The sequence below is a fragment of the Marinobacter sp. MMG032 genome (genome assembly GCF_040112695.1).
Taxonomy (GTDB): domain Bacteria; phylum Pseudomonadota; class Gammaproteobacteria; order Pseudomonadales; family Oleiphilaceae; genus Marinobacter; species Marinobacter salsuginis.
This window is the reverse complement of the sequence record NZ_CP157802.1, coordinates 2,117,679-2,346,324: the sequence shown is the minus strand read 5'-3', so window position 1 is coordinate 2,346,324 and position 228,646 is coordinate 2,117,679. Positions and strand designations below refer to the sequence as shown.

At 59.1% G+C, this 228,646-nt stretch carries 203 protein-coding genes, 2 tRNA genes and 1 riboswitch (2 of these 206 only partly in view); of the genes, 101 read left to right on the top strand and 104 right to left on the bottom strand.

The annotated features are described in order from the left end of the window. On the top strand, positions 1-177 hold the end of the coding sequence (locus ABNF92_RS10830; RefSeq protein WP_349342134.1) for an ABC transporter ATP-binding protein/permease. Its footprint begins 1,629 nt before the window's first position; the window shows 177 of its 1,806 coding nt (coding positions 1,630-1,806); its start codon lies off the left edge, out of view; the stop codon is at positions 175-177. On the opposite strand, the gene ABNF92_RS10825 is transcribed toward ABNF92_RS10830, so the two are convergent. From ABNF92_RS10825 to recC, 4 genes are all read right to left on the bottom strand, one after another. Next, positions 174-1,523: a sensor domain-containing diguanylate cyclase gene (locus tag ABNF92_RS10825; protein ID WP_222465744.1), complete on the bottom strand. Its 1,350-nt coding sequence runs from the start codon at positions 1,521-1,523 to the stop codon at positions 174-176. The two genes, ABNF92_RS10830 and ABNF92_RS10825, sit on opposite strands and share 4 nt — an antisense overlap. Positions 1,524-1,590: 67 nt before the next feature. Continuing rightward, positions 1,591-3,864, bottom strand: coding sequence for an exodeoxyribonuclease V subunit alpha (recD, locus tag ABNF92_RS10820; RefSeq protein ID WP_349342133.1), 2,274 nt, complete (start codon positions 3,862-3,864; stop codon positions 1,591-1,593). Next, the gene (gene recB, locus ABNF92_RS10815) at positions 3,861-7,598 is read right to left on the bottom strand and encodes an exodeoxyribonuclease V subunit beta (protein WP_349342132.1); all 3,738 of its coding nucleotides are present in this window, start codon (positions 7,596-7,598) and stop codon (positions 3,861-3,863) included. Before recB ends, recD begins: the two co-directional genes overlap by 4 nt. Then, complete coding sequence (gene recC / locus ABNF92_RS10810) at positions 7,595-11,203, bottom strand: exodeoxyribonuclease V subunit gamma (protein ID WP_349342131.1); 3,609 nt, start codon at positions 11,201-11,203, stop codon at positions 7,595-7,597. Before recC ends, recB begins: the two co-directional genes overlap by 4 nt. 155 nt (positions 11,204-11,358) lie before the next feature. On the opposite strand from recC, the gene ABNF92_RS10805 reads away from it, so the two are divergent. Next, a complete protein-coding gene (locus tag ABNF92_RS10805) occupies positions 11,359-12,144 on the top strand; it encodes an SDR family oxidoreductase (protein WP_136630799.1) in 786 nt (261 codons plus the stop codon). Between the two features lie 19 nt (positions 12,145-12,163). On the opposite strand, the gene ABNF92_RS10800 is transcribed toward ABNF92_RS10805, so the two are convergent. Then, on the bottom strand, positions 12,164-12,454 hold the full coding sequence (locus ABNF92_RS10800; RefSeq protein WP_069182422.1) for a DUF6482 family protein: 291 nt from the start codon (positions 12,452-12,454) through the stop codon (positions 12,164-12,166). Positions 12,455-12,652: 198 nt separating this feature from the next. Between ABNF92_RS10800 and ABNF92_RS10795 the strand changes: the two genes are divergently transcribed. Then, positions 12,653-13,093 carry a DUF4864 domain-containing protein gene (locus tag ABNF92_RS10795; RefSeq protein WP_349342130.1) on the top strand — a complete coding sequence of 147 codons (441 nt, stop codon included), beginning with the start codon at positions 12,653-12,655 and terminating at the stop codon, positions 13,091-13,093. Between the two features lie 5 nt (positions 13,094-13,098). On the opposite strand, the gene folM is transcribed toward ABNF92_RS10795, so the two are convergent. The 5 genes from folM to ABNF92_RS10770 all read right to left on the bottom strand — a co-directional run bounded on the left by folM (position 13,099) and on the right by ABNF92_RS10770 (position 17,804). Next, positions 13,099-13,806 carry a dihydromonapterin reductase gene (gene folM, locus ABNF92_RS10790; RefSeq protein ID WP_069182424.1) on the bottom strand — a complete coding sequence of 236 codons (708 nt, stop codon included), beginning with the start codon at positions 13,804-13,806 and terminating at the stop codon, positions 13,099-13,101. An 11-nt stretch (positions 13,807-13,817) separates the two neighbouring features. After that, positions 13,818-14,744: a LysR family transcriptional regulator gene (locus ABNF92_RS10785; RefSeq protein WP_136630801.1), complete on the bottom strand. Its 927-nt coding sequence runs from the start codon at positions 14,742-14,744 to the stop codon at positions 13,818-13,820. A 243-nt stretch (positions 14,745-14,987) separates the two neighbouring features. Next, the gene (locus tag ABNF92_RS10780) at positions 14,988-16,268 is read right to left on the bottom strand and encodes a TRAP transporter large permease (RefSeq protein WP_136630802.1); all 1,281 of its coding nucleotides are present in this window, start codon (positions 16,266-16,268) and stop codon (positions 14,988-14,990) included. A 1-nt stretch (position 16,269) separates the two neighbouring features. Beyond that, positions 16,270-16,761, bottom strand: a complete 492-nt coding sequence (locus tag ABNF92_RS10775) for a TRAP transporter small permease (RefSeq protein ID WP_136630803.1) — start codon at positions 16,759-16,761, stop codon at positions 16,270-16,272. A gap of 56 nt (positions 16,762-16,817) precedes the next feature. After that, positions 16,818-17,804, bottom strand: a complete 987-nt coding sequence (locus tag ABNF92_RS10770; RefSeq protein ID WP_222465752.1) for a TRAP transporter substrate-binding protein — start codon at positions 17,802-17,804, stop codon at positions 16,818-16,820. 326 nt (positions 17,805-18,130) lie between these two features. Here ABNF92_RS10770 and ABNF92_RS10765 point away from each other — a divergent pair, with 326 nt between their 5' ends. From ABNF92_RS10765 to ABNF92_RS10755, 3 genes are read left to right on the top strand one after another with little or no spacing between them, the layout of a single operon-like run. Continuing rightward, positions 18,131-19,000, top strand: a complete 870-nt coding sequence (locus ABNF92_RS10765; protein ID WP_153637116.1) for a polysaccharide deacetylase family protein — start codon at positions 18,131-18,133, stop codon at positions 18,998-19,000. 27 nt (positions 19,001-19,027) lie between these two features. Further along, positions 19,028-20,737, top strand: coding sequence for a VRR-NUC domain-containing protein (locus ABNF92_RS10760; RefSeq protein ID WP_349342129.1), 1,710 nt, complete (start codon positions 19,028-19,030; stop codon positions 20,735-20,737). Then, positions 20,734-22,995, top strand: coding sequence for an ATP-dependent DNA helicase (locus ABNF92_RS10755; protein WP_349342128.1), 2,262 nt, complete (start codon positions 20,734-20,736; stop codon positions 22,993-22,995). Before ABNF92_RS10760 ends, ABNF92_RS10755 begins: the two co-directional genes overlap by 4 nt. Here ABNF92_RS10755 and ABNF92_RS10750 read toward each other — a convergent pair whose 3' ends face one another. The 5 genes from ABNF92_RS10750 to ABNF92_RS10730 all read right to left on the bottom strand — a co-directional run bounded on the left by ABNF92_RS10750 (position 22,996) and on the right by ABNF92_RS10730 (position 30,196). Continuing rightward, positions 22,996-23,367, bottom strand: coding sequence for a VOC family protein (locus ABNF92_RS10750; RefSeq protein WP_349342127.1), 372 nt, complete (start codon positions 23,365-23,367; stop codon positions 22,996-22,998). A gap of 61 nt (positions 23,368-23,428) precedes the next feature. Continuing rightward, entirely contained in the window at positions 23,429-24,712 is a 1,284-nt protein-coding gene (locus ABNF92_RS10745; RefSeq protein ID WP_349342126.1) for a diguanylate cyclase, read from the bottom strand. Positions 24,713-24,745: 33 nt separating this feature from the next. After that, positions 24,746-27,112, bottom strand: coding sequence for an EAL domain-containing protein (locus ABNF92_RS10740; protein ID WP_349342125.1), 2,367 nt, complete (start codon positions 27,110-27,112; stop codon positions 24,746-24,748). Positions 27,113-27,181: 69 nt separating this feature from the next. Next, positions 27,182-28,735: a PAS domain-containing methyl-accepting chemotaxis protein gene (locus ABNF92_RS10735; protein ID WP_349342124.1), complete on the bottom strand. Its 1,554-nt coding sequence runs from the start codon at positions 28,733-28,735 to the stop codon at positions 27,182-27,184. 204 nt (positions 28,736-28,939) lie between these two features. Next, on the bottom strand, positions 28,940-30,196 hold the full coding sequence (locus tag ABNF92_RS10730; protein ID WP_069182432.1) for an FAD/NAD(P)-binding oxidoreductase: 1,257 nt from the start codon (positions 30,194-30,196) through the stop codon (positions 28,940-28,942). A gap of 221 nt (positions 30,197-30,417) precedes the next feature. On the opposite strand from ABNF92_RS10730, the gene ABNF92_RS10725 reads away from it, so the two are divergent. Then, the gene (locus ABNF92_RS10725; protein WP_349342123.1) at positions 30,418-30,861 is read left to right on the top strand and encodes a hypothetical protein; all 444 of its coding nucleotides are present in this window, start codon (positions 30,418-30,420) and stop codon (positions 30,859-30,861) included. A 48-nt stretch (positions 30,862-30,909) separates the two neighbouring features. On the opposite strand, the gene ABNF92_RS10720 is transcribed toward ABNF92_RS10725, so the two are convergent. Both ABNF92_RS10720 and ABNF92_RS10715 read right to left on the bottom strand, forming a co-directional pair. After that, complete coding sequence (locus tag ABNF92_RS10720; RefSeq protein WP_349342122.1) at positions 30,910-31,455, bottom strand: rhodanese-like domain-containing protein; 546 nt, start codon at positions 31,453-31,455, stop codon at positions 30,910-30,912. A gap of 64 nt (positions 31,456-31,519) precedes the next feature. Then, complete coding sequence (locus ABNF92_RS10715; protein WP_222465764.1) at positions 31,520-32,146, bottom strand: peroxiredoxin; 627 nt, start codon at positions 32,144-32,146, stop codon at positions 31,520-31,522. A 251-nt stretch (positions 32,147-32,397) separates the two neighbouring features. Between ABNF92_RS10715 and ABNF92_RS10710 the strand changes: the two genes are divergently transcribed. After that, the gene (locus tag ABNF92_RS10710) at positions 32,398-33,954 is read left to right on the top strand and encodes a phospholipase D family protein (protein WP_349342121.1); all 1,557 of its coding nucleotides are present in this window, start codon (positions 32,398-32,400) and stop codon (positions 33,952-33,954) included. A 96-nt stretch (positions 33,955-34,050) separates the two neighbouring features. Here ABNF92_RS10710 and ABNF92_RS10705 read toward each other — a convergent pair. The 8 genes from ABNF92_RS10705 to def all read right to left on the bottom strand — a co-directional run bounded on the left by ABNF92_RS10705 (position 34,051) and on the right by def (position 42,200). Then, positions 34,051-34,127 (bottom strand) — tRNA-Pro (locus ABNF92_RS10705). Positions 34,128-34,162: 35 nt separating this feature from the next. Then, on the bottom strand, positions 34,163-34,720 hold the full coding sequence (gmhB, locus tag ABNF92_RS10700; protein ID WP_349342120.1) for a D-glycero-beta-D-manno-heptose 1,7-bisphosphate 7-phosphatase: 558 nt from the start codon (positions 34,718-34,720) through the stop codon (positions 34,163-34,165). 28 nt (positions 34,721-34,748) lie between these two features. Then, positions 34,749-36,830, bottom strand: a complete 2,082-nt coding sequence (glyS, locus tag ABNF92_RS10695; RefSeq protein ID WP_349342119.1) for a glycine--tRNA ligase subunit beta — start codon at positions 36,828-36,830, stop codon at positions 34,749-34,751. 2 nt (positions 36,831-36,832) lie between these two features. After that, complete coding sequence (glyQ, locus tag ABNF92_RS10690; protein WP_069182439.1) at positions 36,833-37,858, bottom strand: glycine--tRNA ligase subunit alpha; 1,026 nt, start codon at positions 37,856-37,858, stop codon at positions 36,833-36,835. A gap of 104 nt (positions 37,859-37,962) precedes the next feature. Beyond that, on the bottom strand, positions 37,963-39,366 hold the full coding sequence (gene trkA, locus ABNF92_RS10685; RefSeq protein ID WP_069182440.1) for a Trk system potassium transporter TrkA: 1,404 nt from the start codon (positions 39,364-39,366) through the stop codon (positions 37,963-37,965). After that, entirely contained in the window at positions 39,363-40,664 is a 1,302-nt protein-coding gene (rsmB, locus tag ABNF92_RS10680) for a 16S rRNA (cytosine(967)-C(5))-methyltransferase RsmB (RefSeq protein ID WP_069182441.1), read from the bottom strand. Before rsmB ends, trkA begins: the two co-directional genes overlap by 4 nt. A gap of 1 nt (position 40,665) precedes the next feature. Beyond that, positions 40,666-41,601, bottom strand: a complete 936-nt coding sequence (fmt, locus tag ABNF92_RS10675; protein WP_069182442.1) for a methionyl-tRNA formyltransferase — start codon at positions 41,599-41,601, stop codon at positions 40,666-40,668. Positions 41,602-41,696: 95 nt separating this feature from the next. Then, positions 41,697-42,200: a peptide deformylase gene (gene def, locus ABNF92_RS10670; RefSeq protein WP_069182443.1), complete on the bottom strand. Its 504-nt coding sequence runs from the start codon at positions 42,198-42,200 to the stop codon at positions 41,697-41,699. 418 nt (positions 42,201-42,618) lie between these two features. Between def and ABNF92_RS10665 the strand changes: the two genes are divergently transcribed. From ABNF92_RS10665 to ABNF92_RS10630, 8 genes are all read left to right on the top strand, one after another. Next, complete coding sequence (locus ABNF92_RS10665) at positions 42,619-43,635, top strand: LysM peptidoglycan-binding domain-containing protein (RefSeq protein WP_069182444.1); 1,017 nt, start codon at positions 42,619-42,621, stop codon at positions 43,633-43,635. Positions 43,636-43,706: 71 nt separating this feature from the next. Beyond that, positions 43,707-44,849, top strand: a complete 1,143-nt coding sequence (gene dprA, locus ABNF92_RS10660) for a DNA-processing protein DprA (RefSeq protein WP_349342118.1) — start codon at positions 43,707-43,709, stop codon at positions 44,847-44,849. Positions 44,850-44,892: 43 nt separating this feature from the next. Next, a complete protein-coding gene (locus tag ABNF92_RS10655; protein ID WP_069182446.1) occupies positions 44,893-45,465 on the top strand; it encodes an L-threonylcarbamoyladenylate synthase in 573 nt (190 codons plus the stop codon). Positions 45,466-45,473: 8 nt separating this feature from the next. Beyond that, complete coding sequence (gene hemF / locus ABNF92_RS10650; protein ID WP_349342117.1) at positions 45,474-46,400, top strand: oxygen-dependent coproporphyrinogen oxidase; 927 nt, start codon at positions 45,474-45,476, stop codon at positions 46,398-46,400. After that, positions 46,393-47,220, top strand: a complete 828-nt coding sequence (gene aroE, locus ABNF92_RS10645; protein WP_136630989.1) for a shikimate dehydrogenase — start codon at positions 46,393-46,395, stop codon at positions 47,218-47,220. The genes hemF and aroE overlap by 8 nt, the downstream gene beginning before the upstream one ends. A gap of 54 nt (positions 47,221-47,274) precedes the next feature. Continuing rightward, complete coding sequence (locus ABNF92_RS10640) at positions 47,275-48,048, top strand: MotA/TolQ/ExbB proton channel family protein (protein ID WP_069182449.1); 774 nt, start codon at positions 47,275-47,277, stop codon at positions 48,046-48,048. Positions 48,049-48,052: 4 nt separating this feature from the next. After that, positions 48,053-48,886, top strand: coding sequence for a flagellar motor protein MotB (locus tag ABNF92_RS10635; protein ID WP_349342116.1), 834 nt, complete (start codon positions 48,053-48,055; stop codon positions 48,884-48,886). A gap of 113 nt (positions 48,887-48,999) precedes the next feature. Continuing rightward, a complete protein-coding gene (locus ABNF92_RS10630) occupies positions 49,000-49,317 on the top strand; it encodes a PA4642 family protein (protein WP_349342115.1) in 318 nt (105 codons plus the stop codon). 41 nt (positions 49,318-49,358) lie between these two features. Here the strand turns inward: ABNF92_RS10630 and ABNF92_RS10625 are convergent, their stop codons facing one another. The 5 genes from ABNF92_RS10625 to ABNF92_RS10605 form a co-directional block, all read right to left on the bottom strand. After that, positions 49,359-49,814 (bottom strand): Hsp20/alpha crystallin family protein, encoded by a 456-nt coding sequence (locus tag ABNF92_RS10625; RefSeq protein WP_349342114.1) that lies wholly within the window; start codon positions 49,812-49,814, stop codon positions 49,359-49,361. A gap of 190 nt (positions 49,815-50,004) precedes the next feature. Further along, positions 50,005-51,573, bottom strand: a complete 1,569-nt coding sequence (locus tag ABNF92_RS10620) for a sulfatase (RefSeq protein WP_349342113.1) — start codon at positions 51,571-51,573, stop codon at positions 50,005-50,007. Further along, positions 51,552-53,663, bottom strand: a complete 2,112-nt coding sequence (gene mdoH, locus ABNF92_RS10615) for a glucans biosynthesis glucosyltransferase MdoH (protein ID WP_349342112.1) — start codon at positions 53,661-53,663, stop codon at positions 51,552-51,554. The genes ABNF92_RS10620 and mdoH overlap by 22 nt, the downstream gene beginning before the upstream one ends. Continuing rightward, positions 53,656-53,901, bottom strand: a complete 246-nt coding sequence (locus ABNF92_RS10610) for a hypothetical protein (RefSeq protein WP_349342111.1) — start codon at positions 53,899-53,901, stop codon at positions 53,656-53,658. Before ABNF92_RS10610 ends, mdoH begins: the two co-directional genes overlap by 8 nt. Positions 53,902-53,970: 69 nt before the next feature. Further along, entirely contained in the window at positions 53,971-54,507 is a 537-nt protein-coding gene (locus tag ABNF92_RS10605) for a gamma carbonic anhydrase family protein (protein WP_209399356.1), read from the bottom strand. A 225-nt stretch (positions 54,508-54,732) separates the two neighbouring features. Between ABNF92_RS10605 and prlC the strand changes: the two genes are divergently transcribed. From prlC to ABNF92_RS10590, 3 genes are read left to right on the top strand one after another with little or no spacing between them, the layout of a single operon-like run. Continuing rightward, complete coding sequence (gene prlC / locus ABNF92_RS10600; RefSeq protein ID WP_349342110.1) at positions 54,733-56,778, top strand: oligopeptidase A; 2,046 nt, start codon at positions 54,733-54,735, stop codon at positions 56,776-56,778. A gap of 56 nt (positions 56,779-56,834) precedes the next feature. Beyond that, positions 56,835-57,089 (top strand): YheV family putative zinc ribbon protein, encoded by a 255-nt coding sequence (locus ABNF92_RS10595; RefSeq protein ID WP_291904997.1) that lies wholly within the window; start codon positions 56,835-56,837, stop codon positions 57,087-57,089. A 40-nt stretch (positions 57,090-57,129) separates the two neighbouring features. Further along, positions 57,130-57,321, top strand: coding sequence for a hypothetical protein (locus ABNF92_RS10590; protein ID WP_136630981.1), 192 nt, complete (start codon positions 57,130-57,132; stop codon positions 57,319-57,321). A gap of 88 nt (positions 57,322-57,409) precedes the next feature. Here the strand turns inward: ABNF92_RS10590 and ABNF92_RS10585 are convergent, their stop codons facing one another. Beyond that, positions 57,410-58,732: a Na+/H+ antiporter family protein gene (locus ABNF92_RS10585; RefSeq protein ID WP_349342109.1), complete on the bottom strand. Its 1,323-nt coding sequence runs from the start codon at positions 58,730-58,732 to the stop codon at positions 57,410-57,412. A 116-nt stretch (positions 58,733-58,848) separates the two neighbouring features. Continuing rightward, complete coding sequence (locus tag ABNF92_RS10580) at positions 58,849-59,079, bottom strand: DUF1653 domain-containing protein (protein WP_305965404.1); 231 nt, start codon at positions 59,077-59,079, stop codon at positions 58,849-58,851. 158 nt (positions 59,080-59,237) lie between these two features. Between ABNF92_RS10580 and ABNF92_RS10575 the strand changes: the two genes are divergently transcribed. Further along, positions 59,238-61,034 (top strand): diguanylate cyclase, encoded by a 1,797-nt coding sequence (locus tag ABNF92_RS10575; protein WP_349342108.1) that lies wholly within the window; start codon positions 59,238-59,240, stop codon positions 61,032-61,034. 14 nt (positions 61,035-61,048) lie between these two features. On the opposite strand, the gene ABNF92_RS10570 is transcribed toward ABNF92_RS10575, so the two are convergent. From ABNF92_RS10570 to ABNF92_RS10540, 7 genes are all read right to left on the bottom strand, one after another. Then, entirely contained in the window at positions 61,049-61,435 is a 387-nt protein-coding gene (locus tag ABNF92_RS10570; RefSeq protein ID WP_349342107.1) for a DoxX family protein, read from the bottom strand. 16 nt (positions 61,436-61,451) lie between these two features. Further along, positions 61,452-61,901: a group 1 truncated hemoglobin gene (locus tag ABNF92_RS10565; RefSeq protein WP_349342106.1), complete on the bottom strand. Its 450-nt coding sequence runs from the start codon at positions 61,899-61,901 to the stop codon at positions 61,452-61,454. 2 nt (positions 61,902-61,903) lie between these two features. Continuing rightward, positions 61,904-62,779, bottom strand: a complete 876-nt coding sequence (locus ABNF92_RS10560; RefSeq protein WP_069182461.1) for a DUF3034 family protein — start codon at positions 62,777-62,779, stop codon at positions 61,904-61,906. After that, positions 62,776-65,130, bottom strand: a complete 2,355-nt coding sequence (locus ABNF92_RS10555) for an EAL domain-containing protein (protein WP_349342105.1) — start codon at positions 65,128-65,130, stop codon at positions 62,776-62,778. The genes ABNF92_RS10560 and ABNF92_RS10555 overlap by 4 nt, the downstream gene beginning before the upstream one ends. Further along, the gene (locus ABNF92_RS10550; RefSeq protein WP_349342104.1) at positions 65,130-65,795 is read right to left on the bottom strand and encodes a methylamine utilization protein; all 666 of its coding nucleotides are present in this window, start codon (positions 65,793-65,795) and stop codon (positions 65,130-65,132) included. The genes ABNF92_RS10555 and ABNF92_RS10550 overlap by 1 nt, the downstream gene beginning before the upstream one ends. A gap of 16 nt (positions 65,796-65,811) precedes the next feature. Next, positions 65,812-66,462 (bottom strand): hypothetical protein, encoded by a 651-nt coding sequence (locus tag ABNF92_RS10545; RefSeq protein ID WP_064229410.1) that lies wholly within the window; start codon positions 66,460-66,462, stop codon positions 65,812-65,814. A gap of 206 nt (positions 66,463-66,668) precedes the next feature. Continuing rightward, the gene (locus ABNF92_RS10540) at positions 66,669-67,997 is read right to left on the bottom strand and encodes an MATE family efflux transporter (RefSeq protein WP_349342103.1); all 1,329 of its coding nucleotides are present in this window, start codon (positions 67,995-67,997) and stop codon (positions 66,669-66,671) included. A gap of 203 nt (positions 67,998-68,200) precedes the next feature. Between ABNF92_RS10540 and coxB the strand changes: the two genes are divergently transcribed. The 4 genes from coxB to ABNF92_RS10520 are packed head-to-tail and all read left to right on the top strand — an operon-like array spanning position 68,201 to position 72,488. Next, complete coding sequence (gene coxB / locus ABNF92_RS10535; protein ID WP_153637109.1) at positions 68,201-69,325, top strand: cytochrome c oxidase subunit II; 1,125 nt, start codon at positions 68,201-68,203, stop codon at positions 69,323-69,325. A gap of 57 nt (positions 69,326-69,382) precedes the next feature. After that, the gene (gene ctaD, locus ABNF92_RS10530; protein WP_069182467.1) at positions 69,383-70,966 is read left to right on the top strand and encodes a cytochrome c oxidase subunit I; all 1,584 of its coding nucleotides are present in this window, start codon (positions 69,383-69,385) and stop codon (positions 70,964-70,966) included. 15 nt (positions 70,967-70,981) lie between these two features. Further along, complete coding sequence (locus ABNF92_RS10525) at positions 70,982-71,584, top strand: cytochrome c oxidase assembly protein (protein WP_349342102.1); 603 nt, start codon at positions 70,982-70,984, stop codon at positions 71,582-71,584. Between the two features lie 16 nt (positions 71,585-71,600). Further along, the gene (locus ABNF92_RS10520; RefSeq protein WP_349342101.1) at positions 71,601-72,488 is read left to right on the top strand and encodes a cytochrome c oxidase subunit 3; all 888 of its coding nucleotides are present in this window, start codon (positions 71,601-71,603) and stop codon (positions 72,486-72,488) included. 9 nt (positions 72,489-72,497) lie between these two features. Here the strand turns inward: ABNF92_RS10520 and ABNF92_RS10515 are convergent, their stop codons facing one another. Next, positions 72,498-72,701, bottom strand: coding sequence for a twin transmembrane helix small protein (locus ABNF92_RS10515; RefSeq protein ID WP_349342100.1), 204 nt, complete (start codon positions 72,699-72,701; stop codon positions 72,498-72,500). Between the two features lie 80 nt (positions 72,702-72,781). Here ABNF92_RS10515 and ABNF92_RS10510 point away from each other — a divergent pair, with 80 nt between their 5' ends. The 6 genes from ABNF92_RS10510 (at position 72,782) to hrpB (ending at position 79,496) form a co-directional block, all read left to right on the top strand. Beyond that, positions 72,782-73,516, top strand: a complete 735-nt coding sequence (locus ABNF92_RS10510) for an SURF1 family protein (protein ID WP_349342099.1) — start codon at positions 72,782-72,784, stop codon at positions 73,514-73,516. A gap of 11 nt (positions 73,517-73,527) precedes the next feature. After that, positions 73,528-74,166 carry a hypothetical protein gene (locus ABNF92_RS10505; protein ID WP_349344079.1) on the top strand — a complete coding sequence of 213 codons (639 nt, stop codon included), beginning with the start codon at positions 73,528-73,530 and terminating at the stop codon, positions 74,164-74,166. A 64-nt stretch (positions 74,167-74,230) separates the two neighbouring features. Next, a complete protein-coding gene (locus ABNF92_RS10500; protein WP_349344078.1) occupies positions 74,231-75,292 on the top strand; it encodes a COX15/CtaA family protein in 1,062 nt (353 codons plus the stop codon). Next, a complete protein-coding gene (gene cyoE / locus ABNF92_RS10495) occupies positions 75,289-76,209 on the top strand; it encodes a heme o synthase (RefSeq protein WP_349342098.1) in 921 nt (306 codons plus the stop codon). Before ABNF92_RS10500 ends, cyoE begins: the two co-directional genes overlap by 4 nt. A 114-nt stretch (positions 76,210-76,323) precedes the next feature. Then, positions 76,324-76,995, top strand: coding sequence for an SCO family protein (locus tag ABNF92_RS10490; protein WP_349342097.1), 672 nt, complete (start codon positions 76,324-76,326; stop codon positions 76,993-76,995). Positions 76,996-77,015: 20 nt separating this feature from the next. Beyond that, positions 77,016-79,496: an ATP-dependent helicase HrpB gene (hrpB, locus tag ABNF92_RS10485; protein WP_349342096.1), complete on the top strand. Its 2,481-nt coding sequence runs from the start codon at positions 77,016-77,018 to the stop codon at positions 79,494-79,496. Here the strand turns inward: hrpB and ABNF92_RS10480 are convergent. After that, on the bottom strand, positions 79,450-80,304 hold the full coding sequence (locus tag ABNF92_RS10480) for an initiation factor 2B (RefSeq protein ID WP_349342095.1): 855 nt from the start codon (positions 80,302-80,304) through the stop codon (positions 79,450-79,452). The genes hrpB and ABNF92_RS10480 overlap by 47 nt on opposite strands. A 141-nt stretch (positions 80,305-80,445) precedes the next feature. Between ABNF92_RS10480 and ABNF92_RS10475 the strand changes: the two genes are divergently transcribed. Next, the gene (locus ABNF92_RS10475; protein ID WP_349342094.1) at positions 80,446-81,264 is read left to right on the top strand and encodes a hypothetical protein; all 819 of its coding nucleotides are present in this window, start codon (positions 80,446-80,448) and stop codon (positions 81,262-81,264) included. A gap of 179 nt (positions 81,265-81,443) precedes the next feature. Then, positions 81,444-82,619 carry a type III PLP-dependent enzyme gene (locus tag ABNF92_RS10470; RefSeq protein WP_209399348.1) on the top strand — a complete coding sequence of 392 codons (1,176 nt, stop codon included), beginning with the start codon at positions 81,444-81,446 and terminating at the stop codon, positions 82,617-82,619. Positions 82,620-82,789: 170 nt separating this feature from the next. Here the strand turns inward: ABNF92_RS10470 and ABNF92_RS10465 are convergent, their stop codons facing one another. From ABNF92_RS10465 to ABNF92_RS10450, 4 genes are read right to left on the bottom strand one after another with little or no spacing between them, the layout of a single operon-like run. After that, complete coding sequence (locus ABNF92_RS10465) at positions 82,790-83,992, bottom strand: MFS transporter (RefSeq protein WP_136630970.1); 1,203 nt, start codon at positions 83,990-83,992, stop codon at positions 82,790-82,792. Positions 83,993-84,004: 12 nt separating this feature from the next. Then, positions 84,005-84,400, bottom strand: a complete 396-nt coding sequence (locus ABNF92_RS10460) for an ectoine synthase (RefSeq protein ID WP_069182478.1) — start codon at positions 84,398-84,400, stop codon at positions 84,005-84,007. A 50-nt stretch (positions 84,401-84,450) separates the two neighbouring features. After that, positions 84,451-85,881: a GTPase/DUF3482 domain-containing protein gene (locus ABNF92_RS10455; protein ID WP_349342093.1), complete on the bottom strand. Its 1,431-nt coding sequence runs from the start codon at positions 85,879-85,881 to the stop codon at positions 84,451-84,453. Further along, entirely contained in the window at positions 85,878-87,287 is a 1,410-nt protein-coding gene (locus ABNF92_RS10450) for a DUF2868 domain-containing protein (protein ID WP_349342092.1), read from the bottom strand. Before ABNF92_RS10450 ends, ABNF92_RS10455 begins: the two co-directional genes overlap by 4 nt. Before the next feature lie 97 nt (positions 87,288-87,384). On the opposite strand from ABNF92_RS10450, the gene ABNF92_RS10445 reads away from it, so the two are divergent. Beyond that, entirely contained in the window at positions 87,385-87,747 is a 363-nt protein-coding gene (locus ABNF92_RS10445) for a DUF6164 family protein (protein WP_069182481.1), read from the top strand. Positions 87,748-87,758: 11 nt separating this feature from the next. Here the strand turns inward: ABNF92_RS10445 and ABNF92_RS10440 are convergent, their stop codons facing one another. Then, positions 87,759-88,682 (bottom strand): alpha/beta hydrolase, encoded by a 924-nt coding sequence (locus tag ABNF92_RS10440; RefSeq protein WP_349342091.1) that lies wholly within the window; start codon positions 88,680-88,682, stop codon positions 87,759-87,761. Between the two features lie 351 nt (positions 88,683-89,033). Here ABNF92_RS10440 and ABNF92_RS10435 point away from each other — a divergent pair, with 351 nt between their 5' ends. The 8 genes from ABNF92_RS10435 to ABNF92_RS10400 all read left to right on the top strand — a co-directional run bounded on the left by ABNF92_RS10435 (position 89,034) and on the right by ABNF92_RS10400 (position 101,659). Then, positions 89,034-91,139 (top strand): 3-hydroxybutyrate oligomer hydrolase family protein, encoded by a 2,106-nt coding sequence (locus ABNF92_RS10435; RefSeq protein WP_349342090.1) that lies wholly within the window; start codon positions 89,034-89,036, stop codon positions 91,137-91,139. A 109-nt stretch (positions 91,140-91,248) separates the two neighbouring features. Next, entirely contained in the window at positions 91,249-92,694 is a 1,446-nt protein-coding gene (locus ABNF92_RS10430) for a sigma 54-interacting transcriptional regulator (RefSeq protein WP_291905071.1), read from the top strand. Positions 92,695-93,018: 324 nt separating this feature from the next. Further along, positions 93,019-94,071 carry a TRAP transporter substrate-binding protein gene (locus ABNF92_RS10425; protein WP_349342089.1) on the top strand — a complete coding sequence of 351 codons (1,053 nt, stop codon included), beginning with the start codon at positions 93,019-93,021 and terminating at the stop codon, positions 94,069-94,071. 116 nt (positions 94,072-94,187) lie between these two features. Then, the gene (locus ABNF92_RS10420) at positions 94,188-94,826 is read left to right on the top strand and encodes a TRAP transporter small permease subunit (protein WP_349342088.1); all 639 of its coding nucleotides are present in this window, start codon (positions 94,188-94,190) and stop codon (positions 94,824-94,826) included. Continuing rightward, positions 94,826-96,190, top strand: coding sequence for a TRAP transporter large permease subunit (locus ABNF92_RS10415; RefSeq protein ID WP_349342087.1), 1,365 nt, complete (start codon positions 94,826-94,828; stop codon positions 96,188-96,190). Before ABNF92_RS10420 ends, ABNF92_RS10415 begins: the two co-directional genes overlap by 1 nt. A gap of 13 nt (positions 96,191-96,203) precedes the next feature. Beyond that, complete coding sequence (locus tag ABNF92_RS10410; protein WP_349342086.1) at positions 96,204-96,983, top strand: 3-hydroxybutyrate dehydrogenase; 780 nt, start codon at positions 96,204-96,206, stop codon at positions 96,981-96,983. 16 nt (positions 96,984-96,999) lie between these two features. Next, the gene (locus ABNF92_RS10405; protein WP_349342085.1) at positions 97,000-98,988 is read left to right on the top strand and encodes an acetoacetate--CoA ligase; all 1,989 of its coding nucleotides are present in this window, start codon (positions 97,000-97,002) and stop codon (positions 98,986-98,988) included. Positions 98,989-99,415: 427 nt separating this feature from the next. Further along, positions 99,416-101,659 carry an NADP-dependent isocitrate dehydrogenase gene (locus ABNF92_RS10400; protein ID WP_069182488.1) on the top strand — a complete coding sequence of 748 codons (2,244 nt, stop codon included), beginning with the start codon at positions 99,416-99,418 and terminating at the stop codon, positions 101,657-101,659. A gap of 94 nt (positions 101,660-101,753) precedes the next feature. On the opposite strand, the gene ABNF92_RS10395 is transcribed toward ABNF92_RS10400, so the two are convergent. Together ABNF92_RS10395 and ybaK are read right to left on the bottom strand one after the other, a co-directional pair. Beyond that, the gene (locus tag ABNF92_RS10395; RefSeq protein ID WP_222465795.1) at positions 101,754-102,947 is read right to left on the bottom strand and encodes a cation:proton antiporter; all 1,194 of its coding nucleotides are present in this window, start codon (positions 102,945-102,947) and stop codon (positions 101,754-101,756) included. Between the two features lie 3 nt (positions 102,948-102,950). Next, entirely contained in the window at positions 102,951-103,421 is a 471-nt protein-coding gene (ybaK, locus tag ABNF92_RS10390) for a Cys-tRNA(Pro) deacylase (protein WP_222465796.1), read from the bottom strand. Positions 103,422-103,636: 215 nt separating this feature from the next. On the opposite strand from ybaK, the gene ABNF92_RS10385 reads away from it, so the two are divergent. Both ABNF92_RS10385 and ABNF92_RS10380 read left to right on the top strand, forming a co-directional pair. Beyond that, a complete protein-coding gene (locus ABNF92_RS10385; RefSeq protein WP_228715165.1) occupies positions 103,637-104,824 on the top strand; it encodes a sensor domain-containing diguanylate cyclase in 1,188 nt (395 codons plus the stop codon). A gap of 126 nt (positions 104,825-104,950) precedes the next feature. Beyond that, positions 104,951-106,237, top strand: coding sequence for a serine hydrolase domain-containing protein (locus ABNF92_RS10380; RefSeq protein WP_153634191.1), 1,287 nt, complete (start codon positions 104,951-104,953; stop codon positions 106,235-106,237). Positions 106,238-106,247: 10 nt separating this feature from the next. Here ABNF92_RS10380 and ABNF92_RS10375 read toward each other — a convergent pair whose 3' ends face one another. Beyond that, positions 106,248-106,592, bottom strand: a complete 345-nt coding sequence (locus tag ABNF92_RS10375) for a hypothetical protein (RefSeq protein WP_008176786.1) — start codon at positions 106,590-106,592, stop codon at positions 106,248-106,250. A 196-nt stretch (positions 106,593-106,788) separates the two neighbouring features. Between ABNF92_RS10375 and ABNF92_RS10370 the strand changes: the two genes are divergently transcribed. After that, on the top strand, positions 106,789-107,040 hold the full coding sequence (locus ABNF92_RS10370; protein ID WP_069182493.1) for a hypothetical protein: 252 nt from the start codon (positions 106,789-106,791) through the stop codon (positions 107,038-107,040). Here ABNF92_RS10370 and ABNF92_RS10365 read toward each other — a convergent pair. Beyond that, entirely contained in the window at positions 107,037-108,107 is a 1,071-nt protein-coding gene (locus ABNF92_RS10365) for a hypothetical protein (RefSeq protein ID WP_349342084.1), read from the bottom strand. The two genes, ABNF92_RS10370 and ABNF92_RS10365, sit on opposite strands and share 4 nt — an antisense overlap. 171 nt (positions 108,108-108,278) lie before the next feature. Here ABNF92_RS10365 and ABNF92_RS10360 point away from each other — a divergent pair, with 171 nt between their 5' ends. From ABNF92_RS10360 to ABNF92_RS10350, 3 genes are read left to right on the top strand one after another with little or no spacing between them, the layout of a single operon-like run. Then, complete coding sequence (locus ABNF92_RS10360) at positions 108,279-111,767, top strand: response regulator (protein ID WP_349342083.1); 3,489 nt, start codon at positions 108,279-108,281, stop codon at positions 111,765-111,767. A gap of 33 nt (positions 111,768-111,800) precedes the next feature. Further along, a complete protein-coding gene (locus ABNF92_RS10355; protein ID WP_305965423.1) occupies positions 111,801-112,358 on the top strand; it encodes a hypothetical protein in 558 nt (185 codons plus the stop codon). A gap of 14 nt (positions 112,359-112,372) precedes the next feature. Then, the gene (locus ABNF92_RS10350) at positions 112,373-112,786 is read left to right on the top strand and encodes a response regulator (protein ID WP_069182497.1); all 414 of its coding nucleotides are present in this window, start codon (positions 112,373-112,375) and stop codon (positions 112,784-112,786) included. 25 nt (positions 112,787-112,811) lie between these two features. Here the strand turns inward: ABNF92_RS10350 and ABNF92_RS10345 are convergent, their stop codons facing one another. Beyond that, positions 112,812-113,084: a hypothetical protein gene (locus tag ABNF92_RS10345; protein WP_305965424.1), complete on the bottom strand. Its 273-nt coding sequence runs from the start codon at positions 113,082-113,084 to the stop codon at positions 112,812-112,814. A 533-nt stretch (positions 113,085-113,617) separates the two neighbouring features. On the opposite strand from ABNF92_RS10345, the gene ABNF92_RS10340 reads away from it, so the two are divergent. Then, positions 113,618-113,872 (top strand): hypothetical protein, encoded by a 255-nt coding sequence (locus ABNF92_RS10340; RefSeq protein ID WP_227514442.1) that lies wholly within the window; start codon positions 113,618-113,620, stop codon positions 113,870-113,872. Between the two features lie 15 nt (positions 113,873-113,887). Here ABNF92_RS10340 and ABNF92_RS10335 read toward each other — a convergent pair whose 3' ends face one another. Further along, positions 113,888-114,421: a hypothetical protein gene (locus ABNF92_RS10335; RefSeq protein WP_069182834.1), complete on the bottom strand. Its 534-nt coding sequence runs from the start codon at positions 114,419-114,421 to the stop codon at positions 113,888-113,890. A gap of 185 nt (positions 114,422-114,606) precedes the next feature. On the opposite strand from ABNF92_RS10335, the gene queC reads away from it, so the two are divergent. Together queC and queE are read left to right on the top strand one after the other, a co-directional pair. Continuing rightward, complete coding sequence (gene queC, locus ABNF92_RS10330) at positions 114,607-115,272, top strand: 7-cyano-7-deazaguanine synthase QueC (protein ID WP_349342082.1); 666 nt, start codon at positions 114,607-114,609, stop codon at positions 115,270-115,272. Then, positions 115,272-115,928 carry a 7-carboxy-7-deazaguanine synthase gene (gene queE, locus ABNF92_RS10325; protein ID WP_305965426.1) on the top strand — a complete coding sequence of 219 codons (657 nt, stop codon included), beginning with the start codon at positions 115,272-115,274 and terminating at the stop codon, positions 115,926-115,928. Before queC ends, queE begins: the two co-directional genes overlap by 1 nt. On the opposite strand, the gene ABNF92_RS10320 is transcribed toward queE, so the two are convergent. From ABNF92_RS10320 to ABNF92_RS10305, 4 genes are all read right to left on the bottom strand, one after another. After that, positions 115,929-116,996: an AraC family transcriptional regulator gene (locus tag ABNF92_RS10320; RefSeq protein ID WP_136630959.1), complete on the bottom strand. Its 1,068-nt coding sequence runs from the start codon at positions 116,994-116,996 to the stop codon at positions 115,929-115,931. Between the two features lie 156 nt (positions 116,997-117,152). Next, a complete protein-coding gene (locus ABNF92_RS10315) occupies positions 117,153-117,848 on the bottom strand; it encodes an alpha/beta hydrolase (protein ID WP_349342081.1) in 696 nt (231 codons plus the stop codon). Between the two features lie 325 nt (positions 117,849-118,173). Then, the gene (locus ABNF92_RS10310) at positions 118,174-119,934 is read right to left on the bottom strand and encodes an ExeM/NucH family extracellular endonuclease (protein WP_349342080.1); all 1,761 of its coding nucleotides are present in this window, start codon (positions 119,932-119,934) and stop codon (positions 118,174-118,176) included. Between the two features lie 9 nt (positions 119,935-119,943). Beyond that, positions 119,944-120,846 (bottom strand): WYL domain-containing protein, encoded by a 903-nt coding sequence (locus ABNF92_RS10305; RefSeq protein WP_349344077.1) that lies wholly within the window; start codon positions 120,844-120,846, stop codon positions 119,944-119,946. Positions 120,847-121,117: 271 nt separating this feature from the next. Between ABNF92_RS10305 and ABNF92_RS10300 the strand changes: the two genes are divergently transcribed. From ABNF92_RS10300 to ABNF92_RS10270, 7 genes are all read left to right on the top strand, one after another. Then, complete coding sequence (locus tag ABNF92_RS10300; protein ID WP_349342079.1) at positions 121,118-122,401, top strand: MFS transporter; 1,284 nt, start codon at positions 121,118-121,120, stop codon at positions 122,399-122,401. Between the two features lie 162 nt (positions 122,402-122,563). Further along, positions 122,564-122,989, top strand: a complete 426-nt coding sequence (locus tag ABNF92_RS10295; protein WP_069182506.1) for a MarR family transcriptional regulator — start codon at positions 122,564-122,566, stop codon at positions 122,987-122,989. A gap of 3 nt (positions 122,990-122,992) precedes the next feature. Further along, positions 122,993-124,384 carry a DHA2 family efflux MFS transporter permease subunit gene (locus ABNF92_RS10290; RefSeq protein ID WP_349342078.1) on the top strand — a complete coding sequence of 464 codons (1,392 nt, stop codon included), beginning with the start codon at positions 122,993-122,995 and terminating at the stop codon, positions 124,382-124,384. A gap of 35 nt (positions 124,385-124,419) precedes the next feature. Next, positions 124,420-124,606, top strand: a riboswitch (yybP-ykoY riboswitch). A gap of 5 nt (positions 124,607-124,611) precedes the next feature. After that, positions 124,612-125,181, top strand: a complete 570-nt coding sequence (locus ABNF92_RS10285; protein WP_069182508.1) for a TMEM165/GDT1 family protein — start codon at positions 124,612-124,614, stop codon at positions 125,179-125,181. Between the two features lie 52 nt (positions 125,182-125,233). Beyond that, on the top strand, positions 125,234-126,271 hold the full coding sequence (locus ABNF92_RS10280; protein WP_153634196.1) for a L,D-transpeptidase family protein: 1,038 nt from the start codon (positions 125,234-125,236) through the stop codon (positions 126,269-126,271). A 101-nt stretch (positions 126,272-126,372) separates the two neighbouring features. Next, positions 126,373-127,860, top strand: a complete 1,488-nt coding sequence (locus tag ABNF92_RS10275) for a nodulation protein NfeD (RefSeq protein WP_349342077.1) — start codon at positions 126,373-126,375, stop codon at positions 127,858-127,860. 37 nt (positions 127,861-127,897) lie between these two features. Next, positions 127,898-128,701: a slipin family protein gene (locus ABNF92_RS10270; protein ID WP_153634198.1), complete on the top strand. Its 804-nt coding sequence runs from the start codon at positions 127,898-127,900 to the stop codon at positions 128,699-128,701. A gap of 40 nt (positions 128,702-128,741) precedes the next feature. On the opposite strand, the gene ABNF92_RS10265 is transcribed toward ABNF92_RS10270, so the two are convergent. The 3 genes from ABNF92_RS10265 to ABNF92_RS10255 form a co-directional block, all read right to left on the bottom strand. After that, positions 128,742-129,023 (bottom strand): Lpp/OprI family alanine-zipper lipoprotein, encoded by a 282-nt coding sequence (locus ABNF92_RS10265; protein WP_064229359.1) that lies wholly within the window; start codon positions 129,021-129,023, stop codon positions 128,742-128,744. Positions 129,024-129,229: 206 nt separating this feature from the next. Then, positions 129,230-129,793: a L,D-transpeptidase family protein gene (locus ABNF92_RS10260; protein ID WP_209399329.1), complete on the bottom strand. Its 564-nt coding sequence runs from the start codon at positions 129,791-129,793 to the stop codon at positions 129,230-129,232. Positions 129,794-129,900: 107 nt separating this feature from the next. Beyond that, complete coding sequence (locus ABNF92_RS10255; protein WP_069182513.1) at positions 129,901-131,625, bottom strand: potassium/proton antiporter; 1,725 nt, start codon at positions 131,623-131,625, stop codon at positions 129,901-129,903. Between the two features lie 70 nt (positions 131,626-131,695). On the opposite strand from ABNF92_RS10255, the gene ABNF92_RS10250 reads away from it, so the two are divergent. Next, positions 131,696-131,769, top strand: a tRNA-Gly gene (locus ABNF92_RS10250). Between the two features lie 24 nt (positions 131,770-131,793). Here ABNF92_RS10250 and ABNF92_RS10245 read toward each other — a convergent pair. Together ABNF92_RS10245 and ABNF92_RS10240 are read right to left on the bottom strand one after the other, a co-directional pair. Further along, positions 131,794-133,104, bottom strand: a complete 1,311-nt coding sequence (locus tag ABNF92_RS10245; RefSeq protein ID WP_349342076.1) for an NAD(P)/FAD-dependent oxidoreductase — start codon at positions 133,102-133,104, stop codon at positions 131,794-131,796. Positions 133,105-133,330: 226 nt separating this feature from the next. Further along, positions 133,331-133,936 carry a TetR/AcrR family transcriptional regulator gene (locus ABNF92_RS10240; protein ID WP_069182515.1) on the bottom strand — a complete coding sequence of 202 codons (606 nt, stop codon included), beginning with the start codon at positions 133,934-133,936 and terminating at the stop codon, positions 133,331-133,333. A 117-nt stretch (positions 133,937-134,053) separates the two neighbouring features. On the opposite strand from ABNF92_RS10240, the gene ABNF92_RS10235 reads away from it, so the two are divergent. Further along, entirely contained in the window at positions 134,054-134,605 is a 552-nt protein-coding gene (locus ABNF92_RS10235) for a carboxymuconolactone decarboxylase family protein (RefSeq protein ID WP_069182516.1), read from the top strand. Positions 134,606-134,631: 26 nt separating this feature from the next. Here ABNF92_RS10235 and ABNF92_RS10230 read toward each other — a convergent pair whose 3' ends face one another. After that, positions 134,632-136,740: a 4Fe-4S binding protein gene (locus ABNF92_RS10230; RefSeq protein ID WP_349342075.1), complete on the bottom strand. Its 2,109-nt coding sequence runs from the start codon at positions 136,738-136,740 to the stop codon at positions 134,632-134,634. 109 nt (positions 136,741-136,849) lie between these two features. On the opposite strand from ABNF92_RS10230, the gene yghU reads away from it, so the two are divergent. Next, positions 136,850-137,722 carry a glutathione-dependent disulfide-bond oxidoreductase gene (gene yghU / locus ABNF92_RS10225; RefSeq protein WP_349342074.1) on the top strand — a complete coding sequence of 291 codons (873 nt, stop codon included), beginning with the start codon at positions 136,850-136,852 and terminating at the stop codon, positions 137,720-137,722. Further along, the gene (locus tag ABNF92_RS10220; RefSeq protein ID WP_349342073.1) at positions 137,719-138,279 is read left to right on the top strand and encodes a TIGR00730 family Rossman fold protein; all 561 of its coding nucleotides are present in this window, start codon (positions 137,719-137,721) and stop codon (positions 138,277-138,279) included. The genes yghU and ABNF92_RS10220 overlap by 4 nt, the downstream gene beginning before the upstream one ends. Positions 138,280-138,307: 28 nt before the next feature. Here ABNF92_RS10220 and ABNF92_RS10215 read toward each other — a convergent pair whose 3' ends face one another. The 3 genes from ABNF92_RS10215 to ABNF92_RS10205 all read right to left on the bottom strand — a co-directional run bounded on the left by ABNF92_RS10215 (position 138,308) and on the right by ABNF92_RS10205 (position 139,669). After that, positions 138,308-138,484 carry a hypothetical protein gene (locus ABNF92_RS10215; protein WP_228290042.1) on the bottom strand — a complete coding sequence of 59 codons (177 nt, stop codon included), beginning with the start codon at positions 138,482-138,484 and terminating at the stop codon, positions 138,308-138,310. Between the two features lie 102 nt (positions 138,485-138,586). Continuing rightward, positions 138,587-139,330: a methyltransferase domain-containing protein gene (locus ABNF92_RS10210; protein ID WP_349342072.1), complete on the bottom strand. Its 744-nt coding sequence runs from the start codon at positions 139,328-139,330 to the stop codon at positions 138,587-138,589. A gap of 6 nt (positions 139,331-139,336) precedes the next feature. Next, complete coding sequence (locus tag ABNF92_RS10205; RefSeq protein WP_209399322.1) at positions 139,337-139,669, bottom strand: ankyrin repeat domain-containing protein; 333 nt, start codon at positions 139,667-139,669, stop codon at positions 139,337-139,339. A gap of 113 nt (positions 139,670-139,782) precedes the next feature. Here ABNF92_RS10205 and ABNF92_RS10200 point away from each other — a divergent pair, with 113 nt between their 5' ends. From ABNF92_RS10200 to ABNF92_RS10190, 3 genes are all read left to right on the top strand, one after another. Continuing rightward, positions 139,783-140,406, top strand: a complete 624-nt coding sequence (locus ABNF92_RS10200) for a YbhB/YbcL family Raf kinase inhibitor-like protein (RefSeq protein ID WP_349342071.1) — start codon at positions 139,783-139,785, stop codon at positions 140,404-140,406. Between the two features lie 165 nt (positions 140,407-140,571). Then, complete coding sequence (locus ABNF92_RS10195; protein ID WP_069182523.1) at positions 140,572-141,423, top strand: UDP-2,3-diacylglucosamine diphosphatase; 852 nt, start codon at positions 140,572-140,574, stop codon at positions 141,421-141,423. Between the two features lie 137 nt (positions 141,424-141,560). Next, positions 141,561-143,273, top strand: a complete 1,713-nt coding sequence (locus tag ABNF92_RS10190; protein WP_136631452.1) for an iron ABC transporter permease — start codon at positions 141,561-141,563, stop codon at positions 143,271-143,273. Here ABNF92_RS10190 and ABNF92_RS10185 read toward each other — a convergent pair. Next, positions 143,270-144,397, bottom strand: coding sequence for an ABC transporter ATP-binding protein (locus tag ABNF92_RS10185; protein ID WP_349342070.1), 1,128 nt, complete (start codon positions 144,395-144,397; stop codon positions 143,270-143,272). The genes ABNF92_RS10190 and ABNF92_RS10185 overlap by 4 nt on opposite strands. A gap of 193 nt (positions 144,398-144,590) precedes the next feature. Between ABNF92_RS10185 and ABNF92_RS10180 the strand changes: the two genes are divergently transcribed. Together ABNF92_RS10180 and ABNF92_RS10175 are read left to right on the top strand one after the other, a co-directional pair. Further along, the gene (locus ABNF92_RS10180; protein WP_349342069.1) at positions 144,591-145,613 is read left to right on the top strand and encodes a Fe(3+) ABC transporter substrate-binding protein; all 1,023 of its coding nucleotides are present in this window, start codon (positions 144,591-144,593) and stop codon (positions 145,611-145,613) included. Between the two features lie 144 nt (positions 145,614-145,757). Further along, the gene (locus ABNF92_RS10175) at positions 145,758-146,450 is read left to right on the top strand and encodes a TVP38/TMEM64 family protein (RefSeq protein WP_349342068.1); all 693 of its coding nucleotides are present in this window, start codon (positions 145,758-145,760) and stop codon (positions 146,448-146,450) included. A 16-nt stretch (positions 146,451-146,466) separates the two neighbouring features. Here ABNF92_RS10175 and ABNF92_RS10170 read toward each other — a convergent pair whose 3' ends face one another. Next, positions 146,467-147,060 carry an ADP-ribosylglycohydrolase family protein gene (locus tag ABNF92_RS10170; RefSeq protein WP_349342067.1) on the bottom strand — a complete coding sequence of 198 codons (594 nt, stop codon included), beginning with the start codon at positions 147,058-147,060 and terminating at the stop codon, positions 146,467-146,469. 57 nt (positions 147,061-147,117) lie between these two features. After that, on the bottom strand, positions 147,118-147,639 hold the full coding sequence (locus ABNF92_RS10165; protein WP_349342066.1) for an ADP-ribosylglycohydrolase family protein: 522 nt from the start codon (positions 147,637-147,639) through the stop codon (positions 147,118-147,120). Between the two features lie 321 nt (positions 147,640-147,960). On the opposite strand from ABNF92_RS10165, the gene ABNF92_RS10160 reads away from it, so the two are divergent. The 8 genes from ABNF92_RS10160 (at position 147,961) to ABNF92_RS10125 (ending at position 158,681) form a co-directional block, all read left to right on the top strand. After that, on the top strand, positions 147,961-150,150 hold the full coding sequence (locus tag ABNF92_RS10160; protein ID WP_349342065.1) for an FAD-dependent oxidoreductase: 2,190 nt from the start codon (positions 147,961-147,963) through the stop codon (positions 150,148-150,150). Next, the gene (locus tag ABNF92_RS10155; protein ID WP_349342064.1) at positions 150,137-151,108 is read left to right on the top strand and encodes a radical SAM protein; all 972 of its coding nucleotides are present in this window, start codon (positions 150,137-150,139) and stop codon (positions 151,106-151,108) included. Before ABNF92_RS10160 ends, ABNF92_RS10155 begins: the two co-directional genes overlap by 14 nt. 444 nt (positions 151,109-151,552) lie before the next feature. After that, positions 151,553-152,956: a sodium:solute symporter gene (locus tag ABNF92_RS10150; RefSeq protein ID WP_349342063.1), complete on the top strand. Its 1,404-nt coding sequence runs from the start codon at positions 151,553-151,555 to the stop codon at positions 152,954-152,956. A 4-nt stretch (positions 152,957-152,960) separates the two neighbouring features. Further along, positions 152,961-153,911, top strand: a complete 951-nt coding sequence (locus ABNF92_RS10145) for a hypothetical protein (RefSeq protein ID WP_349342062.1) — start codon at positions 152,961-152,963, stop codon at positions 153,909-153,911. Between the two features lie 148 nt (positions 153,912-154,059). Next, complete coding sequence (ectA, locus tag ABNF92_RS10140; protein WP_069182533.1) at positions 154,060-154,575, top strand: diaminobutyrate acetyltransferase; 516 nt, start codon at positions 154,060-154,062, stop codon at positions 154,573-154,575. Between the two features lie 207 nt (positions 154,576-154,782). Continuing rightward, positions 154,783-156,051 (top strand): diaminobutyrate--2-oxoglutarate transaminase, encoded by a 1,269-nt coding sequence (ectB, locus tag ABNF92_RS10135; RefSeq protein ID WP_136630431.1) that lies wholly within the window; start codon positions 154,783-154,785, stop codon positions 156,049-156,051. A 50-nt stretch (positions 156,052-156,101) separates the two neighbouring features. Then, a complete protein-coding gene (locus ABNF92_RS10130) occupies positions 156,102-157,544 on the top strand; it encodes an aspartate kinase (protein ID WP_069182836.1) in 1,443 nt (480 codons plus the stop codon). 138 nt (positions 157,545-157,682) lie between these two features. Further along, positions 157,683-158,681, top strand: coding sequence for a sigma-70 family RNA polymerase sigma factor (locus ABNF92_RS10125; RefSeq protein WP_349342061.1), 999 nt, complete (start codon positions 157,683-157,685; stop codon positions 158,679-158,681). 33 nt (positions 158,682-158,714) lie between these two features. Here ABNF92_RS10125 and ABNF92_RS10120 read toward each other — a convergent pair whose 3' ends face one another. The 5 genes from ABNF92_RS10120 to pdxH are packed head-to-tail and all read right to left on the bottom strand — an operon-like array spanning position 158,715 to position 161,510. Continuing rightward, positions 158,715-159,173, bottom strand: coding sequence for a DUF3429 domain-containing protein (locus ABNF92_RS10120; protein ID WP_153634214.1), 459 nt, complete (start codon positions 159,171-159,173; stop codon positions 158,715-158,717). After that, entirely contained in the window at positions 159,170-159,475 is a 306-nt protein-coding gene (locus ABNF92_RS10115; RefSeq protein WP_069182537.1) for a DUF6482 family protein, read from the bottom strand. Before ABNF92_RS10115 ends, ABNF92_RS10120 begins: the two co-directional genes overlap by 4 nt. Before the next feature lie 57 nt (positions 159,476-159,532). Beyond that, on the bottom strand, positions 159,533-160,114 hold the full coding sequence (locus ABNF92_RS10110) for a DNA-3-methyladenine glycosylase I (RefSeq protein ID WP_349342060.1): 582 nt from the start codon (positions 160,112-160,114) through the stop codon (positions 159,533-159,535). Positions 160,115-160,147: 33 nt separating this feature from the next. Further along, positions 160,148-160,906, bottom strand: coding sequence for a 4'-phosphopantetheinyl transferase superfamily protein (locus ABNF92_RS10105; RefSeq protein ID WP_209399303.1), 759 nt, complete (start codon positions 160,904-160,906; stop codon positions 160,148-160,150). Continuing rightward, a complete protein-coding gene (pdxH, locus tag ABNF92_RS10100) occupies positions 160,875-161,510 on the bottom strand; it encodes a pyridoxamine 5'-phosphate oxidase (protein ID WP_069182540.1) in 636 nt (211 codons plus the stop codon). Before pdxH ends, ABNF92_RS10105 begins: the two co-directional genes overlap by 32 nt. A 233-nt stretch (positions 161,511-161,743) precedes the next feature. On the opposite strand from pdxH, the gene ABNF92_RS10095 reads away from it, so the two are divergent. Together ABNF92_RS10095 and ABNF92_RS10090 are read left to right on the top strand one after the other, a co-directional pair. After that, the gene (locus ABNF92_RS10095; RefSeq protein WP_349342059.1) at positions 161,744-163,030 is read left to right on the top strand and encodes an MHYT domain-containing protein; all 1,287 of its coding nucleotides are present in this window, start codon (positions 161,744-161,746) and stop codon (positions 163,028-163,030) included. A 79-nt stretch (positions 163,031-163,109) separates the two neighbouring features. Then, the gene (locus ABNF92_RS10090; protein WP_349344076.1) at positions 163,110-165,935 is read left to right on the top strand and encodes a DUF748 domain-containing protein; all 2,826 of its coding nucleotides are present in this window, start codon (positions 163,110-163,112) and stop codon (positions 165,933-165,935) included. A 2-nt stretch (positions 165,936-165,937) separates the two neighbouring features. Here ABNF92_RS10090 and ABNF92_RS10085 read toward each other — a convergent pair whose 3' ends face one another. Then, positions 165,938-166,762 (bottom strand): transporter substrate-binding domain-containing protein, encoded by an 825-nt coding sequence (locus ABNF92_RS10085; RefSeq protein ID WP_349342058.1) that lies wholly within the window; start codon positions 166,760-166,762, stop codon positions 165,938-165,940. Positions 166,763-166,868: 106 nt separating this feature from the next. Here ABNF92_RS10085 and yfbR point away from each other — a divergent pair, with 106 nt between their 5' ends. Then, complete coding sequence (gene yfbR / locus ABNF92_RS10080) at positions 166,869-167,462, top strand: 5'-deoxynucleotidase (RefSeq protein WP_222465835.1); 594 nt, start codon at positions 166,869-166,871, stop codon at positions 167,460-167,462. A gap of 14 nt (positions 167,463-167,476) precedes the next feature. On the opposite strand, the gene ABNF92_RS10075 is transcribed toward yfbR, so the two are convergent. After that, positions 167,477-168,511 carry an SPFH domain-containing protein gene (locus ABNF92_RS10075; RefSeq protein WP_136630425.1) on the bottom strand — a complete coding sequence of 345 codons (1,035 nt, stop codon included), beginning with the start codon at positions 168,509-168,511 and terminating at the stop codon, positions 167,477-167,479. 2 nt (positions 168,512-168,513) lie between these two features. Beyond that, complete coding sequence (locus ABNF92_RS10070; protein WP_069182545.1) at positions 168,514-168,972, bottom strand: nodulation efficiency, NfeD-like protein; 459 nt, start codon at positions 168,970-168,972, stop codon at positions 168,514-168,516. A 205-nt stretch (positions 168,973-169,177) separates the two neighbouring features. Here ABNF92_RS10070 and ABNF92_RS10065 point away from each other — a divergent pair, with 205 nt between their 5' ends. From ABNF92_RS10065 to ABNF92_RS10055, 3 genes are all read left to right on the top strand, one after another. Then, the gene (locus ABNF92_RS10065) at positions 169,178-169,993 is read left to right on the top strand and encodes an SDR family NAD(P)-dependent oxidoreductase (RefSeq protein ID WP_349342057.1); all 816 of its coding nucleotides are present in this window, start codon (positions 169,178-169,180) and stop codon (positions 169,991-169,993) included. A 106-nt stretch (positions 169,994-170,099) separates the two neighbouring features. Continuing rightward, the gene (locus ABNF92_RS10060; RefSeq protein ID WP_349342056.1) at positions 170,100-171,200 is read left to right on the top strand and encodes a GGDEF domain-containing protein; all 1,101 of its coding nucleotides are present in this window, start codon (positions 170,100-170,102) and stop codon (positions 171,198-171,200) included. 48 nt (positions 171,201-171,248) lie between these two features. After that, positions 171,249-172,034, top strand: coding sequence for a class II glutamine amidotransferase (locus ABNF92_RS10055; RefSeq protein ID WP_349342055.1), 786 nt, complete (start codon positions 171,249-171,251; stop codon positions 172,032-172,034). 132 nt (positions 172,035-172,166) lie between these two features. On the opposite strand, the gene ABNF92_RS10050 is transcribed toward ABNF92_RS10055, so the two are convergent. After that, complete coding sequence (locus ABNF92_RS10050) at positions 172,167-173,072, bottom strand: metal-dependent hydrolase (RefSeq protein ID WP_069182549.1); 906 nt, start codon at positions 173,070-173,072, stop codon at positions 172,167-172,169. Positions 173,073-173,297: 225 nt separating this feature from the next. On the opposite strand from ABNF92_RS10050, the gene ABNF92_RS10045 reads away from it, so the two are divergent. Both ABNF92_RS10045 and ABNF92_RS10040 read left to right on the top strand, forming a co-directional pair. Then, complete coding sequence (locus ABNF92_RS10045) at positions 173,298-174,404, top strand: AraC family transcriptional regulator (protein WP_136630420.1); 1,107 nt, start codon at positions 173,298-173,300, stop codon at positions 174,402-174,404. Positions 174,405-174,767: 363 nt separating this feature from the next. Continuing rightward, positions 174,768-175,175, top strand: coding sequence for a TM2 domain-containing protein (locus ABNF92_RS10040; protein ID WP_349342054.1), 408 nt, complete (start codon positions 174,768-174,770; stop codon positions 175,173-175,175). 9 nt (positions 175,176-175,184) lie between these two features. Here ABNF92_RS10040 and ABNF92_RS10035 read toward each other — a convergent pair whose 3' ends face one another. After that, positions 175,185-176,552, bottom strand: a complete 1,368-nt coding sequence (locus tag ABNF92_RS10035; protein WP_349342053.1) for a wax ester/triacylglycerol synthase family O-acyltransferase — start codon at positions 176,550-176,552, stop codon at positions 175,185-175,187. Between the two features lie 199 nt (positions 176,553-176,751). Here ABNF92_RS10035 and ABNF92_RS10030 point away from each other — a divergent pair, with 199 nt between their 5' ends. Further along, positions 176,752-177,816, top strand: coding sequence for an efflux RND transporter periplasmic adaptor subunit (locus ABNF92_RS10030; RefSeq protein WP_349342052.1), 1,065 nt, complete (start codon positions 176,752-176,754; stop codon positions 177,814-177,816). After that, positions 177,816-180,980: an efflux RND transporter permease subunit gene (locus tag ABNF92_RS10025; protein ID WP_349342051.1), complete on the top strand. Its 3,165-nt coding sequence runs from the start codon at positions 177,816-177,818 to the stop codon at positions 180,978-180,980. The genes ABNF92_RS10030 and ABNF92_RS10025 overlap by 1 nt, the downstream gene beginning before the upstream one ends. Positions 180,981-181,116: 136 nt before the next feature. Here the strand turns inward: ABNF92_RS10025 and nirD are convergent, their stop codons facing one another. The 3 genes from nirD to ABNF92_RS10010 form a co-directional block, all read right to left on the bottom strand. Further along, positions 181,117-181,485: a nitrite reductase small subunit NirD gene (gene nirD / locus ABNF92_RS10020; protein ID WP_349342050.1), complete on the bottom strand. Its 369-nt coding sequence runs from the start codon at positions 181,483-181,485 to the stop codon at positions 181,117-181,119. A gap of 204 nt (positions 181,486-181,689) precedes the next feature. Further along, a complete protein-coding gene (nirB, locus tag ABNF92_RS10015) occupies positions 181,690-184,197 on the bottom strand; it encodes a nitrite reductase large subunit NirB (RefSeq protein WP_349342049.1) in 2,508 nt (835 codons plus the stop codon). Between the two features lie 35 nt (positions 184,198-184,232). Continuing rightward, the gene (locus ABNF92_RS10010; RefSeq protein ID WP_349342048.1) at positions 184,233-185,465 is read right to left on the bottom strand and encodes an FAD-dependent oxidoreductase; all 1,233 of its coding nucleotides are present in this window, start codon (positions 185,463-185,465) and stop codon (positions 184,233-184,235) included. A gap of 387 nt (positions 185,466-185,852) precedes the next feature. Here ABNF92_RS10010 and ABNF92_RS10005 point away from each other — a divergent pair, with 387 nt between their 5' ends. Beyond that, positions 185,853-187,148, top strand: coding sequence for a nitrate- and nitrite sensing domain-containing protein (locus ABNF92_RS10005; RefSeq protein ID WP_349342047.1), 1,296 nt, complete (start codon positions 185,853-185,855; stop codon positions 187,146-187,148). Between the two features lie 10 nt (positions 187,149-187,158). Here ABNF92_RS10005 and ABNF92_RS10000 read toward each other — a convergent pair whose 3' ends face one another. The 3 genes from ABNF92_RS10000 to ABNF92_RS09990 are packed head-to-tail and all read right to left on the bottom strand — an operon-like array spanning position 187,159 to position 190,462. Further along, the gene (locus ABNF92_RS10000; RefSeq protein WP_349342046.1) at positions 187,159-188,025 is read right to left on the bottom strand and encodes an ABC transporter ATP-binding protein; all 867 of its coding nucleotides are present in this window, start codon (positions 188,023-188,025) and stop codon (positions 187,159-187,161) included. 21 nt (positions 188,026-188,046) lie between these two features. Beyond that, entirely contained in the window at positions 188,047-189,054 is a 1,008-nt protein-coding gene (locus ABNF92_RS09995) for an ABC transporter permease (RefSeq protein ID WP_349342045.1), read from the bottom strand. A gap of 25 nt (positions 189,055-189,079) precedes the next feature. Continuing rightward, the gene (locus ABNF92_RS09990) at positions 189,080-190,462 is read right to left on the bottom strand and encodes a CmpA/NrtA family ABC transporter substrate-binding protein (protein WP_349342044.1); all 1,383 of its coding nucleotides are present in this window, start codon (positions 190,460-190,462) and stop codon (positions 189,080-189,082) included. Positions 190,463-190,965: 503 nt separating this feature from the next. Here ABNF92_RS09990 and ABNF92_RS09985 point away from each other — a divergent pair. After that, positions 190,966-193,611 carry a molybdopterin-dependent oxidoreductase gene (locus ABNF92_RS09985; protein ID WP_349342043.1) on the top strand — a complete coding sequence of 882 codons (2,646 nt, stop codon included), beginning with the start codon at positions 190,966-190,968 and terminating at the stop codon, positions 193,609-193,611. Here the strand turns inward: ABNF92_RS09985 and ABNF92_RS09980 are convergent. Continuing rightward, complete coding sequence (locus tag ABNF92_RS09980) at positions 193,595-194,311, bottom strand: hypothetical protein (RefSeq protein ID WP_349342042.1); 717 nt, start codon at positions 194,309-194,311, stop codon at positions 193,595-193,597. The two genes, ABNF92_RS09985 and ABNF92_RS09980, sit on opposite strands and share 17 nt — an antisense overlap. Positions 194,312-194,511: 200 nt before the next feature. Here ABNF92_RS09980 and ABNF92_RS09975 point away from each other — a divergent pair, with 200 nt between their 5' ends. From ABNF92_RS09975 to ABNF92_RS09965, 3 genes are read left to right on the top strand one after another with little or no spacing between them, the layout of a single operon-like run. Further along, the gene (locus tag ABNF92_RS09975; protein WP_349342041.1) at positions 194,512-195,153 is read left to right on the top strand and encodes a type IV toxin-antitoxin system AbiEi family antitoxin domain-containing protein; all 642 of its coding nucleotides are present in this window, start codon (positions 194,512-194,514) and stop codon (positions 195,151-195,153) included. A 42-nt stretch (positions 195,154-195,195) separates the two neighbouring features. Next, entirely contained in the window at positions 195,196-195,459 is a 264-nt protein-coding gene (locus ABNF92_RS09970) for a BrnT family toxin (protein WP_069182562.1), read from the top strand. Next, positions 195,449-195,694: a CopG family transcriptional regulator gene (locus ABNF92_RS09965; protein ID WP_136630415.1), complete on the top strand. Its 246-nt coding sequence runs from the start codon at positions 195,449-195,451 to the stop codon at positions 195,692-195,694. Before ABNF92_RS09970 ends, ABNF92_RS09965 begins: the two co-directional genes overlap by 11 nt. A gap of 247 nt (positions 195,695-195,941) precedes the next feature. Here the strand turns inward: ABNF92_RS09965 and ABNF92_RS09960 are convergent, their stop codons facing one another. The 8 genes from ABNF92_RS09960 to ABNF92_RS09925 all read right to left on the bottom strand — a co-directional run bounded on the left by ABNF92_RS09960 (position 195,942) and on the right by ABNF92_RS09925 (position 202,384). Beyond that, a complete protein-coding gene (locus tag ABNF92_RS09960; protein ID WP_349342040.1) occupies positions 195,942-196,211 on the bottom strand; it encodes a hypothetical protein in 270 nt (89 codons plus the stop codon). Between the two features lie 97 nt (positions 196,212-196,308). Beyond that, the gene (locus ABNF92_RS09955) at positions 196,309-196,827 is read right to left on the bottom strand and encodes an Hcp family type VI secretion system effector (RefSeq protein ID WP_008176957.1); all 519 of its coding nucleotides are present in this window, start codon (positions 196,825-196,827) and stop codon (positions 196,309-196,311) included. Between the two features lie 214 nt (positions 196,828-197,041). Further along, on the bottom strand, positions 197,042-198,766 hold the full coding sequence (locus ABNF92_RS09950; protein ID WP_349342039.1) for a bifunctional protein-serine/threonine kinase/phosphatase: 1,725 nt from the start codon (positions 198,764-198,766) through the stop codon (positions 197,042-197,044). A gap of 77 nt (positions 198,767-198,843) precedes the next feature. Further along, the gene (locus tag ABNF92_RS09945) at positions 198,844-199,692 is read right to left on the bottom strand and encodes a formate/nitrite transporter family protein (RefSeq protein WP_069182566.1); all 849 of its coding nucleotides are present in this window, start codon (positions 199,690-199,692) and stop codon (positions 198,844-198,846) included. A 335-nt stretch (positions 199,693-200,027) separates the two neighbouring features. Beyond that, positions 200,028-200,810, bottom strand: a complete 783-nt coding sequence (locus ABNF92_RS09940; protein ID WP_349342038.1) for an energy transducer TonB — start codon at positions 200,808-200,810, stop codon at positions 200,028-200,030. Then, entirely contained in the window at positions 200,807-201,217 is a 411-nt protein-coding gene (locus ABNF92_RS09935) for a biopolymer transporter ExbD (RefSeq protein WP_008176968.1), read from the bottom strand. Before ABNF92_RS09935 ends, ABNF92_RS09940 begins: the two co-directional genes overlap by 4 nt. After that, positions 201,214-201,609, bottom strand: coding sequence for a biopolymer transporter ExbD (locus ABNF92_RS09930; RefSeq protein ID WP_008176970.1), 396 nt, complete (start codon positions 201,607-201,609; stop codon positions 201,214-201,216). The genes ABNF92_RS09935 and ABNF92_RS09930 overlap by 4 nt, the downstream gene beginning before the upstream one ends. After that, the gene (locus tag ABNF92_RS09925) at positions 201,596-202,384 is read right to left on the bottom strand and encodes a MotA/TolQ/ExbB proton channel family protein (RefSeq protein ID WP_008176973.1); all 789 of its coding nucleotides are present in this window, start codon (positions 202,382-202,384) and stop codon (positions 201,596-201,598) included. The genes ABNF92_RS09930 and ABNF92_RS09925 overlap by 14 nt, the downstream gene beginning before the upstream one ends. A 187-nt stretch (positions 202,385-202,571) precedes the next feature. Between ABNF92_RS09925 and ABNF92_RS09920 the strand changes: the two genes are divergently transcribed. Then, positions 202,572-204,914, top strand: coding sequence for a diguanylate cyclase (locus ABNF92_RS09920; protein WP_349342037.1), 2,343 nt, complete (start codon positions 202,572-202,574; stop codon positions 204,912-204,914). On the opposite strand, the gene ABNF92_RS09915 is transcribed toward ABNF92_RS09920, so the two are convergent. Continuing rightward, a complete protein-coding gene (locus ABNF92_RS09915; protein WP_053113583.1) occupies positions 204,897-205,667 on the bottom strand; it encodes a sulfite exporter TauE/SafE family protein in 771 nt (256 codons plus the stop codon). The two genes, ABNF92_RS09920 and ABNF92_RS09915, sit on opposite strands and share 18 nt — an antisense overlap. Then, positions 205,646-206,785 (bottom strand): hypothetical protein, encoded by a 1,140-nt coding sequence (locus ABNF92_RS09910; RefSeq protein ID WP_069182571.1) that lies wholly within the window; start codon positions 206,783-206,785, stop codon positions 205,646-205,648. The genes ABNF92_RS09915 and ABNF92_RS09910 overlap by 22 nt, the downstream gene beginning before the upstream one ends. 52 nt (positions 206,786-206,837) lie before the next feature. Between ABNF92_RS09910 and ABNF92_RS09905 the strand changes: the two genes are divergently transcribed. Both ABNF92_RS09905 and ABNF92_RS09900 read left to right on the top strand, forming a co-directional pair. Further along, the gene (locus ABNF92_RS09905; protein WP_349342036.1) at positions 206,838-208,325 is read left to right on the top strand and encodes an amidase; all 1,488 of its coding nucleotides are present in this window, start codon (positions 206,838-206,840) and stop codon (positions 208,323-208,325) included. 130 nt (positions 208,326-208,455) lie between these two features. Next, positions 208,456-209,073, top strand: coding sequence for a hypothetical protein (locus tag ABNF92_RS09900; protein ID WP_053113587.1), 618 nt, complete (start codon positions 208,456-208,458; stop codon positions 209,071-209,073). Positions 209,074-209,109: 36 nt separating this feature from the next. On the opposite strand, the gene ABNF92_RS09895 is transcribed toward ABNF92_RS09900, so the two are convergent. After that, positions 209,110-210,531: an HDOD domain-containing protein gene (locus tag ABNF92_RS09895; protein ID WP_349342035.1), complete on the bottom strand. Its 1,422-nt coding sequence runs from the start codon at positions 210,529-210,531 to the stop codon at positions 209,110-209,112. A 214-nt stretch (positions 210,532-210,745) separates the two neighbouring features. Between ABNF92_RS09895 and ABNF92_RS09890 the strand changes: the two genes are divergently transcribed. The 3 genes from ABNF92_RS09890 (at position 210,746) to ABNF92_RS09880 (ending at position 213,385) form a co-directional block, all read left to right on the top strand. After that, positions 210,746-211,753, top strand: coding sequence for a methionine ABC transporter ATP-binding protein (locus tag ABNF92_RS09890; protein ID WP_305965495.1), 1,008 nt, complete (start codon positions 210,746-210,748; stop codon positions 211,751-211,753). Beyond that, positions 211,753-212,418, top strand: a complete 666-nt coding sequence (locus ABNF92_RS09885; protein ID WP_069182575.1) for a methionine ABC transporter permease — start codon at positions 211,753-211,755, stop codon at positions 212,416-212,418. The genes ABNF92_RS09890 and ABNF92_RS09885 overlap by 1 nt, the downstream gene beginning before the upstream one ends. Before the next feature lie 184 nt (positions 212,419-212,602). Beyond that, the gene (locus tag ABNF92_RS09880) at positions 212,603-213,385 is read left to right on the top strand and encodes a MetQ/NlpA family ABC transporter substrate-binding protein (RefSeq protein WP_069182576.1); all 783 of its coding nucleotides are present in this window, start codon (positions 212,603-212,605) and stop codon (positions 213,383-213,385) included. A 109-nt stretch (positions 213,386-213,494) separates the two neighbouring features. Here the strand turns inward: ABNF92_RS09880 and ABNF92_RS09875 are convergent, their stop codons facing one another. Then, positions 213,495-214,148, bottom strand: a complete 654-nt coding sequence (locus ABNF92_RS09875) for a peroxiredoxin (protein WP_069182577.1) — start codon at positions 214,146-214,148, stop codon at positions 213,495-213,497. Between the two features lie 122 nt (positions 214,149-214,270). Then, a complete protein-coding gene (locus ABNF92_RS09870) occupies positions 214,271-215,632 on the bottom strand; it encodes a sodium:alanine symporter family protein (RefSeq protein ID WP_064229278.1) in 1,362 nt (453 codons plus the stop codon). Between the two features lie 182 nt (positions 215,633-215,814). On the opposite strand from ABNF92_RS09870, the gene ABNF92_RS09865 reads away from it, so the two are divergent. Further along, positions 215,815-216,246 carry a CBS domain-containing protein gene (locus ABNF92_RS09865; RefSeq protein ID WP_008176998.1) on the top strand — a complete coding sequence of 144 codons (432 nt, stop codon included), beginning with the start codon at positions 215,815-215,817 and terminating at the stop codon, positions 216,244-216,246. 30 nt (positions 216,247-216,276) lie between these two features. Beyond that, positions 216,277-217,119 (top strand): S-formylglutathione hydrolase, encoded by an 843-nt coding sequence (gene fghA / locus ABNF92_RS09860; RefSeq protein ID WP_069182579.1) that lies wholly within the window; start codon positions 216,277-216,279, stop codon positions 217,117-217,119. A 27-nt stretch (positions 217,120-217,146) separates the two neighbouring features. Here fghA and ABNF92_RS09855 read toward each other — a convergent pair whose 3' ends face one another. Next, complete coding sequence (locus ABNF92_RS09855) at positions 217,147-218,271, bottom strand: HD domain-containing phosphohydrolase (protein ID WP_069182580.1); 1,125 nt, start codon at positions 218,269-218,271, stop codon at positions 217,147-217,149. A 281-nt stretch (positions 218,272-218,552) separates the two neighbouring features. Between ABNF92_RS09855 and ABNF92_RS09850 the strand changes: the two genes are divergently transcribed. Then, positions 218,553-219,563: a GGDEF domain-containing protein gene (locus ABNF92_RS09850; protein ID WP_153634243.1), complete on the top strand. Its 1,011-nt coding sequence runs from the start codon at positions 218,553-218,555 to the stop codon at positions 219,561-219,563. Here the strand turns inward: ABNF92_RS09850 and ABNF92_RS09845 are convergent. Next, positions 219,527-220,948, bottom strand: a complete 1,422-nt coding sequence (locus ABNF92_RS09845; protein WP_349342034.1) for an MATE family efflux transporter — start codon at positions 220,946-220,948, stop codon at positions 219,527-219,529. The two genes, ABNF92_RS09850 and ABNF92_RS09845, sit on opposite strands and share 37 nt — an antisense overlap. 85 nt (positions 220,949-221,033) lie before the next feature. Here ABNF92_RS09845 and ABNF92_RS09840 point away from each other — a divergent pair, with 85 nt between their 5' ends. From ABNF92_RS09840 to ABNF92_RS09830, 3 genes are all read left to right on the top strand, one after another. Further along, positions 221,034-221,906 carry a carboxylate/amino acid/amine transporter gene (locus tag ABNF92_RS09840; protein ID WP_153634245.1) on the top strand — a complete coding sequence of 291 codons (873 nt, stop codon included), beginning with the start codon at positions 221,034-221,036 and terminating at the stop codon, positions 221,904-221,906. Positions 221,907-222,056: 150 nt separating this feature from the next. After that, entirely contained in the window at positions 222,057-223,631 is a 1,575-nt protein-coding gene (locus ABNF92_RS09835) for a PAS domain-containing methyl-accepting chemotaxis protein (RefSeq protein WP_349342033.1), read from the top strand. Positions 223,632-223,797: 166 nt separating this feature from the next. Continuing rightward, the gene (locus ABNF92_RS09830; protein WP_349342032.1) at positions 223,798-225,195 is read left to right on the top strand and encodes a sodium-dependent transporter; all 1,398 of its coding nucleotides are present in this window, start codon (positions 223,798-223,800) and stop codon (positions 225,193-225,195) included. Between the two features lie 92 nt (positions 225,196-225,287). Here ABNF92_RS09830 and ABNF92_RS09825 read toward each other — a convergent pair whose 3' ends face one another. The 4 genes from ABNF92_RS09825 to dctP form a co-directional block, all read right to left on the bottom strand. After that, positions 225,288-225,881 (bottom strand): hypothetical protein, encoded by a 594-nt coding sequence (locus ABNF92_RS09825; RefSeq protein WP_349342031.1) that lies wholly within the window; start codon positions 225,879-225,881, stop codon positions 225,288-225,290. Positions 225,882-225,980: 99 nt separating this feature from the next. Next, complete coding sequence (locus ABNF92_RS09820; protein ID WP_069182586.1) at positions 225,981-227,291, bottom strand: TRAP transporter large permease subunit; 1,311 nt, start codon at positions 227,289-227,291, stop codon at positions 225,981-225,983. Continuing rightward, a complete protein-coding gene (locus ABNF92_RS09815; protein WP_153634439.1) occupies positions 227,288-227,827 on the bottom strand; it encodes a TRAP transporter small permease subunit in 540 nt (179 codons plus the stop codon). Before ABNF92_RS09815 ends, ABNF92_RS09820 begins: the two co-directional genes overlap by 4 nt. Positions 227,828-227,921: 94 nt before the next feature. Then, on the bottom strand, positions 227,922-228,646 hold the 3' portion of the coding sequence (gene dctP / locus ABNF92_RS09810; protein WP_069182587.1) for a TRAP transporter substrate-binding protein DctP. The gene runs 322 nt beyond the window's last position; only the last 725 of its 1,047 coding nucleotides appear in the window; its start codon lies beyond the right edge, outside the window — the gene reads right to left on this strand; it ends in the stop codon at positions 227,922-227,924.

Below are 228,646 nucleotides of genomic sequence, written 5' to 3'. Positions count from 1 at the left end.
ACCCTGGTGATCGCTCACAGGCTGTCCACGGTTATGGACGCGGACAGCATTCTGGTGATGGATGGTGGGAAAATCGTGGAAAGCGGACATCATCAGGAACTTCTGGCAAAAAAGGGCCATTACGCCCGCCTGTGGCTCCAGCAACACCAGCATGATCGCGGGGAAGCAGGGATTTAGCCGGGATCCGACAGGGTCTGATCAAATACGACCACCTGATTGCGTCCTTGCGCCTTGCCCCGGTACATTGCCTGGTCAGCCCGCACGAGGATCTGGCTGGGTTTCTCGTCAGCTTTATCGGAGATGGCCACGCCGCAGGTGATGGTTCCTCGGAGTTCCGTAAAGCCAACAAATTCCAGTTCCTCGACAGACTGGCGAAGGCGTTCAGCCAGCTGCCGGGCGCTCGCTTCATCGCTTTGGGGCATGAGAACGGCAAATTCCTCACCCCCGATGCGCCCCAGGGTGTCGCCGGAACGCAGTTCATTCTTGATGCGGTTGGCGGTTTCTTTGAGGACCAGATCGCCGACATGATGTCCGTAGCGGTCATTGACCTTCTTGAACCAGTCGAAATCGATCAATACCACGGCGTAGCCCGCGCCGTTTCTTTTCAAGCGCTGAAATTCCCATCCGAGGACTTCGGTAAAGCGGCGGCGGTTGGCTGTTCCGGTCAGATCATCGGTGGTTGAACTCTGTCTCAGTTGTTCCTCAAGGGCTTTCTGGGAAGTGATATCCAGGATGGCGCCGTGCCAGAGCACGGTACCGTCGGGTTTGAACTCGGGTTTCGAACGGCCCAGAACCCAGTTGGTAACCCCTTCGTTGACCACACGGTATTCGCAAATCCAGTTTTCGCCGCTTTCCCGGGATAGGTTGATCGTCTGGTTTACGTACTTTCGATCCTCGGGATGGATGGCGTTGAAAACGATGGACCCATCCGCTTTCGCCTGCTCGGGTGTCACGCCGTATACCCGCTCGATTCCGGCACTGGCGTATGGAAAGCTCATGGTTCCGTCTGGCCTTACCTCGAACTGGAAAATCACACCTGGCAGCAACGACGACATTTTTTCAAAGTGCTCGATCGTTTGCTGTTGCTCGGCTTTGATCAGCTCAAGCTTCTGCTCGTAATGTTTGCTGCTGGAGATCTCTATGTGGGTTCCTGAAATCCACTCCGGCTCCCCTTCCGGCGTGCGGCTGACCAGGCGCCCATAGTCGCGGACCCAGACCCAGTGGCCGTCACGATGCCGCATTCGGGCTTCGCACTCATAGTATTCGGTGTCGCCGCGGAAATGGGCGTTCAGCCGCTGATCGGAAACTGCCAGATCGTCAGGGTGAGCGAAGGCCATCCAGGTTTCGATGGAGGTGGGTTGCAGCTCTTCCAGCGAGTAACCGATGATTTCGGCCCAGCGTCCGTTAAAGATGGTCTCGCCTGTCTGAACGTTCCACTCCCAGGTGCCGGCACCAGTGCCTTCGAGAATGGTTTTAAGACGGGACGCTTCGTCTTGCTGAAGGTACGAGGAATCGAAGGCCATAGGCTGCACTACTTATCACGGAAAACCAGACGATCATATCGAAACATGTAGCGCAAGGCGATATTCATTAATCAGTAGATTCCCTGACCGCGATGCCCAGGCCAGAAGCACGGGTAACCTGCTGTGCCACGGCATCCTCCAGAATCTGTGGGTGAGACGCTATCAAACTGAACCAGTTCCGGGCCCGGGTGATGCCGGTGTAGACAAGTTCCTTTGTCAACACAGGGCTGAGCCGGTCTGGCAGCACCAGACAGGTGTGATTGAACTCCGAGCCCTGGGATTTGTGCACCGTCATGGCGTACACGGTTTCCAGCTGCTGCAGCCGACTGGGCGAGATCCACCGAATACCGCCGGGTGTGTCGCTGCTGGGGAAGGCCACCCTCAGCGTGTATCGGGGCTCCCCGGTTGCCGTCCGGTCCCAGGGCACGCTGACGGTAATGCCGATATCGCCGTTCATCAGGCCCAGGTTGTAATCGTTGCCGGTAATCAGCACCGGCCTGCCGGGGTACCAGCCCTCGGCTCGCGGAATCAGCTTTTCAGCCAGCAACTGCCTGGCGATCCGGTCGTTCAGCCCTTCCACGCCCCAGGGCCCCTTGCGCAGGGCACAGAGCACCTGGAAGTCACTGAAAGCTTCAAGCAGCTGCACTGCCATCGCATCCCAGTCGCCCCGGGAGCTGTTTTCATCCAGGTCATGATTCTGTAGCTGCTCCAGATAATGACGGTAGCCGACCGGTGGCGGCAACGGCTGATCGTTCACCTGTCGACCCTGTCCGGCGTTGCGGAAGGCCTCCGGCGAGCCGGTGATGGCGTGCCTGCACACCAGCTCCAGGGTGTCTTCCGGATCCGGTTTTCCGGATGGGCTGCTGAGCAGGATGACATCGTCGAACGCCGCCTCCCGGATCCGGCGCACCATGGCGCGATCCAGCGCATTGGTATTCACGGCTTCGGCAAAGGCACGGATACCGCTGTCTTCCCGGAACCGGTAGCTCTTGCGCAGCATGGCCACGGACTGATCCAGGGGATGGCCCGATTCGTCAACCAGTGACTCAGGTAGCCGGCTACCGGTCATGGTGGCCAGCCACTGCGCTGTTTGCGGTGTGTAGTGAGCCTGGAAGGCCCGCTGGCACAGCTCACCGAGTACTGCGCCGGCATCTACCGAGGCCAGCTGGTCCTTGTCGCCCAGCAGGATGAGCTGGGCGTTGGCGGGCAGGGCATCGAACACCGATGCCATCAGGTCGACGTCCACCATGGAGGCTTCGTCGATCACCAGAATATCTACCAGCAACGGGTTATCACGGTTGTGGCGGAATCTGCGGGTATCGGGCCGGCTGCCCAACAACCGGTGCAGGGTGGTGACCCTGGTGGGAATATCCGCCAGCTCCACGTTGCCGGGTAAGTCGGCCAGCGGCAAGCGGCTGACTGCACCGCCGATGGATTCGTTCAGTCGGGCGGCAGCCTTGCCGGTCGGGGCCGCCAGCCGGATCCGGTATTTCCGGCCCGCCCTGTCCGGGGATTCACCGGCAACCGCCTGCAAAGCCGCAAGCAGGTTAACCACCGTGGTGGTCTTTCCGGTGCCGGGTCCGCCGGTGATGACCGCGAAACGGTTTCGGGCTGCCAGGGCGCAGGCCAGTTTCTGGTAGTCCACCGCTTCTGACGACTGGAACAGCTGGTCGAGGGCGCGGGACAGGGTACGGGCAGGCCCGGATTCCGGATCCGCCAGGGACGACGGCAGAGTCAGCCGTTGCCGAATTCCCTCGGCAATGCATTGCTCGTAGCGCCAGAATCGCCGCAGATAGAGCCGGGTATCGTTCAACACCAGGGGAGTGGTGTGTGAGCCATCACTTACGGCGCAGGATGCTCCCAGCAATGCCAGACATTCCGACAGCGTCACGAGTGCGAGCAGCTCCGCCGGTTCCGGCTGGTGCGTTTCGCTGGTGTCGGTATCCTTGGGTGGCTGGTAACTCGACTCTTCGGGCGGTAGTGACAGGGTCTGGACAGCATCGGCCAGGAGATTGCCAAGATCAATGCACACATGGCCGCGCCCCACCTGGTGGGAGGTCAGTGCAGCCAGCAGCAGAACCAGCGGGTCCGGCTCTTCGCCCTGCTCTTCCGACAGCTCCCGGATCAGCCGCGCAAACCCAACATCCAGTGGGCGGATCCATTCTGCCTGCTGCCAGTGCTGTAGAAGCGCCTCGGTGTTATCCAGGCTGTTGAGCAGGCCCCTGATCTCGATCATGTTATCCCCGCCTTTCGCCATGGTTGGCGATTCCGGGGTGTTATCGTCGGCGAACAGATCAATCTGGTGGTCGGAGTTTTTGATGTGAGAACGGGAACGGCTCATGCGGCCACCTCCCCGGATACGGACTCGCCATCGAATAGGGCATCGAGTTGTTCAATCAGGGTTCTGGGTGGTTTGTCAGAGAATGCACCACCACCCGGGGATTCAACGCCCCGCAGGAACAGATACACCGCGCCGCCAATGTGCTGGTCGTAGTCGTAATCCGGCAAACGGGCTGTCAGCAGCCGGTGCAGGGCAAGCAGATAGAGTACGTACTGCAGGTCGTAGCGTTTATCCAGAATGGCGTCGCCCATGGCCTGGTCGGTGTAGGCGCTGTCGTCCTCCCCCAGGGTATTGGATTTGTAGTCCAGCACGTAATACCGCCCCTCGTGTTCGAACACCAGATCGATGAAGCCCTTGAGCATGCCGTTGAAGCGGGTCTCCTCCACCCGGGGCCGGTCTGCGCCGTTCAGGGTGTGTGCGGTCACCAGCTGGTCGAGCTTCCGCACGCTGACGTTGCGGCTCTCGAACCAGAATTCCAGTTCGGGGCGCAGGGTGGTCAGATTCGCCAGACTGACACGTTCGGTGCCGGCCCGGTCGAGGCTCAAGGGTTTGCTGATCAAAGCCAGCAACCAGCGCTCCAACGGTTCCACCCAGTCACTCCAGCCACGGGTGCCGCAGCGACGGGTCAGTTGCTCGTGAAGCAGGGACGGGTTGTCCACAACCCGCTGAAACCCCTGCTGCGTGCACCACTCCAGCAGTTCGTGCAGGAAGGTTCCGGGGCCAGCGCCTTTTGGGAAATGGTGTTGGTTGCGGTGAACGGCCAGCTGAGCCGTTTCGTTGCTCTCTTCCTCGCTGCCTTTTTGACTGCTCTCTTCCAGCAGGTTCTGGGTCTCGGCGTCTTCCACCTCACCGGTAAAGGCGATGCCGGTGCCGGTCATACCGGTGTATTCGATTGAGGAGTAACTGGCGATCCACCAGTCCTCTCTAGCCTCCCGTTTGGAGACCAATGCCGGGCCGAGGGCTTCCGGGGCCTGCTCTTGATACTGTGTTTCGTCCGGATCTGGTAACGGAGTAATCCCGATCTCTGCTCTGCCCTGCGCCAGTTCTTCCAGGCAGTCGCTGATGCGGCTCTGGCCCCCGCCGGCAATCAGGTAGCCCAGACCGCTTTGCTGCCAGTTATCCAGGGCCGCCGTGCCCACCCAGGTGGCAAAGCGGGCCCGGGTGAGGGCCACGTAGAGTTTTCGGATATCCTCGCCCAGGCGTTCACGGTCGGCCCGGGCCACATCCTCAGGTTCTGGATCGAACACCGTGATCAGCCTGCCCCCGTCATCGTGATAGCGAACGAAGGCCTGTTTTTCACTCTGGGCACGAAACGCCGTGCCGAAGGGCAGGAACACCAGGGGGTATTCCAGACCCTTGGACTTGTGCACGGTGATAACCTTCACCAGGCCGGCATCACTTTCCAGCCGCAGGGTGCGGTGCTCGTCTTCTTCGTCGGCCGCCCGCAGTATCTGCGTGTAGTGATGCACCAGGGCATGTTCGCCGTCCAGTTGCAGGCTGTCCTGCTGCAACAACTCGGCAATGTGCAGAATATCCGTCAGCCGCCGTTCGCCGTCCGGGCGTTGCAATAACCGGCCCGGCACCTCGAAATCCATCAGGAAACTGCGCAGCATCGGCAGCACACCCTGCTTCTGCCACTGCTGCTGATAGCCAATAAAGCGCTCGATTTCCCGCTCCAGCACCAGCTCGTCGGTGAGCAGCTGATTCAGGGCATCCCAGGACTGACCCAGGGTGGGCGTGGCCAGCGCGGCGCGTATGTAGGCCAGTTGCCGGGGCTCGGCAAAGGCCCGCAGCCAGCACAGCATTTCCTTCGATTCCCGGGAAGTCAGTACAGAATCCCGGTCTGACAGGTAGACGCTCTTGATGCGCCGGCGACCCAGGGCGTCCCGCACCGCGCTGGCCTCGTTGCGATTGTTGACCAGGATGGCGATGTCTTTCGGGGCAACCGGGTCCAGATCTTCCGGATTCTCAGGCAAGGTGGAACCTGCCTGTCCGGCCTGGCCCAGGGTCAGCAAACGGGCGATCTCGCTGGCGCAGGTCTCTGACACATCGGCCGTGGCGGTGCCCTTGGCCATACCTTTCGGGTTGCCGTCCTTGTCCTCTTCGCCGGATTCGTGGGTCCAGAACACCAGGCTGGGCCGCACCTCCCCGTTGATCGCCCAGACCCGTTTGGTGCCGTTGGCGTCGACACCCTGGAACGGCAGCGGTGAGTTATCGCCTTTGCCGAACAGGAAGGCGCCATCCCGGCTGTGCTGGTCGCTGTGTTCGAAGACCCGGTTGACCGCCGCCACCATGGTTTTGGCGGAGCGGAAGTTTTTTCCCAGTGTGTAGGTGCGTTCTTTCACGCCCTGCCTTGCCTGCAGGTAGGTGTAGATATCGGCACCCCGGAACCCGTAGATAGCCTGCTTGGGATCGCCGATCATCAGCAGGCAGGTGTCGGGGTCGCCGCCCGCCACATGGTAGATGCGGTCGAAAATGCGGTACTGCACCGGGTCGGTGTCCTGGAATTCGTCGATCAGGGCCACCGGAAACTGGCGCCGGATAGTGGCTGCCAACTGATCGCCACGGGGGCCGTGCAGGGCTTCGTCCAGCCGGGTAAGCAGATCGTCAAAGCCCATTTCCGAGCGTTTCTGCTTTTCCGATTCCAGCCGTTCCGCTATCCAGTGGCTGGCGTGGCGCAGAATGTCGGATTTGGCGCTGGGCTGGTTCTGGCTGAAATCCAGCAGCGCTTCGATGGCGTCGAAGGCAGGATGATGGGGGGCAGATTCATCGCCTTTCAGAATCTTGTCGAGACCGTCGGGCGTCTGATTCTTGAAGCCTGCGGCACTATCGATCTTTTCGGGCAACAGGTCGTCTGATTCTGCCCAGGCAAACAAAAAGTCCCAGACCTTGATCATGGCGTTCTTGCTCCCGCCATGGAGTCGTTTGGCCTTGTTCAGATCGTTCAGCAGCTGGGTCACTTCCTCGCGCCACTGGCTCCAGGGATGAGCCTTGAGGGCCTGTGACTGTTCCAGGCGCCGCCTGACCACCTGATCGATGGCCTGGTGAACGCTGTCGGGCGGTGTGCCCAGGCTCTGGGGATCGTCAATCAGGTTGCGAACGCCCTGGCGCAGATCCCCGGGTGTTTTCCAGTGACTCAGTGCCTCGTCCATCAGCATCGGGGGCAGAGGATAGACAAAGGTGCGCCAGTAATCCCGGGCGACCTCGTCCAGCAGCTCGCTCTGGTCGGTTTCCAGAGTAAGTTTGAACAGGCTGCCGCTGTCGAACGCGTGCTCGCTGAGCATGCGGTTACAAAAACTGTGGATAGTAGATACCGCCGCCTCGTCCATCCACTCTGCGGCCAGCAGCAGCTTTTTGCGGCATTCCGGCCAACTGGCCGGATCCGGATAACTCTCATTCCTTAGCTGGTAGATCAGTGCCGTTTCTGCAGGCGGATCAGACTCGTCGGCCGCCTCCGAAAACACCTCCGCGGCCTGGGTCAGCCGGGTGCGGATACGGTCTCGCAGTTCCTTGGTGGCGGCCTCGGTGAAGGTCACCACCAGCAGGTTGGGCGGCAGCAGATTCTGCAGCGGGCTGTCCGGGGACTGGCCGTGGCCAAGCACCAGGCGCACGTAAAGAATGGCTATGGTGAAGGTTTTGCCGGTGCCGGCACTGGCCTCGATCAGGGCGCTGCCGTTCAGGGCGAGGGCCAGGGGATCCAGATTCGGGTTCCGGTTGTTTTTCTGTTCCGTCATTCCACACTCCCGATCTGGTCCGCCGCTGATTTGCCCTGCTCGGCTTCCCAAACCGGCACGTAGAGCTGATGCAACAGGGCTTCGAATTCGCCGCTGGCCATCAGCCGTTCCGGCGTTTCAAATGTGCCCATCAGGTAACCAACGTCCCGCTCAAGAGCGGTGGTATAGGCCTGCTCGGCCTCGTTGATAGCCCGCTCGTGGTCACCGACGTACTTTTTACCGCCGTAGTAACTGGTGATCCAGGCAAAGCCGGCCTCGCAGTGAATGGGCAAGGCACGTGTGGTGGCCTCCATCCACCGGGCGAGCACCGCTTCGAACAGCGGTCTGGCCTGTTCCGGATGCAATGGCGCAAAGCGGAATTTCCGTCCCTCCTCCTTGCCCAGAACCAGGGTCTCAAAAGGTTGACCGCCGAGCTGGCCTGCCAGATGGATCAGCCAGTCCCGCATCAGGTTGGCATAGCGCACTTTCCTGCTGGAACCGGAGCCGGTCAGCAGGCTGGAGCTGGCCACCACCAGACGGCACAGATCGCCCGCGGCATTGGAGCGAAGACGGTCGATCAGATCGGCAACGGCGACCGAACCCAGGGCATTCTCAAACTGGTAGTCAAAAGGCAGAGGCTCGGCGACCGCCTCCGGCCAGTCTGCCAGTGCACTCTGGTAACGGTCGAACAGGTCCGGCAAGCGCCCGGCCAACTCGGAACGCAGGCGGTGCTCGGTCACGCCCATGCCCAGGTCCCCGCGGCGGGCCATCCGGTCCAGGATTGTTTGCAACCGGTCTTCCAGTTCTTCTTCATTGCCGGCTTTCAGCAGTCCATCCTGAATCAACTCATTGTCCAGACGCCAGCGGTCGAGGCCGTCCAGGTCGAAATTCTCGTTGTCGGTGTCGTCGTCCTCAACATCCTCGAAGTGCACCTGCAGTCGACGTTGATAGAAGGTGTCGATGGGCTTTTTCAGGAAAGCCGCCAGATCGTTCAGGCTGATGGGTTCTTCGGGCGTCTGGTACGGTAGTGCAGACCGGGTGTGTTCCGCAGCTTCACTACCATGGGCACTGCGCCACTCCCGCTCGTAAGTGAATAGATGGCGGGCTTGCAGAACCTCCGCCAGAGGCCGCGGCTCACTGTCTTCGCCCTCTGTCAGGCCATTGGCTTTCGGGAAATAGGCCCGGCTGAAGGGTTGCAGCGGATGCTGGGTGGTGAGCACTTCTGTGACCTTTGCGTCCGGTAGCCCCGCCACGGACCACAAGCTGTCGAGATGATCCTGCAGCTGGCCCACCAGCACCGACGGTGGCCGTTCTGAATCGTCTTTGATACTCCGGCCCACCCAGCTGATGTAAAGCTGCTCCCGGGCGGATAACAAAGCTTCCAGGAACAGGTAGCGGTCGTCCTCCCGGCGGGAGCGATCCCCGGGGCGGTAATCCTGGGCCATCAGATCAAAATCCACCGGTGGTCGCGAACGGGGATAATCACCGTCGTTCATGCCCAGCAGGCACACATTCCGGAAGGGAATGGCGCGCATCGGCATCAGAGTGGCGAAATTCACCTTGCCGGCGAGGAAGCGCTGGTTGAGGCCGCCCTCATCCAGGCCCTCCAGCAGCACATCCTTGACGATATTCAGGGGCAGGGTCTGTTCCCCAAGGCCGGCGGCCAGGGCGTCTTCCAGCCACTGCTCCAGCTGGCGGCGGAACCGGTTCAGCAGTAACAGGTCGCTGCCTTCCACCTTGTGGAAAAACTGCCCGAGCATGTCTGAAAACAGGTGTTCCCAGTCTTCGGGCGTGCGGCGGGTCTGCAGCGCCAGCCAGAGGGTTTCCAGCTGATGCACAAAGTCGTTCAGGCGGCCCGCCAGGCTGGCCTGCAGGCCGCCGATCTCGCCGAAGGGTTCCACGCCACCCCAGGGCTCATCGTCGCCCATCCCATACCCCAGCAGCATCGAGCGCAGCCCGGATTGCCAGGTGTTGCGCTCCAGTTCGGCGGGCAGATCCAGGCTTTCCCGGTGCAGCCCATGCAGCCCCCAGCGGATATTGGCGCCCTCCACCCAGCGACGGGCCAGGGGAATCTCGTCTTCGCCGATCCCGAAGCGGTCCCGTATGCCGGGCACCTCCAGCAGGCTGATGATTTCACTCACCGCAAAGCGGCTGCGGGGCAGTGACATCAGGGTTTCCAGGGCAATCAACACCGGTTCGTGGTGGCGCTGGCCCTGATCAGAAATGGTAAAGGGAATGTGGCGCTTGCGCCCAGGCTGGTAACGGCCGAACACCGCCTGTATATGAGGCGCGTACACGTTGATATCGGGCACCATCACGATAACATCCCGGGGCCGCAGCGTTGGGTCGGCGTTGAAAGCCGCCAGGAGTTGGTCGTGCAGAATCTCCACTTCACGCTGGGGGCTGTGGGCCTGGTGGAACGCCAGGGAGTGATCCTGCCGCAAATCCAGTTGTCGATGCTGCTGGCGGATTTCCCGGAGGGGCGTCAGGTTGTGGATATCGTTCTGCAGCTGGTGCAGGAGGCGCGGTGCGTCTTGGTTGCCGTGGTCCGAGAAGATATCGATTTTCTGGTCCGGCGTCTCGAACCTGCCCCGGTATTCCTCCGGGTTGTCGAACTCGTCCAGCAGGCGGATGTAGTCACGGCCCTGCTTGCCCCAGGCGGCCAGCAACGGGTTGGCGTGCTGGTGTAGCTGGTCTGGATCTTCAACGTCGGACAGCGTGGGGTGGGTTCTGCCCCGCTTGCGTTCGGCCGTGAGCAGCTCCCGATCGCTGATGATATCGGCCCAGTAAAACTGGCAGGGGTTGTGAACACAGAGCACCACCTGGCTGAACCGGCTCAGTACATACAGCGCCTCCAGTGCCTGCCGCGGCAGCGAGGAAACGCCGAATACGACGATCCGGTTCGGCAGGCGCGACGGATTTGCCGGTGCCGGGATACGCTGGCCCTGCTCCATAAACCGGGTGTGGATCTGCGATCGGCTGGTGTGGGCTTCCGCGCCCACATCCTCTACGAGCCGGCGCCAGAGCAAAGGCTGCCAGCGGGTTTCTGCATCCAGCGGCTTTTCCTCCGCCCGGGCTGTGATAATCACATTCTTGCCCTGCTCCCAGACGGCCAGCCAGTCGGCCCGGAACACCTGGTATTGGTCAAACAGATCCGCCACTTTTTCCGCTAGCTGGAAATTACGCAGGTCCGGATCGTTGCCCTCCAGAAACCGGGCCAGAGGTGTGAAGGCTTCGTCCTGACCGACGAGGCTGGGTAGTAACCGGTACAGCCGCCACACCAGGCGACGCTTGTCGAAGGGTGACTGTTCCGGCACCTCGCCGTCCGGTAGGACCGCCCGGTAGGCCTGCCAGATAAACCGGGCCGGAAACAGGAAATCCATGCCGGCGGCAATACCCAGACCGCCGTCCATGCCATCGTCCGTGCGTTTCTCCGCCAGCGCGAGCTTCAGCCACTGGGCAATGCCGTTGCTCTGCACCAGGAAGGTCTCGCTCTCCAGTGGCGGCATGGGGTTGTTCCGACAGATGTAGACCACCGCCCGGCGAAGGTCTTCCAGATGGTTGGCGTGGATCGCGTGAAACCCGGGGTCGATGGTAGCGGGCTTATCGGTGGACAGAGCAGCCATGAATTTCCTTGTCTGGTATGCAGTTCAATCCTGTTGCCACAGGTTACCGTATGTGACCACAGATGCGGACAGTCTGAAACGTTTGATCACCGCAAATTATCGCGGCCCGCTGCGACAGACGGTGTCGTGAACCATCTGCGAAGGAGAGAGGCATTATGTGGACACTGATCACCGGCGCCGGTTCGGGCATCGGGCGGGCTCTGGCTCTCGAGCTTGCCCCCCGCGGCCATAACCTGATTCTCGCTGGCCGTACTGTTCGAAAGCTGGAGGACGTGGCAGAAACAGTCCGCCCCGAAGCGCCTGACTGTGAACTGATGACCCTTGAAGTTGACCTGGCGGATCCGGAAAGTACTCGTAACCTGGCCCATCAGGTCGGTGACGCGGTCGACCACCTTTCAGCGTTTGTCTACTGTGCCGGTGTGGGTGAACCCGCAGCCGATTTCGCCAGCCTCGGTCTGATTGATTTTCAGGAAGCCCTGGCCGTTAACGTATCTGCGCCCCTGTTACTGACCCAGTCCCTGCTTCCGCTTTTAAAAGGCGGAGACCCGGCGTCGAGGATTGTGATGATCGGTGCTGGAATGGACAAGCACGCACAACCCGGAACCGGCAGCTACGGAATCAGCAAAATGGCGTTGCGTCGGCTGGTGCGCCAGATGTCTGTGGAATTCGACACCATGCCGGATGGGCCGGTTGTAAGTCTGTTTCAACCGGGTCTCGTGGATACGCCGGGCATCCGCAGCCACATCAAGAAGGCCGGTGACCTGAACCTGCCGCACGCAGAGTGGCTGGCGGGGCGCCTGGAGGCGGGGGAATGCCTGACCGCCGAGCAGGCGGCCAGTGCGCTGGTGTTTACGCTGAATCAGGTTCCCGACAGTGATTTTCACGGCGCGGTCTTCAACGGCGCCGATCTGGTGGATTCCCTGTCATTCGCTGGAAGCTGAGCGACCGTCAAGCGGGGCCCTACAGGGGCACCCGCATGGTTTCCGAGCCGCTGTCGGGCATGCCGATCATTTCATCGGTTCCGGTTGGCGGAATCACATCGGTGTGCTCAACTTCATATTCATGGAAGTATTCTCGTACGGCACAGGCCCCGGTAAACATGACCGGCTTGTCGTAGGCGTCGGTGAGTACGTAGCCCTGACCATCCAGGTAGAACCTCGCCATGTAATAGCGCCCCTCCATGGAGACGATCTCCAGCAAGGAAATGGTGTCGTGCTTGTGCTTCTTCAATTCGCCAGTGTCCATATGCATCGGAAGTCTCCCGCAGGTTTGTTGTCGTAAGAGCTTCTACGAAATGCTTTCCGTTACAGGTCATAAAACGAGCAACCATGAGCAGGATTGATTTGGTTAAAGCCGCCGTCGGTGAGTTCAACGCCCTGACAGGTGGGCGAATCCGGAGTCCTGATCTGGGCGTATTGTTTAAAAGATGAACAATAGCGAGGTGCCATCATGGGTCACCAAAATATCCGTTTCGGAAAGTGGCTGATTCCCGTCCTGCTGGCTTTCATGGGCTTGGCCATCTTCGGGTCATCACAGACCGTCGCCAGTGACAAGGACGCGGAAATTCGAGACACCATCCTTCGCCAGATCGAAGCCTTCGCCAACAACGATCAGGAACAGGCCTGGGCTCACGCCTCCGAGGGCATCAAGCGTCGATTCGGCTCGTCACAGGTGTTTGTCGACATGGTTCGTGAAGCCTACCCGGCCGTGCACAACGCCACGGCCATCGAATTTACCCAGCGCTTGCCGCACGGCGCCTTTGAAATCCAGGTGGTTCGGTTGCACGGGCCGGAGGGCAAGCGTTGGGATGCCTATTACCGGATGGTGCTCACTGAAGGTGCCTGGAAGGTGGCCGGCGTGAGACTCCAGCCGGCCGAACTGGGCATTTAATGGTCTCAGACCAGGTGCCGTCCGCCATCTAATGGTAGCGTCCGACCGGTGATGTAGGGGTTGTCCAGTAGAAACTGCAGGGTGGCGACAGCGACCTCGGCCCCGGGCTCTATGCCCATAAGCGACTTCTTCAGGGTTTTCTCCCGGTAAGCCTCGCTGTCGCCCTGGTTGAACATGATCAGGGACGGCGCTACGGCGTTCACCTTCACACTGGGCGCCAGTAACCGTGAAAAAGACAAGGTGAGGTTGGTCAGTGCGGCCTTGCTGGCGGCGTAGGCGATATGCTTCGCGCTGCCCTTCTCCACCACATAGTCCGTCATATGGACGATGTCGGTTGTCGACTCACCCTGCTCCAGCATCGACCGGCAGGCAAGGTTGATCAGGTAGGGCGTGGTTACATGAATCTGCATCATCGCGCTCATCACATCCGCCGGATCTGAATCCTCGCTTTCTGGCAGCCAGTCCGAAGCGTTGTGAATAATCGCACGCAGGCTGTCGGTCCGGGATTTCAGAGTTTGAATGAACGCTTCGATACCTTCGTTCGTGGCAAAGTCCGCGTGGATACATTCGGCACCGGCTTTCTGTAGTGCATCAATCGCCGGTCGATAGGTGCGGTAGGTAACGATGATGGGCTGGTCCCGGTCCAGGCAGGCCCTGGCGAAGGCCAGGCCAATTCGTTGGCCGGCGCCGGTGATCAGAATGGGTGCGGTCATGACATCTCCAATCAGGATTCAATTTGCTTAATCTCCGAATTGAATACGTCAATAATCGTCTCGCAGAGCCATTTGTGGCCGGATTCTTTCTCTGAATTCTGATCCCAGCACAGGTCGAAGGAGAACACGACTTCTTCCAGTGGCAGCGGAGAGGATTTCAGATGCTTGAGGCGAGGATCCAGGGCCAGAAGGCGGCGGGGAGCAATGGCAATCAAGTCCGTTTTCAGCAGGATATCGGGGATGGCGTCCCAGCTGGACACGATCAATGCTGAATGTCTTTCGAAGCCGCGCCCGGCCAGGGCGTCGTCAATCACCGTTGTACCCGTGGACGCCTGAGAGAGTTTTACATGGGGCAATCTGGCATAGAGTTCCGCGGTCATCGGTTCCGAGGCGCTGGGATGGTCAGGTCGCATCAGCACCACAACGTCATCGGCCATCAGGCGTTTACTTCGTACGGCCTTGGGTTTCAAACGGCCCGGAGTCAAACGGATCTGTGCATCGACCCGGTCCCATTCGGAACTTTCCGTGGAAATGGAAAACGGCAGAATATCAATGGTGATATTGGGTGCTTCCTCGCGAATCCGCCGGGAAAAGCTTGGCAGGAAAAAGCCCGAGACATAGTTGGCAACCTGCATGCTGAACACCCGCTTGGATTCGCCCGGCACAAACTGCTGCTGCGCACTGATGGCACTGGACAGGCAGGACAGACCGTCCTCAACCTGAACGATGAGTTCTCTGGCCCTGTCGGTGGGTTCCAGCCCCTTGGCGGTGCGGTAAAACAGCTGGTCGTTGAGCATCAGACGCAGTCGTGCAAGTGCATGGCTGACGGCTGAGGGAGATAGCCCCAGCTCATTGGCCACTTTCGAGATTGAGCGTTGTTCCATGATGTTGGTGAAAATTACCAGTAAATTCAGGTCAAAATCGCGCAAATTCACCATATTTATTAACTCTCGCAGCTAACCTTCATTGTTGTTATCGCAATCTTCCCGGGACGCGCTGATGCGCTGCGGGCCGGCCGATGGTTGCCAAAGGCACCTGACAAGTCTTACAGACCCTTTATGTTTGCGCCAGATTCGGGGACGTTAGCCAACAGGGGGAGGCCGGTGTCCTGTTAGCGGACACCGGAGAGGGAGGAGCGCTTACGCGAAGGTATCCTGGAAACTTGTCAAAATGGCTGCGGCTCAGCCGAAGGTTGCGGGCAGCCAGAGGGTGATCGCCGGAACATAGGCCACCAGTGCCACCACGCCAAGCAGAACCAGCATGAATGGCCAGATATGGCGGGCGACAGTCTCCACGCGTAAACCGCTGATGCTGGAGGCAACGAAAATGGAATAGCCCACCGGTGGCGTTACCATGCCGACGGCGAAATTGATCACCACCATGGCGCCCAGCTGTATTGGATCCAGCCCGATCTGCTGGCCCAGGCCGATCAGCACGCCACTGAGGATAACCATCGCGGATATGTTGTCCATTACCGCGCCCAGCAGCAAAAGCATCACATTGATGATCAGCAGCAGCAGGATAGGATTATCCGTAAGCTCCAGGAGTGCGCGGGTGAGCTGCGCGGGAATCTGCTCACTGGCCATCACCCAGGCGAATCCGTAGGCGACGGCAACAATAAACATGATCACACCGGTGGTTCTCATCGAATTCATCAGAATGGATGGCACTTTTTTCCAGGCCAGGTCGCGGTACAGGAACAGGCCGACAATGGCGCTGTACAGCACACCCACCATGGCCGCTTCGGTAGGAGTAAACATACCGCTGTAGATCCCCCCCAGGATGACAACAGGCGCTAGCAGCGCCCAGATGCCGTCTTTGAAGGCAAAGAGGAACTCCTTGCCGGTGGCACGTTTCTGTTTGGCCACCCCGTGAAAACGGGCATACAGGATGCTCACCACGCAGAACCCTGTGGCCGCGATCAAACCGGGAACAATGCCCGCCAGAAACAGCTTGGCGATGGATTCTTCCGCCAGGACGCCCCAGATAACCATGGGTATGGAGGGCGGAATCATTTGCCCGAGAGGGCCGACGGCAGTGGCAAGTGCCGCTGCGTAGCCACGCTGGTAGCCCCGGGTTTCCAGCTCATCAATCATGATCGAACCTACGGCCGCCGTGGTGGCCGGCGCGGAGCCGGAAATGGCGCCGAAGAAGGTTCCGGCGGCCACGGTTGACATGGAGAGGCCGCCAGTCAGGTGGCCAAAAAAGGTTTCGGCCACGCGTACCAGTCGACGGGATAGCCCCCCGGCGCTCATGACTTCCCCGGCGAGGATAAAGCCGGGAATGGCAAGCAGGCTGGTGACATTACTGCCGGCAATGAACTGCTGGGGCAGAATCATCGGATTGACATCGGCCATCCAGATGCCCACCGCCGCCAGCAGACCAATGGTGAACGCAATGGGAACCCCCAGCGCCAGGAGAACAATCAGGCCAACAACCATGACCAGGCCAATATCACCCATATCAATGCTCCGAAGACGTATGGATCGGCCGGGGCCGGACAAGAAGAATCAGCGCGTGAATACAGATCAGGGCGCCCGCCACGGGCACGGCCGCATTTTTAACCCAGATTGGATAACGGATGGCGGGTGATACCTGGCCCGCTGTGAACTCTGCAAAGTTCCAGCCTGTCCATAGCATCACCAGCCCGAGGCCAATGGTCAGCACCATGATGCCCCGCTCCACCAGTTCACCCAGGATGGGTGGCAGAGCGTTCACCAATAACGTAACCCGGACATGGCCTCGGTCACGAACCAGTGCACTGGCAAACAGGAAGACAGTCCAGGTGAAGGCCAGGGAGGCGACTTCGTCGCTCCACACCAGCGCATCACCCAGAACGTAACGGTAAAAGACACCCAGCAGCAGGCTGACAATCATAACCAGCGCGGCCAGCGCCCCGACCGCCTGGGACCCGAAAGCCAAACCCTGTCCCAATTTGTCCAGTGACTGATACATCTGCACGGTTCCCTATCGATTGCCCCGGGTCAGCCCGACCGGCTTCCGGGACAGGATTACTCGCTTACCTGCTGCAAGGCGGTATCGACGATTTCCGAGCCAATCTTTTCGCGATAATCGTCATACACGTTGGACACCTTGTCCCGGAAAGCGTTGATGTCATCCACTTCATTCACCGACATGCCGGCTGCCTTGATCTGTTCAAGTACCTCACCATTGTTGGAGGCAACGGTCTCGCGCTGGCGATCAATGGCCTTTTTGGCGGCTTCCCGAACCAGTGCCTGGGTTTCCGGGGAAAGTTTGTTGAAGGTCTGTTTGGACATCAGCAGCGCCAGGGCGTTGTAGGTATGGCTGGTCAGTGACAGGTAATCCGTGACCTCCGGATACTTGTTGGCGTAAATGACAGGAAGCGGAATTTCCAGTCCGTCGACCGTGCCCTGCTGCACCGCGGTGAATACATCGCTCCAGGCCATGGGAACCGGGTTTGCACCGATGGCACGGAAGCTTGCAATGAAAAGGTCACTGGGTTGGACCCTCAGTTTTACCCCGGTGAAGTCTTCGGGCGTCCGGATCGGGCGCTCATTGTTTATGGTGTGCCGGAAGCCGGCTTCCGGGAAACCAAGCCCGACGATGCCTTTGGCGTCCAGCTTTGATAGCAGCGTCTGGCCTACCTCGCCATCCAGCACTTTGTGTGCCTGCTGGTTATTGGCGTAGAGGAATGGCAGATCGTTGAGCTGGAAAGCCGAGTCCAGGGTGCCTACCTGTGTGCCTGTAATCACACCTGCGTCCATGGTTCCGAACTGCATGGCCTGCAGCATCGCGGTGTCGTTGCCGAGTTGGTGGTTGGGGTAGAACTGGACGTTGAATTCGCCCGGAGCGGCCGCCTCGAGCTCTTCCGCAAAGTAGCGGGCGGCAATGGCGTAGGGGTCAACTTCACTGTCGGCCGTGGTCCAGCCGAGTTTGATGGTGGTCTGGGCGTGGCTTAACGTGGCGGCGCTGGCCAGCACGGCGGCGGCGATCAGTTTACGGTTCATGAGTTTCATTGTTTTTCTCCGATGTAAATCAAACTGGAAATGTGTTTTGTCTTGATGGTATGCACTTTCCAGTCAGGCACTTTGTGCCAAATTTATTTGTGTTTATTTGCTCCGATTTTTATCGGTAAAAATAATTTAGGGTAAGCAAAACCAAAGCGCAAATTTAATATTATTCAGCCATTTGTGAATGAAATTAAAAAAGGAACCTTGCTGAATTTGATTCATAACCACCTGAATATAATTGAATTTGCAAAACCGAATAAATCATATTATTTAATTGTGAGCTGATTATTTATTTAATTTGATTCGTTATTAATTAATAAAGGAAAAATGCGATGAGCCGGGAACTGTCATGCGATATAGAACGCCTGGAAAACGACTTTTTATGGCCTGAAAACAAACGATTGGCCATTAACTTCAACATCGCTTTTGAAATGTGGACGCCGGATGCCTGTTCCAGCGTGAACCCTATGGGCAATGTTCTCGCCGGAGACATGGTAGACCCGAACGCCGACAGTTATGGTCGGTATAACGCCAATGTTGGGGCCAAAAGGTTGTTTGATATTGCAGAAGATTACGGCTTGGCCACCAGTGTATTTACTTCTGGACTGGTGGCGGAACATTGTTCGGGCGAACTTAAAAAACGCTTTGATTATGGACACGAGATCATCGGCCACAGCTATGGTCAGAACATGCTTTTCCCGTATCTGGATGAACAGCAGATTGAGGACAATATAAAAAAGTCGACCGCGCTGATTGCGCAAGCTACAGGTCAAAAGCCTGGCGGCTGGATCAGCCCCCGCATTACCTCTGACCTGGATGTCCAGCACCGCTTGGCTCTGCATGGCTACAAGTGGCACGGTGACGCACTGGATGATGATCGACCTTACCTGCAGCGGTTTGCCGACAGCAGCATCATGGCGATTCCGGTAACTATCGATTTCAATGATCTGCCACACGCCATGCGTTTCGGCCGAACGCCCGAGCAGTTCGTGGAGATGTTTTCAGTGACGCTCGACAAGCTGTTGGCGAGCAATCGCGAAACGCTGATTCTCGATGTGATTGTGCACGGCCATTGCTACGGCAGGCCTGCGGGCGCCTGGGCGTTTGAAGAGATTGTTAAGCGATGTACCCAGCAAGAAGAGCTGTGGCTGACCACCAGAGGACAGATCTTCGATTATGTGAGACCATTTTTTGACGATTGATACCGGAGGCATGGCGCCCACACGACTATGGCAGTACGGAACCCGACAGGCCGACAACCGGGTACCGCAGATCTCAACAATCCGCTGTACTACCTTGAAAATATGGAAACCGTCCTTGGCTGGGTGCAGAGCCACCACGGCGACTTGCTGACCGGGGACGAGCTGGATCGACTTGCGAGCTTCCATTCCCTTTCCCGGCCGGCGCGGGCTCTGCTGACCCGCATGGTGATGCGCACAGGCGATCTGTTTCGCTCGGACAAACTCAATTACCCGGAGGTGGGCGTTCCGGAAAGCCGCGCCCTGGACGAACTTGATGGTGCGGACTGGCTGGATACCGACCCCCTGCTCAGCCTGGATGAACTTTTCCGGCTGTTTACCTTGGGAGAGCTGCGGCCTGCTGCGAGGCCTTTGCTGGAGGCGGCCGGAAAGCCTGCCAACCTGCCCAAGGGCCAGATGCGCGATGCATTGTTTCCGCAATTTCCCGACCCTCTTACCGTTGGCGACTGGCTGGGTCAGCACGCCAAGCCAGTGGTTCGGCTCAAAACCATGGCGCTGTTTGATCGGGTTCGCCTGATGTTCTTTGGCAATCTTCGCCAGAGCTGGTCGGATTTCGTGCTGGTGGAACTGGGTCATCAGCAGTACGAACCAGTCCCGTTTACACCGGATTCCCGGGCGTTCCAGCATCGTTCCGAGGTTGACCTTTACCTCGCCATGCATCGGTGCCGGGAAAGGCTGGATGAAGGCGTACCTGCCGCAGAGGTCTGGCTCGACGTGCCCGGCCCTTGTGAAAATGCCTGGTTGACCAGCCGCCGGGACCGGTTGTTGCTGGAATTGGGCCGGCAGGCGGAGCGCCAGGGAGATCGGGAGCTGGCGTTAGATGCCTTCGCCAGCAGCGGCCATCGGGAAGCGCGACTGAAGCAGCTTCGATTGCTCGAGCGGATGAAACGTCATCAGGAAGCCTGGGCCATTGCGTCGGAGTGGCGGAGCCATGATCTGAGCGACGCCGAAGCCCAGGGCCTGGCACGGATCCTGAAACGGCTCGCAAGCAGGCTTGGAAAGACACCACCAGTGCCGCCAGCGCGACCAGCAATCCGGGACATCAGCCTTACCTTGCCGAAGCCGGCAATGGGATCGGTTGAATACGCCGTACAGCAACACCTGCATCGGGAAGAGACGCCTGCGTTCTATGTGGAAAACACCCTGATCAATGGCCTGTTTGGCCTGCTCTGCTGGCAAACCATCTTTGCCCCGGTGCCGGGGGCGTTTTTCCATCCGTTCCATGTTGGCCCTGCGGACCTGACCCGGGAGGATTTCGTCAGCCGCCGTCAGGCCGCCTTCGAACAGTGCTTCGCTCTACTAGCCGATGGCAGCTACCCGGAGCGAATTCTGGCGAATTACCGGGCGAAACAGGGCACCACCAATCCTTTCGTGATCTGGCCCGTCATCAACGAGGAACTCCTCAGCCTGGCCTTGGACTGCATTCCAGCAGAGGATCTGGAAACCCTCTTCCGCCGCCTGTTACGGAATGTCCGGGAGCACCGCAGTGGCTTCCCCGATCTGATTCGTTTCTTTCCCGGCGTCACCGATACCGAAAAGCGTTATGAAATGGTTGAAGTGAAAGGTCCGGGCGATCGGCTGCAGGACCATCAGATACGTTGGCTCGAATTTTTTGCCGTTGAGGGTATCCCCGCCAGTGTCTGCTACGTGCGCTGGCAAGACGATGGGGTAATGGAATGACGCTGAAGGTAGCCGTCCGAACCCTGTGCGAATTTGCCGCGCGCAGGGGCGATCTGGACTTCCGCTACACCCCGGCTCCCAGTGCCGAAGAGGGCATCGCCGGCCACCAGGCAATACAATCCCGTCGCGGCTATGGCTATAAAAGCGAGTATTTACTGACTGGTGAATGCCTGGGGTTATTGCTTTCCGGGCGCGCCGATATCTACAACCCGCACCGCGGCCGGCTAGAGGAGATCAAGACCCATCGGGGTGACCTGTCCCGAATCCGCGAGCATCAAAGGGCGCTCCACCGGGGCCAGTTGCGAGCCTACGGCGCGCTTTTGTGTCGACAGGAAAACGTCAAAACCCTGGAGCTGGCGCTGATCTATTACGACACCGGCAGGGACAAGGAAACACCGGTGGTGGAGACCGCCAGTGCCGATGAGCTCTGGCAGGAACTGGAAACCCTTTGCGGTCAATACAAGGCCTGGGCGGAACAGGAAGATCATCACCGCGAACAGCGCAATGCGCTGCTCGCCGGCCTTGCCTTTCCCTTCCCCGAATTTCGTCCCAGGCAACGCCAGCTGGCGGAGACGGTATACAAGAACGCGGTAAAGTCCGGCACTCTGCTTCTGGAAGCCCCGACCGGCCTGGGCAAGACCCTCGGCACACTGTTTCCGGCGCTGATGGCCATGGCTTCTGCCGGACAGGACCGGCTGTTCTATCTCACCTGTCGCAATACTGCCCGTCAGCTGGCCATGGATGCGGTGGCTCGCCTGCGTTCGGCTCAAGCGGGCCCGACCTGGCCCCTGAGAACCCTGGAACTGGTCTCCAAAGACGACGCCTGCGAACATCCGGACAAAGCCTGTCATGGCGATTCCTGCCCACTGGCCAAAGGATTTTTCGATCGGCTGCCCGATGCCCGGGCGGAAGCGGCCCAGACCGAAGGGATACTGGATCAGCACACATTGGCGAAGATCGCTGCCGGTCACGACATCTGCCCCTACTTCCTCGCCCAGGAAATGGCCCGGTGGAGCGATGTGATTATCGGCGATGTGAACCGCCTGTTCGATCAATCCGCCCTGCTCCACGGTTTGATTCGCCAGAACAACTGGAAGGCGAGTGTACTGGTGGACGAGGCCCACAATCTGGTGGATCGGGGTCGAGGCATGTATTCGGTTCGGCTGGATCAGCAGCGCTTGCTGAGGATCAAAAAGACCGCGCCAAAACCGCTGAAATCCGCCATCGACCGGACCGCACGGGCCTGGCAGAGTCTGATCCGCGATCATCAGGCAGACTCTGAACGCCCGGGGTTCCTGGCAACATTGCCGGCCCAGTTGCTCGGTGCCCTGCAGTCGATGGTTTCGAATCTGACTGATTACCTGGCCGATAATCCCCCGGATCTGGCATTGCAGGAACTCTTGTTCGAAAGCGTGGCTTTCATGAAGCTGGCGGACGCCTTCGGTGATCATTCCCTGTGTGAATTTCAGCGCGCTGGTCGGGGGCGGGCCAGCCTGACGATCCAGAATTTGATTCCGGCGGATTTCCTGCGGGAGCGGTTCGAGGCGGCGCATTCGGTTCTGCTTTTTTCCGCGACCCTGAGCCCTGGCGTTTACTACCGGGATTTGCTGGGCCTGCCTGAGGATGCGCGTTTTACCACGCTACCCAGTCCGTTCAGCGCAGACCAGTTGCAGGTGCACTTCACGCCGGAAATCAGCACGCGCCAGGTTCATCGGGAGGCATCACTCAAACCCATCGCCGAGCTGATCGCCCGGCAGTTCACGGAGCGGCCCGGGCATTACCTGGCGTTTTTCAGCAGCTTCAAGTACGCGCAGCAGGTTAGTGATGCCCTGGCCCGGCAGGCGCCGGATATTCCCCAGCGGGCACAGGCGCCGGGCATGTCGCCGCAACAGAGAGCTGAGTTTCTGGCAGGTTTCAGGGAGCCGGGTGGCAGCGTGGCGTTCGCTGTTCTGGGTGGGGTGTTCAGCGAAGGCATCGATTTGCCCGGGGATCAGCTCATCGGGGCGTTTGTTGCGACCCTGGGCTTGCCACCGTTTGATGCCTGGCACGACATTCTCAAGGCTCGACTCGAACAGCGCTTTGGCGCCGGTTATGACTACGCCTATCTGATTCCGGGCTTGCAGAAAGTGGCCCAGGCGGCCGGTCGGGTGATTCGCACCCCGGAGGACCGGGGTGTGATCTGGCTGATCGATGACCGGTTTTTGAAGCCGGCCACCCATCGGCTGTTGCCGCGCTGGTGGTTCAACGCAGCAGAGTAGTTAACTGAATACAAAAAACGCCAGCTTGTTACCGTCGGGGTCCTTCACGTAGGCGCCGTAGAACTGGTTGGGAATCCGTTGCCCCGGCTCACCGTCGCAGGTGGCACCCAGCTCGATGGCTTTCTTGTACAAGGCATCCACACCTTCTTTCGACTCCGCAGGCAGGGCAACCATGTTGCCGTTGCCGGGATGGTTGGGTTCTTCATTGAAGGGAACGCAAACCGCGATCATGGGCGCTTTCATGCTTTTACCGATAAAGGCGATACGCCCCATATCCAGCAGCAGCCTGGCTCCCTGGTCGCTCAACAGCTCCGCATAGAATGCCTTTGCCCGTTCCATATCACTGACGCCAAGGGTGACGTATCCGATCATGCTTTTTCTCCATTCGGGTTGTTGTCGAACGCCAGAATACGCTGTTTTTTGCCTGTCAGCTCTATTCAGCGCCGATTTCGCTGACGACGACCTGATTTCTGCCTGCCCGTTTTGCCTGGTAAAGCAACTGGTCGCATGCTGACAGCAAATCCCGCACACCGTTGATGCTTTGGTCCCAGCATACGACCCCGGCACTCAAGGTAACGTTGAAGGGGGTGTCATCTTCACTGAGAAAACTCTCTGTCTCCATACCGATACGTAGGGATTCGGCAACCTGGCGGGCATCACTCAAGGTGGTGTGAGGCATCAGAACGATAAACTCTTCGCCTCCGGTGCGTGCAACAATGTCGGTTTTGCGAGTCCGCGTTTCGATCAGATTGGCCACCGTGCGCAATACCTTATCGCCGGTGAGATGGCCCCAGGAATCGTTGACGCTTTTGAAGAAATCGATGTCCAGGGAAAGCAATGAGAACGGATGGTTATAGCGGGCGGATTGGTCAGCCAGTTCCTCGAGTTTTCTGAGCAGGTATCTCCGGTTGTAGAGCCCTGTCAGTTCATCGGTAATCGTGAGGGCCTCCAGCTGGAATTCCAGGCGCTTCTGGTCGTCGATATCCGTAATAACGCCATGCCAGGTAGTACTACCGTCGGGATTTCTCTCCGGCTGGGAAACCCCTCGCAACCATCGGGGCTGGCCATCTTTGATGATGCGGTATTCACAAACCCATTCGCTTAGCGTCTTGCGGGAGAGTTCGATAGTCTCGTGAACTTTTGCGACATCCTCTGGGTGAATGGTTTCGAACATCCGTTCCGGGTTGGTCTGGGTTTCCGCGGCCGTTACGCCATAGAAATCCTTGGCCTTGCGGCTCATATAGGGGAAGTGAAAACTGCCATCTTTATTGAGAGTAAAGGTATATATGACCCCGGGGAGAGATTCGGCAAGCTGCTGCAGCTGGTGCTGGGAAACTTTCTCTTCCGTGACATCAAGATGCGTACCCATCAGCCAACGGCTTTCTGCCGTCTGGTCATTGTTGAACAGGGTTCCGCGGGTGTGGATGTAACGCCAGTCACCGTCCTTGTGAAGCATGCGAACCACGCACTCGAACTTGGTGGCCTCCCGGTTAAGGTAAGCATTGAGAGCCTCGTGGGCTGATTCGACATCGCTGGGATGACTGAGGCGCTCCCACGTCTCGAAGGATAGAGGTTCAAGCTCTTCCAGGGTATAGCCGAGCATACTGGCCCAGCGTTCGTTGAAGATAATTTCACCGGTGTCCAGATTGTATTCCCAGGTACCCGCGCCAGTACCATCGAGAATGGCATTGAGCCTTGTTTCTGCAGACAGATGCATGTGATCCCTCACACGAAGGCCGCGATTTCGCGGCTAGTTCTGGCCCGAACGATAACGGGCCCAAGTGAAAGTGTTGGCCCATTCGAGCGCTTCTGCAAGTGGAAGCGGTGGGCTGTAACGATAACCCTGGCCAACATCGCAGCCAAGAGACAGTAGACGCTCCTCCTGTTCGGCCGTTTCTACCCCTTCTGCCACAGTACGCCTCTGAAAACTCTGGGACAGGCGCAAAATCGCTTCTACGATCATCGAGTTATCCTGGTTCCCGATCAGATCTCCCACGAAGGTTCGATCTATTTTCACTTCCTGGGCCGGCAAGGTCCGGAAATAGTTCAATGACGAGTAGCCCGTGCCGAAATCGTCCAGGGAAATGCCCAGCCCGGCATTGCGGCAAACACTGAGGTTTTTCATGACAGTGGTGGTGTCGTCCAGGGCAGTGGTTTCAAGGATTTCTATGATCAGCCGGTCCCGGACCTCGTGAGGGCACTCGTTCATGGTGCCGGTGATGTCATCCGGGAAGTGCTCGCTCAGGAAGTGGGAGGGGCTCAGGTTGATGCTGACGGTATACGGCAACCCCAGGTTCATGAATTCGCAGATCACGCCGACTGCGCTTTCCATCACGAACAGGCCAACCTGTCTGGCGTATTCGGTAAATTCGAGGTGCTCCAGGAATCGGGCCGGCGACAGAAGCCCCTCCTCCGGGTGGTTCCAACGGATCAGTGCCTCAAAACCCTCTACCGATCCGGTGCGGTAGTTGATCTTGGGTTGGTAGTAGAGCTCGAACTGCTTTTTCGCCAGTGCCGCGTCAACCTGCTCGAGAACGCGGACACGCTCTTTCCGGGTATAGTGGGAGGCGAGGTCAAACAGGCTGTAGCTGTCTTTGCCCGCATCTTTTGCCGCATACATCGCTTGGTCGGCATGCCGGAGCAGTGTATCCGGATCCTCGGCGTCGTCAGGATAAACGGTCACACCCATGCTGGCCGACAGTTTCATGACAGAATTCTGGTAACTGATCGGGCGGCGTACAACTTCCAGAATGCGGTTGTAGACCGTCGAATCCTCCACATCCCGGAGTATGGCGACAAATTCGTCTCCCCCGAGACGACCGATGGCGTCATGTTGCCTCACAGTTGCTTTCAGGCGTTCGGAGATGATTTTCAGGACTGCATCACCAACTGCGTGGCCATGTTGGTCGTTGATGCCTTTGAAGCCATCCAGATCGATAAAACAGAGGGCAACTGTGCCTTCTCGCAGGTTCGCCTCGTGCAGCTCCTGGGTGAAAATCTCAGTGAGTTTCCGGCGGTTGGGCAAATCGGTGAGGGCATCGTAGTTCGCCGCTTTTTCAAGGCGTTTCTGGTGTTGCTGCTTCTCATGGTGCAACCTTTTGCGCTCGATCAGGTTGCCGAGGGTTTGCAGCAAAGGCTCGAGCTCTTCGGCCAGTTTTACTTTGTATCCGCCGAGACGGTTCGCCAGCCCCACCAGTCCAACTTGTTGATCGCCGGAAAACACCGGAATACCGATATAGGCATCAATATCGGGGTGCCCCTGAGGGAGCCCGCCGCGGCGAGGGTCGGTCGCGACATCGCTGGAAATGACCACCTCCCCCGAGGTCATGGGAAGTGCAATCAGGGTGTCCAGGCGATCGAACACAAGCCCCCGTCGTTCGACCTGTTGATACAACGCCTGGGTTTTGGGGTTCCAGGCAATATTGGTGATCGCTCCGATTTTCAGATAAGGGGCGCCATTCTCTTTTGACAGGGTTTCGCCAATAAACCCGAACTGGCTGCCGGTGAGCGACAGGAGATCGTTGAGCATCTGCTCGAAGGCCGCATTCTGGTTGTCACTGGTCAGAAAGACATTCAAAGCTCGCTGGATTGATCGGTTCAGGTGAGACACTTCCACGAATTCATGGTTCTCGATCGACAGGTACGTTCGCTCGAGCTCGTCCTCGATCATCGTGGCAAGGTTTCGGAGGATGTCCAGATCCAGTTCCCCGAAATCACGGGGCTGATCGTCGATGATGCAAATGGTGCCAATTTTGAAACCGGTCGGCTCACGTACTGGCATGCCGGCATAGAAGCGGATGTTGGGATGTCCGGTAACCAGTGGGTTCTGTGAAAAGCGAGGGTCCTTTGTAGCGTCGCAGACGATAAACGCCTTGTCCTGCTGAATGGCATAATCACAGAAAGCAACAGGGCGGGGGGTCTCGCTGACATCAAGGCCCTGACGCGACTTGAACCATTGACGGTTGGCATCAAGCACCGAAAAAAGAGCCGTTTTTACACCATAGTACTGGCGGGCAATCCGGGTAAGCCTTTCAAAACGGTCTTCCGGGGGCGTATCGAGAATGCCCAAACGCTCAAGGGCGGTGAGCCGTCGTTTTTCCAGGGTACTGCTATCCATGGTCGTGACTCACTTTGCTAGGCCGGGTGGTTATTTATTGAACAAAGCTCGGCGGCGTCCATCCTCCTGTCACTTGAAACGTACGACCAGCTCGTGCAAATCGTTCGCAATCTGCTCAATGTTTTTAACGCACTCGGTGGACTCTTCACCTTTGGACAGGTTGTTGGATGCCAGATCCGAGATTTTCTCCACTTGCTCGTTGATCTGATCCGACACCTGGGCCTGCTCCTCCACGGCAGCTGCCATCTGCATTGCCATTTCGGCAATGTTGGAGACGGATTCAGCAATGTCATTAAGGGTGCTCTCGGCCGAAAGCATTTTTTCCATGCCCTCGTCTGCCGAAAGCTTGCCCTCGTCGGCTTTCTGGTTGGCCTCCTCGGAGCGGGCAATCAGTTCGCTGACAATGCCATGGATTTCACTCGTTGAATTGCGGGTCCGGGATGCCAGGCCCCTTACCTCTTCGGCCACAACGGCGAATCCGCGTCCATGCTCGCCGGCCCTCGCCGCTTCAATGGCGGCATTCAGGGCCAGCAGGTTGGTCTGCTCTGCAATCTCTTCGATAATTTTTGCGGCTGAGGCTATCTGCTGAGTCTGCTGAGCCAACTCGCCAACGGAAGCGCTAATGCCATGAACGGAACCTTTGAGAGATTCAATGGCTTCCCGGGTCCCGCGCACAACGGAACGCCCCTCATTGGCAAACTCTTTTGCGCCATCGGCTCGCTCTGCCGTTGACTGGACGTTCGAGGAGACCTCCGCAATGGTCTGGGACATCTCGTGTACGGCTGCTGCAACCTGTTCGGTTTCGCCCTGCTGCTGTTTGAGGGCCTCCTGAGCTTCGAAGGTGACTTCGCGACCTTTCACAGAGTACAGTCGCATCTCATCGGCGGAGTCTTCAAGCCGGGTGAGTACCGCATCAAGGTGAGCTTGTTGGGCCCTCACTGCAACCTTGATACGTCCCAGTGGCAAATCATCATCGGTGTAGCTTCTTGCGGCCAGATCATCTGTGAAGCTGTGTGCCAGTAGCCTGGTGACCGAGCCCATCAGCTGTTTTCTGGCCAGATGCATCCAGCCGGCATAGGCAATCACGCCCCCAGCCAGCACAAGCTCGGACAACATTTTCTGGTCGGCAAGAAACAGTGCCCCTGTGACAATGAAAACAAGCGCCAAAAAGATGGTGGGGGGTTGGACGCGCCGCCAGAAAGGGGTTCCTGTTTTGCCGGCCCTAAGGGCTGCGTATAGCTTTTCTGCGCGCTCGACGTCCTTCCTGTCGGGACAGGATCTCACGGACTCGTAGCCGACTACCTTGCCGTTTTCGGTGACCGGGGTAACGTAGGCACTGACCCAGTAGAAATCGCCGTTCTTGCAACGGTTCTTTACCAGGCCCATCCAGGGCTGTCCGGCCTTAAGGTGTGCCCACATGTTCTCATAGGCGGCGGGTGGCATATCGGGATGCCGGACAATATTGTGAGGCTGGCCAATCAGCTCGTCCCGGCTGAAACCACTTACCTCCACAAAGGCCGAATTACAGTGCCTAATCTTACCTTTGAGATCTGTGGAGGAAATAAGTTTCTGATTGGGTGAGAAGGTTTTTTCGTTGTCCGTAACCGGTAGGTTTCTGCGCATTATCAACCCTGACATTAGCGTAAAAGACTTATTACCAAGTCAGGATAGGACAAATATTGCAATAACTCTATCGGTGGGAACGGTGAAGGGCCTCAGGAATTTCCCTAATGACAACGCCCGAGGCGCTACCCGCCAACGCGACACATGGCGCTGGCGGGCCGTTTGTTCGTGGGGCAGCCTCCATTGGTAAGCTTCTCCCAGGGGTTAACGCTTTGCGGGCCGGGCCAGCCACTCATGCCCCTTCAACATCCCGTGCCAATACAGCGTTGGCAGCTGCTTGGCCTTCAACCACCAGGCGGCCCTGGTGGCTTTGGTGCCATCGTTGATCCATTTCGGGAAGCTGGGCTGCAGTACTCCGCCATATCCGAACTCCGCCAGTACAATTTTGCCGTTTTCCACCGTCAGCGGGCAGGAGCCGTAGCCCAGATACGCGGCCTCAAGCGGCTGGTTTCGGAGCGTGGCCACCAGGTTCTCAGCCACCACTGGCGCCTGTTTACGCACTGCAGCGGCGGTTTTGGCGTTGCCGGTTCCGCTAACGTCCCCTAGCCCAAAGACATTGGTGTAGGTTTTATGGCGTAGGGTATCGTCCTCAAGATCCAGCCAGCCGCCTTCGTTGGCCAGGGCAGATTCACGAATCAGCTTTGGTGCCCGCTGGGGTGGGACGGCGTGCAGCATGTCAAAGCTGATCTCGCGCTCCTGGCTGTTGCCCTCGCTGTCGGTTGAGCGGAATACCGCTGTCTGTGCGGGCCCGTTTACGGCAACCAGTGTGCTCTGGAAATTCAGGTTGATGCCGTATTTTTCGATATAGGCTTCCAGGGCCGGGACGTAATCGGCCACACCGAACAGAACGGCGCCGGCGTTATGGAACTGGATATCCAGATTGTTCAGCACGCCGTGTTTGAGCCAGTAATCGGCAGACAGGTACATGGCTTTCTGGGGCGCGCCTGCACATTTGATCGGCATGGGAGGCTGACTGAAAAGCGCTCGGCCGTTCTTGAGATTCTGGACGAGGTCCCAGGTATAGCTGGCCATGCCCTCGCGGTAATTGGACGTGACCCCATTGGAGCCCAACGCCTCCTCCAGGCCTTCGATGCCGCCCCAGTTCAGCTCCAGCCCTGGAGCGAGCACCAGGGCTTTGTATTCCATGGAAGAACCGTCACCCAGAGTAACCCGGTTGTTGTCCTGGTCGATGGCGCTTACCGGTTGCTGGTACCAGGAAACAAAAGCGGGCATGACTTCTGCCATAGGCTTGGAGGTGACTTCCGGCCGGAAAACCCCACCACCCACCATGGTCCAGCCCGGTTGGTAATGATGCCGGGTAGCGGGCTCAATGATGGCAATGTCGATATTGCTGTCCCGCTTATGAATGCTGGACGCCACCGAGATACCGGCCGCCCCGCCGCCTACGATTACGACCGTATGGGTTTTGACGTTGCCCGTGGTGGTTGTGTTGCTGGTCATGCCTCGAACCTCTTGTCTTTGTTTGCTGCGCGCAAGTGAGCTTGAGATATATCAAAGGGTACCAAACTTATTAGTCTATGGTTAGAATAAAAGGAAATATGAGGGCGGGGTCAGCTTTAAGGCAGGCATAGCTCTGAAAGTGACTTTGTCACTGAAGCTCATTCCCTGGCCAGATACATTGATTTTGAAGTCTTTCGATCAACCAAAAAGGAGTTTTTCCCATGATCAAATCAATCAAGGCCGTCGCCGCAGCTGCACTGATTGCAGCCGTACCTTTCAGTGTTCAGGCCGACAGCCACAAAGGCGGCGTCGAAGAGGTGCTGGTCATCCTGTCCAGCGATTCGCTGCAAACCCAGGGCATGGCAATGGTGCTTTCGAACACCATGGCCCAGCAGGGAGCCAAGGTAAACGTGTTGCTTTGTGACAAAGCCGGTGACCTGGCACTCAAGTCCTACGAAGCGCCTGCGCTCAAACCCAAGAATGTAACGCCGGGGCAGATGCTGAGCGGCCTGTTGAAAAACGGTGGTGATGCTAAAGTCTGTGCGCTGTATCTACCGAACAGTGAATACAGCAAAGATGATCTGATTGATGGCGTTGGGGTGGCCATGCCGCCGGAAATGGCCGGCCAGATGCTGAACCCGAAGATGCGTACATTCACCTTCTGAGGGCGGAAGCCCGGGGGGCTGGACCGACCCCGGGCGTTTACATTCCAATCACGGACGATAGATTTTCTCTGGATTGAGCGTCATAGACCATGGCAGGCCTTCATTCTGCCAGCCATTCACAATTCTCATGCCTTTCTTTTTACCTTCTTTGGCACCACTGCCCTGAAAGCCGTGGTCAATGTATTTCACATTGGTGAAGCCCCGCTCCATCAGGTATTCGGCGCTGGGCTTGCCGCGGCTGGAACCGGAACGACACATGGTAATGACCAGGTCATCCCTGGTGAGGCCTTTTTCTCTCAGGGCTTCTTCTACCTGTGAAGCGAAATCCCGATTGGTGTTCATGGCAAACCGGTCTTTATCCGCGAGAAAGTCTGAGCGATCCGCCAGTTTGAACGGGATATTCTTGTCGACCACATCGGTGAAGCCGATAAACATAATTTCAATTGGATCCCGGACGTCGACAAATAGCAGGCGATCACCTTGCTCCTGAACGAGGTCATAGGTTTCCTGTGAGGTCAGGTAAAGCGCGTCTTCCGCCTGGGCGTTGAAGCCGATGGCAAGAGTGACAAGTAGAGCTGTCAGAATCTGTTTCATGGGGGGCCTCCTGCATTGGGGAGGCCCGCCAAACGGCGGGCCCCGATATTATCCGCGAACCGGATTACAGCTTGGTGGTGCGGAGGTACGGACGGATCTCATTCCAGCCCTGTGGGAACAGGCCTTTGGCTTCCTCGTTGGAAATGGAGGGCGGAATGATCACATCGCCTCCTTTGCGCCAGTCGGCCGGCAGGGCAACCTTGTTGGCATCACCGGTTTGCAGGGCATCGATGACCCGGAGGATTTCGTCGAAGTTGCGGCCCACCGCCATCGGGTAGGTCATGGTCAGACGAATCTTCTTGTCTGGGTCGATGATGAACACGCTGCGTACGGCCGCAGTTTCGCTCTCGCCGGGGTGGATCATTTCGTACAGTTCGGCCACTTTGTGGTCTGCGTCCGCAACGATCGGGAACTGGAGATTGCAGTTCTGGGTGTCGTTGACATCGTCAATCCACTTTACGTGCTCTTCCACGGTGTCAGTGGAAAGGCCCAGGGGCTTTACGTTGCGGGCTTCGAATTCTTTCGCCAGCTGAGCGGTGCGGCCCATTTCAGTGGTGCACACCGGCGTGAAGTCGGCCGGGTGGCTGAAGAAGAATACCCAGGAATCGCCGGCCCAGTCGTGGAAGTTGATCTGGCCTGCAGTACTGTCGATGGTGAAGTTCGGGGCGGTAGAGCCAAGCAATAAACTCATGATGAATCTCCTGTCGGGTTTTACTGGTGGAGGCTGTTGGCCTCTTGATGTCGGAATAACAATAACCCGTTCAGCAGCCGTTATCCAATATAGTTATATCTATAGAACAAATAGGTTTAACGAATTGAAGCCGCGAACCTCAGTATTGAATTGACAATATTTTGGAAACGCAGCTCTGCAACCTGTCCAACAGGTTTCTTTGTGCCATGATTCCAACTGATTGATTCGTCACGCGATGGCTCCCTGTATAAATGATCCTAAGCCGAACATCCTTCACACTGACGCTCTTACTGCTAACAAGTCTGTTGACCGGCTGCGCACTGCCCTCTCTGAAAGACCGGTCACAGTCTGAAGCTTTCTCGCAGGAGCAGACAGCAGGCACCCGCCTTGGCCGGGCAGTTGGGTACGAAGTCGAAAACCACCCTGGCCTGAGTGGTATTGCTGCACTGCAGAATCCCCTTGATGCTTTCGTTGCCCGAGCGTTGCTTGCCGAGGGCAGCGATCGACCCCTGGATGTTCAGTACTATATCTGGCAGGACGATATTACTGGCAAGCTGCTTCTGTACTCGCTGTATCGGGCCGCCGAGCGCGGCGTGCGGGTCCGGCTGCTTCTGGATGACAACGGCATCGCAGGCATGGATGAATGGCTGTCCGCACTGAATAATCATGACAACGTCGAGGTTCGGCTGTTCAATCCGTTCGTCATTCGCAGTTCCCGTGCCCTCGGCTTCCTGACCGAATTCGGCCGCCTGAACCACCGGATGCACAACAAGTCATTTACGGCTGACAACCAGGCCACCATCATTGGCGGCCGGAATGTTGCCGATGAGTATTTCGGGGTTGGCAGCGGTGCCCTATTCTCGGACCTGGATGTCCTGGCCATCGGGCCTGTCGTGGACCGTGTTTCGCAGGATTTTGATCGTTACTGGGCGAGTGATTCCTCGTATCCGGCGGATCGGTTGTTGTCTGCAGTCAGCGATGAAGATCTGGATGCGTTGGAAACCAGTCTTGCGGCCGTTGAACAGAATGCCGAGGCCCGTCGTTTTGTAGCGGCTTTGCGCAATTCAGATTTCCTTCAAGAGTTACTGGACCAGGAGGTGTCGTTTGTTTGGGCGCCGGTCGAGATGGTGAGCGATGATCCGGCCAAAGCCCAAGGCCTGGAAGAGGAGCACGGTTTATTGAGCCAACAGCTGGCCCTGGCCCTGGGTGAACCCGACAAGACAGTAACCCTGGTTTCGCCATACTTCGTTCCCGGTAATCCCGGCGTAGAGTTGTTTCGAGATCTGGAAGCGAACGGTGTGGAGGTGCGGATTCTCACCAATTCCCTGGAAGCCAACGACGTTGCGCTGGTGCATTCAGGCTATGCGAAATACCGGGAGGCTCTATTAGAAGCGGGTGTCGAATTGTTCGAATTGCGTAAATTCAGGTCGGAAAATGAAGACGAGCACCAGAGCTCTGGCGGCATGGTTGGGAGCTCTGCGGCCAGCCTCCACGCCAAAACCTTTGCCGTGGATGGCGAGACGCTCTTTGTCGGTTCCTTCAACTTCGACCCCCGTTCAGCGAACCTAAACACCGAGCTGGGTTTTCTGATCAAAAGTCCGGAACTGGCTGATGCTCTGGAGTCGGCCTTTCCCGAACAGGTCAGGCTGGCGGCCTACGAAGTAATACTGGACGAGGACGGCGAACTGCGTTGGCTGGAATTCAATGGATCGGAGACGATTGAGCACCATCATGAGCCCAATGTCGGCGCCTTCAAGAGGGCGTTGGTGTATCTGTTTTCGTTGTTGCCGGTGGAGCCTTTGCTTTAAGAAGGTAACGACAAAGCCGAGACCAGATGCGTCGTCATCGCTGTGGTTCGTTGAAGCTTCAAACAGGAGATAAACAGGAGAGAGAACGCGGGAAAATGGTCGGCGTGGCAGGATTCGAACCTGCGACCCCTTCGTCCCGAACGAAGTGCGCTACCAAGCTGCGCCACACGCCGATCAACGGCCGGTATTATACGGATTCGCTTTGGTTTTACCAGCCCTCGGCGGACAAAAGGGCATCCGTAAATTTGCTGAGATTATCGTAGATACTGACATCGGCGCCCTGTATGGGCCTGGCGTCCAAGTGGCGTTCGGTTTCCTTGCCATTGCCGGTTCGTACCAGTACCGGGTGGCAACCTTCGGCGTGCCCCGCTTCGAGGTCTTTTCGGCTGTCACCCACCATGATGGCCCCTTGGAGGCTGGTCAGCCGGAAGTGCTGTCGAATCTGTTCCAGCAGGCCGGTCAGCGGTTTGCGGCAGCCACACTGATCGTCGGGATGGTGGGGACAAAAGGCAATGAAATCGATGCAACCGCCCTGGGCTTCCACCAGCTGCTCCAGCTTTTCATGCATGGCATCCAGCTCGTCGGTGTCGTAATAGCCTCGACCGATGCCGGACTGATTAGTGGCGATGGCAATCCGGTGGCCGGCATGACAGAGCCGGGCCACCGCTTCTATGCTGCCGGGAATGGGATGCCATTCATCCGCCGAGCAGATGTAATTGCCATCGTATTCATTGATGACCCCATCCCGATCCAGAATGATCAGCATCGCTGTGTGCGCGCCCCTTCGTCCGGCCTCAACCTGCTGTGGGCAGCAGGGAGATATCCGCAACGCGCAGGAACAGGTTCCGCAGCCGGTTCAGCAAGGCCAGACGGTTGTTCCGGATGGCCTCATCGTCGGCCATCACCATCACCTCGTCAAAGAAGCTGTCCACCGATTCCCGCAGGCTGGCCAGGGAGCTCAGGGCACTGGCGTAATCGCCGTTCTCGAACAGCGGCAGGACCTTGGCGGACTGCTGGTCGACCTGCTCGGCCAATGCCTTTTCCGCGCTGTCCTGCAGCAAACTGGCGTCGACGGTTTCTCCGATGCTGTCACCACCCTGCTTGGTCAGGATGTTTGAAACTCGCTTGTTGGCGCCGGCCAAAGCCTGCGCTTCAGGCAGCTGGCGGAAGGCTTCCACCGCCTTAACTCGGCGGTCGAAATCCAGCGGGCGAGTCGGACGGCGGGCGTGAACGGCCAGGTAAACCTCGGCACCAATGCCCTGCTCGTCGTAATGGGCGCGGAAACGCTCCAGCATGTAGTTGACAACCGTGCTCGCGGTATTCTGCTCAGTCAGCACAGTGAAGTTCTCTTCCGCCCACTCGCAGCAGGTCTGCAGGTCCAGCGGCAGCTCACGCTCAATGATGATCCGCAGCACACCCAGGGATGCCCGGCGCAGGGCAAACGGATCCCGGGTACCGGACGGTGGCTGGTTGATGCCGAACAGACCCACCAGAGAGTCCAGCCGATCGGCAATGGCGATGGCACAGCCGGTGAGGGTAGTCGGCAGGTCGTCGCCGGCGAAACGGGGCATGTACTGTTCGTTCAGTGCCTTGGCCACGTCTTCCGGCTCGCCATCGTTGGCAGCGTAGTACTGGCCCATGATGCCCTGCAGATCGGTGAACTCCAGGACCATTTCGGTGACCAGGTCGGTCTTGGCCAGCATGGCGGCGCGCTCTGCCAGGGCCGGATCACTGCCGATGGCGTCGGCAATTTTCCTGGCCAGGGCCGAGACGCGCACGGACTTGTCGTAGATGCTGCCCAGCTTTTCCTGGAACACGATGGGCTTGAGGGCATCGATGCGATCCTCGAGCTTTGTCTTCCGGTCGGTTTCATAGAAGAAGGCGGCGTCGGAAAGACGGGGCCGGATCACTTTCTCGTTACCTGAGATCACCTGGGACGGATCCTTGCTCTCGATGTTGGCAACGGTAATGAACAGCGGCAGCATTTCCCCGTCGGCGGCCACCACGTGGAAGTACTTCTGGTGTTCCTTCATGGAAGAAATCAGCGCTTCTGCCGGTACCTCGAGGAAACGCTCCTCGAAGCGGCCCATCAAAGGCACAGGCCACTCGTTCAGTGCGGTGACTTCGTCCAGCAGGTCTTCATCAATGACCGCTTTGCCACCAGCTTCCTTTTCGGCCAGTTCGGTCACGCCGGCACGGATCTGTTCCCGACGCTCCGCGAAGTCAGCGATCACATAGCCTTCCTGTTTGAGAACGACTTCGTAATCATTCGGCGTGGGCACGATCAGGGATTTCGGGCAGTGGAAGCGATGGCCGCGGGTTTTGTTGCCCGGGTTCAGCCCCATGATCGGCGTTTCAATCACCTTGTTGCCAAACAGCATGACGACCCAGTGCACCGGGCGAACGAACTCGGTGCGGTGGGCGCCCCAGCGCATGCGCTTGGGAATCGGCAGGCTGGCCAGGGATTGCTCCACCAGTTCCGGCATCAGTTCCACGGTGGGCTTGCCCTGCTCGACCGTGCGGTAGACCACCCAGGCACCCTTATCGGTTTCCAGGGTGTCGAGCTGATCCGGGGTGACGCCCAGGGAGGTGGCAAAGCCGGTCAGCGCGCGGGTCGGGTTGCCTGCATCGTCGAATGCCGCCTTGACGGCAGGACCACGCTTTTCAACCGACTTGTCCTGTTGGGAATCGGCCAGATCCCGGATGCGCACGGCCAGACGGCGCGGAGCGGCAAAACTTTCAACCGTTGCGAATTCGACGCCTGCTTCTTCCAGACCCCGGGCAATGCCCTGGGTGAAGGCATCAGAAAGCGGCTTGAGGGCCTTGGGGGGCAGCTCTTCGGTGCCCAGTTCGACCAGAAAATCCTGTGTAGCCATGGTTATGCGTTCCCCTGTTCCTGCTGTGCCTTCTTCGCTTTTTTGCCCTTCTTGCTTTTCGCCTTGTCGTCGGCGGCGTCAGCAGCGGCGAGGACTTCCTTACGCAGCGCCTCGGGGGCGAGCGGGAAGCCGAGCGAGCGACGGCTGTCGAAGTAGGCCTGGGCAACGGCTCGAGCAAGGGTGCGAACCCGAAGGATGAAACGCTGACGCTCGGTCACCGAGATGGCGTGGCGGGCGTCCAGCAGGTTGAAGGTGTGGGAGGCTTTGAGTACCTGCTCGTAGGCTGGCAGTGCCAGGCCCGCTTCAATCAGGCGAGCGCTTTCCCGCTCGTGAACATCGAAGCTGTGGAACAGGAACTCGGTGTCGGCGTGCTCGAAGTTGTAGGTGGACATCTCCACTTCCTGCTGGTGGAACACGTCACCGTAGGTGACCACACCGTCAGGGCCTTCCGTCCAGACCAGATCGTATACGCTGTCCACACCCTGCAGGTACATGGCGATGCGCTCCAGCCCGTAGGTCAGCTCGCCGGTAACCGGGAAGCACTCCAGGCCGCCAACCTGCTGGAAGTAGGTAAACTGGGTGACTTCCATACCGTTCAGCCAGATTTCCCAGCCCAGGCCCCAGGCGCCCAGTGTCGGGGACTCCCAGTTGTCTTCCACAAACCGGATGTCGTGCACCAGCGGGTCCAGGCCCAGGGCACGGAGGGAATCCAGATACAGCTCCTGAATGTTGTCCGGCGATGGCTTCAGAACCACCTGGAACTGGTAATAGTGCTGCAGGCGGTTGGGGTTCTCACCGTAACGGCCGTCGGTGGGGCGGCGGCTGGGCTGTACATAGGCAGCGTTCCAGGTTTCCGGCCCGATGGCACGCAGGAAGGTGGCCGGGTGGAAGGTGCCGGCACCCACTTCCATGTCCAGGGGCTGAAGAACCACGCAGCCGTGCTGCGCCCAGAAATTCTGCAGAGCCAGGATCAGGCCCTGGAAGGTCCCGATATCCGGAGTAGTCTGTTTTGTTGCCTTGTCTGTCACGACGGTTGCCTGCTGATCAGTCTGTGTGTGGCGCCCCGGTTATCCTTCGGGACGCTCTGAAAAAGAAAGGCGCATTATACGCGTGCTGGCTGTGTATTTCTAAGTCAGAAGAAGGTGAGCCCAACCTGGAACAGTTTTTCTACATCGCGGATGCGGGTTTTATCGACCAGGAACAGGATAACGTGGTCATCCGGCTGTATCCGGAGGTGATCGTGGGCGATCAGAACTTCGTTGCGACGGACAATGGCACCGATGGTCGTGCCTTCCGGCAGGTTGATTTCATCCAGCCGTTTGCCCACCACCTTGGACGATCGATGGTCGCCGTGGGCAATTGCTTCGATCGCCTCGGCAGCGCCCCTGCGCAGTGAGTGAACGTTTACCACGTCGCCCCGGCGTACGTGGGTCAGTAGACTGCCGATGGTGGTTTGCTGGGGCGAGATGGCCACGTCGATGTCGCCACCCTGGATCAAGTCCACGTAGTCAGGGTTGTTGATCAGGGTCAGTACCTTGCGGGCACCGAGGCGCTTGGCCAGAAGTGACGCCATGATGTTGGCTTCATCGTCGTTGGTCACCGCACAGAATACATCGGTGTTTTCGATGTTCTCTTCCAGCAGGATGTCCTTGTTGGCGGCGTTGCCTTCGAGCACCACGGTCTTGCGCAGGTTTTCTGAAAGCATCACACAGCGCTCGTGGTCCCGTTCCAGCAGCTTGACCTGGTAACGGCTTTCCAGGGTGTTGGCCAGGCGCTGGCCAATGTTGCCACCGCCGCAGATAAAGATGCGCTTGTAGGGTTTTACCAGCGGCTGGAGCTCACTCATTACAGACTTGATGTGGTCGGCCGCAGCAATGAAGAACACCTCATCGCCGTCCTCAATTACCGTGTTTCCTTCGGGCATGATTGCCCGGTCTTTCCGGAAAATTGCCGCCACCCGGGTATCGATCTTGGGCATGTGTGTGCGCAGGTAAGACAGCTCATGGCCCACCAGTGGCCCGCCCTTCGTGGCACGGATGGCCACCAGACGGGTCAGCCCCTTGGAGAACTCAAGCACCTGTAAGGCGCCGGGGTTTTCGATCAGCCGGGTAATGTGCTTGGTCACCAGGTGCTCGGGGCTGATCAGAACGTCGATCGGGAAGCCGCGGAGACTGTCCAGATCCTTGGTCTGGTCACGCTGGTAAAACAGCTCCGATTTTGCCAGGTAGGCGTTGGCCCGCACCCGGCAGATGGTAGTCGGTGTCTTGTAGAGAAGCTTGCTGACCTGGCACGCCACCATGTTGGTCTCGTCGCTGTTGGTCACTGCGATGAGCATGTCGGCATCTTCGGCCCCGGCCTGGCGCAGTGACGTCGGATAGGACGCCGCACCCTGGACCGTGCGGATATCAAGCCGGTCCTGCAGCTCCCGCAACCGGGCACTGTCGGAGTCGATGATGGTGATGTCGTTGGCTTCGTTGGCAAGGTTTTCGGCGAGTGTTCCGCCGACCTGGCCGGCCCCGAGAATCAGGATTTTCATGGTTCGGGTTTCTCCAGCACGGCATAGAAGAAGCCGTCATGGCTGTCCGGATCGGGGAGCAGTTGCCGCCCCGCACCCATATCGCGCCCCCACTGAGCCTCTGGCTCAACAAGGATGGCATCGGTCTGCTGCTTGCAGAACCGCTGAATTATACGGTGGTTTTCCTGGGGGAACACCGAACAGGTGGCATACACCAGCCGGCCTCCGGGTTTCAGGATAGCCCACATCGCGTCCAGTAACCCGAGCTGTATAGCAGCAAGGGGAGTAATGTCCGATTCACGGCGTAATAACTTGATATCGGGATGACGGCGAATCACGCCGCTGGCGCTGCAGGGCACGTCCAGCAGAATGCGATCGAATGCCTCGCCGTCCCACCATTGGTCGGTGGCCGCGGCATCGGCCTGTTTCAGAGTGGCGTCCAGATCCAGGCGATCCAGATTCTCCTGGACCCGGGGCAGGCGTTCCGCGGATTCATCTATGGCGACCACTTCTGCCAGTTCGCCACAACTTTCCAGGGTTGCGCAGGTTTTACCCCCAGGCGCGGCGCAGGCATCCAGAACTCTCTGGCCCGGGGCCAGATCCAGCAGTGTGGTGCACAGCTGCGCCGCTTCATCCTGCACGCTCACGGCGCCGTCAGCGAACCAGGGTAGTTGGTCGACAGGCACAGGATGGGCCAATTGAATGCCGTGGGGTGCGAAACGGGTCGGGCTCGCCTCAATGCCAGCCTCTTTCAGCAGGCCGAGATACTCGTCACGGGAAAAACGCAACGCGTTCACCCTTAATGTCATGGGCGCCTGGGCATTGTTGGCGTTCAGAATCTGCTGCCAGTCTTCCGGCCAGTTATGGCGGAGTTTTTCCACCATCCAGACGGGGTGACTGAAACGGGCAGAATCGTCTGCTGGCTCGGGTGCGCCTTCCCGTTCCGCGGCCCTGAGTACCCCGTTCACCAGGCCGGTCAGGTGCGGTTTGTCCAGGGCCCGGCAGGCTTCGACGGTTTCATTGAGTATGGCGTAGGTGGCCTGTTGGCTGAAGCGTAACTGGAACAGGGCCACCAGCATCAGGTGATGGACGACGCGGTCCGGTTTGCGCAGGGGCTTTTTCAGCCGGCCATTGAGTTCGCCCTCCAGTCGGTGAAACCAGCGGCACGTACCATAACAAAGCGCCTGGAGTTCGGGGCGTTCGTTGGCGGGCAGGCGGTTCAGGGCTGGCGGAAGGCACTGGGACAGGGATTGGCCGTTTTCCACGGCCAGCATCACGCCTGCGGCGATGGCGCGCATGGGTTGTTGTCGGTCCCCCATGTCAGCGCAGCTCCTGGCCGGGCATCAGCAGTTCTTTGCCGCCGTTGATCAGGTCATTCACGCTCTGGGCGCGGGAGCCTGGCAGTTGCAGGCGGGTGATGCGCAGGGTGCCGTTGCCGCAGGCAATATCGATCCCGTCCCGATCCCTATGCACCACGGTGCCGGGAAACGCGTCGCTGTCTGTCACAAGGGCCCTGGCTTCGTGAATGCGGATCCGTTGATCGCCCAGATCGGTGTAGGTTCCGGGCCAGGGGTTGAAAGCGCGAACCAGCCGTTCAATGGCTGTGGCGTCCGTGGCCCAGTCAATATGGCCCTCGGTTTTGCTCAGTTTGCTGGCGTAGCAGGCGAGGTCGTCGTTCTGCGGTTCCCCGGTAAGTTCCCCTTTCTTTAAAAGCTCCAGGGCCTTGATGATGGCCTTGCCACCAAGCTCCGCGAGACGGTCGTGCAGGCTGCCCCCGGTGTCGCTCGTATCGATAGCGGTCAGGGATTTCAACAGCATGGCCCCGGTATCCAGGCCTTCGTCCATCTGCATGATGGTGATGCCGGTTTCCGCATCGCCCGCGGCTATGGCCCTTTGGATGGGAGCGGCACCGCGCCAGCGCGGCAGCAGCGAGGCGTGGATGTTCAGGCAGCCGTGGGTGGGAATGTCGAGCACCGCCTTTGGCAGGATCAGGCCGTAGGCGGCGACGATCATCACGTCCGGCTTCAGGTCGGCCAACTGCTTCTGCGCTTCGGCTGTTTTCAGTGTTTCGGGCTGGAAGACCGGGATCTCATGGTCCAGCGCCACCTGCTTGACCGGGCTGGGCTGCAGCTTCCGGCCACGGCCGGCGGGACGGTCCGGCTGGGAATAAACGCCAACGATGGTGTGGCCGGCGGCAATCAAGGCTTTGAGCGCGGTTGCCGCGAAATCCGGGGTGCCAGCAAAAACAAGTCGCACGGTGTTGTGATCTCTGTTTCGTTGTAATACGAAAAGACCGGGTCATGACCCGGTCCGGAAGATAGTGTCTGGTTATTCGCTCGCCTGCAGCCTGATCAGGCGCTCTTCTTGTGCTGCTTCTCCAGCTTCTTGCGAATCCGGTTACGCTTTAGCGAGCTGAGGTAGTCAACGAACAGCTTCCCGTTCAGGTGATCCATCTCATGCTGGATGCAGACTGCGAGCAGACCTTTCGCCTCCAGTTCAAACGGTTTGCCGTCCCTGTCCAGCGCCCGGATCATACAGTGTTCAATCCGTTCGACATCTTCGTAGAATCCCGGAACCGACAGGCAGCCCTCCTGCATGGCCTCTTTCTCGCCATCCAGCACGGTTACCTCCGGATTGATAAACACCCGCGGCTCGCTCTTGTCCTCCGACAGATCCATGACAATGATCTGTTTATGAACGTTGACCTGAGTCGCCGCCAGGCCAATACCGGGCGCATCGTACATGGTCTCGAACATGTCGTCGATCAGCTTGCGGTCAGCGTCCGTGACCTCTTCTACCGGCTTGGCAATGGTGCGCAGACGGGGATCCGGGTATTCGAGAATCTCTAGTATCATAGGTCGATCTTTTGCCTGTATGTCGGGATGCCCCCAGTTTACAGGGCGGCACCCCTCATGACTTTGCTGCTGTTTGTAACAATGTGAAACCGATCTTCGAAATGCGACAGCGTACTGCGCAAATTTCCGCCCTGCCTCTACTATTATCGGGGCAAGGCCTCAGCTTTCAACGGCTGGAAGGGTTATCAGCGCCAATAAGCGTATTATCCAACAATTCGTCGATTGAGTACAAACTGATCAGTTAATAGTTAAAATCTTTCAGCGGCGGGATAGAATTTACTGGAAGAACAAAAGATAACATCACAATTTGCGAGACTTCTTCTATAGTAACTGGAATAACAACGTAATAAGCTGCAGGTAACTGACTGCATCCCAACAGAATGCAAAGAATCAAGGCACGCGATCAAGGACTTACACAATGAGGAAACTGCTGTACGCTCTGGCAGCAACTACGCTGCTTATAACCTCCTGGGCCCATGCTGCACCGGAGCTGCGGTCCGATCATCCCGAGCGTTACACCGTTGTGAAGGGTGACACCCTCTGGGACATCTCGGCCCGTTTTCTGAATAATCCCTGGTACTGGCCGGAAATATGGCATGTGAACCCGCAGGTCGCCAACCCTCACCTTATTTATCCTGGTGATCGCCTTGCCCTGGTTTACATCGACGGCAAACCCCGAATTACCAAGGTGGCCAGCAGCGATGTGGTGAAGCTGTCGCCGAAGGTTCGGTCCGAGCCCATCGACACGCCGATCCCGGCTATCCCGCTGGATGCCATTGGCAGCTTCCTCACCGACACCCGTATTGTCAGCCCGGAAGAAATCAATGGCGCCCCTTACGTTCTGGAAGGGGAAGATGGCCGGATTATTACCGGTGCCGGCGACAAACTCTATGCCCGTGGCGAGAAGCCTGCGGACAAAGTGGGTATCTTCCGCCGCAGCAAGGAGTTCCGCGACCCGGAAACTGGCGAATTCCTTGGTCTGGAGGCCCGGAGTATTGCCCGTGGTGACGTGGCCCGGGAAAACGGCGACGTGCTGACCGTAAACCTGACCAGCTCCAGCGAAGAAGTTCGCATTGGTGACCGGCTGATGGTGAGCGAAGACCGTCGTCTGACCACCAGCTTTGTGCCCAGCGCTCCTGACCAGGATGTGGAAGGACAGATGATCTCCGTCGACGGCGGTGTGAGCCAGATCGGTCAGTTCGATGTGGTGGCCATCAACCGAGGTACCCGCGAAGGGCTGGAAGCGGGCAACGTGATGGCCGTGCTGAAAAGCGGCAATCTGGTTCGCGATCCGGTAACCGGAGAAACCATCGAACTGCCCTCCGAGCGTGCCGGGCTGCTGATGGTGTTCCAGGCCTACGAAAAGATGAGCTACGGTTTGGTGCTTCAGGCCACCCGTGCTTTGACGGTGGGTGACAAGGTTACCAACCCCTGATTGACTGATTACCGACAGATGCAACGGCCGGACCAGGAAGGTCCGGCCTCGCTTTTTCCAAGGACGATGCCGTGTTTTCCTCTGCCACAGCCCAATGGCTGTTTCTGACATGCCTGCCAGACGTTGGCCGTGCCCGTCGGCGTGAACTGCTGACAGAATTTCCTGACCTGCCCCGACTCCTTTCAATGAATGCCGCCACCTTGCGGGCCATGGGCATGACTGCAGACGCCACGGCGGCAATCCAGGCCTGGCAAAAGCAGGATGATGCCCATCCGGCGGTACGTGAGGTCCGGGCGATCAGGGACAATTGCTGCAAGCATGGCATCGGGATTCTGACCTGGCCGGATCCCGACTACCCGGAGCAGCTTCGGCATATTCACGATGCGCCCCTGGTGTTGTATACCCTCGGTGATACGGGGCTTATGGCCCGGGACCAGATCGGCATAATCGGCAGCCGGAAGGCCACGCCGGCCGGCCTGGACCATGCCCGACGGTTTGCTGCGGAACTCAGTTCCCGGGAGTTACTGGTGACCAGTGGTCTGGCGCTTGGTGTTGATGGTGCTGCCCACGCCGGTGCGCTCGATGCCGGGTTTCCGACCATCGCGGTGGTTGGTCGCGGCCTCGACCGCATCTACCCCCATCAGCATCGACGGCTTGGTGAGCGGGTCATTCAGCATGGTCTGATGATTTCTGAGTATCCCCCCGGTACGCCGGCACGAGCCGCCCACTTTCCCCAGCGCAACCGTATTATCAGCGGCCTGAGCCGGGGCGTGCTGGTTGTGGAGGCGGGTCTGCGCAGTGGCTCCCTGATTACTGCGCGAATGGCGTTGGAACAGGGGCGTGAAGTTTTCGCTATTCCCGGGTCGGTGCACAGTCCGGTTGCCCGGGGCTGTCATCACTTGATCAAACAGGGTGCTCGACTGGTTGAGACGGTGGACGACATTCTCGAAGAATTGGGTGCCTGGTGGTCTCCGCCGCTTAAGGCCGGCCCTGACTCGGCGCCAGAGCCAAAGCCGCAGGGCAAAGGACTCCTGGCCGGATTGGACAGCCGGGAAATCGCGGTATTTGAGGCTTTAGGGTATGATCCACAATCAACCGATGCACTGAGTTCAGCGACCGGTCTTCCCGCCGACCAGCTCATGCAGTCCCTATTGCTTCTCGAGTTGCAGGGGCTCATCAGTTCGGCCCCGGGGGGCTATCAGAAAGTCGCGTGAAACCGGTGTGAACATCTACCCTGATCAACCCTGACAGAGGCGCATGCCCGATTCCCATCCCCTTTCTGACTGGCAACTGCATTGTGCCCGCCGCACGATTTTCAGTGGCGGTGTTATCGCCTATCCCACCGAGGCTGTCTGGGGCCTGGGTTGTGATCCCTGGGATCAGGAGGCGGTGGAGCGGATTCTGGAGCTGAAGCAGCGCCCGGTTGAGAAAGGCGTGATTCTGGTGGCTTCGTCTGTCGACCAGATCCGCTTCCTTCTGGAGCCCCTGTCTCAGGCGCTTCAAGACGAGGCAGAGCGCTACTGGCCGGGACCTGTGACCTGCCTCCTGCCCGATGTCGAGCGGCAGATCCCGGAATGGGTGCGCGGGAAGCACACCTCCATCGCGGTGCGGGTCAGCGAGCACCCCGTGGTGGGCGCCCTGTGTAAGGCGGCGGGAATGCCCCTGGTTTCCACCTCCTGCAACCCGGCAGGGCGCCAGCCGGCCCGGCATATCTGGCAAGTCCGGCGCTATTTCGGCGATCAGCTTGACTGGATCGTGCCCGGCGCATTGGGCGGTAATCGCAAACCCAGCCGTATTATTGATATTGTCAGCGGTCAGCAACTTCGTTAGGAGCGTTTATGCCACAGCAACCCGATAGCCAGGCGGTAAAGCAGTATCTGCTGGGATTGCAGGAGTCGATCTGTAGCCGGCTGGAGGCCCTCGATGAGGGCGCATCTTTCATTCGGGATGCCTGGGACCGACCGGAGGGTGGCGGTGGTATCAGCCGTGTTATTACAGAGGGTCGCGTGTTCGAGAAAGGCGGTGTCAATTTTTCCCACGTGATGGGTGACACCATGCCGGCCTCCGCCACCGCCCACCGCCCGCATCTGGCCGGTGCTCCCTGGCAGGCCATGGGGGTGTCGTTGGTTATCCACCCCAACAACCCTTTTGTGCCTACGTCCCACGCCAACGTCCGGTTTTTCATCGCCACACCGAAGGGCAGTGAGCCAGTGTACTGGTTTGGTGGTGGCTACGACCTCACGCCTTACTACGGTTTCGAAGAAGACTGTGTGCACTGGCACCAGACAGCCCGTGACGCCTGCGAGCCGTTTGGAGAGGGCACCTACAAGCGCTTCAAGGATTGGTGCGATGATTACTTTTATCTGAAACACCGGGATGAACCCCGGGGTGTTGGTGGTCTGTTTTTTGATGACCACAACACAGGCGACTTCGAGCAGGATTTCGGCCTGATGAAAGCGGTAGGTGACAGCTATATTGAAGCCTACGAGCCCATTGTCCGGCGCCGCATGGACCACCCGTTCGGTGACCGCGAGCGGGACTTTCAGCTCTATCGTCGAGGACGGTACGTGGAATTCAATCTCGTCTATGACCGCGGTACGCTGTTTGGCCTGCAATCCGGCGGTCGGACGGAATCCATCCTGATGTCCCTGCCGCCCCTGGTGCGCTGGGATTACAACCGGACCGCGGAGCCTGGCTCGGAGGAAGCCCGACTAACCGACTATTTCCTGACCGGCCGGGACTGGCTGGAGGCGCAGCATGACTAACGATCTATACGCGGTGGTTGGCAACCCCATCAGCCACAGCAAATCGCCGAGGATTCACAGCCTGTTTGCCAGGGAGACCGGTGAGCCGGTTGAGTACACGGCGATACAGGCGCCGCGGGATGATTTCGCCGGTACCGTAAAACAGTTCTTCGAGCGGGGCGGGAAGGGCCTCAATGTGACCGTGCCTTTCAAGGAAGAAGCCTGGAAGCTGGCGGACCGTCGTACCGAGCGTGCCGAGAATGCCGGGGCCGCCAATACCCTGTACCTGGATGGTGATGGCGTGCTTGTCGCTGACAATACCGACGGGTGCGGTATTGTCCGTGACTTGCTCATAAACCACGGTGTCACCCTGAACGCAGCGCGGATTCTGGTGCTGGGTGCCGGAGGCGCCGTTCGGGGTGTTCTGGGTCCGATCCTGGCGGAGCATCCTGGCGCCATTACCATCGCCAACCGAACCGTTGCCAAGGCTGAGGCCCTGGTTGAACTGTTTACACCCGTGGCTGGCGAAACCAGGCTTTCTGCCTGCGGATTCGAACAGCCCTCTGAGCCGTTTGATTTGATCATCAACGGTACCAGCGCCAGCCTCCAGGGCGATTTGCCCCCGCTGTCACCGAAGGTGATTGCAGAGAAAACCGTGGTCTACGACATGATGTATTCTCTGCAGACCACCACCTTTAACCGGTGGGCACTTGAACAGGGCGCACAGATCGTTCACGACGGGCTTGGTATGCTGGTGGAGCAGGCAGCGGAATCGTTCCGGATCTGGCGCGGGGTGAGTCCTGCCACCCGCCCCGTCATCGATGAATTGCGTAACGACTGAGCCGCTGTGCCCGTGATGGGCTATGCTCATGGTCAACTTCCGTAGGGATTTTCGATGGACATTCTTACCCTTGTCGGGCTTGTCGCCGGTGTTCTTATCGTCATTCTGGCGATGCTGGCCAATGCCTCCTTCCTGACGTTCCTGAATCTTCCGGGGCTGGCCATCGTGTTGGGTGGCACCTTTGCGGTTACCCTGATCAAATTCCGCATGGCATCGGTGATGAGCGCTTTCCGGCTGGCCATGTCTGCTGCCTTTACCGACCGTATGGCGCGGCCAACGGAACTGATCCGGGAAGTGGGCTCGCTGGCCATGGTGGTGCGTAAGGAAGGCATTCTGGGCCTGGAGAACCACCAGACTGACAACGCGTTCCTTCAGAAGGCGATCAATCTGTGTGTCGACGGTCACCCGCCGGAACTGGTGGAAGAGGCGCTGGCCCAGGAAACTCAACAGACTGCCGAGCGGTACGAAGTGGCCGAGCGGGTGTTCCGGGGTATCGGTGAATCCGCCCCGGCCATTGGCATGCTGGGCACCCTGGTGGGCCTGGTACAGATGCTTAATACCCTGGATGACCCATCCTCCATTGGTCCGGCCATGGCGATCGCCCTGCTCACTACCCTTTACGGTGCGTTCATTGCCCAGCTGATTGCCCTGCCCCTGGCCGACAAGCTGCAACTGAAAGCCGAGGATGAGTCCCGGAACCAGATGCTAATCATCACGTCCATCAAGAACATCATGCGCGGCGAGAATCCCCGGGTGATGACCGAACTGCTGTCCTCGTTTGTCCACCCGGAACAGCGCACCGGCCTGGCGCCGGAGCGGGAGGCCTGAGGGTTTGGAACTGGTCCAGAAGAGAAACCGGAAGCGTTTGCAGAACCAGACGCCGGGCTGGATCGTTACCTTCGCCGATCTGGCCACCCTGCTGCTGACTTTTTTCATCCTGCTGCTGTCGTTTGCCGAAATGGACGTTGAGAAGTACCGTGCCATGGCGAATTCCATGGCGGTGGCTTTTGGCTCCAGCAACGTCCTGGCCGAGGATATCGGCGGCTCCCCACTGACCATGATCGAATCGGATTCCGTCTCCCTGCCCGAGCCCACCGAGTCCAAGACCCGGGAGCCCGAATTCATCGATGAGCGGGCCGAGGGGGCCGCGCCCACGCAGATTCCCGGTGGTGTGATTGATCTGGCCAGCCGGATGATCCGGGAGCTGGAATCGGAGGTGGCCTCCGAAGCGTTGAGTGTCAATTACGACCAGAACCAGGTGGTGATCCGCTTTTCCGAGGAGGCCACTTTTCGATCCGGTGATGCCGCCATCAAACCGGAAATGATCCCGATCATCGAACGGGTGGTGAACGTGCTGTCGGCGTGTACCGGCGATGTGTTGGTGTCCGGTTACACCGATGACCGGCCGATTTCCAGCGACCGCTACCGCTCCAACTGGGATCTTTCCGCGGCCCGTGCCGTGTCGGTAGTGCATGAGCTGGTGATGAACCGTCAGGTACCGGCTGAGCGGGTGGTTGCGGCCGGACGTGCCGAGACCAACCCGCTTGCGCCGAATGATACTCCGGAGAACCGGGCCCTGAACCGCAGGGTAGAAATTGCCATTCGAAATCCGGAATGCAGCGATGAGGTTCCCACTGGCGACCTGCCTGTCGAAATCATGCCCTGAGTCTTATAGCCGGTGCGTAGCTTCTCATGAGCAATCCATATAACTGTCCTGCTTTCAGGGCTTTATACTGTGCGCCCGATAACTGACTGGCACAGCAAAGCGAGAGAGCAACCATGAGTGGACCGGACAAGCCGAAAGTGATTGGCGAAGAATGGAGCGACGAGCGGGTGAGGAGTTTTCTGGATATCCGCCCCTGGGATGCTAACGAGAATGCTGATTACCATGCCCTGTTGAAAGCCTACCAGGCCATGCGGGCGGAAGACTTTGAACGCTTTATCGGGTTTTTCGTTGCCGAAAATCGGGATCTGAACGCCCCTGGTCCGGACGGAGAGACCATTCTGGACCTGATCTCCCGGCATCGGCGCAGTGTGGATTACGCCAGTGCCCTGAAAAAGGCCGGCGCCAGAACAACGACCGCAGCCGGAAACTGAACCCGGTGCGGCCGTCTGTCGCTGACTGAGATTTCCGGCGTTTACTGCACGTCGACCTCGATGGCCTTGGGCTCTTTGGGTTCGGCCTTCTGGAGCGTCAGGGTCAGCATGCCGTCCTTGAAGTTCGCCTTCACGCTGTTTTCATCAACGTTTTCCGGCAGCGTGAAGCGACGCAGGAAGCTACCGTAGAAACGCTCAATCCGGTGGTGCTTCTTGTTCTTGGTTTCATCTTCACTCTTGCGCTCACCCTGAATGCTCAGAACGCCCTCGTGCACTGTCACCTTCACGTCTTCCTTGGACATGCCCGGCAGCTCGGCCTCAATGGTGAAGGCTTCCGGAGTCTCCTTGATGTCTACGGCCGGAGCCCAGTCGCTGCGGCTGAACAGGTCCTTGCCTTCGCGCTCGCCGCCTGAGCGGGTCAAGCCGAACATGCGGTTATAGCGGTTCATCAGGTCTTCGAACTCATTGACCGGATTCCAGCGGGTAAGATTGCTCATAAGGCAGCCCTCCTTTTTTAAACGAAACGAATCTGAATAGTTGAGCATCAGCTTCGATCGCGGAACTGCTCCATGCCGGTGGCGCCAGCCGGATGGTTATCCGTGAACCTCTGCTATTTCCGAATGTAGGTGCATAGCGGATGTTTTCAAGGGTGAGGTTGATGGAATTTTGATCAGGGTCAAATCGGGTTCAGGGTTGACCGAAATGGCGGTGCAGAAAGGGGCGGAAACGGCTCATTGTGGCTCCGGGTGTTTCCGGATCGGGCCGGATACCGGGTCGAAATCCCGGCAGTTCACCGGACAAAAACGGTTCCACCAGTTTCGGGTCTGCACTGACGACATGAACAATGACATCGCGGCTGGCGTCCTCACCCGTGATCAGGGGGGCTGGCTGATGGTCACCCAGGATGATCATCAGCGCGTTCTGGCTCAGATAGTGGGCGGCAAAGCCTCCGGCAACCTCCAGGGCATAGGCAATGGCCTGTCCGTAATGATGGCGGACCCGGTCCGGGTCGCGCCATAGCGAAACCGGTGCCTCGCCAGCGCCTTTCCAGCGCTGGAACACCTCTCCGTTGCCAATGCTTTGCCAGTCATCAAGCACCGGCAGGATTGGAACCCAGGGCGCGTGGCTGCTGATCAGGGCAAGTTCAGCGAACAAAGGACCCTGATGGCTGTCGCGAATGGCCTGGAACCGGTGCCAGGTATATTGATCGGGCATGGTGACCCAGTTGAACGGGGGCCCCTGGTAATCCAGATCGTCGTGATCGTAGATCCGGTCGTAGCGAAACAGTCGTCCCTCGGGCCAGGCCCGGGTGATCGCCGGCATCACGGCCAGGGTTTTGTGTCCGGTACTTCGGAAGTCATCGATCAGGGTGGCGTAGCCGCTGCTGAGCAGGGTTTCGTAGGCAAGCTGGTTGTGAATCCACTGGCCACTGAGAACGGAAAGGTGGCCGAGCCAGGACTGGCCACCCTGGATTGGCGACTGCAGTCGGCCTGTGGCGACCGTGAGCCCCGCAGCGTCGAGCGACTGGCCCATCGCTTCGAGGCCCGGGCCGACCAGGGAGCGGTAGCGTTCGTCCGTAACAGTCGAGACGCCATAGGACTCAATAAACCCCAGAATCACATCCGTTTGCGCCAGCTTCGCCAGCGGTGAGGGTTGGCCCTGTCGACCGGGCCCGGCGTTCAGCTCTTTGGCAAAGTTTCGGGTGGTCTGGTGCGTGTGAGTGATCAGGGAGGCCTGATTGGCAACGAAGGCCAGCGCCGGGCTGCCAATCCACGGGGTTACGGCCCCGGCCAGGAACAGGCCGGATACCAGCCAGAGCGGTTTGCCAAGGCGAGCCGGAGAGTGCTGTGCCAGCCGTTCCAGTCCGTACCGAAACAGGCGACCCACCCCGGCAAGTAAGGCTGCCAGAATGATGAGGGCCAGCACCGCCAAACCGGCACCCAGGTTGGTATCCAGGAGGTTCCAGGCCGCGTCCAGCAGACCCAACTCCAGATAGAGGTTAAGACCACGGCCCAGACTTTCCCGCACCAGGGCATCCGCCAGGACAAGAAGAACCAGTAGTCCATAAAGAACAGCCAGTATCTGGCCGACGCGATACTTTTGCTCTGGCTTCCTGAGTCCGCAAATGAGGGCCCAGACGATCAGGGCCTCCAGAGAAAACCAGGGCGTGTCGCCGGGCAAAGCCAAGGAAGGCAAAAGGAATAATCCGTTCAGAAGCAGCAGCCAGACCAGTATCACGAAGCTGCCTCTGCCCATGTCAGGGCTGCTGGCTGGCGGGGCAAGGACACCGGTGCCGGAGGCCTTCGCTCAAGAGACCGGGCCATGCGGACCAGCACCTCCCGCCAGGGTGATTCGTGCGAGGCATGCCAGGCTCGCCAATGCAGCGCTTTCAGGGCTTCCGGATGGTTGCAGATCAGACTGAGTTCCCGGTGACTCAGGGCCTGTTTGCCTTCAATGGCGCAGCGATCAACCAGGCGCGCCAACGCCCGTGCCTTTTTACCGGTGGCTGGCAGTGCGTCATAGTCTGAAATCCCGGCAAAGACAGGCGACACAACCACCTGTTCAAACCAGCTCAAACGACCCGGATCATGGCTGAGTGGGCCGGTGGTCTCGGCCAGCTCAATCACTCGGGTGGTTTGCTCATCCTCTGGCACTTGCAGCCAGGTGCCCGAGCGTAGGGTTCGACCAAGCCAGTAGGCCAGAGCAGGTGCCAACAACACCGGTGCCATGACCGGCAGGGCCCAGGGCGTCAGCGTTGGCGCATGCCAGTGAATGAGGGTCAGGCCTGCCGCCGCCGAGGCGAGGAGCAGGCCATAGTGCCGGAGACTCAGCCCCGGACTGAGGCCGCCGGACCTGTTTTGCCCCTGCCAGCCCACGTTGAGATTCAGCACAGCCTGAACCACATGGAGCGTGTGAACCAGCATCCGGATGGGCGCCAGTGCCAGGGCCGCGAGTGTTTCGAGAAAGGTATTGGCACAGAGCCTGAACAGACCTCCGAATCTGGCAGTTCTTCCAGCCAACCAATGGTCCCCTACGGCCAGAAGTCGTGGCCCAAAGAGTAGCAGTGCGGTCACGGCGACAAGCAGTGCCCCTGCGCTTGAGCCCGCCTCCGTTGTGGCCATCACCCCCGGCAGTGCCGGCGTTGCTGACGGTCCGGCCAACGCCACAAATCCGGACAGGCCCAGGAAAACCAGCCAGAGTGGAGAAGCCAGGTAAGAGAGAATGCCGGTTACCAGGGCCATCCGTTGGGCCAGCCGTAGTTTGCCCATGGTTGCCAGCAGCCAGAGGTGCTGGAGATTGCCACGACACCACCTACGGTCGCGGATCAGGTCGTCTTCCAGGGTTGGCGGTGATTCCTCAAAACTGCCGGCGATGGCAGGTTCCAGCCACACTTCGTAGCCTGCCCGGCCCATCAGCGCAGCCTCAATAAAATCATGGCTGAGTACCGGCCCCCGGAACAGGCCCGGGCCCTGAAGCTTGCGCAGACCGCAGTGGGCCATGAACGGGGCTACCCTGATGATCGCATTGTGGCCCCAGTAGGTGGCCTCCCCCAGTTGAATGGCCGCCAGTCCTGCGCTGTAGAGCCTGCCATAGCAGCGGTTGGCAAACTGTTGCAGGCGGGCAAACCGGGTTTCTGCACGGGCCAGTCGGGGTGTGGTCTGGATAATCCCGGCCTCAGGCCGGGCCTCCATCAGCTGGATAAGCCGGGTAATGCAGTTGGCACTGAGCAGGCTGTCGGCGTCCAGAACGACCATGTAGCGGTAGCGGCGGCCCCATCGACGCAGGAAATCGGCAATATTGCCGCTCTTGTAGTTCAGGTTGACGTTGCGACGCCGGTAGAACAAATGTTGATAGGGGCCAAGCTCCCGACGAATTTGCTCGCAGGTTGCCTGTTCCTCGAGCCAGATGTCCGGGTCCCGACTGTCCGATAGCACGTAGAAATCCACGGCGCGGGCTTGTCCACGTTGCCCAAGGTCCTCGATGATTGCTTTCAAGCCACCGAGAGTATGTTGTACTGGTTCATGGCAGATGGGCATCACAACGGCAGTTGGGGCCGACAATAACTCCCTGGACCCTTCGGGCTCTACACGCCTGGAAAGGCTCCAGCCGTCCCCGCCGAAGCGCAGGGCGACGAACCCGAAAACCGCCGTCCAGAAACCCACCCCAATCCAGGCAAACAGAACCCCGAACACCGTCAACAGCGCCGCGATTGTTACGGAACCTGCCTGCTCCGGCACAGTCCGGGAAAACAGCAACATGCCCACCAGTGTCTGAGTGGCCACAAGGAAGACAAGCAGCAAGCGCCGCCGCAGGGCAACGGGGCGCCAGGAATCGGAGCTACTCACGGGGGTACCCGATACTGGCCCGGGTAATGGGTGGGAGATGAAGACCCTGTCTACGCCCGGGCAAGGCGAACCACTGAGGCATCAGCTCCAGCATTTGCTTGGTACTCAGAGCCCGGCGTCCAGCCCCTCGAGCCTGCAGCATGCTCTGCAACCGTGCCCGGGTTTCCGGACCGGTATCGTGGCCTGCCGCGCGCAGGTACAGCAAAGCTCTATTAAAGGGTTCGTCCGATGTGTCCACAGAGGCCTCCGCCATGCAGCAGGGTTACCCCGTTTCATACGGCTACGGGCTCACGTTCAGACCACTGGCTTACTGATCGTTAAGGTATTCATCCTTGAGGCGAACGTAATTGGCAGCGGTGTATTTGAAGAACCCCCGCTCCTTCTCGGTCAGCGCCCGGGCTTTCTTACAGGGTGATCCCACATAAAGGTGCCCGGATTCCAGGGTCTTGCCCGGCGGCACCAGACAGCCCGCTGCAACAATCACCTCGTCCTCCACCACGGCACCATCCATAATGATGCAGCCCATGCCGACCAGGACCCGGCTGCCAATGGTGCAGCCATGCAGCAGCGCCTTGTGACCCACCGTCACATCGTCGCCCAGGGTGAGCGGATAACCACCGGGGTTGTAGTCACTGGCGTGAGTAATATGCAGAACCGACCCATCCTGGATGCTGCACCGGTGCCCAATGCGGATCTTGTGCATGTCGCCACGCACCACGGTCATCGGCCAGATGGAAACATCATCGCCGGTTTCCACATCGCCAATCACCACGGCACTTGGATCTACCCATGCCCGTTCCCCAAAATGTGGCGTGATACCCTTGTGTGAACGTATATTCGTCATTACATAGTACCTGTTCAAGTGAAATTGAACGCGTATACCCGGAGGCCCGGGGCGCCTGTGGGAGAGGTCCTTCCAAAACTGTCTGTCGCCATGGATGGCGACAGTCAAGCGTCACATGGACGTGCCGCCAGGAGCGTGTTTTGGAAGGACCTCTCCCACAGGTGCCAGCCCCAGAGAATTAAGAAACCAAACTACCCAAGATTCGACGAACTGAGAAGGGGACCTATGAATAACCCGTTACTGACTGACGACCTGTTGCCGAAGTTCGACCATGTTCGCACCGAGCACATGGAAACGGCAATCGACCAGATTCTCAGTGAAAACCGGATGAAAATCAGCCAGCTTGCCGAGCAGGAAGATCCCACCTGGGAGACCCTCGCACAGCCCATGCAAGCGCTGGACGACAAACTGAGCAATGCCTGGTCCGTGATTTCCCACCTCAACGGTGTGATGAACAACGACGAGCTGCGCAAGGTTTACAAGAACTGCCTCGAAAAGCTCACCGAGTACAGCACCGAGGTGAGTCAGAACGCGGCCCTCTGCAACGCCTGGAAGAAGCTTGCCGAACGGGACGATTTCAAGGACCTGAACGAAGCCCAGCGTAAGGCCGTGGAAAACACCTTGCGGGATTTCCACCTCGGCGGTGTCGACCTTCCGGAAGACAAGAAAAAGCAGTATGCCGACTTGTCCCGGGAGCTGTCCGAGCTGTCCAACAAGTTCAGCGACAACGTCCTGGATGCCACCCAGCACTGGTACAAGCAGATCACTGACCCGGATGAACTAGCTGGCGTCCCCGAGACTGCCATCGAAAGCGCCAAGCAGACCGCCCGCCAGAAAGAGCTGGATGGCTATGTGATCACCCTGGATTTCCCCAGCTTTTACCCTGTGATGACCTACTGCGACAACCGGGAACTGCGCCGCGAAGTCTACGAGGCCTTTGTAACCCGTGCCTCTGACCAGGGCCCGGATGCCGGCCAGTGGGACAACACTCCGGTGATGGCGGAAATCCTCAAGCGCCGCCACGCCCAGGCCAAACTGCTCGGCTTCGACAACTACGCCGAGCGCTCCCTGGCCACCAAGATGGCCCGCAGCAGCGACGAGGTACTGGGCTTCCTGAACCAGCTGGCGGCCAAGTCCAAGCCCCAGGCCGAGAAAGAGTTTGCCGAGCTCAAAGCCTTTGCCAAGGACGAGTACGGCGTGGAAGACCTGCAGGCGTGGGACATCGGCTATTACAGCGAAAAGCTGCGCCAGAAGCGCTACGACATCTCCCCGGAAACCCTGCGCCCCTGGTTCCCGGTGAACAAAGTGGTGCCCGGCCTGTTCCGGGTGGCAGAGAAGCTCTTCGACGTACAGATCGAAGCGAAACCGGAAGTAGAAACCTGGCACGAGGACGCGACTGCCTACTGCATCAGCCGTAACGGCGAGCCCCTGGCCTGGTTCTATCTCGACCTCTATGCCCGCCAGGGCAAGCGTGGCGGTGCCTGGATGGCCGATTGCCGCGTGCGCTGGCGCAACCTCCGTGGCCAGCTCCAGCTGCCGGTAGCCTTCCTGACCTGTAACTTCACCCCGCCGGTGAATGGTAAGCCGTCGCTGCTCACCCATGACGAGGTTACCACCCTGTTCCACGAATTCGGCCATGGCCTGCACCACATGCTGACCCAGGTGGATGTGCTGGATGTCTCCGGCATCAACGGCGTGGCCTGGGATGCCGTCGAGCTGCCCAGCCAGTTCCTGGAAAACTGGTGCTGGAACCCGGAATCCCTGGCCCTGATCGCCTCGCACCACGAAACCGGCGAACCGCTTCCGGAAGACCTGCTCCAGAAACTGCTGGCGGCCAAGAACTTCCAGTCTGGCATGGGCATGGTGCGCCAGCTCGAGTTCTCCCTGTTCGACTTCCGCCTGCACGCGGAATTCACCGACGAAGCGCCGACCAACCCGCTGGACATGCATCGCAAGGTGCGCAGCGAGATCGCCGTGGTGGAAGCACCGGAATTCAACCGCTTCCCGAACGCCTTCTCGCACATCTTTGCCGGTGGCTATGCGGCGGGTTACTACAGCTACAAGTGGGCGGAAGTGCTGGCGGCCGATGCCTTCTCCCTGTTCGAGGAAAAAGGCATCTTCGACCCCGAAACCGGCAAGGCCTTCCTCCACAATATCCTGGAGAAAGGCGGCTCACAGGAGCCCATGGAACTGTTCAAGGCCTTCCGGGGTCGAGAACCGCAGGTGGATGCGCTGCTAAAACAAACCGGCATCACGGACGAAGCTGCCTGACCCAATCTGAGCCGGCAGTCGTAATGGCTGTCGGATGTTTTATCGGGAGTTTTACTATGGCGAGTCCAAAACGCTTTATCGCCGGCGCCGTTTGTCCCCGCTGCGCGGAGATGGACAAGATCATGATGTACACCACCGACGACGATGAGCAGATTCGCGAATGCGTCGCCTGTGGCTTCACCGATGCTATGTCGGACTCCGAGCAACCGACCAATCCGGAACTCGAAACGCGGGTGAACAAGCGCAAGAACGAGGACGATCACACGGTCAAGCAGGTCGTGTTCTTCAAGTCTTCGGCCGACGACGAGTAAGCTGTTCTTCCTAGCCTGCAGGTTTGCGGGCGGAGAGGCCATGGGAATGCTTTTCTTCTGGGGAAAAGCAACTCGCTTCGCTCAGACATCTTTTCCCCGCCAGAAAAGCACACCCACACCCTCTCTACCTGACTCAAGAGATATTTCTTTAGGACAAGGTCTTTTCAGCGATATCCGTGAGTTCTTATGTGAGGGGGCCGGATTATTTTTCCCGCCGGAAATTGATGTCTGAGCGCAGCGAGTTGCCATTTCCAAGGGAAAAATAATCCGGCCCCCTCGCAACTCCCCTCAACACGAAGGCTACAAAGCCACCTCCGAACTCAAAGAACCATAGCCGCCAACCACCCAAAGCCAAGCAATGGCAGGTTGTAGTGCAGGAACGTCGGCACCACGGTATCCCAGATGTGGTTGTGCTGGCCGTCGGCGTTTAGGCCGGCGGTGGGGCCGAGGGTGGAGTCGGAGGCCGGAGAGCCGGCATCACCTAGGGCGCCGGCGGTGCCGACCAGGGCCACGATGGCCAGGGGGCTGAACCCCAGCTGCAGTGCCAGGGGCACGTAAAGTGCGGCGATGATGGGGATGGTGGAGAAGGACGAGCCGATACCCATGGTGATCAGCAGACCTACCACCAGCATCAGCAGTGCGGCCATCGCCTTGTTCTCACCAATTACGCCCACGGAGCTGTCCACCAGGCTGGCGATTTCTCCGGTTTCCCGCATCACCTCGGCAAAACCAGACGCGGCGATCATGATGAAGCCGATCATGGCCAGCATTTTCATGCCCTCGGTGAACAGGTCATCGGCCTCTTTCCAGCGCACCACCCCGGACAGGTTGAACAGCACGAATCCGGCCAGGGCGCCGAGGATCATTGAGCCCAGCCAGAGCTGTACCACGAACGCGGTAACGATGGCCGCCAGGGCCATAATCAGGGTGCGCGGGCTGTAGCTGGTGTCCACCCGTTCAGCTTGGGTAATCGTTTCCAGGTTATAGGAGCGGCCACCGCGGTAGCTGAAAAAGACGGCAATCAGCAAACCGCAGAGCATGCCCAGAGCCGGCAGCGCCATGGCTTTCATGACGCTCATACCGGAGGCGTCGACGCCGTTGGCGTTGATCTTGGCGATCAGGATTTCGTTCAGGTAGATGCCGCCAAAGCCGACCGGCAGGAACATGTAGGGGGTGATCAGGCCGAAGGTCAGCACGCAGGCCACCAGGCGGCGGTCCATGTTCAATTTTGCCATCACGTACAATAGCGGCGGTACGACCAAGGGTATGAAGGCAATGTGGATCGGCAGGATGTTCTGGGACGAGATGGCAATGGCCAGCAGCAGGCCGATGATCAGAAAGCGCATGCCATTCACGGCGGCGCCTTCTTCCTGCCGTCCGACCAGTGCCAGGGCCTTGTCGGCCAGGGCGTGGGCCAGGCCGGATTTGCCGATGGCAACGGCGAAGGCACCGAGGGTGGCGTAGGACAGAGCCACGGTGGCACCGCCGCCCAGGCCATTATTGAAGGCTTCGATGGTGGCTTCCAGGGACATTCCGGCAATCAGGCCGCCGGATACGGCGCCGATGATCAGGGCAACAACAACGTGAATGCGGCACAAACTCAGGACGAGCATGATGGCAACCGCAGCTACAACGGCATTCATGGCAAAACTCCGGGTAGGAATTAATGGTTTCCCCGGCCCCTTGTGGGGGCCGGCATCATGAAAAGCGCGGTAATGTGCAGGAAATGATCGCGGTAGTCAAAGCGGTTGTGTAACCGTCAGACTTCGTCGAGGCGGGCAAAGCGGGGTACCTGCTCGCCGGCTACTTCCACGGTTTCGCGGAACATGGTCAGCGGGCGCACCCAGAGGCTGTAGTCACCGTACAGGCAGCGATACACCACCATCTGCTCTTCGGTTTCACTGTGCCGGGCAACGCCAAGGACTTCATAATCCTTGCCCTTGTAGTGTCGATATTTCCCCGGACGTATTTCGTTCTTGCGCTCGGTCATTATTGGCCTCAATGGATTCGGGCTATGCTGGCCCTGTCGTTACGGAGGACGTAGCATTCGCAACCGTCTAAACTGGAAAAAATTGCAGGGATGCGTACGACTCAGTCAGGGCCTGAAAGTGTAGAACACCAGGACGGGCCCGGAAACCGGAAACAGCTATGGTGCGGCAGTTATACTGCGTCCTTCTGATTATTTTCGCGCTGGCATGTCTGGCCAGCGTGCCTGTTCAGGCCGCTCCCGTTGCATTCGACTGTCTGGAAGCGCCCGCTGATGAATTGGCACTGGAAGACGTTCGCGCCCTGCCGCCCAGCGAATGGCAGAGATCCGGTTCCAGCGAGGTGTTCAATCGTGGTTTCAGTGATGGCAGTTTCTGGCTGAGAGTCGAGATTCCTCCCGAGCCGGCAAACCGGGTAATGGAGATCGGCTACCCGTTGCTGGATGAAGTGTCAGTGCACTGGGTGCTCAATGGCGAGCTGATCCAGACCCACCACACCGGCGACACCTTGCCGTTCGGCAGCCGCCCGATCCACCATCGCAACTTTGTCTTCCTGGTACCGTCAAACACTGAGCCAGTCACCGCTTTCGTTCGGGTAAAAACGCAGGGATCTGTCCAGATTCCGGTCGAAGTTACGCCCTCGGCCCAATTCCTTGCCAATGAGCAGTTTTCCTACGGTTGGCAGACGGTGTTTCTGGGGATCATCATTGCGATGGCGCTCTATAATCTTTTCCTCTTCGTCATCGTGCGCCACTCCACCTACCTCTGGTATGTGCTGACCGTTGTATTCACGGGGCTGGTTCAGCTCAACTTCAATGGTCTCCTGTTCCAGTGGCTCTGGCCTAATGCCCCGGGTATCAATCAGTATTTCACCATTCCGGTTATCTGTGCTGCCCTCTTCGCCGCCATTATTTTCGCCATACGCTTCCTGAACATTCGGCATTACAGCCTGAAAAGCTACCGGTTCCTGCAATGGGTTCTGACAGCGATTTTTGCCTGCTTGGTTTTCGGCCTTTTCGGCAGTTATCAGACTGGTATCGTACTGGTTAGCGGTCTTGCGGCTGTGGTCACGCCAGCGGCCTGGCTTATCGGTTTTCTTGTCTGGCGCAAGGGCCAGGTTCTTGGCGGCTTTTATGTGCTGGCCTGGACGCCGTTGTTGATTGGCCACCTGATTCTGGCAGTCAGCAAGCTCGGTATGATGCCGCGGAGCTTCCTTACCGAGTTCATGCCGCAAATCGGCGTGGCGCTGGAGGTGGTCCTGCTGTCCTTTGCCCTTGCTTACCGCATCAATCTGGAGCGTCGCAAACGCCACGAAGCTCAGGAACAGGCGCTGGCAATCCAGCAAAAGGCAAACCTGACTCTTGAACTGCGGGTTCAGCAGCGTACCGACGAACTGGAACGGGCCAACGAGCAGCTCAAAGCAATCAGCCTCACCGATGGGCTGACCCATGTGGCCAACCGGCGACGGTTTGATGAAAAACTGCAGGATGAGTGGAAGAGGGCCCAGCGGCACGGTCATCCGTTGAGCCTGCTCCTGCTGGACATTGATCACTTCAAGCGGGTAAACGATGAGCTGGGCCACCTGGTCGGCGACGATTGCCTGACGGAGGTGGCCGCCCTGTGTGCCGCCGAGGTCCAGCGATCCGGGGATCTGCTGGCCCGCTACGGCGGTGAGGAATTCAGCATTCTGCTACCGGCCACCCCGGAAGAGGGAGCGGTTCGGGTTGCCGAGCGAGTGCGTCAGGCGGTGGCCCGTTCGCCAGTGCACTCAGGCGAACGGGTAGCTCCGGTCAACCTTACCATCAGCGTGGGCGTTGCCTGCCTGGTACCAGATCCGGACACGGAGCCCCAGGAGCTGATCCGTCAGGCCGATGAGGCGCTGTACGCAGCCAAGGAGTCCGGCCGTAACCGGGTCATGGTAGCCCGGGACTTCAGGGCCGCGACTGTGCCCGGCACCTGACGTCCCTCGGATACTCAGTTCTTCAGCTTGTACCGCCCCGGCCCAAGGAAGATCACTGCCACCGCCGTGAACAGGAAGAAACCCTGTAGTTCCAGCGCCCATCCGCCGCTGCGCCCAAGGCTGAGGAGCTCGTTGCCATGGACCAGGATGATGGCAAACAGCATGTTGAAAATAATCAGCAACGCACCGATCCGGGTCTGATAGCCAAGAATGACCATCAGGGGTGCAATGATTTCGCCCACGTACACACCGTAGGCCAGGACGGTCGGCAGGCCATGGCTGGCCAGCTCGCCCTCAATGAAGCCGACGCCGTTCAGCAGCTTGGCTATGCCATGGAACAGCATCAGCCCGCCCAGTGTCAGGCGGATAATCAGTTTTCCCAGATCAGCGTTTTCGAGCAAGGTAGGGTTCTCCGTTCTATAGATTGCGAATGTCAGGGTACAGTGGCAGCAGCCGTTTGATCAGCCGGTTCTGGGCGCCGGTGGGTATGTCGTTCTGTTCCATAGCCAGTATCAGGTTTTCCGCCAGGGCATTGAACTGGGTGTCGGTGATGGCCATGTCGGAATGCAGCTCCCGCATCTCCCGACCGGTATAGCTGCAGGGCCCGCCACTGAGCTCGCACAGCTGATCCGTCAGGTTGTGGTGGAACTGGGCGACATCCATGCCCTTGAACTGCTGGTTGATGCGGTCGTCTTCGACGATCAGGTACAGCAGGTCTTCCACCACGTCGGCAATGCCTTCTCGTTCACCGAGTTGCTGATACAGGGAGGCATCAGCTTGGCCGCTCATACTCTGGCAGCCAACCAGAACCATTGCCATCCCCAGCAACAGGGGGGCAATCAAGCGCTTGGGGTTCAGGTTTTTCATGATCAAAAGCTCCCCTGCAGCGAGAGATACAGACCTTGCTGGTCCTCCAGTGTGGCGACGTCACCAAGGTTGACCAGGGCCCCGGTGACCGCCAGGCGCCGGTCCGGCACCCAGGCCACGAACAGATCCCACCAGTCATCCTCGGTGGCAAAGCCCAGATTGTCCGGCTTTTGCCGGTACTCCGCACCCACCAGCCACTGACGGTTCAGGAACAGTCCTACGCTGCCCTCCATCATCAGTTCGTGGCTGTTATTCCGGTCACCGCCAAAACCCAGAAGGCCGCCCTGGTTGGCCCTGGTTGCCCGGGCGGTCAGATTAACCAACAGGTTCCTCTCCATCACCGCCGCGAAGAACAGCTTGCTGCCGCTGACAAACACATCGGTGCCACTGTCATCCCGGGCGCCGATGGCCGAAGGCACGGTGAAATCCCGTTGGCGTTTATACTGAATGCCGGCAGACCATTGGCCCCAGGGAGTGTAAAGGACATCACCGGCGAGCCGAACCTTGGCACCGAAAATGTCCTGATTCAGTTCGTCCTGTTCAAGTCCGAAGCCGTCTTTGAGGGTAAACACCAGGCTGTCCAGATCCAGGGTCTGCCGTGCCACGGTGATTTCCAGACGGTTGTTCCAGTTCAGTCCCGCGCCGGTGACCGAGAGCGAGTAATCGTCCACTTCGGCCCGGCTGAGCGCCAGCGTGCCGCCCCACTCTTCATCGCTGGCGTAACTCCCCAGAAGGGCCCAGGGGACCAGGCCACCACCGGCACTGCCTTCAATGGTAGTGACACCTCCGGTCGCCCAGATCCGGCTGCCGATGTCGGCCACGGCGGTCTGGGCTACCAGAAGCGCCAGGGTCAGGGTTATGAAGGGTCTGGCTGTCATTCTGAATACTCCGGGTTGCGGTGGGTCAGTTCCCGTTCTCGGGCGGCCAGGGACCGGGCAGTCTCTGGCAAATCCTCAGGGGCTACCGGCCGGCTCAGGTAGAAGCCCTGGCCCAGATTGCAGCCCCAGTGTTGCAATAGCTGCCAGGCCTCCAGATTCTCGATGCCCTCGGCGACGACTTTTAGCCCAAGGCCGTGGGCCATATCGATGGTGGAGCGCACGATGAGTTGGTCCTGAGGCTCGGAATCCAGTTTCAAGACGAAGGACTTGTCGATTTTCAGCTCCTGTACCGGCAGTTTGCGCAGTTGGGACAGCGAGGAATAGCCGGTGCCGAAGTCATCGACCGACAAGGTCACGCCCAACTCACGGAGCCGATTCAGGGTCGCCATGGCCTCTTCCGGATCTTCCATCAGCGCACTCTCGGTGACTTCCAGGGTGACCCGCGCCAGATCGTGGTGCCAGTCCTTGAAGGTATCGCGGATGTATTGGATCAGGGCAGGCCAGGTCAGGTCCATGGCGGACAGGTTGATGGCCACACCCGCGTCAACACCCTGGTTATGCCATTGCCGCGCATCGCTGGCCACCCGTTGAAGGATATGGGCTGTCAGATCATGAATCTGCCCGGATTGCTCGGCGAGGAAGATGAACTCCTCCGGGGATATGAATCCGAGCTCCGGGTGAATCCACCGCACCAGGGCCTCTACCTGAACCAGCTCGCCGGTCTGGCTGTCGAGTTTCGGCTGATAGTTCATATGCAACCCGTTATTCAGGATTGCCGCGTGCAGATCGGTGATCAGCTTCAGTTCCCGGAGATGGCTTTCATCCTGGCCGGGCTTGTAGCGGGTGAAGGCATCGGGGTGGGCCTCGGCCTGCTCGAAGGTAAGATTGAGCCTGCGACGCAGGGCATCGGTATCCGAGGCATCTTCCGGCAGTTCCATGGTGACGATGGTGACCCTGAGGGAGAAGGGGGTCTGGTCTACCTGCAGAGGGGATTCAATCAGCTCGTGCAGTTGTCGGATCCGGTGACTACTTTGCTCCTGGGGCAGTTGGGGAATCAGGGCCAAGAACTCACCGCCCCCGGTACGGGCGACGATACGCGCGTCTGGAAGCTCTTCCTGCAGGCGCCTGGCGATGCCAATCAGGACTTTGTCGCCGAATTCCAGGCCCAGGGTATCGTTTATGTCGGAGAGGTCGTTCAGGCGTATACCCAACAGCGTGCCCCGTTCACCCTGCTCAAAAAGCCTGGCGGCGTCTTGCATCAGGGCGTTTCGGTTTTTAAGCCCGGTGACATCATCATGGGTCGCCGCATACCGGATCTGGGCTTCCCGTTCCCGAAGGCCGGACAGCATGTCCCTCAGGGCGTTCCGGAGCTGGGTCAGTTCGCCGCCGGCCCTGATGGCTGGTGCCTGGGGCGTATTGCCCTCACCAATGGCCCGCGCGTAGCTTGCCAGTTGCAACACCGGACGACCCAGATTCCGGGCAATAACCAGGGCAAGCAGAATGGCGAAGATAAGGATGGCGCTCACCAACAGGGCGATTTCCACGGCCCGCCGGTAATAATTCTGGAGCGTTGCATCGCGACTGATCAGCAGCACGGCCTGGATGGCTGCAGGTTCCGAGTCGCCAAGGTTGATGATGCGGGTGAAATAGCCAGCACTTTCGATGAACCTGGCGTTGCCGGGTGCCCCTTTGAGCTCTTGTTCTAGATTGTCGTCGATGCGGGTGGTGGTGGCAAAGCTGCTCAGGCCCTCTGTTTGATCGGATCGCGCCCGGAAAATCACCGAGGTCCCACTGAGACGGGCGATCACTTCCGCGAGGGATTGGTCCAGGGCAAAACCGGTAACCAGCCAGGCCCGAAGACCCGGAGCCTCAACCGGCGTTACAAGAACCTCAAAGCCCATGCCGTCGATAGCGCGCAATGACCGGGTAAACCCGTTGCGCCGAGTGTTGGCGAGCTGGTCGGGTGTGATTTCAGGAAACGGGCGCGGCAAGGTCGAGGCCAGGGGCTGCCCCTGACTGTCCAGCAGGAGCGCGAAGTCGGCACCTACCCTTCCGCTGTGGTTCTCTAGCGCGCTGTCGATGGTGGCCGGGTCGCGGCTGGCAATGGCAGAGCGAAAGCCGAAATCCTGAACCACGACGCTGAGCCGGGACAGTTCCAGTTCGGTGCGCCGGTCAATGACTTCGTTGGTCAGCCGCTCACCGATGGCCAGTTGCTCCAGGGCCCGGCTTTTTTCATCCTCGAACAGGTACACCATCAGGAGGGCCACGATCACCAGACTGACCAGGGCCACCAGTGAAATCATGGCGGCAATCAGTCGGCCGCGGAATCCGAGACGAGACGCCAAACCCATCAAAGCTCCCGAAAGCGCTGCTGGAGTCGGTCCAGCGAACCTTCTGCGGCAGGCTCAGGTTCGAGGTTGAGCGTTACGATTGCTGACTTGTCGCCAGCCTCGATTTCACGGGTGACCGGGCGGGTGTTGTCCGGCAGTCGTGGGTGCCAGATCTCCAGTGTCACCTTCTCAGGGCTGCCTTCGGTATCCTGCGACTCGATGGACAGGGTGACCTGGCCGGAGGCATCCGTCTGGCCGGTCGCGGCGGTATCAGTAACCACCACAAACCCCTGCATGTGATCGTGAATGTTGCAGCCCAGCTCAACGATGCCTGGTTTATCGAACACGATCGGAGCCGCCGGGCGGTCGGCGTAGAGTTCAATGTTGAAGGTTTTTGCCGGCGAGAAGGAGTAAACGTGGTGCTGGGTATTGTCGCGATTCGGGAAATCCACGCTGGAGCCAACGGGAACCACCAGCACATGAGGATGGAAGGCGCGATCCTTCTGATAGATTTCGGCAGAAACCGGGGTGCCCTGACGGCCGCTGTCCACGGAAACCACGGCATTGGCCACGGGCTCGGTGCTGCCATCCAGGGTAACGGTTACAGACAACTCGTAGGCGTTGGCTGTCACTGCCATGGCAGACATCAAAAGGCCCGCCAGTACTGCACTCGCTGATACTCTCATTAATCCTCTGAACCTGTCAGGCCAGACCGGAACCGAGGGAAAATCGAATGTGGTTCCTTACCAGCAGATTTTCCCAGTAATGCCGCATCCAGTCCCACGCGGCGTTGTTCACCTGCTCGACAAACGGGTCGAGGTTCAGCTCGTAATAGTCCGGCGTGCCTGCTATCTGCAACACGGTTACGGTGATGGAGTCGTCCAACTCATTGGCAAAGGGCTCGCCGATCAGCTGATGAGCCAGAAGGTTAGCACGAGTGGCTTCTATATCCACGATTTCACTGGCCCGGGTACACCGGTTATTTTCATACATCTCTTCCATCAGCCTGTGGCAGAGGTAGGCGCGAATCAGCAGGCCATCAAGGCCGTCGTAGCGCACCAGAAGCGCCGACGGCTGGGTGAAATAGCGGATGGCGGCGTTCACGAATGGCTCAAACAGATCGGCTTTCCCCGCCTCACGGGCGCAGGCTTCGACGCACTCAATCAGCCTCGGCGCCATTTCAATGTATTCGACCACAAACTGGAACAGGCAGGTGGCAGGCTGGTAACCCTCGATGGTAACGGCAGACGGCAACGCAGCAACCTTTTCATGAAGCTGCCGGAGGAAGGTTCCGGAGCGGGCTTCCTTGCGTCGCGCCTGGTCAATAATCTCTAGGACTACCTGTGGTGTCATTTCAGGAGAAGCCGATGTCTGAACGAATTGAGGTCGCAAGGCGCCTCCCGTTGTTAGCAACTGATAGCAACGAGTTCCCGGGCAGGAGAGGAGGGCTGGCTACCACATCGTGCCTGCCTGTTCAGACAAGTGTAGCCGAGATTTTTCCAACTGCTTTTGTGCCATGGTGTAAATAGTGAGCCGTAATGTTACAGATTGAATCCGGGTCACTGGTTCTGGAACCACCGGCCATGACGCGTGTGGGACCAGCAGAGCCACCCCATACTCACGGCCCGTGCGATCATCAGGGAGATCAGTGCGAACCAGAGCCCGTGATTGCCCCAGCCCGTGGTCGGCCACCAGATCGGCGCGAAAACGGCCAGGGCGGAAAACAGCATGGTGTTCTGCATGTCCAGGGTCCGGGTTGCCCCGATAAACACGCCGTCCAGAAGAAAGCCCCAGACTGCGGCAAACGGTAGCAGCCAGAGCCACGGCAGGAAGCGCCAAGCGGTGGCCCTGACCTCTTCGATACCGGTAAGCAGCGAGATCAGCCAGTGCCCTCCGGCGACAAAAACAATGGTCAGTAGCAGGGCGCCCCAGAGTGACCATCTCAGGGCACTGCGGAAGACCACCCGGAACCGGCGCCGGCTGCCTTTGCCAATGGCTTCACCAATCAGCGCCTCGGCGGCATTGGCAAAACCGTCCAGGGCGTTGGAAATCAGCAACAGAAAAGTGATCAGGACCGCATTTGCCGCGAGGATGGTGTCTCCCTGTCGCGCGCCCTGGGCGGTAAAGAACGCCAGCACCAAAAGCAGGGCGATGGTGCGAACCATGATGTAGCGGTTCACCCGGAGGATCTTCAGGTAATCCTCCAGCTTGCCAAACAAAGCCCGGGTGAGTGTCTGCCCCTCGGGCATCCGGCTCAGCACGATCAGGAATCCGATCGTGGCGGCACCGTACTCGGCAATGACCGTGGCGATGGCCACGCCTCTGCTGTTCCAGCCAAGCACGGTAACAAAGAGGATATCCAGCACGATGTTCAGGCCATTGGCGGCAATCAGCATGATCATGGGGCCCCGGGGAAACTGGGTGCCGATCAGCCAGCCAACCAGCGTGTACTGGCAAAGAACGGCCGGCGCGCTCCAGATCCGGATAGCTGCATACTCGGCTGCCAGCTCGGTAACGCCCTGACTGGGATTCATCAGGGTCAGCCCGGTCTGGATCAGTGGCTGGTGACACAGAATCAGCAGCACGCCAATACCCGTTGCCAGCAGCACCGAGCGCAGCAGTAATGCCACCTGGCTGAAGCTGTCGCGCTTGCCCCATGCCTGGGCCGCCAGGCCGGTCGTGCCCATCCGCATGAAGCCAAAGGTCCAGTACAGGATACTGAACAGATTGGCACCAACGGCCACGGCGCCCAGGTATTCGGGACTTTCCAGATGTCCGAGCACGGCAGTATCCACCAGCCCCAGTAGAGGAACGGTGAGGTTGGTGAGCATCAGAGGCCATGCCAGAGCCCAAAGGCGTCGGTCGGTTGCCGGGAGGTGAAAAGTCATATTCTTTTTGATTCTTAAAATTCCGTGGTTAGCTTTTTTGGATTTAGCCGATTTTTTAGTCTTTTTTTGATCTGTGTCTATACTCGAATCTGAGGTATCCGTAAGCAGGCTTCCACTCTGGTTTTTCCGGTGTATGCGAGCGCCAGAGAGACCGGTGGGATAACGCAAAATCCGACAAGAATAACACTCTGTGGAGACACAGTATGCGCGTGCACGCTCAGCGGGCAGGTGCCCTTTTAGGCGGTCTGATGTTCCCCGCCTGGTCCATGGCGGACTGGACACTGAACATGACCCCGGGGGTGACCGGCACCAGTAATGAAATTTTCAGCCTTCACATGACCATACTCTGGATCTGCGTCGTCATTGGCGTCGTGGTCTTCGGAGTCATGTTCTGGTCTATATTTGCCCACCGAAAATCCCAGGGCGCCAAACCGGCGAACTTTCACGAGAACACCCTGGTAGAGATTCTCTGGACCATCATACCTTTTGTCATCCTGGTTGTTATGGCGATTCCTGCCACGGCAACCCTGGTCGATATGTATGACACCACCGAATCGGAGGTGGACATCAAGGTCACCGGCTACCAGTGGAAGTGGCAATACGAATACATCAATGAGGATTTTGGCTACTTCTCCAACCTGTCCACGCCACGGGAACAGATCGAGAACCGCCAGGCTAAAGGCGAGAATTACCTGCTGGAGGTGGATAACCCGCTGGTGATTCCGGTGGGTAAGAAGGTCCGCTTCCTGCTGACCGCCAACGATGTCATCCACTCCTGGTGGGTGCCGGATTTTGGCGTTAAGAAGGATGCCATTCCCGGCTTTATCAACGAGACCTGGACCCGTGTGGACGAGCCCGGTATCTATCGCGGTCAGTGCACCGAGCTGTGCGGCAAGGACCACGGCTTCATGCCGGTGGTTGTCGAGGCGGTTCCCGAGGAGGAATACAACGCCTGGGTCGCCGAGAAGAAAGAGGCCGCGGAGCGTGAACGCCAGTTGACCCAGAAAGACTGGACCATGGCCGAGTTGATGGAGCGCGGCGAGAAAGCCTACCAGACCGCGTGTGCTGCCTGTCACCAGGCAGATGGCAGCGGTGCACCCCCGGCCTTCCCGGCGCTCAAAGGCAGCCAGGTAGTGTTGGAAGACATGGCCGCCCACATCGACATCGTGGTTAACGGTGTCTCCGGAACGGCCATGCAGGCCTTCGGTGGTCAGCTCAGTGAAGTGGACCTTGCCGCGGTGATTACCTACGAGCGGAACGCCTGGGGTAACAACACCGGTGAAATGGTCACTCCGAAAGAAATTTTTGATTACAAGAACCAGCAGTAATCAACGCCAGATAACAGATATCACCAGCCACAATAAATGGCGGTAACGGGGGTTTTCATGAGTGCGGTTGCAGATACCCACGCCCAGGATCATCATCACGGCCCGGCCAAAGGCATCAGCCGCTGGCTGTTGACCACGAACCACAAGGATATCGGGACGATGTACCTGATATTCAGTTTCGCCATGTTCCTGCTTGGCGGAACCATGGCCATGGTCATTCGGGCAGAGCTGTTCCAGCCCGGTCTGCAGATTGTGCAGCCCGAGTTCTTTAACCAGATGACTACCATGCACGGTCTGATCATGGTCTTCGGTGCGGTCATGCCGGCCTTTGTCGGCCTGGCCAACTGGATGTTGCCTCTGATGATTGGGGCACCCGACATGGCGCTGCCACGGATGAACAACTGGAGCTTCTGGCTGCTCCCCTGTGCCTTCCTGATCCTGGTCTCCACCCTGTTCATGGAAGGTGGCGCACCCAACTTCGGCTGGACCTTCTACGCGCCCCTGTCGACGACCTACGGGCCGCCCAGCACCACCTTCTTCATCTTCGCGGTCCATATCATGGGTATCTCCTCGATCATGGGCGCCATCAATGTGATCGCCACCATCCTGAACCTGCGGGCGCCGGGCATGACCCTGATGAAAATGCCCCTGTTCGTGTGGACCTGGCTGATCACCGCGTTCCTGCTGATTGCGGTGATGCCGGTACTGGCCGGTGTAGTCACCATGATGCTGATGGACATCAACTTCGGCACCAGCTTCTTCGACGCCTCTGGCGGTGGTGATCCTGTGCTGTTCCAGCATGTGTTCTGGTTCTTCGGGCATCCCGAGGTGTACATCATGATCCTGCCGGCGTTCGGGGCAGTGTCCCACATCATTCCGGCGTTCTCGCGCAAACCCCTGTTCGGCTACGCCTCCATGGTGTATGCGGTGGGTGCTATCGCCCTGCTCTCCTTCGTGGTCTGGGCGCACCACATGTTCACCGTGGGTATCCCCATCGTTGGCCAGCTGTTCTTCATGTACGCCACCATGCTGATTGCGGTACCCACCGGGGTGAAGGTGTTCAACTGGGTGGCCACCATGTTCCGGGGCTCCCTCACCTTCGAAGCGCCGATGCTGTTTGCGGTGGCCTTCGTGATTCTGTTCACCATCGGTGGCTTCTCTGGCCTGATGCTGGCCATTGCGCCGGCTGACTTCCAGTACCACGACACCTACTTCGTGGTTGCCCACTTCCACTATGTGCTGGTGCCGGGCGCCATCTTCGGGATCTTCGCTTCCGCCTACTTCTGGCTGCCCAAATGGACCGGCCACATGTACGACGAAACCCTGGCCAAGACCCATTTCTGGCTCTCGTTTATCGGTATGAACCTGGCGTTCTTCCCGATGCACTTCCTCGGCCTCGCCGGCATGCCGCGAAGGATTCCGGACTATGCCCTTCAGTTCGCGGACTTCAATATGGTTTCCAGTGTTGGCGCGTTCATGTTTGGCGCCACGCAGCTGTTGTTCCTGCTGATTGTGGTCAAGTGCATCAAGGGTGGTAAGGAGGCTGCGGCCAAGCCCTGGGATGGTGCTGAAGGTTTGGAGTGGACCGTGCCTTCGCCGGCGCCTTACCACACCTTCTCGACACCACCGGAAGTGAAGTAACCGGAGGCCGGCACCATGTCGAACCAGCAGGCAAATAAAGCAGGCCAATCCCGTAGCACCAGTCGTGTTGTCGGCTGGTGCCTGGCCGGGGTGGTTGGCATGTTTGCCTTCGGCTTTGCCATGGTGCCCCTCTACGACGTGTTCTGCGAGATTACCGGTATCAACGGCAAGACCGGTGGCCGGTACGAGTCCACCGAGGTGGCCGAAGCGGACATGAGCCGGACGGTGAAAGTCCAGTTTCTCGCTTCCAATGGCCCTGGTATGACCTGGAAGTTTCGCCCGGTTGTTCGTTCCGTTGAGGTGCATCCCGGGGAGCCGACGACCGTGAATTTCTACGCTGAAAACCCGACGACCGAGGCTATGGTCGGGCAGGCGGTCCCGAGCCTGGCCCCGTCGGAGGGCACGTTGTACTTCCACAAGACCGAGTGCTTCTGTTTCAACCAGCAACCGCTCGAAGCCGGTGAGAGCACCGAAATGCCGCTCATTTTCATCGTCGACAAGGACCTGCCCAAACACATCACGAAGCTGACGCTGTCCTACACGCTTTACGATCAGGGCAAGCAGCCGGCGGTAACGCAGACCTCCCGGAAAGACACAACAACAAACGATAACGGATAAGCCATCGGAGACTGTCATGGCGGAAAACCAGACCTATTACGTTCCGGAACAAAGCAAGTGGCCCATCATCGCGACCGTTGGCCTTGGTGTGACCCTCTACGGGGTGGCCGCCATCATGGTCAACGGCAAGCAGGGGGAGAGCACGACTGGCGCCTGGATCATGTTCCTGATTGGCGCCCTGATCATGGCCTATATGTTGTTTGGCTGGTTCGGAAACGTTATTAAAGAGAGTCGTGCAGGACTCTACAGCGAACAGATGGACCGGTCATTTCGCTGGGGAATGAGCTGGTTTATCTTTTCTGAGGTGATGTTCTTCGCGGCGTTTTTCGGCGCCCTCTTCTACGTTCGTGTGTTCGTTGTGCCCTGGCTTGGCGGCGAGGGCGACAAGGGCACTACCAACATGTTGTGGGAAGGGTTTTCGGCCAACTGGCCGTTGATCAACAACCCCAACCCGGAAGCCTACCCCGGCCCCCGGGAAGTCATCAGTGCCTGGGGTCTGCCGCTGATGAACACCATTCTGCTGGTCACCTCGTCATTTACGATTACGGTGGCTCACCATGCCCTGAAGGTGGGGCATCGGGCGAAAACCAAGCTCTGGCTGGCGATAACGATCGCCCTGGCCCTGGTCTTCCTGTTCGTGCAGGGTTACGAGTACATGCACGCCTATCGTGATCTCGACCTGACCCTGCAATCCGGCATTTATGGCAGTACCTTCTTCATGTTGACGGGCTTCCACGGTGCTCATGTGATGCTGGGTTCACTGATGCTGATCATTATGCTGGTTCGCATCAACAAGGGGCACTTTACCGCCGAGAAGCATTTTGGTTTCGAGGCGGCAGCCTGGTACTGGCACTTCGTGGATGTTGTTTGGCTGGGCTTGTTTGTCTTCGTCTACATCATTTGAGTTTTGGGGTCAGGGCGTCGGATTTAAGGTCAGGGCGCCCTGCCAAAGCGCGATCAGGATCACCGCCAGGAGCAATATGCTAAGCGCGACCCGGACTGCAAGGGAATTCACCACCCGATGGGTTTTGCCCCCATCCTTGATGAGAAAGAACAGGCCACTGAACAAACTGACGACGACGGCAAGCATCAGGAAAACAATAAAGCCCTTGAGCATGGTAATTCCTGTTTTTATTGGTCTGGTGAATGTACGGGGCGGAACAGGTTCCGGACTCGCTGAGGTCACTATAGCAGAGCATGTCTGATTCGCAGGGCCAACACCGTCGATGGCAGTTTGACTGGCGATTGCTGCTGTTCAGTGGAGTCTTCCTGCCGATACTCCTCAGCCTCGGCGTTTGGCAGCTCAATCGGGCCTCTGAAAAACAGGTTCTGCTGGACCAATGGCAGCAGGAGGCGGAAAGTCTGGCGTGGCAGGATCTGGTGGATCGGGTTCTGGCCAGTGGTCGGCCGGTGACACTGACCGGCCTGTATGGAGGCCGTACCTGGCTCCTGGATAACCGGACGCGGGATGGCATTCCCGGTTATGAAGTACTTAGCGAGTTTCGTCCCCTCGAAGGTCCGCCGGTTGTGGTCAATCGTGGCTGGGTGCAGGCACCGAGGACAAGGGACCAGCTACCGGATGTTGATGCGCCTGAGGGGATTTTTACCCTGAAGGGAAGAATCAGCGATTATCCGGTGCCTCCGGTGCTGATGGATCAGCCGGCGGCAGACGGGCCCTGGCCCCGACGGGTGCAAAGCCTGTCCGAGCAGGCCGCGCGGCAGGAGATCCCGGAAATTCCCGGCAAGATCGTGCGACTTTCAGGCGGGAGCCAGCCGGGCGCTTACCGGGCGGATTGGGAACCGGATCTGATGGGGCCGCAAACCCATTACGGATATGCCACGCAATGGTTTGCGCTGGCGGTGGCGCTGACTATATTGACGGTAGTGGCGAGCTATAGAAAGCGCGAGTTATCGAAAGACAGGAGCCAATAATGACAATGACAATGGCTAACCGGATATCCAACCAGGAGCAGAACGAAGGGCCAACCCCGGAGCAGGCCCGTCGCGGCCGCCGCACAGCCTTCCTGCTGTTTGCGCTGGGTTTTGGGCCCATGATTGTCGCAACCATCATGTTCTACACCGGCTGGTTGAACCCTGCCGGCCATACCAACAACGGCGTTCTGCTTCAGCCCGTGGCGCCGGTATCGACGCTCAACCTTGAAACCGTGTCCGGCACTCCGCTGGCGGAGCGTTTCGGTCCGGATAAAGCTGATCCGGACTGGCTGATGATCGTGGCCGCCGGACAGTGTGGCAGCCAGTGCGAGGAACTGCTCTATCTGGCCAGACAGGTGAATATTGCCCTTGGCAAGAACGCCAATCGCGTCTCCAGGGCGGCGGCACTGGGAAGTGTGCCCTCTGATCTTCAGTCGCGGTGGTCTTCTGAATACAGCTCCATGGAACGTCTTGTGCCTGCGCCGGGTGCCCGGCCCAACTGGCCATCCGGTATCAATCCGGAAGCCGAGCCCCGCATCCTGCTGGTCGATCCTTTCGGTAATGTGATGATGCATTACGGTTCCGAACATACCGGCAAGGATATGCTGGAGGATCTCAAGCATCTGCTCAAACTGTCGCAGATCGGTTAATGGTCACAGTCGGGAGCCAGCCTTGAATCAGTCTTTTCACTCATCCTCCCAAGCGGCCCGGAAGATGGCCAAATGGGCCACGTTCGCTGTTCTTCTGGCGATTGTCGTCATCATGCTGGGCGCCTGGACACGTCTGGTTCATGCCGGTCTCGGGTGTCCCGACTGGCCAGGATGTTATGGCTTTCTGACGGTGCCCCAGAGCGAATCCAGCATTGCTATAGCGAACGCCCGCTTCCCGGATACGCCGGTGGACGTGGAAAAAGGCTGGCCGGAAATGATCCATCGCTATGCCGCCGGGACTCTCGGTCTGGTGGTCTTCGGGTTGGCAGCCTATGGCGTTCGCCACCGTCGTGAAGGTGTACCGGTGAAGCTGCCGCTGTTTATTGCCGGATTTATCATCCTTCAGGGTGCCTTTGGCATGTGGACGGTGACCCTGAAATTGTGGCCCCAGGTGGTGGCATTGCACCTTCTCGGTGGTTTTACCACTTTGAGTTTATTGACCCTGCTCACCTTCCGGTTGCGACGGCAAGCCCGCCAGAAGCGGGATCAGGAGCCACCGCCAAAGACTGCACTGGCGGGTTTCCGTCCCTGGCTGTACGGTGGGCTCCTCCTGGTGGTGATGCAGATTGCCCTGGGAGCCTGGACAGCGGCCAATTACGCCGCCGTTGCCTGTACCGACCTACCCACCTGTCAGGGCCAGTGGTGGCCCGAGGGTATGGATTTCCGGCACGGCTTTGACGTCACCCAGCATGTCGGCCCCAATTATCTTGGAGGCCAGCTCACGGCGGACGGGCGAGTCGCCATCCATGTCACCCACAGGTTCGGCGCCATGGTGGTGCTGGTGTATTTCACGGCATTGCTGGCGCTGATGTGGCGTCGACGCGGAGACTCGGGACTCGACAACGCCATCAAGCTGGTGGCCGTTGTACTGAGTGCCCAGATCCTGTTGGGGCTGGCCAATGTCATCTTCCATATTCCCCTATCCATCGCCGTGGCCCATAACGCCATGGGCGCGGGACTTCTTTTGTCAGTGATTCACCTTATCTGGCAGCATCAATTGTTACCGAAAACGCACACCGCCACAGCACCAAACACAACAACAATGAACCAGGAGGTTACGGCATGAGCGAGCAAGTGGAAGCACTGCCGGCCCAGGCCATTGCGAGCGATTCCAGCACATCCATTTCCTGGCGTGACTACCTGGAGCTGACCAAGCCCAGGGTGGTCGCGCTGATGATCCTTACCTCGGTGATCGGCATGTTGCTGGCGGCGCCGGGAGTGCCCGGTTGGGGCGTGTTGATATGGGGTAACCTGGGTATTGCCCTGCTCGCTGGCGCTGCCGCGGTGGTGAACCATGTGGTGGACCAGAAAATCGATACGGTCATGGCCCGCACCCGCAAGCGGCCGGTGGCGACCGGTAAGATTGCGCCCCTGGACGCCTTTTTGTTTGCGGCCATCCTGGCATGTGTCGGTATGGCGGTACTGATGTGGCAGGTGAATCACCTCACCGCCTGGCTGACCCTAGCCTCCCTGGTAGGTTATGCCGGTGTCTATACCCTGTTCCTCAAGCGCGCCACGCCCCAGAACATCACCATTGGCGGTCTTGCCGGCGCCATGCCCCCGCTCCTGGGCTGGACCGCGGTGACCGGCCAGGTTGAGGGCCATGCCCTGTTGCTGGTGCTGATCATCTTTGCGTGGACGCCTCCGCATTTCTGGGCACTGGCCATCCACCGCAAAGAAGAGTACGCGAAGGCGGGCATTCCCATGCTGCCGGTCACCCACGGCAACAAGTTCACCGAGCTGCACATCCTGCTCTACACCCTGATGCTGCTGGCGGTCAGCCTGCTACCTTTTGTCACAGGCATGTCCGGCGGTATTTACCTGGTTGGCGCCCTGGCCCTTGGCCTGCGCTTCCTGCAGTACGCGGTTCGGCTGTTGAAGGGGGATGACCGCCGCGTTGCCCTGAATACCTTCAAGTATTCCATCACTTACCTCATGGCCCTGTTTGTGGTATTGCTTGTGGATCATTTTGTATTCTTCTGAGTCAGAGAGTTAACGCAGGCTGGAATGGCTTTCCAAAACACGCTGTGAATACATCCGTGTACGCTCGGCTCTGCCATCTCAGCCCGCTTATCTGACCTTCGAATTGGACGGTCCATGAAAACTTCCAGCTCTATTCGCCTCACTCTGTTTTTCCTGCTGTTAATCGTCGTTCTGATCTTTGGACTGGTTGTCGGACGACAGGTGTTCCTGGTGGGCAACGAGGAACCGATTCCGGCGCCGGAGCTGACGGAGTTCAATACCTATGTCTATGATCAACCTCGGCAATTGGCGGAGTTCACGCTGACGGATGAGAACGGTGAAACGGTCACCCGAGAGAGCCTCCGGGGTCGCTGGACCTTTGCCTTCGTGGGCTACACCAATTGCCCGGATATCTGCCCCGCGGCCATGGCCAATCTGCGCCAGACCGACAAGCTGCTTTCGAAGGAACTGCCCCAGCCGGACTATCTGCTGGTGAGTGCGGATCCCGAGCACGACACCCCGGAGAAACTCAAAGCCTACACCGGCTTCTTCGGTGAGAACTTCCACGGCCTGACCGGCGATCTCGACACCCTGCGGGAACTGGCCAAAAGCCTGAGCGCAGTGTTCGTGCACCGGGAGGTGGATGGCGAGTTGCTGGTGGATCACAGCGGCCATTTCGCCCTGCTGAATCCCGATGGCGAACTGGCTGCGGTGATCCAGCCACCCCATAATCCGCACAACCTGGCCGAGGCCTTCGAGCGGATCTACCAGTGGGCGAAGGCCAATCGCGACCGGGTAAGCTCCTGACGCCATAGAACCCGCAACCGATGCTACCGATTGATGCCATTCTCCCAGAGTTACAAGCAGCTCTGGAGCAGACCAGTACCGTGCTCCTGCAGGCCCCACCGGGCGCCGGCAAAACCACCCGTGTTCCCCTCGCGCTCCTCGATGCGCCCTGGCGTGGCGATGGCAGGATCCTCATGCTAGAGCCCCGTCGCCTGGCGGCCCGGTCTGCGGCCCGATTCATGGCCAGGCAACTCAGTGAAAAGCCAGGCCAGACGGTTGGCTATCGCACACGGTTGGATACACAGGTGTCTCCCGAGACCCGCATTGAAGTGGTGACCGAGGGCATCCTGACCCGGCTGATCCAGGCCGACCCGATGCTGGAGGACTACGCCGCGGTTATTTTTGACGAGTTCCACGAGCGTTCACTACAGGCGGATCTGGGCCTCGCCCTGGTGCGGGAATCGCAGCAGGCGTTGCGGGAAGATCTGCGGCTGCTGGTGATGTCCGCGACCCTGGATACTGCACCCATCGCCAGGGTGCTGGGCGACGTGCCCGTTATTACCAGCGAGGGGCGCGCTTTTCCGGTGGAGGTCCATTACCGCCCGATGCCCCGTAATAGCGGCGTGGTGGATCAGGTCACCTCGGTGGTCCACGAGGCCTTGAGGGATCAAACCGGCTCCCTGCTGGTGTTCCTGCCCGGTGCCGGGGAGATTCGCCGGGTCGAGCAGCAGTTGCGTGGAAACCTGCCGGACCCTGTGATGGTTGCACCGCTCTATGGGAACCTGAAATCGGAGCAGCAGGATCAGGCCATCTCTCCTGCGCCCGAGGGTCAACGCAAGGTGGTGCTGGCCACGGCGATCGCCGAAACCAGTCTGACGATTGAAGGCGTCCGGGTTGTGATCGACAGCGGCCAGCAGCGCCGGGCGGTGTTTGATCCCAACAGCGGCATGACACGATTGGTGACCGGTCGGGTGTCGAAAGCGTCGGCGGAGCAGCGCAAGGGCCGGGCCGGCCGGGTTGAATCGGGGGTCTGTTATCGCCTTTGGAGCGAATCGGAACAGTTCGGTCTGGCCGACTACACGCCCCCGGAAATCCTGGAGGCCGATCTGGCACCCCTGGTTCTGGAACTGGCCCAGTGGGGTGCCCGTGAGGCCGCCGCTGTTTCCTGGATTGATGAGCCACCCGCCGCTCACTGGCAACAGGCGGTGGCCCTGTTGCAGTGGCTGGACATGCTCGATACAGCCGGAGCGATAAAGGATCACGGCAAGGCGGCCCGTGACCTGGGAATACACCCGCGCCTGGCACATATGGTGTTGAAAGGCCGCGCTATCGGCCTTGAAGGGCCTGCTGCTGCACTGGCTGCCCTGCTGGAAGAGCGGGATCTTCTGGGCTCTGGTGCCGGGGCAGACATGCACGAGCGGATTCGTGTTTTCTATGGGGAGCGACGTGATCGCACGCTGGATGCTGCTCGCCTGAAGGCTTTGCGCCAGTCCGCCAGGCGTCTTGCAGGGCCTGCTGCGACGGATGCGCCCATGCCGTCCGAGACGGAGGTAGGGCGGTTGCTGGCCCTGGCCTATCCGGATCGTATCGCGCGACGACGCCCGGGCAAGGCGCCCAGGTATCAACTCAGCAATGGCAAAGGCGCCGCACTGAGAGAGGATGATCCCCTGGCGCGGCACGAGTGGCTGGTGGCTGCGGAGCTGGATGGCAGGGCCCGGGAAGCCACCATTTACCTGGCGGCGCCGGTGGATATCCCGGACCTGGAGTCGGACCTGGCTGACCATATCCACGAGTCCGAGGAGGCACTGTGGGATGAGGGCCAGGGTAAGATTATCGCCAGAGAGGTCCGTAAGCTGGGCGAACTGGTGCTGCAGGAAAAACCGATTGCGCAGGTGGACCCGGAACTGGTTCAGCAGGGCCTGATCAATGCCACACGGAGAAAGGGCCTGGCAAGCCTGCCCTGGACTGACGATAGCCGTCAGTGGCGGGCCCGTGTGCGGTTGCTCGCCGGGGCTTTCCCCGATGATGGCTGGCCGGACACAAGCGATGCGGCCTTGCTCGAGAATCTGGAGCACTGGCTTGGGCCGTTTCTGGCCGGTATGAACCGGTGGTCTGATCTGGCCAGGATCGACCTGCTGCAGGCCCTGAACAGTCTGCTTGACTACCCGGACCAGCAGCAGCTTCAGGCCCTGGCGCCGACGCATCTGACCATACCAACGGGCCAGCGGGTGCGCCTGGACTATACCGCCCACAACGGTCCGGTTCTGGCGGCCAAGCTGCAGGCCCTGTTCGGCTGGACGGAGACTCCGACCGTGGCAGGCGGGCGGAAACCGGTGGTGATCCATCTGCTGTCACCGGCGCAGCGCCCCCTGGCGGTCACCGCGGATCTGGCCAGTTTCTGGCGTAATGCCTACCCCGAAGTGCGCAAGGACATGCGTGGACGCTACCCCAAGCATCCCTGGCCGGAAGATCCCTTTACCGCCGAGGCCCAGCAGGGCACGAAAAAACGCCCTGCTCGCTGATTCGCTGGCTGACCAGCGACTGCGGCACCCGCTCAAAGTAGACGTTCCGGGGGGTTATCCAATCCCCCTCGGGTGCCTTGAGCTCTTCGCCCGGCATTTCCTCAAGTTCAACCGACCCGGAGTCCACGTCGCTATTGCGGAAGCTGTCCGCCAGAACCCAGAAGGGCTTTTCGGCGGCCCGGGCTGCGAGCGCCAGCAGGTGGGTGCCACTCTTATTGATAAAACAGCCGTCGGCCAGCCAGGTATCGCAACCGGTGATCACCACATCGGCCTGCGGTACAAACAGCCCCATCTGAGCATCGGTAATCAGCGTGACGGGGATTGAAAGCTCATTGAGGGCGAGAGCCAGGGAATGCCCCTCGAAACCCGGACTACTCTGGGTGCAGATGACGGAAAAGGGCTGATTGTGCTCGGCCATGCTCCGGAACAGCGCCAGGACCATGGAGCTGGCACTGTGGGTCATGATGACGGGGTTCTTTGGCAAATGGCGGCGGGCGTGCCCGGCAATGACGGCGGTGGCATCCTGTAACTGATTCCGTGTGTCGATGATGGCCGTCCGTGCCGCCTGTGGCCCGCAGGTCAGTCGCTGCTCGATCATTGCCAGGGCATTGCCAATCACGCACATGGTCGGCCTGGCAGCTCTCAGCTCTGCCAGCAGACGGGAAAGGACCTCTACGTCCGGCCCAACCTCGTCCAGGTAGGACAGGAGTTGGTCGAGGGTATTCAGTGCCAGCTGCGTGGCGCCTGACTGAAAGTCCGCTCGCAGCCCAGCCAGGATAGAGTGTGCTCTGGAATCGAGTCCCTGCATTCTGCCTGTACCTTCACCTTGCATGATTCAAGGGTAGCACCAGTAAGGCTTTTTCCTGATGTCCGGCCGTGAAAATACCGCTTGCCTGAACCGCATCCCTGTATAAAATACGCGCAATTCAACCTCGAGTGCGCAGTATCCATGCACCTTGTTTCCTTCGATATTTTCCGGACCCTGGGCTTTCCCAACACCACCGTTCTGAAACCGGAGCAGTTCCTGCGCCATAAGGAACTGTTGCGGGAGGCCGACTGGGTATTGTTCCCTGAATACTGGCAGTTGAACGCGCTGGTCTATGGTCTTAAATGCAAGGTGTTTCCGAGTGTTGCCAGTTACCGCATCGGTCACGACAAGGTTGAGATGACCCGTGCATTCCAGGCCGTTGCCCCGGAACACACCCCCTGGACCATGATTGAGGCCAACGGCCCGGTGGAAAGGGACCTGATCTGGGATGCCATGGTGCATCCTTTCGTTGCAAAGCTCCCCAAGGCCAGCATGGGCGAAGGCGTCTGGCTGATTGAATCCCGCGATGACTGGCGTCGCTACTGCGAGCGCACCGATGTGCTCTACGCCCAGGAATACCTGCCCCTGGACCGGGATGCGCGAGTTGTGGTGGTCGGCGACCGGGTGCTGACGGCCTACTGGCGAACCCAGGCGGACCAGGGTTTCTACAACAACGTGGCCCGGGGTGGCCGTATCGACAACAGCCCGGTACCGAGGGTGATGACCGATCTGGCGTTGAGGCTGGCCCGGGAGCTGGGTGTCGATCATGCAGGCTTTGATATTGCCCTGGTGGACGGTCACCCGTATGTCCTGGAATTCAACCGGCTGTTCGGAAACAAGGGGCTGGGTCAGGGCACGGAACTTCAGGAAGCGATCCTGGGCTATCTGAGGAATCAGACCGAGCCCAGAGATCCCGATGGGCCCACCGAGCCAACCCCCCTCTGGCCGATCGCTGTTTAAGCATTTTCCACCAGAATTCATGCCATTGGCGGTGCTGACGTCGTTCATTACTTATGGGTAGATGTGCTCATATCCGGGCCTGAAAAAAAGCCCGATGATCGCGCCATCTTATGGGTGCTACAGCCTTGCTGTGGCGCCTTTTTTTATGTCTGTTTGCCCTGTGGAGGGACACACCACCCATGACCGAAGCCGCTAACGCTAACATCGCCGATTACTACGAAGCTGAGACTTTCAAGCGCATCAAGGACTTTGCCGACGGCAAGGAAACCCCGTTTGTGGTGATTGATACCGCAACGATTGACCGTCAGTACGACGAGCTCATCGAGGGTTTTCCCTACGCCAAGGTCTACTACGCGGTGAAAGCCAATCCGGCGCCGCAGATACTGACCATGCTGCGTGATAAAGGTGCCTGTTTCGATATCGCATCGGTGTATGAGCTGGACAAGGTGATGGCCCTGGGCGTGACCGGTGACCGGATCAGCTACGGCAATACCATCAAGAAGGCGAAGGACATTCGCACCTTCTACGAGAAAGGTGTTCGTATGTTTGCCACCGACTCGGAGGCAGACCTTCGCAACATCGCCAAGGCGGCCCCGGGCTCGAAAGTGTATGTGCGTATCCTGACCGAAGGTACCCTGACGGCAGACTGGCCGCTGTCCCGCAAGTTCGGCTGCCAGACCGACATGGCCATGGACCTTCTGATCCTGGCCCGTGACCTGGGCCTGGTGCCTTACGGCGTGTCGTTTCACGTCGGTTCCCAGCAGCGCGAGATTGGCGCCTGGGACGCGGCCCTGAACAAGGTGAAGGTGATTTTCGAGCGCCTGAAGGAAGAGGACGGCATCGAGCTGAAGATGATCAACATGGGTGGCGGTTTTCCGGCCAATTACATCACCCGCACCAACGAGCTGAAGGTGTACGCGGAGGAGATTGCCCGCTTCCTGCACGAGGATTTTGGCGCGGAGCTGCCGGAGATCATCATCGAGCCGGGCCGTTCACTGATTTCCAATGCCGGTGTGCTGGTGAGTGAGGTGGTGCTGATTTCCCGGAAATCCCGCACTGCCCTGCACCGCTGGGTGTTTACCGATGTGGGCAAGTTTTCAGGCCTGATCGAGACGCTGGATGAGGCGATCAAGTTTCCGATCTGGACCGAGAAGGTGGGCGAAGGCGAGGACTGTGTGATTGCCGGGCCGACCTGTGACAGTGCCGATATCATGTACGAGCACCACAAGTATCCGTTGCCGTTGAATCTGGCGATTGGGGATCGGATGTATTGGTTGTCTACCGGTGCTTATACCACGACGTATAGCGCCATTGAGTTTAATGGGTTTCCTCCGTTGAAGGACTATTACATCTGACCATGTATTAGTTCGGAGTCTGGCCGCGGGGCGGGGGTGTCCTTTCCTCTGGGAAAAACAACTCGCTTTGCTCAGACATTTTTTCCCGGCGGAAAGGACACCCCCGCCCCACGGCCGTTCCGGCTGGATACGGGGAGTCCGCGAAGGGAAAATTGGTATTCAGAGAAGGATCAGCTTTCGGGCTGGTCCTTTTTTCGTTCCAGATTCAGGGTAAAGGCTAGGGGCAATACCAGCAGGCCGTAGGTGATCATCAGCATCAGGGCGTGGCGGGCATCGCCTGTCCAGTCGGCGACGACACCGCCAAGCATGGGCACGCAAAAAGCGACGGTGTAACCGACCAGAAAGGTGCCGGCGGAGAGGCGGCCAGTTTCGGCGGCGGAGACCACCAGCGGAGGTATCGCGACTAGCAGGATCAGGAGCATGCCGGCGACCAAGCTCATGAGGGTGGCACTGACGATGGACCACCAGCCGTTGAGCATGACCGCGCCAATGGCGCCGAGCAGGCTGATGCTGGCCAGTGTGGCGATGACGCCACGACGGCCGACCCAGTAGCGCGCCATTTTCAGCATGATCAGGGAAGCGAAGACCTGGGCAAGGTTGTACCAGAACAGGGCGTCCGGAAGTTTGTCGAACTGGCCCTGATGCTGCAGAAGGTTGCCCATGTACGCGTTGAGGCCAAAAAACAATGAGCCGGAGAGGCCGAGCAGAAGACCGATTCTCAGGGTCAAGGGGTTATGCCAGTCCGGTAGCCAGGCCACTTTTCGCACCGGTTTGGCCCGGTCCCGTTTGGGTAGGAACAGGGCCGCAGCAATCAGCAGCCCCGGGAGTGACCAGGCCAATAGGGTGGCGCGCCAGCTGTTATCCAGCAGGGGCATGAGCACAGGCAGCGTGATGCCGGCACCGATGAACTCCCCCATCAGCATGCCGTTCATGTAGATCGCCGAGCCTAACGCGAGGTGGTGGGGTTCCAGCCATCGGGGCAGCAGTGCCGGCAGTGACGGTTGCATCATGGAGACGCCGATACCCATGACTGCACTGGCAATCATCAGGGTCAGGGTGTCGGGCATCAGGCCGCGCCCGGCGGAGCCGATCACCATGATCACCATGGCCAGAGCCAGGGTATTGCGGGGGCCGATCCGGGCAATCGCCAGGGAGCCGGGCATGGAGCCAATGGCCAGCATCAGTATGGGCAGGGTGGTCAGGGCGCCGGTGAGGGCCTGGGTTAATGCCAGTTCATCACCAATGAACGGCGCCAGGGGCGGTGCAACCAGTACGGGTATGCGCAGGTAAACTCCGGCCAGCCAAAGCAACACCGCCACCGGCAGCAGCCTGGCTGGCGGTGGCGGTGTGGTCGCGGCCTGCGGTTCAGCCACGGTCAAGACGAATCAGTCTTCGCCGGTATCTGGCAGGTAGGCGCCGTCTTCGTCGTGGACTTCACGGCCGGTTACCGGCGGGTTGAAGGCACAGATCAGGCGCATGTCCTCGGTGCCACCGTACAGGGTGTGCTGGTCATGCTTGTCGAGTGCGTAGAGGGTGCCGTCGGTGATCTCGTGAGTTTCACCAGTGGCTTTGTCCAGAATTTTGCCGTTACCGGCGACGCAGTAGACCGCTTCCAGGTGGTGTTTGTACCAGAGGTTTAGTTCGGCGCCTGCCGGGATAATGGTCTCGTGGAAGGAGAAGCCCATGCCGTCTTTCTTGAGCAGCATGCGGCGACTGGTCCAGCCGGGGCCGTGTACTTCGCGCTCGGTACCGATGATGTCTTGCACTCGTACGATTTTCATTCGCATTCCTCATTTTGTGATGGAATAGCCTTTAAGTATAAACATCGTTTTCAGTTGCGGTTCAACCGCCAATCGTCGTAAACAGCCATGGCCTGTTCGATCGAGTTGGCGAATTTTTCCCGCTGATGTTCATCCAGAGGGCGCCGTTTCCGGCTTTTATCGAAGGCTTTCTGAATCTGTTGCCGGCTCGATTTTTCCAGGCGTTCGAGCCAGTGATGGTCTGCCGGCTCGAGGTCCAACAGGTCGCGGCCAGCGTGATTGCGGTGGGAGATGTGCCACCAGTGATCCACTGCCCTTCCTAATACAACATAGCCGAACTGACTGTCCTGTACAGGGCCAAAGGTAGCTGTTTTCAAACCGTCCCGAAGTACGCCGATGGTCAGCGCCGGCAGGGCCAGCCGATCACCGTAGAAATAACTCCCGGCGGCACCGATGAGTCCGCCTACAAGAGCGCCGGTTCCGAGGGAGGAGCCGAAGGTCAATGCGTCGATCCCGGCACCGCTGACGGCACCGGCGCCGAAGCCGGCGGTGGCCAGGTAGCGTTTGCTGACGGCCCAGGCTTTGCGGCTGTCTTCCGAGAACAGGTCGTGCTCACTGTGCCATTCCAGTTCGGCTTCCTGACGGCGGATGCGCTGGTGCTGATACAAGTGTTCGATATCCACACGCAGCGTCTGCTCCCGCTTCCGCTGATGGCGGTACCAGTTCCGGCGCAGCTGGTCTGCCAGTGAATCGTCACTGGTTCCGGCCGCCTGGCCAGCGGTCAGGGTGCGTTTCTCCTGGAACGACATCATGTCCTCGAGTGCCCTGGCGATCAGTGCAGCGGCTTGTTGGCGGCGCTGTTGGCGCTGGGCTGAGAGATAATGCGTGGCCTGCTCCAGAGGCGCTTCCCAGTCTGGCTCCAGTTGTCCGAATGCCCGTAAAAGGCCGAGATGTTGCTCGAAAGGAGCGCGAACGGCGTCGAAACGGCGAACAACCTGGAAAAATTGGCCCAGTGCTGACTGCCAGGTGTCACTGTAATCGTCGGCGCCGATGCTGTTGATCAATGCCAGGCTGGGCCGGCCGGTCCAGCGCAGGATGGTCATTTCCGCCTCGTGTTCGGCGCTGTATGGTACCGAGCCATCCACCACGTAAATGATTCCGGCGCCCTCGATCAGGGGCGTCAGAAGCTCGCATTCATCGGTGAAACGGCCATCCCCCTGATGTTGAGTCACAAAGGCTTTGACCGTGTCGGCGTGGTCTGACGCGGAGACACTGTGGGCTTCCAGCCATTCCAGTACCCGGCGCGGGCGCTGGAAACCGGGGGTGTCTACCAGTGTGTAGAGGATTTGCCCATCCACTTTCAGGGGATAGGCCTGGCGCTTGCGGGTGGTGCCGGGCTCCAGGGCAATGGCGATGGCATCATTCTGGGACAGAGTGGCAACCACGCTGGATTTGCCTTTGTTCGGGTGCCCAACGACGGCAAACGTAGGTGCCTTTGTCATAAATGCTCCCCGAATGCTGAATAGGGATCCCGCATCTGGAGGGGCGGGAGCGACACCTGAACGAAATCGCTGCCAACCCGTTCGGCAAATCGGAGCCAGGGCTGTATCTGATGGGCATCAGGCTCCTGGCTGCTATCCGGGGCCAGGGGTACCAGAGCGACCCTGGATCCGTCGGGCCAGATGCCGCGGGCACTCTCCAGAAAGTCCGCCAGTTCACCCGTGGGGGGCTGCCAGCTGCGCACCAGCAGGATAACGGGTTTTGGGCGCGCTCTCAGATGCACAGCGATCGACTGCATGGCCTGATCATCGTCCGAGAGGCTCGCGGTGCCGCCGGCATGAAGTACAAACTGTTTGCCTGAACGGAGCCCCTCTGGCAATTCCGGCTCGCCGGCGCCAGCCCAACAAAGCAGGACGTCGCTGTCCGGCAGTGGCAGACAATCGCTTCGAGCGTTCGTATCCGGCAGGTCGTCGGCGTCATGGTGGCTGTTTCCGGTGTCCAGGGCAGGTGTTTCCAGACGATACATGAGGGCATGCATGGCCGGGTGACTGGCGAGCAACCGGCGTGCCTTTTGTCGGGTCTGGGTGAGGGCGAATCCCCAGAGAAGCAAACGTGGTAGCAGAATCCAGGTTGTCCAGAGCATGGTGACAAAGGGCCACCACTGGCCCCAGAGGGCCGGGTCCGGATTTGTCGCAGGTTCTCCGGCCCGGAAAAAACGCGTTGCCTCGACCAGGCTGAGATCCGGGGCGGCCGCCGGCCAGAGCCAGGCCCAGGGCGTTGCGACCGCGCTCACCAGTTCGTGGTAGCTCGCCGCAGCGGTGTCCAGGGTAGTGCTCCAGCCAAAGGCAAGATCCTGGACCACCACCATGGCCAGCAGGGTGATCAGCCCGGCACTGGCGAACGCGATGCCGCCCAGGTGAGCGGCCCTGGCCATCAGCAGTGGCTGGAGTCTAATGAATTCCCCATGGCCAGGGTTGACCCCGAAACGCTGTAACAGCCAACGCCAGGGCTGCCATCCGGCCAGGGACTGCACGGTGGTAAACAGGGCAAGGACCAGATGCAGTAAAACGAAGGCCAGAAACACCGTGATGTTGATGCGCTGGCCGCCGTCGTAGAACAGCAGTCCGGTCATGGTCAGCACGCCGGCGATCAGCCCCACGGCCATAAAACTTGTGGCAATCCGGCGCCAGGACCGCAGAATCGGGTCGGCGGATGTCTGGGTTGTTCCGGGTCCGCTGAGCCGGTTCAGGTGGGCCAGCCAACGGGCAGCGTCCGGGGCTACGCCCTGCTCTTCGCACATCAGTGCGAACTTGCGGTCGCGGCGATGCAGGAAGGTGGGGGGCTGTGATCTGTCCCGTTGCGCCTGGTTTTCAAACTCCAGCAGTAATCGGAGGGAGCTGTCGGTCATTCAGAGTTCCGGTGTCGAATTCGGGCAGTCGGGCCCGGTCGGGCTTTAGTGCTAGGATATAGGGATTCCCGCACCCGATACCAGACAACGAGAGTCCATGCCCCACCATCTGATGAACCTGCGCCATGTACCCGATGACGAGGCCGATGAAATCCGGGCTCTGTTCGATGCCCACGAGGTGGCCTACTACGAGACACCACCCAGCCGCTGGGGCATCAGCATGGGCGGTTTCTGGGTTCATGATGACGATGAGGCAGCAAGGGCCCGGGCACTGCTGGATGAGTATCAGCGGCAACGCTACGAAACCCAGAGGCAGGCCTACGAGGAGCACCTGGCCCGGGGCGAATCCGGCGGTTTCTGGTTCATGCTCAGGCAGCGGCCAGTCCGGACCCTCGCCGCCTGCATTGCCATCCTGGTGATCATGGGCCTGAGTTTGCTTCCGTTCATCCGGATCGGGTAGCGGACAGGGTCTTAGCCCTCTTGCTGGCGGGCTTGCGGACCAACGAGGAACCCGATCGCTGCGTCCACCGCTTCGCCTGCGGTCAAAAAGCTGGTGACGTGCCCCCGCAGGTGCATTTCATACAGTTCGCTGTAAACCTGATGATCCTCAAGCGCTTCCTGAAATCGCTTTGCCTGGTCGAATGGCACCAGCATATCCATGGCACCGTGAAACAGGAAAAAAGGCGGTGAGTCGGCGGTCACATGGCTGATTGGTGATGCTTTGCGATAGATTTCCGGTATGTCCTGCTGCTCGCCACCCAGGAATTGCCGGATCAGCTTGCCCGAACCAAAGGCCATCAGGTCGGAAGGCAGGCCCCCTGTGACGACCGCATGCAATCGGGTTTCCGGCCCGCCGTGGGGCTGGTTCAGGTCGCTGTCGGAGCTCGCCACCAGGGCAAGGAGCGCAATCAGATGGGCGCCGGAGGAAAAGCCAAAGCCGCTTACCTGACCTGCGTCCAGTTGATACTCGTCGGCGTGCCGGTTCAGCCACTGTCGGGCCAGTTGCAGATCATAGAGCTGGGCCGGGAAGGTGTGTGCCGGGGCAAACCGGTAGTCGATGTTCAGCACTGCAAAGCCGTGGCTGGCCACTTCCTCCGCGATCCAGGCCATGTCTTCCCGGGATCGGCGTTGCCAGCCACCACCGTGGACCATCAGAACAACGGGGTGGCGGGCCTCTGAGGCCTGCCCGGTCGGGAGGTAGAGGTCGGCGAACAGGGCTTCTGGCCAACCATCGGGAGAGAACCGCAAATCCTGTTCTACCCGGAAGGGTCCTTCATCCGGGAGGCTGGCGGTGGTTGACTCATTGTGATGGGTCGCGCAGCCTGCGAGGATCAGCAGACTCCCGATCAACCCGAATATCCCACCACGTCTCAGTCGTGTCTGGTAGACGGACAATGGCATCTCCTCTATAAAGCGCCTGAAAGCGTCTGTCTGATTTACGAAGCGGCAATGATGGTGGATGTTGGCCTGGCGCTTGAGCCAGCCCAGACTCCATTGTCCGACATTCCATACAGCGTCCGGTTTTTAGGACAATCTGCTCAAAGTGCGCTCTCACAGTCTTTCATGCTCATCGATTGGCAAGAGACTGTCCGGAAATCCGGAACAATTGTTCGAAGCACATCCGAAAGATGGATTAAAGGTATATAAATCAGAAGGATAGCTGGTTGGCACAGGATCCGCATGGCGTTCCCGGGGCCTGGCTTGAGGCCTGGTCTGTTCGTTTACAACAACAAACAAGGAACGATCATGAAACGAATAATGCTCTGCGCCCTCATCGGCGCCACGGGGATGACCCTCACTGCCTGCAAGGATAACCCTCCCTTCAACAAGATCCCTGATTTTATCCAGGGCAACATAACCCAGACCAGTTACGACGGGATGAATGATGACCTTTTGACCGCCGGCCTTGGTGCCAGCGGTCTGGCCAGTACGCCCGCGCCGGCATTCGCAGATCCCTTGAACCCGACCGCGACGGAACTCCGCCGATTGGCGATCTATAACAACTACCGTGCATTGGTGGATACCGCGCCCGGCGGAGGGTATGGCACCTTCTTTGGCCCCCAGGTGGGCGCCAGCGGTGAAGGACTCATTCCGGGCGACGAATTTATCGCCTACATGGCGGTTCCGGGTACCGACGTGCCGGTGACGGTCATGGCCCAGGTGCCTGATAGCTTTGATCCCGATCGTCCCTGCATGGTGACGGCGCCGTCGTCCGGCTCCCGTGGCATCTATGGCGCTATAGGTACGGCCGGCGAATGGGGACTGAAAAAGGGATGTGCCGTTGTCTACACCGATAAGGGTACCGGCACTGGCTCCCATAACCTGGCCACCAACACCGCCCAACGCATTGATGGCACGCTGACCTCTGCCGATGAGCCAGTGCAGTTCCGGGCTGATCTTACGGATGAGCAGCGCGCAGATTTCGACAGCGTCTGGCCGGACCGGTTTGCCTACAAGCACGCACACTCCAAAGCCAACCCGGAAGCCGATTGGGGGCTGCATGTGTTGCAGTCTATTGAATTCGGGTTTTACGTGCTGAACGAGAAGTTTGGTCGGGAACTGGGCAATGGCGAAACGCTGTTGACCATCAATCCCAAAAATACCGTGGTGATTGCCTCCAGCGTCTCCAATGGAGGTGGTTCTTCCGTTCGTGCGGCCGAGCAGGACACTCGCGGACTGATTGACGGCGTGGCGGTCTCCGAACCCAACGTGAATCCGGAAGTGGACCGCAGTTTCACTATTCGCCAGGGCGACGGCCCGGTCATTACCGAGCACAGCCGGAGCCTGCTGGATTACACCACGGCCCTTGCCGTTTATCAGGGCTGTGCAAATCAGGCGCCGGCGATCCGGGACGATGCGCCATTGAACGCCACCTTCAATCCGCCGCAGATCGGCGAGAATATCTGTAACTCGCTTGCCAACAAGGGACTGGTAAGCGGTGCCACCCTGGATGACCGGGCCGCCGACGCCCTGCGGATTCTGAACGAAGAGTTCGGTATTCAGCCAGAGCAGAATCTGCTGGCGCCCGTGCACTTTGGCCTGGCGGTGGCTCCGAGTATTTCCATGACCTATGCCAATGCCTATGGCCGGGCCGGTGTCGAGGATCGGGTCTGTGACCTCAGCCTGGCGGCCACCGATTCTGCGGGAACGGTGACCCAGCTGGCGCCCGCTGCAGAGGCGGCCCTGTTTTCGGCCAGCAATGGCATTCCGCCGTCGGCCGGGGTGAACATCGTCTACGACGTTGCCGACGGCCAGCCCACCAATCTGCCTGCCAGTGCGTCTCCCAGCACGAACCAGTTGGACTACGGCCTGGATGCGCTGTTGTGTCTTCGTAGCCTTGCCCAGGGCAGCGACGCCATCAGCGGCGCTGATTTGCAGGGCCCCGACGCCGAGCTGGCAACGGCCATTGCCGGCGGTATTGCCGAAGTCCGTGCCTCGGGTGATCTGCAGGGCAAGCCGACGGTCTTCGTTACCGGTCGCGCCGATGCGATCCTGCCTATCAACCACACCTCCAGACCCTATTTCGGCCTGAACCAGCGGGTAGAGGGGAAGAAAAGCAACCTTCGGTACTACGAAATCCTCAACGCCCATCACCTGGATGTGCTCAATGGTTTCCCGGGCGTTGCTGACCGTTATGTGCCGCTGCACCACTACTACTTCCAGGCGCTGGATCTGGTCTGGGCCAATCTGACCGAGAAGCAGGCGTTACCGCCAAGCCAGGTGGTTCGGACCGTGCCCCGGGGCGACATCACGACACCGCTGGCAGAGGCCAACCTGCCGGCGATCAATCCCGAGCCGGATGCCGCAGACCAGATTGTCTTTGAAGATGACCAGGTCCGGATTCCGGAATAAAGGAGCCAGCGGCCGGCCCGGTATCGGGCCGGCTTCGTTTGCCCCCGATTCGGGGGCCCCATATACTTCCGTGACTGCACCCGGCCTGCCGGGTGCCAGGGTTAATACCATGAATGACATTCGACCCGTTGGTGCGCGGTACATGACAGAGCTGTTTTCCGACAAGAACAAGAGTGGACTGACCCGGGACCTGATCGAAGCCCTGTTCCCGATGTTTGAGGAAGCCAGTGCCGGAGCGATCGCTGTCGACCGGAGTGCCCGCATCACCTGGATCAACAGCAGTTATTCCCATCTTCTGGGTCTTGGGGATCCGTCCACAGTGATTGGCAAACCGGTGCGCCAACTGATCCCCCATACCCGAATGCCCGAGGTGGTTGAGTCTGGTAAACCCCTGCTGCTGGACATCATGGAACATAACCAGCAACAACTGGTGGTGACGCGGCTGCCCTATTTTGACGATGGGGGCCAGATTGTCGGTGCCGTTGCGTTTGTCCTGTACGACGATCTGCAACCCCTGACACCGCTGGTTTCCAAGTACCGGCGACTGCACCAGGATCTGGCAGCGGCCCGCAAGGCTCTGGCCAGGAAATCCCGGGGCACCCGTTACAGTCTTGGCGATTTTGTCGGGGCCAGTCCGGCAGCGTTGGAGGTGAAGCGCAGGGCGCGGCTGGCGGCCGGCCGCGATATGCCGGTTCTGCTGCTGGGAGAAACCGGCACCGGTAAAGAAGTGCTTGCCCAGGCGATTCACACCGTCTCGGGTCGTGCAGAGAAGCCGTTCGTGGGTGTGAATGTTGCTGCGATTCCGGACAACCTGCTGGAGGCAGAATTCTTCGGCGTGGCTCCTGGCGCCTACACCGGCGCCGATCGCCGAACCCGGGATGGCAAGTTTCAGCTGGCCAACGGCGGCACGCTGTTCCTGGATGAAGTTGGCGACATGCCGCTGCCCCTGCAGGCCAAGCTCCTGCGTGCCTTACAGGAAGGCGAGATCGAGCCCCTCGGCTCCAACAAGGTGGTGTCGGTGGATGTGCGGGTTATTGCCGCCACCAGTCGAAACCTCGAGGTCATGATTGCCGAGGGCACCTTCCGCTCGGATCTCTACTACCGTCTGAATGTTCTGGAAATTCCCATTCCTCCGTTACGGGATCGTCTGGCGGATCTCGGTGTGCTCTGCGAGGCACTACTTGAAGAGATCTGCGAAGGACTGGAGTTGCGCGGCGAAATTACTGACGCCGGCGTCTCGGCTCTGGGCAGTTACGACTGGCCAGGCAATATCCGGGAGCTGCGCAATGTTCTGGAGCGGGCAATGACCATGGGTGAAGAGGGCGGACTGCTGGATGCCGACGCCATTTTCAAGGTCCTGCCCCGTGGAGGAACGCGCCCGGTTTCTTCGCTGGCTCCACAACCTGTCAGGCCGCTATCCCAGACCCTGGCCGAGGCCGAGGCCCAGGCCATCGAAGAAGCCCTCGTGGCGAGCCGCGGCAATCGCACCCGTGCTGCCAAGCTGCTGGGCATCTCCAGATCCGTCCTTTACGAAAAGCTGGCGAAGCTGTCCTGAATTCCGGACGGCTGTCTGGCAGTCCGTACAACTACCTACGACTGATGTCTAAGACTGTCTGGATATTCGGACATTTCGTTTTGTTTCGATTTTCTCTTCAGCTTTTAACTTTTTGAATTATCTGAATAAATATAATCTGGCACGGTGTCTGCTAAATCCGTTACGCAGGACGTCAGAACAATGCAGAGAACAAGGCTGACGCTAACTGTTGGACCCCCAAGACTTACCCTGTCCGTCTGTTCCTGCATTTTCTGACTATACCCAGATCAGGTCCCGGCTATCCGCGCCAGGCCAGATACAATAACAATGTTAGGAGACTTGCCAATGAAACTTCTCAAGGCTCTCACCGGTGTGGCCGGTGCGATCGCTCTCACCACGGGCTCCGCTTTCGCAGACGATTTGCGTTGGAAAATGCCCGTAGCTTTCGCCACCAACCTTCCGGGCCTCGGTTCCCCCGCAGCCTGGGTTGCAGACAACCTCACTACCGCCTCAGACGGCAGCATCCAGGTCCGTGTTTATGAGCCGGGCAAGCTGGTCCCGCCGTTCGACATCCTGCAGTCCGTGTCAGACGGTAAGGTATCTGCCGGCTACACCTGGATCGGGTATGACCAGGGCAAGGTGCCTGCGATTCCCCTGTTTGCCGCTGTTCCCTTCGGTATGAAGCCACCGGCCTACATCGGCTGGTACTACTACGGTGGCGGCCATGAAATGCTGCAGGAAACCTATGCCAACAAGGGCTTCAACGTACACGCACAGCTGTGCGGTATCATCGGGCCCGAAACAGCGGGTTGGTACTCTGAGCCCATCGAAACTCTGGAAGACTACCAGGGCCTGAAGATCCGCTTCGCCGGCCTGGGTGGCAAGGTTCTCGAGAAACTGGGCGCTTCTGTCACCATGATGCCCGGCGGCGAGCTTTACCAGGCACTAGAGAAGGGCACCATCGATGCCACAGAATTCTCCATGCCCGCAATCGACCAGATCCTCGGCTTCAACCAGGTGGTCAAATACAATCTGTTCCCGGGCTGGCACCAGCAGTTCACCGCCCAGTACATGCTGATCAACCAGGATGAGTGGGATCGTGCCACTGAAGCCCAGAAGGCACTGGTTGAGGCTTCCTGCACCGCGGCGACCACTCGCGGCCTGGCTGAAGGCGAGTACAAGAACGGCAAGGTTCTGGCCGAGTTCCAGGACAAGGGCGTTCAGGCCGATCAGATCCCCCGAGACGTTCTGCTCAAGCTGAAGGAAGTAACCCAGGAAGTGCTTGAGGAAGAGGCGGCTAAAGATGCCGACTTCAAGCGGGTCTATGAAAGCCAGCAGGAGTTCATGGAATCCTACAAGGTGTGGGACACCCGGGCTTATGTACCGGCGGACCTGTAAGGTTCGGGGCTGACCCTGAGTACCGGACCCGGTTCCGGTGCTCTTCGATTTAGTCTGGATGGCCCTGCGGGGCCATCCTTGTTTCACGGCAGGCTTTCTGAACGAGGAACTGTTGTATGGCAGTGTCTGATAAAGGCTCTCCGCCCGAGGTGCATGCGTCGGCGTCGGACGCCGGTCAATTTATTCATCATCACACCGAGTTCCCGACGACCCGGTTCAGCCGGATCCTGGACGGGGTCATTTCCGCAATTGGCAAGAGCGCTTCCTGGCTCTGGATTGTGGTCACGGGCGTGATTATCTACGCGGTGGTGGGGCGCTATGCCTTCGGCATGGGCTCGGTCACCCTGGAAGAAGTGCAATGGCATCTGGCCGGCGCGGGCTGGTTGTTGGGGCTGGGCTACACCCTGGTGACCGATGATCACGTCAGGGTCGACGTTATCCATGAACGCCTGTCGCTTAAAGGCCAGGCCTGGATTGAACTGTTTGGCCTGGTATTCCTGTTGTTACCTTTTCTGGTTCTGGCGGTGTACGAAATGATTCCCTACGCGGTGAGCTCCTGGGAACAGGGCGAGACCAGTCAGGCACCCGCGGGGCTTCCCTACCGCTGGATTCTCAAGGGCATCCTGGCGCTGTCTTTTGCGCTTCTGATCGTTGCGGGCCTGTCCCGTCTGCTGAAAGTTACCGCTTTGCTTTTCGGCTTTCCAAAGCCAATCCGGGTCGAATCCGGTGAGAACAAGAAAGAGGATGCGTCCTGATGGAGCTTGAAACCCTTTTTGTAATCGGCATGTTCCTCACCTTCGGGGCGCTGTTGATGACCGGTTATCCGGTCGCGTGGGTATTGGGTGGCACCGCGGTTATCTGGACCGTCGTCGGTGTCGTCGCCGTTGAAAATTTTGGTGCCAATCTCTGGTTTGATTACCAGTCTTCAATGGGCCTTGTCCCTGAACGAATATGGAAGGTGGTCAGCAGCGAAACCCTTGTGGCGCTGCCCATGTTTATTTTCATGGGCATTATGCTTGACCAGTCCGGTGTGGCTGAGCGCCTGATGAATAGCATGGTGAAGCTGTTCGGCGCTGTTCGTGGTGGTTATGCCGTTACAGTCATCGTGATCGGCGTATTGCTGGCCGCGACCACCGGAATTATCGGTGCCTCTGTGGTGCTTCTGGGCATGTTGTCTCTGCCTGTGATGATGGAGAACAAGTATAACAAGGGGTTTGCCGTGGGTACGGCCTGTGCCACGGGAACCCTGGGTATTCTGATTCCCCCTTCCATAATGCTGGTTCTGATGGCGGATCGCCTGGCGGTTCCAGAGGCTTCGGTGGGTGATCTGTTCATGGGTGCCTTCTTCCCCGGCCTGATGCTCGGTGCCATGTACGTGGCTTACGCGATTATCCGCCCGATGCTGCAACCGAACATTGCGCCGGTGCCGGCGGGTACCGAGAAAGTGAGCTGGGCCATCGTCTGGGAAGTGGCCAAGGCAGTGGTGCCAACAGCCGCGCTGATTCTGGGTGTGTTGGGCTCCATCTTTGCAGGTATAGCTACGCCAACGGAAGCTTCCGGTGTTGGTGCCCTGGGCGCTCTGCTGTTGGCCCTGATGTCTGGTCGGCTGAACCTGAACGTGCTCAACTCCTCCATGCAGCAGACCACCCGAACGGCTGCGTTTATTTTCGCCATCTTCCTCGGTGCGACCGCGTTCTCTGTCGTTCTCCGGGGCCTGGGTGGCGACCAGGTGATTGAAGATGCCCTTCTGGGTCTGCCGTTCGGACCCTACGGCGTTGTGCTTACCATCCTGTTTGGTGTTTTCCTGCTGGGCTTCTTCCTGGATTGGGTCGAGATCACCCTGATTATCCTTCCGCTGGTGGCACCGGTGGTGCAGCAGCTCGGTTTTGATTTGGTGTGGTTCACCATCCTGTTTGCCATGTGTCTGCAGACATCCTTCCTGACGCCGCCGGTCGGATTCGCGCTGTTCTATATCAAGGGTGTGGCGCCGCCGGAGATCAAGGTCACCGATATTTATCGTGGCGTTATTCCGTTCATCATCATCCAGCTGGTAGCTCTGGCCATCGTGTTCGTGGTGCCGGAAATCGCGACCTGGCTGCCGAGCGTGGCTTACGACTAAGGAGAAAATAATAATGCGTCTGGAAAACCGGATTGCCCTAATTACCGGTGCTGGCCGTGGCATCGGTCGGGCCATTGCCGAGGCTTATGGCCGTGAGGGGGCCAAGGTCGCTGTGGCTGACCTGACTCTTGAGACGGCACAGGAAACGGTCGCCGCCATTGAGCAGGCCGGCGGCACCGCCATCGCCCTCGAAATGGATGTCACCAACGAATCTGCAGTTGACGTAAACGTCAATTATGTGGTTAAACAATGGGGTGGCCTGGACATCGCCATCGCGAACGCGGGCATCCAGCATATCGACCCGGTGCACAAGCTTGCCTATTCCGATTGGCGCAAAGTCATGAATGTGCATCTCGATGGTGCCTTCCTGGTGACTCGCGCCACTCTGAAGCACATGTATGACAGCGGCGGTGGCACGATGCTCTACATGGGGTCGGTGCATTCTCTGGAAGCGTCACCTCTGAAATCGCCCTATGTGGCCGCCAAGCACGGCATGCTTGGGCTCTGCCGGGCGGTGGCGAAAGAGGGTGCGGAACACGGGGTGCGGAGCAACATCATCTGCCCCGGGTTCGTGCGCACGCCTCTGGTGGACAAGCAGATTCCTGAACAGGCCAAGGAGCTGGGCATTTCCGAAGAGGAAGTGATCAGTAAAGTTATGCTCAAGAACACCGTGGACGGCGAATTTACCACTCTGGAAGACGTGGCAGAGTTGGCAGTTCATCTGGCTGCATTCCCCTCTGCGGCTTTGACTGGCCAGTCCATTGTGGTCAGTCACGGCTGGCATATGCAGTAACATTCAGGAGATATGGATGAGCAATGAAGAACAATCACCGGTAGTCTGGTCTCCGTCGGAAGACATCCTGGCCAATTCCCGGATGGGCCAGTTCAAGGCCTGGCTGGAGCAGCAGGGCTTCGGTCCCTTTGCCGATTACCACGCCTTGCACCAGTGGTCCATCGATGAGCTGGAAACCTTCTGGCAGAAAGTCTGGGACTACTGCGGACTGGTCTGCGACACCCCGGCTGAAAAAGTACTGGGCAAACGGGAAATGCCGGGCGCCGAATGGTTCCCGGGCATGAAGCTGAACTTTGCCGCCAACCTGCTTCGGCTGGCGGACGGCGAACACGCAGATCGGGAAGCGGTGGTAGCGTATTGCGAAACACGCCCGGTTTTGCGCCGCACCTACGCACAACTCAAAGCGGACGCGGGTGCCCTGGAAGCTTTCCTGCGTGACAAGGGTATTCAGCAGGGCGACCGTGTGGCCGGCGTTGTCACCAATGGCTACGAAGCCCTTGTTGGAATGCTCGCTGCGACAAGCATGGGTGCCATCTGGAGTTCTGCCTCCCCCGATTTTGGCATTGGGGCCATTCTTGACCGCTTTGGCCAGATTGAACCGTCAGCGCTGATCGTGGTGAATGGCTACGGCTATGGCGGCAAGGTATTCGCCCGTCAGCAGGATTTCGCAGAGCTGATTGCCGGGCTGCCCACGCTCAAATCGGTTGTCAGTGTCCAGCAATTGCCGGACGAGCCCCCGATTGCCGGTAACCTGGTGACCAACTGGGACGACGTACTGGCCTACGGCAAAGGCAATGCGCCATCATTCACGCCGCTGCCCCCGGATCACCCGGTCTATATCCTGTATTCCTCCGGTACCACTGGCAAACCCAAGTGCATCGTACATGGCAACGCCGGCCTGCTGGTCAATCATGCCAAGGAACTGATGCTCCATGGCGACGTTGGCCCTGAAGATCGGTTCCTGTACTTCACCACCTGTGGCTGGATGATGTGGAACTGGCAGGCCTCCGCCCTGATGACCGGCGCAGCCGTGATCACCGTGGATGGCTCCCCGGGTTACCCGAGCCTTAACTTCTTGTGGGACACGGTGGCGGAGGAAAAAGTCACCCACTTCGGCACCAGCGCAAGATTCATCGCCGGCTGCCGCAAAGGCGAACTTCAGCCCGCAAAAACCCTGGACCAGAGCAACCTGCGAGTGGTGTTTTCCACCGGCTCCCCGCTGCTGCCAGAAGACTATGACTGGGTTTACAGCGACGGCGCCCCCGGCGCTCTGCTCGGTTCCATCGCCGGTGGCACTGACATCTGTGGCTGCTTCGTAGGCTCAACGCCGCTGTTGCCCGTGCGTCGCGGCGAAATCCAGTGCCGCTTCCTCGGGGTCGATGCTGTCGCCTATGGTGACGACGGCCAGCCGGTCAGCGAAGGCCGGGGCGAACTGGTCTGCCGACAGCCGCTGCCGTCCATGCCGGTCAGCTTTTGGCAGGACCCGGATGGTGAGCGCTACAAGGATGCCTACTTCAACACCTTCCCCGGTGTCTGGGCCCACGGCGATTTCATCGAATTCACCGAACACGGTGGCGCCATCATCTATGGCCGCTCCGACGCGACCCTGAACCCGGGCGGCGTCCGCATCGGTACCGCAGAAATCTACCGTCAGGTAGAGACTGTCGCCGAGGTCAAAGACAGCCTCGTGGTCGGTCGTCAGATCGACGGCGACGTGGAAGTGGTTCTGCTGGTGGTCCCGGCCGACGGCCAGGAAATCACCGATGAGTTGCTGAAACAGCTAAAGAGCCGAATCCGCGAAGGCGCCAGCCCACGCCACGTGCCCAAGCACATCGTGCAGGTGAACGACATTCCGTACACCCGTAGTGGCAAGAAGGTGGAGCTGGCGGTGGCCCGTTTGATCAACGGCTCCAAGAAGGCGGACAACCGGGACGCCCTCGGCAACCCGGAGGCGCTGGATCATATTCGGGAGCGGTTGGCTGAGGTTGGGTTGTTGCCGGGTTGAAGCTCGTTTTGTTGACAATCAATCACTGAAAACGGGCGAGATTCGGCTCGCGGAATCCCACTGAAAAGCTTGAATAGCGGGGCGGGTGGGGCCTCCCAAAACTGTGCGGAGCCATGGATGGCGGAGCCCAAGCGCCACAGGGATGTGCCGCAAGGAGCGTGTTTTGGGAGGCTTTACCCGCCCTGCGTCCACTCCGAAGCAATGTTAGAAAGTTTCGTAAATTCCCGCCATTTCATCGTCTTGTAACCGAAGATCAGGCATTTTTAGTCCGTTCTTATACTAAGATCGTAACCAAAATTAACGAAAAAATGGTATCTTAGTAGGTCTGTCAAAAGTTCCTAATCAGTCATCGCCCAGGTCGGACGTTCAAAAGACGCCTGACCCCGCCATGACCGTCCTGAACCCACCCATTAGCCTGAGGACGAAAATGACATCATCCAAAGCCAAGATTGTCTACACACTGACCGACGAGGCCCCAGCCCTCGCAACACGGTCGCTTCTTCCCATCCTGGAAACCTACGCCAAGCCGGCTGGTATTGAATTCGAAACCAGCGACATCTCTCTCGCGGCGCGTATTCTGGCGAACTTCCCGGATTATCTTGAAGAAGATCAGCGGGTTCCGGATGCGCTGGCTGAACTGGGTGAATACACCAAGGACCCGGACGCCAACATCATCAAGCTGCCGAACATTTCTGCGTCCATTCCCCAGCTCCGTGCCGCCATCAAGGAGTTGAACGAGCAGGGTTACAAGGTGCCCGAGTACCTCGAGCATCCCAAGACCGACGAAGAGAAAGAAATCCAGTCCCGCTACGCGAAGGTTCTGGGCAGTGCCGTGAACCCGGTACTGCGTGAGGGCAACTCCGACCGTCGCGCGCCGGCGGCTGTCAAAGCCTTTGCCCGCAAATACCCACACACCATGGGCGAATGGAGCCCTGCGTCGCGTACCCACGTGGCCCACATGCGCGGTGGCGATTTCTACTCCAGTGAGCAGTCTGTAACCCTCGACAAGGCCACTAAAGCCAACATCGTGTTCGAGAACAAGCAGGGCAAGCAGACGGTTCTGAAGTCCGACCTGCCGCTGCAGGAAGGCGAAGTGCTGGACGGCATGTTCATGAGCAAGAAGGCGCTGGTGAAGTTCTTCGAGGACGCTATTGCAGATTGCGAGAACACCGGTGTCATGTTCTCCCTGCACGTCAAAGCTACCATGATGAAAATCTCCCACCCGATCGTATTCGGTCACGCGGTAAAGGTTTTCTACAAGGACCTGTTCGACAAGTACGGCGACCTGTTCGACGAGATCGGCGTGAACCCGAACAACGGCCTGTCCAGCGTGGTCGAGAAGATCAAGCAGCTGCCGGAATCCAAGCAGGAGCAGATTCAGGAAGACTTGCACGCCTGCTACGAGCATCGTCCGGAAATCGCCATGGTGGATTCGGTCAAGGGCATCACCAACCTGCACGTCCCCAGTGACGTTATCGTTGATGCGTCCATGCCGGCCATGATCCGTAACTCCGGCAAGATGTGGGCCCGGGACAACAAGCTCAAGGACACCAAGGCAGTTATGCCGGAGTCCACCTACGCCACCATCTACCAGGAAGTGATCAACTTCTGTAAGACCCACGGCGCCTTCGATCCCACCACCATGGGTACCGTGCCGAACGTTGGTCTGATGGCGCAGAAAGCCGAGGAATACGGCTCCCACGACAAGACCTTTGAAATCAAGGAAGACGGTGTTGTTCGCATCGTTGCCGAAGACGGTACTGTGCTGACCGAGCATAACGTCGAGCAAGGCGACATCTGGCGCGCCTGCCAGACGAAAGACCTGCCGATCCGTGACTGGGTCAAGCTGGCGGTCAATCGCGCCCGTGCCACTGGCATGCCGGCGGTGTTCTGGCTCGACGACGAGCGTGCCCACGATGCGCAGCTGATTAAGAAGGTGAACACCTATCTGAAGGATCACGACACCGAAGGCCTGGATATCCGCATCATGTCGCCGGTTCGCGCCATCCGCTGGACCATGGAGCGTCTGATCCGCGGTCTGGACACCATTTCCGTGACCGGTAACGTTCTGCGTGACTACCTCACCGACCTGTTCCCGATCCTGGAGCTGGGCACCAGCGCCAAGATGCTGTCCATCGTTCCGCTGCTAAACGGCGGCGGCCTGTACGAGACCGGTGCCGGCGGTTCCGCGCCCAAGCACGTGCAGCAGCTGATTCAGGAAAACCACCTGCGCTGGGATTCCCTGGGTGAATTCCTGGCCACCGCGGTGTCCCTGGACGAACTGGGTGAGAAACAGGACAACGAGCGGGCGCGCCTGCTGGGGCAGACCCTGGACAAGGCCACCGAGCGTCTGCTGGAAAACAACCAGTCGCCGTCCCGCGTCACTGGCGAGCTGGACAACCGGGGCTCCCACTTCCACCTGGCCCGCTACTGGGCGGAAGAGCTGGCCAACCAGGACAGCGATAAGGAACTGAAGGAATTCTTCGCCAAGCTGTCGAAACAGTTGGAGGAGAACAAGGACAAGATCCTGGAGGAAATGACCGTGGTCCAGGGTCACCCCGCGGATATCGGTGGTTACTACCACCCGCCGATGGAAAAGGTCTGCGAAGTGATGCAGCCCAGTGCCACGCTGAACAAGATCCTTGAAGATGCCCGTGCATCTGTAAAGTAAGTCAGCGATAACGCATCCCGGGCAAGGCTCTGGGTGCAGGAAAAGCCGGACAACCCTGACGGGTTCTCCGGCTTTTTTGTGGCCAGCGCCAGGGTCAGTCTTCGTCCGGTTCGTCCTGGTAGCCTTTGCCGGTTTCGCCGGCACGCCGCAACTGGATCAGCGTGAGCGGTGGTCCCACCAGTTCGAAAATCACCGTGGCGCCAATCACCAGAGGCAAAATGTAAGTCAGCTCCGGCAGCCGCTCTGTGGCCAGAAGTGCCAGGCCAAGGGCAACGCCGGCCTGCGGCATCAGGCAGGCACCGATCCGTTTACGGGTATGGGGTTCGGACCCGGCCAGGTAGCCGCCGAACCTTCCGCCTGCCAGCCTGCCTGCAATCCGGGCGGCAACATAGGCCAGGCCCAGCGCACCAAGGGTTGGCAGCATCGCCCATTCAAGCTGGTAGCCGGCCATGAAAAAGAAAAGAGCCAGGAAGGGTTCGGAGATGCCTTCTATTGAGCGGAATGGCCGAACATGATGCCGTGCCCGGTTGGCGACAACGATGCCCAGGGTCATACAGGTAAGCAGATAGGAGAGGCCAAGAAACGACGCAATTCCGGCGGCGACGAAGACAAAACCGGCAGACTCCAGCAACATGGGCTCACCTGGCCGCAGTCGACCGGTGAGCCAGGCCATGGGCAGACCCAGGACCATGCCCAGCAAAACCGCGCCTCCGACATCCAGAAATCCGATCCCGAGGGTCGAGAGCCCGGTATCGCCATTTCCAAGTAGCAGTTGGGCGCCGACCAGGGTGACACTGAACAGGATCGCGCCCCAGGCGTCGTCAATGGCGACGACCTGGAAGACCAGACGGGTCAACGGGCCATTGGCGCCCGCTTCCTTCAACGTGTCCAGGGTTGCCGCCGGTGCCGTTGCCGTTGCGATGGAACCAAGGAGCAGGGCAGCGGCAAGATTCCGGGTAACCAGCCAGACTGCGACGGCAACAAATGCCGCTGTAACCAGGGTGACGGCGAGGCTGACGATCACCGCCTCGCGCCCATCTGCCAGGTTCTTCACCGCCATCCGTTCACCCAGCAGGAAGCCGACCATGGCCAGGGTTAACTGGGTAATGAATCCGAAGTGGGCGTCGGCGCCCGGTGGCAGAAGATCCAGCAGATCCGGTCCGGCAAGCGCGCCAAGCAACAGCAGCAGGGTGACTCTGGGCACATGTATGCGCTGGCCGATGCCATGCGCGGCCAGGGCCAGCAGCAGGGTGCCGCCGATCAATAGCAGGTCCGTTGCGTGGTTCAAGGCTTACTCCTGGTGGAGTGGGAAAAAACCGCCGTTCACCAATGTGGCCAGATCCCGGGGTGCAAGCTCAATTTCCAGGCCCCGGCGCCCGGCGCTGACATAAATGGTGTCGAACTCCAGGGCTGAGTCGTCGATAAAGGTTTTCAGCTTCTTCTTCTGCCCCAGTGGGCTCACGCCACCCAGGACATAGCCGGTGGTGCGTTCAACCGCCTGCTTGTCAGCCATGCCGGCTTTCTTGCCTTGTGCCGCCCGAGCAATCAGTTTCATGTTGAGCATGGCGGTCACCGGCACGATGCCCACCACCAGTTCCTTGCCGTCGATAGCCACAACGAGCGTCTTGAACACCCGAGCCGGGTCCACACCGGTTTTCTCGGCCGCCTCGATGCCATAACTCTCGCTGGCCGGATCGTGTTCATATTCATGAATCGTGTGGGGCACTGCCGCCTTGCGCGCCGCGTTAATGCCTGGCGTCATGCTCGACTCCTCCATGGGGGACAGAGATCGGGAATTAAAGCAGCTAAGCGGCACTGCAACAACTGCCAAGGGCCGGGGGGTAACGCACGATTTTACCGAGCATGACATTTGTCACTCGACTTAACGTTCTGTTGTGACTATTTTTCGTACATTATAAATGTTCAAACCCCCATGGCTGTGTGTTCATGGTACCTCAGCGGCCAGACTCTCAAGGAATGACAAGATTGAACGAAAACCGGACACCCCTGCGGCGAGCTGGGTGGGCTGCGCTGGTCTATCTGATTGCCGGCTTTGCATGGATTGCTTTTTCCGATACTGCTGCTGAGGCCTGGTTCCCCGACCCTCAAACCCTGTCCCTGGTTCAGACCTGGAAGGGTTTCCTCTTTGTCCTGACCACGGGGCTTGTGCTGTTTGTGGTCCTTTTGCGTCAGCTTACCAAGGACCGTGCCCTTCTTACTCTGCAGCACAATCAGCGCCAGGCCCTGCGCAAGCGAGAGCGTCAGCTACAGGTCCTGATGGATAACCTCCCCGGCATGGCATACCGGTGCCGGTATGATCCCCATTGGACCATGTTGTTTGTTTCTCAGGGGTGTGCCCGCCTCACTGGTTATGAGCCGGAAGACCTGATCAATAACCGGGTGGCCAGTTATGCGAGCCTGATGGATGGTGAGGACAATGAGCGGATTATGACTGAGGTCCAGGCGGCGCTGGACAAGGACGAATCCTTCTCGTTGGAATATGCCCTTACCCGCCAGGATGGCAGCCGCATCTGGGTCTGGGAGCGTGGCCGCGGTGTCGAGGAGGAAGATGGCTCGGTTGTGCTCGAGGGTATCGTGCTGGACATCTCAGATCGCAAGACCCTTGAAAATGAGCTGGAGGAACTGGCCACCCGGGATCCGTTGACCGGCTTGTTCAACCGCCGCGAAATGTCCAGGGTTCTGGAGGAGGAACTGGAGCGGGCCAGGCGTTATCAGAGACCCATGGCCGTGCTCTGGGTTGATTTTGACCATTTCAAGGATGTGAACGACACCTTTGGCCATGCCGCCGGGGATTCGGTTCTCCGGTCCATCAGCCGCCTGTTGTTGGGGAGCGTGCGAAGCGTCGACACCATCGGCCGGTTCGGCGGTGAAGAGTTCGTTATCGTCTTGCCGGAGATGGATCTTGAAGAGGCCCGTGAGACGGCCGAGCGGCTCCGTCGTAAAGTGGCCGACGAGCCGCAGCCGCTTGGGAATGGCCAGACGGTGCCCCTGACCATCAGCGTCGGCATTGCGGTCTATCCCGATCACGGACAGACTGCCTCCGCGCTCTGTGCCGCGGCCGACACGGCCATGTATCTGGCCAAGGAACGCGGTCGCAATTGTGTTGCCATGGCGCACCTGCACGACCGGGTCCATAATCAATAATGAGACCTTCGTTCCGGATAAGATGGAGGTGCTGACGTCCGCCCGATTGCGTCCCGGCCAATGTACAACGGGTCGGTTTCTCTGAAGATAGAAAAACAACAAGTTACTGAAAAAGGTTTGAAAAAAATGAACCGACTTGCCCGCCGTGCCCTCCACACCAGCCAGATTCCCGAGGACCTTGAAACCGTCACCTTCCGGGACGCCGCTGGTGAAAACCCGGCTGCTGCAGGCGTCAGCCAGGAAACCGTCGATGCCCTGTGGCGCAGCGTCCAGAGCCTTTACCGGACCGGCGTCCATCCGGGGATTCAGATCTCCATTCGTCACAGGGGCGAACATGTCCTGCACCGGGCCATCGGCCATGCCAGTGGTAACGGCCCTCATGATCCGCGAGATGCGGTCAAAGTCCCGATGACCACCGATACCCCGATCTGCTACTTTTCTGCCTCCAAAGCAGTTACCGCGCTGCTGATGCATATGCTGGCCGAGCAGGGGCTGGTGAACCTGATGGATCCGGTGTCCTACTACTGCCCGGAGTTCGGGGTGAACGGCAAACGGACGATCACCGTTCACCAGATTCTTTCCCACCGTGGTGGCATTCCCGCCATTCCGCGGGAAACGCCGATAGATGTGCTCTGGGACAACGACGAAATCTGGCGCCTGCTTTGTGCCGCGCGACCGGTGGAGGTTGATGGCGCCAAGGTGGCCTATCACGCGATCACCGGCGGCTTCGTACTTCAGCGGGTACTGGAACGCGTGACCGGCGATACCATCGAGCATTATCTCGACAAACACCTGCGTCGGCCCATGGGCATGAAGTGGTTTACCTACGGCATTACGCCCGAGCACCTGAATGATCTGGCATCCAACTACGCCACGGGTCCAACGCCCCGGTTCCCGGTGTCCTGGGTGGTCAACCGGGCACTTGGCGGCGATATCCGCACAGTGGCGCAGGTGACCAACGATCCACGGTTTCAGGAAGCGGTGATTCCGGCGGGAAACCTGTGCGGGACGGCAGAGGAAATGAGTCGTTTCTTCCAGATGATGCTGAACGGCGGGCTCTGGAACGGCCGGAGAATCTGCAGCGAAATCACCATTCGCCGGGCCATTCAGCAGTTCGGTTCCTTGCAGATCGACCGCACCATGATGGTGCCCATGCGTTTCAGTGCCGGCATGATGCTTGGTGGCAATCCGGTGGGGCTCTGGGGCCAGAATAGCCGGTTTGCCTTTGGGCACGTAGGTCTGATCAACAAGCTGTGCTGGGCAGACGCTGCCCGTGATATTTCGGTCAGCCTCCTGAACACGGGTATCCCGATTGTCGGCCACCATCTGCCGGCGCTCGCGAAGTTCGTTTATACCGTGGGTAACCGCTTCCCGCTGATACCGGAACACCGGCGGCCGTTGATCGCCGCCTGAGTCGTTTCGTTCAGAGGGTCCGGAGCTGGGCTTCCAGGATGCCCAGAACTGACGACAGGATGTCGCGGAAATCGGTCAGAGTCTGGGTGCGCTGAATCACGTCTTCGCGGTTTTCATCGAGTCGCTCCAGTTTCGGTACGACCCGGCGGATGCCCTCGGTAATGACCTCATAGGGGTAGTGGTGGTCCTGGATGCTGAGCTTGTTTATCTCGGCCACTTCCTGGCTGAAGATGCTGATGATGTCGTACAGCATGTCCTTGTGGTGAATGCTGCTGGCTTCCCAGTAGGCGTCGTCCAGAAGTTCCAGCAGCGACAGATATTCACGGAGGGTATCCGCCACGGATGTCTGGGTCATGAGAGCTCCTGTCGGTGGGCAATGTTGTATCTACAGGGAACTATAGCAGGGCTTCGGTCGTGTGAATGACAGGAAGACCATCACGACAGAAAACAAAAATGAAACTCTATTCATTTTAATTGCACTCTGTCAGACAGTTGTGCAAACTTGCGTGATGGGATAAGGATCTTTCACGACTCAATGGACGAGAAGCCGAATGGACAAGCCCGCACCCCCCAGCCACCAGCAAGCCTCCCGCGAGGTTAAACTGGACCACCACGACAGTGTCCGTCATCACGTGCATCAGCAGGTGCGCTCGGAAGTCGAACGGCTCGAACGCCGGATTGAAACCCTCCGTCTGGTCAAAGCGCCCCACGCGGCCATCATGATTTCCACCTATGAACGTATGATCGACCGCAAGAAAGGTTTCCTGCAAAACTGGGATCTCAGGGACGGGGGCGCCCGCTAGCGCCCGGCGACAGGCACCGTTGTCCAGCTGGTAATCGCGTCCGCGTCTTCCTGATAGGTGCAATTGTCCGGATTGGCAATGGTGTCCTGCTCGTCTGTTGAATCGGGATCGTCAATGCGGGCGGGCTCGCCATCCGAGGCAAAAATTCTCACCTGCTCCATGTTGTAGTCCAGCTCGATCCTCAGGCAGTCGGGATGGTTGTCCTCCCGCGTGTATCCCGGATAGCGGTCCAGCGCGATGACTTCGGCATCGTCGTTCTTGATAAACAGCGTGTCGGTGTTCTCGTCAATGAAATCCTGGCGCAATTCAATGCTGCCGTGATTCCGGCTCAGGAAGTCGGCCGTGGCGAACTCGGTTGGACTGTAGCCCAGCGTCATGAAACTGTTGGCATCAAACCGGCTTCCTGCCAGCACACTGACCAGTTCCGGCTGGGCCGCCTGTTCGTCTTCCGCCACGCTCCGGCTGACGTACTGGATTGTGCGATACACCTTGTTGTCGAGATCCGACCCCTCCGGGCCATCCGGCAGGTAGCGCCAGTCCAGGGTGGGATAGATCCAGAGTTGATCGTTCAGCGGCAGATCGGCAATCACCGCCGACTGGTCTGTGAACCGGATCTGGGCACCGTTGCCCCGGGTGTTGTAGGTGCCTGCGGCATCATCGGCAATGCGCTGGCTGATGTACCGCTTGCCCTCCTGGAAGTTGGTGACTTCGCCTGAGGCGAGCACCTGGTTCATCAGGTCCAGTGGATTACGCACGCTGTCATAGCTGGTGCCGGAGTCGGTTGCCGTGGCGCGGATAAAAATCTCGATGTGACCACGTATTTCGCTGGTGGTCGCCAGGTCGTCGGAGTCTTCTGCCGCGGGCTGGATGCCCCTGTAAAAGTCCCAGAAACGCGTGTAACTCAGGTTGTCCGGGGCCACCTCGGTGTTCTGGAGGTCGAAACTCGAGAAGGTCAGGTCGACATTGGTGGCCGGATTGAACGCGGAAGGGCCGGTATCCTCAAGTCCGCAGCCAGCCAGGGCAAGCGTGGTCATGGAAACAGCGGCGAAAATGCAGGAATGTCTCATTTCAGAAGGCCCCGGGGTGCGGAAAACGGTGTAAACGGCTAAAGTGAGTCACCAGGACGGTATTGCCCGGCGCGGTTACTGACAGTAAAACAAAAAACAGGTATCTACCCTCGCGGAGATCACATTTTGCGGCAATGGCTTGAATTGGCGCTCCCAGCGGTGACGTCTTTTATGGTGGCCCTGCTGCTTCTGGCCACGGCGATGATGCCGTCCCCGGCCAGTGCAGCCGTGCCCTGCCGTGATGGCGAGATTGTCCTTGATGAAGGTGTCGAGAGCATCCGCGATCTGGGCGGCTGTATCTGGTACCTGGAGGATCCCGGGCAGTCGCTCTCACTTGAGGAGGTTCGCCAACTCGAATCGGGTGCCTTTACCCGCCACGAAGGTGGGGTGTTGAACCTGGGCTACACCGAGTCGGCATACTGGGTGCGCCTCGACCTGCGTTCTGCCGGAAGCCTGGACCAAAACGGCTGGATCCTGGAGCTTGCCCTGCCATTGGTGGATGAAGTCGCCCTGTTCATGGTTCGTGACGGTGACCTGGTCGAGCAACGCCAGGCCGGTTACGAGGACAACTGGCGGGAACGGGACCTGGCGGTGCCCAATCCCACATTCCGACTTTCCCTGGCACCCGATTCGCTGAGCCACGTCTATCTTCGGGTGGTTAACACCAACACCTTCCGTTTACCAATCAGTCTTTGGCACCCGGACAGCTATATTGAAAAAGTCTCTGTGGATGAGCTGGTTCGGGGCATTCTGCTCGGTGCGGTGCTCGCCATTCTCGCCTACAACCTTTTCGTCGCGGTTTCGGTGCGTGAGCGAAGCAATATCTATTACGTGCTCTATCTGATATTCGCGACCACCTTTATCTTCACCGAACAGGTCCACGGTATCCAGTTGCTGGATAGCCGCCCCGCCCTGTTCGACAAGCAGTTCCTGCACTTCCAGATCATCCTGACCTGGTTCTGGGGCCTGTTGATGGCACGGTCACTGCTGGAGACGCGGGAGCGGTCTGCCGACCTGGACCAGGTGATCCGCCTCTGTCTCTATTCGGTGGTTGCGACCTTTGTGCTATCCCTGTTCCTGCCCTACCACGTGGCCATGGAATGGATTGTGGTTGGCTCCGTGCTGCTGAGCCTGATCCTGATTGTGGTCAGCTACCTGTCCTGGCGTTATTACAACCCGGCGGCCCGTTCCTACTTCTTTGCCTGGACACTGGCGCTGGTGGGCTTCGGTATCTACGCCCTGACGGTGATGGGTATCTTGCCGTTGAACACCTTCACTGCCTACTCGCCCCAGTTTGGTCTGACCGCACAGATTATTCTGTTCTCGTTTGCCCTGGCCGACCGGATCAAACAGGTTCAGGGCGAGGCGCTGGGCTGGAGCCAGCGGGCGTTGTCGAATCTTCAGCGCTATCAATCGCTGTTCGACAATGCAATCGAGGGGGTCTTCCAGATGTCTCCGGACCGGCGATTTGTTACTGCCAATCCGGCCATGGCGCGCCTGTTGGGCTACAACAGCAGCCGCGAACTGCTCAAACGGAATCCGGACGTGCTGGAAACCTGCATCGCCGATGACCGCCTCCGGCGGCTGGTGATCGAACAGCTGGAGGCCCGGGGGACAGTCAAGGGCATAGAAGCCCGATACCTGACCCGGGATGGCGACGAGCGCTGGGCCACCATCTCGCTCCATACGGTTTATGACAGCGACGGCGATCCAACCCACCTGGAAGGCACCTGCATTGATGCTACGGAGAGTCACAACCGGCAGCGAATCGAGAGGGAGCGCGAGCAGGAGCGGCTCGAAAAGGAGCTGGCCCGAAACTCGGCCGAGGCCAAGAGTCAGTTCCTGGCAAATATGAGCCATGAGATACGCACACCGCTGGCGGCGATCATTGGTTACGGTGAAACCCTGCTTGATCCGGACCTCAGTGATCCGGAGAAACGGAGCAGCGCAGAGACCGTGGTGCGCAGTGGTCGTCATCTGCTGGACCTGGTCAACGATATCCTCGACCATTCGAAGATCGATGCCAACAAACTGGATGTGGATATCGTCTCGGTCAATCTGCCGGAACTCCTCGATGAAATCCGCGCCTTTTTCGCCCCCCGGGCTCGGGAAAAGGGGCTGGATTTCAGTATTATCTGCGAGTACCCCTTGCCGGAGCAGGTCCTCACCGACCCCACCAGGCTGCGCCAGATCATCATCAACCTGTGTGGTAATGCCCTGAAATTTACCGATAAGGGTTCCATCTCCCTGGTGGTCCGTTGCGATCGCGAGCAGGAACTGCTGGTGGCCAGGGTGGTGGATACCGGCATTGGCATGAAGCCGGAACAGCTGGGAAGGCTCTTCGATCCGTTTGCCCAGGGTAGCGCTGCCATTTCCAGGCAGTATGGCGGTACCGGTCTCGGGCTCAGTATCTCAAGGCGTCTCGCGGAAATGCTCGGCGGCAGTATCCGCGTTAACAGTACCTATGGCGAGGGCAGTGAGTTTGAGCTGTCGATCCGGACCGGACCACTGGATTCGGTGCATTTCCTGCGCGATGCGTCTGAGCTGAGCCAGCGCCGCAGGGCCATACCCATGGTGGTGGCTCCGAGACTGTCCGGGCGAATCCTGTGCGCCGAAGACAACGACGTGAACCGGCGCCTTGTGTCCCTGCTGGTGTCGCGAACCGGCGCGGATCTGGTGCATGTAAGTAATGGCGCTGAAGCCCTGGAACTTGCCATTCGCGAGCCTTTTGATCTGATCTTGATGGACATCCAGATGCCGGTGATGAACGGCCGCGATGCTACGGCGGCCCTCCGCGAGGCCGGGGTAAATACGCCGGTGATTGCCCTGACCGCGAATGTGATGTCTGAAGACATTGCCGATTATCGGCTGGCGGGCTGCAATGAGCATCTGGCCAAGCCCATCGACAAGCAGCGGTTCTATGAAGCCCTGGCCCGGTATCTCTCCGTTGCCCAGGAGCTTGTCGAGAGCCCCGCGCCGCGCTATCAGGGCAAGGTGCTGGTTGCCGAGGACAATACCGAGAACCGGCAGCTGGTGGAGCGCATGCTACGCCGCGCGGGTCTGGATGTGCTGTCGGTTACCACTGGCGACGAAGCGGTCCGGACGGCGCTGTCCGATACCGTTCATCTGGTTCTGATGGACCGTCACATGCCCGGGATGGATGGGGTCGCTGCAACCAGGTTGCTGCGCCAGGCCGGGTTCCGGCGACCGGTGATTGCCTTTACGGCTGGTGATCAGCAGGAAACCGATGCTCTGCTTGATGCCGGTTGTGACGGGGTGCTGAACAAGCCCATCGATCAGTCCCACCTGACCTCCATGCTGGATCGACTGCTTGGTGCTGGTGTGGTTGCCGCCGCGGATGCCAGCGAGGATGACGAAATTGCCCATCTGGTTGCACAGTTTCTTGACGGCCTGGCCGCACGCCGGGCGCGGATGGAAGACGCCCTGGCGACAGCGGATCGGGAAGCAATGAAAACCGAGGCCCACCAGATCAAAGGCACGGCGGGGGCCATGGGCTATCCGCTGATGACCCGACAGGCGGGTGTATTGGAAGACCTGGTGAAAGTCACCGAACCGGACTGGGACCGGGTTCGCAGCGAACTCCGGGGGCTCGGTGAAATGATAGATCGAGCCCTAACTGCGGCAAAGGCCCCGGGCTGATGTGTGTCGAGAACAACCAACAGGAATAACCCGATGAGTGAATTGCCGGAACGCAGAGAACACCATTCCCTGAGCATGATGTACGGAACCTACGCAGACATCCTTTTTGTGCTGTTTCCGTTTCTGATCATTGGCATGCAAAGGCTGTGGGAAGGTCGGCTTTATGAAACCCTGCTTCGACCGGACCTGAGTATAGCCGCCGCCATTCTCGCGGGCCTTGCTATCGGCAAGTTCGTCCTCGGGCTGGTGACCAATCGGGATCTCGGGCGTTACAAGGAGCGGATCGTTTTCTTCATCGCGCTGACCCTGTTTGTGGTGCTGGGCCCGGCAATCATCCTGATATTGAGTATACTGGGGAGCGCAGAGGTGCCCGCTTTCGTGACTTTTGTTCAGCCGATCCTTCTGATTATTGCCATTTCTCTGTACACAACGGCGGTGAGCATCAGCAATATCCTCACACGATTTGGCATGGAAGAGGCGAGAACCGTGAATGACGAGAACTCGGCCTGGTCTGGCGACAGCGAAATGGGTAAACCTCGCCCGGCGCCACTGGATCTGCCCCGGCGCACCGGCAACGACCCGACAGCTTGACAGGAGCAACCCCCATGACGGATCTGAGAGTACTGGTAGTGGAAGATGAGCCGGTGATGCGCGAGCGGCTGGTCGATATGCTCTACAAGGCAGGCGCAACCAAGGTGATCGAGTGTGTCGATGCGGCGTCAGCCAGGGCCGCCTTCAAGGCTGGGGAGTTTCAGATTATCCTGCTGGATCTGGGCCTGCCGGATGGCGACGGCCACGAGCTGATGCTGGAGTTCAAGGATGCCCGCGAAGAGCAGCACATTGTGCTGGTGACGGCGGACGATTCCATAGAGAGTATTCAACGGGCGATCAGTGCCGGCGCTAACGGGTACGTGGTCAAGCCCTATTCCCAGGAAAAGATCCACGATGTGGTGAATAACTACGCCATGGTTCACGGTGGCGACATGGCAATGATGCAGGGTCTGAACCGGCGCCACTGACCGGTTCAGACCTGCAGGAGTCGAATCAGGCGACCTGCTTTGCAATCCAGGAATTGTAGCGGGTAGCCAACGCTCTCACGTACCGTGCCTCGGCGTCGTTCAGGTTGCCCAGAACGCCTTTGAAGATCCAGCCCCGCTCGTAAACACCCAGCACCCGCTGTTCGTCTTCCAGGTTGACGCGCTGATTCAGTTTTTTACAAATTGCATCCAGCAGCGGCAGCTTTTCCGGGCGCTTGATCGGGCCCTGACGATTGTTCATGGGCTGGTTTGCTGCGCGAGTTGTCGGATGTCTTTTCATGATGTTCTCCTTGTCGTTTTGCGGCTGCAAAAAACAAAAACCCCGGCGCCTGAAGCAACCGGGGTTTCGCGGAGAATCTGACCCGGTCGCTACGAAGGCTCCCGGGACTGACCGAAAGCCGTTAGATGTCTTTCACCATGGCGCGAACAGACTGCACTGCATGGCAACCTGCTGCTGGGTAAGCAATAAACTGTGGAATCATTCTGGTCATACCGGCTCTTATGTTTCGGTTCGACTACCAGTGTATAGGCTAACGGGCGGTTTGCAATAGGTCTTACTCTTCGGCAAACCCCTACAGACGGCGCCAGGAGCGCTTGCCATAATTCGCAGCGTCACGTGTTTTACGTTGTGCAATCCTGACTGCCTGCCGCGCCAGGCAGTCAATGGATCTCTCCTTTCTACGCAGCCTTTATGGCTGCGTTTTTTTTGGGGTAGTGGAATCTTCGTAGCCACTACTTCGTACAGATGTTCTTCTCTGTTCTGGCGATAATTTGCACACTATCTTTTAATTCATTGCCAGACAAAGACAGAGGTTGAAACCTAGCAAAATGTCCGACGACGCCGGATCTGCCAGTAGAAAATTCCGTTCGCACGCATTGATCGAGCTCGCCCTGATTGTTGCCCTGGGCCTTTACCTGTTCGCCGCCAAGGAGCAGGTTGTGGGTGAGAATCTGGTGTTTACAGTAACAGGGGCCGCGCTGATGGCGCTGGTTACCTACTGGACGCTGAATACCCTTCGGGACGGTCTTGAAGTCATCGCATTGCGGGTCCGCCACGTCAGGCACTGATCGCCTGAAACCGCTTCAGGCCTGGCGGCTTTGACCCGTTAACGGCACCATGGCTTCATGGTCGCGGGCAATCCGTTCCCAGGTTTTGTGAAGGATCAGGGCGTCATTTGCCGCCCGGTGCACTGGCAGGCCAAGTTCGGTAATCACCTGCTGGCGAATCGCCGACCACTGGCGTACCTGTTGGGTATCCAACAGGGCTGAAATCGACTCCAGTTGAAATGCCGGAGTGATGCGGGCAGCCCTGAACAACCGGTGCAGCCAGAAGCTGTCGAACGTCCAGGCATCGCAAAAAACCTGCGCCGGCAAGAGCTCATTGAGCGCCCTGGCCACCTCACCGACGGCAATGCCGTCCGCTTCCAGAGTCTGGCGGGTAATCCCGTGAATCTGCTCAGCGCTTTCCGACCAGTCCTGCCAGAGGACATGGGGGCAGATCAGCCAGCTATGAAGGGTGCCGTCTGGCATGCAGATCCCCACCTCAATGGGGTAGCTCGCGATCAGATCAAGGCTGGATGCCTCGAAATCGATGAATGCCGGCTGGATAGTGGTCATGGAGTCAGTGTAGCTGATGAGTTGTTTTTCGCTGAGTTTACCCGCCCCGCAACCGAGACGCGAACCCAACCTGTGCCTGCACTGTTACAATATGTCCATTCATTGTAAAAGCCCGATGACAGCAACAGGCAACGGGCGCGACAGTAAACCAGCCCAAACCCAATCGCACCATACGGGGAGCCCGAATGACAGACACCGTGGTTGTAATCTATTCCGGAGGCATGGACTCCTACACTCTGCTGCATCTGGCCAGGGAACGTGGGCATCAGGTTCATGCGCTGTCGTTCAACTACGGGCAGCGTCACGTCCGGGAGCTGGAGTGCGCGCGTTCGGTGTGTGAGTCGCTGGGTATTCCCCACAAAGTGATCGACATCCGCGCCATGAGTGAGGTGATGGCCGGTTCATCGCTGACCTCGGATCTTGATGTACCGGAAGGTCACTATGAGGAAGACAGCATGAAAGCGACGGTGGTGCCGAATCGCAATATGATCCTCCTGTCGCTCGCAACCGGTTACGCCGTGACGGCGGGAGCCGGTGCTGTGTGGTACGGCGCTCACGGTGGCGACCACGCCATTTATCCGGACTGTCGCCCGGAATTCGTCGAAAAAATGGACGCGGTCTGCCGGGTTGCCAATTACGAACCGGTGGCCATTGAGGCGCCCTTCATGGCCATGGACAAGGGCCAGATCCTGGCCGAAGGTCTCCGCCTGGGCCTGGATTATTCCCAGACCTGGACTTGCTACAACGGCCGTGCACAGGCCTGTGGTCGTTGTGGGTCGTGCGTTGAGCGGCTGGAAGCGTTTGCCGCCAATGGTGTGAGCGATCCTCTGGACTATGAGGCCGCCAGCTGATGTACCGGGTAAAGGAAGCCTTTTACACCCTGCAGGGCGAAGGTGCCCAGGCGGGCCGTGCTGCTGTGTTCTGCCGTTTCAGCAAGTGCAACCTCTGGACCGGACGTGAAAAAGATCGTGCTAATGCGGTCTGCAATTTCTGTGATACCGATTTTGTGGGCACGGATGGCCAGAATGGCGGCCGCTTTGAGACAGCGGAAGCCCTTGCCCGTCACATACGGAATCTCTGGCCGGACGCACCCGGCAAGCCCTACGTGGTCTGTACCGGTGGCGAGCCCCTGCTGCAGCTGGATGCTCCCCTGATTGAGGCATTTCATCGGGAAGGGTTCGAGGTCGGGGTAGAAACCAATGGCACCCTGCCCGCCCCCGAAGGCATTGACTGGCTCTGCGTCAGTCCCAAGGCCGATGCCCCTGTGGTTATCGAGGCCTGTGACGAGCTGAAGCTGGTTTATCCGCAGCCCCTGGCGATGCCGGAGCGATTTCTAGGCATCCGCGCGAGCCATTATTTCCTGTCGCCGATGGCCTCACCTTCAATGCCGGAAACGGCGGTGGATGAGATCAAGCAAAGCAACACCCGCCGCGCTACCGATTACTGTCTTGCTCACCCCCAGTGGCGTCTCACCCTGCAGATGCACAAGATTATCGGGATCGACTGATCACCCGGTGGCCAGTGACCGCTCCGCGGGCGTCGAGGCGGAGCGGGTGGGCGCGCTTCGGTAGTGGCTGGGGCTGGCCCCCGTCCAGCGCTTGAAGGCGCGGGTGAAGTTCGCCGCATCGGCGTAGCCCAGGGCATCTGCAATCTGGCTCAGATTCATGCCGGTGCTGCGGAGCAGATCCTGTGCCCGCTCCAGCCGAACCTGGTCCACCAGCTGTTGGAAGCTGGCTTCTTCCTCCTGCAGCCGGCGTTTGAGCGTCCTTTCGGAGACGAACAAGGTGCCCGCAACCCTGGCCAGTTTCGGGGGGAAGGGGTGGCTGGTTTCGATCACCCGCCGAACCCGGCAGGCAAATCCGGCATCTTCGGTCAGCTGCCGCAGGGCCTCCTCGCACTGAGCTTTGGATGAGGCGGCCAGTTGATCGTCGGTAAAGCGCACGGGCAGGTCCAGGCGCGCGGTGGGGATCACCAGGGCATTCTCCGTGGCACCAAACTCTACGGGTACCGGGATCTGTGGTCGGAACCGGTGGAAATACGCCGGCTCCGGGCCCCGGCGCACAATTCGCAACCCATCAACCACCGAGCCAGTCAGTTGTGCGCCCATGGAAACGCATCCGAACAGCATGGCGTCCATGATAAATCCTTGCAGGGGGCCGAGATCGATGTCACAACTGACAATGTACCAGGCCAGTTTTCCGGTTTCCCGTTTGCAGACCTGAAGATGGGGTACCCGCAGTGTCAGGTACCGGGTCATCAGCTCCATGGCATCGCCAAGGGTCCGGCTGCTCATGACCGCCGTACCCAGGGCGCCGTGCAGTGGCAACTTCAGTTCCCGTGCCAGCATGATCCCGAGCCCCGGTTCGCCGCTTTCGATGATGGCCCGGGTAACAAATTCGCTGGCCTGGGTCTGACTGACCCGCAGATCGGTGGATTGCAGGCGGGCCGGGTCGAGTCCGACCCGAAGCAGAAGGTCCTGTTCATCAACGCCGATGGTATTCAGCAGTTCGGCCAACAGATGCAGATAAATGGCCGGCATGCCCAGGTCCTGTGCCGTTGAAACGGAGGCTCGCATGGGGGTTCCTCGTCTTATTCTGTTCTTGTTATGTCGCAGAGCGCGCAGTTTCAACGATTATGGCGGCTACCGGCCCGTTCCCCCATGACTCCACTGACGAGATAAATGGCCTGAAAGGCCAATCAATGGCTGGCAGGCACACTTGGCCTGACCGGCTTACCGGCCATGGCGGTGGACGAATCGCTCAAGAGTCGCGGCGGATCGCGCGGGTGTCTCCAGCATGGGCAGGTGCCCCACGCCCCGGAATACGTGGATTTCCGCGTCTGGCGTGGCCGAGCCGAACCAGTCGATGCAGCGGGTGGGGGTGATCACGTCCCGATCACCCCACTGAACCTGCAGTGGCGGTGTGTCGGGGCCCAAGTAGCGCGCTGGTGCCAATGCGTCTGCCACCATGTCACTGAAGATGTGACGCAGCGCGTCGGTGCGGCCCAGCAGGTCCGGCCCCAGAAGACCGGCCATGGCCAGCCCGGAGACCGTGGGCTTGCCGGTGCCGACGCTGTTGAACATGCGGTAGACGCCTTTCCAGTCCTTTGGAATCAGGATGCCGTCCCGGTCGGACCTCAGGGGGGCGTGAATGTCGACATCTTTATGTTCCGGGATTCCAGCGCTGTTGAGCAGTGTTACCGAACGGGGCTTCGGATCCAGTGAGTGGGCGAGCACGGCGGCTATAGCACCGCCCATGGAACTGCCAGCCAGATGAATATCGTCGGTGTTAAAGCCCGCAAGCCATTGTTCCAGTCGCCGTGCCTGGGTCTCATAGCGGTAACAGGCGTGGGGCCGGTAATCACTCTCCCCGAAGCCAGGCAGATCCGGTACCAACAGATGCCAGTGTCTGGCAGCCGTTGCAGCCACAGAGCCCAGTTTTCTTTCATGGCGGCAAAGCCGTGTATCAGCACGACGGTAGGGTTCCCCGAGCCGGGAGCGCCCCGCTCCAGGAAAACCATCTTGTGGTCATCCACGAGCGCTGTGCGGCGGCGAGCCTGGAGAAGAAAACGTTGTCCTGTGCGGGCAGCGGGCCAGAGGTTGGGGGCAGGGATTCTCATGGTTGTCAGCGATCACCGGTTTTGGGTCTTCTCGCCAGTCTACCGGTATCGGCTTCCCGAGCCTTGGCCAACATGCCCACAGGCTCCGGCGGATGGGCAACCAACCGATAGCCCCAATGGACAGGGGGCGGGGCTCAGAGCTCCAGGTCGACAATCACCGGGTTGTGGTCGCTTGATCGCCAGGGCCCTTGATCGTCAACCTCGTAGTCGCTCTGGTAACCGAAAACTCTGGGCTCATCGGCATTGACCAGCCAGGTTCGCGCGCCCACAACCCGTGGCTTCATTGTCTCGGAGGCCAGGGCGTAATCCAGAGACCCTTTCTCGCCACGGTATCGGTAGGTGTACTGGCGACAGCTGGTTTCGGTGCAGGGATGAAAGTGGTGCACCATGCTGACAAAACCCGCCCTTGCCAGCATCGTAATGGGATGCTCCCGGGCGTAGCTGTTCAGGTCACCGATAATCAGGGTGCCGGCGGAATCGAGGCCTTCGCTATCAATGCCGGTCCATTCGGCCAGTGCTTGTGCTTCGTCCGTTCGCCGGCTGGCGTAACAGCCCTGGCCATCCGCCTGATCCCGGTTATCCCCCCTGGCACCCCGACAGGATTTTGATTTCAGGTGAGGCACGATCACCCGGACCGTCGTCTCACCATCGACACGACTGAAATTCTGCGCCAGCGGAGGTCGACCGGCGGATGCGAAAGGCCCACTGATAAGCCTTTCAGGCTCAACGATGGTGCGTACCCGGTCGCCGCGATAGAGCAGGCCGGTCCGGATCTCGTCATCGCCATCCTGACCCGGCGTGCTGACAAACCGCCAGGGGCTGCCCAGGGCATCGGCCAGGCTGGCGATGGAGCTGTGCGGACCGTAGCCGTCGTTCTCGAGTTCCGTGACCGCAAGAATGTCCGGGTCCGGTGCCAGTAGCGTTTGCACCAGCCGCTGTTGCTGGCGCTGAAACTCTGCCCATGTCTTGGCCCCCCGAGTTGTTGGAAACTCGCCGCCGCGACCATCGCCGTTGAAAAAGTTGCCGAGATTCAGCGTCATGATCCGCACGGAATCACCGGGCGGCGACTCCGGCGCGGGTTCTCTCTCGTTGGTATCCAGAAAGACAGGTTCCCGGGCGGGCTGGATTCTCCAGGCATCGAAACGGTAGTCCAGCACTCCGGTGAGCCCCGTAATCTGGTCGCCAGCGCGCACGGATCCTGAGGACAAACCTTCGGGCGGCCAGGGTATGGGCCTGGGGTTTCTGATGGAACGGTTGTCGTCCAGCAGTACGCGGTGCTGACGGTTGCGGAGGGATGCCCTGTGGGCGCTCTCGCCCGGCGTAAGGTACTCGGTGGGCTGGATCTGATCGGCGCCGGCCAGCGCCAGCTCGCCGTAGCGGTCGAGGTTGTAGTTGTCGACCACCGTCAGGGGCTGGCGGAAGGTCACTCTCATATTCTCCAGGTGTTCCGGATCCACCGTCCACGGCAGCGTCACCGGAATGGCGGCCGGCAGCGCTTCCAGTCCGCACATATCAATGGTCCGGACCGCTACCAGTTCAGTCAGTCCGTGGTATTCCTTCACCTTGCCGGTAACCCGCAGCCGCATGCCGGTTTTGCCGACCTTGCGGTCGGTATAGACAAACAGGGCCTCGGACGTGGTGGGATCATTGTCGGTCTGGTGGTCGGCCTGCTGAAGATAGAAGCCGCCAAACCCGCCTTCTGATCGGGAATCCTGGGTCAGGATACCCTCCACCGTGACCGTCTTGCCTGTCAGAAGTGAGGCCGGGCCGGTCCCTTGTACTTCGGAAATTGGTGTTGCGGGTTTGCCACAGGCTGATTCCGCCGTTGCCGCCATGGGCAGGAACGGCAGAATCAGGAAGCAGAGATAGGAATAGCGTCGAATTTTAGAATTCACACCGGCAGTTTAGCTGAGACCGGCAACGGCCTTTAGAGCCTGTTCACGTTTGCTGCCAAAGCCCAGCTGGTCTGGATTGGCCAGTTCAAGCTGCTGAACCAACGGATCCGGATGCTCGTTGTCGAAGGTGATTCCGAGACGGGACAACACATAGGGAGCCAGTGCGGCGCGGGTGGCAACCTCCAGACGACCATGTTCCATGCCATAGTCCCGGGCGATGATCTGTTGCTGGGCTTCGGTCAGGCGTCTGTCCGGCGTAACGACCAGGGTAACCTCACGGTTCCAGTGCTCGTCCTGCTCCCGGCTGTGCCTGACCCGCTGCCGCAATGCCTCGGGCGAGGTACGGAAACGGCTCAGGGCGAAGTCCCGGAACTCCCGATTGGAGTCGCACCAGGCACGCAAGTGCCAGCTATTGCCGGCACAAACCAGTGTGTGGGGCTCCAGAATGCTTTCCACCGCTTCAGGTCGACTCAGGGAGGCGTAGCTGGCGCGCAACTGTCTGCCCTGGCGTGTGGCGGTCACCACGGCACGCATGGTTTCCGGTGCAATCACCCGGTTCGGGCCCTGAACCACGGTGCTGTCCGGCAGGTCTATATTCAGTGATTCAAAGGTATTGCTCAGGTTCTGCTGGCGGGCCAGCAGGTCCAGATACTCGTTTACCACGCCACGGGTAACCACCGGACGAAATTTCTCGGCCGGCACGTAGCCTTTCAGATGGCGGTCATAAACCAGATTACCCGGCGCCAGTTCGCGCAGATAGGTGTTGATGTCCTTGGACGCCTGCTGGCGACCGATGCCGAAACTGTGGCAGATGTGGTTGGTGGTCAGGCGACCTTCCCACAGGGCAATGGTTTCGATCAGTCGGTAGCGAAGCAGCAGATCCCAGCGTATGGGCCAGTCCGTTTTTTTCATAACCAGGCGCTCACGGTCCAATGAATAGCTCGCTTTCATGTTACCTGCTCCGGCCCTTAGGGTCTGTTACGGCACATTAATGTAAAACCCTGTTAAACCGCTCTGCGGCGGCCTTTGCAGGTTTTTGTGACGCGGTTAACAGGTTTCGGGAAGTGCCTAGTGGTTTCGTTTTCCGCTCCTGATCTAATACGCGGCCGGCAGAGTCCGGTGCTTGCTGCTATTTTGTCTTTCATCGAAACGAAAATACCCTGTTACGCCCGGAGCTGCTGTAATGACCCGAATGGTCACCTCCCTGTCTGCCCTGATTCTGAGCATCATTCTGCTTGTCAGCGGTAATGCTTTCCTGATGACGCTCCTGGGCATACGTCTGAGTATAGAAGCGATATCACCGGACATAATCGGCTGGATTCTGGTCTGCTATTCCATCGGGTTTGTGCTGGGCACGCTGTATGTCCACCGGATTATAGGCCGGGTTGGTCATATCCGTGCCTTTGCCGTGTTCGCTGCAGGGGCAGCCGTTACCTCACTGCTTTACCCAATGGCCGTATCCGAGATTTTCTGGGCGGTGCTGCGGGTGCTGTCCGGGTTCAGTATTGCCGGTGTGCTGGTGGTGATTGAAAGCTGGTTCTCAAGCCGGGCTACCAATGCCAATCGCGGTGCCTTGTTCGCGGTTTATCAGATTGTTTTTTATCTGTCCGCGGCCGGCGGACAGCTTATCGTGAACGTTGGCGACCCGGCCAACTTCATGCCGTTCTCGATTGCCGCGATCCTGCTGGCAATGGCCCTGATGCCGCTTGCACTAACCAAAATGGAGGCGCCTGTTATTGAGCAGGTCCAGCGTATCTCTATCTTCACTCTGGCCAGAGAATCCTTCAGCGGTGTGGCCGGGGCTCTCATTTGTGGTGTGATGATTGGCGGCTTCTATGCGCTGGGGCCTGTGTACGCAACCCTGGTGGGGCTGGACGTTGCCCGGACCTCCACGTTCATGGCCAGCGCCATTGTTGCCGCAATGATTCTTGCCTGGCCCCTGGGCCGGCTCTGCGACCGTTTTGACCGGCGCCGGGTAATGTTCTGGATTGCTCTGGTGGCGGCCTCCGCCGCAGGCGGTGTTGGCGTCCTTGGGGCTGGCAATGCGTGGCTGTTGACCCTTCTGGTTGGACTGTTTACCGGCCTGTCCGCGGCCCTCTACCCGGTTGCGGTCGCCATTACCAATGACCGTATGGAAAGTTCCCGCATCGTGGCTGCCAGCGCGACGCTGCTGCTCAGTTACGGGGTGGGCAGCGTCATCGGGCCGGTGGTCATGGCTGAACTGATCAACCTTCTCGGGCCCAAAGGCCTGTTCTTTGGCAATGCGGGCTTCCTGGTGCTGCTGGCGATGATCACCAGCTACCGGATCAGTCATACCGAGGATGTCGCCGTTGCGGATCAGGAGCATTTCGTACCGGCCATGCCCGAAGCGTCGCCGGTTCTCGCCGAGATCGATCCGCGAAATACCGAGTTCCACGAGTCTCCGGAAGTCGAGGAGATGCACGAAGAGCAGCGTCAGGCGAGCTGACGCTGCTTTCGGTTTTCCCCAATTTTGTTTTTACTTCCGTATCTGTTTTTATCACAATGGTTAGCATACTATTGGTGACTTTCCGATAATGTGATGAATTGGCCGAGTGCGCGGCAGCGCCCGGCCCGGGCCAGGCCCTTTTTTGAGATGGAGTGACGATAAATGAGAGACCAGTTTCCTTTTGCAGTAGCGCGGGTTACCCGACGCTGGAGAAAAATGCTCGATGAGCGCCTGAAGGATCTGGGCGTCACCCAGGCGCGGTGGAGCACCATGGTGTACCTGGAAAAAGGCGGCGAAGGCCTTACCCAGCGTGAACTGGCCAGCCTCATGGCGATCGAGAATCCGACCCTGGTTCGTCTGCTTGATAGCCTGGAGCAACAAGGTTTGATCGAGCGTCGGCCGTGCCCCCACGATCGCCGGGCTCGGCGCCTGCATCTGACCACTGCCGGTCGGGCGTTCATGGACGACCTTTCCGAGCGAGCCGAGGTGCTGCGCGAGGAGATGCTTGAGGGCATCAGCGACAAAGAGATCGAGTGCACCGTGAAGGTCTTCCACAAGATCCTGGAAAACGCCGAAAAGCAGAAGTAATCCTTGGCTGATAATTCGGTTGAGGGCCTGAAGGCGCGCTACGGGGACCGCTGGCGCTGGCTGGCGGTGGCCACGGTGATGATCGGCACCATGGCCACCGTTCTCAGCGCCACCGTGGTCAACGTGGCGCTGCACGATATCATGGTGGAGTTCGGCATTCGCCAGGGTCAGGTCCACTGGCTGGCAACCGGCTTTATCGCAGCCATGACCACTACCATGCTTGCCTCCTCCTGGCTGCTGGATCACTTCGGGGTTCGCAAGACCCTTGCCGCAGCCATGTTTCTCTTTACCCTGATTTCCCTCGCCGGTGGCTTTGCCGAGACACCGGGACAGCTCATTGCTGCCCGTATAGGTCAGGGCGCCATGGCCGGCCTGATGCAGCCCATGGGTATGTACCTGGTGTTCCGGATTTTTCCACGTGATCGCCGCGGCCAGGCCATGGGGATTTATGGCATGGGGGTGATCCTGGCACCGGCCCTTGGCCCGGTATTGGGGGGCTTCCTGGTTGATCAACTGGACTGGCGCTATGTGATGTTCGCGCCGGCTCCTGTCACCCTGGTGGGTGTTTTCATGGCCTGGCGATTTCTGCCGTTGCCGGTTTCCCGGCCGGCACCCTATCGTTTCGATCTGCCTGGCCTGATCTTGCTCGGATTTACCATCGCCGTGTCCCTCGATACTCTGAACCGGTTACAGCACGCGGCGGGCCAGGAAAACCGGATCCTCGTCGGAACAGTACTGGCGCTTGGTGGGTTGTTGCTCTTTGTGCTGCGTGAGCGACGAACAGCGCATCCACTGGTAAACATGGCCCTGCTGCGCAAACCGGTCTTTGTCTTCGCCTGTCTCGGTGCTGTGGCCCTGGGGCTGGCGCTGTTCGGGTCCACCTACCTGATTCCTCTGTTCGTGCAAACAGCGCTCGGATTCAGCGCGACCGAAGCCGGTTTGCTGATGCTGCCGGCAGGGATTGTCCTGGGTATGACCTTTCCCCTGGCCGGTCGGCTTGCGGACAAGCATAGCGCCCGGGTTCTGGTGGTCTTCGGCATCGGCGCTTTTGCCCTTTCCGCCATGCTGTTTGCGCTGTCCGACCTCGAGCTGGCTTTCGGCTGGCTGGTGCTCTGGACGGTCCTCGGCCGAATCGGGATCGGCTTCATGCTTCCCGCCCTGTCCACCGGCGCCCTGAATCCCCTAAAGCCTCAGGAGCTGGGGGCCGGCTCCAGCACGCTCAACTTCATGCGCCAGCTCGGAGGCGCCTTTGGGGTCAATCTGGTGGCACTGACTGTGGAATTCGGCGAGCACTCCTCCGGGATGCCCACAATCAATGCGTTCCATTCCGCTTGGTGGCTGGTGGCGGTATTCGTGGCGGTGGCTGCGATTCCGGTATGGAGAATGCGAACCTAGGTTGCGGCCCTGCTCCGGATTCATTACTATGCCGACATCTCTTCAGGGGAGTAGCCTCCGCACCGGAACTGCCGGTCGGATGATAGTCAACATACTTGGGGCCAAATCCCCATGGCTATCATGTTTCACCGAGATTCCGGTGATATTGGCAAGACCTGAGGCGGTTTCACCTCCATTGGGCGGAAGGTGGACTGCCTCATGTCTGGTTATCCGCCCTGGAGTTTTTCATGGACGCTTTCCTCGCCTCAACGGTTGCTGTTGCCATAGCGGAAATTGGTGACAAGACCCAACTGCTTTCGCTATTCCTGGTTGCCCGCTACGCCACTCGCCTGCCCATTATCCTCGGCATTTTTGTCGCAACGGTTCTCAATCATGCCCTCTCGGCCTGGCTTGGTGCCTGGGTTGCTTCCTTCATTCCACAAGCCTGGTTACCGTGGATTCTGGCTGTCAGTTTTGTTGCGATCGCGCTCTGGCTGCTGGTGCCGGACAAGGATGACAGCGAGGATTCAAAGTTCCTGGGCATGGGGGCGTTCACGGCCACCACCATCATGTTTTTCCTGGCAGAGATCGGCGACAAGACCCAGGTGGCGACCGTTGTTCTCGCCGCCCGCTTCACCGAGACTTTCTGGGTGATTCTGGGCACCACGGTGGGGATGCTGTTGGCAAACATACCGGTTATCATGGCAGGACGCTGGCTGATGGAGAGGTTGCCCCTCGCCACAGCGCGGATTGGTGCAAGTGTGCTGTTCGTCGCGCTTGCCGTCGTAACAGTATGGGCTACCTATGTGAACTCCTGAGGGTACTTGCTGTCACTGTACCCGGTTGCCTGATGCTTTCGGAACGTTTTCTATGTGGTTCAGATTTTTAGCGGTTTTTTCCCTGGCGCAGTTCCTCGTGTTTCCGACCGCGGGGTCGGCGGAGCCCCTGGACGCCGCCAGCGGCCCGGAAGCGCCGGACAGAAGTCCCCGCGTGCCCACCTTCCCGGTTCAGGGTGATCTGGCAGGTGAGCTTGGTGTTTTTGAAACCCGCTATGAAGACACCTTTGCCGGCATCGGTAACCGGTTAGCGATGGGCTATCTGGAGCTGGTGAAGGCCAACCCCGGTGTGGATCCGTGGCTACCCGGAGAAGGTACCACCATCACCCTGCCGCGCCAGTATGTGCTGCCGGATGCGCGGCGCGAAGGTATTGTCATCAACCTCGCCGAGTATCGTCTCTATTATTTCACCGATGAGGGTGTGCAAGTTTACCCCGTGGGCGTCGGTACGGCGGAGAACCCCTCCCCCCTGACCGACGCAGAGGTCACCATGCCACTGGAGTCTCCGGCCTGGTATCCGCCGGCGAGCATCCGGGCGGAATACGAGGCGTCCGGTGAGTATTTGCCCCGGATGATTCCCCCCGGTCCCGGCAATCCGCTTGGTACCCACGCCCTGTTGCTGAGTGAAAAAGGCTATCTGATCCACGGTACCAACAAGAAGTTTGGCGTGGGTATGCCGGTCAGCCATGGCTGCTTCCGGATGTACAACGAAGATATTTCCCGGTTCGTGTATCAGGTGGAGAAGGGTACGCCGGTTCAGGTTGTCCACGATGCGGTCAAGATCGGTTTTTCGAATGGTGAAGTCTGGCTTGAGGTGCATCGCCCCCACGAAGACTACCCCCGCGAGGATCGGGATCGGCTCTGGAACCAGGTGTTTGCCGAAGTCGAAGCCTTCCGCAGCCAGCACCCGGGAGTCGAGGTCAAGCGTGGCGCCATTGAGCTGGCAGTGGACCAGGCCGATGGCCTGCCAACGATGATTGGTGAACGTGTGACCCGAATGGCCGCCGACAAGACCGTGGAAGAGAAATCACCGGAACCGACGGGCGAACCTGAGCAGCGGCTATACTTCTAAGTCAGGCGTCCGGGCACGGGTGCCGTCTTGCAGGGAGAAACCGTGGCCACTGAGCCACCGTATATCCAGGCATTGAAGTTGTTCCGGTCCAGGGAGGCATTATGCAGGCACATCATCCCGTGCGATCACCGAATCCTGTTCGCTTTCGGCTCTGGGCCCTGGTGCTGCTGACAGGCGTTATGCTCGCACTGGGTTCTCTGGCACATCAGGTCCTCGCCCAGCAAAAATCATCTCAAACGGCCCTGGTACTTACTGTCGAGGGCGCCATTGGCCCTGCCACCATGGACTACGTCACCCGCGGCATTCGCAGGGCTGAGTCCGAGGGCGCTGGTCTGGTGATCATCGAAATGGATACGCCGGGCGGTCTGATGGACTCCATGCGGGATATCATCAAGACGATTCTTGCCTCTGAGGTTCCCGTGGCTACCTATGTCTCTCCGCAGGGCGCGCGGGCGGCCAGCGCTGGCACCTATATTCTCTACGGAAGCCACATTGCCGCCATGGCTCCGGCGACCAACCTGGGCTCGGCGACACCGGTCCAGATGGGTGGTCTGCCGGGTAGCCCTGAACCGGAGAGCGATCCGGCCCCCGGCGAGCCAAAATCCAGGGAAGGTTCGGATTCAGACTCCGGTTCTTCATCGGACGGCGAACAGCAGGCCGGCGACGATGACGGCAAACGGCGCGGCGGCACCGCCATGGAGCGCAAGGTTCTGGAGGATGCGGTCAGTTACATTCGCGGGCTGGCCGAACGCCATGGCCGCAACGCCGACTGGGCTGAAGAAGCCGTCCGTGAGGCTGTGAATCTGGGTGCCGATGAGGCCCTTGAGAAGAACGTTATCGACGTGGTTTCGCCCAACATCCGGGATCTGCTCCAGCAGGTGGATGGCCGCACCGTTCGGATGGCGTCGGGCGACACGACCCTGAACACGGCCAGCCTGGAAATTGTCAGGTCCCAACCGGATTGGCGCACGCGCCTGCTTTCCGTGATCACCAATCCGAACGTCGCCTATTTCCTGATGATTATCGGCTTCTACGGCATCATCTTCGAGCTGGCGAACCCCGGTGCGGTGGTGCCGGGCGTGATTGGCGCCATCTCCCTGATCCTTGCGCTCTTCGCTTTCCAGGTCCTGTCGGTGAATTACGCCGGCCTGGCACTGATTCTGCTCGGACTGGCGTTCATTGTGGGCGAGGCCTTCGTGCCCAGCTTCGGGATACTGGGGGTTGGCGGAATAGTTGCCTTTGTTACCGGCTCGATCATCCTGATGGACGGCAGTCACCGGGATATTTCCCTGCCAACGATCGGAGGCACCGCCGTGGTGGCTGCCGGGTTTATCCTCTGGACGGTGACCCGGTTTATCGGTCTGCGTCGGCGGCATCCGGTCAGTGGCACCGAACAGTTGACCCATGAAGAGGGCGTGGCCCTGGATGAGTTCTCCGAAGAACATGGCCACTACCGGGGCCACGTGCGGCTCAGTGGTGAACGTTGGAATGCCATCAGCGAGGGAGCCGTCAAAGAGGGCGACCGGGTTCAAGTGACAGCGATTGAGGGCTTAACGGTAACTGTCAGGGTCATTCCGGACAACGACTGAACCGGCAGACAAAGTAACGGCAATACAAGGAGGCCGTATGATTGGCGATCTGATTCCCTATCTGGCACCTACGGTGGTGTTACTGCTCATTCTTGCTTCGGCGATCAAGATCCTGCCGGAGTATGAACGTGGCGTTGTGTTCTTTCTCGGGCGTTTCCAGGGCGTCAAAGGTCCGGGGCTGATCATTGTTATTCCGGGCATTCAGCAGATAGTCCGGGTAGACCTGCGGGTGATCACCCTGGATGTCCCCAGTCAGGACGTGATCTCCCGGGATAACGTGACTGTGCGGGTGAATGCCGTGCTGTACTTTCGAGTTGTGGATCCCGAGCGTGCCATTATCCGGGTGGAGGATTTCAATTCCGCAACCAGCCAGCTGGCCCAGACCACGCTGCGGTCGGTGCTCGGCAAACACGATCTCGACGAGATGCTGTCAGAGCGGGACAAGCTCAATTCCGATATCCAGGAGATCATCGATGCCCAGACCGAGGAATGGGGCATCAAGGTGGCCAATGTGGAAATCAAACATGTGGATCTCAATGAATCGATGATCCGTGCCATTGCCCGTCAGGCAGAGGCAGAGCGCGAACGTCGCGCCAAGGTCATCCACGCCGAGGGCGAATTGCAGGCGTCCAAAAAGCTGGTGGAAGCGGCGGATGTCATGTCCACGAATTCCGGTTCCATGCAGCTGCGTTACCTGCAGACGCTGGCGGATATGAGTAACACCAACTCATCCACCATTGTGTTCCCATTGCCAATGGAGCTGATTACCACGTTCCTCAAGGACAACAAACCTGCCAGCCCTGACAAGTCCGATCCGGACAAACCGGATACCGGGGCATAAAAAAGGCCGGCAATGCCGGCCTTTTCGTTACGTATCAGCCTTACTTCTGGCTGGCACGCTCGAGCATACGCTTGGCACGCTCGTTTGCCTCATCGGCAGCCTTCTGGGCTGCACGAGCAGCGGCCAGGGCTTCTTCCGCAGTCTGCTGGGCAGTGCGGGCAGAGCTGGCAGCGCTGTTAGCGGTGTTCAGTGCATTTTCTGCAGTGCGCTCAGCGGAGCTGGCGGTTGCATTTGCTTCGTCGATGGCGCCCTGGTCAGTGGTGGCACAACCTGCAGTCAGAGCAGTGGCCAGTGCAATCCCGGCGATCGTCAGTTTACGCATTGTAAATCCCCTTATTGGTCGAGTTATTTCCTGTGATCCGAAAGTCAGTATAGACGACTTCCTGTCAACCTGCGCAGCATCGCTTGTCAGGTAGTGACTACCGGAGTCGTAAAACAGTGTAAAACACTGTAAGCAGGAATGTTAACTAGAGATACGTAAATTTGCTAAGCATATGACAACAACTTAATGCTGCCGTCAGGTTTGCTTCAGGGATGAATGCTGATGGGCGTTCCGTTGGAGACCAGTTGCCAGATTTCGTCCATCTCTTCGTTGGTCACGGCGATACAGCCGTCGGTCCAGTCAAGACCGGCATAAGCAAAAGCCATATCGCCTACGTTATTGGGCAGGCCATGAATCATGATGCTGCCACCCGGGTCCAGGCCCCAGGCAGATGCCAGTTCGCGATCCCGCTCGCTCGGGTACGAGATATGGATGGATTTGTAGAAGTCGCTCTCGGCGTTGCGCCAGTCCAGCGTGTAATCGCCTTCCGGCGTGCGCTCGTCACCTTCGTACAGCTTGTGACCTTCCGGATTGTCGCCAAGGGAAATTCGGTAGCTGCGAATCACCTCCTCGCCATCCATCAGGTACAGGCGGCGCTCTCCCTTGCGAACGACCACCTTGCTGACACTCTCGATATCCGCGGGCTTGTACATGGTGGCAGCCGGCATACGGGTGTCGGCCTTGGCCAGCAGTTCGGTGGCCAAAGCGCTCGGAGCCAATGCCAGACAGAGCAGGGCAATGGTGGCTGGGAGGGCGCGGAAAATGCTCATGTCCTCAACTTACCAATGATTAATGTTTGTTCAGACGTTTTATACCATAGGCCAAAAGGGATCTGTTAAGAGGTTTTGTTAACTTTTTTGGCTATCTGGTTTGCTCTTCACACATTTTGTGAACTGTCCATCTTCAGGCCCACCTTGGTGACCTTGTCGGCGCTGGTAGCCCGGGCAACCAGTGTCACCGGGCCGAGGGTTACTACGTCACCAACAACCGGGTGCCCTTTTGTCCTTTTGGCAAAGCATTCGGCGAGGGAAAGCTCCGGCGGCAGGTCATCGAACTCAATGCCGTAGACTTGCTCCACGTCACCCAGAAGCGCATCGCCGTTGAGTACGAAATCCCCGAAAAACGCACGTTCGGCCAGGTACTTGGGTGCGTGTCTGCCACTCAGGGCCTTGCCGAGTTCAGGCAGAACACTGGGAGTTGCAAACATTGCGACCATGTCGCCACTGGATACTTCCAGGTCCGCTTTTGGCTGCAGACAGACCCGGTTGCGGAAGACCCCGGCCACAGCCGTGTTCTCCGGAAAGCGCAACTGGCCCAGCCGACGTGGTGTCTGCCAGGTTTCGCCGCGCAACGGGAACAGCATCAACTCGTGGTCTCCCGCCGCTGGAGCATCCAGGGGGAGTCTTCGATAGGGGTCCTCGCCGGCCGGCACCTCCAGGCGAAGCTTTCTGGCCAGAGGGGTCATGGTGGTGCCCTGAACCAGAAGAGAGACCAGGACGATAAAGAAAGCGGCGTGGAACACCAGCTGGGCTTCCGGCAAGTCTGCAATGATCGGAAACAGGGCCAGAACAATGGGGACAGCCCCTCGCAGGCCGACCCAACTGATGAACCCCATCTCGCGACGGTTAAAGGCAAAAGGCCAGAGGGTCAGCAAGACCGTCAGCGGGCGGATGACGAAGATCAGAGCCAGGGCCAGTATCAGCCCTCCGCCAGCCAGGGGGATCAGGTCTGACGGAGTGACCAGAAGCCCCAGCATCAGGAACAGGCACAACTGGGCCAGCCAGGCCAGGCCGTCGTGAACCTGCAGGATCATCGGCATCATCCGGACGTGACGGTTACCAATTACCACGCCAGTCAGGTAAATGGCCAGGAATCCGCTGCCGCCGAGAGCGTTGGTGGCGGAGAACACCGAGATGCCCGCGGCCGCCACCAGCAAAGGGTACAGAGAAGGGGTCAGGCGGATTCGATTGGCCAGCTCCACCACGGCAAAACCGCCAATAATCCCTGCAATAGCGCCGATGCCGAACTGCTGTACCAGCATGGAAAGAGCGGCCCAGCCCGCCTGGTCGCCGTCGTTGCCAATCAACGTAACCAGCATGAGCGTCAGGAAAATCGCCATAGGGTCGTTGCTGCCGGACTCAATTTCCAGGGTCGCACTGACTCGCTCGTTCAGGTGCAGCCCCCGTCCCTGCAGCAGGGAAAAAACGGCGGCGGCATCGGTAGAGGAAATGATGGCGCCAATCAGCAGGGCAGTCAGCCAGTGCAGATCGAACACCCACCAGGCCACAACCGCGGCGCCAGCGGCGGTCATGGCGACTCCGAGGGTGGCAAGTACCAGGGCAGGTTTCAGGCCTACCCTGAAAGTCTCCGCCCGGGTGCGCATGCCACCGTCGAGGAGAATCACGCCCAACGCGAGATTGGCAATCAGAAAGGCCAGTTCAAAGTCATCGAACTGGATGCCACCCGGGCCGTCCTCACCCATCATCATGCCCACCACCAGAAAGATCAGCAGCACAGGCATGCCCACCCGGCTGGAAAGCGGGCTGAGCACGATACTGATGACCAGCATCAGGGCGCCAATCAGGGTCAGGGTGGGGTCCATTGTTGCTCCAGACAGAATGCTTGCCCAATGCCGGGCTGACCGCTTATATTGCTGTCGCGGCCCTATTTTTGCGGGTGTAGTTCAATGGTAGAACGGCAGCTTCCCAAGCTGCATACGAGGGTTCGATTCCCTTCACCCGCTCCACTCCCTCGCTGGCCCGCTCTCCCTTTAGTGTAGTTTGAGTCGTGGCTGCATGGCACGGCTGATTTTATCCATCAACCATATGATGCCGGTGCGGAACATACCGTGCAGGGCCACCTGGTGCATCCGGTAAAGGGACAGGTAGAACATGCGGGCCACTTTGCCTTCGACGTACATGCTGCGGCCGGAAAGATTGCCCATCAGGTTGCCGACGGTGGTGTAGCGGCTGAAGTTGATCAGCGAACCATGGTCGTTGTACACGAAGGGAACCGCCTCACCATTGTCCAGGCGATTGCACAGAGTCTTGAACAGGGTGTCGGCTTGCTGGTGCGCAGCCTGGGCCCGGGGCGGAACCGGCCGGTCGGAATCCGGTTGCGGGCAGGCCGCACAGTCGCCAAAGGCAAAGATGTCCGCATCCTGGGTAGTTTGCAGGGTCTGCTCCACCACCAGCTGGTTGCCCCGGTTCACCTCCAGGCCCTCAAGCTCCGCCAGGAACGCCGGGGCCTTGATACCCGCCGCCCAGATGGTCATTTCCGAGGGTAGCTCCGTACCGTCTTTCATCACGACCGTATTCGGCCGCACCTCACTCACTGGCTGGCCGGTCAGTACCTTCACTCGCTGGTGTTCCAGTTCCTTGGTCGCCGCCGCAGAAAGCCGACCGGGCAGAGCCGGGAGAATGCGGTCGGCGGCCTCGATCACGGTAATGGAAACGTCCGAGGGCTGGAGATGGTTCATACCGTAGACTGGCAGCTCGCGGGACGCCAGTCGCAGCTCTGCGGCGAGCTCCACGCCGGTGGCGCCAGCCCCGATGATACTGATGTTCAGGGTGTGTTCGGCCCCCTGGAACGCCTCATGATTCTTGCGCAAAAAGGCGTTCAGCATCAGGTTGTGGAAGCGCCTCGCCTGATCCAGGCTGTCCAGGAACAGGCAGTTGTCCTGGGCGCCGGGGGTTCCGAAATCGTTGGCGGTGCTGCCTACCGCGATGACCAGTGTGTCATAGTGGATGTGTCGCTCGGGAACCACTTCTGTGCCGTCGACATCGTGAAACGGGGCTATAACCACGTGTTTGTTCTGGCGGTCCAGACCGCTCATGCGACCCAGCTGGAATTCGTAGTGGTGCTTGCGGGCATGGGCGCGGTAGTTGATCTCGTTTGCACTGGCATCCAGGGAGCCAGAGGCTACTTCATGCAACAGGGGTTTCCAGACATGGGTCAGGCCGGCATCCACCAGCGTGATCCGAGCCTTGCGCTTTTTACCGAGTTTGTTACCAAGACTGGTAACCAGTTCGAGACCGCCGGCGCCACCGCCGACCACAACAATGTGATGAAGGTTATCCATAACAATCAGACCTGTAAGTGAAGAGAGCCAAGCACTCTTCAGGCAAGAATGCTTGGCTGTCCTCACTGGGAACCAGACTTGCAGCCGGGTTGGGCAAGAAAACAAGGCAGGGTCTGAGCCGGGCGCTAATGTTAACGCGGCCCGGGCTGTGGGCACAATTCTACGGAAGTGCTCATACTTTCAGCCCCGGTGTGTGCTCTCTCACATGGGCGCTGGAAGGAGAGGATCAGTGCTGGGTGCGGTATCCGTCCAGGATGGCGGCCATGTCGTCACCAAGCTCCTGCATGGCCTGCAGATCCAGGTTGCGTTCACCCATGGATCTCAGCCCCATGATCTGAGCCTGAAGGAGCCGGGCAAGTCGCCGGCTGTCCACGGACTGAACCAGCTCGCCTTTCACCTTTGCCTGCTCAACCAGGCCAGCAATGGATTCTTCAATCGCAGCCAGGATGCTGTTGGCCTGATCAGCCAGGGCCGAATTGGTATTGCTGGATTCCAGCAGAGTTTTCACGATCATACAGGCTCTGGAGGGCGCTGCGCTTTCGTCGCCGCAACGGAAGGCGATGCCGCGCAGATAGTCCTGCAGACCGTCAACAATCGAATCATAACCCTTTAGATGGCTCGCCATTTCGCGGCCGCCCTGCTCTGCGTAGGCAGCCAGTGCTTCCGAAAACAGGCCATCCTTGCTTCCGAAGGTGGCGTAAATGCTGCCCGGGCGCATATCGAGGGCCTGCTCGATCTGCTTCATGGAGCTGCCGTGATAGCCCTTCTCCCAGAACAGGCCGACGGCCTTTTCCAGGGCGGTTTTTCGGTCATAGCGTGCGTGTCTGGCCATAACAACGATTCACCATTGCCTAAATTTGAGTGACCACTCAATTATATCTTGAATGATCACTCAATAACAGTTAGCCTGAAGTTGTAATTGAGCATTCATTCAAAAATGGAGTTGGCAATGACAGACTTTACCCTTCACGACAAAGACACGGCACCGGAACAATCCAAACCCCTGCTGGACAATTCGCACAAGGCGTTCGGCATGATTCCCGGTTTGCATGCAGTTATGGCGGAAGCGCCGGGTCTTCTCGAGGGCTATCAGCAACTGCACCAACTGGTGTTGGACAGCAGCTTCGACAACGATGAGAAGACCGTGGTTTGGCAGACGATCAACGTGGAAAACGCCTGCCACTATTGCGTTCCCGCACACACGGGGATTGCCAAATCCATGAAAGTGTCTGATGACATTACCAATGCTCTGCGGGACGAAACGCCGCTGCCCAGTGACAAGCTGGAAGCGCTCAGAACCTTCACCCTCGCGGTCATGCGCAAACACGGCAATGTCAGCAAGGAGGACCTGGATGCCTTCTATGAAGCCGGGTACCAGCATCGCCAGGTACTGGAAGTGATTCTGGTGTTGTCCCAGAAAGTGATGAGTAACTACGTGAACCACATCGCGGAGACGCCGGTGGATGAGCCGTTCAAGAGGTTTGAATGGCAGAAGAAGTAATCCGGGCTTTGCGGCAACGGAGCGGGTCAGCCCGCGTCCGTTGCCAGAATGTTCGCCTGTTTTGACCTCTTTTTACTCTCGAGGCGTTTATCGACGCACCGGGTGTCGTCTTCGAGAATAACCACGCACTCAAGGCACTGAATGCACTCGTCGTAATCGATCCGGCCATCCTTGCGAATGGCATTGATGCCGCATTCGTTTTTGCAGTGCTGACAGGGGTTTCCACAGAGCTCAACCCGGTCCAGCCAGCTGAACAGCCGGAACCGGCCAAGCACCGCAAGGCCGGCACCCAGCGGGCACAGGTAACGGCAATAGAACTTGTGGATGAACATGCCGATCACCAGCAGGCCAACGGCATAGAGCACGAAAGGCCAGGAGCGCACAAAAAACAGGGTAATACTGGTCTTGAATGGCTCCACTTCTGCCAGTTTTTCGGCGATGGTCAGGGAATAGAAAGCGGTGCCCACCAGAGCGAGCAGGATCGGATATTTGAGCAGGATCAGGCGCCGGTGCCATTGCTCGGGCACCTTGATCTGGCGGAACTTCAGTTTTTCGCCAAGCCAGGCGGCCATTTCCTGCAGGGCGCCAAAGGGGCAGAGCCAGCCACAGAAAAGGCCGCGGCCCCAGATGAACAGGGTGATGAATGTATAGACCCAGAGAATGAAAATGATCGGATCCAGCAGGAAGACGTTGAGGGAGAAACCGTCCCAGACTGCCAGGAACAGGGTGTAGATGTTAACCACCGAAAGCTGACCCTGGGCGTAGAAACCGATAAAGAACAGGGTGAAGAACAGAAATCCCCAGCGGAACCGGTGTACCAGCTTCGGGTTGCGGCTCAGAGTTTTCTGGCGGGCGAAGGACACGGTCAGAACGGTGAGGCCGAGAACCAGCAGTGAAATCTGCCACCAGCGTTCCTTCCAAAGGCCGATCCAGATTGGTTGACGGGTGTCCTCCGGGTTGGGAGCAATCTCGACGGCCTCAAACAGTTCTTCGTTGAACCGGACCGGGATATTCAGGGATGTGCGGTCCACCATCAGGTGATTGCGGGCCAGTTCAACGTTGAGCTTCAGGTTGGCTTCCGCTCCGGGGTTGAAGCCGGCGTTACCACCCACGCGGAACAGGTTCCCTGCATCGAACGATGGGATGCCAGCGGCCCGAAAATCGAGATTCTGATCCAGCAGGTTCAGGTCGCGCATTTCCACGGCCAGGTTGTTCTGGGTCAGACCAACACGGTCCGGAGAGCTGCCGGGTACGAACTCGCGGGAAACATGGGGAAAGGCGCCCCGGGACATGACGGCCAGAACCTGTGCGCCCTCGTCTATCCGTTGCATGAGGCGCTGGTAACCATCGTCGCCGAGCAGGTTCCGTCCCACCATGGGCGAATTGATGTAGGCGAAGAAAAGCTCGGTAAAAGGTTCGCCGTCTGCGGGTTCGATGTCCATGGGGTAGTCGGAAAGAGGCCGCCCGAGCTCGGCCTCAATGGACTCGGCGGTAATCTGCCAGTGTCCGATATAACCTCGGTCCAGGAGCTGCTGCCACGACAATGGCTGGTAGTAATCCGGTTTTGCCCTGGTGGGCGCGCTCTGGGCAAAGCCCTCGAGTTTCTTGCGGGCCACCTTGAGAGCAGAAGAGAGTACGGTGTCGTTAATGATCAGCACCGAGACCGTGGCCTTGCTGACACCGTCAAAGTGCACGACGTTGCCGTCACTGGTTCGACCTGAACGGCTGGAATTGGAGGTGCTGACAATGATTTGCTCTTGTAACGAATGCCCTTCGTATTGGTCTACAAACTCGAACAGGGGAGCTTCGCCCAGGCCATGTAGAAAGACCGGCTCGTGGTGATTCAGGACTTTGATACCGGTAAAACGGCCTTTGGTGTCCAGGCCAATCAGCATACTGATCGGTTTGCCGGCAAAGCCCTGAAGGCGGCTGTGGTCTGCGGTTTCGTAAGCATAGCCGAGCAGTTCCTGGAGTTGATACACCGGATACACCGGGAAATCCGGCAGCTTGTCTTCAATGATGGTTGCCGAGGGAAACAGCTCCTGGATCAGCGCCCGCTTGCTGTCTGACAGCTCGGCCTGGACCAGGGGCATAACAAACAGACAGGCAAGAAGGAGCACAATGCGCCCTGCCATGGGGTACTCCTGTGGTTCTTTTTGTTTGATCTTCCATGCTAGAGTTTTCGGCCCCGGGCTCAATGCGACCTCGGAGCCAGCTGACTGCTACTTTGTGAGGAGAAATGCCATGACCGACGCTACCTACACGCCGCCCAAAGTCTGGAAATGGGACTCCGAGAGCGGGGGGCGGTTTGCCAGCATCAACCGCCCGATCGCCGGCCCGACCCACGACAAGGAGCTGCCGGTTGGCAAGCACCTGTTGCAGTTGTACTCGCTGGCCACCCCCAACGGCGTGAAAGTGACGGTGATGCTCGAGGAGCTGCTGGAGCTGGGTATCAAAGACGCCGAGTATGACGCCTGGCTGATCAAGATTACCGAGGGCGATCAGTTCGGCAGCGGCTTTGTGGAGGTGAACCCCAACTCCAAGATTCCCGCCATGATGGACCACAGTGTCACCCCGTCCATCCGTCTGTTCGAATCCGGGTCGATTCTGCTCTATCTGGCGGAGAAATTCGGGGCCTTCCTGCCCAAGGACGTTGCCGGGCGTGCCGAAACCATGAACTGGCTGTTCTGGCAAATGGGCAGCGCACCCATGCTTGGTGGCGGCTTCGGTCATTTCTACGCCTATGCGCCGGAATACTATGAGTACCCGATCAACCGTTACACCATGGAGGTCAAGCGTCAGCTCGATGTACTGGACCGTCAGTTGGCAAACAACCGATACATCGCGGGCGACGAATACACCATTGCCGATATGGCCATCTGGCCTTGGTACGGCGCCCTGGTGAAAAACAAGGTGTATGACGCGGCCGAGTTCCTGGAAGCTCACACCTACACCAACGTGATTCGCTGGGCCGATGAGATCGCTCAGCGCCCGGCGGTCCGGCGTGGCCGGATGGTTAACCGGGCCTGGGGTGAGCCGAGCAGCCAGCTGCACGAACGCCACGATGCCAGCGATTTCGAGACCCGGACCCAGGACAAAATCGGGGACGGTGAATGAAGGTCGCGGTCTATTGTGGCTCCCGGTCCGGCAACGATCCGCTATACGCGGACAAGGCCCGGGAGCTGGGTGATTACTTCGGCCGTAACGGTATCGAGCTGGTGTTCGGCGGTGGTCACGTCGGCTTGATGGGTGTGGTGGCCGATGCGGTACTGGCGGCTGGTGGCCGGGTTCACGGGGTGATCCCGGAGCACCTGCGGGACCGGGAGCTGGCACATTCCGGTCTGACCGAATTGCATGTGGTCAAGAACATGCACGAGCGCAAGGCCCTGATGGCCGATCTGGCCGATGGTTTCGTGGCGCTGCCGGGCGGCATTGGCACCCTGGAAGAGCTGTTCGAGGCCTGGACCTGGGGCCAGCTGGGCCTGCATCACAAGCCTTGCGCCATCTACAACGTCAACGGGTTTTTCGATCCACTGTTGGCGATGGCGCAAACCATGGAGCAGGCCGGGTTTCTCAAGCAGCAGTACATCGACATGCTGATCCAGACGGACCAACCTGAGGCTCTGCACCGGGCTTTCCTGAACTATCAGAGCCCGGGAGAAAAATGGTCGTGATCGCTACAGGGCCCGGCGCAGTCGGGCCCTACTCCTCGTTTTCCTTGGCTTTGCGAATAGCTTCCAGCTTCTCGTGCAGCAGGGCTTCCAGTTTGATCAGCTTTTCCCGGTTTTTCTCATTGGGCCGGTTGGTGTAGAGGTCGACGTAGGTCTTGGTGACCTCGCTCAGTACCGGATGAAGCTTTTTGTAGTCTTCCTCACTCATGGTCAGCACTCCTGATGAAAACAATGGACTCCATAACACTAACTATGGATCATCACCGGCAATCATCAAGGACCCAGATCAACTCCAGGGCTGTTTTCCGCCTTACTCCATCCGGCTGACTTTGGCCATCAAGCGACGCCAGTCTATGGGCAGCCGGTTCTCCAGATCTGCCAGTACAGGGTCTTTCGGGTGTACGGACTGAAAGTGCTGTTTGCTGGCATAAACCACGGTGTTGTTGCTTTTGCTTCGAAAGCCCAGAAGCACCGCAAAATGCCTCCTCAGCCTTCGGAAGTAGGCGCCTTCGACATCCGGTGTTCTGTGGTAGTTCAGCACCAGCCAGCCGTCATCGGTTAACACACGGGCACATTCGTCCACGAACTGCTTCTGGGCCTGCGCCGGGCTCATCCGGTCTGCGTTATACAGGTCAGCGAGGACCATATCGGTGCTTGCGTCCGGCAGCTTTTCCAGGGCATCCCGGGCATCGGCAACGGTGACCTCCAGGCGCTCGCTGTCTGGCAAGTCGAAAAACTCTCTGGCCGTATCCAGTACCGCCTGGCGAAGTTCCACAGCGTGTATTCGGCATTCGGGATAGAGATGGTGAAATGCACCTGCCATGACACCGCCGCCCAGGCCCAGAATGGTCACGTGGCCGGGGTTGGCAAACACCGCCGGCAGCATCATGGCCCGGTTGTACTCGTGTACCGGCAGGTAGGGATAACGACGGTCGATCTTGCTCTGCTCGAATACCGAGTTGAAGGTGAGTACCCGATGCTTACGGTAGTCGACCACCAGGATGCTGCCCAGGGCATCCCGGGTGTGGTGGACGATCTCGCCTTTGTTGAACATGCCGGCTTATTGGCTGTGTTCTTCGAACAGACGTCGCACGCTGTCGTTTTTTGCCAGCGACCATGCAGTGTTACCGTTGCTGTCCTCGGCGTCGCGATCAGCACCTTTTTCGAGCAGCAGGCGCACGGTTTCCGGATGGCCGTGTTTGCTGGCCAGGATCAGCAGGGTCTCGCCCTCGCTGGTGCGCATGTTGACCGGGACTCCGGCATCAAGCATCACGCTGAGTGGCCCGGCTCCGCCGTTGCGGGCAAGCTCGAAAATACCCTGGGCAAAGGCAACCGCGTCCTCGTCTTTCTGGTTTGCGGGCTTTTGCGGCTTTCCGGGTTTCTGTTGGCTCATCGGGGCTCCGTGGTCAGTTGAATCGATTTTGTGTTAAAACCGTATTATCACAGAATGAGACTGTCCCAGACACAGTCAGTGAGCCAACGGCCCAAACGACAGGAGGCAACGCCGTGAAACTTCAGGTTCAAGGCATAGATGAAGGCCAGCCGATTCCCGAGAAATTCGCATTCGGGGTCTACAGTGAAGAAGACCATATGAGTTTTGGTCCCAATCGGAACCCCGAGATCGTCTGGGACGATGCGCCGGAGGGCACCAAAAGCTTCGTGGTGATGATGTTCGATCCGGACGTGCCCAGCGTCGCAGACGACGTGAACCAGGAGGGCAAGACGGTTTCGAAGGACATTCCGCGAGTCGACTTTTTCCACTGGCTGCTGGTGGATGTACCGGCCGGCACCAGTCGTATCCCGGAAGGCGAGGACAGTGATGGCGTCATCCCCAAGGGCAAGGAGCCGGGTCCCGGCCCAATCGGCATCCGTGGCGTGAACAACTACACCCAGTTCCTGGCGGGCAACCCCGACATGAACGGCACTTACGCGGGATACGATGGTCCCTGCCCGCCCTGGAACGATGAGATCATTCATCATTATCACTTCGAGGTGCACGCACTGGATGTGGATACGCTTGCCCTGGATGGTGAGTTCGATGGCAACGACGTGCGTGAGGCGATGGCAGGCCATGTGCTGGCCAGTGCCCGTGTAACAGGTACTTACACCCTGAACCCGGAGCTGCGCTAACGGCTGTCCTTCCATGGTCCGGTAACCTGCGGGTTACCGGATTTCCTACTCCCTGCCAATGTTTCCCCTCTGAAAGTCACAGAACTGTCTCTTCATTGTCATTTGCCCGTCACCGGATCTTGCCAAGGTGTCAGCATCCGGACTGGTTTAAAGACGGGAGACACCATGCGGAGCTATCGGAGCGTTTTCATTTCCGACGTACACCTGGGCACTGCGGACTGCCAGGCGGAATACCTGCTGGATTTCCTGAGTCACGTACGCTGTGAAACGCTCTACCTGGTGGGCGACATCATTGACCTGATCGCAATGCAACGACGGGTGCATTTCCCCGATGCCCACCAGGCCGTTATCCACAAACTCATCGAACTGGCGGCCAGTGGAACCCGCGTGGTTTACGTGCCCGGCAATCACGACGATTTTCTGCGCCGGTTCTGCGGCCAGACCATCGCCGGCATAGAGCTTCGATACAAGGCGGTGCATACCACCGCCGATGGTCGTCGGTTCATGGTCTGCCACGGCGATCAGTTTGATCAGGTGGTGCGCTGCAGCCCCTTGATGCTGCTGGTGGGTGACCGTGCCCACGGTCTCCTTCTGCGCCTGAACCGCTGGTTCAACGCCTGGCGCCGACTGAAGGGCAAGCCCTACTGGTCGTTGGCGGCCTGGGTGAAGAGCCGAATCGGCAAGGCCCGTACCTTTATCCGCCGGTTTGAACTTGCAGCACTCACGGTGGCCGAGAAAGGTAACTACGACGGCTTCATCTGCGGCCACATCCACTCTGCCGGGTTCCTGCGCAGCGAAGAAGGACTTTACTGCAACGACGGGGACTGGGTGGAGCACTGCACGGCTCTGGTCGAGCAGGAGAACGGCAAGCTCGAATTGCTGCACTGGTCGGAGTCGCCGGTGGTGCTGGCAAAAGAGCCGGACGCTCCGAACCCGGATGTGTGCGGCGATGCCCGGCCGGTCATCGACACCCTGCCAACCGCGTTTGTGGAACAGGTGAACCGTCTGGCCAGCTAAAAAGACAAGCTGGGATCTCGCCTGCCTCTATGTATTCCTATCTTCGGGGCGACTGTGCGTTCCTTCCAGGTGGCCATTTTTCATAACGCCGCCGTATCCCTTATACTCCTGTTCCCGTCCCGCCCTTCATAGGCTCTATGGCTGAACATACGACATCACAAACAAGCGATCTGACAGGCTCCGGTCTTGCAACCGATGGCGCCGGTCGTCGCGCCCACCGTTTCAGCGCCTGGACAGTCAGCACCTTCCTGATTGCGTTGCTGGTGGCCCTGCCAGTGCTGGTTATACTGGCCCACGTGTTTTTCCCGTCCGGTGAGGTCTGGGACCATCTGGTCAGTACTGTCCTCGGCAGATATCTGAGCAACACGGTGGTTCTGAGTCTCTCGGTGGCTATTGGTACCACCCTGATCGGCACTGCCTGTGCCTGGCTGGTGGTCATGTGCCGGTTTCCCGGCAGGCGCCTGTTCGAGTGGGCGCTCTTGTTGCCGCTTGCCGTACCTACCTATGTGATTGCCTATGCCTACACCGATTTCCTGCAGTTTGCAGGGCCATTGCAGAGTACTTTGCGTGACTGGTTTGGCTGGCAGTATGGTGACTACTATTTCCCGGATATCCGGTCACTGGGTGGCGCGTCACTGCTGATAACCATGGTGCTTTATCCCTACGTTTACCTGCTCGCCCGTGCCTCCTTCATGGAGCAGTCGGTGAGCGCACTCGATGTCGGCCGCACTCTGGGCCTTGGCCCGTGGCGCATGTTCAAGCGCATTGCCCTGCCGCTGTCGCGTCCCGCCATTATCGGTGGGGTCTCGCTGGTACTGATGGAAACACTGAACGAGTTCGGGGCGGTCCAGTTCTTTGGTGTCGATACCTTTACCACCGGTATTTACCGGACCTGGTTTGGTCTGGGAGAGCCGGTTGCTGCTGCCCAACTGGCCGCCTGTCTGCTGGTGTTCGTGGTGCTGGTGGTGGTTCTGGAGCGAGTGTCCCGCGGTGGCAGGCAATACCATACTTCGGCGCGCTACCAGGTCTTGCCGGAGTATTCGCTCACATCCGGACAGGCCGCGCTGGCCTTTCTGGTCTGTTTCCTGCCCATTCTGATCGGGTTCATTGTGCCTGCGCTCATCCTGCTGGAGATGGCCATTACCACTGGCGATGCACTCTTCGGTACCCGTTTCCTGGAGTTTGCGTTCAACAGCTTTATTCTTGCATCGAGCGCGGCGCTGGTGGCCGTTGGTCTTGCGGTTATGCTGAGCTATGGGGCACGCCTGAATCCCAGTGCCTGGGTTCGTGGCGCCAACCGGGTTGCGGCCATGGGTTACGCCATCCCGGGGTCGGTTGTTGCGGTTGGTATCATGATCCCCCTGGCCTGGGCAGACCAGCAGTTGAATCTTTTTCTCCGGGACAGCTTCGGATTTATGGTGGGGCTGGTACTCAGTGGCAGTGCATTTGTCCTGATCTACGCCTATACCGTGCGTTTCCTGGCGGTGTCGTTCAACACTGTCGAGGCCAGTCTCGGGAAAGTGACGCCGTCCATGGACGCAGCGGCCCGAACGCTGGGGCAAACGGCGGGTGGCACCCTGCGCAAGGTGCACACGCCCATCATGCGCAGCAGCCTGCTGGCGGCCGGCATACTGGTGTTCGTGGATGTGATGAAGGAACTGCCGGCCACGATCATTCTCAGGCCGTTCAACTTTGATACGCTGGCGGTGCGTGCCTACAGCCTGGCTTCCGACGAGCGGCTGGCGGAATCCGCCATGTCCTCCCTGGCCATTGTTGCCGTGGGCATCATCCCCGTGGTGATTCTCAGCCTGGCGATGCGCCGATCCCGTCCGGGCAGTGACCGGGGTTAACGCCAGGTTTCTGCCTCAAACAGGAACACCTGGGACATATCCAGCTCGAGAGAGACGGCCTGGCCTTCCTCCGGCAGAAACACCCCCGGCACTTTGGCGTGCAAATGCATCTCCTGACCGTCTGGTCCATGGGCACAAATATGCAACAGGCTGGTGGGCCCCAGAAGGCGGGACATAATGACATGGCTGGTGCGATCATCAGCGACCTTCCCCTCCAGTGGCGTCACTTTGACGGCCTCAGGTCGAATCAGAATTCTGACATTCGCGCCTTCGTCGAATCGTGACGCGTCCAGTCGTCCCAGGGGCGTCGTTACCTGGCCGTCATGCACAATACCGACGTGTTCATTCACCTGACCGAAGAAATTGACCACGAAGGGCTCCACCGGGTTGCAGTAGAGTTCCGTGGGAGATCCGGTCTGCACAATTTCACCGTTGCGCATCAGGGCGATCCGATCGGCCATGAACATGGCTTCCTCGGGGTCGTGGGTAACCAGCAGGGTTGCTGTGTTCAACTCTTTGAGTACATGAAGCGTGTCGTCGCGGATCTGATCGCGCAGGCGAGCGTCCAGGCTGGAAAAGGGCTCATCCAGCAGCATGACCCTGGGCGATGGGGCAAGGGCCCTGGCCAGGGCAACCCTCTGCTGCTGGCCGCCGGACAGCGTGTGCGGGTAAACGTTGGCGGATCCAGCCATGCCCAGACGCTCCAGTAGATCCAGTGCGCGGGCCTGTTTCTGCTTCTTGGGCAGCGTGCTGATGCCAAAGCAGACGTTTTCCAGAACAGTCAGGTGAGGAAAGAGCGCAGACTCCTGGAAGGCAAGGCCGACATTTCGTTTCTCGGGCGGCACCTGGACGCCGCCGGGTGCCGAGACCAGCGACCGGCCCAGAAACACCTTGCCACTGGAGGGCATCTGAAGCCCTGCTGCAATGCGCAGCAGCGTGGTTTTGCCGCAGCCTGATGGCCCAAGCAGGCAAACCACCTCACCCGCTTCCAGGTGCAGATTGATGTCCCTGACAACGGTATCACCATGGAACTGGCAATGAACACGGTCAAGCATGAGTGAAGGGCCCGACAGACCGTTTTCGAGTTGGTCATTGTAGGTGGGGCTTTGCTGATAAATGCTCATGTGCCGATCCAGCCTTCCGGTACAAACTTTGGTGACGACCACATTGTAATCTTGTTGCGTCTGATTGTGTATTGAATACGTAAAAGCGACTGATTCCTATTCATTGACTTCTACAGGAAAGTTGGGTCTAATCGCCGTAAATACAAATCGTTATCACCATTAATAACGCTCAACAACCAAGGAGATTGATCCCGTGGTATCTCATAAAGCGAAACTGGCGGCCTCTGCACTGGCGACAACCCTGGCGGCAACCAGTGTATCTGCGAGTGAAGTGAACCTGTACTCGGCACGGCATTACGATTCTGACCAGGCCATTTACAATGCCTTCACTGAGGAAACCGGCATCAAGGTTAACCTGATCGAAGGCAAGTCCGACGCACTCATCCAGCGGATCAAGCGCGAGGGCGTCGCCAGCCCCGCTGATATCCTGATCACGGTTGATGCGGGCAATCTCTGGCGTGCGGACCAGGAGGGCATTTTCCAGCCAGTTGATTCTGAAACCCTGAATAGCCGTCTTCCGGACTCCCTGCGTCATCCCGAAGGTCACTGGTTCGGTTTCAGTCAGCGCCTACGCGTGATCTACTACGACCGCTCTGATTTCGATCCGTCCCAGATCAGCCAATATGAAGACCTGGCAAAGCCCGAGTTCAAGGGCGAGATCTGCATCCGCTCTTCCAGCAACATCTACAACCAGTCCCTGCTGGCCAGCCTGGTCGAGTACCACGGCACTGAAGGCGCGCAGGAGTGGGCCCAGGGTGTTGTCGACAACATGGCCCGTGATCCCCAGGGCGGTGACACTGACCAGATTCGTGCCGTCGCTGCCGGTGAATGTAACCTGGCCGTGGGCAACCACTACTACTATGCGCGCCTGCTGAACTCCGACGATGTTGCCGATCGTGAAGTGGCCCGTAAGGTTGGCATTATCTTCCCGAACCAGGACGGCCGTGGCGTACACGCCAACATCGGTGGTGCCGGCGTCGTTGCCACAGCACCGAACAAGGACAACGCAGTTCGTTTCCTGGAGTTCCTGTCCTCCGATACTGCCCAGCAGATCTTTGCTGAAAGCAACCACGAGTTCCCGGCGGTAGAAGGCGTACTGAAGAACCCGGTACTGGACTCCTGGGGTAACCTGAACATTGATGACATCAATGTCAGCGTGCTGGGTACCAACAACCCGGAAGCGGTGAAGATCTTCGACCGTGTAGGATGGCGTTAATTGTAATGCCGCAGCATTGATTCTATAGCAGTTTCGAACGGCTGCGTCCTGAAGGGCCGGGTGTCGGTATGGCATCCGGCCTTTTGCGTTCTGGAGGACAACGGTATTGCTTTCTGTTTTGGGTATAGCGCGTAGAATAGCCGCATGACCCGTTCGCAGTTGGTTTTCCGTTTCTCCCTTCTGGCAATTGTCGCGCTGCTGATGGCGGCGATCTGGTTTTTGCTGCGGAACCTCGGCATGCCCGCCAGTTTTACGCCGTCGGTGCTGTCCGACTGGTTTTCCAGCCAGGGCGCTCTTGGGCCGGTATTACTGATGCTACTGATGATTCTCGCGGTGGTGGTCGGCCCGATCCCCACCTTGCCGATCAGTGCAGCCTCTGGCCTGGTTTACGGTATGTTCCATGGGACAGTGATTGCAGTGGTTGGCGCCCTGGCGGGTTCGCTTGTCGCGTTTTATCTGGCCCGGGTGCTCGGGCGTGATGCTGTTCAGCAGAAGCTTGAAAACAATCCGGTATTCTCGGCTCGCGGTTCGCAGCGGTTCCTGTTCATCGCCGTTTTCCTGACCCGGCTCATTCCGCTGTTCTCTTTTGCACTGATCAGCTATGCAGCCGGCGTAACTGCCATACACCTGTGGCGGTATGCCCTGGCCACCTTGCTTGGAATGCTGCCGATGACGTTTGTCTTCGCCGGCCTCGGCCATACCTTCGAACTGAATCCCACCTTGACCGTCGTGGCTGCCGCCACGGTACTGTTGGTGATGAGCACATTGCCTCTGTATCTTCGCCGACGCCCGTACTCCTGGCTGTCCCGCTGGCTGCAGCTGGATGGACGGGTCTGATTCCTGCTCAGGATTCTCAATTGCCCAAAAGAGATTCGATATCCCCATAGACGGCTGCAGCGTCCGTTACCCTGGCCAGCCAGCTCAAAGGGACGCCGTTCTCACTGCCAACACCGTGAATGGCCGCCATGGCAGGGCCAATGAGCCACGCCCGTCCGCAGGAGTCACCGCCACAATGAATGTTGGCGCGAATGGCCTCTACGTAGCTCCCTGCATGGGTAAGGATGTGAAAAATCACGGGCATCGCCTCCTGCAGATAACAGGTACGACTAAAGGTTCCTCCAGCAGCCACACCGTCCAGTTGCGCGGACGCCCGTGCTTGCTCCAGGGATTCCCGATCCGGTGCCTCGGCAAAGGCAGCGTTCATGGCTGCTGAAAGCCCTTCGCCGCGAAAGAGCCGATCCAGAAGCACCGCTGCGCATTTCGCCCAGGCGACGGCAACGTCGTTGTTGTTGGTGACCCGGACAGCGGCTTCAGTCACATCCAGAAGTTCGCTTTTACCGCAGTAGGCAGCCACCAGTGGTGGCAGTTTCGACACCGCCGGCAGCTGCATATCGTCAGCGCCACTTTCCCGCACCATATGTCGGTCGATGGTTTCTGCCAGGTGCACGCCGGCTTCCTGCACTTCCGAAGCCTCGTAAGTCAGACTGATGGCCTCGCGAACTGGCTAGGCCAGTTGGTCACCGCTCAGGCGGCGGGTGTAGGGCATGACTTTCTGAACCAATATCCGTTTCTGCTTTTCAGTCAGCCCAGCGGGCATGGTGGCTTGCGCCTGCTCAACGGCCCTGCGCTCGATGGCGTTGAAATTCTCCAACGTGATTCGCGTGGGGTTATCGATGAATCCCCGCCACTGGCCCCCGGGGCCGAAGAAAGAACGAAACCGGCGTTGGTAGTCCCGGATGTCCAGGTTGCCGTTATTGGCCAGGAGGCTGTCGGTCAGCACGCCAGTGGCAGCGCCATAGTGGCTGACATCACCAATGTCCTTGCCCTCATGGGCAAAGTAACCGAAGCCCTTGGTGTAATAGTCTGCCTTTGGTGGCAGGAATTCCGGTGCTTCGCCGCCAACCTCAGCGATACGCTCAGGGTTGTAGAGCCAGTGCAGGCCCAGGCTTGCGGCGTCGGCGACCCAGCCTCCGGCCAGGGCTGCTGTGATAGCGGCTTTTCTCTCGTTCGGAAGCTTGCTGACCATTGGGAGTCCTTGATGTTCGGTTTGTGAGTCCGCCCCGGAGGGTTATTCGATAGCTTCGCGGCTCTGGACTGTTTTCTTTTATGAGCAATTGTTCAAGAATGGTAGTAAGTTAGGGAATCGGTCAATAAATTTCCCGCTAATTCCAAAGTGTGTACGTGATCAAATTGTTAGATATTCATGAGCATTCGTTGACACAATGCGCTCCTGATCCACGTACAACAACGGTAAGCCGATAACGAACTTCGAGCCAGCGCCTGGTGTAACACCTTCCCGGTCCGGGTGTCTCTTCGTTATCACGTTCAAGGTAGAAAGGATTTTTTCATGACACTCAAGAAATGGATTCTGGTCGCGCTGATCGCGGCTGTGGTCACCGGGTTTATCGCCAGTGGCGGGAGTGAGCTCCTGACTCTCGAAAATCTGAAAGAAAACCAGCAGTCTCTCGGTAACTGGATTGATCAGAATCTGATGGTTGCGGTGCTGGGCTTTGTCGTTGTTTATATCGTGGTAACGGCGCTTTCGCTCCCCGGTGCTACCATCATGACCCTGGCCGGTGGTGCCTTTTTTGGCAATCTCTACGGTCTGGCTGCCGTTTCGATTGCGTCAACCATCGGCGCCTCACTCGCATTTCTTGTGGCCAGGTTCCTGATGCGGGATACCCTGCGCAAGCGCTACGGCGAGACGGTGGCCAAGATGGACCGGGGCATTGAAAAAGATGGTGCTTTCTACCTGGCAACCCTGCGCCTGGTGCCGGTTTTCCCCTTCTTCCTGATCAACCTGGCCATGGGCCTGACGGCCATGAAGCTTCGCACCTACGCACTGGTAAGCTGGATTGCCATGCTGCCAGGCACCTTCGTGTATGTGAACGCCGGTACCCAGCTGGGCCAGATCCAGTCCACCGGCGACATTGTCTCGGCCGATCTGCTGCTGTCCTTTGCCCTGTTGGGTCTGTTCCCGCTGATTGCCAAGTTTGTGGTGGGCTTTATTCGTCGGCGCAAGGTGTATGCCGGCTGGCAGAAGCCAGATCATTTTGATTACAACCTGCTGGTCATCGGCGGTGGCTCCGCCGGTCTGGTTTCCGCGTACATTGCAGCTGCAGTGAAAGCCAAGGTGGCGCTGATTGAGAAACACAAGATGGGTGGCGATTGCCTGAATACCGGCTGCGTGCCCTCCAAGGCCCTGATCCGCAGTGCCAAGGCGGCCGATACCCTTCGTCACGCCAACCGTTACGGCCTGGAATCAGTGCCCGTTAAAGGCTCATTCAAGAACATCATGGACCGGGTCAAGGATGTGATCGCGAAAGTGGAGCCCCACGACTCTCCGGAGCGCTACCGCAAGTTGGGCGTGGACTGCATTGCCGGCGAAGCCAGCTTTGTGTCGCCCTGGGAGCTTGAGGTCCGGCACAACGATGGCCGCACGGAGCGCCTGACCGCCCGCAGTATCGTTGTTGCTACTGGGGGCAAGCCGGCCGTACCTCCGATCCCCGGTCTCAATGACATGCAGCCGCTGACGTCCGATAACCTGTGGGAGCTGGAAGAACAGCCCGAGCGTCTGTTGGTGCTGGGCGGTGGTCCGATTGGCTCCGAACTCGCCCATGCGTTTGCCCGCCTGGGCAGCAAGGTGACTCAGGTGGAAATGGGCGAGCGCATTCTGGCCAGGGAAGATGAGGATGTCTCCGAACTGGTTCTGAAGCAGTTCCAGGCGGACGGCGTGGATGTCCGGCTGAAACATTCCGCCGCCGAGTTTCGTATAGAGGAAGGAGAGAAGGTTGCCTACTGCGAGCACGAGGGTGAGCGGGTACGCATTCCTTTCGATCAGGTGCTGGTTGCTGTTGGCCGTGCGGCCAACACCGCCGGCCTGAATCTGGAGCGGATTGGAGTGGATACCCTGCCGAACGGCACCGTGCCGGTGGAGGAGGACATGAGCCTGCGTTACCCGAACGTATTCGCCTGCGGCGACGTGGCGGGACCCTACCAGTTTACCCACGCCGCGGCGCATCAGGCCTGGTATGCAGCTGTGAATGGTCTGTTCGGACAGTTCAAGCGCTTCAAGGTGGACTACCGGGTGATGCCGTGGGTTACTTTTACTTCGCCGGAAGTGGCGCGGGTGGGACTTAGCGAAGCCGAAGCAAAAGCGCAGGGTGTCGCCTACGAAGTGACCCGTTATGGTATCGACGATCTGGACCGGGCTATTGCGGAGAGCGAGGACCACGGCTTCATCAAGGTTCTGACCCCGCCGGGCAAGGACAAGATCCTGGGTGCTGTGGTGGTAGGCACACACGCAGGCGAAATCCTGGCCGAATTTACCCTGGCGATGAAACACGGCCTGGGCCTCAACAAGATTCTGGGCACCATTCATCCATACCCGACCTGGAACGAGTCGGCCAAATACGCCGCCGGCGAATGGAAACGCGCTCATGCGCCTGAAGGCATCCTGAAGCTGCTGGAGAAACTGCACGGCTGGCGCCGTGGGAAAAACACGAATACACCGAGGAGCATTTATGCCCCTGATTGAAACCAGAACGGCCCGGAAACAACGCATTCCGGCCGTGGAAGTCCTGGAACCCCGGGCCCGCGACAGCTGGACCCACACCCGCAACGGAGACCCGCGTGGTTACATTGATGCCGACAAGCTCAAAGAGCTCTGGATCCACACCGGTACCGCATGCAATCTGGCCTGCCCGTTTTGTCTGGAGGGGTCGCACCCCGGCGATGGCCGCATTCCGGGCATGAAACTGAGTGACGTAAAACCGTTTATCCACGAAGCCATCGACATGGGCGTGGAGCAGTTTTCCTTCACTGGTGGCGAGCCCTTTGTGATCCGCGACTTCGTCAATATCCTGGACTACGCCAGCCAGCACCGGCCCTGCTTCGTGCTCACCAACGCCACCGAGCCACTGCATAAGCGTCAGCATCAGGTGTTGCCCTTGCTGGACAACCCCTACCCGATCCATTTCCGGGTCAGCCTGGATTTCCCCGACCGGGCCCGGCACGACAAGGACCGCGGCGACGGCAGCTTTCATGAGGCCCTCAAGGGCATCCGTTGGCTGATCGAAAAGGGATTCAAGGTGTCCATCGCCCGCCAGACCGACCCGGAGGAAATCCCTGCGGACGTCGAAGCCGCGTTCCGTGAGATCTTCCGGGAATGGGGCATTCCGGAGGACCTGGCGTTTACCGCGTTTCCGGATCTGGGGACGCCGGGCTCGGAAGACGGAAGCCCGGAGATTACCGAGACGTGTATGGAGAAGTATCCGACGAAGGAATCCCGGTCGCACTTTATGTGCACCTATACGCGGATGCTGGTGAAGAAGGGTGATCAGGTTCGGGTTTATGCCTGCACGCTGGTGGATGATGACCCGCAGTATGACCTGGGGGGGACGCTGGCTGAGAGTATGGATGAGCGCATTATGTTGCGGCATCACCGGTGTTTTTCCTGTTACCGCTTTGGGGCCAGCTGTTCGGCTCCTGCCTGAGTTTTGGTTCTGGGCCTCTTAGGACTGATGGCTGGTCATTGGCGGCCTGGGAGGTGAGATTTTTTCCCTTGGGAAAAACAACTCGCTTCGCTCAGACATCTTTTTCCTGGCGGGAAAAAATCTCACCACCCAGACCGCGGGTAGGGCTTTGCCATTCGGTTACTGAGTGGAAAGAAAAGAAAGATGAAAGGTCCGATAGAAGGGCCGTCAGAGCTGGTTGGAGCCCATTCCCGTTGCCGGGGATGCCAACAACGAGGTTGAACAAGGGTCAGGCCGGATGGGGTTTCAAAAAATGTGGAGCGCCAGGGATGGCGCGACCAAGCCCCCCATGGATGGGTTCACGGGCGTTTTTTTGAAACCCCATCCGGCCTGTCCCGAAAGGCACCCAAACCAGAAACCCCGGAATAAGCCCCGGAAGACGACAAAGAACAAAGGAAAGAAAACATGAACTTCACAGAGGCCTCCCTGTTCTGGGGTTTCCTGCTGGTCTACGGCGTGGTGATGTATGTGCTGTCGCCCAAGAGCAAGAACGCGAACTCTTTCTATAAGGGCGCCGATGACCAGGGTAACCCGGTGGGTCAGTGGTCGCTGACGGCGAGTATTTTCATCAGCTGGATTTTTGCCAAGTCGGTGACCAACGCGGCGAACCTGGGGGCGGCCTATGGCGTGGTGGGCGGTCTGGCTTATGCAAGTTACTGGTTGTCGATTCCGGTGGCGGGCTATGTCATCTACCTGATCCGGACTCAGACCGGGGCCAAGAGTCTGCAGGATTTCCTGACTTCCCGGTTTGGTCGGCTGGCGAGCCTGGCGTTTGCGGCGGCGATTCTGATTCGGCTTTATAACGAGGTCTGGAGTAACACCGCGGTGGTGGGCGGCTATTTCGGGTTGCCCGGTGAGTGGGAGTATTACGCGGCGGCGATGCTGTTTACGGTGTTTACGCTTGCCTACAGCCTGAAGGGTGGGCTGCGGTCGTCGATTTTTACCGATGTGATTCAGGCGTTCGTGTTTGTGTTCTTTGTGGGGGCGGTGTTGTTCCTCATCATCCCCGCCAACGATACCAGTGCCCTGCTGACCAACGGCGAGTTCCGGCTTAATGCCGGGTTTGATCTGCTGTTGGTGGCGTTGCTGCAGCTGTTCAGCTATCCGTTCCACGATCCGGTGCTGACCGACCGGGGCTTTGTGAACAGGGAAAAGACCATGCTCAAGAGCTTTGTGGTGGCCGGGCTGCTGGGCTTCGTAGCGGTGTTTATCTTCAGTCTGGTGGGTGTGCACGCCCGGCTTAACGGCATTGAGGCCATGGGTAACGCGCCCGCGGCAGTAGGCCAGTCCCTGGGGCTGGCGGCATTGTTCTTCATGAGTGTGGTGATGATGACCTCGGCTGGTTCCACTCTGGATTCCACCTTTACTTCACTGGCCAAGTCCCTGGCAGTGGATCTGCCTCGCCTGGCGCGGCGTGCGTCGGACAAGCTGCCGAGCATGAGGGTGGGTGCCGTGGTGATGGTGATTTTTGCGTTCCTGGGTAACCTGCCGATGTTTGCCGGCACCGACATCCTCAAGGCCACCACCATTTCCGGGACGATGGTCATGGGCCTGGCGCCGGTATTCCTGTTCTACGGTTTCACCAAGTGGTCGCCCTGGAGTTTCCATCTGAGTTTCTGGACCGGTCTGGGCCTGGGCGTGTTGCTGGCGGTTGGTCTGATTCCGGCGAGCTGGGCCATTGGCGATGGCAAGTACGCCATGTTGCTGGGCGTGAACGCCTATGGCTTTCTGATCTGTACGGCCGGCTTCTTTGCGCCCCTGTTGCTCCGAAGGCTTGCCGGGCGCTCCCTGGCAGCGGGTGAGGTCTGAGATCATGAGCGAAGGTCGCAGCTGTCCACTGGCGTACCGCTATTCTGCCGAAGATCTGTGTCGGGAGCCGCGCACGGTCTCCGAGGACGTGCTCTATATCATCGGCGGGCTCTATGGGAATCCCTGGGCCCTGGATGAGATCGAACAGATGGCGCTGGCGGAGGAGAGGCAGGGACACCGGGTGAAGCTGGTGTTCAATGGCGATTTCAATTGGTTCAACGCCAGCGACAGCCTGTTCCGGACCATCAATAATCGGGTGCTGGATCACACGGTTTCCCTTGGCAATGTGGATTACGAACTGGCGAACCCCAGCGCCGGTGCCGGTTGTGGCTGTGCCTACCCGGATTTTGTTGATCAGGGCGTGGTGGAACGCTCGAACCGGATCATGGAACGGCTCCAGGGTATTGCCGTCGAGCATCCGGATATCCAGCGGCGATTGTCATTGTTACCAAGGTATCGCTGCCTGATCTTTGGAGGCCTAAAGGTTTTGGTGGTGCACGGGGATCTGGACTCCCTGGCCGGTTGGGGCCTCGCTCACGAATCCTTTAGCGAGGGGAACGACGGCAAGCTTACCGAGTGGTTCCTGGTCTCGGGGGCCGATGTAGTTGCCTCCACTCACACCTGCCTGCCGGTGCTCTGGTCGGGACTGGTGGGTGAGCAGAGCCGGGTGGTGGTGAACAACGGCTCTGCGGGCATGGGCAACCTGCAGTCCGATCCGCGCGGGCTGATTACCCGGATCGGCTTCTCCAGCCCCGTCACTGAGCCTGTTGCCGGCATTGAGCGGCACGGGCTGAATGTGTCACTGCTGCCGGTGTGCTATTCCCTTGAGGCCTGGTTGCCGGAGTTTGACCGGTTATGGCCGGCCGGCTCGCCCGCCGCCGTGTCCTATCGGAACCGGATTCGGAATGGCACCTCCCTGCATGCCGACGATGTGATTTTCCCTTCATCAATTTAACAATTTTGTCACTGGCGAATGCTTCAATCCGGTCTATTCTGAAAGAGTGAGCTGGGGCCTTGCCGTGGGCGGGTTCCGGGGCCAACTTGAAATATATTTTGTGGTCTATATAATTCACCACTAACTTTTGCCACGAACTGATCACGTTATGACATCAGAAGGATCGAATACCACCGCCATCACGCTTCGCACACCGGTGAAGGATGATGGCTACAGGCTCCACCAGCTGGTGGCCGAGTGCCCGCCGCTGGACCCCAACTCGATTTACTGCAACCTGTTGCAGTGCAGCCACTTTGCCGAAACCGGCGTGGCCGCGGAGAAGGAAGGCGATCTGGTCGGCTTTATCTCCGGATACATCCCTCCCCAACAGCCCGAAACCGTGTTTGTCTGGCAGGTGGCGGTTCACGAAAAAGGTCGTGGACAGGGCCTCGCCAAGCGGATGCTGAAAGAAATCGTTGGTCGTGATGCGTGCAAGAATGTCACCCACATGGAGACGACCATCACAGAAGACAACGAGGCCTCATGGGCGCTGTTCCGTTCATTCGCCCGTGATATGGGAGCCGAGCTCACCTACCACGAGCACTTCGAGAAAGAGACCCACTTCGGCGGAAACCATGATTCCGAGTTTCTGCTGCGTATCGGGCCTTTCACGAAGCCAGTCTGAGAGCCGCGGTCCAGGATCGGCCCCGTCATCTGATTGCGGGGCTGTGAACGACTGTAAAGCTGTGATTTGAATTAGCCGGCAGACCACTGAGGTAGGTCTGTCAAAAGGCTTTAATCAACGCACGGTGGGCCTTTTACGAACGCATCCGTAAGTATTGCTAAGCCGCCGCGCATCTACCTCGAACCTGACATGCTAAGAGGCAAGACGATGGAAATTTTCAAGTCGACTGAATCCGAAGTACGTGTATACAGCCGTGCGTTTCCGGTTATCTTCAACCGCGCCAAGAACGCGCATCTGTATACCGAAGATGGCAAGGAATACCTGGACTTTCTCGCTGGCGCCGGTTCCCTGAACTACGGCCACAACAACGATACCCTGAAGAAAGCACTGCTTGAATACATCGAGGCAGATGGCGTAAGCCAGGGCCTGGACATGTTTACCACGGCCAAGCACGACTTCATGGAAGCCTATAAGAAGCACATCCTGGATCCCCGCGGCCTGGACTACAAAATGCAGTTTACCGGCCCCACCGGCACCAACTGTGTCGAAGCGGCCCTGAAACTGGCCCGCAAGGTGAAAGGCCGCAGTGGCATTATTTCCTTCACCAATGGTTTCCACGGCGTCACCATGGGTGCCGTTGCCACCACCGGTAACAAGCACCACCGGGGCGGTGTTGGTACGCCGCTGGGTAATGTCGATTTCATGTTCTACGACGGCTACCTGGGCGATGATGTCGATACCCTGGCGATCATGGACAAACTGCTGAGCGACGGCTCTTCGGGCTTCGAACTGCCAGCGGCGGTGATTGTGGAAGCCGTCCAGGGCGAGGGTGGTCTGAACGCCTGTCGCGCGGAATGGCTGAAGGGTCTGTCTGAGCTTTGCAAGAAGCACGACATCCTGCTGATTCTGGATGACATCCAGGCGGGTAATGGCCGCACCGGTGAGTTCTTCAGTTTTGAATTCGCCGGCATCAAGCCGGACATCGTAACGGTTTCCAAGTCCCTCAGTGGCTATGGTCTGCCAATGGCGCTGGTGTTGTTCAAGCCGGAGCTGGATGTCTGGGATCCGGGCGAGCACAACGGTACCTTCCGTGGTAACAACATGGCCTTCATCACTGCCCGTGCCGCGGTTGAGAACTACTGGAAGGACGACGCCTTCGCCAACGAGGTCAAAGCCAAGACCAAGGTGCTGGGCGATGCGCTGCAGGCGATTTGCGACAAGTACCCCGGTCAGTTCAAAATGAAGGGGCGCGGTTTGATGCGTGGTATTGAAGCAACCCACGCGGACATCACAGGCCCGATTACCAAACGTGCCTTCGAGCACGGCCTGATCATCGAGACCAGTGGTCCGAATGATGAAGTCATCAAGTGCCTGATGCCGTTGACGACCAGCGAGGAAGACCTGAAGAAAGGGGCTGCCCTGCTGGCGAAAAGTGTGGACGAAATCATGCAGGAAGGGCTCAGCGAGGCGTCGTAAGGCGCCCGCACTTCCGGACATACATGCTGCAGGATAGCAAAGGCAAGATTATGACCAGCCAACTACATACCGTTGAAAAAATCGGCGGCACCTCGATGAGTAACTACGAGGCCGTCCGTGACAATATCATTATCGGTAATCGCAAGAAGGACAATCTGTACCAGCGCATTTTTGTGGTCTCTGCCTACGGTGGCGTGACCAACGAGTTGCTGGAACACAAGAAGACCGGTGAGCCGGGCGTCTATGCCCTGTTTGCGGATGCCGAGTCGGACTGGGCCTGGGGCGACGACCTCACCAAACTGGTCAAGTTTCTGACTGATATCAACGGTGAGCTGTTCGAAGACCCGATGCTCAAGCAGCAGGCGGACCAGTTCATCACCGACCGCATCGAGGGTGTGCGGGGCTGCCTGATCGACCTGCAGCGCCTGTGTTCCTACGGCCAGTTCCAGCTGGAAGAGCATCTGCTCACTGTACGTGAAATGCTGGCCGGCATCGGTGAGGCCCACAGTGCCTTCAACACCGCCCTGAAGCTCCAGCAGGAAGGCATCAATGCCCGCTTCGTGGATCTGACCGGCTGGCGCGACAACGAGCTGCTGCCGCTTGACGAGAAGCTCAAGCAGGCCTTCGATGCCGTGGACCTGAGCCGCGAACTGCCGATCGTGACCGGTTATGCCCAGTGTAAAGAAGGTCTGATGCGGACCTTCGACCGCGGCTACAGTGAGATGACCTTCAGCCGGGTGGCCGTGATCACCGAGGCCCGCGAGGCGATCATCCACAAGGAATACCATCTGAGCTCTGCCGATCCCAACATCGTTGGCGCGGACAAGGTGGTACCCCTGGGCCGCACCAACTACGACGTGGCAGACCAGCTGGCCAACCTGGGCATGGAGGCGATCCATCCCCGTGCCGGCAAGGGCATGCGCCAGAACGAGATTCCGCTGCGGGTGATGAATACCTTTGAACCGGAGCACACCGGTACCCTGATCACCGGCGATTACGTCAGTGAGAAACCCCAGGTGGAGATCATTGCCGGCGCCAAGGGTGTGTTTGCCGTGGAAGTGTTCGATCAGGACATGCAGGGCGAGCCCGGTTCCGACCGCCGTATCCTGGATGTGTTGAGCCGTTTCAAGGTTCGGTTCATGTCCAAGGACACCAACGCCAACACCATCACCCATTACGTGGGCAGCACGCTCAAACACGTCAAGCGGGTGGTCAAGGCGCTGAAGGAAGAGTTCCCCAATGCCGAGATCAACACCCGGAAAGTGGCTGTGGTTTCGGCGATCGGCAGCGATATGAAGGTTCCGGGCATTCTGTCCCGCTCCGTCAAGGCGCTGGCTGATGAGGAAATCAGCGTTCTGGCGTTGCACCAGTGCATGCGTCAGGTGGATATCCAGTTTGTGGTGGATGAGGATGACTACGAGAAGGCGATCGTAGCTCTGCACGGCGTTCTCATCGAGCCCCATAATCACGAGTACGCCATTGTCGCAGCCTGAGCTGCCATAGCTTTGCAGGCGATGCCCACAGGCCGACCGCTCGTGTCGCCTGTGGGTTTTTACTGACCCTCCCCCGGTAAATCCATCAGCTTCTCCACGTCGTATTCCCTGATGTAAATTTTGACCGGTACCTTAGCCATGCGAACGACTGAACGGCTGGGACCGTCTCCGACAACGCCCAACGATGGTGAAAGGGATTCCCTGGTCGGGCTGTACTTCAGGGATGCGTCCCGGTATGAACTGTTGACAGACGAGGCTGAACGCCGCCTCTCCCGCAAACTGACTCTGTGTTACCAAATCATCGGTACCGAACTGGCCCTTCCGGAGGAAACCCCGCAGACGTTCCGGGAAGTGATTGGTAGCCTCGGAGATGCCTGTGCGTTTTCCTCCCGATGTCGTCGGGCGTTCCACCTCGCCACGGCCTGCCGGCGCAAGCTCATCCAGAGCAACCTGCGCCTGGCGGTGCACATCGCCCGTCGCTACGGGCAGCATGGCATCCCCATGTCAGACCTGATTCAGGATGCGAACGTGGGCCTGATCAAGGCCGTGGAGCGGTTTGATCCCACCAAGGGCTTCCGCTTCTCCACCTACGCCTACTGGTGGATCAGTGAGGAGGTCAAACGCTGCCTGCAGCGCGGCACCCGTCTGGTGCATACGCCGGAAAACGTGGTCGATGAAATCCGTCAGCTGCAGAAGCTGTCTTTGAGGCTGCACCAGAGCCTGGGTCGGACGCCGTCCCAGACCGAGCTGGCTCGCGAGATGGAAGCCAGCCCGTCCAGGATTGGCGAACTGAGAGCCCTGGCAACCAGGGAGCTGTCTACGGATGTTCCGCTGGTGGAAGACGGTTCGGTCACCCTTGGCGATAGCCTGGACGCCGGCGATCAGATGGCGCCCGATCACCCGATGTCTGATCGCGATCGCCGACGGACGCTCAAATCCATGCTCAGCGAGCTGAGTGATCGGGAGAAGGACATCCTGTCGCGTCGCTACGGTCTTGGTCTGCCGGAACCGGAAACCCTGCAGGTGATCTCCGATGATCTGGGTATCAGCCGGGAGCGGGTGCGCCAGATTGAGAAGACCGCATTGAGGAAACTGCAAAGTCGCTACGAAACACCTGAAGACGCCTTCGGAGCCTGATCGTTCATCAGGCTCCGCACTTCCCGGAAAGACTCAGTGCGCCGCGTGGAGAAGGAAAAACCAGGCGGCCGCTGTGAGCTGACAAACTACAACCACCGAGGTAAGAAGAAGTCGAAGCCGCAAATACCAGGCGGGCCAGTAAACCTTCATCCAGCGGGCGTCCACCATGTAGAGCGCCAGATAGGCGATGGTGTAGAGCACAATCTGACCGGTTACCGGCAACAGCAAGCCGAGGCCTGCTGAGACAAAAAATACCTGGCTAAGCAGTATGGTAACGATGGGCGAGAGGGGATAGGAGCAGTTGTCCAACTGCATGGCAATGGGCCAGTAGACGCCAGCCATGAAGGCCAGGATACCGGCACTGTACAGATAGAAATAGCCCAGCAGCGCCACGCTGTACTGAGGCATCAAGAACAGCCCTGCGAGAAGGCCGATAAAAGGAACCAGCCCCGCGATGCCAACAAGGATGGCGAGTCTTGCTACTGCAATCACGGTTTCTGCCTCTGAACCCGGATTCTCATGGGTTCAACTTCTGAAGGTTCCATGCCAACCATTTCGTGGTAGGCGGAAGGGTGCACAACCTGGGTTTCACGGATATCAAAAGAAGCCAGGGTATCCTGGATTTGCCAGGCGCTTCGGAACAGTGAGGTAGTGCCGTTTTTTTCAGAGAGCAACAGAGGTTGGTCATCAATGCTGAGGCGCGCCATGTAATGTTGGCCCTCAAGCGAAAGGATCTCAAGCAGGTCGATTACCGGACTCTGCATGCTTCTGAGTTGGTCGAGGGTGATTCGCACAGACAAGCTCCGTGATTCATAACACTCCAGAACTTACGACCCCTCAGCCTATTGAGATCATTGGCTCAGTAAATAGCACTCCCGATGTTGTGGGCACGCCACCAGATGGTCGTTCACCATGCCCGTTGCCTGCATAAACGCGTAGACGATGGTAGGACCGACAAAGGTGAACCCGGCGCGTTTCAGGGCTTTCGACATGGCTTCGGATTCCGGCGTGGCCGTGGGAACCTCGGAAAAGGAGCGCCAGCGGTTCTGGATCGGCTGGTGTTCAACGAAGGACCAGAGAAAGTCACTGAACCCTGTGCCTTTATCACGCAAATCCAGATAGCCCCGGGCATTCTTGATGATTGACTGTACCTTCAGCCGGTTGCGGATAATGCCCGGGTCGCTGAGCAGCGCCTCAACCGTGCTCTCGTCGTATCGCACGATCTTCTCCGGATCGAAGTGATCGTAAGCCGCGCGATAGTTCTCCTGTTTTCGCAGGATGGTGATCCAGCTCAGGCCGGCCTGTTGACCGTCCAGGCAGAGTTTTTCGAACAAGGCGAGATCGTCGTATTCGGGGCGGCCCCACACGGTGTCGTGATAGTGCACGTAGAGTGGGTCGTCGCCACACCATGGGCAGCGTTCCGGGGTGTCCATAAACTGACCTGTTTTATCTGTGTCTGGCCCGAGTCACGGGGTTTTGCAACGGATAGTGCGCTGGAACAGTGGCTCCCAGGAGGCCTCGATGGGTTCCGCATCCACCAGTGAGAAATCGTGGGGCGGCGGTTCAAGCAAGGTAATTTCCGGCCATACCGGCCGGCTTCCCCGAAACACCACGGTTACCAGGTAGCCCTCAATGTAGCAGCAGGCGGCTTGCCAGTCCTGTTCCGGCTGGTCGCCGTAGATCTCGAAATTCTTGCGCACCTCCAGGGTCTGGAGGTTGCCGGCAATGCCGCGCCCGGTTGCCTTCAGCCAGGCTTCTTTGAGGGTCCAGACCTTGAGGAAGGTATTCGAGTCGTCTTCCCGGAACAGCCATTCCTGTTCGACCGGGGAGAACCAGCGTTTGACCACTTTCTGCCACTGGGCATGGCGCTGGCAGGGCTCGAGATCCAGTCCGATGGGTGAATCTGCCCGAGTGGCGCAGGCGGAGAGGCCCTGGCTATGGCTGAGAGACAACCGCCAGCCTTCGGGCGTACCGGAAGCGTTAGGGCGGCCGGCCACCGGGCAGCAATGGTTGGGCGGAACCATGGCGGATTTGCCAATGGCCTGGCGAATAAGCCAGCGACTGGACAGGTATTCCCGCTCCCGGGGGCCACTGAATTTGCCTACGGTCTCGCGTTCATAGTCGGTCAGCCAGGCCGGGTGGGCGATCTCGGGCCCATCTGTCTGGTGGCAAAGCCAGACAGATGGGCGGTTATCAGGGCTGAAGTCGTTGGATGAGCCAGCCATCGCCGTCCCTCACATATTCAAAGCGGTCATGGAGCCGGCTGGGCCGGCCCTGCCAGAACTCGATACGGTCGGGGACAATGCGATAACCACCCCAGAAACTTGGGAGGGGCACTTCGCCGTCACTGAATTTGCGTTTGATTTCGGCCACCTTCTGTTCGAGCAGCCCTCGGGACGTGATGGCCTTGCTCTGTTCGGATACCCAGGCGCCAATCTGACTGCCCCGGGGGCGTGATGCAAAGTAGCGCAGGGATTCTGCCTTGCTTACCTTCTCAACGGCGCCCTGGATCCGTACCTGACGATTCAGTCCGATCCAGGGAAATAGCAGGGCTGCCTGGGGGTTCTCTTCCATTTCCCGCGCCTTCCGGCTGCCGTAGTTGGTGTAGAAGACAAAACCCTCGTCGTCGAAGTATTTCAGCAAGACCGTGCGCAGGTCCGGCATGCCATCCTGACCTGTGGTCGCCAGCGACATGGCGTTGGGCTCGAGAATGCCTGCCTCCCGGGCATCTTCAAACCAGACCTGGAACTGCCTGACCGGATTACTGTCCAGCGCATCGCGATCCAGCCCTTCACTCTCGAAATCACGACGCATATCGCCGATATCCATAATGCTCCCTCTCATTCGAGTTTTACTGGCCCGCGATAAATACGATTCCGAAGCATATCGGGTTCAGGCCTGTCTGTCAGCGATGCTTATGTCGGAGACGGTTACATAAAGCCAACAATAGAATGAGACCAAATTCACACTTAGCCCGTATCTAACCTGACGTTGATATAGGTCAGCATTGAGCAACCGGGAAACCTGACCCGTTCAAACACACCAATAAAAGGTCGAACGAGATGATGTCCGAATACGATTTGCCCCTTGTGGCTGCCTCCTTTCTGGTCGCTGTGCTGGCTGCGTACGCTGCCCTGTTCTTCGGCGCCAGGTTGACCAACGCCAAAGACGGCGAGCGCCGAAAATGGCTGGCCGCTGGTGCCGTGTTGATGGGAACCGGCGTCTGGACCATGCACTTTGTCGGAATGCGTGCTATGCCGATGGATGTCGCCATGACGTTCGATGTCCTGATGACGGCGGTTTCGTGGCTCGCGGCTGTGGTTGCCTCCGGCATTGCCCTGCATATTATCGGGCGGGAGCGATTGGGAGCGCCTCTGTTTGCTGGTGCGACGCTCTTCATGGCCGGCGGCATTGTTGTCATGCATTACCTGGGAATGTACGCGATGCGAATGTCTGCGCCGCCGACATTCAACATTGGATTTCTTGCCGTTTCCATCGTGATTGCCGTTGTCGCATCCGGTGTCGCGCTTGCCCTGTGCCGAAAGCTTCAGGGCATGGACGGAGCGGGATCCCTGGCCATTCAGTTTGTGGCAGCCCTGGTGATGGCTGCAGCAATCTGTGGCATGCACTACACCGGTATGATGGCGATGATTTTCCCTGAAGGCGCTGTCCCTGCCGCTGACAATGGCTTGCGCGGTGATTGGATGGGGATCCCTCTGGCCCTCTTCTGTGCAGCCCTGCTCGGCGTTGCATTGGTGGTGACTGTTCTCGATGTAAAACATCAGCGTGACGCCGCCGTACGCAAGGCGGAAGAGGATCAGCGAGTGGCAGAGTTGGCCTTTGTCGACACGGTGACCGGCCTGCCCAACCGTTCAGCACTGGAGGAACGTCTGCTGGATATCCTTGCCCGGGACAACGCCGGCGGTAACCCGTTTGCCCTGATTTATCTGGATATTGCCAACTTCCGGGAGCTTTCCAGCGGCATGGGTGAGGAATCGCTGAATACGGTGGTCAAGGAAATCAGTGCGGCGCTGCTTGACCAGATGTCGGACCCGGTCTATCTGGCCCGGTATTCAGCCAGCGCCTTCTTTGCCCTGGTGCCCGATCATGAGGACAGCCAGCACGCGTTCATGTACAAACGGCTCCGCCAGATCAATGAGCGTATTGGTACTCCGGCTATGCCGGTCACCTGGCGTGTCGGCCAGTCTGCTTACCCGGCAACCGGAAATTCAACGCGCAAGCTGGTCCGCGCTGCCATGGTACCAAGAGACCCCGAAGAGATTGGCCAGTTTTCCAACATGGTCACTGACCCGGAGCTGGTGTTACCGGGTCATAAGCTCCAGAGCTGACAAACCGGCACAAGGCCGACTATCCTTGTGGACAGGCAGGTGGGCAAGATTGCCCCGGGAATCCGCCGGTTATAAGGAGATGTCTGTGGCCCAGAGCCGTAAAAGCAGTCGCATGCCCAGGAATCTGTTGATCGGATTCCTGGCACTTCTGATTCTGTACACCCTGGCAGGGTTCCTGCTGCTTCCCTGGTGGCTGGAGCGGCTGGTGCCAGAGCAGCTGGACCAGCGCATGGGCTGGCAGGCAGAAATCACCGATATCCGTACCAATCCCTTTACCCTTCGGGTAGAAGCTCTGGGACTGTCTGCGGCCGATGCGGATGGCGAGCAGGTGGTTGGCTTTGACCGGCTCATGGTGGACATGAATTTTTTCCAGCTGATTCGGGGAATTGCCGGTTTTGAAGGTATTCAGCTGGACGAGCCTTACGTTCGGGTAGACCTCCTGGAGGATTACAGCGTTAATTTTGCCAGGGACTGGCAGGCGGCCAATCCGAAGGCCGTTCAGGACGAGCGCCCGTCCGCGCAAGCCGAGGAAACCGGCCCACCCAGGCTCTATTTTGGTCAAATTGCGCTGAACGGCGGCGAAATGCTGTTCCGGGACTTCACCAAGCAGGAAATGGCAGAGTTTCGGATTACCCCGCTGGATCTGACACTGAACGACCTCGCCACCTGGCAACGGGAAGGGCAGGACAGCGATTACTCCCTGCTGGCGGCTTTGGGTAGCCAGACGGTCGAGTGGCAAGGGGATCTGAGTGTCGCGCCATTCTATTCCAACGGTACCCTCAAAGTGTCGGCGGTGGGCTATGAAACCCTGGCGCACTTTCTGGCGCCGTTTTTCCCCTACGACCTGCGTGGCGGCAGCGTTACTCTCAGCTCGGACTATGAAATCCAGGCCGGAGACGCCTTTTACCTGGAAACGACCAACGGTCAGCTGAAACTCGAGAATCTTGCCGTCGCCCTGGATGAGCAGAGTGATCAGGCCAGGCTGACGAACGCCCTGCTGTCGGTGGATGCCATCGGTTTCGACCTCAACCGGAGGGAGGTCCGTATCGGCCAGGTGTCCCTGGACAAGCTCGATCTCGCCCTGGCGCGCAGTGCAGCGGGGGAAATCGACTGGTTGGCGCCGCTGGCCTCCGAACAGGGAGAGGCTGAAAGCGCAGACGACGCATCGTCTGCCGGGCAGCCGTTCCGCTGGTCAGTCGCGGGCCTGGCGCTCTCCGACGGTCGGGTTTTCTGGCAGGACAGTCAGCCGGAGACGGCGGCTGAAATTGCTCTTGAGCAACTCTCGGTTTCGGTAGGGCGGATAAGTCACGAGCTGGAGGAACCGGTTACTTACGAAGCCCGGGGAACCCTGGCCAGTGGTGGGCAGTTGTCGCTGAATGGCCAGGTTACGCCCGCGCCATTTACCCTGGAAGCGGCCATATCCGGGAGCGGTGTCGCGCTGGCGGCCTTCGAGCCATACGTGCAGGAGGGTGCCAACCTCGCCATAACCAACGGTACTCTGGGCCTCGATGGCAATCTGGACCTCGATGGCCAACAGGACCCGCTCACCGGCACCTTCAGCGGAACTGCGGAAGTGGCCGGCCTGGACCTGAAACTGCCTGACAGTTCCGGATCGCTGGTGTCATGGCAAACGTTGCGCCTGGCGCCGATTGAATACAACGTCCACCCTGCCCGGTTGGAAATCGGCACTGTGACCCTGGGCCAGCCGAGGATCAACATTGTCCGCAATACCAACAGCGTCCATAACGTGGAGCGCATTGCCAAGGGGGCCGGTTCCGCCGGGGAACAAGAACCGGCCCCGGAGGCCGCAGAGGGAACCGGCGACTCCGAGCCCGAATTCATTTTCCGCATTGGACAGCTGATGCTTGAGAACGGTGAGCTGGCCTACACCGATCGTACGCTGGATCCCGCCTTCACCACATCGCTTGGTGAGCTGAATGGCAGCGTAACCGGATTGAGCAACATTTCCCCGCAGCAGGGCAAGGTATCCATAAGGGGCCGGGTCGGCGGCGTGGCGGACCTCGATTTTGAAGGCACCATTGGGACCCTCGGCACCGAGGATGTCAGCGATCTCCGGTTGATCATGCAGGATCTGTCGCTACCGGCGCTGTCGCCGTATTTCGGGCGATACCTGGGCTACGGCGTGGACAGTGGCAAGCTGAATCTTAACCTGGATTACGAGATTGCCGGCTCACGAATCGATGCCTCCAACCTGGTGGTGATGGATCGGCTGGAACTGGGTTCCGCCATAGCCAGCGACGACGCCGTCAATGCGCCGGTCAAACTGGGTCTGGCCCTGCTCAGGGACAGCAAAGGGGTTATTGAAGTGGACCTGCCGATCAGCGGCGACCTGTCCGACCCGGACTTCAGTGTCGGCAAGGTGGTGATGCGGGCATTCGTAAACCTGTTGGCGAAGGCCGCGGCGTCACCGTTCAGTATGCTTGGTTCGATTGCGGAGCTGGCCGGGTTGAGCGGGGAAGAGTTGGGCAAGGTGAGCTTTGTTCCCGGCAGTATCCAGCTGGCCGAGGGTGAGGCCGAAAAGCTGGCGGCGTTGGCGGACGCCTTGCTGGAACGCCCGGACCTGTTGCTGAATATTCGGGGTAATGTTGAGCCCCAGGCTGACGGACTTGCGCTGTTGCGGGACGATCTGACCGCTGGTGGTGAACAGGAACTGTCCGAGGAAGAGTGGCAGGAGGCCCGGGAAGCCTATCTGGCCGGTGAGCGGTCACTGGCGCCGGAAGCATTGAGTAACCTGGCCTCCTCACGAGGGGTAACCTTGCGGAATGTCCTGCAGCAAACGCACGGAGTACCGGCTGATCAGCTATTCCTGCTCGATCCGGCCCGTAATGCCGAAGTGGGTGGCGAAGGTAACGTGATCGTCGCCTTTAACCTGGATGTGCGTTGACCTCAGGGTGCCTCGAAGCTGGTCAGAAAGCCCGCTGGTAACTGGAGCCCCCAGTTTTCGACGAGTTGCCGGTATCGGCCATTGTCCACCGGTGGCGCCAACAGTTCGAGCATCTGGTCTGCACTGGCGGCGCCGCCCTTCCGGGCAATGATCCTGAGCTGGTAGCGCTGGTCCGGTTCACTCGATATCAGCAGTTTGTCCCAGTCTTCCGGATGCCTGGCCAGGTGCCGCTGCAGGTAGGAGTGACTGACAATCGCAACTTCCGCAACGGAAGGCCGATCGGCCTTTATCAGATTTATGTTGCGGCTGTGGCTGTCGGAAAATTCGATGTCGAATTTCTGCTCCAGCACGGAGTTGTCGGTTTCGTACCCGGTAAAACCGTAGTGATAGCCGGAAATAGCGACGATGGATCGCTTGTTCAGATCATCGAAGAATGAGGAATCTCTGCCGTCCTTTTTGAGAGCGACGTACAGTTCTTCGTCGGCCAGGATTGGACGGGTGATGTCCACGTCCTTCTCTGTCCAGCCCCAGTCTGGGCTTTCAAAGAAGATAACGTCGTAGAGCCCGGCATCGAAATCCAGGTATCGGCGCTTGGGAGAGGTATGAAACACCTGGAAGGAGACCGTTGGGTGGGCGTGTTCGAGTTCCTGAAGCAGGTCGCCCAGCAGGCCTGTGGCTTGCCCGCTACCGTCAACACTGGCGATCGGGGGAAAATGGTAAACGCCCACAGTGATTTCGGTTTCATCTGCCTGAATCGGCGCCGTTGCCAGCATAATAGAGGCAGCAAGGGTGGCCAGTAGTCTCAGAATGTGGGATCGAGCGGACACAATATTCCCGGTTATGTAACAATTGAATACGTATTCAGAATACCATGGGGATTTTGTGTACCTGAAGCAAAAGATTATGAACTAATGCAAAACAGGTCTGTAACCGATGGGTAATGTTGCCAGCCACTTTTTCGCCTATGTCTCCCGCTTGCGTTGGATCAAGCGTTGGGGGCTGATGCGCAATGCCATTGAGGAGAATGTGGCTACCCATTCCTGGGAGGTGGCAACCCTGGCCCATGCGCTTGCCATCATCCGCAACCGGCATTTCGGTGGCCAGGTGAACGCCGACCGTATTGCCGCAGCAGCGCTTTACCATGATGCGACGGAGGTGATTACCGGTGATATGCCGACACCGGTGAAATACCATTCAAAGGTGATGCGAGAGGCATTCGGGGACATCGAGCATAAGGCAGAGGCGGAACTGTTGGCGCTGTTGCCAGAGGACCTGCGAGAGGATTTTTCACCTTATGTTCGGGAGTCTCGGCTACCGGCAGAAGACCGGGAACTGATCAAGGCCGCCGACAGGCTGTCGGCGTGGCTCAAGTGCCAGGCGGAGATCAGGGCCGGCAACAAGGAGTTCGAGCCGGCCGCCCAACAGATCCGCAACCGCCTGGAGGAAGACGGATTGCCAGAGGTTGCCTATTTCCTGAAGGTATTCGCCCCCAGTTACGACCAACCCCTGGACAATCTCCTGGGTTGACGGGTTCTCGGGGCTTAGCTGTTGCCTGCCGCGCCGACCATCCCGCCGCGCAGGCCATCGCGCTGCAGATGCTGGCGAACCGTGTCCTCGGGGCTGCCGGCCAGTTCGCGGAACATGCCCATGGAGCCGAGCAGCGCTGAGGATTCGTAGGGTACGAACACCCGCTCGCCCTCTTTCGCCATATTGGGCAGAACCTTGATATAGCTCTGGCCCAGAAGGTAGCCAATAACCGTCTGCTTGTTCTCTTCAGAGTCGCCCATTGCGCTGAGTACCAGACGGATGGACTCCTGCTCACCCTGGGCCCGGAGAATGGCCGACTCCTTGTCGCCCTGGGCATTCAGAATGGCGGATTCGCGCTGGCCCTGTGCCATGGCGATAGCCGCCGACTTTTCCCCCTCGGCTTCGGTGACCGTGGCCCGGCGCTTGCGCTCTGCAGCCATCTGCAACCGCATGGCTTCCTCCACTTCTTCCGGCATGCTGATGTCCTGGACTTCCACCCGGGTAAGCTTGACGCCCCACTTGGAAGCGGCCTCTTCCATCTCGGCCTGGATGGCGTTGTTCACCTCGCTGCGGGATTCAAACAGCTTGTCCAGCTCCATCTTGCCCACCACCGAGCGCAGGGTGGTTTTGGCCAGAACCTCCACCGCCTGGCTCATGTTGGCGACTTCGTAAACGGCCCGGCGCGGGTCAATGATCTGGTAATACAGGGCGCCGTTGATCTTCACCGTGACGTTGTCGGTGGTCACCACCGGCTGTCCAGGGAAGTCCATAACCGTTTCCCGGCGGTCAATCCGGACCTCATCGCTCATCACCGGATGGTAGTCTTCGCCCATGCGGACGTAGCGAATCATGGTGATTGGGCGTGGCCGCTCGATGAAGGGGATGATGATGTTCACGCCACTTTCAAGAATGCGATTGAAAGAACCCAGCCGCTCAATGACCATGACTTCGGATTGGCGAACGATGACCAGTCCCTTGGCAATGATGAAGATGCCAATAGCGACCAGGATCAGGCTGATGATCAGCCCGGGTGAAAGATACTGTTCCATGCTTACTGTTCCTTGTGTGTGATCGTCTCAACAACGGCGGTCGTGCCGTCAAACTGTTTGAAAATGACGTCGGTTCCTTCCGGAAGGTCGGTTTCTCCGGTGTCAGTGACCCGCAGGCGATAGAAATCGCCGTTGACCTTGATGCCCGTGGCACCATCGAAATCCCGTTTCTGGGTCTGGTAACGCCGGCCCTGCTCCACTCCGGTTCCGGTCGTGCCATAGGCCACGCCTTTGGGAGAGAAGCGCGGTCGTATCCAGCGAATGGCGACAGGCACCAGGATTCCCGAGAACACCCCCATGCCGGCCAGCTGCCACTCAAATGGTACGCCCAGAAAAGCCAGCAAGGCAGTCAGCGCGGCGGCAATGCCCAGGGCCAGAAGTAACAGGACACCCGAGGCCAGTTCAGCCAGGCTCAGCACCAGCGCCAGGATCAGCCAGAAATGCGTAAGACTCCATTCCATAAAGAAAATCCACAGGTTTGGGGAAGGGGGAGGCTCGGTGTCGCGCACCGGCCGTCGGCAACGGATTGTACCGGAAAGCAGATGCCGCGTCAGAGGGTGGCCGGAGTGCCATGTGGCCTGGTTCACTAAAGCCATATCCCCCGGACGGGCAATTGTTAGAGTATCTGCTTTAATTGCCAGAGCACACAACAAGAGGTCCGTGACCATGAAGAATCTGAAGAACAAAGTTGCCGTTGTTACCGGTGCCGGCTCGGGTATCGGACGCGCGCTCGCGAAGTCCCTGGCGGACCTGGGCTGCCGGCTGGCGCTGTCTGACGTCAATGAGGCCGGCCTGGCGGAAACGGCGGAAGCGCTAGGGAATGCCGACGTGAAGACCTACCGGCTGGATGTCTCGGATCGGGATGCCATCTTTGCCCATGCCGAGGAGGTTGTAAAAGACTTTGGTCAGGTCAATCTGGTCATCAACAATGCGGGTGTGGCACTGTCTGCAACGGTACGTGAGATGACCGACGAGGACTTCAAATGGGTCATGGACATTGACTTCTGGGGTGTTGCCCACGGCACCCGTGCCTTCCTGCCACATCTGATTGCCTCGGGCGATGGCCATGTGGTGAATGTGTCCAGCGTGTTCGGACTGATCGGCGTGCCCAAACAGAGCGCCTACAACGCCGCCAAGTTTGCGGTACGCGGATTCACCGAAGCCCTCAGGCAGGAAATGAAGCTGGAAAACCAGCCGGTGGCGGTGAGTTGTGTGCACCCCGGTGGCATCCGCACCAACATTGCCAATGCCGCGCGTATGGGCAAGTCCGAGAATGCCGTCGCCCAGCGCAAGGGTTTCGACAAGCTCGCCATGACCACGCCCGAGAAAGCGGCGGAGACCATTGTGAAAGGCATCCTCAAGAACGAGTCCCGCATCCTGGTAGGCCCGGACGCCTGGGGTATCGACGCCATCAACCGTCTGCTGGGTTCGGCTTATCAGCCTTTGGTGGAACGCTTCTCCCGCAAGAACCTGTATGTCTGATGCGTGCGGCTGAGTGTCAGGGGCCCGTGAAGAACCGGGCCTGCTGTACATTTTACAAACAGTGTTTCGGGGCTATACTCGTAAGCTGATCCAAGGAAGAGTCAGCATGAATACGCCTCACCATTCCGACCTGGGGGCCACACTGGAACAGAGCCGCTCAGGTCTGCGCGACAGCCATCGCCGCTCGTTGATGCGGCTGCTTTTTCTGATCACTGGCTCGGCACTGGTGGTTTTCGCATGCCTGCAGATTCTCAATGGTTTCCTCTGGGTGGGCATTGGTGAACTCTGTGCCAGCGCGTTGCTGTTTTTCGGCGTCTGGCGCCTGAAATCCACGCCCTACCTGCAGCAATGGGTTTATGCCTATCTGGTGCCTCTGTTCGCATTTTTCCTCGTGATAATGCTGCTGCCAGAAGCCTCGGTGTCCGCTTTCGTCTGGGTGCTGATGATGCCGGTTCTTGCCTACCTGCTGCTCGGCAAGAAAGAAGGCATGATTCTCAGCGCGCCCTTCATGATCGTCGGCGGCGTTATCTACTACATCCACCTTGGCCAGGTCGGCAGCCCCCACGCGATGATCGATCTGCTCAACATGGTGTTGTGCGGTGCCCTGATGCTGGCCTTCATTCACTTGTATGAGGGCCGCCGCGAAGAGGCCGAGCAGCGCCTGGTGGATATGGCCCAGACTGATGCGCTGACCGGTCTCGCCAATCGCAGCAATTTCCAGGGCACATTGAATCGGACCATCGCCGAGTGTGATCGCAGCGGAGCCGGTTTTGCTCTCGTGGTCATGGACATTGACCACTTCAAGCTTGTGAACGACACCCTGGGCCACGAGGCCGGAGACTATGTTCTCAAAAACATCAGCCGATGCCTGACCGAGCGCCTGAGAAACACGGACTTCGTCGGCCGCCTCGGTGGCGAGGAGTTCGGCCTGATTCTGCGGGATGTGAAGCCGGCGGATGCGTTTGTCCTGATGGATGAGCTGCGCCAGCGGATTGCTGAACGCGATTTGCCCTATGGTGATGCCCGTATCCGGGTGACCGCCTCCTTCGGGGTTGCCCAGTGGCCAGATCACGGCCGGGAAGCTGAAGGCCTGCTCCGGGTTGCGGACCGCTGGCTGTACAGTGGCAAGCGGGCCGGTCGAAATCGGGTTGTGGGGGCTGGTCACAACCCACGCCAGCTCGAGATTCTGACTGTCGAAGCAGGCTGATTGCGGTATTCTTGGGGCCATCATTTCCTTGCAAGATTGACCTAGCCCATGTGTGAACTGCTGGCCATGAGCGCCAATACGCCCACTGACCTGTGTTTCAGCTTCACCGGCCTCACCCGCCGCGGCGGCCAGACCGGCCCCCACAAGGACGGTTGGGGTGTGGCCTTCTACGAGGGCAAAGGCGTCCGGGCCTTCCACGACGCCGATGCCAGCGCCAGTTCCCGAATCGCCGAAGTGGTCCAGACCCACCCGATCAAGAGCGAAGTAGCCATCTGCCACATCCGCCAGGCAAACGTCGGCGACATCTGCCTGGCCAATACCCATCCGTTCATGCGCGAACTCTGGGGCCGCTACTGGGTGTTCGCCCATAACGGCCAGTTGTCCGGCTTCCGCTCAACGCCGGGCTTTTACGAGCCGGTCGGCACCACTGATAGTGAAGCCCTGTTCTGCGACATCCTTAACCACTTACGCAGCCATTGCGACCGGAACACCCCCACCGACGATATCATTGATCGGCTCGTGATCCTCTCAAAGGCCTATGCCAGCCAGGGCGTTTTCAACCTCCTGCTGAGTAACGGCGACTGGCTGTTTACCTACTGCACCACCAAGATGGCCAGCATTACCCGAAGGGCTCCGTTCGGTCCTGCTCGCCTGAAAGACGCGGACGTGACGGTGGACTTTGAATCGGAGACGACGCCAAACGATATCGTCAGCGTGATTGTGACGGAGCCACTGACCACCGATGAAAAGTGGGATGTCTACCAGCCGAGTGAATGGCGGTTATGGAAGAAAGGAGAAGTCATTCGATCCGGCGTCGCTGAGCCGAATGCCTGACCCGGGAGTTGGGAATCGGGCGGGGAGGTCTTTCTTCCGGGAAAAGGCAACTCGCTGTGCTCAGACATCATTTTCCCTGCACAAAGACCTCCCCACCCGCTTCCCTTCAGGGCTGGGAGTTGCTTCCGTGGTTTACTGAAGCGTCCTGCGATTACCTTTCTTGTATTGCGGTGCGATGTGCGCCTGGATCTCCTCTTTGAAACGGGCAATCAGGTCGCTGTTGTCGTGATCCCAGGGGTGGAAACCGGGTTTGAAGTACTCCAGCCAGGTGGGAATCAGGCTGGAGAAAGTGCCGTTCAGGCCCCAGAGGCGCCAGAGACCTGAAGCGGTATCTTTCAGAGAAAAGTTCTTGCGGTCGTTCAGCATCATCCGGCTGGTGAAGTAGGTGCTCATGACACCCAGGGCGGCGGTGCTGAAGGCGAGATAAAAGGTTCTTTCGGCGTAGGTGCCGCCGGCCGCCTGGAAAACGTCATAGGCAACCGCCTTGTGCTCGGTCTCTTCAATCGCGTGCCAGACCCATAGCGGGCGCATGGACTCGTCCATGTCCTGACGGACATCGTCCCGCTCCAGAAGCATGTCGGCCATCATGGCGGTCAGGTGCTCCAGGGCACAGGTTATGGCCAGCTGGTGACGCTTGGGCAGTTTCTTGGCAATGCCGAGGACCACCTCCAGGTGTTTTTCCAGTTCCTCAACCGGCATGCCCTGGTCACGAACATGCTGGTTCATGGCGATGTGCTCCAGGGAGTGCATGGCCTCCTGGCCAATGAACCCGCGTATTTCCTCTTTGAGTTTGGGATCGGAGATCTTGTCCCGGAACGCCCTTACCGAATCGACAAAGAACTGCTCGCCCTGGGGAAACAGTACCGAGAGCGCATTCATGATGTGGCTGATGGTGTAGCTGTTATCGACCCAGTAGCGGGGAACCTGTTCACCGAACTCGAACCCCATGCGCTGGGCGGTGATGGTGACGTTGTCCGGGGTGTTTGAGGCCCGGGTAACGGGAGCCGCTTTGTTTTCTGCGGTTTTGTTGCTCAGCATGTGTGTACTCCTCACTCTGGCTGATGTCATGGCTCCAGTGTGGGGCAGTCAACGTCGGGCAGGAATGCGCAAATGGGACGCCAGTCGATCAGGATGGGACACGGCCCGGGATTTGATTGGCCATGCTGACGGCGAGCATGGTGTACCGGGCCCCACTGTAGCGGCAAGAGGCATCTGATAGAGTCAGTTGAAGTGCTTCAGCCACCCCAATAATAAGGAATGCCAATGAGCCCAACCGGTCCGGACAAAGAACGGCAGATGCTGGGATTGTTCCTGGTGCCGGGCGCTTACCTGCGGGTCTTGGCCGAAACCGTCCGGCAACTGGGGTATAACGACCGGTCACTCTATGAAGGGCTCGAATTCTCCCCGGACGATCTCAAGTCCAACGACAGCCGGGTCTTTGTCACCGATGCCATCATCATGGCCAAGCGGGCCGTGAACCTGGCCGGGCAGGACGGTCTCAGTTTCATGCTGGCCCGCGAACTGCGCCTGACCATTCACGGCACCCTGGGCTTCGCGGCCCTCACCAGCCCCACCTTCGCCGATGCCCTGGATTCCGTGCGCCGTTACCTGCATTTGCGGGTGCCGTTCCTCAGTATGAGCCAGTCCGAAGCAGGGGATCAGGTGCTGGTAAAGCTGTGCACCGAATTCGAAGTGCCCGGCCTCTATCCGTTTCTCGCCGAGACCGTGAGCGCCACCCTGATCCTGCTGACCGAACAGCTCCTGGACCGGGAAGACGCTGCCAGACACGGCTTTGCTTTGGAAGACGGCAAGCTCCCTGGCGTCACCGTTCGCCTGAGCGCGCCGGAGCCGCCCTGCTACCGGCAGTTTGCGAACCAGCTACCGGTCCGATTCGAATACGGCCAGCCGGATGAAATGATGGTGTTCCCCCGGGAGCTTCTGGAAGTGCGCATGCGCTTGGCCGACGCCGAAGCCTCCCGCATGGCCCGAGATCAGTGTGAGTTCGAGCTCCAGAAGGCCCTGAAAGAGCAGGGTGACATTGTCCTGGCCATCCGGAACATGCTCCGGATGATGCCCGGCCCCTTGCCGTCCCTGGAAGCCATGGCCGAGCGTTTCTGCGTCTCGTCCAGAACCCTGAAACGCCGGCTGGCCGACCGCGATACCAGCTACCGTGAAATCCTCGAGTCGGTTCTGAAAGACCGGGCGATCCAGTTACTCCGCTATACCAACCAGTCCGTCAGCGAGATTGCCTATGAGCTGGGTTATGCGGACCTGTCCAACTTCAGCCGGGCTTTTCGTAAGTGGACCGGTAAGTCGGCCAGCGAGTTTCGTGAGGGTGGTCCGGACCCTGCGCCCGAGGTGGGGCCCTAATTTCAGGGACCTCACGTTTGGGAGCGTGGTCGCAGGGCGGGGCTTTATTTTTTCGGGTAAAAACAACTCGCTTCGCTCAGACATTTTTTCCCCGAAAAAATAAAGCCCCACCCCACGCCCTGCTGACAGACGAGATTGCCGTCTTATTTTTATTGCTCTGTCTTAATTTGTCTTTTCTTTCCTATGCCACAATGTGTGGACGGACGGGGGGAAGGAATATTTTCCCGACAGGAAAAAGATGTCTGAGCGAAGCGAGTTGTTTTTCCCGAGGGAAAATATTCCTTCCCCCCGGCCAGCCCCCAAATCAACCAGGCTAGGGCCATAATTGAAACCAGACACCAACCCAAAAGGATGAAAACGAACATGACCCAAAGGCCAGACACTCACAGCAAACTGATCGGCTACCTGCTCTGGATCTTCGGATTCCTTGGTTCCCACAGGTTTTACTACGGCAAACCCGTTACCGGCACCATCTGGTTCTTTACCCTGGGGCTGCTGTTCATCGGCTGGATCATCGACCTGTTCCTGATCCCGGCCATGGACCGCGAAGCGGACCTGCGATTCCGGGAAGGTGAAGTCAGCTACAACATCGGCTGGATCCTGCTCACCTTCCTCGGTGTGTTCGGGATTCATCGAATGTACATGGGCAAGTGGATTACCGGGATCATCTACCTGTTTACCGGCGGCCTGTTCCTGATCGGCGTGCTGTACGACTTCTGGACCCTGAACAACCAGATTTCCATCCGTAACGAGGAACGCCGCTTCAGCTGATCGAGCTGCTCACAGTCCGGCAGCGGCCTCCAGTTCGACCAGGGCCTCTTCCAGGTAGTCGAGCATCCGCTGCAGGCTGGGTAGCGTGCGGCGGCAGCCGATGAGGCCGAACTCCACCTGGTCGCCGTAGCTGGTCAAGGTCATGTTCAGGGCCAGGCGATCCATGGCGATGGAGACCGGGTACATGCCGTCCATCATGGCACCGTTCCAGTAGCAAGTCTCCCGCGGCCCAGGCACGTTGGAAATGACCACATTGAAGGTCTGCCATTTCGGAGCCATGCCGGTAAGCAGATGGAACGCCGCCGGCGCCAGGGTCAGGGCGGTGTAATTGATGATCTCCTCCGGGGACATGTCGGCGTATCGGTCTTTTGCAGCCTTAACATCCTCGTGGATCTGCATCAGCCGGGTAACCGGGCTGGTAACGTCGGTGTGCAGGGAGGCAAGGATCACGCCCACCTGGTTGCCACCGGAGCTGTCATCCTTGCGCAGTGACACCGGCACCATGGCGATCAGTGGTTTCTCCGGCAAGGCGTCCTGGTTCATCAGGTAGCTGCGCAACGCGGTGGCGCACATGGCCATCACTACATCATTCACCGTGGTTCCGTAGGTTTTACACACCGCCTTTATCCGACTGAGTTCATAGGATTGCGCTGCGAAGCGCCGGGAGCCGGTGATCTTCTGGTTCAGGATGCTGCGGGGTGCGTGGAATATGGAGGAATAGGCCGGGTCTTTTCGAGCATTGTTGATGGTTCGCAGCAGTTCCCGGGCGACGGTGGGCACGGTGCCCAGCTGCTTGCCGGATTCGCCCAGCAGATGGCCGACACTGCGCCACAGGGAGGGGCCACCCTCCTCCTTTTCACGGGACGGGCGGGGTGGCATGGCCCAGATCGGCGGCATGTCCCGCTCGCCGGTATCCTGGCAAAGCATCTGGGTGACCATCCGCATGGCCGATACGCCGTCCACGAGGGCATGATGTACCTTGATATAGACGGCAAACTGGCGCTCCCCCAGCCCTTCAATCAGATGGAACTCCCACAGTGGTCGCTCCCGGTCCATCAGGTGGGAATGTTCCGCCGAAACAAACGACAACAGCTCTCTTACCCGTCCCGGGGTCGGTAGCGCTTCGAAACGGAAGTGGTGCTCCAGATCCAGATGCTCGTCTTCCACCCAGACTGGCTGGCCGAACCGGTAATCCAGGCGCTGGTTGAACGGCGGCGTTACTTTGGTGAATTGCCTGAGCCGGTCGGCGAGCTGGGCGACGTAATCGTCCGGTGCGTCCTCGGGAAAAGAAAACAGCTGAAGACCGCCCACATGCATGGGCTGCTGCCGCTTTTCCAGCCATAGAAAAAGCTGATCCGTCGGGCTGAGAGGTTTCACGGGGCGTCCTTGTAATTTGTGTTGCCACAATAGTAGCTCAGATAGCTGGCAACGGAATTGACCCCGGTTCGCATTCCCTCACCCGGATGGGCCAAACCGTGTCCAAGGTCCGGACGGGGTTTTTCAACGTAAGCCATGAACTAAGGTTAGTAATTGCATCCATCAAAATGAATCTTGGAGAAAGGACGTGGGAACTCTCATGAAGAGCCTGCAGGGCGTTCTCTTGTTTGCGTGCGGCCTGTTTCCGTTGTCTACCGCTGCCCAGGACCTGCCAGGTGTCCAGCTGGAAACCGTCTCGTCGGAAAATATCATCGAGGAAGTGACCCTGAACGGCACGGTAAATGCCCTGCGGGTCTCCGGTTTGTCGGCGGCAGTGGCCGGCCTGCTGGAGGCGGTTCGGGTGGAAACCGGGGACCGTGTTTCCCGGGGCGATGTGCTGGTCGAGCTCGACGATGAGATGGTCACCTGGGAGCTGGCGGCCGCGAGGGCCGATGCGGAAGAGGCACGCAGCCGTCTTGATGAGGCGCAGCGCCGGCTGCGTGAGGCCAGGTCTGTGGGTGCAGGCCGTAATATTGCGGCTACCGAAGTCAGTGCCCGGGAAAGTGAAGTGGCGGCCAGCGAGGCGGCGCTTGCACGCCTGGAAGCCGTCCGCCGACAGGTGGAAGTCCGGGCCGATCGCCATCGCGTGACAGCGCCCTTTGACGGTGTGGTCAGCCAACGCTCACGGGATATTGGTGAATGGGTCACCCCGGGCGACCAGCTGCTGACGCTGGTTGATACCGACAACCTGCGTCTGGATTTCCGGGTACCCCAGTCCTTCTACAAACGTATCGACGACAACAGTCGGCTTCTGGTGCAGAACGGGCAGGAGCTGATCAGAGCAACCATCAATGTTCTGGTGCCGGTCAATGATCCCCAGTCCAGAACCTTTCTTCTCCGCGCGATGAAGCCCGAGTCGGTGAAGCTGCTCCCGGGAATGTCGTCACAGGCGGTTCTGCGGGTGACGACCGGTGAACGTGGCCTGACGGTCTCGCGGGATGCCATCAACCGGTATCCCGAAGGGCGAACCACCGTATGGATCGCCGAACCGGAGGATGAAACTACCTGGACCGTGACCGAAAAGCGGGTGCGTCTTGGTACCGCCTTTGAGGGCCGGGTAGAGGTCACCAGTGGCCTTGAGGCAGATCAGAAGGTGGTGGTCCGTGGCAACGAGTCCCTGAGCGAGGGCATCAGCGTTCGCATTGCCGAGCGAGAGAGACGCTGATGTTTGCCGGCATAATCCGCCACGGCACATTGGTCGCCGTGATTGCCATGATTGTGGCCATCCTCGGGGCCGCCGCCGCACTTCGAATTCCGGTCCAGATGATTCCGGATCTGGAAGTGCGCACGGTGACGGTGGAAACCAGTTGGCCCGGCGCCACGCCCCAGGACATCGAGAAAGACATCCTGATCGAGCAGGAACGGTTCTTGCGTAATGTTCCCAATCTCAGTCGAATGACCTCCACCGCGTCCAGCGGTGCAGCCGAAATCGAACTGGAGTTCCCGTTCGGCGTCGATATCACCGAGACGCTGATACAGATTAACAATGCCCTGAGCCAGGTCCCGGATTATCCGAGAAACGTCGATGAGCCGCGCATCGTGGCGGCGTCCTTCTCCTCCAACGCGTTCATGTATTTCCGCATCGCCACCCTGGAGGGCAACCCCAGGGAACTGGATATCGAACTGATGCGCGATTTTATCGAAGACCGCGTTCGGCCAAGGATGGAGAGTGTTCCGGGTGTCTCCGAGGTCACCGTCGGCGGCGGTGCCGACCGGCAGATGCAGGTTATTGTGGACGAAGCCGCCCTGGCCCAGCGGGGCCTGAGCTTGCTCGATCTGCGTGATGCCATTGTCAGTCGCAACCAGGACATTTCCGGTGGCGAGATTGATGCCGGCAAGCGCCGGTACCTCCTGCGCACGGTGGGGCGCTTTGATGACGTTGAATCCCTGGAGCAACTGGTGGTTCGAAGGCAGGGTGACAGCGTGGTGCGCCTGGGTGAGGTTGCCGAGGTTCGGCAGGGGCATTCACGCATTCGGGAATTGTCCGTTGTTAACGGACAGCGGGTGATTGGCCTGCAGGTTCGTCGCGAGAGTGGGTCCAACGTCATCGATATCAAGCACGCGATGATGGATGAAGTGGCCGCGATCAACCGGGAGGTGCTTGAGCCGGCGGGCATGAGACTGGGCCTGACCGCAGACGATGCCCGTTATGTGGAAGCCTCGGTGGCCAACGTCTGGACCAACCTGGGCATTGGCGCCGCCTTCGCAACCCTGGTGATGTTCCTGTTTCTGCGATCCGGTCGGGCCACGTTTGCCGGGGTGGTGGGCATCCCCCTGTGCGCCATTGCCGCGTTTATCGGGCTGCTGATCACCGGCCGTACCATCAACGTGATTTCCCTGGCGGGCATCGCCTTTGCCATCGGCATGACCGTCGACAACAGCATCGTGGTGCTGGAGAACATCGAGCGACACCGGCGTCTCGGGCTGGACCGTTTCGAATCGGCCCTCAAGGGCGTGCGGGAAGTCTGGCCGGCGGTTCTGGCCTCCACAACCACAACCATCCTGGTGTTCCTGCCGATCCTGTTCATCGAGGAAGAGGCGGGACAGCTGTATTCCGACGTGGCAATTGCGATCTCCGCCGCCATTCTGGCGTCCATGCTGGTGGCCATAACCATCATACCCACCCTCTGTGCCCGGCTGGATTTCGGCCGCCGGGGTGTGCAAACGGATGAATACGGCAATGAGACCTCGGGCAGTTGGAGTAGGGCCGCCATGGCGGCGGTGCGCTGGCTGGTGAATGGCGCGGTGCGTCGTGTTCTGGTCATAGCGGCAACCGTGGGTGTCAGCCTCTGGGTGATCTTCGTGCTGACTCCGCCCGCCGAATACCTGCCGGAGGGTGAGGAACCCAAGACCTTTGCGGCCATGTCCGCGCCGCCCGGCTACAACCTGCAGGATATGGAAGCCATTGCCCAACAGGTAGAGGATTATTTCCTGCCCCACGTGAACGCCGATGGCCAGTCCTATGCCGCCGGCGAGACCAGCGTGCCGCCCATGGCTTATCTCAATATGCAGGTAACGCCAACCCGGATCCGGATCATTGCAGAGACCCTTAACCCGCGGCACATCGAAGCCCTGATGGACGAGATCACCCGGTTCTATGAACAGTTCCCGGGCATGCGAGCCTTCGCGGCCAAAGGTTCCATCATTTCCAGCAACGACGGCGGCACCCGCAGCATCAACCTGGATATCTCCGGCCCGGATCTGGTCTCGGTATACAGCGCCGCGAATGCCGCCTACCAGCGGGCGGAGGAAATCTTCGACAATCCCCGAATCCAGAGCCAGCCCTCCACACTGTCTCTGGCGCAACCGCTGATCCAGATCATGCCCGACTGGGATCGTGCAGCGGAACTTGGCCTGGGTGCCGAAGGCATTGGCTTCACCGTGGCCTCCCTGACCGAGGGCAGCTACGTGGACGACTTCTTCCTGGACGACGAAAAGATCGATATCTATGTGTATGGCAGCGAGGGTCGCAATCCGTCACTGGACAGTCTGCCCGATGTCATGGTGCACACGCCCCAGGGCGCGACCTTGCCCCTGTCCAGCCTCGCCACCATAGAGGAAACCGTGGATACCAGCACCGTCCGCCGGGTGGATGGTCGCCGCACCGTCACCCTGAACGTGATTCCCCCGGACGATGTGCCGCTTGAGGCCGGCGTTGAACGGGTACGCACGGAACTGCTTCAGTCCATGCGCGAAAGTGGTGCCTTGCCGGCGAATGTGGACGTCGATATCTCCGGTGCCAGCGACCAGTTGAACGCCACGCGGGAAGCGCTGACCGGCAATTTCATCATCGCCATCGCCATTGTCTACCTGCTGCTGGTGGCCATCTTCGCCCACTGGGGCTTCCCGCTGCTGATCATGACCGCCATCCCGCTTGGTGTGGCTGGCGGCATCGTGGGCCTGGCCCTGATGAACCTGGTGGGTGGCCTGCTGCCCATGCTCGGCCTGCAGCCTCTGAGGCAGCCCTTCGACATGATCACCATGCTGGGCTTCCTGATCCTGATGGGCACGGTGGTGAACAACCCGATCCTGGTGGTGGACCAGGCCCGCCAGAACCTGCGCCAGAAAGGCGTTACCGTAGTGCAGGCCGTCACCAGCGCCGTACAGACCCGCCTGCGCCCCATCGCCATGACCACCCTCACCACCATCTGCGGCCTCTCGCCTTTGGTGTTCCTGCCCGGTGAAGGCACCGAGCTCTATCGGGGCGTGGGCGCCATCGTCCTGTTCGGCCTGCTGGGGGCCGCAATCGTAACCGTGACCTTCCTGCCCTCACTAACCATCTTCGTGCTGGGCTGGCGGGAGCGGTGGCGTCGCTCCAGAGAGATCTAGCCTCTGAATATCGCCGTCACGCGCCCAGGGGAGGTCTTTCTTCCGGGGAAAAGCAACTCGCTTCGCTCAGACATCTTTTCCCCTGCACAAAGACCTCCCATACCACGCGCCGGCTTCCGCCGGCATTGTTAAGGGCTCAGGCCGCGATGGATTCTCGCTGGTTGGCCCGGACCTCCAAGCGGATCTGGTTGCCGTCCAGCAGGACAGGGTAGGTTTTGACCCTTACGGCATCGTCTTCCAGACAGACACCGGTGCGCAGGCTGAAATGTTGTTTGTATAGCGGCGAGGCCACCACCGTCTCCCCTTTCAGATCCCCGGTAATCCCCCGGGCCAGCACATTGGCGCCGCTGAACGGGTCAGTGTGACTGATGGCAAACAGTGCGGGCAGCCGGTGCGGAAGATAAAACACCGCGACCGGGCCGTCCTCGGTCCAGACCGCGATGCCGGATTCCGGTACCAAATCGTCTACGGTGCAGACGGCTTCCCAACGAGTGCGTGGTTTCATATGTTCCTCCAATGTCTTTATTAGCTGTTCAAGCCGATTCGTCCTAGAAAATTCTGGCTTGTTGCACCCAGGCGTTAACTCTTGGCCGGGTGAGCGTGGGGGTAGATATCTTTCCCCGACAGGAAAAAGGTGTCTGAGCGAAGCGAGTTCTTTTTCCCGAGGGGAAAGATATCTACCCCTGCGCTCCGCCCCTCAACCAAAAATCTACGCGGATTCCAAAACAGGCCGCCGCTGCCCCCGCTCAACGGTCCACTCCTGCATAGGATCCGGCTGAGAAGGCGCATTCACAAACTCCCGGAAGCGCTTCCGCTTTTCCGGATCCTCGACGGCCGTCTTCCACTCGCACTGGTAGGTCCCAACAATCCCCTCCATGTGCTCCTCCAGCTCTGCGCAGATGCCCAGGCTGTCCTCCAGCACCACCTGCTTCAGGTACTCCAGGCCGCCTTCAAGGTTCTCCATCCAGACGCTGGTGCGCTGCAGCCTGTCGGCGGTGCGCACGTAGAACATCACCACCCGATCAATGGTGCGGATCAATTCCTCGTCCGACAGATCCGTGGCAAACAGGTCGGCGTGGCGGGGCCGCATGCCGCCGTTGCCGCAGACGTACAGGTTCCAGCCGTTTTCCGTCGCAATCACGCCAAAGTCCTTGCTCTGGGCTTCGGCGCATTCCCGGGTGCAGCCGGACACCGCCATCTTCACCTTGTGGGGCGCCCGCAGGCCCTTGTAGCGGTCCTCCAGGCGAATCGCCATGCCCACGCTGTCCTGCACGCCGTAGCGGCACCAGGTGCTGCCGACGCAGGATTTCACGGTACGAAGTGACTTGCCGTAGGCGTGGCCGGTCTCGAAGCCGGCGGCGATCAGCTTTTCCCAGATCTCCGGCAACTGGCTCAGGGTGGCGCCAAACAGGTCCACCCGTTGGCCCCCGGTGATCTTGGTGTAAAGATCGTATTCCTTGGCCACTTCACCGAGGACAATCAGCTTGTCCGGGGTGATCTCACCCCCGGGGATGCGCGGCACGATGGAATAGGTGCCGTTCTTCTGCATGTTGGCCATGAAGGTGTCGTTGGTGTCCTGCAGCGGCACGTGATCCGTGGCCAGGATGTGCTCGTTCCAGCAGGTGGCCAGTATCGAGGCCACCGCCGGTTTACAGATGTCGCAGCCGTGGCCCTTGCCATGCTGGCTGATCAGGGTACGGAAGGTGCGAATGCCATTCACCTTCACAATGTGGAACAGCTCCTGGCGGCTGTACGGGAAGTGCTCACACAGATCCTTGCTGACCTCAACGCCGCGCTTTTCCAGCTCGCTGTCCACGACGTTCTTGAGCAGCGCAGTACAGCCACCGCAGCCTGTGCTGGCTTTGGTTTCGGACTTGACACTGCCCAGGTCCGAGCAACCTGCATCAATGGCACCGCAGATGTCGCCCTTGGTGACGTTGTGGCAGGAACAGATGGACGCTGTCTCCGGCAGGGCATCGGGGCCCAGGGCCGGTGCGCCGCCCTGGCTTTCCGGCAGGATCAGGGTTTCGGGATTCTCCGGCAGAGTGATGCCGTTGAGGGCGTATTGCAAAAGGGTGTCGTAGTGGCTGTTGTCGCCTACCAGAATGGCGCCCAGCAGAGTCTTGCCGTCCTCGCTGATCACCATGCGGCGATAGTGGCCGGCCTGCTCATCGTTGAAGCGGATGTTGCGAGCGCCCGGGGTCTGGGCGTGGGCGTCGCCAATGGAACCCACGTCCACGCCCAGCAGTTTGAGCTTGGTGCTCATGTCGGCGCCGGTGAAGCTGGTCTCCCGATCGCCGTTCAGCGCAGCCGACAGGGTGCGGGCCATGGTATAGCCCGGGGCCACCAGGCCGAAAATCTTCTGTTCCCAGAGCGCGCACTCACCAATAGCGTGCACATGCGGATCCGAGGTTGTGCAGTAATTGTCGATCACGATGCCGCCGCGCTCGCCGATCTCCAGGCCACTGGCCCTGGCCAGGGCATCCTGGGGACGAATGCCGGCCGAGAACACGATAAGGTCTGTTTCCAGGAAGGACTCGTCGCTGAAGTTCATCCGCAACCGGGCGTCCTGGCCGTCGACAATGGCAGTGGTTGCCTTCTCTGTGTGCACCTGAACGCCGAGTTCCTCGATTTTGTGACGCAGCAAGGCGCCACCGTCCGCATCCAGTTGCACCGGCATCAGCCGGGGGGCAAATTCCACCACGTGGGCTGCCAGTCCCAGGCTCTTGAGCGCATTGGCCGCTTCCAGACCCAGCAGGCCACCGCCGACGACCACACCGGTACGGGCACCTTCGGAGCTGGCGCGAATGGCATCGAGGTCATCAAGGGTGCGGTACACCAGGCAGTGGGGCCGGTCATTGCCCTCAATCGGCGGCACGAACGGATAAGAGCCGGTGGCCAGCACCAGTTCGTCGTACCGGTAGCTGCTCCGGGGCGTTTCAAGTGTGCGATTTTCCCGGTCAATGCCGGTCACCTGCTCGTTAAGATGCAGTTGAATGCCTTGCTCGGTGTACCACTCCAATGTGCCCATCGCGAGATCGGCGTGGGTGGAACCACCGAAATACTCCGACAGATGAACCCGGTCATAGGCCAGCTGTTTCTCCTCGCCAAACACGATGATTTCGTAGTCGTCGGCCGCCGGACTGGCGCAGAACTGCTCCAGGAAGTGATGGCCGACCATGCCATTGCCGACGACGATCAGGGTTTTCTTGCTCATGGGTCTGTCCTCTTTCGGGGCAGCTGGCTGAAGGCTCATGCCGCTGCTTCGCAGTAGTTCTTGCCGAATGCTATGAAGTCCCGGTACCGGGAAATATCGTCCTGTTGCAGGATGCGCTGGCTGTACCAGGGTCCGTCCCGGGTATCACCAAGCAACACCGCGCCGGTGAGGCGCTGGTTGCGGATGAGTAGTCGGCAATAGTGACTCTGTTCGTGGTCCTGCCAGACCACCGATTCGGTGTCTCCATCGGGGCTGATCTGGCCGCAGGCAAAAATGGGAACGCCGCTGATTTTCAGGCGGGTTGGTGTATCCACCGGCCGATACTTGGCGTCTGGAGTGCTTCCGCTGAGCACGCCTGCAAGCACCTCGGCCTGCTGGTACCCGGGTTCCACCAGCCCGAAGGTGATGTCTCCCAACTGGCAGCACTCGCCCAGCGCAGAGATTGCCGGGTCGCTGGTACGTAGTTGTCCGTCCACCAGAATGCCGCGATCGCATTCCAGGCCCGCAGCCCGGGCAAGCTCTGCAGACGGTGTGATGCCAGTGGCGAAGAGAACCAGATCGGTGCTGATCAGGGTTTCGTCGTCCAGTTGCACCGCCCTGACCATTGATCGTCCAAGCAGAGCCTTGGGAGCAACCGCGGTGCGAACACTCACGCCGCGTTCTTCCATGTGTTGTTGGAGGAGTTGGCCGCCGATCTCGTCGAGTTGGCGGTTCAGGAGATGACTGCTGCGGTGCAGGAGAGTGACGGCCATACCGCGTTGGCGCAGACCCTCAGCGGCCTCCAGGCCCAGGAAACCGCCGCCAATCACCACTGCCCGGCGGTGTCTGCGAGCCACATCGATCAGGGTTCTGGCGTCATCCAGATCCCGAAAGGTCATCACGCCAGGGAGATCCTGGCCCGGCAGCCCCGGTTTCGCAGGGCGCGAACCGGTCGCAAACACCAGATGGGTATAGCGCTGAACCCGACCGGTTGTGGTGGTCACCGTTTTATCTTCACGGTTGACCGAGACCACCGGTTCGCCAGTGAACACCTCAATGCCGTTGTCCCGAAACCAGCTGTCCTGCTGCAAGGTCAGAGCGGCTTCATCGGTTTCACCGGAAAGTAGTCCGGAGAGTTGTATCCGGTTATAGGCAGCGGATGCCTCGCCATTGAACACGATGATGCGGGCAAACGGTCTGACTCGCTCACGGCAGAGAGCTTCCAGCAGGCGTTGTGAAACCATGCCGTGCCCGCAAATCACCAGTGTCGATTCAGTGTGTCCTGTCATTTCGCTCGAACCTGTACTTTTCCGACCAAACAAAAAAAGCCGGAGCATCTATTCCCAGAAGGGAAATCGATGGTCCGGCGCCAATGCCAACAACAATGATCTGATGGTCCGGCCTGATCCTTGGCCGGGACGTTCGTCCTTGCTTCTTGCAAAGCGATCTTCGTGCCAGTTCTTAGAGGCCTTTAAAATCAGTTGGTTAGCTTTTTACGGGTTTGCTCCGGGCACTGTGAGAAGGCGAAAGCTGCCCTGCGACGGGGCGGATTGCACGGTTTTGGGCCAGATGCGGTGGCGCGGTAATTGCTGAGCAGGGGGTATGAGGCTGGTTACAAGGACAACCGGCCTGAACTCGATTGTCGTAATTGAGGCTGTCTGCCTCCGGAGTCTGTCATGAACACCAAACGCGCCCCTGCCCCTAAATCGCCCTCGGCAGGTGATTACCTGATTGCCTCGAAAAGCTGCGAGTTGATGAATCTCCAGTACTTCCTGCAGATGGGCAAACTGGTGCAGTGCATCAGCAATCTGGTACATGCACTGCAGTGCGAGCGGGGTGCCTCTAACGTGTTTCTTGGTTCCTCCGGCGAAAAATTTGCCCAGGAGCGGAAACAGCTGGTCGCGTCGTCGGATCGGCTCCGCTCGGAGTTCGAGCAGGCCCTTGCCGAGATTCACGAGGAACTGACGGCGCATCCAGTCAGTAGTCGCCTGCTTAACCAGCTTGCGAGTGCCCTTCACGGCCTTGAGGGGCTGCCGGAACTTCGGCGGTGTGTGGTTGCCCGGAAAGTCACGGCGGCCTCTGCCACCGAGGATTACAGCACCCTGATCCACAACCTGATTGCGGTGGTCTTTGAGGCTGCGGATACCGCCGTTGACCCCACCATAGCCGGGCTTCTGGTAGCCATGGTACACCTGATGAACGGCAAAGAGTTTTGTGGGCAGGAGCGGGCTGTCGGTTCGGCGGGGTTTTCCAGTGGCCGGTTTGATCGTGCACTGTCAGAGCGCATGGCGCACCTGATTGAGGCGCAAGAGCGCTGTTTTGAGGTGTTTAACAGCTTTGCCGATGACGGTTCCCTGGATCTGTGGGAAAAACTGCGGGAAAACCCTCGTGAGGCGGAGATTGAAAGGCTTCGTCAGCGAGGCACTGCCATTGGTCGCTATAAAGATCTGGATCCGGCCCTGGCCGATGAATGGTTCAGGCTCATGTCTGAGCGGATGGATGAACTCAAAACAATAGAGGATTCCGTAGAGGGCTGCTTTCACGCCCGCTGCACCGAGCGTTTTGCCGACGCCAGAAACTCGCTGGCCCATCAGGAAACCCTGGTTGCCTCCCTGGGTGCCCAGGAGCCGTCGTCCCAACCCATGTTGGTGCTGTGCGATTCCGGAAGCAACCAACAGGCCGGCGAATCCTGGGCCAGCGATGGTGTCGGCCAGCAGTTTGGCCGTTCCATCTTCGACCTGGTTCAGGAGCAGACCCGGCGCCTGCAACAGATGACCGACGAGTTGCAAAGTGCCAGGGAAGCGCTGGAAGACCGCAAAACCCAGGAAAAAGCGGTGCTGCTGCTGATGGAGCATCGCAGGATCAGCAACGACGAGGCCCACCGGGTATTGCGAAAACTGGCCATGGACCAGGGCCGGAAATTGCCCGAGGTAGCCCGGGCCCTGGTCTCCATGGCAGACGTGCTGAAGTGATGGAACAGTCCTAGGCCCTGGCAGCCCGGGCCTTCGGTTGTTTGTCGTCTGAGGCTTCCGGCCTTTCCGGACGGCGTGAAGAGATGTGTTCCAGCTTGCGCTGTTTCTCGTAAAGGAAACGCAGTACCTCCTGCCGGTAATGAACGTACTCCGGGTTGTCCGCCAGAGTCACCCGGTTGCGCGGCCGGGGCAGATCAATGCAGAGATCCTCGCCCACGGTAGCCTCGGGCCCGTTGGTCATCATGATGATCCGGTCTGACAGCAATACCGCCTCGTCCACGTCGTGGGTGATCATGATGACGGTGTTGTTCAACTCCTGCTGAATCTCCATCAGTGAGTCCTGCAGGTGGGCCCGCGTCAGAGCATCCAGCGCGCCGAACGGCTCGTCCATCAGCAGCACACTGGGTTTCATGGCCAGCGCCCGGGCAATGCCCACCCGCTGGGCCATGCCACCGGATACCTCACCCGGTCGCTTATCCGCTGCGTGGGCCATGTTCACCAGTTCCAGATTGTGATGAATCCAGTCACGCCGCTCCTGCTTGCCCATGGACTTGCGGAACACCTGCTGTACTGCCAGCTCAACGTTCTCGTACACCGTCAGCCAGGGCATCAGCGCATGGTTCTGAAACACCACCGCTCGTTCCGGCCCCGGCGAATTCACCTCATGGCCATCCAGTACACAACCGCCCTTCGTGGCCTGAAGCAGTCCGGCGACAATGTTCAGCACCGTGGACTTACCACAACCGGAGTGGCCAATCAGGGATACGAATTCGCCTTTCCGGATTTTCAGATTGATGTTGTCCAGGGCGATAAATGCCCCCTTGGGTGTATTGAACGCCATTTCGACGCCGGTCAGCTCCAAATGTGTTTTGCTCATGTCACTCTCCTATCCAGATATTTATTCGTTCCACGCAACTTTGCGTTGAATCAGGAGCATCACCCGGTCCAGCACAAACCCGATAAAACCGATGGCCAGAACCGCCACCATAATCCGGCTCAGGGACTGGCTGCTGCCGTTCTGGAATTCATCCCAGACGAACTTGCCCAACCCGGGACTCTGGGCCAGCATCTCGGCCGCGATCAGCACCATCCAGGCGATGCCAAGTGATACACGCAGACCGGTGAAAATCATCGGTACCGAAGACGGCAACACCACCTTGCGGACATGTGTCCAGAAAGACAGGCGCAACACCCGTGAGACATTCAGCAGGTCCGGATTGACCGCAGCCACACCAACGCTGGTATTGATCAGCGTGGGCCACAGGCTGCACAGGGTGACCGTGATCATGGAGGTCAGGAAGGACTTCTCGAACATCGGGTCATCGCTCACATAGGTCGCCGAGACCACCATGGTCACCAGTGGCAGCCAGGCCAGCGGCGAAACCGGTTTGAACACCTGGATCAGCGGGTTGACCGCCGCCTGGAAGTGGCGGTTCAGCCCCACCACGATGCCCAGGGGCACTGCGATGGCAGTGGCCACGATGAATCCGGCCAAAACCGTGATCAGGCTGGTTATGATCTGATCGGGGAAAGTTGGTGCGCCCGGGTAGCTTCGGATCCTGACCTCAGCCTCTGGATTGTCTGCCAGAGTGCGGGCGTTCCGCTCTTCCTGCATGGCAATGAACTTGTCGGCCCGCTCGCGCTGGTTGACGTGCTCCTGCCAGAGTTGTCCCGCTTGTTCCCAGACCTGTGCCGGGCCCGGAAAGCTGCCCAGAGAGGTGTCCACCTGGGGCGCGGCCATGTGCCAGAAACCGATAAACACCAGGATCCCTATCAATGGCAGCAGCATCTGGCGTCCGGTAGTGGCGAGCTGAGCGGGTGTCAGCGATGCACCGATGGACTTGAGTCTCTGGCCCAGCCAGCGCGGCGGCTGGGGTGTGTTTCTGGCCGAAGTGATCGTAGTCATGGTTAAAATCTCCTTGCTAACCCGCTTAGGGGGTTTGCGAACCTTTCAGGCCGATGTCGAAACTGTCGATATAGGCGTTTGGTGTCCGGGGGGTGAAGGCGACACCGTCAATCAGCTCTCCCTGGTGCGGGCGCTGGAAGTTTTCGGTCTCGAAATCCGGGAAGTCCGATGCCTCCAAGGTGCCGTCTGCAATGAGTGAACGGGCCGCCTGCTCGTAGATGTCCGCCCGGTAAACCCGGGCTGCGGTTTCCATATACCAGTCGTCTGGCTTGGCCTCGGGTATCTGGCCCCAACGGCGCATCTGGGTGAGGTACCAGATGGCATCGGACGGATAGGGGTAGGTGGCGTGATACCGGAAGAAGACATTGAAGTCCGGAACCTCGCGAATGTCGCCTTTTTCATACTCGAAGGTGCCGGTCATGGAGTTGGCGATCACCGCCTTATCGGCACCCACGTAGCTGGGCCGGGCCAGGATTTTTACGGCCTCTTCCCGGTTGGCGTTGTTGTTCTCATCGAGCCAATGTGCGGCCCGAATCATGGCGCGCAAAAGTCGCAGGTGGGTGTTGGGATAGTCTTCGGCCCACTGCCGGGTAACCCCAAAGACCTTTTCCGGGTTATTCGGCCAGATTTCGTAATCGGTGATCACCGGCACGCCGATGCCCATGAAAACCGCTTGCTGATTCCACGGCTCACCCACGCAGTAGCCCTGGATGGTGCCCGCCTCCATGGTGGCGGGCATCTGCGGCGGCGGAGTTACGGACAGATGCACGTCGGCTTCCAGGGTGCCGCTGGTGTCGCCTCGTTGGGGCGCGTAGTAGCCGGGATTCAGGCCACCGGCCGCCAGCCAGTAGCGAAGCTCGTAATTATGGGTGGACACGGGAAACACCATGCCCATCCGGAACCGTTCGCCCCGATCCCGTGCTGCTTCCACGACCGGCCGCAGCGCGCTGGCGCTAATGGGATGTTCGGGCCTGCCGTCGGCATTGTCGGGGATGTGCTGGCTCATGGTGTCCCAGACATCGTTTGAAACCGTAATGCCATTGCCGTTCAGGTCCATGCTGAAGGCCGTGATGATATCGGCCCGGGTGCCGTAGCCGATGGAGGCGCCAAGAGGCTGGCCAGCGAGCATATGGGCGCCATCCAGTTCTCCGGTGATGACCCGGTCCAGCAGCACCTTCCAGTTCGCCTGCGCTTCAAGTTCCACGAAAAGGCCTTCGTCCATAAAGAAGCCCTGTTCCCAGGCAATTGCCAGGGGCGCCATATCGGTCAGTTTGATAAAACCGAGCTTGAGGTCCGGCTTTTCGGCTGGACCAATCTCCGCCTGAGTCACCGTGCTGACGGTCCAGAAAGTGGCTGTTAGCAGAATTCGAGTCAGCCAGCGGGTGGTTTGTCGTGTAACTGTGGACATGGATATACCTCATTCTGTGTGGCCCAAACGCAAAAACGCCTGCCCTCCGTTGCCGGAAAGCAGGCGCCTGTGCCTGGGGATCAGTTTTCTGTTGAGTCGTAACGCGCGTCTCTGATTCAGGTCTTGCACGGGGCGTGCCAGATCGGAGCTGCACTTTAAATCAGTAAGTTAGAGGGGCGTTTTCACTGAGCGACGGGAATGGGCTGTGGTTACAAGTCTGGTTTTAGTGCGTGGGAGAGCGGTTTTGCACCACTTTGATACCGGAGTTGTTGGTTGACCGGGAGCCTCTGTTACGTTGATGAGGGGGATGGAATCGTTGAGAGCCGCCTTATCCGGTATCTGACATCCGCCACCTTCCCCCGTGATCCGAATGGCCCTTTTATTGCAGTCGTAAATGCGACTGTTCACGACAACGTAATTCCATTGGCAAAGAAGCCCGCCCCAGATGCACTTTCAAGGCATCCGGATTGGCGGGCTTTTTTTATGAAACGCGAGGAGATCCTGTGACCGGTATCAACCAGAGACCGGCGACGGTTAAAACCACCTGTCCATATTGTGGCGTGGGTTGTGGAGTCAATGCGGCGCCGTCTGCAACGCGGGGGGATGAGACTCATCCAGCGAACCTGGGCCGCCTGTGCGTGAAGGGCTCCGCCTTGCACGAGACTCTGACTCCGGATGAAAGATTACTGAGCCCCGTTGTTCATGGTCGAGAAAGCACCTGGCCGGAGGCGGTGGCGGAAGTGGCCCGGCAGATTCGTGAATCCGTGGCTCTTCATGGGCCCGGTTCAGTGGCCTTCTATCTTTCCGGTCAGTTATTGACGGAGGACTATTACGTGGCCAACAAACTGTCCAAGGGGTTTATCCGAACGCCAAACGTGGATACCAATTCCCGCCTGTGTATGTCGTCTGCTGTTGCTGCCCACAAACGGGCCTTTGGCGGGGATCTGGTTCCTGGCTGTTATGAAGACCTGGAGCTGGCCGACCTGTTGGTGCTGGCGGGCAGCAATGCCGCCTGGGCGCATCCGGTGCTTTATCAACGAATGCAGGCTTCCAAGCGACCCGGCCGCCGGGTCGTGGTGATTGATCCGCGCAAGACCGCGACCAGTGACCTGGCGGATCTCCACCTTGCTCTCCGTCCTGGGACAGATACCGTGCTGTTCAATGGTCTGCTGGTCTGGCTGGCGGATCACCACGCTCTCGATCAAGGTTACCTCGCGCACCACTGCGAGGGATTTGACGCCAGCCTCAGCGCTGCCAGATCTGCGGCCCCCTCGCCCGATGCGGTGTCCAGGGTCTGTGAACTGCCGGTCGAAGATGTCATCACCTTCTACCGATGGTTCGCAGAAGAGCAGCGCACGGTGACGGCGTTCTCCCAGGGCATCAACCAGTCTTCAGCCGGCACGGATAAAGGCAACGCCATTATCAATTGCCATCTGGCTACAGGCCGGGTGGGCAAACCAGGCGCCAGCCCCTTTTCCCTGACCGGCCAACCCAATGCCATGGGAGGCCGGGAAGTTGGCGGGCTGGCCAATACCCTTGCCGCCCATATGGACTACGACAGTCCCGGTGCACGGGACCGCGTGGCCCGGTTCTGGGAGACGGAGGCGGTCGCGGATGGGCCGGGCATGAAAGCCGTCGACCTGTTCGATGCGGTTGAGCGGGGTGACATCAAGGTGTTGTGGATCATGGCCACCAACCCTGCGGTCAGTTTGCCGGAGACCCATCGTATCCGGCGGGCCCTGGACCTGTGCCCCACTGTCATTGTGTCGGACTGCGTCAGGAATACGGACACCGCCAGCCATGCGGACATCCTGTTGCCGGCGGCGGGTTGGGGTGAGAAAGACGGCACGGTTACCAATTCCGAACGCTGCATTTCCCGTCAACGGCGCTTTCTGCCGCTGCCCGGAGAGGCCCGGCCGGACTGGTGGATAGTCAGTGCGGTGGCCCGCGCGCTGGGACACCAGGCGGGGTTTGACTATGATCGTCCTGCGGACATTTTCCGGGAACATGCCCGGTTGTCGGGGTTCGAGAATGACGGTCAACGTTTTTTCAATATATCCGGGTTGGCGGATCTGACCGACGAACAATACGAGGCCATGGAGCCTGTGCAGTGGCCGGTTACCGAACCAACCTCCGATTCCAGGCGACTTTTCACTGACGGTCGGTTTGCTACCGCCACCGGTCGAGCCCGCCTGATCCCGATTGCCTCTCGATTACCGGCCGGAAATCCTGGTGAAGCGTTTCCGTTGATCGTGAATACGGGCCGTATCCGTGACCAGTGGCACACCATGACGCGAACAGCTCGGTCCAGCCGGTTGCTGGCCCACCGCCCCGAACCGTTCATTGAGGTACATCCCGAGGATATTCGGGCGCTTTCCCTCACGCCCGGGGCATTGGCGACACTGAACAGTGCCCATGGGCCCTTTGTCGGCCGGGTGCGCAGTGCGCCGGAGCAGCGACGTGGCGAGGTGTTTGTGCCAATCCACTGGAACGATCAGTTCACCGGGCAGGGTCTGGCTACAGCGCTTACTGACAGCCTGGTGGACCCGATATCCGGGCAACCGGAGGCCAAGCACGGTCGTGCCACCCTTACCCACTGGCCTGCCCGCTGGCATGGACGTTTGCTGGTGCGACGGGATCGTCCGAAACGCTGGAAGGCAGACTACTGGGCCAAACAGGTCCTGCCCGATTGCGATAGCTGGTTCGTTGCCGGGCAGTGCAGCATGGATTGGGAAAGTGCTGTGCCGGACTGGCTCGGCGGCCAGCCGCAGCTGGTGATGGAGGATGTCCGCGAAGGCCGCTTCCGGGCCGCGCGCTTGCGCAATGGCCAGTTGGAGGCTGTGCTCTTGGTGGATCGTGACCCGGACGCTCTGCCATCGGTGGACTGGCTGGTCAGCTGCTTTAGCCAGCCAGAGCTTGACGAGGCGAGTAGGCGTGGCCTGCTGGCGGCAAAGGCCGTGGATGGGGATGATGCAGGCAACCTGGTTTGCAGCTGTTTCCAGGTCGGGGACCGACAGATTCAGCGGGCAATCGGGCGGGGAGCCAACAGCGTTGATGCTCTGGGTCGGGAGCTTCAGTGTGGCACCAACTGCGGTTCCTGTGTGCCAGAGATCCGGAGCCTCCTCGATTCGGCTACCGAGGCGGTGTAAGCGGGCTCAGCATCTGCACGGGGACCCTGTAACGAACTCCTTTTGAGTGCCCGATACCGTCCACGGTACAGGTCTTGCGATTGACCCGGATAATCTGCCCGTGCAGCTCCCGCCGGCCGGTACCGAATCGTACGGTATCTCCCACCTGCCAGTGGGCCATCTGTTGCCTTGTGTCCACAGGTTCGAACGGCGTATCCGGTAGCGTCAGGTCCTGTTCCCTTGCCCTTTCTGCCAGGGCCTTACGGGTAGTTTGCGCAGCCCCGCTCTCGTGCAGCTCATCAAGAATGGTGTAGAAATGGCGGTTGTGCACCGATCCCCAATACCGCTGACCGGCACTTTGCTGCAGGAGATGCGCAAACTCATGGCAGCAGGTGTGCGCCAGCAGATTCAGGGTGCTCAGTTCCCCACCAAAGTACCCACGTTTCCGGATCTCCCGACCCGACAACCAGCCGCTGGCCGTCTCTGGCTGGTGCTTGGCGGCAATCATGCGGGCGCCGTAGGTGATCACATGCTGTCGATCGCGAGAATCGTAACGGTGGTAGGTGGCCTGGCCCGAGCCGACCCGGCAATGCAGGAAACTGCCCGGATTGCGTTCCCGGACCCACTGCTCCGCCGGTTGCCAGAGCCAGTCCCGGGTGACGGTGCACATGAGCTCACCAAGGCTGATGGCGGTCTGGGTTGGTAGGGGCGTTTTCTGCAAACTCGGGTACCTGGCTACTTCACGGATGCTTATGAACAGACAAGCTTAACGTTCGAATTTGGGGTTTGCTATGGTCTAGCTCGGCAATATTATGCGGTGGCACTGATTATCGACCTTGGGAAAGGTCAAGCTAAGTCGATACTTGAATGACATATTCCATTCAGACAAACTGTCACCATATATAAATAAGTGGTGACGATTTGTCTGGCTCCGACTCCGCCCGATCTTCGAGGTCAGAACTCCAAAGCCTGTTCCGAGAGCACGGCGGCCAGCTCCGCCTGAGCGAGGCGCTGGCTCGCGGCTATAGTCGTTACCAGTTCTACCAGCTCCGGGACGAAGGGCTGATCGAGCCGTTCAGCCGTGGCCTCTACCGGCTGGCGGATCTGCCCCAGGTCGAAAACCCGGATCTGATGGCCGCCGCCACGCGTTTCCCCCATTCTGTACTTTGCCTGATTTCCGCGCTGGACTGGCACGGCATCACCACCCAGATTCCTCACCAGGTACATCTGGCTGTGGAACGGGATGCCCGCCTGCCGGTGCTGGACTATCCGCCGGTGGCAGGATACCGGTTCTCCGGGCGGGCTTTCAGTGCAGGCATTGACCGTGTGGACGTGGATGGCATCGTCCTCAACGTCTACAACCCTGAGAAAACCCTGGCGGACTGTTTCAAGTTCCGCAATCGCATCGGCATAGATGTTGTGCTGGAGGCCCTGGAGCTTTATCGCACCCGTAAAACCTTCCTACCGGGTAGACTAATGGAATACGCCAGAATCTGCCGGGTCGCCAATGTGATGGCGCCCTATCTGGAAGCCAAACGAGAGATGCTGGCCAAGGTCTTGTAGTAGTCTCTTGTCGATTGAGTAAAAAAGGAATATTTTATACTCATGGACGTGTTTGAATTTGACGGAACCAAAAGCCAGGCCAACCTGGACAAGCACGGTATTGATTTCGTGGATGCCCAGCAGCTGTGGAAAGACCCGTATTTGCTGGAAGTAAAGGCAAAGTGCGTGGATGAGCCCCGATATCTGCTAATTGGCAAGATTGGGGACAAGCACTGGTCGGCCGTTGTGACTTACCGGGCGGGGCGTACTCGCCTGATTTCGGTCAGGCGTTCCCGCAAGAAAGAGGTTGAGCTTTATGAAAGCTAAAGATTTTGACAAGAAGTTTGATGAGGGCCAGGAAGATATTGTCGGGGATCTTGATCTGTCTTCTGCAAGGCGGGTGAATCAGGAACAAAAGCGAATCAATGTTGATTTTCCGGCCTGGGTCGTGGAGTCTCTGGACCGTGAGGCAGCACGTATTGGCGTTACCCGCCAATCGATTATCAAGGTCTGGCTGGTGGAGCGTTTACAGGCTGAGGCGGCTAATAAGCCGCTCAATTAAGACAATGCCAGTGGTGTTAACTAGCGGCAAATATTATTGGTGCCTCTCGTGAACCGTCAGTGTGGATAAAACTTCGTAGAAAACGTCATCATCGGTGCTAATCGTAATCCATGATGAAGGGTGGCTCGACGTGGCGATAAACGCAGTGGTGTAGCCGTTTACAGTCGCAGAGAACCCATAGACTCCTTCGCACAAATCCAGTTCTGTCACGTCACCAGAGGATTTTTGTGCTTCCTTGTAACCCTGTCTAGACCTCCTCTAGTGCCGTTGAAAAGTCGGCGTTGGTTTCCATCGTCGCTACAGAGCCCACTAAATCCGAGCCGCGCCAAATCTGTGTTTCAGAAGGTTGGATATCGACAGTATCGAAATGTCTGCTATTGAACTCGAACGCAATACCATTGGAAGTGCGAAACTCGGTGGCTTGTTTATAAAGAGAAGCACAACCCGAGATCAGGCTGATCCAAAAAATCCCGCAAGCGATGTGCGCTTTCTTTGACTCGATGCCAAAGCAGTTCATAGGGCCGTCCCTGCTCTTCGTTCCTTGAAGCTCCAAAGCTGGTGCTCCGAGGACCCTCTGGTCTCCGGAGCACCTATTCCGCTCACTGCGAATACACTTACGCCTCGATTGGCGAACGCCAGTCATCAGCACCGGAAGTACCGGCAACGGCGTGCTCCCAGGTTACCTTGCGGTAGGACAGGGAAACGGTCACCAGCTGGGTGAAGTCGGCGTTGCCGGCATCCTGGCAGTGGGGCATGTTGCAGTTGATGTCGATGATGGTGGCATCTTCGAGGATGGTGGAGAAGAAGTGCTCCTGCTTGCCCTCAACGGAGGTGCGGTACCACTTCAGCTCGACCTTGGGCAGCATCTCGCCGGAGGCGAGGGCGTTGTACATCAGCGGGGTGGCCTTGTTCAGGGCGGAGGTGAACTTGAACGGCTTGTGCACGCGCTGACCGGATGGCTGACCGGACTGGGGATCGGTCGGTACGGTAACAACGTGGCTGAATTCCTGCACCAGCACTTCGTCTTCGTGGCCTTCCACGTAGATGTTACCGACAGAATCGGACGTGAATGCGCCGGCGGTGATGTTGCCCTGGGTCTGGCCTTCGATGCTGATATAACAAGGAGTTGGCATAGTCTGCTCCATGACTTGTGAATGAATAGCGTCCCCGGGTGTTCCCTGGACGCGGACTTTCATTACAAAGCCTGTGCCAGAAGAGGAAATAGTTTTTAAAACAGTGGGTTATCTTTTTTCTCGGAGATGTCCCCGGCGGGCCAGGCAACCGCGCGCCCGAACGCCGGGCGAAGGATTGCTGGTGGGGCAAAAACTTGCTCGGGCAATACCCGCTTCAGCCCAGGCCGAGGGCTGCCAGCAACGCCAGGAGCAATAACGCGGATACACCCTGCCAGAAGGCCACGGGATTGCGCTCCATTAACGGCGGCCGATGACGCTTGTGCCAGTCGACGGATGGGTGTCGCAGGTTGTACAGGTATTCCGAGAGCGCCGGGTAACGTCTGTGGGCCTGAGGGTGAACCGCTTTTTCAATTGTATCGTCGACCCAGGCGGGAAGATTCTCACGTAAGTGTCTCGCGGGCCGGTAGTTCAGCCCGCGAAGCTGGTTCCGGCTATGGATTTTCGGTACTTCCGCGCCATAGGGAAGCTGGCCGGTGAGCAACTGGTAGGTAATCACGCCCAGGGAGAACTGGTCTGATAGCCAGCTGCCGGGCTCGCCGAGAAAGGTCTCAGGGGCACTGTAAAGGGCGGCCCCCCGAGGAACCGCCTGTTCGCCGATCTCAGAGTCCTCAAGGCCGGCGACCCGGGTGGCACCGAAATCAATCAGCGTGACAGTGCCATGGGGATCCACCAGCACGTTTTCCGGCTTCAGGTCCTGGTGCACCATTTCAAGCCGGTGGAATGCCCTCAAGCCTTTACCAATCTGCTCAACGAGATCACGCACGGTATCAAGTGTCGGAGCCGGGTTGTCCAGCATCCATTGCCGCAAGGTACAGCCTTCCACGAACTCTGTGGCCTGGTAGAGAAAGCTGGGTCGTTGGCTGGACTGGAACGGTCTTGCGACATGAGCGCTGCTGATTCGCCTGGCAATCCACTGCTCGGTGGAAAACTGTTCCAGGTAGACCGGATCGTGTCTCTGTTCCAGTGAGGGCATCTTCAGCACCACCCGGGTATCGGTTTCCTCATCCACCGCCAGGTAGACATGGCTGCGGCTGCTGGCGTGAATCTGTCTCAGAATCCGGTAACCGTCCAGATGTTGGCCCGGCTGAAGTTCCGGCGCAAAGGGCAGCTGGGCCAGCTGGTGAAACAGCTCGCTGCTTTCCGGAACCGCGGGGACCGAGTTCACCCGGATGATCTGGGCGGTCAGGTTGTCATCACTGCCCTGTTCGAGGGCCTGGGCTGCCAACCGGCGGGCGGCAGCGTCCAGATCATCGCCAGATTCCCGGATGATACCGGCCATGGTTCGCTCATCCAGGTGCTCATGGATGCCGTCGGTCGCCAGCAAAAAGGTATCGCCGGGCTGGATCGGCAGGCTTCGATAATCGATATCCAGTTGATGGCCAATGCCCATGGCCCGGGTCAGGCAGCTCTCTTCCGGGGAGAGCCAGAGCCGGTGATCGGTGCTGAGCTGTTCAAGTTGGTCGTGGTGAACCCGGTAGATGCGGGTGTCGCCGATATGAAACAGATGTGCGGTGGCGGACCTGAGCACCATCACGCTCAGGGTACAGACATAGCCTCGGTCGCGGTCATAGCGGTATTGGCTTTGCCGGGTCTGGGCATGAAGCCAGGCATTGGTTGCGAGCAGCACCCGTTGGGCGGACTGTTTCACCGACCAGCTTTCTGGAGTGGAAAAGTAGTCGCTGAGGAAACCCGCGACGGCGGACTCGCTGGCAATCTGGCTGACATTGCTGGAGCTTATGCCGTCGGCGATGGCAACGGCGATGCCTTTGGTGATCAGCTGGTGGCCCTTTGGCACCAGTAAACCGTGGAAGTCCTGGTTGACTGGTTTGACGCCAGCGTCGGAGTACTGGCCGGCGGAAATGGAAAGGGAGCTGGTCATTGGGAAACGGCATTTCCTCGAACAAGGAAAACGCAACTCCGGCGGGTGCGGCAGCCGGAGTTGCAGGAAGCCCCGACTCAGTTGGTGCGGGCCAGGGCAGCGTCGTTGTAGGCTGCCGCAACCTTGCGCTTGGGCGCGGTGCGCACATGGGTGGTGTAGAGGGTCAGGCCGGTAAAGGCGAGGCCGCCCACCAGGTTACCCAGAACGGTGGGAATCTCGTTCCACCACAGGTAGTCCATCACCGAGAACTCGCCACCCATGATGATGGCAGACGGGAACAGGAACATGTTCACGATGGAGTGCTCGAAACCCATGAAGAAGAACAGCATGATGGGCATCCACATAGCCAGTACCTTGCCACTGACGCTGGTGGAAATCATGGCGCCAACCACGCCCATGGAGACCATCCAGTTGCACAGCATGCCGCGAATGAAAATGGTGGCCCAGCCGGCAGCACCGAACTCCGCGTAGCCAAGCGTGCGCGCTTCACCAACACTGGCGATCTTCGCGCCAACGGCACCGGGATCGGTATTGAAACCGTAGGTGAAGATAAACGCCATCATGAAGGCGACGGTCAGTGCGCCGCCCAGATTGCCAAGGAATACCCAGCCCCAGTTGCGCAGTATGGCTGCCGGGGTTACGCCGGGGCGTTTATCAAGCAATGCAAGGGGCGTGAGCATGAACACGCCGGTCAGCAGGTCGAAGCCCATCAGGTAAAGCATGCAAAAGCCGATCGGGAACAGGATGGCGCCGATCAGGAACACGCCGGTCTCGACCGCTACGGTAATGGCAAACGCGGCAGCCAGCGCCAGAATGGCGCCCGCCATAAAGGCCCGAATCAGTGTGTCCCGCGTTGACATGTAGATCTTGGATTCGCCGGCGTCGACCATTTTGGTGACGAACTCCGAAGGCACGATGTAAGACATAATGTTTCCTCTGACTTCTCTCGGATGGCCGGACTTTTCAAGCGGCCAAAAAAAACGGCGGTACCCGGTGCCTGCAATTTGCAGGTGCGAGTAGACGCCGTCGTCTGAATGAATCTGTCGCTGTGAGCAGAACCGACATTGGTTCCGCTAACCGAGTGGGTGCAGAGACTGTGCCAGCTTGACGGTCTGCCGGGGAAAACGGATACAAATCAGGAGGGTAACGTTCTGATAGGGGTGTCGCGCGAAGCGGGTGAAGACGCGATTGCTGATCCGACGCACCCGATCGGTGCGTGAATGGTTAAGGCTGCTGCAACCTGGCGCAGCCATGGCGAGGCTCAGCGAAGGCTGAAGCGTACTGGCAAGGCGTAGCGGAATTTTTGTCCGGCAATCTCGTCGGGTACCTCAGGCAGAGGTGCTGCCTGCTCCAGCATGGCCAGTGCCGACTCGTCCAGAAGCTGGTGTCCGGAGCTGGTTCTCAGGCTGTGGGCGATCAGCGAGCCATCCCTCTGGAATTCGAACACTATGACAGGAGTGCCTTCCTGGCCCAGGCGCCTTGCCCGTCGGGGATATTCATAATACCGGGCAAGGTGGCGGCTGAGTCTGGACAGGTAATTGTCCACTTCTGATTTGACGCCAGCGTTCTGCAATGGAACGGTCGCCTGGGATTGTTGCTCCGTTGCTGTTTCTGCCGGCTCACCGCTCGGTGCTTGCGCTTCGGCGGTCTCTGGCTCGGGCGTGGGTTCCGCTACCGGCTGAGGTTCCGGCGCCGGCTCAGGTTTCGGCTCAGGCTCAGGTTCAGGTTCAGGTTCAGGTTCAGGTTCAGGTTCAGGTTCAGGTTCAGGTTCAGGTTCAGGCTCTGGCTCTGGCTCTGGCTCCGGCTCCGGCTCTGGTTTGGGTTCCGGTTGGGGTTCGGGTTCTGACTTTGGCGCAGCCTCGGGTTTCGGCGCGGGTTCACCGGCCAGCTTTATGCGAATAGCGGGCGCCGTATTGACCGCGGATTCGCCCAAAGTGTTGAGCTCCACCGTCTCTTCGGGAGACGCGAACACCAGGGCGAAAAAGGTGATCATAAATGCCAGCAGCAAGAGTGCCCACCGGAAGGGCGGTTGTTGCGGCATCATTGGCCCGGCTCCGTCAACAACAGAATATCCTTGTATCCGGCTTCCTCAAGCAACCGGAACAGTGTCTCCAGGTCCGCCATGGTGATTCGTTCTGCAGCGGCGATTTTCAGGGGCTGCTCTTCGCCAGGTTCTGGCAGTCTGGCAACCAGGGAGTCCCTGTCGAGTAGCTCGCCGTTCACTTTCCACTCGCCCTCGGCACTGACAATCATGTCCGCGTGCGGCGACTGCCGGTCCTCCGCCTGCTGCGTGGCAGGCAATTCCGGAAGTGGGTCATCGGTCAGTTGGCCGGCAACAATGAAAAACATGAGCAGCAGAAACACAAGGTTGATCAACGGCAGAAGTGCATCTTCCACGCGTTCCATCAAGGTTTTGCCGGAGGTAAACGGAGGTGGAACCAGATCGCTCATGGTGTTGTTGCGTTCGTCCGCTTCCAGTGGCTGTCGATACCCTGGTCAACCAGGCTGCTGAGCACCCGGGTGAAGGCTCCCAGCGGTGTGTCGCCGGTTGTTGCGAGGTTTACTTCGGTAATACCGGCGTTGCCCAGCTCGGTCATGAGCTGGTCGAGGGCCATGGCCTGTCCCTGCCACTGCACCTTGCCATTGGCAGTCACTGTCAGCTCGGGCAGCGGCTCGCCAGTGATCGGGCTGCGGTTCGAGGTGTTGTTGGCCAGCTCCAGGTAATCCACGGGCAGTAGCCGGGTGGTCAGCATAAAGAACACCAGAAGTATGAATACCACATCAATCAGAGGCGTAATCCGGATCGGAATCGGACGACTTGGTCTCGGTTCAACCAGTTGCATGGGCGAATCGCTGACCCCGGACGGTTGAATAGCGATCAGGCTCCTCGCTGGCTGTCTCTGTATCAAGCTGTTGCGCCGGAGACTGGTACGACGTGTCTGCGGCCTCCAGAGTCTGCTCCGGCACGATATGCAGAACTGAAACCAGGGTGCTGTTGATGGTCTTGTGGATGCGGCGCAGACGGAACTCGATCCAGGCAGCCAGGGCGGCAAAGGGTATGGCGACAACCAGGCCCGCCGCCGTGGTGGTCAGCGCCTCATAGATGCCGCCACTGAGTTGAGTGGCGTTGGCCCGGCCTTCGGTAGCCGCCATGGCGCTGAAAGCTTCCATCATGCCGAGCACGGTTCCCAGCAGACCGAGCAGTGGCGCCAGGGCTGCGATGACTTCAATAATCTTGAGGGGTGCCTCGAACGGCTCGAGAGAATGTTGCGCATCCCGCGCGGCGGTTTCCCGAATCTGGCGATCATCCTGGCCGTTCTGAATGGCCTCAATCGTATCGGTGACAAGCCGCTGCAGCGGATTCATCTGCCCCCATCGTCCGGCCTGATGTCGAACCTCGGACGGTCGGACTGACGCCGGATCCTTCTGCCAGTTCATTACGGTTTGTTTAAGCCGGCCAGACAAACGCGGTGCATAGAGGGCCCCGAGAAGCATCAGATACACGAAGGTAACGAAGCCAATGACGGCAAGCACCACCAGAACAATCATGACAGGGCCACCCATATCAATAAGTTGGGTGATCGGGCCGGCATTCAGGGGCAAAGTGAGGTCCGTCATGCGAAGAGTTCTCAATGTGCAAAAATGGAACTAAATAATAACGATTATCATTGAATTTGCAAGCGTGTAACCTGACTTCACAAAGCCCTCTGTTAGAATTGAGGTAAATGTAAGAGTTGTAAAAAGAAAGAAAAAACGGAGGTCAGATCATTACCGGTTGTCTAACCCGCTGCGGGGCCTGGAAGTCATGATGATCAGGAGATGGTTGGGTAGCCTGGCGAATCGGGCAGTGGCCCTGGTGGTTGTTGCGATCATCCTGACGGCCCTGCTGGTAACCGTTGCCGGTTTCCTGCTGAGCCGCTCCGAGCTGGAGCAGCAGGCCCGTAACCAGGTGGAAACGATTGCCACGCTTATTGCGGGGGAGCTGGACGACAAGCTGGCCCTGCGACTGGAGGCACTCAACCACGTAGCCCAGAATCTCACCATGTCCGGTGATGTTCTCAACACCAGGGCCCGGATCCTGATCCGCCGCCAAACAGCCCTGGAGCATCTGTTCGATGCGGTTTACCTGATCGATGAAAACGGTCTGGTCATAGCCGAGAATCCCGAAGATTACCGGCAGGCGGGACTGGATGTCAGTAACCGGGAGTATTTTCAGCGGATTTCCTCCACGCTCACCCCGGTGATCAGCGAGCCCTACATCTCTCACTATCAGGAAAAGCCGGCCATCATGGTGGCTGCGCCGATTTTCGACCACCGTCAGCGTTTCATTGGTGTGATTGGTGGTGCCATCGCGCTGGATGGCAACAATTTTCTGGATCAGTTCATTAACATCCGTATAGGAACGACCGGCTATCTCGGTGTGGCAACCCGCAGTGGTTTTGTGGTGGTTGACCAGCGGGACCACCAGCCCATGGCGCCGGTGCGGGTTGCGAATCCTGTACTCCGGGATGCGATGGAGGGGTTCGAGGGCACCTTGGAGACCCGCAACAGTAATGGTGAAAAGACCATCATGTCGGTGCAGCAGCTGACCCAGGTGCCCTGGTTTGTTTCCGCCTCCTGGCCTGCCCGGGAAGCCCTTGCACCAATTACACGCACGGTGGATGCCTTCGTTTGGATCCTGCTGCTGGTCATCCTCTTGATTGCGCCCGTGGCACTGTGGCGTTTCCGGCGGCTGATGGCGCCGCTCAAGACATTGGGCATCCAGATCCGTGAGCGCCACCTGGGTATGCGTTCCGATCCGGTGGATGTCGCCGGGGGTAAGGAAATCCGCCAGGTTGCCGAGATCTTTAACACGGTGACCGATGAGCGTGATGAAGTTCTGGTGTCTCTGGCAGAAAGAGAGGCATTTTTCCGTTCCCTTACCCAGAGTGCGCCCATCGGTATTGTCCAGACCGACGTCCTGGGCCGTATCGAGTTTGCCAACCCGGCTTTCGAGGCGATCGTCGGCAAACCGGCGGAAGATCTCACATACAGTTACCTGGCCGATCGTGTGGACAATGCCGACCGGCAGGAGGCGATTGCCGGTTGGAAGAATGCGATCAGGAGCCAGAGCGTTTTCCGGGGCCGGTTGAGACTGGCGGCTCCGGATCGGGTGATCTGGGCCGATGTGATGACGGCGGCAATCCAGACGCCTGAAAAGGCTCTCGGCACCATCACGGTAGTTCGCGATATATCCCATGAGCTGGAAGTGGAAGAGGCACTCAAGACCGAGCAGCAGCGCGCGGAAACCATACTCCGCGTTCTTCAGGAAGGCGTCCTGATGGTCGATGTCGAGGGGGTTATCCGGTTTGCCAACGATGCTGCCTGCCGCCTGCTGGGCATTGAGGGCGAGTGCGTGCTTAGAAACTTCTTCCAGTTGGTCACCATCGAGACGGAAGAGCGGGAACTGACGGCACAGGAGTTCCTGTCCGGGGATGACCTGGACAGCCTTTACGTCACCCTGCGGAACTCATTGGGCGTTCCCTTCCCGATAGATCTCACCATGCTGCACATTCGCCAGGGGCGAGAGGATGAGCGCCTGGTGTTCGTGCTGCGGGACGACAGCGACCGCCGGCGGCAGGAAGAGCGGTTGTCCTGGGAGGCGACCCACGACAGCCTGACCCATTTGCTGAATCGGCGCGCGTTCAATGCGTCGCTGGTCCGGTGCCTGGGCGAGGCCGGGCGCCAGGAAGCACGTTCGGTGTTGATGCTCATTGACCTGGACTACTTCAAACCGGTCAATGATGAGGGCGGCCACCTGCTCGGCGACGATTTGCTCAAACGGCTCGCCGAACTGTTCAAGGAATCGGTTCGCCAGTCCGATACCGTGGCCAGACTGGGCGGGGATGAGTTCGGTATTATTCTACCGGCTTGTGGCATGGCCAGGGCTCAGGCCCTGGCGGAACGGATTCGCGCCGATGTTGAAGCGCTTCGGATCGAACATGACGGCCGGTCCTTCGGTGTCACCACGAGCATTGGGCTCACGGAACTGACACCGGAAGATAGCGGCCCGAGAGAGGTCATGGCACGGGCCGATGAGGGTAGCTACATCGCCAAATCCCGGGGGCGCAATACGGTTGTCGTCGTCCCGTCACCACCAGCCGGCTGAGACACTGGCCTGCCACAGCAGACGAATGGCCAGCGCGGTCAGCACGATATTAAAGATCAGTGTGAACTTATGGTTGCTCAGGGACTTCAGTACATGGAGTCCGAGCCAGGTGCCGGCAAAGCCGCAGATGATCATGGCAATTATGAATGGCAGCCATTCGAAGAAGATGAATCCGGCGGCTCCGAATACGAGCGCCTTGGGGGCGTGCTGCAGCGTCATGGCCGTGGCGAAGGTGGCCACCGTTTTGAATCTGTCGTTATGGATCTGCTTGATGAACGCTGCAACGAGTGGCCCGGTGGCGCCCACGAACAGGCTGACAAAACTGGTCAAGGCCGACGCCACAAACACGCCCGGAGCCCCGAACGCGCCTTTTGGCAGAGCCGGCCCCCAGCAAAGGTAGAGAACGAACAGGGCGATGGTCAGCTGCCAGATATGGGCCGGAAGATTCACCAGCAACCAGGCGCCCAGGGCCGCGCCTACCATGACGCCGGGCAGGAACGCGGCAATGACCCGCCAGTCCACGTGTCGCCAGGTCAGTGCTGCCCGACCAACATTGGAACCCAGCTGGATCATGCCGTGAACCGGAATAATGGCGGCGGGCGGCATCCAGCTGGCCATAAGTACCAGCAGCAGAACCCCGCCACCCGCGCCGAGACTGGCAGTGATCATCGAGGTGATGGTGGAACTGGCTAGCAGGAAAACGGCGACTGGAAGGCTCAGGCTTTCGGGTATCAGTTGGTGGAGTACTTCCATTCGCAGAATTCCGTTGATTTCAGTTTGGCCGTGCGACACAGGGCCTCGGTTGCCAGTTGAACGTCGGCCACATAGTAGAGCGACGCAAGACCGAGGCGGTCCCGCCCCAGATTGTGAAAAATCAGGCCGAAGGCAATATCGCCGGCGGTAAAGCGTTCATGGTTGGCGGCAAAATACTCTGCTGGTTGCGACAGCACTGGATCGTCCAACAACGCCTGAACCCGTCCGGCGCCGCCATGATACGCCTGAACCAATAGAAGGGTGAACAGACGGTCCCTCTTGGCTTCTGGCAGATGACCAAACCGTTGCTCGAAAACAGGTGCCAGATTGCGGGCATTCTGGTTCATCAGCCGCAGGGCGCAGTCGATCTGTGCTAGCCGATGCCAGAAATTGTTGGGGGCAATCTGGCAGTCGGACAGAGCCGCAGGTGACAGCTGCAGGATGCCCCTGGCGTTTGCCCTGGAATGGGCTCTTGCCTGTGCGCCACTCTCAATCAGGATCTGGCCCGCCAGGTAGCGGGGCAAGGCTTGTGGCAGAGTCAGGCGGTTCTGACTGCTGCGGTGCTCGTACACGTAGATCAGTGCATCATGAAGGCTTTCCGGAGCACTGCTGTCGGCAAAATTGAGGTCGTCCCAGGCGCCCCAGATCCGGTCCGCCGGCAGGGTGCCAAGATACCGCGCAACGGCCTCGTCGACGTTCACATGGGGTTGGTCGCAGGAAAGGGCGAACGGATAGCCGGTCTGGCCGGTCTCGCCGGCAACCCAGTCTTCCACCTTGTCATTCTCATACAGTGATTTTCGGGTGGTGTTCAGCAGGCGCTGGGTGGCCTCGCGGTCTTCGCCATCACTGATCCAGGCCAGAAAGCGCCCCCGCATATCGTAGAGGACGTGGCGCTCGGCACTGGCGCAATAGCCGGATTCTTTTAATACCCAGCGCCGGATGGTGAGGATGTTTTCAAATACCCCCTGGCTGACCCAGTAGGGCGAGGACCGGACCACGCGAGTCCAGTCGCTGTCTTCACTGGCCGCTGGCGGCGGGTCCTGGGCGGCAACGGCAACCGGCGCTGCCAGGATGAAAATCACGGCAAGCTGGCGTAAGCTCTTGAGAATTCTGACCATAGACGATATACCCGTGACCTTCCTCAAAACAGAATAACAAAGGGAACCTGCCATGAAGCAATCTGAATATCTTCGTTACGATGCTACCGCACTCGCTGATCTTGTCCGTCGGGGTGAGGTCACTTCAAGGGAAGTATGCGAGGCAGCGGTTGAGCGGGCAACCCGCGTGAACAGCACACTTAATGCGATCTGCTATCCGCAGTTCTCCGAGGCGCCAGCACAGCACTTCCCCGAGCAGGCGGTTTTTGCCGGCGTGCCCCTGCTGCTCAAGGACCTCGCCCAGGAGCAGTCGGGTCACCCGTGTACCTACGGCAGCCGGGGGCTGATAAAGAATATTGCGCCCCAGGATTCGGAATTTGTCCGCCGGGCACGGGACGGTGGGCTGGTTTTCCTGGGGCGAACCGCCACGCCGGAGTTTGGTCTGAAAGCGGTGACCGAGTCTGAGCTCTGGGGGCCAACCCGCAACCCCTGGAACACGGAGCTGACCCCGGGTGGCTCAAGTGGCGGCTCCGGCGCGGCGGTGGCGGCCGGCATTGTACCCATGGCCGGCGCCAACGATGGCGGCGGCTCCATCCGCATTCCCGCAGCCTACAATGGCCTGTTTGGCCTCAAGCCGTCCCGGGGACGCATTTCCTCAGGCCCCTTTATGGGTGAAGCCTGGACCGGTGCGTCTACCGACCATGTGGTCAGCCGGACGGTGAGAGACAGTGCGGCGATGCTGGATGTGCTCAGTGGGCCGGCTCCGGGCGACCCGTTCGAGATTCCCGGGCCGTCTGCGGCCTACTCCGAGCTCATGCAGCGGTCTCCGGGCAAGCTAAGAATCGGCGTGTTCACGTCTTCACCCTACAATACGGAGGTAGCACCGGAGTGCGTTGCAGCCGTGGAGGAAACGGCCCGGGTTCTCGAGAATCTGGGTCACAGGGTTGAGTATGCTGCGCCGGAATTCGACGGCATGGCCCTGGCCCGCTGCTACCTCGGCCTGTATTTCGGTGAAGTGTCGGCGCTGATGGCGAAGGCGAAAGAGCAGTTCGGCGCCACCGACAGCGATTTCGAACTGGATACCCGGCTGATCGGCATGCTTGGTGAGACGATGCCGCTGTCCGACTATGTCCGGCGGCGCCAGCAGTGGAACGAGTTTGCCAGGGCGCTGGGTGCATTTTTCGGGAGTTACGATCTCTACCTCAGCCCGACCACCGGGCAGTTGCCGGCCGCCATCGGCGAACTGGAAACGCCGGCCCACCTCAAGTTCGCTGCCCGCCTGATGCTGAAATTGAAGGCCGGCAAACTGGTTCATCGTACTGGCCAGGTGGATCAGATGGCCCTGGAAAGCCTGGCCCGGACGCCGTTTACCCAGTTAGCAAACCTGACCGGGACACCTGCCATGTCGGTACCGATGCACTGGACTGCCGAAGGTTTACCGGTCGGGGTCCAGTTTGGCGGTCCCCACGGCGCCGAAGCGACCCTGCTTCAGCTGGCGGGCCAACTGGAAGAGGCCAATCCCTGGTTCAGCAACTACGAAAGGCTTGAGGACGCGTTCTGAGGTATCCGGGGTTGTGATCCGGCTGGGGAAACTCCACGTTTATCTTTGTAGCCGGAACAGGCTATGCTGTTAGTCAGGAAGACCCCTTCTTCCTGAACGACCCTGATGGCATCGAGGAGGCGAGCGTATTATGAACCAACCGATGGCAATCGACGAACTGGTATCAGTAGCACAGGCCGAGGCCATGGGGGAGTTAGACGCCCCCATGATGGCCATCGTCCTGTCCAGCGAACAAAGCTATGACTTGCCCATCAATTCCCTTGAAACCGATGCCGACAAGGCCCGCTGGGGGTTGATCCTCCGCGCCGCCCGCGAGCATGTTGAAGCGGATGCCGTGGCCGTGCTGTATCCGGCCTGGACCACCATCCGTCACAAGAAACCCGAAGTGGAAGCCGAAGCGGCCCCGGAAGCCATTGAGGAAGAAGCCGAGGGTGCCGACGATTCAGACGGCCCCATCGACACCCTGTTCGTGCAACTGCACACCAGGGATCACGTTTACTGGCGGGGTTTTGAACAGATTCGGGATCCCAAACACCAGCGCATCATCGGCTTCCGCCGGATCAAGGCGCTGTCCACCGATTACAAACGGGACGAAGCACCCTCCGTAGCCTCCTGGCTGAGCACCCTGTTCGAGCCGTTGCCGGAAGAAGGTGAAGAGACTAACGTAGACCGCGAGCTGGCCGACCTGCTGGAAGAGCCGGAAGTCAGCGCCGCACTCTACCCGCGCCAGATGCGGGCCCTGCACTGAAGAAGAACTGACAGCCGGAACCAGTGGCTCCGGCTGTCAGTGAGTGGACATCAGGGTCAGGCACAGCTGCGCGTTTTGAATAAAGTGGCCGAATGCTGACAGCTGCTCTTTCGAGGGCGTGTAGGTCCCGGCTGCATTGTCGGCGTAAAACAGACCGATAAGGCGTCCATTGGCCTTGATCGGGCCGATCAAGGCCGGCACTTTGCCGAGCCAGCGATCGTAGGGCACTCCCTCGGCGTTCGGTTTGGGCTCGAAGATGCTGCAGTGTGCATGGGGCAGAAGCGAACCCAATGGTCCGGTGCCGTCCTTCCGAATCACAAAGTGCTGGCGCCATTCCTCCGTGCCGCGACCGCCGAGTTTCCGGGGCACCAGTTCGTTGCCAGTGCGGTCACTCATTAACAGGGCGACCCGCTGCATACCAATGGCCCTGTGTATCCCTTCGATGACCAGCTGACAGACTTCATTGATGTCCGGTTTCTCCGCCAGGCACTGGCTCAGTTCACGCAGGATTTCCAACTGAAGTTCCGGATCCATGTCCGGAGCCTGTGCTCCGGCGTCGCCTGATTTGCCGTCGGCGCCAGGCATCATGGCGGTGACCTGAGGGATGCCGAGAGAAACGGCCACCCGGGTGGCTTCCGAGGCGTTAACCTTGAGTTGATCGCGGACCACGGCCGGGCTCTCACCGATGTCCTTGCCCAGACGCTCCAATACCTTGTCCATGTCCGGGCCGCTCCAGCCCTGTTCGGACAACCGGGCCATCTCCACGGAATTCCGCACCAGGCTTGAGGCCGTGGAATTGGCCTGCCCCGGCGAGACAACATCCTTGATAAAGGGTCCCAGGGACCAGGCATCCACAAGCCCCCGGGTGATTTCCGTAAAGGTTGAGTGCAGCACGGCCTTCTGTGCCTCAACCGGTGGCCGATCAAGGCGCAGGCGTTCCTCCAGTTCTGTCGCCTGGTCGGTCTCGCAGGACCAGAACGCCAGCTCGCCAATGTTCATCAACAATGCTCCGATAAACACCTCTTCCAGCGCCGTCTCGTTGCGTTTCGGCATCAGACACCGGGCCTGAACCGCGGCATGGATCGCCCGGGCCAGGCAGCGTAACAGGTGGGGGCGGTCGTTGCGTTTCAGCAGGGTATCGACGATCAGTGAGGAGATGGCCATGGATTTCACCGCGTCAAAGCCGATCAGCGTGATCGCGCGGCTTACCGTGCTGACCTGGGTCCGGGTCTGGTTATAGAACACGGTATTGGACAGCCGTAGCACCTGGGAGGTGAGCTGGGCATCGTTGAGAATGACGTTGGCAAGCTCATTAACCGTGCTGTTCTGGCTGTCGGTCAGCTCATTGATGCGCCGAAGCGTATTGGCCAGTACCGGCAACTCGACTTTGCTGAGGTAGGTAACCCATGCCTGGGTAGAGTTCATCCTTGAGGGCGTTGGTTGTTTTTCGTTGGTCACGTTGGTGAGTCTCTGGGAAGCGCGTCTCTGGAAGAGCTCCGGGGAAATGTAAGGTTCTTCTGTGTTCCAAGTTTAGTTCACCAGGCTGCGCGGTGTCAGGTAACCGTTTGTGTAAGGATATCTACCCACACTGAGAATCATTCCGGAATTCGGGTTTGCCGACCGTTTGGGCTATAATCGCCGGTTTTAACGCTGCACCCACAAGGCGCTGACCGTGATTGTATTTGACCAGGTACAGAAGTCGTATCAGGTAGGCGGCCGGGCGATCCCCGCGCTGCATCCCACCGATATGACCATTGAAACCGGCGAGGTGTTCGGCATTGTTGGCCATTCCGGCGCCGGTAAATCGACGCTGGTGCGTCTGATCAACCTGCTGGAACCGCCCACCGGCGGCCGGATTCTGATCGACGATGAGAACATCACCGACTACGACGCTGCCGAACTTCGCGCCTTTCGCCGCAAAGTGGGCATGATCTTCCAGCACTTCAACCTGCTGTCGTCCAAGACCGTGGCGGACAACATCGCCTTCCCCATGAAGCTGGCGGGCATCTACTCGAAGACCGAGATCCGCGACCGCGTTGAAGAACTGTTGGCCCGAGTCAGCCTCACCGACCATGCCAACAAATATCCGTCGCAGCTCTCCGGTGGCCAGAAACAGCGAGTGGGCATTGCCCGCGCCCTGGCGTGCCGGCCCACCATCCTGCTCTGCGACGAAGCCACCAGCGCCCTCGACCCGCAAACCACCCAGTCGGTCCTGAAACTGCTGGCGGATATCAACCGTGAACTGGGCCTTACCATCGTCCTGATCACCCACGAAATGGACGTGGTGCGCCGGGTCTGCGATCGAGTGGCGGTGATGGACGCCGGTGAAGTGGTGGAAATGGGCCCGGTCAGCGAGGTGTTCCTGCACCCGAAGCACCCGACCACCCGCGATTTCGTGTTCGAGAGCGAAAGCATCGACCGGGAGGAGCTTCAGGAAGACCTCAGCAAGGCCGACGGCCGCATCTTGCGCCTGACCTTCAAGGGCGAATCCACCTACAAGCCGCTGCTGGGCAGCGTCGCCCGGGAGTCTGGCGTGGATTTCAGCATCCTTTCCGGCCGTATCGACCACATTAAGGACACCCCCTACGGCCAGCTGACCCTGTCACTGGTGGGCGGTGATCTCGAGGTGGCCATGGAGGCGCTGAAAGCTGCCGACGTTCACGTGGAGGTACTGCGCTGATGGAAGCCCTGTTAAGCAATGTAGACTGGACCGAAATCGGCTGGGCCAGCTGGGATACCCTGGTGATGGTGGGCATGTCCCTGCTGTTCAGCGTCCTGATCGGTCTGCCCATCGGCGTGCTGCTGTTCCTCTTCGGCAAACGCCAGCTGCTGGAACAGCCGGTGGCCTATGCGGTGCTGTCGTTCGTGGTGAACGTACTCCGTTCCGTGCCGTTCATCATCCTGCTGATCGTTATGATTCCCTTTACAGTAATGCTGATCGGCACGTCGCTGGGCGTAGCCGGAGCAATCCCGCCGCTGGTGGCTGGCGGCGCGCCGTTCTTTGCTCGGTTGGTAGAAACGTCTTTGCGGGAAGTTGATCGCGGAATCATCGAAGCCACCCAGGCCATGGGCGCCAGTGTTAAACAGATCATCTTCGGAGCTCTGTTACCGGAAGCGCTTCCAGGAATCATCGCCGGTGTCACCGTTACCGCCATCACCCTGGTGTCGTACGCGGCCATGTCCGGCGTTATCGGTGGCGGCGGTCTCGGCGACCTGGCCATCCGCTTCGGCTATCAACGATTCCAGACCGACGTAATGGTCATTACAGTCGCCCTACTGGTTATTTTTGTCCAAGTCCTACAGATGGTTGGCGACCGTCTGGTTTTGTACTTCAGCCGCAAATAGGCATGCCTTGGTGCAAGCCGCTGGCGGGGAAGCCCTTCCGAAAAACGCCCGTAAATACGTCCCTGTAGGGCTCGGTCGCGCCATCCCTGGCGCTCCACGTTTTCGGAAGGGCTTCCCCGCCAGCGGCCCGGGCTATTCAGGTAAGCCAACACGTTTTGTTAACTGTTAAGAGGAGTATCTATTTATGAATCTGAAGAAATCACTCGCAGCCTTGGCTGCAGCAGCTACTTTCTCAGGTGCCGTCGCTGCCGAAGAGCTTTCTGTAGCCGCGACACCGGTTCCCCATGCCGAGATTCTGGAATTCGTGAAGCCTCAACTGGCTGAGCAAGGTGTTGAGCTGGACGTTAAAGTATTTACCGATTACATCCAGCCGAACATCCAGGTGGACCAGAAGCGGATGGACGCTAACTTCTTCCAGCACCAGCCGTACCTGGACGAGTTCAACGAAGGCCGTGGTACCAACCTGGTAACCGTGACCGGCGTTCACGTTGAGCCGTTTGGCGCTTACTCCAGCAAGATTGAATCGCTGGACGCTCTTGAAGACGGTGCGGTTGTCGCCATCCCTAACGATCCCACCAACGGAGGTCGTGCCCTGCTGCTGCTCCAGAAGGCGGGTCTGATCACACTGAAGGACGAGAGCAAGATCACAGCGACTCCCCGTGACATTGCCGAGAACCCTAAAGATCTGGACTTCAAGGAGCTGGAAGCAGCCACATTGCCGCGGATCCTTAATCAGGTAGACATTGCGCTGATCAATACCAACTATGCCTTGGAAGCGGGTCTTAACCCGACTGAAGATGCACTGGTGATTGAGGGTTCAGATTCGCCCTACGTAAACATCCTGGTGGCCCGTCCGGATAACAAGGACAGCGAAGCCATGCAGAAGCTGGCAGAGGCCTTGAAGTCCGATGCCGTTCGCGACTTCATCATGGAGAAGTATGAGGGTGCCGTTGTTCCGGCATTCTGATCGTTCAGGTATCGAGGTCAGGTGAAGGTATTCACCTGGCCTCAGTCGCACAAAAAAGGCCGGGCAGCGCAAGCTGCCCGGCCTTTTTAATTGCTCTGGAGGCTGGTGATCAGTCACCGCTCCAGTTGGCTTTCGGGTCGGGTGTCATCCGCAGGTAGGATTTCACCGCCTTGTAGCCCTTCGGGAAGCGCTGCTTGATTTCCTCCTCGTCCTGCAGGGACGGAACGATCACTACATCGCCACCACGCTCCCAGTTGCCCGGTGTGGCAACCTTGTGCTCGTCGGTCAGCTGCAGCGAATCGATCACGCGCAGAACTTCGTTGAAGTTACGACCGGTGCTGGCCGGGTAGGTAATCATCAGGCGCACTTTCTTGTTCGGATCAATCACGAACAGCGAACGCACCGTGAGGCTGCTGTCGGCATTGGGGTGGATCATGTCGTACAGCTGCGACACTTTGCGATCATGGTCCGCGATGATCGGGAAGTTCACCGAGCAACCCTGGGTTTCGTTGATGTCCTTGATCCACTCGTGGTGGGAGTCAACGGGATCGACACTCAGGGCGATGGCCTTCACACCGCGCTTGGCGAACTCATCCTTCAGCTTGGCGGTCAGGCCCAGTTCCGTGGTGCAGACCGGGGTAAAATCCGCCGGGTGTGAAAACAGCACGCCCCAGCTGTCTCCCAGCCAGTCGTAAAACGAAATCTTCCCTTCACTGGAGTCCTGCTCAAAATCGGGTGCGGTATCTCCGAGACGTAAAGTCATGTGTACTCTCCTTCGATCATGGTAGTGACAATTTCGTTTGTTATATCGGCAAGAAAGCTGCCGGGTTGTATTCTGCCTGTATACGTCAAACCTTGGTGCCATATGAGGCAATTACAAGGGGCTCAAACCCCCAATGCCTTCTCTTTTTCAAAGTGCTCCCGGGTAAGCTTGAACACGACCGGGCTCAGCATCAGCAGGGCTATCAGGTTTGGCAGCGCCATCATGGCATTCAGGGTGTCTGCCACCAGCCAGACGAAGCCCAGGTTGAGGGTGGCGCCAACGGGGATGGCCAGAATCCATGCAACGCGGTAAGGCACAATCGCCTTTACGCCGAACAGGAACTCGATACAGCGTTCGCCGTAGAACGACCAGCCAAGAATGGTTGTAAAGGCAAAAACTGCCAGGGCGATAGCTACAAGATAGTTGCCAACGCCGGGTAGCGCCTCCTGAAACGCCATGGATGTTAGGGCAGCGCCGGATTCCCCGGAGGTCCAGGTGCCGGAGGTAATAATCACCAGGCCGGTGATGGTGCAGATAATAATGGTGTCAATGAAGGTGCCAAGCATGGCCACCATACCCTGGTTGATCGGGTTACGGGTTTGCGCCGCGGCGTGGGCAATGGGCGCGGAGCCGAGGCCCGCTTCATTGGAAAAGATGCCTCGCGCCACACCGAAACGGATTGCGGCCCACACGGCTGCACCGGCAAATCCACCCTCGGCGGCGATGGGGCTGAAGGCGTGCTTGATCACCAGGGAAAAGGCGGCAGGGATGTCGGCGGCGTTAATCGCCAGCACCACCAGCCCGGCAATCAGATAGGAAACCGCCATCAACGGCACCAGGGCACTGGCAACATGGCCGATCCTGCGGATGCCACCAATCAGGACCATGCCCACCAGGACCATGAGCACCAGGCCAGTCAGCCAGTGTGGCAGTCCGAAGTTGGTTTCCATGACATCCGCCACCGAATTGGCCTGAACCGTGTTGCCGATGCCGAAGCCGGCAATGGCGGCAAATACGGCGAACAGGACACCAAGCCAGGCCCACTTGCGGCCCAGCCCGTTGCGGATGTAGTACATGGGGCCACCTACGTGATCACCGCGCTCGTCCACCTCCCGGTAGCGCACGGCCAGCACCGCTTCGGAGTACTTGGTGGCCATGCCTACCAGGGCCGTGAGCCACATCCAGAAGAGGGCCCCGGGGCCCCCAAGGAACACCGCGGTTGCAACACCGGCAATGTTGCCGGTGCCCACAGTGGCAGAAAGGGCTGTCATCAACGCCTGGAACGGCGGGATTTCACCCTCGGATTCGGCTCCGGCGGCAGTACGACCTTTCCACATCAGCCGGAAGCCGGCGCCCAGCTTCAGCACCGGCATCAACTTGAGGCCGAGACTGAGGAACAGCCCGACGCCCAGTATCAGAACCAGCATGGGTGGGCCCCAGACCAGTCCGTTTATCTGTCCTACAAATTCAGAAATAGCTTCCATGGGATCTCCCTCTGTATGCCATGGATTGGTATGGATTTTTGACCCGGGTTGGGTATAACCGGTTGAGTTTAGTCAGATATCTTTCCGTGTAAACCGACGGCCCGGGAAAATTGGTGGATTCGGGTGTGATTGCCTATGCTCATAGCAATGGCGACTATCCAACAAGGGGAGGGAATCTGCCCATGCGTTCACTGAAAGTGTCAGATGTCATGTGGAACCACATCGAGCCGGTCCGCTGTGGCACGCAGCTCACCAAGGTGGTGAAGACGCTGCTCCACAATCACGTAACCGGCCTTCCGGTTGTTGATGACCAGCGCCATGTTATCGGATTCATCTCCGAGCAGGACTGTATCCATGCCCTGCTGGTCAGCGGCTATCACCGTGAGGGCGATCCACTTGTTGACGACGTCATGTTCCGGAAACCGGTGACGATTTCGGCAGAGATGGCCGTAGTGGATCTTGCCCAGAACCTCGGTGCGGGCAAGCCAAAGGTGTACCCTGTTGTGGATCACGGCAAACTGATTGGTATTGTCACCCGTACTGCTATCCTGGCCGAGCTGGCGCGCACCGGTTTCGGTCTGGAGCCGCCAAAGCACGCCAGTGCCCTGGACTGAAACACACCTATTTTCTGAATTGAGGACACTATGGAACTCCTATCCACGAACGTCTGTTTCGAAGGCGAGCACCGCCGCTACCGGCATACTTCCGCTACCCTCGAATGCGACATGGAGTTTGCGGTGTACCTGCCGCCCGTGGCAGTGAGCTCCAACCCGAAGAAGGTGCCGGTTCTCTACTGGCTATCAGGCCTGACCTGCACCGACCAGAATTTCATGCAAAAGGCGGGTGCCCAGAAACGGGCTGCACAGCTCGGCATGGCGATTGTGTGCCCGGACACCAGCCCCCGTGGGGTAAACCTGCCGGGCGAGGACGACAGTTACGATTTTGGCTCCGGAGCCGGTTTCTACATCAACGCCACCGAGCAACCCTGGGCACCCCATTACCGAATGTATGATTATGTGGTGAAGGAATTGCCGCAGCTGATCGAGAACGAATTGCCGGTTACGGACAAACGATCTGTCAGCGGTCATTCCATGGGTGGCCATGGTGCCTTGATCTGCGCCCTGAAAAACCCCGGCCGCTATGCTTCGGTGTCTGCCTTTGCACCCATTGCCAACCCCACCGAATGTCCCTGGGGCCAGAAAGCCTTCAAGGGCTATCTGGGGGATGATCCTCGTAGCTGGGAAGAATGGGATGCCACCCTGCTGATCCCGACCGCCCGCGAACGATTGCCGCTACTGGTGGATCAGGGCACGGCGGATGAGTTCCTGGACAGTCAATTGAACCCGGATGTTCTGGCAGATACCTGTGAAAAGTTCCACCATCACATCAACCTGCGCATGCATCGGGGCTATGACCACAGCTATTTCTTCATTGCCTCGTTTATTGATGATCACCTGGATCATCATGCCGAAGCACTGGGTCTTTGAGCAGGCTCTATCGGAGGATGAAGCAGGTCAGGAGCGGAAGCCCCAGACCAGGCTGAAGTCCATGGAGGGCATGATTTCGGGCTCCTCGAGAGCCTGGATACCAAAGTCAGGCTCGCTGGTATCCCGCTCGAAAGTGCCGGAATAACGGTTGCCGCGAGGGCCGAAAATGGCTTTAACGAATGGCCCCCGGGCCCGCACTGGCCGGCGAGTTACCACGCCCACTTCGTTGTTTTCCAGCCGAACCAGAATGCCGGGCGGGAACTCGCCCAGAACCTGCAGCAGGGCCTTGGGTATGGCCGGGCGATACTTGCCGTCTGCAAGATTGGCAATCAACTTGCGGGCGTTGGCCACGTTCATGCGCTGCCGGTAGGCCCGTTTGGTGATCATGGCCACGTAGCGCTCTGCCAGTGCCAGAATTTCCGCTTCTGGCCGTATTTCGGTACCACTGAGGCCTTTTGGATAGCCGCTGCCATCAGCCTGTTCGTGGTGTTGGGCGATGATGGTGAGCAGTAGCTTGTTGTCGATGCCTGCGGCCCTGAGGGCCTGGATGCTGCGTTGCGGGTGCTTGCGAATCACGCTCCGTTGCTCGTCGTTGAGGACCGTGTTGGACGCATTCAGCTTGTCGGCAATGGGCACCAGTGCAAGATTGGCCGTCAGGGCCGCGGCAGTCAGTACGGCAACCCGGCTCTCCTCAAGGCCGAACTGACGGCCAATGAACTGGCACAAAATGGCGTAGAACAGGATTTGCTCGTGAATGACCGGACCGATCGAGTAAAGATGAACCAGCGCCAGGGTTGCGTCGGGTGACTCGGTGCAGGTGCGCTCAATCATCCGGGCCAGGCCCAGCAGGCGTTTCTGTGCCGAGGGGTCGGATTCGGTGATGGCGTTCAGGGTTGCTTCAAGGGAATGCAGCAGATCCGGGTAATCGGCAAACGGGTTGCGATCCCGTGTATCCTCGAAGACCTCTTCCTGGGGACGCTCTATCTTGCGGGGTTTGAATCGGCCCCGTTCGAACAACTGTTCCAGCTGGGAGTTGGTCTGAATCACGTAGCCCTGGCGCAACAGGATATTCCCGTCGGTGTCATAGACATCCCAGGGCAGGGGGCGGCCGATGGTCAGCGCGCCGGGAGCGATTCGAACAAGTTCGGTCAAAACAGGTGTCTCGGGTACAGGTTAGTTATGTAGCTTTGCAAGTGTAACCCCGAATGCCCATGGCCCTCCACTGAAGCCGCAATTCTGTGAGTATGGGGCGGTATGGTTTTACCTGATTTTACGGCTGCTACTGTTTTCTGATGCAAAAAAATGAGCATGCGTTCACACTTTGTCTTTTTTGAAGGACAATGTGTAAAGAATCGTTGCTTCGTAACGATCATTCAAATTGATTGCGCTATTCTGGGATACAGAATAGTTTTTTTGATGGAAATTAACGCTGAATGCTTCATCGCCTTAAGACCGATTTCAGGTTGTCGATCATTACTTTGTTGGGCGCTAGCGCGATTTTGGGCATTACGCCTTTCGCTGCCATGCGCTTTATGCAGGGCAATACCCTTGCGGGTTCTGTCGACACGGCAATTCTCGTCGGCATTCTTATCACGCTGATATACGCGTGGGCCAGTGGGGATACCCGTCGAAGCGGCCTGGTGCTTGCGGTTATTGCCTGCAGCGGTGCGGTAACAGTTGGTGCCGTGGTGGGCGAACCCGGGCTTTTTTGGCTTTATCCCTGTCTTGTAACTACTTTCTTTCTCGCCAACCCCCGTATCGCGGTGTTTTTGAACGTCGCTTCCGTCGTTGTACTCATGATTCATGGCGGTGCCTTCCGCTCTGATGTCCAGATGTGGTCCTTTGCCTCAACGGCGTTTGTGGTCAGCGCCTGTGCCTATGTGTTTGCTCACAGGAATCATGATCAGCGGGAGCGTCTGGAGCATCTGGCAACGATTGATCCGCTTACCGGTATCAAGAACCGGCGCTCCATGGATCAGGAACTGGATCTGGCTGCAGCGAATGCCGAGCGCACCGGACTGCCCTATGCCCTGGTTCTGCTGGATATCGATCATTTCAAGAGAATCAACGATGAGCATGGGCATGGTGTCGGCGATGACGTGCTGACTGATCTTGTGGCCCTGCTGAAACAGAACACGCGCAAATCAGACCAGTTGTTCCGGTACGGCGGCGAGGAGTTTGTGCTGCTTTTGCCAGGGGTGGATGGTATCGGCCTCAAGGCGGTAATGAATAACTTGCAGCAGGTGCTGCGCAAATATATGAAACACCCCGGTGGGGCCGTCACAGCGTCGTTTGGCGTGGCGCTGCTGCGCCATGGCGAGGGCGTCGACAGCTGGCTGGCCCGGGCTGATGCAGCACTGTATGAAGCCAAGGAAACCGGTCGGGACCGGATCGTATTTGCGGATCTTCATGAGGCGCCGGAACCGGCAGCCGATGCCGTCTGACTGTTATCAGGCGCATACAGGAACAGTCTCCAGCCCAACAGAATGCTGGCAGATGCCAGTCCACCAGTCAGGCCCACCCAGAAACCGGCAGCGCCCATGGCCGGCACCAGCCAGTCTGTGAACGTCAGCAGATATCCCAGTGGCAGGCCTACACCCCAGAATGAAAACAGCATGATGAACATCGGAATACGGGTGTCCTTGTAGCCACGCAATGCACTGATGCAGGTTACCTGGATAACATCGGCAATCTGGAACAGGGCAGCGAACATCAGAAGCCTCACGGTCACCGCCTGAACCTCTGAATCACTGGTGTAGAGTGCTGCGATTTCCCGTGAAAACACAAACAGCAGTATTGCAAAAACCAGCGCCGTGGCGGCGGCGAGAATCAGGGAACTGCGGGAGATCAGCCTTGCAGTGGCAGGCGCCCGTGCACCCATCAGGAAGCTGACTCGCAGCGTCAATGCCATGCCTATGCTCAATGGCAGCATGAACAGCAAAGACACCACATTCAGCGCTATCTGATGGCCGGCTACCACCACCGGGCCAAGGGGAGCCAGAAACAGGGCGATCACCGAGAACAGACTGGCCTCAACGAAAATGGTAAAGCCGATGGGCACGCCGATGCCGAGGATATAGCGCATGCCTGCCAGATCCGGCTTGACCCAATCGGCAATCAGGTGGAACTGGCGGTACACCCGGCTGCGGTTCAGATACACCAGCAAGGCTACTGCCGCGACGCCGTTGGAAATGGAAGTGGCCCATCCGCAGCCAACCCCACCAAACGCCGGCAGCCCCAGCTTGCCGTAGATGAAGATGTAGTTCATCGGCAGGTTGATCAGTGTGCTGAGCACGGAGAAGGCCATGATCACGCGGGTGTGCCCGAGGCCATCGGTCAGGCCCCGAAGTGCTGTCAGTAACAGCAGGGCAGGAATACCCCAGGCGAAGGCATTGAGGTAGCCCTGGGTAATGCGTGCGGTGTTGGCCTCCAGGTTCAGAAGCGCCAGCACGGGGTGTACGTGGGTCAGCAACAGAATCATGATCACGGACCCGGCGGCGGCAAGATACAGCCCCTGCCAGGTGGCGGGCATGATCTTCCCAACCTCCCGGGCGCCGTTGTAGCCGGAAATGATGGGTTGCAGGGCTCCCAGCATGCCCATGAAAAACAGGAACAGGGGCATCCACAGGCTACTGCCAATACCCACCGCAGCCAGGTCCTCGGCACTGGCGTGGCCGGCCATGATGGTATCGATCACGCCGTTGGCCATCTGGGCGACCTGCGCAATCAGGATCGGCCCGCCCAGAATGGCGAGGGTTCGCCACTCGGTGAGGGTTCGGGCCACCAGAGGCTGCCTGGGTTCCGGTAATGGCTGGTGGATTTCATCCATTGGGTGCTATCCGGTGCTTCTGCACTGCAAGTTTCTCCCAAAACCGTTAAAGTACGCGCCTCGATCACAACAGATGGCAGTGGCGATGGGACTTCTGGTTTTTGTTACCGTTCTGTGGGCGTTTTCTTTCAGTCTGATCGGCGAATTTCTGGCCGGCCAGGTAGACAGCGATTTTGCGGTGCTCAGCCGTGTTCTGCTCGGTGCTCTGGTGTTTTTGCCGTTCACCCGCTGGCGTGGCGTGGCTCCGGGACAGAAGCTGGGCATCCTGGTAACCGGCATGTTGCAGTTCGGTATTACCTACCTGTGTCTTTACCGGTCTTTCAGCTACCTGACTGTTCCGGAAGTGCTGCTGTTCACGATTTTCACCCCGCTGTATGTGACCCTGCTGGATGACGCGCTGTTTCGCCGGTTTTCACCGGTGGCGCTCCTCGCGGCGGCCATCGCAACTGTTGGCGCGGGTATCATACGCTACGATGGGCTCAGTGAGGACTTTATCACTGGCTTCCTGTTGCTGCAGGTGGCGAATTTTACGTTTGCCGCCGGTCAGGTGGGATACAAGCATGTCATGCAGCATTACCCTACCGGCATGCCTGCTTACCGCACCTTCGGCTATTTTTTCTTCGGCGCCCTGATCATTGCGCTGCCATCCTTCCTCATTTTCGGTAACGCCGAGAAACTGCCCACCACCCCGGTGCAGTGGGGCATCCTGGCGTGGCTGGGGCTTGCTGCCTCGGGCCTCGGCCTTTTCCTCTGGAACCGCGGTGCCTGCGTGGTGGATGCCGGTACTCTGGCAATCATGAACAATGCCCTGGTGCCTGCGGGCCTGGTGGTCAATCTGCTGATCTGGAACCGTGATGCCGACCTGCTGAGGCTGGCGGTCGGTGGCGGGGTTATCGTCTTCTCCCTGTGGGTAAACGCCCGTTTCCATCCCCGGGCACGGCTGGCTGTTTCGACATAAGTAACTGCACGCACTAAGGTTCCGTCACCCTCTGCCGTTAAACTCCCATACGCAGGGTAACTTTTGATGAATATCAATGGTGTTCATCAGGGGCTACTCTTTGCGCCTGTTTCATTTTCCTTGGTCAGCTTCGAGTCAGAAGGTCCGTTTATGCGTAAGAATCTCCCGGTAACCCAGCGTGAAATCAAGATGCGAAAAGGCGGGCGGTTGATCAGCACCACGGATTTGAAGGGCGTTATCACCTACTGCAATGACGAGTTTGAGGAAATCAGTGGCTTCTCACGGGAAGAGCTGGTTGGCCAGGCCCACAACATTATTCGTCATCCGGACATGCCCCAGGCTGTGTTCAAGGATATGTGGGATTACCTCAAGGCCGGCAAGGCCTGGATGGGTGTGGTCAAGAACCGGGCAAAGAGTGGCGACCACTACTGGGTCAGCGCTTACGTTACGCCGATCCGTGAGAACGGCCAGATGGTGGGCTATGAATCCGTGCGGGTCGAGCCCACCCGCGATCAGATTGCCCGTGCTGAGCGGCTGTATGCCAAGATCTCTGCCGGAAAGATGACCTCATCGTTCAGCAACCGTGCCTTGTCCATGCTTCGCTCCGGCTGGCCATTCCTGGTCTCTCTGGTGTTGAGCCTGGGTGCGCTTCAGCTCGACCAGCCCTGGCTGGCAGCGGGCTTGATTGTGATCGGTCATGCCCTGGGCTTCGGTCTGGTGTTCAGTTCCCTGGCTGCCCGCTTGCGCAGGCTGTTGGACCTTCGCCCCGATGCCTTCCGGGATCCCATTGTCGCCCGCACCTACAGTGACGAGCGGGGGCTGTTCTCGCAGCTGTCGCTGTTGCTGGTCAGTGAAGAGGCCAGGGTTCGCACAGCTCTGGCGCGTATCGATGACCAGGCGGAGCTGCTCTACGAGCAGGCACGTGCTTCCCACGGCTATATCAGCGATGGCGCAGCGGCGATCGCTCGGCAGCGGGCTGAAACTGACCAGACCGCTTCGGCCATCAATGAGATGACCGCCTCGATCCAGGAAGTGGCGGAGTCGGTAACCAGCAACGCCCGTGAAGCCGAGGAGGCTAATCGCCTGGCGGGTGTGGGCAGCGACCGGAGCGCCGAGGCACTGGTGGCTATTGAGGAGCTGGTCACCCGCGTAAACGGCATTGGTTCGACAATCAGCAAGCTGGGTGAGTCCACCAACAGCATCGGTGAGGCCGCCAACCTGATTTCCGAGATTGCCGAGCAGACCAACCTCCTGGCACTGAACGCGGCTATCGAAGCGGCGCGTGCCGGAGAGCAGGGCCGCGGTTTCGCGGTGGTCGCGGATGAAGTGCGCTCACTGGCCCGTCGGACCCGGGAATCCACTGTGCGTATCCAGAATGTGATCGACGACTTCCGCCAGCAGGTGGATTCCGCGGTCCAGGCAACCCGCGACGGCGAAGCCGTGGCAGGTCAGGGGCTTGAGAAAGTGCGGGAGGCGGAGAGCTCCCTGAAGGATATCGTGACCTCGATCGAGACCATTTCCGACAGCTTTATCAGTATGTCTGCGGCCTTTGAAGAGCAGAGTCAGGTGTCGGACGAGATCAATCGCCAGATCACCAACATTGCCGAGTTGGCCGATCACAGTGACGCCCAGGCCGACTCTGCCAAGCAGAGCAGTGACCGGCTCAGCACTATGTCCCGTGGCCTGAAAGACCTGATTAGCAGGTTTATCAGCAAAAACGGCTAGTTAGCTTTATCTTCCTTGCCCCACGCCGGAACCCAGCCGGCTCGGGAGCTCGCCAGCACTGGCATCACAGCGTCAGTGCTGGCAGAATCCCGCCCCAATTGCCGCGGCAAGTCCGTGGCTCGCCCTTTTTAAAGCCATTCCTCAGCTGAAAGCACAGGAACACAACATGACTCAGTCCAACTCGGTTTCGGGCAACGGTTCAGGGGCCACCCGCGGTCTCTGGTCCTCCCGGTTGGCGTTTATTCTGGCGGCAACCGGTTCGGCCGTTGGTCTCGGTAATATCTGGAAGTTTCCCTACGTTACCGGCGAAAACGGTGGTGGCGCCTTTGTACTGGTTTACCTGCTGTGTATCGCCGTAATCGGTATTCCCATCATGATGGCGGAAGTGTTTATCGGCCGGAATGGCCGCCATAACCCCATCACCAGTATGCGTCTGGTGGCCGAGCGCAATCTCAGCGCCCCGGGCTGGCGGATTTCGGCCATCATCGGGATGATTGCGGCCTTCGTGATCCTCTCCTTTTATTCGGTGATTGGTGGCTGGGCTGCGTCCTACGTGGGGCATGCCGCCATGGGTGACTTCACCGGCGGTACTGCAGACTCAATTGGTGAGTTGTTCGGTGGCCTGCTGGCCAGCCCGGGTCAGTTGCTGCTCTGGCACACCGTCTTTATGGCGCTGGTGATCCTTGTGGTTTCCCAGGGGCTGAAAGGCGGTCTTGAGCGGGCCGTTACCATCCTCATGCCGGCCCTGTTTATTCTCCTTCTGTTAGCCGTTGGCTATGCCACCACGACAGGTCATTTTGGCGAGGCCGTCAGCTTCCTGTTCACACCGAATTTCGGCGCCCTGACCTTTAACGGGGTGTTGATTGCCCTTGGCCACGCCTTCTTCACCCTCAGCCTGGGTATGGCCATCATGATGGCCTACGGTTCCTATCTGGGTCGGGATGTGTCCATCGGCCGCACCGCGGTAAGCGTGGCCATCATGGATACCGTCGTCGCGCTCCTGGCCGGCCTGGCCATTTTCCCGGTGGTGTTCGCCAATGGCCTGGAAGCCAGTGCCGGCCCCGGGCTGATCTTCCAGACCCTGCCGCTGGCCTTCGGCAACATGCCGATGGGTGGACTGTTTGGCACCCTGTTCTTCATTCTGCTGCTGTTCGCCGCCTGGACTTCCGGTATCTCCCTGCTGGAGCCGGTGGTTGAGTGGGTCGAGGAAAAGACCAGCCTGGCCCGAACAGGCAGTGCCATCCTGGTTGGTGTGCTTTGCTGGGCGCTGGGGATTGCCTCGATTCTGTCGCTCAATCTCTGGTCCGATGTGGCCCCGCTGGCCATGTTCGAGCGCTTTGAAGGCAAGACCATCTTTGACTTGCTGGACTTCTTTACCGCGAATGTGCTGTTGCCGCTCTCTGGTCTGCTGACGGCGGTGTTTGTGGGCTGGTTCGTGGCGAAGGAGTCTCTGAAAACGGATCTGGCCCTGGAGGGTGGCGCCTTTACCCTCTGGTACAACCTTATCCGGTTTGTCACGCCCCTCGCCGTTGCCATCGTGTTTGTCTACAACCTGATGTCCTGACCCGAGGGATCAGCTTTACGGTTGAATGCAACGTGGCAATGAAAAAGCCCGGCAAGTCACACTGCCGGGCTTTTTGTTTTCAGGAGTGCTTTTTACTCTTCGCCTAGCTGCCTGAGTGCCTCCACATGGGGGCGCACCGCCTCGATATCTTCCGCCGGAGCATTGCTCGCGCTCTGCATGGCACCCATCGCACTCTCCATCATGGCGCGCATCTGGGCTTTCTGTTCGGCCGTCATGTGCGGGCTGTTTTCCATCTCGGCCAGTGTGGCCTCCATCTCTCGTCTCGCTGCAGGATTCTGCTCTGCCATTTCGATGGCCATCCAGGCCTGGAAAACACGGTCGCCCGTGGCACCCCAGGATTCCAGGCTGTCGAAGCCGTGATCCTGCACCACGTCTTCCAGGCGGCCATAGGCTTCATGGCCTTTCATCTGCTCCAGGGAGTCCGACACGATCCGGGAGAAATCCGGCATGGTGCTCTCGTTCTGGTTGTCCATCTGACGCTCCAGCTCCTCAAACTCCGGAGCCAGTGTTTGTGCCGCCCGAACGCTTTCGATAAACGAAGCCACTTTCTGGTCGGACAGGGTGTCGGCGTGGCTGTCGGTAGGGAGTAGTGGAAGCAGAAAAAAAACGGCTGTGAGGATAATGCTGTTCAACACCAGCATCGGCTGTCGTTGCGGGTTATGCATGGCTGTTCTCCTTGTGTGGGCTTCCGGTTCCTTTGTCCGGAAGTCCCACGAGATTAGCGCTTACCCGCTTTGCCTGGCAACTGTGCTGTTATTTCAGCTTCAGAACAACAGCTCCGGCAGCCAGGTGGCAATTTCCGGGAAGATCATGATCAGGATGATGCCGATGATTTCCACAATCACGAAGGGAATGATCGACTTGTAGATATCCTTCATGGTGATCGACGGCGGCACGATGCCCTTCAGGTAGAACAGGTTGAAGCCGAAGGGTGGCGTCATGTAGCCGATTTCCATGTTGATCACGAACAGGATGCCGAACCAGATCGGATCGAAACCGAGGGATTCCACGATCGGCATGAACACCGGCAGGGTGATCAGCATAATACCCACGGGGTCCAGCACCATGGCCAGCAGGAACACAATTACCATCATGGCGATGATGATGCCCCAGGGCCCGCCGGGCACCATGTTCATCAGGCCCTCGATCAGTTCCTGGGCGCCCATGCTCTGGTAGGCGGCGCTGAAGGCATGGGCGGCAAACAGGATCCACATGATCATGCCGGTGAGCTTGAAGGTGCGGATTGCCGCTTCCCTCAGGATGCTCCACTTGAACTGTTTGTAGACGGCCGCTGAGATGAGAGCGCCCAGAACGCCCATGGCAGCGGCTTCGGTCGGGGTGGTGATACCGCCGATAATCGAGCCCAGAACCATGACGACAACGCCGATAGGTAGCAGCACAGCTCGCAGAGCCCGCAACTTCTCTGGCCAGGTGCCTCGCTCTTCCTTGGGCAGCGCCGGCGCCAGTTCCGGCTGCAGGTGGCAACGCACAAGGATATAGATGGCGGTCAGCACCATCAGCAGGATGCCCGGCATGATGCCGGCAGCAAACATCTGGCCAACGGAAACGCCGGTGATCAGGGCGTAGAGGATCATCAGGATGCTGGGCGGAATCAGTATGCCCCAGCCGCCGCCGGTATTGATCACGCCCAGGGCCATGTTTTTGTCATAGCCCCGTTCCAGCATCGACGGCAGGGCGATGGTGCCCATGGCCACCACCGCAGCACCGCTGATGCCGACCATGGCAGCAAACACCGCACAGATGCCAAGAGTGCCCAGAGCCAATCCGCCTCGCAGGCCGCCGCACCAGAGGTGCATCATCCGGTAAAGATCCCGGGCGACACCGGTACGCTCCAGAATCATGGCCATGAAGACGAACAGAGGGATGGCAACCAGGGTGAAGCTTTCCATGGTGCCCCAGATCTGCGAGGCCACCATATAGAAAGAGTCGAAGCCCCAGGTGAAATACAGGAACACCACCGATACGCCACCGAGAACAAACGCCAGCGGCAGGCCCAGCAGCAGGAAAAACAGCAGCGAACCGAAAAACAGGAGAGTCAGGGCTTCAATGCTCACAGCTGATCTCCTTCAGACTCGGCTTCTTCGGGCGTGTAGTAATCCAGGTTAAAGGCCACGGCGATGTCTTCAAGCAGTTTGACCAGTCCCTGCAGAACCAGCAGAGCGGTGCCGACGGGAATGGCCAGCTTCACCGGCCAGATGGGGGGATTCCACGCCGAATAGGAGGTTTCCCAGCTGGACATGGATTCCTGCGCCATGTCGATCCCGAACCACAGCAGGGCAAGCGTGAAAATGAAAAAGACCAGGGAGGTAACGATGTCCAGGGCCGCGCGCTTGCGGGGCTTCAGGTGCGAATGCAACAGATCCACATTTACGTGGCCCCGATGGGCCATGATGTAGCCGCCAGACATCACCGCGTAGATGCCGAAAAGCATCTGGGTCAGCTCGTTGGTCCAGACCGTGGGGGAGTTGAGCAGATAACGGAAGCCAACTTCCAGAAGCAGGAACACGAACATCGCGAAAATGAGGAGGGCCACCCACCGGCCGATAAAATCATTGAGACGGGTAACCCCCCTCATGAATGCGGCGATCATCACACTCACGGCAATCTCCCACGGGATGCTGGTTTGGTTCGGGGAAAGAAAGGCCGGAGTCGAAGACCCCGGCCCTGGTCAGAACACTGGTCGATCAGAGATAGCCGAGGTCGGCCAGGTAACCTTTCAGCATGTCGAGTGCCTTCTTGGCGTTCTCGCTGCGCTTGCCTTCCTCATCCCACATGGCCTGGGCGGTGGCGACCAGTTTGTCCTGGACTTCGTCCGGCAGAACATTCAGTTGCACACCCTGCTCTTCGATAGCCTTGGCCAGGGTGATGCGCTCTTTGTACTGGTATTCGTTGGTGCGGATCCAGAACTGCTCGTTGAGGGCGTCCTTGACGATCTTCTGCATGTCTTCCGGCAGCTTGTCCAGAGCCTTCTGGCTGACGATGATCACGTCGGTTCCTGCAATGTTCAGGGCAGGCTGAACGTGGTGTTTGGCCACTTCATACAGGCCCATGCTATAGGCGCCCTGTGCCGCACCCCAGTGGGCACCGTCGACAATGCCGGAATCCAGTGCCGAGTAGAGTTCACTGCCGGGAATGTAGGACGCCGCGGCGCCAGCCTCGGTCAGGAAGGTTTGCAGGGCGCCGGAGGAGCGGATCTTCAGGCTGTTGAAGTCTTCCACGCTTTCAATGGGTTCCTTGACCACCATTTCGGTCGGGTAGACCTTGTCGGTCGCCCAGTAAACGCCGTGCTCTGCGGCTTCGTCACGGAGCATCTGCTCGAACCCCAGGTTCTGGTGGAAATAGGCGGCTTCCCAGACATTACGGAACGCGAACGGCAGACCGGAGGCAATGCCCGCGAGTGAGACCTTGT

Excerpts from the sequence above, each read along its gene's own strand:
- ABNF92_RS10825 (WP_222465744.1), bottom strand. The coding sequence starts at position 1,523 with ATGGCCTTCGATTCCTCGTACCTTCAGCAAGACGAAGCGTCCCGTCTT.
- recD (WP_349342133.1), bottom strand. The coding sequence starts at position 3,864 with ATGAGCCGTTCCCGTTCTCACATCAAAAACTCCGACCACCAGATTGAT.
- recB (WP_349342132.1), bottom strand. The coding sequence starts at position 7,598 with ATGACGGAACAGAAAAACAACCGGAACCCGAATCTGGATCCCCTGGCC.
- recC (WP_349342131.1), bottom strand. The coding sequence starts at position 11,203 with ATGGCTGCTCTGTCCACCGATAAGCCCGCTACCATCGACCCCGGGTTT.
- ABNF92_RS10805 (WP_136630799.1), top strand. The coding sequence starts at position 11,359 with ATGTGGACACTGATCACCGGCGCCGGTTCGGGCATCGGGCGGGCTCTG.
- ABNF92_RS10800 (WP_069182422.1), bottom strand. The coding sequence starts at position 12,454 with ATGCATATGGACACTGGCGAATTGAAGAAGCACAAGCACGACACCATT.
- ABNF92_RS10795 (WP_349342130.1), top strand. The coding sequence starts at position 12,653 with ATGGGTCACCAAAATATCCGTTTCGGAAAGTGGCTGATTCCCGTCCTG.
- folM (WP_069182424.1), bottom strand. The coding sequence starts at position 13,806 with ATGACCGCACCCATTCTGATCACCGGCGCCGGCCAACGAATTGGCCTG.
- ABNF92_RS10785 (WP_136630801.1), bottom strand. The coding sequence starts at position 14,744 with ATGGTGAATTTGCGCGATTTTGACCTGAATTTACTGGTAATTTTCACC.
- ABNF92_RS10780 (WP_136630802.1), bottom strand. The coding sequence starts at position 16,268 with ATGGGTGATATTGGCCTGGTCATGGTTGTTGGCCTGATTGTTCTCCTG.
- ABNF92_RS10775 (WP_136630803.1), bottom strand. The coding sequence starts at position 16,761 with ATGTATCAGTCACTGGACAAATTGGGACAGGGTTTGGCTTTCGGGTCC.
- ABNF92_RS10770 (WP_222465752.1), bottom strand. The coding sequence starts at position 17,804 with ATGAAACTCATGAACCGTAAACTGATCGCCGCCGCCGTGCTGGCCAGC.
- ABNF92_RS10765 (WP_153637116.1), top strand. The coding sequence starts at position 18,131 with ATGAGCCGGGAACTGTCATGCGATATAGAACGCCTGGAAAACGACTTT.
- ABNF92_RS10760 (WP_349342129.1), top strand. The coding sequence starts at position 19,028 with ATGGCAGTACGGAACCCGACAGGCCGACAACCGGGTACCGCAGATCTC.
- ABNF92_RS10755 (WP_349342128.1), top strand. The coding sequence starts at position 20,734 with ATGACGCTGAAGGTAGCCGTCCGAACCCTGTGCGAATTTGCCGCGCGC.
- ABNF92_RS10750 (WP_349342127.1), bottom strand. The coding sequence starts at position 23,367 with ATGATCGGATACGTCACCCTTGGCGTCAGTGATATGGAACGGGCAAAG.
- ABNF92_RS10745 (WP_349342126.1), bottom strand. The coding sequence starts at position 24,712 with ATGCATCTGTCTGCAGAAACAAGGCTCAATGCCATTCTCGATGGTACT.
- ABNF92_RS10740 (WP_349342125.1), bottom strand. The coding sequence starts at position 27,112 with ATGGATAGCAGTACCCTGGAAAAACGACGGCTCACCGCCCTTGAGCGT.
- ABNF92_RS10735 (WP_349342124.1), bottom strand. The coding sequence starts at position 28,735 with ATGCGCAGAAACCTACCGGTTACGGACAACGAAAAAACCTTCTCACCC.
- ABNF92_RS10730 (WP_069182432.1), bottom strand. The coding sequence starts at position 30,196 with ATGACCAGCAACACAACCACCACGGGCAACGTCAAAACCCATACGGTC.
- ABNF92_RS10725 (WP_349342123.1), top strand. The coding sequence starts at position 30,418 with ATGATCAAATCAATCAAGGCCGTCGCCGCAGCTGCACTGATTGCAGCC.
- ABNF92_RS10720 (WP_349342122.1), bottom strand. The coding sequence starts at position 31,455 with ATGAAACAGATTCTGACAGCTCTACTTGTCACTCTTGCCATCGGCTTC.
- ABNF92_RS10715 (WP_222465764.1), bottom strand. The coding sequence starts at position 32,146 with ATGAGTTTATTGCTTGGCTCTACCGCCCCGAACTTCACCATCGACAGT.
- ABNF92_RS10710 (WP_349342121.1), top strand. The coding sequence starts at position 32,398 with ATGATCCTAAGCCGAACATCCTTCACACTGACGCTCTTACTGCTAACA.
- gmhB (WP_349342120.1), bottom strand. The coding sequence starts at position 34,720 with ATGCTGATCATTCTGGATCGGGATGGGGTCATCAATGAATACGATGGC.
- glyS (WP_349342119.1), bottom strand. The coding sequence starts at position 36,830 with ATGGCTACACAGGATTTTCTGGTCGAACTGGGCACCGAAGAGCTGCCC.
- trkA (WP_069182440.1), bottom strand. The coding sequence starts at position 39,366 with ATGAAAATCCTGATTCTCGGGGCCGGCCAGGTCGGCGGAACACTCGCC.
- rsmB (WP_069182441.1), bottom strand. The coding sequence starts at position 40,664 with ATGGGGGACCGACAACAACCCATGCGCGCCATCGCCGCAGGCGTGATG.
- def (WP_069182443.1), bottom strand. The coding sequence starts at position 42,200 with ATGATACTAGAGATTCTCGAATACCCGGATCCCCGTCTGCGCACCATT.
- ABNF92_RS10665 (WP_069182444.1), top strand. The coding sequence starts at position 42,619 with ATGAGGAAACTGCTGTACGCTCTGGCAGCAACTACGCTGCTTATAACC.
- ABNF92_RS10655 (WP_069182446.1), top strand. The coding sequence starts at position 44,893 with ATGCCCGATTCCCATCCCCTTTCTGACTGGCAACTGCATTGTGCCCGC.
- hemF (WP_349342117.1), top strand. The coding sequence starts at position 45,474 with ATGCCACAGCAACCCGATAGCCAGGCGGTAAAGCAGTATCTGCTGGGA.
- aroE (WP_136630989.1), top strand. The coding sequence starts at position 46,393 with ATGACTAACGATCTATACGCGGTGGTTGGCAACCCCATCAGCCACAGC.
- ABNF92_RS10640 (WP_069182449.1), top strand. The coding sequence starts at position 47,275 with ATGGACATTCTTACCCTTGTCGGGCTTGTCGCCGGTGTTCTTATCGTC.
- ABNF92_RS10630 (WP_349342115.1), top strand. The coding sequence starts at position 49,000 with ATGAGTGGACCGGACAAGCCGAAAGTGATTGGCGAAGAATGGAGCGAC.
- ABNF92_RS10625 (WP_349342114.1), bottom strand. The coding sequence starts at position 49,814 with ATGAGCAATCTTACCCGCTGGAATCCGGTCAATGAGTTCGAAGACCTG.
- ABNF92_RS10620 (WP_349342113.1), bottom strand. The coding sequence starts at position 51,573 with ATGGGCAGAGGCAGCTTCGTGATACTGGTCTGGCTGCTGCTTCTGAAC.
- ABNF92_RS10605 (WP_209399356.1), bottom strand. The coding sequence starts at position 54,507 with ATGACGAATATACGTTCACACAAGGGTATCACGCCACATTTTGGGGAA.
- prlC (WP_349342110.1), top strand. The coding sequence starts at position 54,733 with ATGAATAACCCGTTACTGACTGACGACCTGTTGCCGAAGTTCGACCAT.
- ABNF92_RS10595 (WP_291904997.1), top strand. The coding sequence starts at position 56,835 with ATGGCGAGTCCAAAACGCTTTATCGCCGGCGCCGTTTGTCCCCGCTGC.
- ABNF92_RS10590 (WP_136630981.1), top strand. The coding sequence starts at position 57,130 with ATGGGAATGCTTTTCTTCTGGGGAAAAGCAACTCGCTTCGCTCAGACA.
- ABNF92_RS10585 (WP_349342109.1), bottom strand. The coding sequence starts at position 58,732 with ATGAATGCCGTTGTAGCTGCGGTTGCCATCATGCTCGTCCTGAGTTTG.
- ABNF92_RS10580 (WP_305965404.1), bottom strand. The coding sequence starts at position 59,079 with ATGACCGAGCGCAAGAACGAAATACGTCCGGGGAAATATCGACACTAC.
- ABNF92_RS10575 (WP_349342108.1), top strand. The coding sequence starts at position 59,238 with ATGGTGCGGCAGTTATACTGCGTCCTTCTGATTATTTTCGCGCTGGCA.
- ABNF92_RS10565 (WP_349342106.1), bottom strand. The coding sequence starts at position 61,901 with ATGAAAAACCTGAACCCCAAGCGCTTGATTGCCCCCCTGTTGCTGGGG.
- ABNF92_RS10560 (WP_069182461.1), bottom strand. The coding sequence starts at position 62,779 with ATGACAGCCAGACCCTTCATAACCCTGACCCTGGCGCTTCTGGTAGCC.
- ABNF92_RS10555 (WP_349342105.1), bottom strand. The coding sequence starts at position 65,130 with ATGGGTTTGGCGTCTCGTCTCGGATTCCGCGGCCGACTGATTGCCGCC.
- ABNF92_RS10550 (WP_349342104.1), bottom strand. The coding sequence starts at position 65,795 with ATGAGAGTATCAGCGAGTGCAGTACTGGCGGGCCTTTTGATGTCTGCC.
- ABNF92_RS10545 (WP_064229410.1), bottom strand. The coding sequence starts at position 66,462 with ATGACACCACAGGTAGTCCTAGAGATTATTGACCAGGCGCGACGCAAG.
- ABNF92_RS10540 (WP_349342103.1), bottom strand. The coding sequence starts at position 67,997 with ATGACTTTTCACCTCCCGGCAACCGACCGACGCCTTTGGGCTCTGGCA.
- coxB (WP_153637109.1), top strand. The coding sequence starts at position 68,201 with ATGCGCGTGCACGCTCAGCGGGCAGGTGCCCTTTTAGGCGGTCTGATG.
- ctaD (WP_069182467.1), top strand. The coding sequence starts at position 69,383 with ATGAGTGCGGTTGCAGATACCCACGCCCAGGATCATCATCACGGCCCG.
- ABNF92_RS10525 (WP_349342102.1), top strand. The coding sequence starts at position 70,982 with ATGTCGAACCAGCAGGCAAATAAAGCAGGCCAATCCCGTAGCACCAGT.
- ABNF92_RS10520 (WP_349342101.1), top strand. The coding sequence starts at position 71,601 with ATGGCGGAAAACCAGACCTATTACGTTCCGGAACAAAGCAAGTGGCCC.
- ABNF92_RS10515 (WP_349342100.1), bottom strand. The coding sequence starts at position 72,701 with ATGCTCAAGGGCTTTATTGTTTTCCTGATGCTTGCCGTCGTCGTCAGT.
- ABNF92_RS10510 (WP_349342099.1), top strand. The coding sequence starts at position 72,782 with ATGTCTGATTCGCAGGGCCAACACCGTCGATGGCAGTTTGACTGGCGA.
- ABNF92_RS10505 (WP_349344079.1), top strand. The coding sequence starts at position 73,528 with ATGGCTAACCGGATATCCAACCAGGAGCAGAACGAAGGGCCAACCCCG.
- ABNF92_RS10500 (WP_349344078.1), top strand. The coding sequence starts at position 74,231 with ATGGCCAAATGGGCCACGTTCGCTGTTCTTCTGGCGATTGTCGTCATC.
- cyoE (WP_349342098.1), top strand. The coding sequence starts at position 75,289 with ATGAGCGAGCAAGTGGAAGCACTGCCGGCCCAGGCCATTGCGAGCGAT.
- ABNF92_RS10490 (WP_349342097.1), top strand. The coding sequence starts at position 76,324 with ATGAAAACTTCCAGCTCTATTCGCCTCACTCTGTTTTTCCTGCTGTTA.
- hrpB (WP_349342096.1), top strand. The coding sequence starts at position 77,016 with ATGCTACCGATTGATGCCATTCTCCCAGAGTTACAAGCAGCTCTGGAG.
- ABNF92_RS10480 (WP_349342095.1), bottom strand. The coding sequence starts at position 80,304 with ATGCAGGGACTCGATTCCAGAGCACACTCTATCCTGGCTGGGCTGCGA.
- ABNF92_RS10475 (WP_349342094.1), top strand. The coding sequence starts at position 80,446 with ATGCACCTTGTTTCCTTCGATATTTTCCGGACCCTGGGCTTTCCCAAC.
- ABNF92_RS10470 (WP_209399348.1), top strand. The coding sequence starts at position 81,444 with ATGACCGAAGCCGCTAACGCTAACATCGCCGATTACTACGAAGCTGAG.
- ABNF92_RS10460 (WP_069182478.1), bottom strand. The coding sequence starts at position 84,400 with ATGAAAATCGTACGAGTGCAAGACATCATCGGTACCGAGCGCGAAGTA.
- ABNF92_RS10455 (WP_349342093.1), bottom strand. The coding sequence starts at position 85,881 with ATGACAAAGGCACCTACGTTTGCCGTCGTTGGGCACCCGAACAAAGGC.
- ABNF92_RS10450 (WP_349342092.1), bottom strand. The coding sequence starts at position 87,287 with ATGACCGACAGCTCCCTCCGATTACTGCTGGAGTTTGAAAACCAGGCG.
- ABNF92_RS10445 (WP_069182481.1), top strand. The coding sequence starts at position 87,385 with ATGCCCCACCATCTGATGAACCTGCGCCATGTACCCGATGACGAGGCC.
- ABNF92_RS10435 (WP_349342090.1), top strand. The coding sequence starts at position 89,034 with ATGAAACGAATAATGCTCTGCGCCCTCATCGGCGCCACGGGGATGACC.
- ABNF92_RS10430 (WP_291905071.1), top strand. The coding sequence starts at position 91,249 with ATGAATGACATTCGACCCGTTGGTGCGCGGTACATGACAGAGCTGTTT.
- ABNF92_RS10425 (WP_349342089.1), top strand. The coding sequence starts at position 93,019 with ATGAAACTTCTCAAGGCTCTCACCGGTGTGGCCGGTGCGATCGCTCTC.
- ABNF92_RS10420 (WP_349342088.1), top strand. The coding sequence starts at position 94,188 with ATGGCAGTGTCTGATAAAGGCTCTCCGCCCGAGGTGCATGCGTCGGCG.
- ABNF92_RS10415 (WP_349342087.1), top strand. The coding sequence starts at position 94,826 with ATGGAGCTTGAAACCCTTTTTGTAATCGGCATGTTCCTCACCTTCGGG.
- ABNF92_RS10410 (WP_349342086.1), top strand. The coding sequence starts at position 96,204 with ATGCGTCTGGAAAACCGGATTGCCCTAATTACCGGTGCTGGCCGTGGC.
- ABNF92_RS10405 (WP_349342085.1), top strand. The coding sequence starts at position 97,000 with ATGAGCAATGAAGAACAATCACCGGTAGTCTGGTCTCCGTCGGAAGAC.
- ABNF92_RS10400 (WP_069182488.1), top strand. The coding sequence starts at position 99,416 with ATGACATCATCCAAAGCCAAGATTGTCTACACACTGACCGACGAGGCC.
- ybaK (WP_222465796.1), bottom strand. The coding sequence starts at position 103,421 with ATGACGCCAGGCATTAACGCGGCGCGCAAGGCGGCAGTGCCCCACACG.
- ABNF92_RS10385 (WP_228715165.1), top strand. The coding sequence starts at position 103,637 with ATGACAAGATTGAACGAAAACCGGACACCCCTGCGGCGAGCTGGGTGG.
- ABNF92_RS10380 (WP_153634191.1), top strand. The coding sequence starts at position 104,951 with ATGAACCGACTTGCCCGCCGTGCCCTCCACACCAGCCAGATTCCCGAG.
- ABNF92_RS10375 (WP_008176786.1), bottom strand. The coding sequence starts at position 106,592 with ATGACCCAGACATCCGTGGCGGATACCCTCCGTGAATATCTGTCGCTG.
- ABNF92_RS10370 (WP_069182493.1), top strand. The coding sequence starts at position 106,789 with ATGGACAAGCCCGCACCCCCCAGCCACCAGCAAGCCTCCCGCGAGGTT.
- ABNF92_RS10365 (WP_349342084.1), bottom strand. The coding sequence starts at position 108,107 with ATGAGACATTCCTGCATTTTCGCCGCTGTTTCCATGACCACGCTTGCC.
- ABNF92_RS10360 (WP_349342083.1), top strand. The coding sequence starts at position 108,279 with ATGGTGGCCCTGCTGCTTCTGGCCACGGCGATGATGCCGTCCCCGGCC.
- ABNF92_RS10355 (WP_305965423.1), top strand. The coding sequence starts at position 111,801 with ATGAGTGAATTGCCGGAACGCAGAGAACACCATTCCCTGAGCATGATG.
- ABNF92_RS10350 (WP_069182497.1), top strand. The coding sequence starts at position 112,373 with ATGACGGATCTGAGAGTACTGGTAGTGGAAGATGAGCCGGTGATGCGC.
- ABNF92_RS10345 (WP_305965424.1), bottom strand. The coding sequence starts at position 113,084 with ATGAAAAGACATCCGACAACTCGCGCAGCAAACCAGCCCATGAACAAT.
- ABNF92_RS10335 (WP_069182834.1), bottom strand. The coding sequence starts at position 114,421 with ATGACCACTATCCAGCCGGCATTCATCGATTTCGAGGCATCCAGCCTT.
- queC (WP_349342082.1), top strand. The coding sequence starts at position 114,607 with ATGACAGACACCGTGGTTGTAATCTATTCCGGAGGCATGGACTCCTAC.
- queE (WP_305965426.1), top strand. The coding sequence starts at position 115,272 with ATGTACCGGGTAAAGGAAGCCTTTTACACCCTGCAGGGCGAAGGTGCC.
- ABNF92_RS10320 (WP_136630959.1), bottom strand. The coding sequence starts at position 116,996 with ATGCGAGCCTCCGTTTCAACGGCACAGGACCTGGGCATGCCGGCCATT.
- ABNF92_RS10305 (WP_349344077.1), bottom strand. The coding sequence starts at position 120,846 with ATGAAAAAAACGGACTGGCCCATACGCTGGGATCTGCTGCTTCGCTAC.
- ABNF92_RS10300 (WP_349342079.1), top strand. The coding sequence starts at position 121,118 with ATGACCCGAATGGTCACCTCCCTGTCTGCCCTGATTCTGAGCATCATT.
- ABNF92_RS10295 (WP_069182506.1), top strand. The coding sequence starts at position 122,564 with ATGAGAGACCAGTTTCCTTTTGCAGTAGCGCGGGTTACCCGACGCTGG.
- ABNF92_RS10285 (WP_069182508.1), top strand. The coding sequence starts at position 124,612 with ATGGACGCTTTCCTCGCCTCAACGGTTGCTGTTGCCATAGCGGAAATT.
- ABNF92_RS10280 (WP_153634196.1), top strand. The coding sequence starts at position 125,234 with ATGTGGTTCAGATTTTTAGCGGTTTTTTCCCTGGCGCAGTTCCTCGTG.
- ABNF92_RS10275 (WP_349342077.1), top strand. The coding sequence starts at position 126,373 with ATGCAGGCACATCATCCCGTGCGATCACCGAATCCTGTTCGCTTTCGG.
- ABNF92_RS10270 (WP_153634198.1), top strand. The coding sequence starts at position 127,898 with ATGATTGGCGATCTGATTCCCTATCTGGCACCTACGGTGGTGTTACTG.
- ABNF92_RS10265 (WP_064229359.1), bottom strand. The coding sequence starts at position 129,023 with ATGCGTAAACTGACGATCGCCGGGATTGCACTGGCCACTGCTCTGACT.
- ABNF92_RS10260 (WP_209399329.1), bottom strand. The coding sequence starts at position 129,793 with ATGAGCATTTTCCGCGCCCTCCCAGCCACCATTGCCCTGCTCTGTCTG.
- ABNF92_RS10255 (WP_069182513.1), bottom strand. The coding sequence starts at position 131,625 with ATGGACCCCACCCTGACCCTGATTGGCGCCCTGATGCTGGTCATCAGT.
- ABNF92_RS10245 (WP_349342076.1), bottom strand. The coding sequence starts at position 133,104 with ATGGATAACCTTCATCACATTGTTGTGGTCGGCGGTGGCGCCGGCGGT.
- ABNF92_RS10240 (WP_069182515.1), bottom strand. The coding sequence starts at position 133,936 with ATGGCCAGACACGCACGCTATGACCGAAAAACCGCCCTGGAAAAGGCC.
- ABNF92_RS10235 (WP_069182516.1), top strand. The coding sequence starts at position 134,054 with ATGACAGACTTTACCCTTCACGACAAAGACACGGCACCGGAACAATCC.
- ABNF92_RS10230 (WP_349342075.1), bottom strand. The coding sequence starts at position 136,740 with ATGGCAGGGCGCATTGTGCTCCTTCTTGCCTGTCTGTTTGTTATGCCC.
- yghU (WP_349342074.1), top strand. The coding sequence starts at position 136,850 with ATGACCGACGCTACCTACACGCCGCCCAAAGTCTGGAAATGGGACTCC.
- ABNF92_RS10220 (WP_349342073.1), top strand. The coding sequence starts at position 137,719 with ATGAAGGTCGCGGTCTATTGTGGCTCCCGGTCCGGCAACGATCCGCTA.
- ABNF92_RS10215 (WP_228290042.1), bottom strand. The coding sequence starts at position 138,484 with ATGAGTGAGGAAGACTACAAAAAGCTTCATCCGGTACTGAGCGAGGTC.
- ABNF92_RS10210 (WP_349342072.1), bottom strand. The coding sequence starts at position 139,330 with ATGTTCAACAAAGGCGAGATCGTCCACCACACCCGGGATGCCCTGGGC.
- ABNF92_RS10205 (WP_209399322.1), bottom strand. The coding sequence starts at position 139,669 with ATGAGCCAACAGAAACCCGGAAAGCCGCAAAAGCCCGCAAACCAGAAA.
- ABNF92_RS10195 (WP_069182523.1), top strand. The coding sequence starts at position 140,572 with ATGCGGAGCTATCGGAGCGTTTTCATTTCCGACGTACACCTGGGCACT.
- ABNF92_RS10190 (WP_136631452.1), top strand. The coding sequence starts at position 141,561 with ATGGCTGAACATACGACATCACAAACAAGCGATCTGACAGGCTCCGGT.
- ABNF92_RS10185 (WP_349342070.1), bottom strand. The coding sequence starts at position 144,397 with ATGAGCATTTATCAGCAAAGCCCCACCTACAATGACCAACTCGAAAAC.
- ABNF92_RS10175 (WP_349342068.1), top strand. The coding sequence starts at position 145,758 with ATGACCCGTTCGCAGTTGGTTTTCCGTTTCTCCCTTCTGGCAATTGTC.
- ABNF92_RS10165 (WP_349342066.1), bottom strand. The coding sequence starts at position 147,639 with ATGGTCAGCAAGCTTCCGAACGAGAGAAAAGCCGCTATCACAGCAGCC.
- ABNF92_RS10160 (WP_349342065.1), top strand. The coding sequence starts at position 147,961 with ATGACACTCAAGAAATGGATTCTGGTCGCGCTGATCGCGGCTGTGGTC.
- ABNF92_RS10155 (WP_349342064.1), top strand. The coding sequence starts at position 150,137 with ATGCCCCTGATTGAAACCAGAACGGCCCGGAAACAACGCATTCCGGCC.
- ABNF92_RS10150 (WP_349342063.1), top strand. The coding sequence starts at position 151,553 with ATGAACTTCACAGAGGCCTCCCTGTTCTGGGGTTTCCTGCTGGTCTAC.
- ABNF92_RS10145 (WP_349342062.1), top strand. The coding sequence starts at position 152,961 with ATGAGCGAAGGTCGCAGCTGTCCACTGGCGTACCGCTATTCTGCCGAA.
- ectA (WP_069182533.1), top strand. The coding sequence starts at position 154,060 with ATGACATCAGAAGGATCGAATACCACCGCCATCACGCTTCGCACACCG.
- ectB (WP_136630431.1), top strand. The coding sequence starts at position 154,783 with ATGGAAATTTTCAAGTCGACTGAATCCGAAGTACGTGTATACAGCCGT.
- ABNF92_RS10130 (WP_069182836.1), top strand. The coding sequence starts at position 156,102 with ATGACCAGCCAACTACATACCGTTGAAAAAATCGGCGGCACCTCGATG.
- ABNF92_RS10125 (WP_349342061.1), top strand. The coding sequence starts at position 157,683 with ATGCGAACGACTGAACGGCTGGGACCGTCTCCGACAACGCCCAACGAT.
- ABNF92_RS10110 (WP_349342060.1), bottom strand. The coding sequence starts at position 160,114 with ATGGACACCCCGGAACGCTGCCCATGGTGTGGCGACGACCCACTCTAC.
- ABNF92_RS10105 (WP_209399303.1), bottom strand. The coding sequence starts at position 160,906 with ATGGCTGGCTCATCCAACGACTTCAGCCCTGATAACCGCCCATCTGTC.
- pdxH (WP_069182540.1), bottom strand. The coding sequence starts at position 161,510 with ATGGATATCGGCGATATGCGTCGTGATTTCGAGAGTGAAGGGCTGGAT.
- ABNF92_RS10095 (WP_349342059.1), top strand. The coding sequence starts at position 161,744 with ATGATGTCCGAATACGATTTGCCCCTTGTGGCTGCCTCCTTTCTGGTC.
- ABNF92_RS10090 (WP_349344076.1), top strand. The coding sequence starts at position 163,110 with ATGTCTGTGGCCCAGAGCCGTAAAAGCAGTCGCATGCCCAGGAATCTG.
- yfbR (WP_222465835.1), top strand. The coding sequence starts at position 166,869 with ATGGGTAATGTTGCCAGCCACTTTTTCGCCTATGTCTCCCGCTTGCGT.
- ABNF92_RS10075 (WP_136630425.1), bottom strand. The coding sequence starts at position 168,511 with ATGGAACAGTATCTTTCACCCGGGCTGATCATCAGCCTGATCCTGGTC.
- ABNF92_RS10070 (WP_069182545.1), bottom strand. The coding sequence starts at position 168,972 with ATGGAATGGAGTCTTACGCATTTCTGGCTGATCCTGGCGCTGGTGCTG.
- ABNF92_RS10065 (WP_349342057.1), top strand. The coding sequence starts at position 169,178 with ATGAAGAATCTGAAGAACAAAGTTGCCGTTGTTACCGGTGCCGGCTCG.
- ABNF92_RS10060 (WP_349342056.1), top strand. The coding sequence starts at position 170,100 with ATGAATACGCCTCACCATTCCGACCTGGGGGCCACACTGGAACAGAGC.
- ABNF92_RS10055 (WP_349342055.1), top strand. The coding sequence starts at position 171,249 with ATGTGTGAACTGCTGGCCATGAGCGCCAATACGCCCACTGACCTGTGT.
- ABNF92_RS10050 (WP_069182549.1), bottom strand. The coding sequence starts at position 173,072 with ATGCTGAGCAACAAAACCGCAGAAAACAAAGCGGCTCCCGTTACCCGG.
- ABNF92_RS10045 (WP_136630420.1), top strand. The coding sequence starts at position 173,298 with ATGAGCCCAACCGGTCCGGACAAAGAACGGCAGATGCTGGGATTGTTC.
- ABNF92_RS10040 (WP_349342054.1), top strand. The coding sequence starts at position 174,768 with ATGACCCAAAGGCCAGACACTCACAGCAAACTGATCGGCTACCTGCTC.
- ABNF92_RS10030 (WP_349342052.1), top strand. The coding sequence starts at position 176,752 with ATGAAGAGCCTGCAGGGCGTTCTCTTGTTTGCGTGCGGCCTGTTTCCG.
- ABNF92_RS10025 (WP_349342051.1), top strand. The coding sequence starts at position 177,816 with ATGTTTGCCGGCATAATCCGCCACGGCACATTGGTCGCCGTGATTGCC.
- nirD (WP_349342050.1), bottom strand. The coding sequence starts at position 181,485 with ATGAAACCACGCACTCGTTGGGAAGCCGTCTGCACCGTAGACGATTTG.
- nirB (WP_349342049.1), bottom strand. The coding sequence starts at position 184,197 with ATGAGCAAGAAAACCCTGATCGTCGTCGGCAATGGCATGGTCGGCCAT.
- ABNF92_RS10010 (WP_349342048.1), bottom strand. The coding sequence starts at position 185,465 with ATGACAGGACACACTGAATCGACACTGGTGATTTGCGGGCACGGCATG.
- ABNF92_RS10005 (WP_349342047.1), top strand. The coding sequence starts at position 185,853 with ATGAACACCAAACGCGCCCCTGCCCCTAAATCGCCCTCGGCAGGTGAT.
- ABNF92_RS10000 (WP_349342046.1), bottom strand. The coding sequence starts at position 188,025 with ATGAGCAAAACACATTTGGAGCTGACCGGCGTCGAAATGGCGTTCAAT.
- ABNF92_RS09995 (WP_349342045.1), bottom strand. The coding sequence starts at position 189,054 with ATGACTACGATCACTTCGGCCAGAAACACACCCCAGCCGCCGCGCTGG.
- ABNF92_RS09990 (WP_349342044.1), bottom strand. The coding sequence starts at position 190,462 with ATGTCCACAGTTACACGACAAACCACCCGCTGGCTGACTCGAATTCTG.
- ABNF92_RS09970 (WP_069182562.1), top strand. The coding sequence starts at position 195,196 with ATGGACGTGTTTGAATTTGACGGAACCAAAAGCCAGGCCAACCTGGAC.
- ABNF92_RS09965 (WP_136630415.1), top strand. The coding sequence starts at position 195,449 with ATGAAAGCTAAAGATTTTGACAAGAAGTTTGATGAGGGCCAGGAAGAT.
- ABNF92_RS09960 (WP_349342040.1), bottom strand. The coding sequence starts at position 196,211 with ATGAACTGCTTTGGCATCGAGTCAAAGAAAGCGCACATCGCTTGCGGG.
- ABNF92_RS09955 (WP_008176957.1), bottom strand. The coding sequence starts at position 196,827 with ATGCCAACTCCTTGTTATATCAGCATCGAAGGCCAGACCCAGGGCAAC.
- ABNF92_RS09950 (WP_349342039.1), bottom strand. The coding sequence starts at position 198,766 with ATGACCAGCTCCCTTTCCATTTCCGCCGGCCAGTACTCCGACGCTGGC.
- ABNF92_RS09945 (WP_069182566.1), bottom strand. The coding sequence starts at position 199,692 with ATGTCTTACATCGTGCCTTCGGAGTTCGTCACCAAAATGGTCGACGCC.
- ABNF92_RS09940 (WP_349342038.1), bottom strand. The coding sequence starts at position 200,810 with ATGATGCCGCAACAACCGCCCTTCCGGTGGGCACTCTTGCTGCTGGCA.
- ABNF92_RS09935 (WP_008176968.1), bottom strand. The coding sequence starts at position 201,217 with ATGAGCGATCTGGTTCCACCTCCGTTTACCTCCGGCAAAACCTTGATG.
- ABNF92_RS09930 (WP_008176970.1), bottom strand. The coding sequence starts at position 201,609 with ATGCAACTGGTTGAACCGAGACCAAGTCGTCCGATTCCGATCCGGATT.
- ABNF92_RS09925 (WP_008176973.1), bottom strand. The coding sequence starts at position 202,384 with ATGACGGACCTCACTTTGCCCCTGAATGCCGGCCCGATCACCCAACTT.
- ABNF92_RS09920 (WP_349342037.1), top strand. The coding sequence starts at position 202,572 with ATGATGATCAGGAGATGGTTGGGTAGCCTGGCGAATCGGGCAGTGGCC.
- ABNF92_RS09915 (WP_053113583.1), bottom strand. The coding sequence starts at position 205,667 with ATGGAAGTACTCCACCAACTGATACCCGAAAGCCTGAGCCTTCCAGTC.
- ABNF92_RS09910 (WP_069182571.1), bottom strand. The coding sequence starts at position 206,785 with ATGGTCAGAATTCTCAAGAGCTTACGCCAGCTTGCCGTGATTTTCATC.
- ABNF92_RS09905 (WP_349342036.1), top strand. The coding sequence starts at position 206,838 with ATGAAGCAATCTGAATATCTTCGTTACGATGCTACCGCACTCGCTGAT.
- ABNF92_RS09900 (WP_053113587.1), top strand. The coding sequence starts at position 208,456 with ATGAACCAACCGATGGCAATCGACGAACTGGTATCAGTAGCACAGGCC.
- ABNF92_RS09885 (WP_069182575.1), top strand. The coding sequence starts at position 211,753 with ATGGAAGCCCTGTTAAGCAATGTAGACTGGACCGAAATCGGCTGGGCC.
- ABNF92_RS09880 (WP_069182576.1), top strand. The coding sequence starts at position 212,603 with ATGAATCTGAAGAAATCACTCGCAGCCTTGGCTGCAGCAGCTACTTTC.
- ABNF92_RS09875 (WP_069182577.1), bottom strand. The coding sequence starts at position 214,148 with ATGACTTTACGTCTCGGAGATACCGCACCCGATTTTGAGCAGGACTCC.
- ABNF92_RS09870 (WP_064229278.1), bottom strand. The coding sequence starts at position 215,632 with ATGGAAGCTATTTCTGAATTTGTAGGACAGATAAACGGACTGGTCTGG.
- ABNF92_RS09865 (WP_008176998.1), top strand. The coding sequence starts at position 215,815 with ATGCGTTCACTGAAAGTGTCAGATGTCATGTGGAACCACATCGAGCCG.
- fghA (WP_069182579.1), top strand. The coding sequence starts at position 216,277 with ATGGAACTCCTATCCACGAACGTCTGTTTCGAAGGCGAGCACCGCCGC.
- ABNF92_RS09850 (WP_153634243.1), top strand. The coding sequence starts at position 218,553 with ATGCTTCATCGCCTTAAGACCGATTTCAGGTTGTCGATCATTACTTTG.
- ABNF92_RS09845 (WP_349342034.1), bottom strand. The coding sequence starts at position 220,948 with ATGGATGAAATCCACCAGCCATTACCGGAACCCAGGCAGCCTCTGGTG.
- ABNF92_RS09840 (WP_153634245.1), top strand. The coding sequence starts at position 221,034 with ATGGGACTTCTGGTTTTTGTTACCGTTCTGTGGGCGTTTTCTTTCAGT.
- ABNF92_RS09835 (WP_349342033.1), top strand. The coding sequence starts at position 222,057 with ATGCGTAAGAATCTCCCGGTAACCCAGCGTGAAATCAAGATGCGAAAA.
- ABNF92_RS09830 (WP_349342032.1), top strand. The coding sequence starts at position 223,798 with ATGACTCAGTCCAACTCGGTTTCGGGCAACGGTTCAGGGGCCACCCGC.
- ABNF92_RS09825 (WP_349342031.1), bottom strand. The coding sequence starts at position 225,881 with ATGCATAACCCGCAACGACAGCCGATGCTGGTGTTGAACAGCATTATC.
- ABNF92_RS09815 (WP_153634439.1), bottom strand. The coding sequence starts at position 227,827 with ATGATCGCCGCATTCATGAGGGGGGTTACCCGTCTCAATGATTTTATC.